Raw genomic sequence first — 230,686 nt, 5'->3', positions numbered from 1 at the left:
CCTATAAATACCTGAACGGGGGACCAGGTGCGCCTGCTTTCATATACGTGCGACCCGATCTGATCGAAACTGTCGAACCAGCGCTTGCCGGTTGGCTCGGGCACGATCGTCCCTTCGCGTTCGAACAGGGCTACAGACCTGCGCCATCAATCGACAGGATGCGGGTCGGCACACCACCAGTGTTACAGATGACAGCGCTCGAAGCCGCGTTGACGGTCTGGGATGACGTCGACATGGCTGATGTGCGGATCCAAAGTATTACACTTGCCGATTTGTTCATTCGTGAAGTCGAAGCCCACTGCCCGACACTTCGACTTGCGTCGCCGCGCAACGCGGCAGAGCGCGGTTCTCAGGTCTCATTCGCCCACCCAGACGGATACGCGATCATGCAGGCCCTGATAGCGCGCGGCGTCATTGGTGATTTCCGCGCACCCGATCTGATCCGCTTTGGCATCACACCGCTTTATCTCGACAAGGACGATATTCTCGCCGCGGTGGGGATCCTCCGGCAAATCCTCGACAGCGATGCCTGGAAAGATCCGGAATACCAAAAGAAACAGGCGGTAACTTAGGTAGGGAAATCCCCACCTATGAACAGCGTTCAAGTGTGGTTAAGTAAAGCGTGAGAGTGAGGGTGAGCCAATGACCGTACTTGATACGCCGACCGCGCCGCTTGAACGCCTGCCGCGTCCAGATCTGTCACATATTCCGGGGCCGCGCACGCTGCCATTTCTGGGAAAGACGATCTCTTTTGGCATGAATCCTTACGGAACCTATTTCGATCAGGTCGCCCGCTTCGGCAATGTTTTTCGTATGACTGTCTTCGGCGATACGTGGGTGGTACTTGCCGGACCAGATGCGCTGGCCGAGGTCTATCTGAATCGCGAGGCAATCTATTCGGCCCAACACGGGCTGAAAGCCTTTGCGCCGATCTTTTCCGGGGGTTTGCTGCACCGTGACGATCTGGATCACCGCGCGCACCGCCGTGTGATGCAGGCGGCGTTTCGGGCACCCGTGCTCAAAAACTATCTTACTCTGATGAACGGCGAAATTGCGCGATTGTTGGATAAATGGCCAAACAATTCGAAAATGCAGTTTGCGCCTGCCGTAAAGGAACTCACTCTACGCCTCGGCGCGCATGTTTTCATGGGTGTTACGGATCAGGCCGAAGTGGGGCGGATCAATGCCGCATTTATTGACGAGGTGGCCGCAACAAGCGCGCTGGTCCGCAAACCGATTCCATTCACGAAAATGGGTAAAGGCGTCGCAGCACGCAAAGCGCTTTCGGACGATTTCCGCCGCCTGATCGCGGCGCGAAAGGTCAACGGGGGCGATGATTTTTTTTCGCAGCTTTGCATTGCGGAAGACGAAGACGGGCAGGTCTGGTCAGATCAGGACATCATCGACCATTTCAACTTTCTGCTTGTGGCGGCACATGACGCAGTCACCGGGGCCGTCACGACGATGGTCTGGGCCTTGGCGCAAGACAAATACCTGCAGGAAGGGGTGCGGGCCGAAATCTTGCGGCTAGGCACAGGTCCACTCGCTTACGAAGATCTCGACAAACTCGACCTGACCGATCGTGTCTACCGCGAGGCATTGCGCCGTTTTACGCCTTCTGCCTTCACCGCGCGGGCCGTCATGGCGGATACAGAATGGGAAAGGCACCGGCTTCCACGCGGGACGAATGTCGTCATTTGCCCCGGTCCGGTGATGATGACCCCGGAACTTTTCCCGGAACCCGAACGCTTCGATCCGGATCGCTACCTGCCCGATCGGGCCGAAGACCAGCAGCACAAATTTGCATGGTCACCATTCGGTGGCGGTGCACACAAATGCATCGGCATGCACTTCGCGAGTATTCAGGTCAAAGCCTTCATGGTGCAATTGCTGCAGCGCTTCAGTCTCGAAATGGACGTGGCCGATCGGCCAAAGTGGCGCGAAATTCCAACGCCACTGCCCACGAATGGCTTGCCAGTCACGCTGCGCCTGCGTCAATCTGCCCAGAAAACACCATAAGCGGGCCATGTGCGGTGCGTATTCACCTGTCATCAACCATGTCGCAGTCAACCGGAGCAGGCCCGTGACCATCCCGACCCATGTTCAAGCAATGCTTGCGCGGATGCGCGCGCGTTTTACGCCCGAAAAGCTGCGCGCCCAGATGGAAGCACGCAATGCGCCGTTTCGCACCCTCCGGCCAGTCCGCGCAGCAAGCGAGAAAAGCGTGCTCGGCTACTGGGACCGGCTGATTGGTCCCGCGACAAAGGCCGATCAGGATCTGATTGCAGACCCTGCCACGTTGCAGACGGCCGAAGTCTACTCAGGCAATATCGAGAACTTCATCGGCACGGTGAAAGTCCCGGTTGGCGTGATCGGCCCATTGCGGGTCAACGGCGTCAATGCAGCAGGGGATTACCATGTGCCACTGGCCACGACCGAAGCCGCGCTGGTCGCATCTTACGGGCGCGGCGCGTATGCGGCGACAAAGGCGGGCGGGATCGGGACCGCCGTACTATATGAAGGCGTCATCCGCACACCTGCGTTCGTCTTGGAAAATATCCTGAATGCTGGCCTTTTTGTGGAATGGGTCGCCACCCACGTCGAACAATTGCGTGCCGCGGCGGAAGGCACGACGCGACACGGCAAACTGACCAGCATCGAACCAGTTATCGACAACGACGTGGTTTTCCTGATTTGCCGCTATACGACTGGGGATGCCTCTGGTCAGAACATGGTTACGATTGCCACGCATGCCCTTTGCGAAGCGATCGCTCGTGACTGCACCGTGCCCATCTTCAAGTGGTATATCGAAGGTAACTTCTCTGGGGACAAGAAGGCCTCCGCCCTCGGTTTGATGACAGGCAGGGGGCGCAAGGTCAGCGCTTCGGTCATTTTGTCCGACGCGGTAATCGCCAAGGTGCTGGGCACGACAGCAGATGAAATGCTGGCCTACGGGCGCATCGCCGATCTGGGGGCGAAACTATCCGGTCAGATGGGCGCGCAAGCGCATTACGCCAACGGTTTGGCCGCGCTCTACATCGCGACGGGTCAAGACGCGGCCTGTGTCGCAGAAAGTGCCGTGGGTTTCACGCGCATGGAAAGGCGGGACGGTGGTCTGTTCTGTTCAGTCACGATGCCGAACATCTTGGTCGGGTCGGTTGGTGGCGGCACCGGCTTGCCATCTCAATCTGCCGGTTTGAATGTGCTAGGCCTCAAAGGAACAGGCAACGGGGCCGCACTTGCAGAAGTGACCGCAGCGCTCTGTTTATGCGGTGAAATTTCGATTGTGGCCGCGATCGCAGCCGGTGATTTCACCCGCGCCCATGAAAACCTGGCAAGGCTGCGATGACCCTCGCAGAACGCCTTTGGATCTATCAGGACGAACGGTTTCCGCTGAAAAAGACGGTGCCCCTGCTGGCCTGTTTTTCAGCAGCGTCGATTACGCTATCCGCCGTGTTGGGGGAACGGTCGCTGCCGGGCGTTGGTGCCTACGTCGTCGGCTTTCTGCTCGTCTTCATTCTGTTCTTTCAGCTGCGCGTCGCGGACGAGGTCAAGGACGGCGCCGACGATGCAAGGTTCCGCCCCGAACGACCAATCCCCCGCGGACTCGTCTCCCTCCGGCTGATCGTATTACTCGGGATTGCTACGATCCCGATCGGCATCGTCCTCGCGTTGATCCACGGTGCAGGACTTATCTGGCTCTTGTTGCTGACGTGGGCGTGGCTGACAGCAATGACATTCGAATTCGGCGTGCCGGAATCGCTTAAGGCGCGTCCTGTGGTGTATCTGCTGTCGCACATGGCAATCATGCCGCTGATCGATCTGCTGCTGACAGGGATCGAATGGTTGCCACACGGTGGGGCGGCCCCGGGTCTATGGCTCTTCATCGCGCTTTCGTTCTCGAACGGATGCGTGCTGGAATTGGGCCGCAAACTTTGGGCACCGGAAAACGAGCGGTTGGGTGTCGATACCTATTCTGGCCTCTGGGGGCCGAAACGTGCCGCACAGGTCTGGATGGTTTTCATCGGAATATCTGCGGCATTGCTGATTGGTGTTGGCGTGGCGACGGGTCACGCGTTGGCGTTCACGCTGATCGCGGTGGCCGCAACCGGTTACTGCATTCTGGCCGCGCTGCGCTATGCCACCTACCCGACGCCCCAAGCTGAAAAGCAGATGGATACACTGGCGGGGCTCTGGGTGTTCCTGTGCTATGCCGTTGCAGGCTTCTTGCCTCTCATCCTTGGAGGTTTGCCATGATCCTGATCGACAACACCAACCCGTCCGAGGCAGGCGGCAAAGGCGCATCGCTGGCGCGTCTGGCAAAGCACGGGTTCAATCCGCCCGCATCCTTCGTCATTTCTGCTGACGCATTTGTCGACGGTAAACCCGCGCGGGGGCTGAAAACCGCTGTGCACAAAGCACTCAAAGGCGTCGGCGCTGGGCCATACGCCGTGCGCTCCTCGGGTCAAGCTGAAGACGGTGAAGACCATTCGCATGCAGGGCAATTTGATACATTTCTGAACGTGAAAGCAGCCGACGTTGTCGATGCCGCAAGCAAAGTCTGGGCATCCGGCTTCGGCGAAACAGTTACGACCTACCGCGCGGTGAAATCGGGCGGCGAAGCGCAAGCTCCGGCGATTGTTGTCCAGCAAATGATCGCGGCCCGCATTTCGGGCATCGCCTTCAGTGCGGACCCGGTCAGTGGGCGACGTAACTGCGTTGTCATCTCAGCGGTTGAAGGGCTGGGTGATGCGCTTGTCAGTGGTGAAGTCGACGGCCAAAGCTGGATCGTTGGTGACGCGGTGTCCGCACCCGAAGATCCGATCCTGACAGATGCAGAGGTGCAAGAAGTCGCAAACCTCGCCCGCAGCGCAGAGGCCGCGTTCGGCGCTCCGCAAGACATCGAATGGGCCATCGACGCGGACGGGCTTCATATTCTCCAAGCACGCCCGATCACAACAAAGCTCAAAACATTAGCGACGACTGATAACACGCTGACCATATACGATAATTCGAATATCGTTGAAAGCTATCCGGGAATCGTTTCACCGCTGACATATTCCTTCGCGGTTCATGTCTATGACCGGGTTTATCAGGCATTTGTGCGGCTGCTTGGCGTAAAAGAAGCGACGATTGCGGCCAATTCGGCGGTCTTCGGAAACATGCTGGGGCGAGTAGATGGGCGGGTCTATTACAACCTCGTCAACTGGTATCGCGCACTTGCGCTGCTTCCCGGTTTTTCACTGAACCGTGCGTACATGGAAACGATGATGGGTGTAGATACGCCCATGCCCGAGGAAGTCACCTCGAAGATCGGGCCTCCGCCTGCGATGGGGACCGCGAAAGCGCTGGAATATGGACGGCTTGTCAAAGTTGCTGGCCGGCTCTTGTTCGAAGCGATCCGCCTGCCACGGACAAGGCGCAGCTTCTATGAACGGCTTAATGCGGCGTTGGACAGTGAATTGGATCTGGCGGCGGCCAATCCGACGGAACTCGCGGCGGAATACAGGCGCATCGAAAGCACATTGCTGGACCGCTGGGATGCCCCGCTGGTCAACGACTTCCTTTGCATGATTGCTTTTGGCGCTTCGCGTAACTTGCTCAAGAAATGGCTTGGTGACGATGGCCTGACACTCCACAATGATGTGATGATCGGGCAGGGCGATATCGTCTCTGCGGAACCCGCGCAGCGCATCGCAAAGATGGGCGCGATTGCCGCCAAGTACGGCATTGATGCGGATGATTTCGCTACACACCCGCAGATGAAACCAGAGCTTGAAAGTTACCTCGCCAAATTCGGTGATCGCTGCACGGAGGAATTAAAGCTGGAATCAATCCCGCTGACAGAAGATCCTTCTCAATTGCTGTCCGCAATCGCGGCCAGCGCTGGACGCCCAGCGACAACACATGAAAGCGCACCAGACCCGGACTGGAACGCCCTGTTCAAGGGCCGCCCGATCAAGGCGCAGGTAGCCAGGTGGAGCGTCGGCTGGGCCAAGGCGCGCGTGCGCGACCGCGAAAACCTGCGGTTTGAACGCACGCGGCTCTTTGGACGTGCGCGGCAGGTTTTTCTGGCCATGGGGCGCGAATTTGCAGCGCGCGATTTGCTTGAAAACCCACGCGATATCTTTCACCTCACCGTTGCCGAAGCCCTCGGCGCAATCGAAGGCTACGGCCTGTCGCCGAATCTGCGCGGAATCGTGGCGCTACGCCAATCAGAGGACAAGGCATCGGCAAGCCGCGAAGACCCGCCAGAGCGGATCGAGGTCCGCGGTCCCGCCATTGTCCCCGCAACAACCCAACACGATGAAACAGTCGAGACCGAGACAGGTGACAGCCGCACCGCGACCGGCTGTTCCGCGGGCGTGGTGACAGCGAAAGCCCGCGTCATCCGTGACCCGCGCACCGAAAGCCTCACACCAGGTGACATCCTTGTGGCGCGCCACACGGACCCCGGCTGGATCGCGGTCTTTTCGAACGCATCGGCCATCGTGGTTGAACGAGGATCACTTCTGTCCCATTCGGCCATCGTCGCTCGCGAACTGGGCATTCCGTGTGTGGTCGGCCTGAAAGGCGCGACAAAGTGGGTCGAGGACGGTGAAACGCTGCACGTAAACGGCGCAACTGGATTGGTGGAAAAACGTGACGCAAAGCTCTGAAATCGCTGGAAAAGCCAACTTTGATCATATCCGTTATGCACAACTCTGGGAAGACGCGGATGTGCTCTGTGCGGCGCTGCCGCAAAAACCGGGCGCAACGCTCGTTTCCATCTGCTCGGCTGGCGACAACGCGCTGGCGATGCTGACGCTTGATCCCGAACGGGTTGTGGTCGTGGATCTGTCACCAGCACAGATCGCTTGTCTTCACCTCAGGATCGGCGCCTATCGCAACCTTTCCCAACCCGAGTTTCTGGAGTTGATGGGATCGCGGCCCAGCACGCAGCGCGGCACCTTGCTCGACCGTGCGACGAGAGATCTCGACGATGCGACCAAAGCCTTCTGGAACGATCTGCGCGAAGATGTCATCGCCTATGGTGCAGGGGGCGTAGGCAAGTTTGAACGCTATTTCCGCATTTTCCGCACAAAGCTATTGCCGCTCGTCCACTCCAGAAAAACGATTGATGACATATTTGTCTCACGTCCAAAGGCGGAACGGGAAGAGTTCTTGAATAAGCGTTTCAATACATGGCGTTGGCGCTTGCTTCTCAACTTCTTTTTCAGCCGCTTCATGATGGGCCGCATGGGCCGTGACAAGGCGTTCTTCGATCACGTCGAAGGCTCGGTGGCACAACATGTGGCGCGGCGTATCCGCCACGCCGCAGTTGACTGCGACCCGTCTGAAAACCCCTATCTGCATTGGATCATGAAAGGCACGCACGGCGACGCTGTCCCGATGCCGTGGCGGGCAGAACATTACGCAACCATCCGAGACCGTCTTGATCGGCTCGATATCCGGCAAGGGGCTTTGGAAGCCTTTATCGATGATGGCGACAAGGCAGACGGTTTCAATCTGTCCGATATCTTTGAATACATGTCCCCTGACGTCTTCGCCGATGTTTATGGGCAAATCCTCCGTGCGTCGAATCCCGGTGCGCATCTTGTGTATTGGAACATGATGGCACCGCGTCGCGTACCGCCGCAGTTTGCCGAACAGATGACAACGCTGATCGGCGACGAAACCCGGCTCAAGGCACAGGACAAGGCGTTCTTTTATTCAGATTTCGTCATTGAGGAATTCCAAGGTTGAGCAGCGGGCTGCAAATCGCGATTGCTTTTGGTTCTGTAGCAGTGCTGCTGGGCTTGATGGCCGTTGTAAAACGGTTGGCAGCTGCGCGTGATTTCTCGCCCGAGGTGCAGCGTAAACTGGTGCATATTGGAACAGGGCTGTACGCGCTGACATTGCCGTGGCTCTTCACGGACGACTGGCCTGTTTACATGCTGATCGGGCTGACGCTGATTGTGATGGCCGTCCTGCGCACACCTGCCTTGGCGAAAGGCGGGATCGGTGAAACGCTGCATGGGGTCGAAAGGCAATCTTATGGCGACCTCCTGCTTGCGTTGGCCGTTGGCACGGTTTTTCTTTTGGCAGACGGGCGGGCGATCCTTTACATCCTGCCGATTGCGACATTGACGCTGGCGGATGCCGCCGCAGCGCTGACCGGCAGCCGCTATGGCAGCAAGTTCTTCACGGTTGAAGACGGACGCAAATCGCTCGAAGGCTCGACCGCCTTCTTCACAATCACGCTCGTCATCTCAATGGTTTGCCTTTTGCTGTTGTCAGACGTACCGCGCCCGAACGTCGTCTTGCTTTCGGTCATGGTCGCAGCCTTCGGCACACTGGTGGAAGCGGACAGTTGGCGCGGGTTCGATAACTTCTTCTTGCCTGCCGGACTCATGGTTTTTCTCGAAAGCCATATGAACAGCCCTTGGCAGGAACTCGTCGTGCTCTTGTTCCTTTTCCTTCTGGCTATCGTAATATTCCTGCGGATCGCGCCACGGTTCGGAATCACCAAACACGCAGCACGGGTCTACGTGATTTCAACATTTCTGCTGATATCGGTGACTGCGTTGCAGAACACGGTTCTCCCGTTGCTTGTCTTCGTGACCCACGCATTCGCGCGGCGCGCCAACCCGTGCAGGGCAGCATGGCCCGAGCTTGATATCGTAGCCGCACTCGCTCTTGCCAGCTTTGCTTGGCTGGCATCGGAAATGATCATCCCATTCAACGCCCTGATGTTCTACGGTCTGATGTCTGTGGGGTTGTCTGTCGGTCTGATTGCGGTCGCGTTCGGCCCGCGTGAAATATGGGTGCGCCTCGGCGCTGCGGGGCTTGTCGGCGTTGGTCTCTTTACCCTCTACGCCGCGTTGATGCGCTATAATGCCCCCCACGTATTATGGCCGGGCGATATGCGTCTGTTGGGTGTTCTGACAATCCTGTTGGTTGTTGGAATTGCCGGCCTGCGGCCTGCGATGTTCGAAACGCACAGAGCCGCAAAACTCACGCTACTGGCGCTGGTTGTGCCAGTGATCGGATACAGTGCAAAGGTGATCACCGCATGACGACTGAAACACTCAAGACCGATGACGGTCAGCTGACCATCTGGTTCGACGGTCCGGCATGGGGCGACCACGCAAAAGTTGCGACAGTCGGTAAATGCAAGTTCCCCTCAGCAAAAGCAGGCACAAGGTTGTTGCACCAAGCCGCCGGCAAGGCAATATCTGCCGGCGCCACAGGCTTGATCGGACCGATGGAAGGGGACACATGGCACAGCTATCGTCTCGTCTCAGACCAAGGCACGACCAAGCCGTTCATGATGGAACCCACCAGCGGCCCACATGACCAACAGGCGTTCGCGGACGCAGGATTCAATATCATTTCGTCCTACTTCTCTGCGTCGGTTCCCATGTCCGAATTGCCTGGCGCAAGGCCGCACGACACCGACGCTTTCACAATCGAAACCTGGGATGGCACGGACCCTGATGGCCTGTTCACGCAAGTGCATGATCTGTCCTGCCAAGCCTTCGCCAACAACCCGTTTTACAAGCACATCAGCCTGGAAGACTTTTTGGCGATGTATCGCCCCGTTGTCCCGCTCCTTAAGCAAGACCTGATCCTGTTCGCGCGCAACGCTGATGGAATGCTTACCGGTTTTCTGTTCGGCATCCCAAATTACGCAGATGGCCTAAATCCGAAATCTGTCATCCTGAAAACCTATGCGTCGGTGCAAAAAGGGGCGGGGCATTGGCTGTCTTACCAGTTTTACGTCAACGCAAAGGCGATGGGGTTTGACACTGCCATTCACGCCCTGATGCATGACGATAATCTGTCAGCGATCCGCTCTGGTCTGAACGGTGCAGACGTGTTCCGCCGCTACGCGCTGATGGGCAAAACCTTGTGACGACACTCACCGCCGCATTCGCAGAGGCTTCGGCACGTTATCGCGACCGGACTGCCCTGATCGACGGTACCGGTCAGTCACATCGGTTCTCCGACGTCCAGAACCTCGCGCGATCTTACGCCGCGGCATGGCATGCCAAGGGCGTGCGCCAAGGCGACAGGGTCCTCATCGCCATGGGGATCGGTGTGGAACTCTACGCCGCACTCGCCGCGCTTTGGTCGCTTGGGGCAACAGTCGTGCTTCCCGAACCGGCGATGGGGCTCAAGGGGGTGCAAACCGCCGTCGCCCAGACACAGCCAAAATACTTCTGTGCTGCCGGTTCTTATCGCTGGGTCAAATGGCTGGTGCCAGCGCTATGGGGGGCTAAGCTGCTGACACCGATGGCGGCCAGCAACGACACACCACCTGATCCGGTCGCAGACCCCCAGGCAGTCGCGCTGATATCCTTCACCTCCGGCACGACGGGTGTGCCAAAAGCAATTCCGCGCACGCATGCGTTTCTGATGGCCCAGTGGCAAGCAGTCGGCCCGCTGCTGCAAAGCGACAGGGACGAAATCGACCTCGTGACATTTCCGGTTTTCGTTCTGATTAACCTCGCCGAAGGCCGTACATCCGTCCTGCCGAACTGGAAGATGTCCAAACTCGGCACCCTTGCGCCCAACGCGCTTGTGTCGTGGATTAAACAAACGCAAGCCACGCGCGCACTGTTGCCACCCGCGCTTTGCGAAAAACTGGTGACGGCGCAGGATTGCGGGACGCTCACCCGCGTCTTCACAGGCGGCGGCCCGGTCTTTCCGGACGTGGTGCAGGGGCTGACCGCGCTCTCGACCGACCTGCAAGTAACGACTGTCTATGGCTCGACCGAAGCAGAGCCGATTGCCCACGCACACGGCAAAACGCCAGATGGCTACGGGCTTTGTGTCGGCAGGCCGTTTGATGCTGTGCGGCTGCGCATCGTGAATGACGAAATTCAGGTCGCGGGCGATCACGTGAACAAGGGCTATCTCGAACAGGCACGCGATGTTGAAACGAAGGTCAGGGAAGACGGCGAAATCTGGCACCGCACCGGCGATGCCGGACGTTTGGACGATGCCGGTGTGCTTTGGCTACTAGGGAGGGTTGGTGATGAAGTGCAAACCGAACAAGGCCCATTGCACCCCTTTGCCATCGAAGTCGCGGCCCGCCGATGGCCGGGCGTGCGGCGTGCGGCATTGATGACAAATGGCCATGCGCCTGTTCTGGTGATCGAAGGACTGGCCAAGGACGCAGGCGTTTGGAAGGAAAAGGCAACGGCCTTCGGCGTGAAACAGGTCGTGACGGTGGATCGCATTCCGCTCGACCGGCGGCATCATTCAAAGGTAGACCGAAACGCGCTCCGAACGTTATTGCAGAAGAAGCTCTGAAAGTTCGCGTGCAGCGACATTCAGGCGGGGCAGGTGCCCTTTCAGTTCAGAAAGCGTAATGCGCTGGATCGGTGCGTGGACAGACAAAGTTGACAGCAAACGGCCCATATCGTCACGGATCGGCACTGCAACCGCGACCATGCCTTCCATGAATTCCTCATCGTCCGTTGAATACCCGCTCTCGCGTATCCTGATGATTTCGTCGTGCAGTGATTCCCGCGCCGTTAGTGACTTGGACGTCTTCGGTTCCAGTTTGGCCGAAGACAGGAAGCGTTCGAAATGGGACGGGCTGAGTGAGGACAGATACATCTTGCCACTTGCCGTGCAATGAAACGGCACAGACGTCCCGACAGGCAACTGGATGCGGAGGGGCCATTTGGTTTCGACACGATCAAGATAGACCATCGCATCGCGGTCTGGGGTTGCGATATTGCAGGTCTCACCGATCTTTTCCGCTAGCTCGTTCAGGATCGTCAGCCGGACTGTCCTGACGCGTAGGGAGGACAGGACATTGACCGACAGCTTGCGCAGGCGCCGCCCCGGCGAATAAGACCTCCCGTCGATGTCGCGCTGCAGGAACCCCTCCTGTTCAAGCGTGTGAAACAGGCGGTGGACCGTCGGTTTCGGCAGGCCCAACTTCGCATTTACCTCGGTCGGGGTGATTGGCACGCCGATCTCCGCCAGCTCTTCCAGAACGAAAAGCAGGCGCAGATTGGTCGGAATGTTCCCGTCAGGTTTCGTGCCGTCCGCCATGAGTTAGCTCCAAAAAACAATCACATCGATCCAGATGGGTATATGTTCAAAAAGATACCCCCCCGGCAAGAGCGTGTTGGACAGCGACGGGAAGTAGGCAACCGAGAACCAGACCAGCAACAGCGACACCAGATACATCGTCGAGAACCGCAAGAGCCTGAAGTAGGGCACGCCCGTGACTCCAGAGGCAACGTATAGGTTCAGGCCATACGGCGGTGTGATAAAGCCGATGGACGCGCCGACAAGGAAGATCACCGCGAACTGGATCGGGTCAACGCCGATATCTGCTGCAATTGGGGCCAGGATCGGCGCAAGAATGATTGTAACGGGTAATGATTCAAGAATCATGCCTGCCACAAACACAATCGCCATCGCCGTGAAAAGGACCGCGTAATAACCGCCCATCGAGGTCACAAAACCCGCGATGACTGTTTGCGCCCCGAGAAGCGAAAGGATCTGCTGCATGACAACAGATACCGCGATCAGCGGTGCCAGAATGCCTGTGATCTGTGCTGACCGGACGACGATCGACGGGATCTCGCGCAGGGAAAATCCTTCAACGAAAAGCATTGATGCCCAAGCCTGCGCTGACATATCCTCAGCCGGTTTGTCGGGAATGCCGATCAGCTTGTGGATAACGTAGGAGATCAAGCCGATTATAACGCAGAACCCAACTGTGACACCCGCCGCTTCCGTGGGTGAAAACTTGCCGGTGTAGATACCCCAAAGCACCAGCCCGATCGCAAAAAAGCCAAGCCATGCGCCAAGTGCTGTCTTCATGACGCGGGCAGGGGACAGACCGATCAAATAGCCCCATTTGTTGATGGTGCAGACGATAAAGGCCGTAACCATCATCGCGAAAACCATCAGGGATCCGGGAACAATTCCCGCGATGAACAGATCCGAAATCGGCAGGTTCATCAGGAAGCCATAAACGATGAAGATGATCGATGGCGGAATGATGATCCCGACGGTGCCGCCCGCCGCTGCGGTGGCAGCAGAAAACCGTTCGTCATAGCCGCCTTTGACCATCTCCGGGTGTAGCATCGAACCGATTGTTGCGGTCGTCGCTGAATTCGAGCCTGAAATCGCGGCGAACAAACCGCAGGCCCCGATGGATGCCATCGCAAGACCGCCACGCAACCAGCCAAGGCAGCTATAGGCGAAATCCGATAATCGTCGGGCGATCCCCGACTTGTTGATCAAGTCACCGGTCAGAATGAACAAGGGCATGGCCAGCAGTGCAAACCCCTTGTTGAACACGTTCAGCAATTCCGAACCCGTGTTGTCCAGCGTCAGGCCAAGCACGAAGGAACAGCCCACGACCCAGTAAAAGATCACAAGAAGGACAGGGGTGCCCAGCATGAACAGAATTGTGACCGCAAGCGAGATCAGCGTAATGATGGTTCCATCTGACATTACACATCTCCCCCGATGACGGCCTGCTGGATCAGCGGCTTGCCAGTGCGGTAATTGTGAATGTCTTCGACAAGGTTCTCGATCACACGACCCGCCATCAGGATGAAGGCGAATGGAACGGTGATGATAAACCACCACTGCATCATATTGTCGGTGCCGAGAACGATCTGGAAATTGTCGATGGAGTTGACTGTCACGCGCGCGGTTGTCGTGACGACGGTGACGCAAAATCCGAACCAAAGCAGCGCATCAAGGCACAAAACAAACATCTGCCCGGCGGGCGGAAATTTTGTGCGGAATTCGTTGAAGCTAAGGTGTGTGCGCAAGCGGACGTTAAAGGTGCAGCCAAACCACGCCATAATCATGAACAGCAACGGGGGGATCGTCGTCGACCATGCAGGCTGACCGCGCCAGCTTTCGGGAAACCACCAGACTTCGGGCGCAAAACGTTGGATCACACCGACAAAGATGATCCCGGCAATTACGATGTACGTGTATACGACAACGGTCCGCTCAAGTTGGCGGTCAAGGATCGGAACTTTCTTGTAGATATAGTAGACAAAGATGCCGCCTAGAAACGTGAGCGGACCAAAAAGATACCACGCCGCGGGCGACCGGTATGCCTGTACGACCTGAAACGTAATGTCACCGCTTAATGTGGCAGTGACGATTGTGACAATATCCGACCAGACCGACATGCGCGGCTCCCCCCTTGGTTGGTGTCTTTGCCGCTGTTTCGCAGCGGTCTTGGATCAAACGGGCCGGTCCGGACTCCTCTCAGGACCGGCCTGCGTAGAAAGCTTAACGCCGGATCAGGTGCGCCACCAGCGACGTGGTTCCACGTTCTCGGGCAGCGTATCAGCTTCGATCTCGCGGGCGATGTCATAGATTTCCTGATACGTGTCGGCACCACCTTGCCAGCCGTTCAGGCGATCACGCCACTCTGTCCACAGCTGTGGCTGGAACTCGGGCGAACACATCTCTTCGGCCTTCTTGATCTCTGCATCGGAGAGGAACGCATTGCGCACGTTGTTCTGCGCAAAGATCGTGCCGGGCAGTTGCGGATCGGAATGACCGACCGTCTTGACCAGCGCCGCTTCGTTCGCGGCCTGAACATGGGTCTGCGCCCAGTAGGACGATTCCAGAACGGCGTCCTGCAATTCACCTGACAGGCTGTCAAAGACACCGGCGTTCATTGCCGTGTGCTCTGTGCCGCAGAAGAATTTCAGATCGACCGACTGTGACACAACCGGCGACATGTTCGCATAGGCCACAGCGGATGCCCATGTTTCGGCACCATCGATCAGGCCTTGCTTGAGACCGTCAAGCGTTTCTTCCCAAGCAACCGGAACAGGGTTCAGGTTTAGCGCTTCCATCGCGATCCGGCCAAGCTGCGTGCCAGTGACACGGTTCTTCGTGCCGAACATCTCTTCGACGGACGTGATCGTCGGCTTGTCTTCCCACGCAAGGCCCATCTGGATGCCGCGCAGTTCCGCGTGGCTGAACAGGAATTTCAGGCCGTGGCGACGCTCATAAGGTTCGCGCAGCAGCGCCATCGATTTCGGATGATAAAGGAAATGGTACTGATCCGCGCGCGAACGGAACATGTAGGCATAGTCGAGCACGTTCAGATAGGGCGCACCACCGGCAGAGTTCTGGGTCGAGGCCGCATAGATATCGACGATACCCTGCTGGCACTTTTCAACACAGGACACCTGACCGCAAATCTGGTTGTCACCGATGAATTCAATACGGATCTCACCGTCGGTCCGCGCTTCAAGATCGCGTGCGAATTCCAGGGCACCCGCCCGCTCGATCAGCAGGTTGCGCGCGTTGAAACCGGCCGCGCCGAACTTCAACGTGTGCTTGGCTTCTTTGTTGAAGCGGCGCTCGTAAGTCGACTCCGCTGCACTTGCAAGGCTTGCAAGCGACATCGCTCCCCCGAATGTCCCCGCTGCCATCAACGTTGACGACATGCCGTATTGGCCCGCGACCTTGAACAGGTCCCGGCGGGAAATCTTCCCGAGCTTATCTCCGATACTCATAATTTAGCTCCTCCCATGATGCTCATTATTGAGACTCTTAGTTTCAAAAAAAGACTAGTATGACGAGATGCATCTGTATACATTTTTCTTCACAGCGGGTACGAGGATGGGGATATGCAGGCAGATTATGTGATCGTCGGTGCGGGATCAGCTGGCTGCGTTCTGGCAAATCGGCTCAGCAAAGACCCGCGGAACAAGGTCATTCTGCTCGAAGCGGGCGGACGAGATCTGAACCCGTGGATTCACATTCCTGTCGGCTATTTCAAGACGATCCATAACCCCAAGGTTGATTGGTGCTACAAGACGGAGCCTGATCCGGGCCTGAACGGACGTTCAATCGAATGGCCGCGCGGAAAGGTGCTGGGTGGCTCATCTTCATTGAATGGCCTGCTCTATGTGCGTGGCCAGAAACAGGACTACGACCGCTGGCGCCAGATGGGCAATGCCGGATGGGGCTGGGATGATGTCCTGCCACTCTTCAAACGTGCTGAACGGAACGAGCGTGGTGCGGATGAATACCACGGTGATCAAGGGCCATTGTCGGTGTCGAACATGCGTATCCAGCGCCCGATTACCGATGCCTGGGTCGCCGCAGCACAATCGGCGGGATACAAGTTCAATCCGGACTACAACGGGGTTGATCAAGAAGGTGTCGGCTTTTTCCAGTTGACCACGCGCAACGGGCGCAGATGCTCTGCCGCCGTTGCCTATCTCAATCCTGCAAAGTCGCGCGAAAACCTTCGCGTTTTGACTCACGCGCAGGTCGAACGGATCGTGATTGAAGGCAAACGTGCAACGGCTGTCACCTACAAGGATCGGGCAGGACGTAGGCAAACGGTCACGGCAAACCGCGAGATCATCCTCTGCGGGGGGTCGATCAACTCGCCGCAGCTTCTGATGTTGTCCGGGATCGGCGAACCAGACCACCTCAGGGAACACGGGATCACGGTCATTGCCGATCTGAACGGTGTCGGCAAGAATCTGCAGGACCATCTGCAGGCGCGCCTTGTTTACAAGTGCAACGAACCGACATTGAACGATGAGGTAAGCAGTCTGATCGGGCAAGCGCGGATCGGTCTAAAGTATATCATGTTCCGGTCTGGCCCCATGACAATGGCCGCAAGCCTTGCAACGGGTTTTCTCAAGACCCGGCCCGATGTGGAAACACCGGATATCCAATTCCATGTGCAACCTCTGTCGGCGGAAAATCCGGGAAAGGGTGCCGATCCCTTTTCGGCCTTCACCATGTCTGTCTGCCAGCTGCGCCCCGAATCCCGTGGTGAAATTCGCCTGAAATCGGCAGATGGACGTGCCTACCCGGCGATCGTTCCGAACTACCTGTCAACGACAACTGACCAGCAAACAATCGTCGAAGGCATCAAGATTGCACGCCGGATTGCGCGCAACGCTCCGCTGACATCCAAGATCAGCGAAGAATATCGCCCGAACCCAAGTCTGGACATTGATGATGACGCAGGCACGCTCGACTGGGCGCGCAACAACACAGCGTCGATCTATCACCCGACGGGGACGTGCAAGATGGGGCAGGGCAAGGATGCGGTTGTCGACGACCGCCTGCGGGTGCACGGCATTGCGGGGCTGCGCGTGGCGGACTGTTCGATCATGCCCGAAATCGTGTCGGGTAACACAAACGCGCCTGCGATCATGATCGGGGAAAAGGCAAGCGACATGATCCTCGAAGATGCGTTGGAGACGGCTTGAAGCGCTAATGCACATCTTGCATGGTCACCCCATGATCCGCGCCGTTTTCACCTTTCTGATCTGGGCAGGCACTGCCGCTGCATCACCGCTACCGGATGCGGTGAGCGATGACGATTTTCGCCCCATCAATCTGGAAGAGGCCCGATTGGGCCGGTTGTTGTTCTACGACCCGATCCTGTCGGGCAATCGCACGGTTGCATGTGCCACCTGTCATCATCCCGCATTCGGCACCGGCGACGGCCTTGCGCTGGGTATCGGGGACGGTGGCATCGGCCTTGGCCCCGGGCGCAGCGCTGATCCCGAAAACCTGCCCGAACAACGGATACCTCGCAATGCGCCCGGCCTGTTCAATCTCGGGGCGCATGAATTTCGCGTGCTGTTCCATGACGGGCGCATTGCCGTCGATCCAAACAAGCCCGGGGGATTGCGCACGCCGCTTGGATCCGACATGGCCGAAGGCTTTGCTTCGCTGTTGTCAGCGCAAACGATGTTTCCGGTCCTTTCACCAGATGAGATGGCCGGGCACAATTCGGAAAACGACGTCTCAAAAGCCGTCCGACAAGGGCTGATCACCGGCGATGGCGGTGCTTGGGACATCTTGTCCAGCCGTATCGCTGAAATTCCTGCCTACGCGGACCAATTCATCGCGGTTTACGATCACATCGCCGAACCGGACGAGATCGCTTTTACTGATATCTCTGACGCGATTGCCGCCTTCATGGAACTGGAATGGCGCGCGGACCGATCGCCCTTTGACTCCGTGCTGCGCGGCGAAGCCGTATTGGCGGAACCAGCGGCAACCGGCATGGGGTTGTTCTACGGTGTCGCGGGCTGCGCGACGTGCCATAGTGGACCCTTCCAGACGGACCACAGCTTTCACGCCATGGCAGCGCCGCAGATCGGGCCGGGCAAGGCTGCGAAATTCGAAAGCCACACACGCGATGACGGGCGGATGCGCGTAACAGGAAACGAAGCTGACCGCGCCGCGTTTCGCACGCCCAGTCTACGCAACGTCGCCCTGACAGCCCCTTATGGCCATGCAGGTGCCCACGCTGATCTTGCGAATTTCATCGCCCACCACGCAGACCCCGCGACAGGATATGAGCACGCGACAGTCAGCCTGCCCGCGATGGACGTGGATGATTTCGCCGCGTTGGCTGACCCGCTCCCGCGGACGGACTATCGGATTGACCTGACCCGGACGGACATCAACGCACTCGTTGCCTTCCTCAATGAACTTACCGACCCGCGCGCGAAAACCGGTGTCTTGGGCATTCCCGAAAGCGTGCCAAGCGGCCTGGACGTGCCAAATTTCTAGGGACGCGTGATCGTCAGCAAAGTGTTTGCATCAGCACGATGCGTGCTCTCTGAACCGTCAGGCCAAAGGACGGTCACATCCGCCTCCCGCGCGCGTCCCAACCCGATATGAAGGGGCTGCGCCTGACCACCGGCATGGCCACCACCAACACGTAAGCTGCGATACTGGGTCCGATCTTCTGTTGTCACAAAAACGCGCGCCCCGATGGCAAAGCTGTTCCCATCGTCCTGTCGTAAGGAAATTCGCAGCCAATTTCCGGTCGCTGGCGTCTCATTGCGATACAGTTCGACAGGGGCACGTCGGTTGACGACGATCAAATCCAGTCGCCCGTCCAGATCGAAATCGGCCAATGCAGCGCCACGTGACCGATCAGTTGTGGCAATACCGGCCGTGGCGGCGACCTCGGCGAATGTGCCGTCAGGGGTCTGCATCAGCAGGTTGTTCGGGTCTTCCATCGCCATGCCCGGCATCTGATCCACATTCCCCTTCGCAATAAATAGATCGGGGCGGCCATCATTGTTGATATCACCAAATTCGCTATGCCACCCGGTCGACGGGCGGCCGTCATCGCCGATATGCGGACGCTGGGCATAGGTGCCGATGGCGTAGGGGGCCTGCGAATAGGTGCCGTCCGGCTCTGCCATCTGCAAAAGCTGGTCGCCCATGGATGTGAGCATGACCTCATCGCGCCCGTCACCAGTCAGATCGACGGACGCAATACCCATGCCCCAAAGCGATACGTTCTGCCAACCATCATCCGGCCCCAAAAAGCGGCCAGACCCGGTATCCCACATCTGTTCGTGCCCCTCGTTGATGTAGTAATGGCGATCATTCGAAATGCGCAGCGTCAACGCACCGCGAGCATCATAATCGGCCAGCATCGACAAGGCGCAATATCCGGGCGCAAGTTCCATCCAGCCATAGTGATATGTGATGATGAACCGCTGTAAGCCGTTCTCAAGCGTCATATGCGGGCGGCGCTGGGTGTGCGGACGGATGATCGTATTGGTATCGCATGCCTCGAACGGACCATCGGGGTCTGACCGGTCCACGTAGTGACCGACAGCAAGAACAGGGCGCGGGTGGTCTTCCCACCAAGCGGAAAAAGCCGTAGTCCACTGGTCGGTCTGCGGAATTTCCAGCGCTTCGGTCACATCCTCGAACACGCAATCGCCTGTACCAGCCAGCACAACGTCCGGTCCCACGCGCATGACATACAGATCCATCAGCCCATCGTTTGTGATATCAAGCGGATAGGCACCGGTCACACCCGTCAGCGTGGTCATATCCACCGGATCGAACTGAAACGCGCCCGCATTGCGCCAAAGGACGGCAGGCGCTTCACCGCCAGCAATAAAAACATCAGGCAAGCCGTTGTCATCACAATCAAAAACTGCAACGCCACCACCGACGAAATGCTCCCATCCACCGATGTATTGATGGGGCGGCAAGCTTTCTGATTGGTCCCTGAATTGGACCTGCGCGCTGGCAGGCAACGCGCTGATAGCACAAAGCAAACCCGCGCGGATCATGTGCGCAATGTCGCGTTCGTAACGGCGGACAACGCCAACGCAGTGGCACCGCGTGCCCAGACAAAATCCCCCCATGCATGGGTTACGATACGGGGCGGTTTACGCCCTTCCAGCAAGGTCAGGGACTCCATCTCGCGGATCACGTCATCCTCATACAGGTAATCATATCGCATCCGCTCACCTGCGAGGATAACAAGCTCCGGGTCGAAAAGTTGAATGACATTCGCCAGACCGACCGACAAATAGCGGCCCGCGCGGCGGAAAATCGTTTGCGCCGACTGGTTGCCATCCTTGGCTTGGACAAACAGCTCTTCCAATAGACGTTGCGGGCTACGCGCAGCCCCGCTGGGCTGATCGATGGCAGTCGCGGCCTCTCGCGCCAGTGCATAATCCGCAATATAGGCCTCCAGACATCCGCGTTGGCCACAGCGGCACAGCGCCCCGTCAAGTTGCACCTTGGTGTGACCCAACTCCATGCCCATGCCGCGTGACCCGCGAAACAGACGGTTGTTCAGGACCAGACCCATGCCAACCCCGTGTTCGACAGTGACAACAACAAAATCCGACATTTCGCGGCCCGCGCCGAACCAAAGCTCGGCCAGCGTCAACAGATTGACGTCATTGTCCAAGTAAACCGGTACTTCGAACCTGCGCTGAAACGCGTCGCCGAGCGGGACATTGCGATGGGTGAGGAGCGGGGACCAAGCAATTGTTCCACTTTGATTTTCTACCATGCCCGACACGCCGATACCGACGGCGGATATGTCTGAAAACGCCATGCCGCTTTTGGCAATCAGGCTTTCCATGAGGGCCGCGACCTCGTCCAGCAATTCACCAAGCGATTTACGCGGCTTTGATGTCATTAGCGTTGCATCAGCACAGATATTGCCTGCAAAATCCGTCAGGACGGCAGTATGCCGTACATCCGACAGCTTGATGCCGATGACGTAATTGCTCTCCGGTACGACCTCCAGTGCGACAGGCGGGCGGCCACGCCCGGACTCGCGGGGCAGGCCTTCTACCTCGCGTAACAGTCCTGTTGCGATCAGGTCGGCGGTGAGCGTCGTCACCGACCCGGGACTGATTCCCAACGCGCGAGTGACATCTGCGCGGGCGGCACGTCCAACAGCGCGGACATGCTCGAACACCTGCTGGCGCAGGGGATCGGCCTGCTGATCCGCAACGGGCAGGTTGGGCCCACAGCCGTCTGTGACGTCAAATGTCTCGTGCTTGTTATACATAATTCATTGTCTGAATTAATTATTGGTCTGACAAGGGGGTTTTTACTGCAATATCCTGCATTCCAGGCTCTTTTCGCAGTTGCAGCATGGGATTCTTGCGCATGCTGCATAATTTATTTTGACAACTGAAATTAATTTGGCATGCTTCGAAATGCAGGGCGCAAAGCCCGAATCCCCACCATGTCATGGCGGGGTGCATGATCTGGGAGGATAAAATGCATAAATTTGTTATCGCCGCAGCTGTTGCGGCAACCGGCTTCGCATCAACTGCCTGGGCCGATGGCCATGGGGTTACGGTTGGGGTCAGCTGGTCAAATTTCCAGGAAGAACGCTGGAAAACGGACGAAGCCGCGATCAAGGCAGCTTTGGAAGCCGCCGGGGCGACCTACGTGTCCGCAGACGCGCAATCTTCTTCAGCCAAGCAGTTGGCTGACGTCGAAAGCCTCATCGCGCAGGGCGTTGATGCGCTGATCATTCTTGCGCAAGACAGCGCCGCCATCGGTCCAGCTGTTGACGCAGCCACTGCCGAAGGTATTCCGGTCGTCGGTTATGACCGCCTGATCGAAGATCCGCGTGCTTTCTACCTGACGTTCGATAACGTCGAAGTTGGCCGGATGCAGGCCCGCGCCGTGCTCGAAGCACAGCCCGAAGGCAACTACGTCATGATCAAGGGGTCTCCGACGGATCCAAACGCAGACTTCCTGCGCGGCGGGCAGCAAGAAGTGCTGCAGGCAGCCATCGATTCTGGTGCGATCACGATCGTTGATGAAGCCTACACCGACGGTTGGCTTCCTGCGAACGCACAGCGCAACATGGAACAGATCCTGACTGCCAATGACAATAATGTTGATGCGGTCGTGGCGTCAAACGACGGTACTGCAGGTGGTGTTGTGGCGGCACTGACAGCACAGGGCATGGAAGGTATTCCTGTGTCGGGTCAGGACGGTGATCACGCCGCGCTGAACCGCGTTGCCCTTGGCACACAAACCGTGTCCGTCTGGAAAGACGCACGCGAGCTTGGCAAAGCAGCCGGTGAAATTGCTGTTGAACTGGCCGGTGCAGACGGTGGCATGGTCGCCATCGAAGGCGGTCAAAAGTGGACCTCCCCCGCAGGCACCGAAATGAACGCGATGTTCCTCGCACCTGTTCCGGTCACCGCTGACAACCTCACGGTTGTAACGGATGCAGGCTGGATCACGGTCGAAGCACTTTGCCAGGGCGTCACAGACGGTCCGGCACCTTGTAACTAAGAACGGCGGGCCTTGTGTCCACCCTATGGTCCCGCAGCAATGCGGGGCCGTTTTCATAACTCCCCCAATTTGACGCGAACCGCTGGCCCCGGCATCATCTGGACAGGCCGCGATGGAGCACGAGCCATGTCAGACCAAACCGCTACCGAAACACCACCAAAGCGAAGTTTCCTCCAAACGCTGGAAATCGACACCCGCATGCTGGGGATGATCGGCGCGTTCTTTCTGGTGTGCGTCGTCTTCAACGTGCTGACCGACGGGCGTTTTCTGACGCCGCGCAATATCTTCAACCTCACGATCCAGACAGTGTCGGTGGCAATCATGGCGACGGGCATGGTTTTCGTGATCGTTACGCGCCATATCGACCTTGCGGTTGGCGCGCTGCTCGCGACCTGTTCTGCGATCATGGCGATGGCGCAGACACGCTGGCTGCCAGACTTGGTCGGGCTCGATCTTGGGCACTGGGCAATTCCATGGATCGCGATTGCAATGGGGATCTTTGTCGGAACAGTGATCGGGGCGGCCCAGGGCTGGCTTGTGGGGTATATCACGATCCCCGCGTTCATCGTGACGCTTGGCGGGCTGCTGATTTGGCGCAATATCGGATGGCAGATCACGGACGGTCAGACAATTGCACCGCTGAACGACACGTTTATCGCCTTCGGTGGCATCAATGGAACATTGGGCGGCCCGCTCAGCCTCGCGCTCGGGGCGGTTGCTGTCGTACTGACAATCTTTGGTCTGTTCCGCGCCCGTCAGAACAAAATCGCGCATGGCTTTCCAGTCAAACCGGTCTGGGCCGAAATCGTCGTAACCGCGATCATCGCGGCAGCGATCGCCGGCTTCGTTCTGATCCTGACAAGCTATGAGGTGCCCGAACGCGTAATCGCGCGTGATTTCGAACGGTTCGGATGTGCAAGCGCAGAAGGCTGTTCGGCGGTCTATGGCCTGCCGATCTCGGTGATCCTGCTGATTGCTGTCGCGATTGCCATGACGACCATCGCAAACCGCACCCGTTTCGGGCGCTACATCTTCGCGGCGGGCGGCAACCCGGATGCTGTTGAACTCGCCGGGATCGACCCCAAAATGCTGACGGTCAAGGTCTTCGCCCTGATGGGCGCGCTTGTCGGACTGTCGGCCGTGGTCGCCTCAGCACGCTTGTCGGTGCATTCCAACGACATCGGGACGCTTGATGAACTGCGGGTCATCGCGGCCGCAGTAATCGGAGGCACGGCGCTGAAAGGCGGGATCGGAACGATCCACGGCGCGATCCTTGGCGCGCTGATCATGCAATCGCTGCAATCGGGGATGGCAATGGTGGGGGTGGATGCTCCTTTGCAGAACATCGTCGTCGGCGCGGTCCTGATTGCCGCCGTCATGATCGACATCGCCTACCGCGACGAAACCAAACGCCCGATCGTTTCGGTGCTGACACCCGTGCTGTTGCTTGTCGGCGCACTTTGGATGGGGGCATGGTTCGTCGCCGGAATCTTTGCCGTCATCACCATTGCCGCCTTTGTCTACTTCCAGCGGAAGGGAGCCTTCGCATGACACCACTGGTTGAAATGAAAGATGTCTCCATCGCGTTCGGTGGTGTGCGTGCCGTCGATCACGTGAGCATCGACCTTTATCCCGGCGAAGTGGTCGGGCTGCTTGGTCACAACGGGGCGGGGAAATCCACGCTCATCAAGATGCTGTCGGGTGCCTACAAGATGGACGCAGGCGAAATCTGGATCGAAGGGGAGCGCGCGCATATCTCCTCTCCTCGTGACAGCCGACGCTACAACATCGAAACCATTTACCAGACGCTGGCGTTGGCGGATAACCTCGATGCTGCAAGCAATCTGTTTCTGGGGCGCGAACTGACGACACCGTTTGGCTTTCTGGACGACGGCAAGATGGAGGCCGAAACGCGCAAGATCATGGCCCGACTTAATCCGAACTTCAAAAAGCTGAAAGAACCCGTCAGCGCCCTGTCAGGCGGCCAACGCCAGTCGGTCGCGATTGCACGTGCGGTCTACTTCAACGCCAAAATCCTGATCATGGATGAACCGACAGCAGCCCTTGGGGTGCACGAAACTGCGATGGTGGCCGAACTCATTGGTGAGCTGAAAAAGCAGGGCCTAGGCATTTTTCTGATTTCGCATGACACCCGCGAGATGATGGATCTTTGCGACCGCGTTGCAGTGATGAAGAATGGCCAGATGGTCGGGACAGAACGCGTCGAAGATGTCACCGAAGACGATATCCTTTCCATGATCATCCTCGGCAAAAACCCGAAAGAGGCCGCCTGAATGTACATCGGGCTGGACCTTGGCACGTCAGGACTGAAAGGGATCGTCATCGACGACACCCAGTCAGTGGTGGCCGAGGCCGTGGCCCCGCTGACGGTGCAGCGCCCGCATGACGGATGGTCCGAACAGGATCCGGCAGATTGGATTCAGGCGCTGCATCAGGTCATGCATGCGCTATCCGCTGCTGCGGATATGAGTGCGGTTCGCGGCATCGGACTGTCCGGCCAGATGCATGGGGCGACACTTCTGGGATCGGACGATACCGTCTTGCGTCCGTGCATTCTCTGGAATGACACACGTGCAGCCAAAGAAGCGGCTGAAATGGACGCCGACCCCGCATTCCGGCAGGTGACGGGAAACATCGTGTTTCCGGGGTTCACGGCCCCCAAGGTTGCGTGGGTGATGGCGCACGAACCTGACATTGGCGCAAAAATCCGCAAGGTGTTGCTTCCCAAAGACTATTTGCGACTGGTGTTGACGGGCGAGTACGTCGCCGAAATGTCTGACGCGGCGGGAACATCTTGGCTCGACGTCGGCGCACGCGCATGGTCGGATGACCTGCTGGGCAAAACGGGCATATCACACGATCATATGCCGCGCCTTGTCGAAGGATCGGATGTCTCTGGCACTTTGCGCGCCGATTTCGCAGCACAATACGGGTTGCGCCGCGATGTGGTCGTCGCTGGCGGGGGTGGTGACAATGCCGCTTCGGCGGTGGGCGTGGGCGTCGTCACGGCAGGGGATGCGTTCGTCTCGCTTGGCACGTCCGGCGTGCTGTTCGCGGCAAGTGCCGCCTACCAACCCGATGCCGCAACAGCGGTGCACACATTCTGTCACGCGCTTCCAAAGACATGGCACCAGATGGGTGTGATTCTTGCGGCCGCCGATGCGGTGAACTGGTTTGCCAATGTGATCGGCCAGCCAGCGGCGGACCTGACAAGCGGGCTTGGACCATTGCAGGCCCCCGGGCGAACGCTTTTTCTGCCCTATCTCGGCGGAGAGCGGACACCGCACAACGACGCGAACGTGCGCGGGCAATTCCTGCACCTCGACCATGCAACAGATCGGGATGCAATGACGCGCGCGGTGCTCGAAGGGGTGACGCACGCCTTTCGCGACAGCTTTGATGCTTTGGTCGAAACTGGAACACGGATCGACCGGCTGATCGGTGTCGGGGGCGGCACCAAATCCGACTATTGGGTTCAGGCCGTTGCCACTGCGCTCAACATGCCGATCGCTTTGCCTGTTGCCGGTGACTTCGGCGGCGCTTTTGGTGCAGCGCGTCTGGGAATGATGGCCACGACCGGCGAAGGTGCGGCCCTTGCTGGACCGCCACGCATCGCACGCGAAGTGGTACCTGACCCAAATCTGGTCGATGCATTCGGTGCCGCGCACGCACGCTACCGGGCAGGTTACACTGCGATCAAGGACCTGCACTAATCGGTCTTGTTCCTTCAAACTGATCGGCTAACGTGTCGCGAAGGGAGCCTTTCGTGATCACGACCATCTTCAAAGCATTGGGACGTCGGCAAATGGACGTCAGCCTGCGCACAAAAGGCGGGCATCGGGTGCGCATCGTCGAACGCCCCGGCGAATGGATGGAAGATCGCGATCTCGAAGCGCTTTGCGCCGATTTGCGCCGCATTGCCGCCGAAACGCTGCCAGCGGACGGGCTGAACTATGGTGTGTTTGCTGGCGATGCAAGCACGATGAAACAGGTGGTCATCACCCTCGTATCCCGCGCGGACGGGACACCGATCGCGTTCAACGCGCTCGTGATCATGCAGATCGCGACCGTGCCTGCGCCGACCGAGGTGCTGCACCTCGGGTTGGTCATGATCGTCCCCTCGGAAAGGTCGCAGAACCTGTCCTGGGTGCTCTATGGGCTGACCTGTTTTCTGATCTTGCTACGGCGGCAGTTACGACCGATCTGGGTGTCCAATGTCACGCAAGTCCCCGCCGTTGTCGGAATGGTCTCGCGCATGTTTTCAGACGTCTGGCCGCGCCCCGATCAGGGACGGCGCAGCCTGACGCATCTGTTGCTGGCGCGGCGGATCATGGAAGAAAAGCGGGCCGTCTTCGGCGTCGGTCCCGACGCGGAATTCGATGAAACCCGTTTTGTGATCAAGAACGCCTACACCGGCGGGTCGGACGGTCTGAAGAAGACATTTGAAGAAGCCCCCAAGCACCGGCAGGACGCGTTCAACGCGTTTTGCGCACAAGAACTGGACTATGCGCGCGGCGACGATCTTTTGCAGCTCGGCCGGATGGATCTGGCCGCAATGCGCACCTACCTGTCGCAGGAAGTGCCGAAATCCGCACTTGCAGGCTTGTTGTTGACCGGCGCAATCGTGGCACTGCGGCGCGTGTTGCTGCCGGTGGTCTACTGGGCGGACAGCACAAAACGATGGTCGATCCTGCGTCCCTTCAGAGATGACGCATGATCAGTTCGGCAAGCATTCTGGCGCATCTGTTCCTGTCCCTGGCTGCGGTCGTCGGACTCGCGTTGCTGCACAGCAGCCTGCGCAGTCAATCCCCGGACGATCCACTGACACGGCGGTTCGTCTTCGGGGTCCGCGTAACGATGGCGATCTTCATCGGGCGTGCGCTGGTCGTGCTGACAGGCGGGCAATTCGGTATCGCGCTGGTCTCTGTCGCTGCGGCGTTCGTCCCGCTTGCGGTGCTGTTGCTGACCGAAGGACTGCTGCGGCGACACGCGCCGGGCTGGCTCAAGGCTTTCGGCGGGATCGGGGCAGGGGTCTTCACGATCCTCGGCCTCATTCCGGCGATGTGGGCATCCGGTCTCTACAACATCGCGCTGGTGGGGTTTCAGGTTATCGGGCTTGCGTTGTGCGGCTGGATGGTCTGGCAGCGCGACCGGGCAAGCCTTTCAAACAGCGAAAATCAGACAGCCACCCGACTGGCGCTTTCGCTTTTTCTGCTGGTGCCAATGATCGCGGCGGATTACGCAATGGTCTTTCTGCGAATGCCGGTTCAGATCTCGGCACTCGGCGTGCTGGTCCTCTGCTGGCTTGCGGTCGGTCTGGGGCAGGCAACATCGGGAATGCGCGGCGTGCTACTGGGATTTGCCATTCTCACGGGCGTTTCGCTCGGTACCGGGGCCTTTATCGGCTGGATGATGGCGGGCAGCCGCGAAGCCATTATCCTTGGGGCGGCGGTCACAATGGCCGCTGTCTTTGTCGTGGCAATCTACTTTGACGCACGCCAACAGCGAACCGCCGGGCAAAGTCTGTCCCTGCTGCGGCACATGGCAGAAGGGCCGCAGGACAGCGCTTTGACCTTCTTGACAGGGTTGCGTGACCATCCCGCCGTCGAAGGCGCGTTGGTGATCGGCGGGCGCGAACTCGCGGACCTCGACAGTGACACGCTGGACCGTGTGTTCAGCCTCGCGCCGGTCCTGCGGCGTACCGATCCACCCATGGATGACCCTGTCCTTGTCGATCATGTCGAGGCCCTGTTCACGCGGTATCAGGCCAGTCATATCCTGCAGGTCAGCGCCAAGCCACGCCGACTGATCGCGCTGGCCATGCCGCCGCTTGGGGTCTCGATGCAAACGGAATTCGAACTGCAGGCCGTCCAGCGAATGGCGGCCCTGATCGCGGCCAAGGAAGCGGCCCATGCTTGATCACGATGCATTCGAAAGGATCGTGACAGAGGCCAATCAGGCCCCGTCCGTTCACAACGCGCAGCCAGCACGGTGGCGGCTGCAGCGCGACGTGATCGAAGTTGCCGCCGATCTGTCCGTGCAATTGCCCGAGGCAGACCCGGACCAAAGTGCAATCGGTCTGTCCTGCGGTGCGGCGGTCGAGGCGACGATGCTTGCTTGCACGGCGCGTGGATTTCAGACGCATGTCGTCGATCATTGGGACGACAACAACCGGCACACCTGGCGGGCGCATCGGCTTGCAGCACAGATATACCTGTCAGAAGGCGGCAGGCCCGACGCGCTTTATGATCAGCTTGGGGCGCGATTCACGTGGCGATCCAACTTCGAACAGGAAACGCCGCGGCTCTTCGGGTGGACACGTCAGGATACGACGCTTGTGCTGGATGCGCCTACCCGCACGTGGTTCGCAGATCACAACGACACGGCGAGCCTTGCGATCCTCAACCGGCCAGCGTTCCGGCGCGAATTGCTTTCATGGATCAGGCTTGATCCGGTCCATCCGCGCTGGTCATTCGACGGGCTGTCACGCGAGGCGCTGTTGATGCCCAAAGCGGTTGCGCGCAAGGTCCGGCTTGGGTTCGGTCCGCTTTGGTCGCTGCTGCGACTGACGGGTGGGACAAAAGCGCTGACGGCCGAGCGCGCGCAAACACTGACCGCACCCGTCATCGCGGCATTTCACGTTCCGGCCGGGCTTTCCGCGACCGAGGCAGGGCGTGCCTACCTGCGCTTGTGGCTCGAAGCCACGCGTCTTGGTTTCGCAGGATGGCCGATGGCGGCCCTGACGGACCATGCGCCGACCCGTGCCGCGGTCGCGAAACGCTTGAATATCGGTGCTGACCGTCGTCTTGTGCAGGTGATCCGATTTGGAAAACCCACCGGTCCGCGACCGCCCCGTGCACGTCGCCCAATCGCCGAGATTATGAATGACTGACCCACGTACCGTTGCCCGCCAGATTTTCAACGCCGGGGTCGCGGCAGCTGACCCTTATGGCGCGGTCTTTCGCAATATCGGGGCGCTACAGGCACCCCACCAGATCATCGCCGTCGGCAAGGCAGCGATGCGGATGGCCGAAGCCGCGCTGGAACACTTTCCCGGTACACCGTGCATTGTGGTCACAAACTATGAAAACGCCGGCGCACTGAATGGGGCCACAGTGATGGCGGCAGGTCACCCTGTCCCCGATGAAAACGGTGCTTTGGCGGGGAAGGCAGTCTTGGCTGCCTTGGAAAAAGCAGACGGACCGGTGCTGGCTTTGATTTCAGGTGGCGGGTCAGCGTTGCTGCCAGCGCCGTCGGAAGGCGTCAGCCTTGCCGACAAGGCTGCCCTGAATACGGCGCTGCTGGGAAGCGGGCTTGATATCGTGCAGATGAACCTGATCCGCCAACAGGTTTCACGGTTGAAAGGTGGCGGTTTCCTGCGCGCCGCATCGCCGAATCATGTCACGGCACTGATCCTGTCGGATGTTGTTGGGGATGACCTGTCCGCTATCGCAAGTGGTCCGACCGTGGCACCCCTTGGCACCGCGTCGATGGCCCGCGATCTGCTGAAATCATCTGGCCTTTGGGACAGCTTGCCGAACGCGATCATGACCCATCTGGAAAACGCGCCGGATGACCGCGACGTGCCAGCCGCGACGAATATCCTGATCGGTTCCAACGCGTTCAGCGTCGCGGCCATGCAGGCCGCCGCGCCAGATGCGCGGGTCTTGTCACCGGTCGAGGGTGATGTGGCCGAGGCCGCCAAGGTGATCTGCGATGCCGCGCTGCCCGGTGTCACGCTCTGGGGTGGAGAGACGACGGTCAGGCTGCGCGGTACGGGGCGTGGAGGGCGCAATCAGGAACTGGCCTTGCGTATCGCACATGAAGCCGCAGCAAGGGGCTGGACACGCTGGACCTGCCTGCAGGGCGGATCGGACGGACGCGACGGACCAACGGACGCGGCGGGTGGGCTCGTCGATCAGGGAACGCTTGCGCGTATTTCAGACGCGGGCGGAGACGTGACCGCGCTGCTTGCCAATAACGACAGCTATGCAGCTTTGGCACTGGCAGGTGATCTGCTCATGACAGGTGCAACTGGCACCAATGTCGCCGATCTTGGCGTTCTGATCCGCGACTAGTCCACGGGCAGCCCGCTTGGCACCGTGTCTGGTCGGCCAAGCGGGCGGGTCAGGGCGGTTTCGCCTGTGAGCGCTTCCAGAAAAGCCACCAAATCAGCGACTTCCGCGTCCGACAGCTGCATGGGCCGTATGTCGATCTGCGCAGCCTGCCGGTCCATTTCAAGGCGGTCCGACCGGATCGCCACATCTGCCGCTGCAAGCCAGGGGACATCCGGCAGGTTCGCCATCTCGATCGTCCACGCGGCCCGCGCGCCAGCGGGATCAAGGTGGTGACGGATCATCGCGTCAAGCGTGGGATAGGCACCGTTATGGCCGTAAGGTGCGGTCAGAGCGACGTTTCGCAAGGAGGGGGTGCGAAAGCGGTAAGCATCTGCGATGTCATTGGATTTGCCCATCCTCCCCACGTCTCGCGGCATTGGGTCCCACGTGCGCGTGCGGCCGGGGCCAAAGGCGGGCAGGCCAAGCGCATGGAACTGCTGATCTGTGAAAAGCGGACCCGCGTGGCAGGCCGCACAACGGGCCTGTTCAAAGAACAACTTACGGCCCCGTTCGGCGGCGTCAGGCAGGGGGACGCCCTGCAACCACGCGTCATAGGGGCTGTCATAGCTGCGCCACTCGCTATTGATAAATGCGCCAAGCGCGTTGCCGATGTCTGCGATTGTGACGTCGGCAGGTTCTTCAATGTGGTCAAAGGCTTGAACGAACATGTCGCCATACGCGGGGATGGTGCGGACGCGTTTGGCGATGATCGGCCAGGCGGTATCGGGGCGGTCGTGGATGGCCCCGGCGATTTCATTCTCGCGCGGATTGCCAGCCATCTCGAATTGCGCGGTCAGCGGAAACAGGGCCTGCGCTGCTGTGAGGTTATCAAGACCCGGCGGCAGCCATTCTTCTGCCGGAGAATTGAAGCCGTTATCGTACTGATCGCCACGGGTCAGGCGCCCGTCATGGAACAGCACGCGGACGTCTTTATGCCCAAGATTCCAAAGGCTTGGCGCGTTGCGGGGGATGCGTTTGACGATGCGGTCCGCGCCTGTTCCGGGGGTGCGTTCAGGGCCGACGCCAACACCGCCTTCGCCGATGCCAAGCGACAGCCCATCTGTCCCGGCATGATCGTGATGATGGCAGGTGCCACAGCTGATATTCCGGTTGCCTGACAACACCTTATCATAGAACAAAAGCTGGCCGATCCGGGCTTGTGCGGGGTCGGCGGGGATGTAATCGTCTTGCGTGATCTGGGCCGTCGCAGGGGCCGCCCCAAGCGCCAAAAGGAGGGCTGTGACATGCGTACACCGCGCGTACACTGGGCGTGCACCGCGTTTGTGATGTTCGCGTCTTCGGCGCAGGCCGATATGGAACGCGCGCGCGATCTGATGGAAGCGCAGCAATTCAGCCAGGCGCGCGCCGAATTGGAGATCTATGCGCGATCCGGCAATGCCGAGGCCGAGGAGTTGATCGGTGTCATGTACGCGCTTGGACTTGGGGTGGCGCAAGACGACGTGCGGGCCTTTGAGTGGTATCTGCGGGCATCGATGAAAGGGCATGCAGGGGCACAATCCGGGCTTGGGTGGTACTACGAAGTCGGCCGCGGTGTGGCCCCCGACCTTGTGCGAGCGTATCTTTGGTATGCGCTCTCAGCAATAGGCGGCGACGTTGATGCCCCGGACTCGCTTGAAAGCCTGACGCCGAAGCTGACAGCAGAAGAAAAGGCGCTGGCAGAAACGCTGGTCGATGACTACCGTGTGTGGATGTATCCGTTTCGGTGATGGCTTGCACCGATTGATCTACACACTGTTTCCCAATAAGCCATTGAGTCTTGCCTAATATTTGGTAAACGCGAACGTGGATCATTAAGATTCAGGTAACAATTCGGTGCGAGGTCACGATGTCATTCTTTAAAACCACACTGCTAGCCGCGACGACCGCTGTGCTTGCCACAGCAGGAAGTGCCGCGACGATCACGAACGGCAGTTTTGAGGACATCGGTTCGGGTACTTTGAACAATAGCGGCTGGAATATTTTCGCGAGTGTTCCCGGTTGGACAGGTCATCCAAATATCGAAATCCAGTCAGACAAGACGCTGGGGTCGATCGACGCGCAAGATGGCGACTACTACGCCGAGCTCGACACGAACCAGAATTCGACAATTTCGCAGGATCTTTTTCTTGGAGCCGGCAGCTATATCCTGAGCTTCTATTACAGTCCGCGGGTTAATGCGACACCGACGACGACCAATGATCTGGTTTTCGAGGTTGTTAGCCAGAGTTTTGGCAGTCTTCTTTTCAACAGCATTTCAGGTGCACCCAACCCGGCCTATCCGCATGGGAAGTGGACACAAGTAACTGCGAATTTCACGCTGGTTGAAGACGACGATGTCAGTCTGTTTTTCTCAGCCGTCGGAGAGCAGCGGACAGCCGGTTGTGGCGACTGCGGTGCGTTGATTGATAACGTTTCACTTTCCGCTGTGCCCCTGCCTGTCGGTGTGCTTTTGCTGCTGACCGGACTTGGCGCACTTGGCGCCGCACGGCGTCGCAAGACTGCTTAGGGCGGTGTGTTGAATTTGAAGAAGAGGGGCGGTTAATCCGCCCCCTTTTTTGTTGGGGGGGCTTCCGCGTTCGGAATTGTCCGTTGCTGTTGTGAGGCAAACGACGGCTGTGCGGGACAAAGTGAGCTTTCGCTGCGGCTGCGCCAATGTCTGCATTGCATTTCTTAGAGCGACTTGACCATTAGCACCCAATCTTGGCCTGGCCCTTTCCAGTCACCCTTGAACATAGGGCGTCTGGCTATTTCTTCGAAGCCACTACGTTCATAAAGGCGGATCGCCGGAATGCTGGCATCGGAGACCACCAGTGCGATGCGGGAATGTCCGCCAGCGCGTGCCATGCTTTGCGCTTGCGCCATCAAACGGGCACCATGTCCTAAGCCGCGATATGCGGGCAGCGTTGCGATCACGTTCAGGCACCATGCTTCTGGGACGAGGTTTTCCAGTTCCATTAGTGGGACCCACTCGGCATCGACGCCTTCGAGCGAAGCCGGTTCGGCTCCGTGGGGTTGTCCCATCATGACCGCCTCGACACCGGACCCTTGATCGAGCACGACGATGTTCCATCCGGACTCTATCTGCTCGAACTGTTGATGACGGCCTTGTTCCCAAGGATCACCGTTTGTGCCTGCCATTCGCTTCCAGACTGTTAGGAGCATACCGCCAGATGCCATGTCGTTAAGCCGCGCAACGGTGTCGGCATCTTCGGGTTTGAAAGGACGCAACGGAGGAGCAAGTGCGACTGATAGACTTGACCTGATTTGCGTCACTGGATTTCCTTCAGCTTTCTAAGTTGGGTGGAATCAAGCCAATTGCAAATCACAGCGTCAAAGACATTTCATGCCAAACCATCCCACCGTGTTCGGAGGCTGAGAGTTGCTGATAGACATATCCAAACTTCTCATAGAGCTGCACGTGTTGCTCCTTGCACATGAGATGAATGGCCTCCTTGCCCCGCCCCCTCATGCGTTTCTCGAACTCGACTAACAGTGCCTTTGAGTAGCCTTTCCCTTGATGCTCGGGATCGACAACAACTGACAAGATGACCACATTCGGTGCGTCTGGATCGTGACCGATGAGTTCCTTGAACTCTTCGTCTGACATCTCGACATTGTATGCACATCCGGAATTGATGAACCCTACAACTTGACCATCGATTTCAAGGATCAGAAAACCTTCTGGATAGGTCCCAATGCGCTTTGCGATTTTCGCAAGGCTAGCTGCCTCGTCGCCTTCGTAGGCATCGGTCTCTATTTCAAAGCAGCGATTTGCGTCGGTAGGTTTGGCGTTTCGAAATTCGTTCATGCGACTACACTATTCGGGATGGATCAAGTTGCAAAGCCGCCGTTCGCACTGCTCGCAGCATCCGGCACTCTGGGCTCAAAGCAAACGTAGAAAAGGCCGCTCAACCGAGCGGCCTTTTCATTCTTACTGTATCGAACCTTAGTTCAAGTCGCTCGCATAGTCCTCGGCCAGTTCGGCCTCAGCCTCACCCACCGCTGTGATCAGCGCGTCGAGGATTTCGTTGCCGCCTTCGACGTTTTCACGGAACCAGCCTTGGACGGGTTCGGCTGCGGCTGCGAATGCGGCCTTTTCTTCGGGCGTTGGCACGTAAAGGTCACCGCCGCCGGCAACGAAGGCTTCGTAGGCCTCAATTGACTTGCGCTTGGGCGAGGCGAATGTCGCCTGCTGCAACTGGCTGAACCCATCAACCACAACGCGGCGCAGGTCTTCTGGCATGGCCATGAAGTTTTCGTTGCTCATCCACCAGAGCGCACCCATGTAGGCGTGCCCGTCGAGTGTCACATACTGCAGGCCCGCATCCGGGAATTTCATCCCCATGATGTCGGTGATCCCGTTCTTGGACCCGTCAACGACGCCTGTCTGGAACGAAGTGAACAGTTCGGGCCATGGGATCGGGGTCGGGGACGCGCCCAGTGCCTTGACCAGTTCCTGCGGCAGGTCGGCGACCACAGTCCGGATTTTCAGGCCTTCCATGTCGGATGGCTGCTGCACACGGCGTTGCGTGTTTGCAAAGTTGCGCCAGCCACCTGTGTTGCCAATGGTCATCAAACGGATCGTGTTGTCGGATGTTTCCAGCGCCATATCGCGCATGGTGCGGGTGAAATCCCCGGTCAGCACGTGTTCCGCCACGCGATCGTCCGACATCAGGTAGGGCAGGTCGAGCACCTGCACATACGGGAAGATGCCAGCCGCACCACCAGAGGTGGAGATGTAGACGTCGATGGACCCTTCGGCCACGCCTTCGAGGCATTCCGCACCCGTGGAACACAGCTGTGTTCCGATGAACAGTTCCACTCCGATGCGCCCGTTGGAGGCGGCTTCGACGTAGTTCTTGAACACGACCAGACCGTCATAGTCTTCGTCATTCTCGTTCGAGTTGGCTGTCGCCCGGATGGTGAATTCCTGGTGCCCATCGGCCCAGGCGGCGAACGGTGCCGTCAGGAACGCGGCCGCTGTGGCCACCTTGGTCAAATGTTTGATCATTGTCTTCTCCCTATTGTGATCGTGATTTGAGGTTATTGGACAAAGCCCGTCAAGCGCGGGATCGTCATGGATATGGCGGGAACGTAGGTGATCAGGAAGATCACCGCGATCTCTACGGCAAGGAACGGTAAAATTGATCGGGCAATGGTTTCCACCCGTTCGCCCGACACTGAACTTGCCACGAACAAGACCAGCCCCATGGGCGGTGTTGCCAGTCCGACCGTCAGGTTCACCGACATGATGATCGCGAAATGCACCGGGTGCACCCCGAGATCGACGAAGATCGGCCCGAGGATGGGCCCGAGGATGATGATCGCCGGACCTGCATCCAGAAACATCCCCACGATGAAAAGCAGTATGTTGATCAGGAACAGCAGCATCAGCGGGTTTTCGGATAGTCCGAGGATGAAGTCGGCGAGGATTTGCGGCGCGTTTGACAGGCTGACAACTGTTTTGAACGCCACCGCCGCCCCGACCAGCAAAAGCACCGCTGACGTCGAGAGTGCGGATTTCGCGAGCACCTGGTAGAGGTCCCTTGTTTTCATGCTGCGCAGCACGAAGAAGGACACGATCAGCGCGTAAGCCACGGCCACGGCCGACGCTTCGGTCGGGGTCATCACACCGACAAGGATGCCCCCGAGGATGATCACCGGTGTTTGCAGCGGCGCGATGGCTTTCTTGCACACCATGCGGAAGTCGTGGCTGACCATCGTGCGGTAGTGCATCAGCATGAAATGCGCGATCACGAGCATCAGCGCGAAGACAACCCAGAGGTTGATGCTGTGGACCTTGTCGCCCGCCGCATCAAAGCTGGCCAACCCGATCCGTGCCGACAGCCCGGCGTAGATCGCCAGCAGGATACCTGCGAAGTTGATCCGGATCAGCACGAGGCTGACCCAGTATTCTGTCTTTGAAATCTCCTGGTTCTGGGTGACGATCCGTTCGGCTTTGGGCAGGTCGTATCTGTCCGCCAGCACCCGCACCATCACCATCAGGCCGACCCCGACGAGAATGCCGGGGACGATGCCCGCAAGAAACAGCGCGGCGACGCTTTCCCCCATGACATAGGCGTAGATGATCATGATGCCGGATGGCGGGATGATTGGCCCGATGACCGAGCTGGCAGCCGTAATCGCGGCGGCGAAGCGGCGCGTGTAGCCGTTCTTTTCCATCGCGGGGATCAGGGTGGACCCAAGTGCAGAGGTATCCGCAACCGCCGAGCCCGAGAGACCGGCAAAGAGGATCGAGGAGAGGATGTTCACATGCGCAAGACCGCCGCGCAAATGGCCCATGAAGGCCTGGGAAAACTCGACCAGACGCGTGGTGATCCCGCCGCGGTTCATTACCTCGCCTGCCAGCATGAAGAAGGGCAGTGCCATCAGCGGAAAGCTGTCCATGCCTGTATAGAGGTTGCGATAGAGGATCGCGACGTCGCGTTCTTGCCCGTTGGCATAAAGCAGGGCACCGGGTGCGGCCAGCAGGGCGAAGACGATCGGCAGGCCGATCATGATCAGGATCAGGAAGATCGGCAGGAACCAAAGCAGCATATCAGTCAGCTCCTACGACTTGGGACGTGGACAGCCGGGTCAGCTTGTCGCCACCGCCCAGCAGCGTGATGAACTGGCGCAGGATCAGTTCGATGTTCACGAGGATCAGCAGATTGATCCCGACCCAGAGCGATGCATACTGCCACTGGTTCTTGAAACGGATGTTTTCGCCGCCGATCAGTTCCAGCGGAATGCGCAGCGTCGATGAGTTGCCCCGTCCTGACAGGCTGTCCACGTGGTTGTTCAGGCCCTTGTCCCAGGCAACGATCAGGACGGCCATTGAGATCGACAACAGCACCAAGGTGAGAATGGCTGAAAGGACGCGGGGCAGGGCGCGTTCGAGCATATCGATCGAGACGAACCCGCCCTGGCGGAACGCCAGCGGGGCCATCAACCCTGTCAGCCAGAGCATCCCGAAGCGTGCCGCTTCTTCTGTCCAGTTGAGCGCGTCGCCGATCACGTAGCGGAAGAACACCTGCGCGAGGATCAGGCAGACCATGATTGCAAGTGCAGCCACGGCAATGACCTTGCCCATGGTCAGCAGCTGCGTGTTCAGCCACTCGAGTGGCTTCAGGACTGTTAGCAAGACCGACACTGCGGCTCCTCCCTTGCTATGATGCGGTGCGGGCTTTGCCCGCTTTTCTCTTTATTGTGTTTGGGGCGCTGCCCCCGGCGCTATGCGCCTCCCCCGGAGTATTTCGGGCAAGATGATGGGATCAGGTTGCGTTGAATTCTCCGTATTTTCCGGCATGGAACACGAGTGGGTTGCCGGGGCGGTGATGCGCCTTGGTGACCCGCCCGACCACGATGACGTGGTCGCCTGCATCATGTGTCGCTTCGAGATTGCATTCGAACGCGGCAAGTGCGCCTTCGATGATCGGCATTCCGCAATGCGACAGATGCATCGGCACTTTCTTGATTGCCGTCTTGGATTTGATGATCGCTGCGCAGATGTCGCGTTGTTCCGCCGCCAGCACATGCACCGCGAACCGGCGTGAACCGGCAAAATGTTCGAACCGTCGCGATGCCTTGGCCGGTGACCAGAGCACGAGCGGCGGGTCGAGCGACACGCTGGCGAAACTGTTGGCGACGATAGCGACCGGTCCTTCCGGGCTGTCGGTCGTGACGATTGTCACACCTGTCACGAAGGTACCCAGCGCCCCGCGAAAACTTTCGCTGTCGGTGCTGGGGTCGAAAGTGGCGATTGTGCCTGCGTCCATTATGGAACCTCGTGGCCAAGGGCTGCGGTGTAGAGTTCGTACCAGTCCTGCCGGTCGAGTGTGACCTTGCTTGCGGCGGACAGGGTTTTGATCCGGGCGAGATCGTTCGTGCCCATGACCGGCATGATCTGTGCAGGATGGGCCAGGAGCCAGGCAATTGCGATTGCGTCGGGTGTCGTGCCGTGCTTGTCGGCCATCTTTGCCATGGCGTTCTGTGTCTCACCGGCACCGGTCATCAGCGTGCCCCCACCGAGTGGTGACCAGGCCATGATCGGGATGCCGCGTTCCTGCAGGTAGGCCACATCGCCGTTGGTAAATCCCTGATGTGCCGAGAGGCTGAGTTCGATCTGGTTTGTGATGAGGGCTGTGTCCATCGACGATTGCAGCAAGGTCCAGTCGTGCAATTTGAAGTTCGACACGCCGATGCTGCGGACCTTGCCAGAGGCCACCGCTGCATCAAGTGCCTTGCCGGTTTCGTGGTGGTCCATGAGCGGGTCGGGCCGGTGGATCAGCAGCGTATCGATCCTGTCGATGTTCATCAGCCGGAGTGAATGGTCAATGGAGGCCGAGATATGTGCGGCTGTGGTATCGTAGTATTTCACCCGTGCTGTGTCCGCATAGCGCCCAGCGGGGATCAGGATGTCGCATTTGGTGACGACTTCGATTTTATCTTTCAGCGCAGGCGCGGCTTTCAATGCGGCCCCCATAACTTCTTCAGCCATGTAGCCGCCGTAGATATCCGCCTGATCCATCGTTGTGATGCCCTGTTCCAAGCAGGCTTCGATCTTGGCCTGTACATGGGCGGGGGATGTGTCTGCTGCTTCGGCGAGCCGCCACATTCCGTAGATGATGCGGCTGAAGGAGAGGTCTTTGGTAATGTTGATCCGGTTCACGTGCGCGGTCCTGTGCCGAGGGGTGTTGGTGGTGTTTCTGCAGGCACGCGTCCGTAGGCGTGTGGCAGTGAGACTGTCTTGAGATGGGGCATGACCTTTGCCCCGAAGTGTTTGCATTCGTCGATGTGCGGGTAGCCCGAGAAGATGAAAGCACGGATGCCCATCTTTTGATAGGTCTCGATTTTGCTCAGGATCTGGTCTGTCGATCCGACAAGTGCCGCCCCGCAACCCGAGCGGGCGCGCCCGACGCCTGTCCAGAGGCCCGGCTCGGTATAGCCGAACTGGTCAGCAAGTTCGCGGGCGCGGGCCTGGTGGGCGACACCAAGGCTGATGCTGTCATGCGCGCGGTCGCGGATCAGCTTGCCGTATTCGTCGTCCAGCCTGGAGGCGATGTAGTCGGCGTATTCCTTGGCTTCGGCTTCGGTGTCGCGCACGATCATGTGCACCCGCAGCCCGTAATCGAGCGTGCGATTGTGCGCCTGGGCCCGGGCGTGCACGGCCTTCATGCGTTCGGCCAGTTGGTCCTGCGTTTCCGGCCACATCAGGTAGACGTCGCATTGCGCCCCGCAGAGTTCGAGTGCATCGGGCGAGTAGCCGCCGAAATAGAGCAGGGGACCGCCGTTTTGCTGGTAGGGCTTGGCAGGGGCGGTCGGCACCTTGTTAAAGGAATAAACCTCGCCGTGGTGCGTGATTTCGTCCCGTGTCCACGCCTGGCGCAGGATTTCCACCACTTCGTGGCTGCGTTTGTAGCGGAATTTGCTTTCCGCCACCTCGCCGGGGAAATCACTTGAAATGACGTTCAGCGTCAGCCGCCCCTTGAGCATGTGGTCAAGTGTTGCCACGGTGCGCGCCAGCATGATTGGCTGCATCTCGCCACAGCGGATCGCGGCGAGGAAGTTCATCTTTTCGGTCAGCGGTGCCATGCCGGCCACAAATGACAGCGTGTCTTGTCCGACCTGGTAGGAGGAGGGGGCGAGGATGTTGCGAAAGCCCTGCTTTTCAGCTTCGAGTGCGATGTTTCTGCAGTGATCCCAACTGCTGCGCAGGTCAGGGTCGGGCACGCCAAGGAACTGGTAGTCGTCCGAACATAGTGCTGAGAACCAGCTGACTTCGGCACCGTCGAGATCGGCGCTGGTGACAGGGACAACCTGTTCCATTCTTCCCCCAAGAATCTGTTCGTCCGTATTGCGTAGCACGCTGTTAGCGCTATAACAATCCTGTATCAATTCAGCGGCGCAAGGGAGGGCGACGCGATGTCGGAATCCCAGCCACTGCCAAAATACATCCAGATCTCAGAGCGTTTGATCCGCGAAATTGCGGCGGGTCATTTTGCGGATGGAGCCCGTCTGCCGCCCGAGCGGGAGTTAGCTGCTGATCTTGGAATTGCTGTCGGCACATTGCGCAAATCCCTTGGTGATTTGGAAACGAAAGGACTGCTTGAGCGCGTGCAGGGGTCTGGCAATTATGTTCGCCACAAGCCGGAAGTTGATTCCGTTTATGCGTTCTTTCGTCTTGAACGGTTCGCGGGCGGTGGCCTGCCGACGGCAGAGGTTTTGTCTGTCGAGCGTCTACCCAAACCAAACGCGCCCGATTTCGGCCCAAGTGCGGAAGGTCACCGGATTCGCCGGTTGCGCCGCCTGGATGCGGATGTCGTTGCATTGGAGGAAATCTGGCTTGACGGTGGCTTGCGCAACGTCATCACGAAGGCTGACTTGTCTGACAGTCTTTACCTTTATTACCGCGAGAAGCTGGGAGTGGTGATTGCGAGCGTTGTAGACAGGATCGGCGTGGCAGAGACGCCCGACTGGGCGGACGGCAGGTTTGGACAAACCGCAGGCGCGTCGGTGGGCTATATCGAGCGGATCGGTCGCACGAGTGCCGGTGATGCTGTCGAATATTCACGCACTTGGTTTGATATGGACAAGGCGCGCTATGTTTCGCGCATGGGAAAAGGCTAACAAGGTTGGAAAACGTCAAGTATGGATTGATCGGATGCGGCATGATGGGTCGCGAGCATATCCAGAATATCAATCTTTTGTCACATGGCACGGTGTCTGTCGTCTATGATCCATTGCGCGAACTGGCCGAGAGTGCTGCGACCCTTGCAGGCGAGGCCCATGTCGCTGAAAGTTTCGAGGAAATGCTGGCTTATCCGGATGTAGATGCCTGGGTCATCGTCAGCCCGAATTATCTGCATGTGTCGCAGCTTCGCCAGATCGTCGCGTGTCGTCCATTGCCGATCCTGTGTGAGAAGCCGCTTTATACCGATCCCGCAGATGCACCTGTTGTTGAGGCATTGTTTAAAGACTATCCGCACCCTGTCTGGGTCGCGATGGAATATCGCTATATGCCACCTGTCGCGGCGCTGATCAGTCAGGCGGAGCAGGCAACCGGCGGCATCAAGATGCTGACCGTGCGTGAACATCGCTTTCCGTTTCTGCCCAAGATCGGGGACTGGAACCGGTTCAATGCCAAAACTGGCGGCACACTGGTCGAGAAGTGCTGTCATTTCTTCGATCTGATGCGTTTGATCCTGAAAGCCGAACCATTGCGGGTGATGGCGACTGCCGGGCAGGGGTTCAATCACCTTGAGGAACGTTACAACGATGAGGCCCCTGATATCTGGGACCACGGCTATGTCATCATTGATTTCGACAATGGCACGCGGGCCATGCTGGAACTGTGCATGTTCGCGGAAGGTGCCGAATATCAGGAAGAGATTTCCGCCGTCGGACCCAAAGGCAAGATCGAGGCTTTTGTACCGGGACCGGGGCGGTTTTGGCCCAAGCTATTGGGTGATCCGCCGGTTCCGCATCTGGTTATCTCACCGCGTGCGCCAAAGGGGCCGATGCGCAGTGAAATTCCCGTTGATCCGACGCTGCTTGCTGCAGGCGATCACAATGGATCGACCTTTTATCAGCACCAGCGGTTCAATGCTGTGGTGCGTGGCGAAGGCGTTGTCGAAGTGACGGTGACTGATGGGGCGAAGGCTGTGAAAATGGGAATGGCCGCACAGGAAAGTGCGGCCACTGGTCAGGCAGTTTTGTTGTAGCTGTCGTGGAAACGGGTCTGCCGGACCCGCAGACTGCAATCAGGCTGGCTGTTCGACCGTTTGGAACAATCCGCTGGCGATACCTTTTTGGTGCAGGATCACGGGTGTTCCGATTGGCACGCGGCGGTAGAGGTCTTCGATATGTTCGTTCACCAGACGTGCGCAGCCGTTGGACACGGCGGACCCGATTGTGCGCGGTGCCGTGGTGCCATGGATACGTAGATATGAATCGCGTCCGTTTGGATATTGCAGATAAAGCGCCCGCGCGCCGAGCGGGTTTTCAGGGCCGCCGGGCACACCGTCCGCGTATTGTTCGTACTTTTCCGGTTCACGTTCGATCATCGCATCCGTCGGGCGCCAGTCGGGCCATTCCTGTTTGCGGTCGACCGTAAAGTTGCCGGGTTCGTAAAGGTTGGCACGACCTACGCCGACCCCATAGCGGATCGCACGGCCTTCGTAGATGCCGAAATAGAGGTGGAATTCGTCGGGATAAACCTCGATCTGGCCTTGTGGGATACGTCCTGCGACGTCCACGACTTTTGGCATCAGATGTGCGGGCAGCTGCACAGCAGAAGCGGTTGTTGCAATCGGAAGCAGGCCGGCGGCCAGCCCCGTCTGTATGAAATGGCGGCGTGTCAGTGTCATGATTTCAATCTTCGAGCAGCGAAAGTTAACCTTTAGCACCATAGACCCGCTGACCAGATCAATTCACGATCACGTCACGGCGGGGGTTTTTGGCAGGTTTGTTGCAGTTTGGTCAGGTTATTCGATGTTTCAAGGGGGAATTTCCCACCAATTCACCCTTTGCCTATGGCAATGGCCCGGTCTGGGAGAGTGTCACCCGCATCCCGCCATGTGGAAATGTCAGGCGATTCTTCTGCCAGGGCAGTTCTGTCACCTTGGCCAATCCGGACTCTGACGTGACAAGCCCGACCCGCCATCCGGAAAAGCCGCCGCGCAGCGTTTTGCCCAACGCGCCATAGAGCGCGAATAGCTGTTTCTTGTTGCCGATCCGTCCGCCATAGGGCGGGTTGACCATGACCAGTCCGGGTTTTCCGGCCGGTCGTTGCAGATCGCTGATTGCGTGGTGCGCGAAGGTGATGATGTCGTCCACACCGGCGCGGGCTGCGTTTTCGCCGGCCCCTTTGACGCCACCCGCGTCCCTGTCGCTGCCATAAAAGTGCAGGTCCGTGTCGCGCGCTGGGCGGTCTTCCTTGATTGCCGCAAAGCGGTCGGGTTGGAACGTTGCAAGATGTTGGAACGCAAAGTCGCGCGACCGTCCGGGGGCGAGGTTGCGTGCGATTTCGGCCGCTTCGATCGGGAAGGTCCCCGAGCCGCACATCGGATCGACCACCAGTTCGCTGCCATCGTAGCCGCATTTGCGCAGCATCAGCGCGGCGAGGCTTTCGCGCATCGGGGCTTTGCCGACGAATTGCTTGTGCCCGCGGATATGGAGCGGATCACCTGACGTATCGACGGACAGCATGCAGACGTTGTTGTCGATCCGCACCCGCAGTGTGACGGGGGCCTTTTCATCCACTGACACACCCACCGTCGCGCGCAGCGCTTTGGCCAACCGCTGGCTGATCGCGCTGATGTTGTTCACCTTGGATGACTTGGTCGTGAAGTCGAGCCCGATTTCACTGTCGGGCTTGAACGTCGTGTCCCACGGGAATTCCATGGCCAGCCGTTCGAGTTCATCCAGATGGAACACGCGGAATTTGCCGATCTGGACCAGAACCCGCGTGGCACCGCGCAGGTAATAGTTCGCCCGCCAAATCGCGGGCCAGTGACCGGCGAACGTCACGCCACCCGCTACCGCGCTTGCTCCTGTCAGACCAAGGTCGCGTGCTTCGGCTTCGAGCATGTCCTCGAAGCCGGGGGCGGTCGCCAGGAAGATGTTGAGTGGTTTCATGGGCGGAGGTTCAGACCTATTTTTCGGGCTATTTGAGCCAGTTTGCGTAATCGCTGACCAGCAGGTGCGTCGGGTCTGTGTCTTCTTCGACGTTTGCAAAACGCCCGATGGGTTCGCGGAAGATGTTGTCGGTTTCATCGTCGTTGACCGTCGAGACCTCTCCGATCAGCACATCACCGCCTTCGCCCCAGAAAGCATGCCAGTCGCCAGGGCGCAGTGTCACGCTTTCGCCCGGTGCCAGTTTGAGTTTTTCGCCGGGCGTGTAGTCGCGTTGGATCCCGTCGATCCAGACCGTGCCGCCTTTGTCTTCGGAAAATTGGCCCGCATCATCGGACCCGTAGAGTTCGATCACCAGCGTCGCCCCGCCACGATTGATGATGTCCTCGGCCTTGATCACGTGCGTGTGCATCGGGCTGAGTTGGTCCTGCCGCGAGATCAGCAGTTTTTCGGCGTAGCACATGCCGCCGCCGCGCTGCAGATCGGCAAGCAAACCATTGCGCAGCGTGAACAGAAACAGCCCCATCGTATCGAAGTCGCCCGCGCCGTAATCGGTAATGTCCCACCCGCAACGCGCGTCGATGACGTGGCGCGCCGATTGCGCCTGTGATTTGAATTCGGATGGTGTCCAATAGGCGAATGGTGGCAGGGTAAAGCCGTGTGACCGGATCAGATCATCGGCTGCGGCCATGATGTCGTTTATACGCGAGCGTTTCATGAAATGATCCCTTTCGTGCTGATTGCGCCATCGGCGTAGTCTGGATCGCATCCCTTGTCGATAAAGATGGCACGGGTGAGCGTGAATTTTGAGGGCAGGTGCCGCGCGTGAAAGTCTCGCACTGGGGATTCGGTCAGTGAAGGTACCATCTGAGCAGCGCAGCACCACAGGCGATGCGTACCATTCCGAATGGCGCGCCGGTTAGAACGTTTGCGGATCGGTGCCTCCAATAATGGATGGAATGGTTCAGGCATTCATTGCCGGTTTTCCGGTCTGGGCGTCTGCCGGGACCGGACCATGCATTTGGTGAATTTATGTCTTGCAAGCTGGAACTATTGGGAGCGTTTCGGGTTTCTCTGGTGACTGCTGACAGTTCAACGAAATGAAGAGAGCACCCATGTCCCAGAAAAACTTCAAGATGACGACGGCAATTGCTGCTTGCCTGTCTATCTCCGCCCCTGCGCCGATTTGGGCACAAGACACAGCTGAGAGCTTTCCCTGCGTTGCACCTGATGGAACCGAGGTGGCGGATGCGCAAATGCTGTCCGAGGCACTTTTGACGTATCTCGACGCGGGTGCGCCGAGTGATGATTTTGGAAGTTGTGACGCGACTGCGGTACAAAGCGCGCTGGAAGCTGGTGGCGAAGACCTTGGGACAGCCTTGGCCAATGCGCCCGCTGAACTGCAGTCGCAATTGCCTGTCCTTGATGAAAGCGTTGACCTTGTCCCGCAAGACGTCGCACCGGAGGCTGATGCTGAGGTAGAGGCAGAGGCTGAACCGGAAGCAGAGGCTGAAGCGGAAACGGAAGCCGAAGCGGAGGTGGAAACTGAAGCCGAGGTAGGAGCGGAAACGGAAGCCGAAGCGGAGGTGGAAACTGAAGCCGAGGTAGGAGCGGAACCGGAAACAGAGGCGGAGGTAGAAACTGAAGCCGAAGTGGAAGCTGAATCCGAGGCTGAAGTGGAAGCTGAAGCTGAAGCCGAAGCCGAAGCTGCACCGGACGCAGAGGCTGAAGCCGTAGTTGAACCGGACGCGGAAACCGAAAGCGAGGCCGAAACCGATGAGGTGACAGAGATGCCCGCGGAAGGTGCCGAAGCTGAAGAGAGCGCGAGCGAGGCAGAACCTGAAGCTGAGTCAGCCGAGCAGGACGTAGAGGCAGATACAGCCGATGCAGAAGGTGACGCGGATGAACAAGCCGTTACCGAGACCGCGCCTGCAGAAGAAGCGGTCGCTGACGACGAAGCGGAGATGACCGACGGCGACGCTTCGGAGACAGCAGAGGCCGACGACACGCAGACTGCCGAAGTTGTAGAAGGTGCCGGCGAAGCTGGCGGCGAGCAGCTGACTGACGAAGAACGCCAGGCGCTGAACCAGGAACGGGAAAGCGAAGCGGCAAACACCCCGCCTGCAGCAGCGGCTGGTGATGACAGTGACGCGGCCGAAGCAGCAGAAGCTGAGGTCGAAACGGAAGTTGTTACAGAAACAGATGTCCGCCGCAGCGACGAAGATTTTGAAACAGCGGCTGTCGGCGATACGCAAGCCACCGAGGCCGATGATGACGAAGAGGGCCTCTCTAATTTTGAAAAGGCGTTGCTGTTGGGACTTGGAGCCGCGGTCGTTGGGTCCGTTCTGAACAACGGTGACCAAGTCGTTTCCAACTCTGGCGATCGCGTCATTATTGAACGTGACGGTGAACTGCGTGTTCTGAAAAACGATGATGAACTGTTGCGCAGACCCGGTGCCCAGGTGCAGACGCAAACATTCCAAGATGGATCAACGCGCTCTGTCCTGACTTATGAAGATGGCAGCCAGATCATTACTGTCCGCGCAAACGATGGCACGGTTCTGCGGCGGACGTTGATCCGCGCGCAAGACGGGACAGAGATCGTGCTTTTCGACGACACACAGGCTGTTGACCCGATTGCCTTTGACGAGCTACCGGCCGCAGACGTGAAACAGACTGCGCGCGCAGTCGATACGTCCGACGAAGATGCATTGATGGAAGCGTTGCAAGCCGCATTGATTGCGGATGTCAGCCGCACGTTCTCTTTGCAGCAAATTCGCGATTTCAAGCGTGTCCGTAATCTGGCCCCGGAAGTTGAGCTGGACCAGATTACGTTCGCAACCGGAAGCGCCGCGATTGACCCTGGGCAAGCCGAAGAACTGCGCGCGCTCGGCCGATCAATGGTCAGTATCATTCAGAAAAATCCGCAGGCTGTCTTTTTGGTGGAAGGTCACACTGATGCCGTCGGAAGCGCGAGCTATAACCTGTCACTGTCAGATCGCCGCGCAGAGACCGTTGCATTGGCATTGACCGAGTATTTCGGGGTCCCACCACAGAACCTGATCACCCAAGGCTATGGTGAAACCGATCTGAAGGTTCCTGTGCTGACGGACGAGCGCGCCAATCGCAGAGCGTCGGTTCGCAATATCACGCGTCTGCTGAACCGCTCCTAACGGACGATCAGAGCGGAATTGAAAAAGGGGCCTCTTGTTTTGAGGCCCCTTTTTTCCGTCTGGAAGATTGGGCTGGAATAGTTTGGGCGTGGGTCGGCAACTCCCATTATGTTTAACTGATTGTAACCGCGTGCATGTGAATCAAAGGCGGTAGGCGGTCTTGCCATCTGACTGCACATAAACAGAATTGCGAACACTGAGATCTTGGCTTTCGTTTTTGCACCCACCTAAAACGAGCATGATAGCAACGAGCGACAGTTGCTTTATCGTGAAAGTCATTTGTAGAGTTCCGTGGTGAATGCTGTCGTGGTTTATTGATTATCCACCGCATCGTACTTTGGCTTGTATGTGGCGGGCTAACCTATTGTACTCGTTTGTTAAAAGCACCGTGGGATGGAGAGTGGCTGGCGTTGAAATCATTGCGTCGTTTGCTGTACAGGACATTCAATGCGCACGCGCAATGGGGTCTGTTCCCGCATTCATTTCGGCAGCGATTTGCGTCACTCACTAGCCTTGATTGAGAGCCTTGCCGACCGGATTTCGGAAGGACGCCCCTTTGTTAGCCAGAGATTTCCAGTGGAGACGTGAACGGGCTATTGATGCCTGCGTACTTCGGGCCAAAGATTGACAGGCCTTGGGGCGATGTAAACTGGATGGGGGCAGGAAGGACGACGACGGCAATGCCTTGCCCGCTGACGACGTCGGGATTGGCAACCGGCTGGCCGGTTTCTGTATCAAACAGGCATATAAGATCGGGCACAGTCGCAAGCGTTTTTCCGTTCAACCAGCAGGCCATGTTCTCGTTCTTGATACTGATTTTCATGCTTTGTGTGCCGCTTGTTAAGGTCATTTCCCCGATCGTGAACCCTTGATCTGTCTTGTAGGTCACCGATGAAACTGTCCCTGTGAATACCACAGCGCCGTCGCCCGCAGTCGCGATCGCCTTTGCTGAGTTTTCGCCACGCCCAATGGCTTGGCGGCAGACTTCGCCCAAGCGCATCGCTTTGGAAATCGTGCCGGGTATAAGGACATCGCGCAACTGGCGCATAGGCAAGGCATGGTCGATTGCGGCGACTGTATTGCGGCTGACCTGGCTAATCGCCCTTACCAGGGTTTCGGCCCGCTGATCGTCCTTGACCCTGTCGATCAGAAAGGATTCACCGAACGGGTTGACCGCATAGATCGGTGCCGCTGGAAGCCCCGCCAGATAATAGGTGGAATGCGTGATCTCGGGGACCGCGCGCCCTGCGGGGTCAGCGTCGATAATCTTGTGTCCATGCATGGCGGCGGGGAAAAAGGCAGCCGCTGTGTTGGAGCCGCCAAGCTCACACGGGGTGGTGCCATAGAATTCGGTTCCAAGATGATCCTGGAATTCGGCGTAGGCTTGGAGCAACGGATTGACGTCGCTTTCTGCCAGACCGGTGTAAAGCGCTTCTTCTTCGGCATTGATCGGCGTAATCGACCCCAGCAAGTAGGGGGTGCAGATCACTGCATCGTCGGGTACTTCATCAATGCTGACCAGATCAAACGTCTTGCCTGCAGCAAGTGCTATATCGATCATGGCGCGCCCCTCGGCGATCTCACCGCCGCCGCCTGCACCTAGGATGACGGCCCCCAGCAGAAGGTCTTCGAGATTTTGCCGCGTGAGCGTTTGCATATCAGCTGTCCTTGGATGTTCCGAAAAGGGCGACAAGATCTGTGATCCGCGACAGGACCAGCAGGATTGTGACGGTGAGGGCAACGAAAAGCATCGATGCCGCTGCGACGACGGGCGAGTAGCCATAGCGCACGTTGTTGAAGATCTTGATCGGCAGCGTTTCGACCACGAAACCTGAAATCATATTGGCGATCAGGTATTCGTTCACGCTGATTATCGCGACGAGTGCAAAGCCCGTGAACACGTAAGGTGCGATCAGGGGCAGGACGATGGTGCGAAATACTTGCGCTGAGGTTGCCCCCATCATCTGCGCGGCCTCGATCACCTCGTCCGTGAGGGCGGCAAAGCCGCGCGCGATGATGACCAGTGGCAAGGTCACAAAGAAGACCCCGTGCGAAACGATGGTTGCCTCTATCCGCCCGTACCAGCCGACTTCGGCCCAGAACAGGCTGGCCCCAAGTGCCAGAATGATCGGGGGCAGCAGGAAGGGGCCAAGGCCAAGCGCAAAGGTCGCCTTGGCAAAGCCTGATCCTGTCCGCCAGAGGACGTAATTGATGGCCAGCGCCAGCGTGGTGGCGATCACCCCTGCAATTACTGCAATCAGCAGCGAGCGGCCTATGGCGGCCAGCCATTCTGCCTCGGTCAGCAGTTCGCTGTACCACGCAGCCGACAGCGCAGCGGGCGGGAAGGCGATGTTTTTGGATTCACCAACCGATACGCCGAGCACGACAATGAATGGCGCGATGAGCATGACGGCGATGAACCAGAGGTAAAGCCTTCTCATGTTTTGCGCCCGCGCGTCAGCAGGGCGGAAGCGATGAGGACGATGATCGTCACAATCAGCATAACGACCGCCAGTGCCGCCCCCAACGGCAGGTTCGCATCGCCGAGCGCTTTGTCACTGATGATGACCGTCATCGTCCAATCCTGGGGGCGGCCCAGCATGGTTGGCATGACAAAGACGCCCAAAAGGTACACAAACATGGTCAGCGTGACCGACACGAGGCTGGTGCGGAAGGTGGGCAGCAGTACCTTGAAAAATACCAGCGATGGCGGAGTGCCAAGGGTCACTGCGGCCTCTTCAATGCTGCGGTCGCGCCGTGCGATGGACGGGTAGAGGATCAGCGCAACAATTGAAAAGCCAAGGAAAACAAGGCCGATCATCATCGCCCCAAAGCTGGGAGACAGGGATCGCGGATTTGCCCAAAGCCCAGACCATTCCAGAAGCCGCGGAACACCAGCGCTTTCAGACATCAGGATCAGCCAGGCGAACCCGATAATCACTTCGCTTAAGCACATCAAGGACAAGAGCAAGATGATCCAGAACAACTGCCAGCGCCGGGTCAGGTCCGTGACGAACAGCACCAACGGGAATGCAAGCGCGACGACGAGCACCGCGCCGAGGGCAGATGAATAGAGCGAGCGGAACGAAACGGTGTAGTAGAAGCTGGAAAAGAACTTTCCGTAGTTTTCCCAAACAAAATCGACTTTGTAGAACCCCATTGGGTCGGGCTGATAAAAGCTGACGATGATCATGAAGATCAGCGGGATCAAAAAGAACACCGCCATGACGCCAAAAGCCAGCCCGCCGATCAGACGTGGTCCATATGACGGCGGGCGTATCATGCGGGCAGGGCCCATGCTTTGGCGGTGTCCCAGGATAAAGTCACTCTGGCCCCATCATCAAAACTACCACCGGATCCGGCGATTTCGCTTTGGTGGAGCGTCTGGTCGCCGATCCGGATTTCACGTTCCAACAAGGCACCAAGGCGGCGCTGGCGAATGATCTGTCCCTGCGGCCCAGTGCCAGTGGCCGCAAGAGAGATCGCTTCGGGGCGCACCGCAATCGGGGGCTGGCCGTCACGGGCGATGATATTATTGATGCCGATAAATTCCGCCACAAAGCGCGTTGCGGGGCGCGAATAGAGGTCTTCCGGGCTTGCCGCCTGTTCGATCTTTCCGCCGTTCATCACCACGATGCGGTCGGCCAATGCCATTGCTTCGCGTTGATCATGCGTCACGAAAACTGTTGTCACGCCAAATTCACGTTGGATGCTTTTCACCTCTTTCTGCATCTGGTCGCGCAGGCCCGCATCAAGGGCTGAGAACGGTTCGTCCATCAGGAATACTGCCGGTTTCAGCGCCAAGGCGCGTGCAATGGCAACGCGCTGGCGCTGCCCGCCGGACAGGGCGGTGATCGCGCGATCCGCCAATCCAGCCAAGCCAACCATGTCGAGCAGGCGATCAACTTCAGTCGCTGCAGCATCGGCCGAAGTGCCGCGCAGGCGCATCCCATAGGCCACATTGGCCCCGACATTCAGATGCGGAAACAGGGCGAGGGACTGAAAGACCATGCCGATATTGCGCTTGTGGCAGGGGACTTGGGTCAGGTCCTTGCCGCCCAAACGGATATCGCCTTCATCATGGATCTCAAGCCCTGCGATCAGGCGCAAAAGGGTCGTCTTGCCACAGCCGGAGCCGCCAAGCAGACAGATGAATTCACCATCCTCAACCGCAATGGAAATGTCTTTCAGCGCTTCAAACGTGCCGAAGGACTTTCGCAGATTGGTGATGGTCAATGCAGCCATGGTTTGCCCCTGTGGAAGTTGCGGCAGGGCGCGAACGCCCCGCCGCGATGATTGTTATTGCGCGATCATTTCCTGATACTTGGTTTCCAGCCAGTCACCTTCGCGCAGGTGAATGTGGGTCTGCACACGGATCGGGGTGATGTCGCTGCCCACGGCGGCAAATTCTTCGTCCGTCAGGTCTGTGCTTTCACGTGGCACAACCGGGAAAGTGCCCATCGTGCGCGACATCAGGGCCTGCGTTTCCGGGCGGCTCATGAAATCAAGGAACTTCTCGGCGGCAGCGATATTTTCAGAGTCGCGCGGCACGACCCAATACGCGTCCGAAACGATCCCGCCTTCCTTGGGAAATGTCGATGCGACGGGCAGACCATCCCAGATCGAAAGCATGGTCACGTCATGATAGTAGAGGCCTGCGTTCAGCTCTCCGCTTTCAAGCGACTGCTGGAACTGTCCCTCATCGCGATACCACAGGCTGACCTGAGGCTTGAGTTCGCCGATCTTGGCGATCACCTGTTCGATGCCTTCGCGTGTCTCGAGGATTTCTACGCCGTCAAAAAATGTCGTTGCGGTCACTTCCAACAGGCCTGAATTGGGTGTCGTCACGATGCCCAGCTTGCCATCCCACTTTGGTTCCCAAAGCTCGGCCCAGCTTTCTGGCGCGTCGGGAGCGTAGTTGGTGTTGGTCACAAAGGTCGTGTAAAAGGCGAGCGCCCCCACAGCATAGGCATTGCCCGCATAGTTCAGCTTTACGTAGCCGTCTGACAGACCTTCGGTGCTTGGCATGTTTGCAGGTGAAAGCTCGGCCCAGAGGCCAACTTCATTGCCACGGAACAAAACCTCATCCACGACCAGCGATAAATCGGCGGGCGCCTGCTTGGCGCGGGCGGCGGCCATCAATTGGGTCATCCAGGTGGAATCTTCAGGCTGAGCAATCGATTTTACCTCGATCCCGGTTTCGGCGGTGAAGAGCGGATAAATCTCGGCGGCGAGTGTTTCTTCAAAAAAACCGCCCCAAGCGCTGACAGTCAGTTCTTCGGCCCAAGCCGAACTTGTCAGGCCCAATATGATGCCGGCGGTGGTGGATAATGTGGTCTTCGTCCCCATGGATGTTCTCCCGTTGGTTTTTTTGCGACTTGGTGAAATGCTAGGACCGCCAATGCGGCGAAACCATACAGAATGGGTTATGACTGCATAACCCTGTCGACATGCTATGCCCGCGCTGCCTTTATAGGAAAGAACAACGGGGACGAACGGCTGTGAAACTTTCGGACATTGATCTGCGCCTACTGCGCGTCTTTCAGGCGGTGGCCGAGGCGGGTGGTTTTGGCAAAGCGCAAGGTGTGCTGGGTATTTCCCAGCCCGCGATCAGCGCGCAGATTGCCAAGCTGGAAGATCGGCTGGGGCTGCGTTTGTGCGACCGGGGGCCAAAGGGCTTTGCGCTGACTGGTGCGGGCGAACAGGTCTTGGAAGAAGTCACCACGCTTTTGGATCAGATTGATGCGGCTGCGGCCCGGCTGAACGCGATAGGGGTGCCTGCCACGCAGCAAATCCGCATCGGGGTGGTTGATTCAACGGTCACCGACCCGAACAACCCGCTGATCGGGGTTCTGCGGGAACTTCGTGCCGATATGCCCGACTTGAAGATCAACATCGGGATCTTTGACTTTTTGGCCTGCCTTGAAGAGCTTCGTGCCCATCGGCTTGATATCGCAATCGTCGGGATTGCGGGGAATGAGCGTATCCCAAACGAAGCCGAAGCCTTTCCGCTTTATCGTGAAGTCAGCAGTCTTTATTGCAGCCCCGATCACGCTTGCGCCGGGATGTCCGATCCTGAGATTTTGAAATCCACTCTCGCCGCTTCCGAAATTTCAGCCCACAGCTTTGTGTTCAATCCGATAGATGATGATCTTGAACCAATGCTTCTGGATCATTCGGAAGGGGTTGCGCAAGATACCATCGAGTTGACCGCCTATCTGGCGCTGTCGGGTAGCCATGTGGGGCTTTTGCCAGATCACTACGCCGCCCCATGGGTGAAGGACGGGCAACTGGTTGCATTGGCCCCGCTGAACGACGTGATCGTTTCCGACTTTCATGCATTGCGTTTGCAGTCCGATGCCAATGATCCCACGGTGGATCGCGTCTGGCAGGTGTTGAAGTCGCTGGCGATCTAGAGTTCGCGTTGAACTGGAAAGCTGAGCGTGACCTGAAAGCGGTGGCCTTCCCGCGCCAATTCGATTTCCCCGTTGAAGGAGTCGACCACTGCGGCGGCGATCGGCAGGCCCAACCCGGACCCAGCACTGGGGCCGACCTGGCTAAAGCGGCTTCGGGCGCGGTCGAAATCGGCCTCTGCAATGCCTTTCCCGTCATCGCTGACGATCACCACCAACATGGTGTCCTCAATACGCGAGGTCAGCAGGACTTGAGATAATTTCGGGCCACCATGAACAATGGCGTTATTGATGATATTCAGGACGGCCTGTTCAAACATTACCGGATCGCCACGCAACTGGACAGGAGCGGTGGCCAGATCAGTGTGCAAAGCGATGCCTGCTTCGACAGCGCGGGCCGCGCTTCTGTGGGATATATCCAGCAGGATATCGCGCGGATCGAAAGGCGTATCGGTACCGGGTATCGGACTGGCTTGCGCGCGATCGAGGGTCAGCAGGTTATTGGCTAACTGCCCAGCGTCGCGTGCGGCCTCTTGCAGGTCAGCCGCACGGGCGTGTGCGTCATCCAGCGATTTGGCGTTTGAAACAGACTCCGCAAGGCTGAGCACCCCGGCGATTGGATTGCGCAGCTGGTGTGCCGCGTCCGAAATAAAGGCGTTCTTGGCTTCCAGCGCGCGCGAAAGTTCGTCCACTAGATCATTGAAGCGGCCGACAATGCCTGTCACCTCTTGCGGAATGCGCCGCTTAATCGGCGACAGGTCCGTCACCGAGCGGCGCGCGATGGCGTCTTCCAGATCAATCAAGGGGGCAAGGCCACGGCCCACGCCAAACCAGACGATGATGGCAAGCGCACCGATCATTGACGCGATGATCAGAAATACCGGCCCCGTTCGGGTGCGCACGAACCCGTCCCGCACAGCCGTGTTTTGCCAGACTGTAAAGGTGAACAGCCCCGTCAGACCGTCAATCGACGTGCTTTGCGCAAAGCGCAGGGCGCGTACGGGGGCACCTTGATAAACGGCATCGTAATAGGTTTGCGTTGCATCCACCGGAACCTGCTCTGGTGGCACGGGCGGGGTGGCATAGCCCGTCACAAACACGCCATCAGGGGCATAGACATGGTAGAAGACGGCGCCGCCAGACGTGTCGCGCAAAAGGTCACGGGTTTCCTCGCTGAGTGCATCGCCGCCTGAAACCGCAGTATCGCGCGAGATCGCAAGGGTGGTCGACAGCAGCGAACGATCAAAACGTTCGGCCGCTGTTTTCTGAGCGTCGAAATAGGCCCATGCGCCGATGATCGTCGCGATCAGGATCAAGGGGAGCAGGATCACAAGGGTCAGTCGTCCGCGCAGGGACAGGCTGTTGTTCATGGAGTCATCCGCATCAGATATCCCAACCCGCGTTTGACAACGATCTGCACACCAAAGGGGCGCAAGCGTTTGCGTAATCGCGATACGTAAACCTCGACCACCGGTTCATCGACATCCGCGCCGGTGCCATAGAGGCTGTCAAGCAGCACCTGCTTTGAAACGATACGGCCATCCGCTGACAACAGCCGTTCGAACAGCGCGACCTCGCGACGGGGGATATTCAAAGGCCCATCCGGACCTGCAACCATTCGTGCGGTTTTATCAAATCGCAGGGGGCCAATCGTGGCAACCTTCATCGGGCGTTCGCCCACCCGGCGCGACAGGGCGCGGATGCGGGCACCGAATTCTGCCATCTCGAAAGGTTTGCTGAGGTAGTCATCGGCCCCTGCATCAAGGCCGGTGATCTTGTCTTCGGTTTCAGCGCGGGCGGTCAGTAACAGGACCGGTCTATTGTCGTTGCGCGCGCGCATTTCGCGCAGAACGCATAGCCCGTCCATTGTCGGCAGGTTGATATCCAACACAATCAGATCGGCTTCATCCTGACGCAAGAAGGCATCGGCATCGGCCCCATCGTCCAGCACATCAACGGCATGGCCGATGTCCTGCAGGTAATAGCGAATTCCCTTAGCAACCGAGATATTGTCTTCCACGACAACAATGTGCACGACGTACCCTTTCAAGAAAAACGCGGGATGCAAGGTTCACGCAAGGATGACACTGCACAGTCTGCGCATCAAGAAGCCTTGAGGGGGCTTTGTGATTCTATTTTCAGGGCCGTGCAGGTCCTTCTGGGAGGAAAACATATGCTTAAGAAAACGCTGGGCGCGCTTGCGCTCACATCCGCATTGGTGGCAACGCAAGCCGCAGCTGACGGACACCAGATTGATTTGACCGGCAAGACTGTCGAATGGATCATCCCATTTTCTGAAACCGGCGGTTCGGCAAAATGGGCGAACTTCTATGCGCCATTGCTGTCCGAAGCGCTGCCCGGCAACCCGACTGTTGTTGTCACGTTCAACCCCGGTGCAGGGTCAACCAAAGGGGCCAACGCGTTTCAGGAAATGACTTATGAAGATGGGACCACGATTTTTGGCTCGTCCGGGTCTACACAGTTTCCTTATCTGCTAAGCGATCCACGCGTGCGCTATGAATATAGCGATTGGAACGTGGTTCTGGCCTCTGGCACGGGCGGCGTTGCATATCTGCCTGCTGATCTTGCTGGTCAGCTGGGCGAAGGCGGCGATGCGACCCCGCTTGCGGGCGAAGACTTCATCTATGGCTCCCAAGGAGCCACACGCCTTGACCTTGTGCCGCTGCTGGCCTGGGAAATGCTGGGTCTGCAGGTAGAGCCTGTCTTTGGGATCGAAGGCCGTGGTGATGGCCGCCTGATGTTTGAACGGGGTGAGGCCAACATCGACTATCAGACTTCGTCGTCCTATCTGTCTGGTGTGACACCGCTTGTTGAGGCTGGCACAGCTGTGCCGTGGTTCTCGTTCGGGGCCTTGGACGGCGACGGCAACATTGTCCGCGACCCGACGTTCCCTGACATGCCAACCTTCAAGGAAGTCTGTGAAGCAACAGACGGCTGTGAAACATCCGGCGAGCAGTGGGATGCATGGAAAGCCTTCTTTGTTGCGGGTTTCCCGGCACAGAAAATGGTGTTCTTGCCCGCAGGTGCACCTGACAACGCCATTGCAACCTTTACCGAGGCCTTTGCCGCCATTCAGGAACGCGATGATTTCGCTGAAATCAGCGAAGCCCGCCTTGGGGTCTATCCACAGCTGACAGGTGACGCGGCCAGAACCGCAATGGCCAGTGCCACGGACGTGCCACAGGAAGCCAAAGACTTCGTGATCAACTGGCTGAGCGAACGTTACGGCGTCGTTCTTCAGTAACCACACTTCACCCCATCCATGCATGTCATGGGTGGGGTTTTTCCTTAATTATCTAGAATGAGGGACCCGCCATGGAGGTCTTTGCGACGGCATTGCCTGCGTTAAATGACGCTTTTGCGATGATCTTGCAGCCCCACGTCCTTGGCTTTCTGGTGTTGGGCGTCGTGATGGGCCTGTGCATTGGGGTCTTTCCGGGACTTGGTGGCATCGCTGGTCTGTCGCTCTTGTTGCCTTTCATGTTCGGGATGGAGCCTGTTACCGGGCTGGCCCTGATGATCGGCATGGTGGCGGTGGTGCCGACGTCTGACACCTTCGCATCGGTTTTGATGGGGATACCGGGGTCATCGGCGTCGCAAGCCACGGTCTTGGACGGTTTCCCCATGGCCAAGAAAGGGCAGGCGGCGCGTGCGCTGTCTGCTGCCTTCGCCTCGTCCCTTTTTGGTGGGCTTGTCGGTGCAGCCTTTCTCACTGTTTTTATTCTTGCCGCACGTCCTATCGTGCTGCTTTTCCAAACGCCCGAGCTGCTGATGATCACGATCTTCGGCCTGTCGATGGTAGGTATCCTTGCCGGACGTGTTGCGCTGAAAGGGCTTGTCGCCGCCTGTCTTGGGATCCTTGTTGGTACCATCGGTGAGGGCGCGTCTTCGGGTGCCCTGCGCATGTCCACTTATGACATGCCTTATCTGGTGGATGGTCTGAAACTGGTGATCGTCGGCCTTGGCATCTTTGCCATCCCCGAGATCATCGCGCTTTTGCGTCGTGACAAAGCCATTTCAGACCGCGCGCCATTGGGTGGCGGCTGGGCTGAAGGCGTCAAGGATTGGTGGGCCAACAAATGGCTGTCGATGCGCTGTTCGCTGATCGGCGTTGTCGTGGGCGTGATCCCCGGCCTTGGCGGATCGGTCGTGGACTGGATCGCCTATGGCCATACAGTGCAGACAGCCAAGGACAAATCGCAGTTCGGATCCGGCGATGTGCGCGGCGTGATCGGGCCGGAAAGCTCCAATAACGCCAAGGAAGGCGGCGGGCTGGTGCCAACGCTGCTGTTCGGCATCCCCGGTTCCGGGTCGATGGCGATCTTTATCTCTGCTGTAGCGTTGCTTGGCACCGGGTCGATTGAGGTCGGGCCGTCCATGCTCAAGAACAACCTTGATTTCACCTATGCAATCGTCTGGCTTCTGGCGATGGCCAACGTCGTCGGCACGCTGATCTGCATTGCCGCCTCGGGCGGGATTGCGAAACTGACCGAAATTCGTTTTGCGCTGCTGGCCCCGTTCCTGTTCATGATTATTGCCTTCGCGGCATTTCAGTCCCGTCAGGAAATTTGGGACCTTGTTGCATTGTTTGGCATCGGCCTGCTTGGCATCCTGATGCGTCGCTTTGACTGGTCGCGCCCAGCTTTCCTGATCGGTTTCGTGCTGTCCGCACCGGCCGAGCGCTATACCAACCAAGCGTATCAGATTGGTGCCTCCCGCTTCCGGCGCGGATTTGAAGAGGGGATTGAATACATCTTCAGCCCCATCGTCATCGTGCTGATCGTGATCACACTTCTGTCGGTTGTGATTGGGTTGCGCCAAGCCAAGAACATCCAGGCCGAAGGCGCGGTCGCTGCAGGCAGCAAGCGCGCACCGATGGTTTTCCTGTTGGGAATGACAGCCTATGTCGCGCTGGCCTACTGGAACTCTGCCGTCATTCCAGACTTTGCCCGCATGGACAGGGTGTTCCCGATTTTTGTGGCAACTATCGCCTTGGTGGGCTGTGCCTTGCTTGTGGTGCAGATGATCCGATCCGAGGAAAGCGCGGCCATCTTTGCGGACCGTGAAGCAGAGGAAGCCGCCGACAACGTTCACGGTCTTTGGGCAACGCTGGCTTGGTTTGCAAGCCTGCTGGTTGCCTCGGCCATTGTCGGCTTCATCCTCGCGCTGGCCGGGTTCCTGTTGTTGTTCATCCGCATCCGCGCAGGCAAAAGCTGGGGTTATGCTGCGGTCTATACGGCCGTTGGCATCGCCTTCATTTGCGCGATGGCCTGGGCACTGAACCGGGATTTCCCGCCAGGCATGCTGCAATCCTATGTCGATCTACCTTGGCCGCTCACATGACCCAGACAGTGATCCCTTTCCTGTTCATGCGCGGTGGTACCTCGCGCGGGCCTTATCTGAACCGGGCGGACCTGCCCGAGAATCTGGAGACATTGGCCGAGGTTCTGATCGCCATGGTCGGCTCTGGTCATCCGCTGAACATCGACGGGATCGGTGGGGGCAACGCGGTGACGACGAAGGTCGCGATGCTGTCAAGATCGAGCGACGATTGGGCCGATATCGACTATTTCTTTGCGCAAGTCAGCGTCGAAGATCGCATTGTCGATTTCAAACCCACATGCGGCAATATCCTATCCGGCGTAGGTCCAGCGGCCATCGACATGGGGCTGATACCTGCGACAGGGCCAGAGACGACGGTGAATATCCATGCTGTCAACACAGGTGCACGCGTCGTCGCCAAAGTTCAAACATCGCCCGAAGGCGTTGTTTATGACGGTGCTGCCGCCATTGACGGCGTACCCGGCACAGCAGCGCCAGTAGCCCTGCAATTCATGGACACTGTCGGTGGTGCAACGGGTGCTTTCCTGCCGACAGGCAATCTGGTCGATACTTTCAACGACGTGGACGTGACCTGCATGGACGTCGCAATGCCCATGGTCATCGCCAAGGCTGAAAGCTTTGGGCTCACCGGATATGAAAGCGCCGAAGCGCTGAACGACAACACCGATTTCTTCGCTGCGATGGAGGCGGTGCGGATCAAGGCAGGAGAGGCAATGGGCATCGCGAACGTCGGCCAGTCCGTGACGCCCAAGTTCGGCCTGCTTGCGCCCGCGCACGACGGCGGCACCATCGCGGCGCGCTATTTCATGCCTTGGAAAGCGCACCCAACAATGGCCGTGACAGGGGCGCAATGCCTTGCAAGCTGCGTGCTGACGCCGGGAACTGTGGCCGAGGGGATGGCTGCCCGGTCAAACGATCGGCCCGCGACCATCACACTGGAACACGCCAGCGGGCAGATTGACGTGTTGGTGGACTATGACCTGACGGCTGATGGCATCGATCTGCGCTCTGCCGGGTTGGTGCGCACTGCGAGGCTGCTTGCGCGTGGCGAGGTGATGGTCCCGCGTGGAGTGTGGGCGCGATGAAGGTTCATATTCTTGACGATTGGTTCGACACGTTGCGCGGGCTGCCGTGTTTTGACGAACTGGCCGACCATGATGTCACCGTCTGGACGGATCACGAACCGGACCCAGAAAAGCTTGCCGCGCGGGTTCAGGATGCCGAGGCGCTGGTTCTGTTCCGGGAACGCACCAAGATCGGGGCGGAGCTGCTGACCCGTCTGCCTAACCTGCAACTGATCAGCCAACGCAGCGTTTATCCGCATATCGACGTGCAGGCCTGCACTGACAATGGGGTAATGCTTTGTTCGAATATGCACTCTGACACGCCGTCTTATGCGGCGGCCGAGATGACCCTTTCGCTGATCCTTGCCAGCTTCCGGCAGATCCCGCAGCAAGTCGCCAGCATCCGCGCGGGCGATTGGCAGATGGGCGTTGGGCGAACCCTGCGGGGGCGCACCCTCGGGCTTTATGGTTACGGACGTATCGCACAGGCCGTCGCAGGCTATGCCGAGGCGATCGGTATGAACGTGCAATGGTGGGCCTCGGATGCGGGGCGCGCGCGGGCGCAGGCCGATGGATGCAATGTGGCCGAAAGCCGGGAGGCCTTCTTTGAGACCTCAGACGTCGTCAGCCTGCACGTCCGACTGAAGCCGACCACGAAGGGGATCATCACCGCCGCTGACCTTGCTGCGATGGCACCGCGTAGTTTGCTGGTGAACACATCGCGCAGCGGCCTGATTGCCCCCGGCGTACTGGAGGCTGAAATCGCCAGAGGGCGCATCCATGCCGCTGTTGATGTCTTTGACGCAGAGCCGATGCGGGACACTCACAACATCCTGCTGACGCATCAAAACGTGCTGCCCACGCCGCACATTGGCTATGTCACAGAGGATGAATTCGACCTGCAATTCAGTGATATCTTCGACCAGATCAATGCTTATGCCGCAGGCGACCCGATCCATGTGATCAACCCAGAGGTCGTCCATTAAAGAGCCGTGCGGCGATTGGTGCCCCCACGATTACAGTCACAATCCGCAAGACGTGATGGGCAATGACAAAGGCCATATCGGCCCCGGCAATGAGCGCCAGCACCGTCATTTCCGCCTGTCCGCCGGGGGCGAAGGCCAGCAAAGTTTCCATTGGCGGTGCCAATGCAAACAGGTTGATCACCTCGACGAACAACGCCGAAAGGAACAACAAGATCACGCAAAATCCAAGAGCGGCGGCGACATCGCGGCGGACCTCGTGACCTGTGACACCAGCGTATTTCGTTCCCACCGTCATGCCGATAAAGAACTGTGCGGCCCAGATTGCCTCGGCCGGCGGGCGGTATTGCAGGACGCCGGTCAGCGCAAGAATGCCGGCGAGGATCATTGGCCCAAGGATCGAAGCCCCGAACAATCCGACCGCTTTGGCAATTTGCCAGCCCGCCAATCCCGCAACGACCATCAGGGCCAGCTGTGAAACAGGGAGATTCGCTGTCGGAACGCCTGGCGGGTTGTTTAGATCAACGCCCCAGTACCCTTTCAGTATAAAGGGCAAGGCCACCACGATCACCATGACCCGCGTTGCGTGGATTAAGGACAAGGCGCGCACATCGCCGCCGGCTTCTTCGCCAAACAAGAGCATATCCTGCAAGCCACCGGGCATCGCGGAATAGTAACTTGTGGCAAAGTCAAAGCCCCAGAGACGCTGAAAGTAGGGGACCCCGACAAGGCCGATCAGGAAAACCATGACAGGCACCAAGAGTAACGTCGGCCAGTAGCCTGCCATGCTTATAACCAATGCGGTGGTGAACGTCGCACCGACCGCGACCCCAAGAATTGAGCGCATGGCGTTGTTCAAGAACGGGATGCTTTTCATTGGCACACCCATCAAAGCCGCAAGCAGACAGGCTGTAATCGGCCCAAGTAGCCATGGCAAAGGCAGGGCGAGCAGATGAAACGCCAGCACGCCAAGCCCTGCAATGCCGTGAGTGATGGCGACACGCAGCATCAGCGCATGACTTTCAGGCGATAGCGCAATGACGTCTGAAGATGGTCCTCTGCCGCGGCCCCCGCGCTTTGTATATCACCCGCACTGATCGCGGCGATGATCTGTGCGTGTTGCCGGGTCACTGTCGCTATACGCTCTGCATCTGCCAAGGTTGTGGGCCCCAGCAAGAGCAACGCGTTGTTCATTGCCCGTGCCGCATCCAATAGGAAACGGTTACGCCCGGCCAGATAGATAGCGCGATGGAACTTCTGATTGATGGCTGCGGCACGGGGGGCATCGTCCCCCTGCTTGCCAATGTCGTCATTCAATGCGGTAAGGGCATCGACCTCTGCCGCCAGACTGTGCTTTGCAGCCATCTCGGCGGCGGTACGTTCCAGTACGAGGCGCATTTCATAAAGCTCGACGACCTCGGTCTGCCCAAGGCGGCGGATTACGGCACCGACGCGGGGGCGGTGTTCGACGATTTTTTCAGCCTCGAGTTTGCGCAGTGCTTCGCGGATGGGTGTGCGGGACAGAGACAGGCGTTCGGCGATCTCGACCTCGCGAAGCCGGTCGCCGGGCTGATAAACGCCGGTTTCAATCGCTTGCATCAGCTTGGCAAAAGCCACCTCGCCCTGAGACAAATCCGTTAGATCAGTCGTCATCTGAATTCACACTTTCCAAATTGTATCCGCTTGGATACATAGCGTATCTAAAGAGGAGAATTGGATATGTCAAAGCAGATCGTCGTCGTGGGGTCGGGCAATGCGGCCATGTGTGCGGGAATCGCGGCCCTTGAAGCAGGTGCAAGCGTGCTGATGCTGGAAAAGGCGGATCAGGACCTGGCGGGCGGGAATACCAAATACACCGCCGGGGCCATGCGATTTGCCTATGATAATGCGGACGACCTCTTGCCATTGCTGAAGGATCCGAATGATCCACGCCTCGCCGTTACGGATTTTGGTGGCTACACCAAAGCCAAGTTTGCCGACGATCTGCTTGGCTTTAATGGCGGGCGGGCCTTGTCAGACGAACAAAAGCGGCTGATTGACCAAAGCCTGCCAGCGATGCAGTGGCTAGGTGGCCATGGTGTCAAATTCGAGCCAATCTATGCACGCCAGAGTTTCGAAAAAGACGGACGCCACGTATTTTGGGGCGGGCTGACGCTGGCTGCGGAAAACGAAGGGGTTGGGTTGTTTGATATGGAGCTTGCGGCATTTGAACGCCTTGGCGGTGTGATCCGCTATGATGCGGCAGTGACAGGACTGATTGTGGAATACGGGCAAGTTACTGGTGTGAATATCGGTGAAGAGGTGATCAAAGCAGACGCGGTCATTCTTGCTTGCGGCGGTTTCGAGGCCAGTAAAGCGCGCCGCCGCGACTGGATGGGCGGGCATTGGGACAAGGCCAAGGTGCGCGGCACGCCAATGAACACTGGTGACGGGTTAGCTATGGCGATCGAGATCGGAGCGCAAAAGAACGGGTTGGACGATGGATGCCACGCCACGCCAATGGATCTGCATATGCCCGATTACGCGAACCTTGATCTGCCTGCTTCCGAACGCAAGAATTACCGGAAGATCTGTTATTTCCTTGGGGTGATGCTGAACGCAGATGGCGACCGGTTTGTCGACGAGGGCGAGAATTTCCGCAACTATACCTACGCGCAATTCGGCAAGGCCGTGCTTGACCAACCGGGCCATTTCGCGTGGCAGATCTTTGATGCCAAAGTGGATGAATTGCTCTATGCCGAATACAGCTTTCATGATGCGCATTATGTGCAGGCAGAGACGCTGGAGGCGCTTTGCGAAAAGCTTGATGGCGTCGATGCCAAAGCGGCGCTGAACACGCTGACTGCCTATAACGATGCGGTGAATGCGGACGTGGCGTTTGACCCAACGAAGCTTGACGGGAAAGACACGCGCGGACTGCCTTTGGCCAAGTCCAACTGGGCACAACGGCTCGATACGCCACCGTTCAAGGCCTATCCCGTGACAGGTGGCATTACGTTCACCTATTGCGGGGTGAAAGTGTCAGAGAGTGGCGCGGTGCTTGACGATCATGAAAAGCCCATTGCTGGTTTGTTTGCCGCCGGGGAAATGGTTGGTGGCGTTTTCTACGAAGGCTATCCGGGTGGATCTGGCTTGACGTCTGGCGCTGTCTTTGGGCGCATAGCGGGGGTCGGGGCGGCAGCAGGCGTATAGGCTGGTATCTTTTACGCTGCATGTTTGATCCTAAGGCAAGCTGCACTGCTGATGACCGACAGCGTTCTGCAAACGACGGAACGGTCGCCTTTGTCAGTCTTCGCGCCCCGGGGGCTGGACTGCCCCAATTCGTGTGCAGTATGTGTGCGACATGGTCCCCCAAACCGGCCCTTGGACCATAGGAGACCGAAGAATGCCCAACAACGCAGCCACCGCGGCAGCGAGACTATCTGTCGCGCCCATGATGGACTGGACGGATCGGCATTGTCGTTACCTGCATCGCCTGATGTCGCAGTGCGCTTTGCTTTACACCGAGATGGTGACTGCACCGGCGATTATTCATGGCGACCGTCAACGGTTGCTTGGGTTTAATCAGGCAGAGCATCCTGTTGCTGTCCAGCTTGGCGGGTCTGATCCGGCGATGCTGGCAGAGGCCGCGCGGATCGCGGCGGATTTCGGTTATGACGAGATCAACCTGAACTGCGGGTGCCCGTCTGATCGTGTGCAATCGGGATCATTTGGTGCCGTATTGATGGAGACGCCAGACCTGGTTGCCAAATCCTGTGCGGCCATGATGCAGGCAGTCGATATTCCGGTGACGGTCAAATGCCGTATCGGCGTGGATGATCAGGTGCCCGAGCAGGTCTTGCCGGACTTTCTTGCCGAGGTGTCCGCGTCGGGCGTCGACCGTTTTGCCATTCATGCGCGCAAGGCGTGGTTGCAGGGTCTGTCCCCCAAGGAGAATCGGGATATTCCACCACTGAATTACGGATTAGTTCATGAAATGAAGGCCTTGTTCCCGCATCTTCATGTTTCCGTCAACGGCGGGATTGAGACATTGGACGCTGCCGAAACGTTCCTGGAGAGTCTTGATGGCGTCATGATCGGGCGTGCCGCGTATCATGCGCCGTCTGATACGTTGTTGGATGTCGACCGACGTTTCTTTGGCAAGACTGAGAGCCGCACGGCGCAGGAGGTTGTGCATTTGATGTTGCCCTATATCGCCGATCATTTGCAAAATGGCGGGCGGCTGCATCAGGTGACTCGGCACATGCTGGGTATGTTCCAGGGCCGACCGGGTGCGCGCATGTGGCGCCGTCATCTGTCCGAAAACGCGCATCGCGACGACGCTGACACGAAGACTGTATTGCAAGCACTTGAATATGTGACGGAAAAGGCGGCCTGATGGATTTCGGATTACTGGCCGCAATGGCGCTGATGTTGCTTGTCATTGGGGCATTTGCCGGGGTTCTTGCCGGGCTGTTGGGCGTGGGCGGCGGCATCGTTCTTGTGCCCGCATTCTTCTATGCTTTCAGCGTTCTGGGGTATGACAGCCCGCAATTGATGCAGATGTGTCTGGCGACATCGCTGGCCACAATCATTGTCACGTCGATCCGGTCGGTCATGTCGCATAACAAAAAGGGTGCCGTAGATTGGGACATCCTCAAGGGCTGGGCCCCCGGAATCGTTGTGGGCGCATTGATCGGGTTTTATATCGCCGCCTCTTTGCGATCAGGGGCGTTGCAAGCCATTTTTGGCGGGCTGGCGATTGTCGTTGGCCTGTACATGACATTTGGAAAATCACATTGGCGTATCGCGGACTCTATGCCGGTTGGCGTCGCCCGGGCACTGCTTTCGCCTGCTTTGGGATTTCTGTCTGTTCTGATGGGCATCGGCGGTGGATCTTTTGGGGTGCCGGTGATGAGTCTTTACAACGTGCCGATCCACCGCGCTGTCGCGACGGCGGCAGGGTTTGGCGTAATCATCGCTGTCCCGTCGGTCATCGGCTTTCTGACCGTTGAAATGGCCGTCGCACCGCCGCTGACCTTTGGCGCGGTCAATCTGGTGGCATTCGGGTTGGTGATTGCGATGACGCTGATTACCGCCCCTTGGGGTGCAGCGTTGGCGCACCGGATGGATCCCAAGCCTTTGAAACGCGTCTTTGGTTTGTTCCTGATCATTGTGGCGCTGAACATGTTGCGCAAGGTCGCCGGGTGGTAGCGCCCGGGTTTGCGATCTGGGATCACGATCCGGCTTTGGTGGACTGGGCGCGGGCGGCTTACAGAAAGGTGAAATCCCTTGATACGACCGCGCGGCGACACAGGGCGACGTGGTTCGTTGGTGTCGACGCACTCGACAACGCCCCTGACGGGAGCGTGGGCGACGTTGTCTGGCCGCACAGGGCGATGGCACCGCACTGGCATTGCGCCCAGGTGTCCATCGTCTATCCCGGCTATCCGCGACAGGATGCAGATGAAAGCGACGCCGCCCATGCATTTCGCAAGCGTCGTGATGCGGCCCATGTAGACGGGTTGTTGCCGGTTGGGTCGCAACGCCGGCGTTATCTGCGCGAACCGCATGCGTTCATCCTTGGCGTCCCGCTCAATCGCGTGACGGCATCCCCTTTGGTTGTTTGGGAAGGGAGCCATCTGATCATGCGCGCTGCGTTTAACGATGCACTGGCGGGTGTCCCGTCGGCCGCGTGGGGCGATGTGGACCTTACGGATGTGTACCAATCCGCGCGTCGGCGCGTATTTGATACGTGCGCGCGAATCGAACTTTCGGTGACTGTTGGGCAGGCGACGTTTCTACATCGTCACCTTGTGCACGGTGTCGCGCCATGGCGCGGACCTGAAACGGAGGAGGGGCGCATCATCGCGTATTTTCGTCCTGAGGTCAGCGATATCGGTGCGTGGCTTTAAACTTTGGGCACGCGCTAACCGCTCATTGCCTTGAAGTCCGCCAGAGACTTGCCGGGCTCGTCTACAAAAAGCCCCGGCAGGCTGCGGATCGTATCGATCTGGTCGACGCGCAGTTCGGCAAAGCCTTTCGCGCTTTCGTCCCAAACGACACAGGTCCAGAGCCGCCCCCAGTAGTCGAGCTGAAGTGGCCGGACTGCGCGTGTTTTATCGGCTTGCGTTACTGCCAGTTTCTGGCGCGTGCGAATGGCCCGCCGTATCATCGGCAAATGTTGGAATCCACGGGCGGCATCCGCAAAGGGATAGATCGCAAAACCTGTCGGCGCACGCGAACGGTCTTCGGGCATGACGGCATCAAGTTTGTCGGAAAACGCCTTGGCGGCTTCGGCGAGTTCGCTGTCTTCGGAAGCGGCGACGGCGGCAAGACCAAGATGGAGCGCTTCGAGTTCAGTCATTGTCAGGTTCAGCGGGGGCAGGGTGATGGCGGCCGTGACGCGGTAACCCAACCCCCGTTCCCCTTCAATCGGGACGCCTGAGGCCGCGAGCGTATCCATATCGCGATAGATCGTGCGCAACGACACACCCGTTGCCTGCGCAAGGTCTTCGGCGCGATGAAGGTCATCGTCCCGTAGTAGTTGGACAAGCTGCATAAGGCGGTCAGCGCGACGCATGTTGAAATCCCTGATTCGCTAACAGTTTTGACATTTTTCTGACAACTGACAAGTATTTGTCACAAGTTTCAAAAATCCCAATGAAAAAAGGCCCTTGTTCGCCTGCTATGCCGCATTTTACACCTTCACAGATGGGGTGCGGAGGACTATTTGACTTGTAACGTAGCGGGGCTGTGCCCCTGTCAGGAGAAAACAAATGCTCAATAATATCGGTCTTCCCGGTCTGCTGTTGATTGCAGTCGTTGTGCTGGTGCTGTTCGGCCGCGGCAAGATTTCGTCACTTATGGGCGAAGTCGGCAAAGGTATCACGGCCTTCAAGAAGGGCGTCGATGACGGCGGCAAGGAAATCGAGGATCAGGTTGCGGATGCGCGCGATGTGACCCCCGAAGAAGAAGCAGAAGAAAAAGAAAAAGTTTAATCCCCGCGAAAGGGACCGCTGATGTTTGGTCTAAGCTGGGGTGAGATGCTGGTAGTCGGCATCGTGGCCCTCATCGTGATTGGCCCGAAGGATCTGCCCGGTCTGTTCAAGACGATGGGCGAGTTCACGGGCAAGGCGCGCGGCATGGCCCGCGAATTTTCGCGTGCGATGAATGATGCGGCCAACCAGAGCGGCGTGAACGACATCTCAAAATCTCTTAAGGCTGCGAGCAACCCAACGAAATTCGGCGTCGATAAGATCAAGGAAGCGACGGGCATGTCGCACAAGCCCGGGTCGGAAACTGCGAAACTGTCAGAAGAGCGTCAGGCGGCCAAGGACAAGATGAGTGCTGCGATGGGCAAGGCCGCGACTGAACGCAAGGCGAAAGCCGACGCAGAGGCGGCCGCTGAAACTGCTGCTGTTGAAGATGCGCCAAAGGCGGACTCATGACCACATCTGACGACATTGAAGACAGTTCCGCCCCGCTGCTGGAGCATTTGGCCGAACTGCGCAGCCGCCTGATCTATTCTGTCGGCGCGTTTCTCGTTGCGATGATCTTTTGCTTTTCATTCGGTGGAATGCTGCTGGATTTCCTGCTGATGCCGATCGAATCCACCATGCGCTCGCTTGGAAACCCTGATCCCGTGATGCAATACACGGCCCCACAGGAGTATTTTTTCACCCTGATCCGCGTATCGGTTGTTGGCGGGCTTGTGATTTCGTTTCCGGTGATTGCCTTCCAACTCTGGCGCTTTGTGGCTCCGGGTTTGTATCGCAACGAGAAGAATGCGTTTCTTCCTTTTTTGATTTCGTCACCGGTGCTGTTCCTACTTGGCGCAGCCTTTGCGCACTATGTTGTTGTTCCGTTGGCGATGACGTTCTTTTTAGGCTTCGCCGACATTCCGTCGTTCGTCCAGGCGATGATTGACCAGAACTTTCAGGTCCCGGTTGATGGTGCAGAATTGCTGCCCGGCACCGGCGATGGTGCCGCAATGCCGCCGGGTGTTGTTCCGCAGCCGGATACCGGGATCGACATTGTTTTCAACGGCAAGGTGAACGAGACTCTCGACATCACGCTGAAGATGATCGTGGCTTTCGGTCTTTGCTTTCAATTGCCTGTCCTTCTGACCCTGATGGGCAGCGCGGGGCTGGCGTCCTCACGCGGGTTGCGGCAGGTCCGCAAGTACGCAGTCGTTGGCATTCTGGTCGTTGCCGCACTGGTAACGCCGCCCGATGTCACCACGCAGTTGATCCTGTTCGTGGTCGTTTATGGCCTTTACGAGATTTCCATTCATCTTGTCGCCGGAGTGGAGCGGCGCAAGGATCGCAAGGCGCGTGCGGAAGGGATCATCGGCAAGGACGAAAGCCTGTTCGACATGCCTGATGATGACGAAGAGGATGATCTGGCCGCCGGCGCAGAGGAGCCCAAAGCGTGAGCGATCCGTTGCAACGGATTGCAGACGCCCTTGAGCGGATGAGCCCACCACCCGAGGCGTCGCCGGACTTCGATGGCGCAAGCGCATTCGTTTGGCACCCTGATCCGGACCGCCTGGTGCCTGTGCATCAGATCAACCGCGTGCATGTTGACTTGCTTGTCGGAGTGGACCGCTCGCGTGATACGCTTCTGGCGAATACGGTTCAGTTCGCGCGTGGATTGCCTGCCAACAACGCTCTTCTCTGGGGTGCCCGCGGCATGGGGAAATCGAGCCTTGTCAAAGCGATACATGGAAAAGTGAATGCAGATCAGCCGAACCTGAAGATGGTCGAGGTCCAACGCGAAGACATGGCCACGATCGGTCGCTGCCTTGGTCTGCTGCGCGATGCGGATGCCCGTTTCATACTGTTCTGCGATGATCTGTCGTTCAGCCATGACGATTCACACTACAAATCCCTGAAGGCGGTGCTGGATGGCGGGATTGAAGGGCGACCGGATAATGTGGTGCTTTACGCCACATCGAACCGTCGTCATTTGATGCCGCGCGACATGATCGAGAACGAACGCTCGACTGCGATTTCACCAGCGGAAGCGGTCGAGGAAAAGGTATCCCTTTCTGATCGCTTTGGCTTGTGGCTTGGTTTCCATCCGTGTGATCAGGATGAGTATCTTACGATGATCCGGGGTTATTGCAACGCGTATGGGGTCGAGATCAGTGATGAAGACCTGCGTGCGGAAGCCATTGAGTGGCAGGCCACGCGCGGCAGCCGTTCTGGCCGCGTTGCCTGGCAGTATTTCACCGACCTGGCCGGACGACGCGGTGTGACACTCCGCGAGATTGGCTGAGACTTAGGGCAGGAAGTCCGCCGGATCAACCGATTGCAGACCGCGCCGCACTTCGAAATGCAGGAAGCTGGGAGAACCAGCGCGCACCTTCCCGATTACCTTGCCGCTGCTGACAGTCTCGTCCTTGGACACTGTTAGCCCTTCGAGGTTGGTATACACCGTCAGCAGGTTGTCTGGGTGTTTGATCACGACAATCGGGACGCCTTGCGTGTCTGTGGTGATGGCGGCCACTGTACCTGGTCCTGCGGCCTTGACCGATGTGCCAGCCGGAACGCCGATGTCGATGCCTTCGTTGCGTCCGGGCGCGTAGGCGCGGATGATGCTGCCTTGCACTGGATAGGCAAAGCGCGCCGATGCGTTGGTCGCGGGTGCGGCAGGTGCAGAGGGTGTGGGTGTCCCAAGATCGGGCGCTTGCGGTGCTGCGACCTGCGGTGCGTCCGGTGACGTGTCATCTTCGGGCAGGGGGGCTGACGCGCTTGGCGGCACAGGTGTCTCGCTGCCCTGGCCCGGTTCTTCGATGACGGGTGTTGCGCGTGGCGCGGGTGCGCCAGCTTGCGGGATCAGCAATTGCTGGCCCTCGCGCACCGAAAGATCGGACGAAAGCCCGTTCCATTCAGCGATATTGCGTACCGGCACATTGTAGAGGCGACTGATCGAGAACGCGGTTTCGCCACGTTTGACCTGATGGCGGATTGGTTCGGTGCCTGTTCCGGGAGGCGGCACCGTTGCGGCGGGCGCTGTGATTGGTGTGGTCGTCACGGATGGCTGTGTTCCGACGCGGTCAAGCGCTGTCGTTGCCACGGCTGTGACGTCAAGCGGTTGGATAGGACCCGTCGTTGCAGCACCGGTCGCGGGGGAGGGTTCTGTCACCCGAGTCGGCAGGGCGATCAGTTCATCGCGGCGCAACGGCGTGTCAGGTGCGATCCCGTTAAAGCTGCCGAGTTCGTTTGCATCAAGGTTCAGGCGTGCCGCGATGGTGCGGATTGTATCATCCGGGCGGGAGACGACCACCTGATAGTTTGGATAGGAAATCACGCCGCGATCATCGGGGCGCGGCCGATCAGGCAGATTTTCAACGGCGGCGCTGGTGTCAAAGCCTTCGCCCAGATCCCGCAAATCCCAATCGGGCAGGCTTTCACATGCGACCAATGAAAGTGAGGCGACCCCCGCCAACAATATCCGTGTGGTTCGACCGTTTGCCATTGGTCTGCTCCTCTTCCGCGGCCCCTTGTTATTCCGGGGCAATTGCAACGTGTTTAGTCCGTTCCAAGCCCTTCAAGCAAGGGCACAAAGCGGACAGAGCGTAATTCATCGTAATCAAAGCCTTTTTCGGTGCGCGTCACGCGGATCAGGCATTGCACCGCGTCCGATTGCCCGACGGGCAGTACCATGATACCGCCAACGCGCAGCTGGGCCATCAACGTGCTGGGCGGGTCTTCGGAGGCCGCAGTGACAAGAATTTTGTCAAACGGGCTTTGTTCGGTCTGTCCGTGACTGCCATCGGCAGTGCGCGCGGTGATGTTTGTGATTTTGAGCTTGGCGAAGATGGCCTCTGCCTCGTCCACGAGGCGCTTGTAGCGATCCACTGTATAGACCCGTCGCGCCAGTCGCGCGAGGATTGCAGCCTGATAGCCCGAGCCTGTTCCGACTTCGAGCACCTTGTCACGCGGTTGCAGATCAAGCGCCTGCGTCATGATTCCGACAATGGACGGCTGGCTAATTGTCTGCCCGCAAGAGATCGGAAGCGGCATGTCCTCGTAGGCCCGGTCCCGAAAGATACCCTTGACGAATTCGGCACGATCGACGTTTTCCATCGCCGTGAGCACCTTTGCGTCCGTCACCCCTTTGGAGCGGATCGCGTAGACGAATTGCATCTTGGCTTCGGCGTCGAAAGTCACCCGATCTTGTCCCGCAATTGCTGGAGAAGCGCGTGATCGGTAAGATCAGCCCGCATAGGTGTGACAGAGGTATAGCCGTTGAGATTTGCATGGACGTCCGACCCGTCGAGCGTCGGTGTGTGTTGCGCACCGCCATGCACCCAGAGATAGCGACGCCCCGTCGGGCTGAGTTGGGGTGTGACCCCGAATGTCACATCGTGCCGGAATCCCTGTGTTACGACCTTTGGACCCTTGGCGTCCTTGGCCGCGACAGGTGGAAAATTCACGTTATAAAACAGACGGTAATCCGCATCGTCCCACCCGCCGTGTTCGAGCAGTTTCACGATCAGGTCGGGGGCTTCCTTGCGGGCGGTTTCGAAAGGATCGTCCAGTTTCGCGTTTCCAGGACCGAAATACTGTGACAGTGCGATCGCTTTGACGCCTTGCAATGCGGCCTCCATCGCGGCACCGATTGTGCCGGAATAGAGCGTATTTTCACCAGAGTTGTTGCCCTTGTTCACGCCGGACAGCACGAGATCTGGCATTCCGTCCATCACATCGAACATGCCTGCCAGTACGCAATCCGCCGGCGTGCCTTCCACGGCAAAGCGGCGTTTGCCGTGCGAAACGAGCATCGCCGGACGTGCGTAGCTGATGCAGTGACCAACGCCGGATTGTTCGAACGCCGGTGCCACCGTCCAGACCTCGCCATCTTTGCCGGCGACCTTGCTTGCGATTTCATAAAGCGCGGTCAGCCCGGGAGCGATGATTCCGTCGTCGTTCGTTATGAGAATGCGCATGTGTCCGCCCTTGTTTGCACCTTGTTACGCGGGGGGGTGCCAAGCGGCAAGATGTTGCCAGCGGGTGCCGTTATGTTGTGGCTTTGCGGACTCTACTTGTGATCCCTTTGACGGGTTGCGCTGCGTCCGGCGGAAGTTTGAGGGGACAAAGAAAGACGGAAGTTCCCTAGAGGATGTGGGTGAGGAGCCTTTTGGCTTCGCTTTCCGGCGTCGCGAGCGGCTTGCGGTCTTCCCCCGGGAAGAACCGGGCCCGCGTTGCAGTTGGCATAGGGGCGGGCGCGAGGATTTTCACTTTCGGTCCGGTCTTCACCGTTTCCGCCTGCCAGCTTTTGGCAAGTGCTGTTTGGGCGGCCTTGGTCGCGCCGTAGCTGCCGAAGAATTTTCCCCCCGCACGCGGGTCATCGAAGAACACGGCCGTTCCGTCGCGTCCCAGCAGAGGTGCAACATAGCGTATCAACCGCGCTGTTGCGGTGATGTTCACATCCACCGATTTGGTGAAATCCTTTTCGCTGACGTGATCTGCTGGTGCGAGGGGGGCTGCATGAACGGCTGTGTGAATCCACAGATCAAGCCTGGACCAGCGATCATAGATCCCCCGGCATAGTTGCTGCATTGCTGCATCTGTCGAGATATCCATCGGTGCCAGCGTCGCCTGACCGCCGGCGGCTTGCACCGTGTCGTCAAGTTCCTCAAGTGCGCCTACCGTCTTGGCAACGGCGATGATGTGATGCGTCGCGGCCAGTTCTTTGGCCAGCGCAGCACCAAGCCCGCGAGAGGCACCGGTAATCAGGGCCGTTTTGGTCATGGTGCAGCGAGGATCAACGTCCCGTCCTCTTTCGTGACATCGCCGGTGAGCGGTATTTCTAGCAACGGCAGGACAGCTTCGGACGGACGACAGAGCGCAACACCTTTGGGGGTGCACACGATGGGTCGGTTAACGAGAATCGGATGTGCGACCATCGCATCGAGGATCGTGTCATCGCTGACGTCATCAGCCGTCAGCCCCAGCTCTTCTGCGGGTGATTTGGATGTGCGCAGGGCGGCCCGTGGTGTCAGGTCAGCCGCAGCGAACAGGCCCCGGAGCTGCGCCCGCGTCCAACCCGTATCAAGGTAGTGGATGACCACGGGGTCGGTGCCCGTCGCCCGAATAATCGACAGCACGTTACGCGATGTGCCGCAATCGGGGTTGTGGTGGATAACAGTCGTCATGGCTTCCCCTTGAGTTCTGCCATGCGTGTGCCAATCCACCCGTCAGCCGTCAAGATGGCATCTGCAACACGGTTTGCGCGCCATTGCCTGCGGCGAGGATCAGCGCGTCTTCGGAAATCGCGGCCACGGTCTTGTTGCCTACGATGTCACCGGTCTTGACCTTGGTGATCGCGCCGCGGCTTGTGCGGATCAGTGCCGAAGGTGTGTTATTTGCGTAGAACAACCCTATCAGCGTGAGTTCATGCATCGGCAACACATTCTGGGTCACCGCATTTGCGGCGACAGTTGGATTTTCGGTCGTCATTGGATTTGCCCGTTCTGTTCAGCACGCGGCATATGCCGCACTGCAGCGAAGCATGGAAGGGGCTTTGACGCCGGTTCTTTCACAAAGCCGAGAGTTCGGCGGGAATTGGCTTATTCTGCCGCCTGCTTGGACCGGAATCCTTGTTCGATCATGTCTGACGGCGCAACCGGGTATTCCCCAGAGAAGCAGGCATCGCAGTAGGCAGGTGCATTCGCATCGCGCCCTTTTGCTTCGCCGACCGCACGGTAGAGCCCGTCTAGCGAGATGAAACGTAAACTGTCGACGCCAAGGTGTTTGCACATCTCGTCTTCGGACATTGTCGCGGCGAGAAGTTTTTCCCGTTCCGGCGTATCGACCCCATAAAAACAGGGCCACGCGGTAGGCGGGGAGGCGATACGGAAGTGGACCTCTGCCGCGCCAGCATCGAGGATCATTTCCTTGATCTTGCGCGACGTGGTGCCGCGCACGACGCTGTCATCGACCAGAATCACGCGTTTTCCTTTGATAAGGGCGCGGTTCACGTTCAGTTTCAGGCGCACACCCATGTTCCGGATTTGCTCGGTCGGTTCGATAAAGGTCCGGCCCATGTAGTTGTTGCGGATGATCCCCATCGCGTAAGGGATGCCCGATTCCAGCGAATAGCCGATGGCGGCAGGGGTTCCGCTGTCAGGGACGGGACAAACGAGATCGGCATCCACCGGTGCTTCTTTTGCCAGTTCGCGTCCGATTGCCTCGCGTGTTTCATAGACCGAACGCCCGCCAAGCTGGCTGTCAGGTCGGCTGAAGTAGACGTGCTCAAAAATACAAAAGCGCGATTTCTGGCGGCGGAAAGGGAAATGGCTTTCGACGCCTCTTTCGGTTGCCACGACCATTTCGCCTGCTTCGATTTCACGGACGAATTCCGCGCCGATGATGTCAAGCGCGCAGGTTTCAGAGGCCAATACCCAGCCATCGCCAATCTTACCCAAGACCAGCGGGCGCACGCCGAGCGGGTCGCGGCAGCCGATCAGTTTGGTGCGGGTCATGGCGACAACGGAAAACGCGCCTTCGACCTTGCGCAATGCTTCTTCCATGCGGTCTGGGATGTTGCGCCCCATGGATCGCGCCATGAGGTGGATGATGCATTCGCTGTCGGATGTGCTTTGGAAGATCGAACCACGTTCGATCAATTCCTTGCGCAGCGACAGGGCGTTGGTGATGTTGCCGTTGTGCGCGATCGCTGCGCCGCCCATGGAGAATTCGCCAAAGAACGGCTGGACATCGCGCATGTTCGTTTGCCCTTTGGCACCGGCTGTCGAATAGCGCACGTGCCCGATGCCAATCCCGCCGGGCAGTTTTTCCATCATTGAGGCGGACGTGAAGTTGTCGCGCACAAGACCCATGCGGCGGACCTGATGGAAGCCTGTATCGGTGTGATGGGTGACGATCCCGCCTGCCTCTTGTCCGCGATGTTGCAAGGCGTGCAGGCCAAGTGCGACGAAGTTGGCTGCATCGGCCACACCGACGACACCGAATACGCCGCACTCTTCTTTGAGTTTGTCATCGTCGAAAGGGTGGGCAGGCGGCATAATCTGGGACACGTTTGGCAGCTCCGAATCCGAAAGGCAGATGGGGGTTTCTTAACGGACTCGGGCCGGGGTGTCACGAAGTCGATACAACGAAAAAAGCCCGGTCAGCTAAGGACCGGGCTTTTGATTTGATACCAGCGGCTTACTCGCTTGCTGGTGCTTCTTCTGTCGGTGTTTGCGGCGTGACGTCATCTGCCGGTGCGTCGCAATCGCCGACGAGTTGTTCATATTGGGTGGTGATCCAGCTAAGCGTTGCTTCGGGATCGCGATCTTCAATCTGGCCTGTCAGTTGCGCAAAGACGGCAGCCGAGCGGCTGTCCTTGACCATCGCGATTTCCTGCGTGGACAGAACCGTCTGGTAAACAAAGAAGGCCACAGCAACCAACAGGATGCCGCGTGCGACGCCGAAGAGAAACCCGAAGGCCTGATCAACACCGCCAAGGGCGGAACGCTGCACGATTGTCGAAAACAGCGGCGTAAAGATCGACACGACCACAAGCGCGACCGCAAAAACAGCAGCAAACGCCGCGATGACCGAGAGTTCGCAGCTGTCACCGATGAAATCCCCGAGAACGGGCACTTGCTTGATCAGCGGCTTGACCTGATCGGCAAAGATGAACGCAAGGATCGTCGCACCGATCCATCCGGCGATTGCCATGGCTTCGCGTACAAAGCCGCGTGAATACGCCAAGAGGGCTGAAATCACGATGATGGCGGCGACGACGCCGTCGATTATTGTAAAACCTTCCATAGGTTTTCTCCTGCCTAGTCACGCGCCCCAAACACGTCTTCTACAAATCCGGCTAGATCATGCGCTGTGCGCACGGTCAATCCGGGAACCGTCACCTGTTTTTTTTGGTGCGGCGTTATGGCAGAGGTAAAACCAAGTTTCTGGGCTTCTTTCAATCTATTTTCGGCCTGTGCGACAGGTCTGAGCGCGCCAGACAAGCTGATTTCTCCGAAAACACAGGCTTCAGCGGGCAGGGCGGAGTCTTCGCGCGCGCTGACCAAAGCTGCCGCGACGGCCAGGTCCGCGCCGGGTTCGGAAATGCGTAAACCCCCAGCAACATTCAGATAAACGTCCAATCCGGCAAAGGGCACACCGCAGCGCGATTCCAGCACGGCAAGGATCATGGCAAGGCGGTTGCCGTCCCATCCGACCACAGAACGGCGTGGTTGGCTGTGTGGCGAGGGGGCCACAAGGGCCTGGATCTCGCAAAGCACCGGTCGCGTGCCTTCGATCCCCGCAAAAACGACAGAACCCGGCGCAGGCGCACCGCGTTCGGACAGAAACAGCGCCGACGGATTCTTGACTTCGGCCAGTCCTTTGTCCGTCATTTCGAAGACGCCGATCTCGTCCGCCGGTCCGAACCGGTTCTTGACCGACCGCAGAATGCGGAACTGGTGGCCGCGTTCCCCTTCAAAGTACAGAACTGTATCGACCATGTGTTCGACGACACGCGGTCCTGCAATCGCGCCTTCCTTTGTCACATGGCCCACGAGGATGACAGACATGCCATTGCGCTTGGCGAATGTGGTCAGTTCGTGCGCGGAAGAGCGCACCTGCGAGACTGACCCCGGGGCGCTTTCCACGTTGTCCGCCCACATCGTCTGGATCGAGTCGATGATGGCCAGATCTGGTTTTTCGACTTCGAGCGTTGTGAGGATATCGCGCAGGTTCGTTTCCGCGGCAAGTTTGACCGGGCTTTCGGTCAGGCCAAGACGGCGTGCCCGCATTTGCACCTGCGAATTGGATTCCTCACCCGAAATATAAATCACGTTCAGACCGTTGCGTGCAAAACGCGCTGCTGCCTGCAACAGTAGTGTCGATTTGCCGATCCCAGGATCACCCCCTACCAGTGTGGCTGATGCCTTGGTCAGGCCGCCGCCAAGGACGCGATCAAGCTCGTCAACGCCTGCTTTGGTGCGTGGTGGTTCCTTTTCTTGCGTTGCAAGGTCGGTCAGCGTAATTACGTTGCCGCGCATCCCGCCCAACGACTTCTTTTTCGGACCTGATGTGAGCGCCTTGTCTTCTGTGATGGTGTTCCATTCACCGCAATTGTCGCAGCGCCCCGACCATTTGCTGGTTTTGGCGGCGCAGGCAGAACAGGTGAAGGTAAGATCCTTTGGCATGTTCACCTTTTGGACCAATCCGGCAGCGGGGGCAATGGTCGGGATTTCGTGGTTTTCAGACTCAAGCCGACAGGGTTGATCCAAGCCCTTTCACCGCTGGTCGCCACAGGCATGATATTGCGCTAGACTTCGGTCCGGGTGACGGGCTGATCATCGCGTGCGTCTTTTTCTGCAAGCTTTGAAACGGCATTTCCATTGTGTGATGCCTTGGCGGTCAGGGTTGAAATCACGATGGACGCGAGGATACATGCGGTAAAGAAATATATCCCCCAAGCGGTCTCAACGGTGCCGATCCCGACACCTTTGGCGACAACGATATATAGCGCAATCAGGAAGATGTCGGCCATTGCCAGCTTGCCGAGCCATGACAGGACCGGCAGCGTTTTCCGCTTTAGAAGATTGAAATGGATCAGGGCCAGCCCGATCGTCTTGAAGTACGGCGCAAAGAGAGCGAAGGCCGTGACCATCAGAGCGAGGAAAATGTCCGTCTTCCACAGTGATTGAAGCCCTGAAATGACGCTGATTTCGTCGAGCCCGAAGATCGACGATAGTCCGGCCCGCATGAGCGGCGCGAACCAGGCGATTGGAAAGAGGATCAAAAGCGCGAGGTTGCAATAACGAAGTATAGTCAGCATGGCCGTCCCTTGTTGTCAGATCAACATGGGGAGCCAACCACCTGACGACAAGAACTATTCCGCTGCGGGTTTCTTTGGCAGTTCGACAACGTTGGTGGCGTCGCTTTCATCGTGTTCCAGCGCATAACCCAGTATTGGTAGCGCCGCCTGTAGCTTTTCATCCAGCTGCGACAGCTGGCTGGCGACGATGCTTTCTTCGAGTTCGACCTGCTGAGCCCAAGTGCGGATTTCCTGACAATGGTGCAGGGCTTCGACGATCTTGGCTTGTTGATTTTCTGCCTCTTCCTGTCGCTGGCGCAGGAATTCTTTGGCCCGCGCGACCTTTTCGTCGGAATAGACATCGGCCAGATGGCGCGACTGCTGGCTCATCTGGGCGGCAACTTCCAAAACCCCGTGTTCGAGTTTTTCAAGCTCCGGGTGGTCGCGCAGGTAGGCAAGCCGTTCGCGGACCTGATCGAATTCGGATGACATGGTGAACAGACCGGCCCGGTCCGCCGTGTGACAAAGATGATAGGCGCGTGCGATGTCCTCCATCGATAGCGCAAATCTGCGATGGCTGTTTTCCAGCGCAACGATTCTGGCATTGGTCGGAAGGAAGAACATCCAGGCACCGATTGCGATCATGATTGCAATCTGTAGATACATGCCTGCGCCAGTGTAAGTGACGTCACCGAATGTCAGCGGAAAATAGAGCCAGGGCGCGTATCCAATTGCGGACGCGATTGTATAGAAAACGGCACCCATGCCGAGGCAGGCGACCAAAAAAAGGGACACGAAATGAAAAGCTCGGCCAAGTGTTCGAAACGTGGATACAGTGGTCACTGGCTGCATTCCCCCAAAACGCGTTACATCGAATTAACCTTAGGATAAGCGAATAACTGCCTACGTCTATGGGAGAAAAATGAAAGTCGGTCGCAATTCTGTTGTTTTTCGAACCTAAACGGAGGTCTGGGCGCTGATTGTCTGCTGTTTTGAAACAATCGCTGGGGGTCGCGCCGCAATTCCGTCACAATTTCCGGTAGTGCCAGCGATGCCCGGCACCTTATCTTGATCAGGTGTCCGATCCCGATACCCCATCACGGGTGAGTTCGAATTCCTCGGATACTGTTACGCTGAAGACGCAATTATTTCGCAATTGCATCAAATCACGACACAAAATTGCGGTCCGACCGCCGAATCGTTAGCGCACTGTTGAGATTGGACCGTCTGCACTGCCGTGGATGAATTGCATCAGGTGGGGATCGTCTGATGCCGCAATTTCGGACGTTTTTCCTGTCCATTGCACTTTGCCAGCGTGCAGCATCGCGACTTTGTCCGCAATGGCATGCACACTGGTCATGTCGTGCGTGATTGTAATGGTCGTCGCGCCCATTTCGGTGACGATTTCGCGGATCAGACGGTTGATGACGCCCGCCATGATCGGATCGAGGCCGGTGGTCGGTTCGTCGAAAAAGATGATGGACGGCTCGGTGGCGATGGCCCGCGCGAGACCGGCCCGTTTTTGCATCCCGCCCGACAGTTCTGCGGGGTATTTATCAGCGTTGTCGGCAGACAGACCTACTCGGCGCAGCTTTGCGATTGCAATATCCTTCGCTTGATTGCGCGATATGCCGGTCTGAAGATGGCGGAAAGCGACATTCTGCCAAACGGGCAGGCTGTCGAATAGTGCGGCACCTTGAAACAGCATCCCGAAATGCGCGAATTCTATCTTTGGCTTTCCGTCGACGGTGATCGTCCCGCTGTCGGCTGCGACCAGACCGAGGATGCATTTGATCAGTACGGATTTGCCTGCACCGGAGCCGCCGATCACCACAAGGCTTTCACCCTTGGCCACATCAAGCGTAACCCCATCAAGCACCTTGTGCCCGCCGAAGGATTTATGAACATCGCGCAGATGGATCATGCCGAAAAGAACGCTTCTGTGAGGAAGAAGTTTGCCGCGAGGATGAGAACGGAGGCTGCAACGACCGCCCCTTTGGTCGATCTGCCGACACCCGCGGCCCCTTCGGATGAATGCATTCCGTAGTAACAGCCCATCAGGGCGGCGATGAATCCAAACACGGCACCTTTGGCGAGTGACGAGATGATGTCTTTGGCTTCGAGGAAATCGACCGTGTTCTGCAAGTAGCTGGCCGCGTTGAACCCCAAGCGTTCCGTGCCGACGATGTAGCCTCCGAGGATGCCGATCGTATCGCCCACCGCCACGAGCAAGGGGACGACAAGCGTTGCGGCCAATACCCGCGGCAATGTCAGGTATTTCATAGGGTTTGTCGAAAGCGTGACCAGCGCGTCGATCTGTTCGGTGACCTTCATCGTCGCGATTTCAGCCGCGATGGATGACGTCACCCGTGCCGCGACCATCAGTCCCACGAGCACGGGACCAAGTTCACGCACCATGCCGATGGCGACGATCTGGGGAACGACAGCTTCTGCGCTGAACCGCGCCCCGCCCGAGTAGATCTGCAGCGCCAAGGCACCTCCAGTAAAAAGCGCGGTCAAGCCGACGACTGGCAAGGAAAAATAGCCGATCTGGAGCAGTGCAACTCCGAAGGCCCGCCCGTAGAACGGGCCGCGCACCAGGTGCGACAGAGTTTCTGCGGTGAACATGCTGACCCGGCCGATTGCCGCCAGCAGCGCGAGTGTGGCTGCCCCGATCGCGGCCAGCAGCCGGATCATCGCGACTGATAGCGCCGCGTGTAGCGCGGCCCGAGAGACGTGAGGATCTCGTATCCGATGGTACCTGCGTCGCGGGCCAGATCATCAACCGTTTGGTTGGGGCCAAGCAGCGTCAGGGCGTGCGGCGTTTCCGTCAGGTCAGTGACGTCTACGGTCAGCAGGTCCATTGAAACACGGCCTACAAGCGGGCAGGGGGAATCCTCGAACCAGAGTGTCGCCTTGTCCGACATCGCCCGGATCAGACCGTCAGCATAGCCTGCAGACACCGTCGCGATGTCCGTCGGCCGCGTGCATTGCCACGTGTTGCCGTAGCCGACAACTTCACCTTCATCGAGGTGTCTGATCTGGATGACCGGCAGGTCCATGCGCACGACCTTTTGCGCGGTGCCGAAAGGTTCGCCGCCGTAGATGCCGATACCGGGGCGGGTCAGGTCGAAATGGTATTCCTTGCCCAGAAGAATTCCCCCTGTTGCCGCTAGGCTGCGTGGCGTACTGATCCCGTCAGTCATCTGATGGAAGACATCAAGCTGGTAGGCGTTCATCGGGTGGTCGGCTTCATCGGCGCAGGCGAGGTGACTCATCACCAGTGTCGGGCGCTGTTTCAGCGCCGTTTCCGCAATCGCCGCCCACTCGTCCCACTCCATGCCGAGCCTGTTCATGCCTGTGTCCAGTTGCAAGCCGAACGGATGGCCGGGCAGCGCTTCCAGATGGCGGGTGATCTGTTGGATGGAGTTGAGCATCGGTGTCAGGTGCAGATCGTGGATCATGTCCGTGTCACCACGCATATGCCCTGAGAACACGCTGATTTCCGGACCCGGACCCAGTGCCTGACGCACGGCGGCCCCTTCTTCGGCGACGGCCACGAAAAACTTGCGTACGCCAGCCTGTGCCAGCGCCTTGGCCACCCGTCCGGCACCAAGCCCGTAGCCGTCTGCCTTAACGACGGCGGCTGTCTCGCAGTTGGTATAGTGATCGAGCGCGCGCCAGTTGGCGATCAGCGCATCGAGGTCGATTGTCAGGTGTCCGGTACTCATGCGCCGTCTTGTGGCAGGGCTTTGAGGTTGTGGCAAGTCCGGCAGAGCTGCGCGTCTGGCGACGGTGTCCTGCGCGCCGCCCCGTTGGTGTGTTTTTGCATCATCACCGGGGTCAGGGCGGCTGGTTTGTTATTCAGGCGCGACCTCTGCTGTGCTACCGACCAACCCGTAGCGTTCCAATTCTTCGGGGGTGAGCAGGTAAATCTCATCTGGTGGTGTGACCAGTGCGTGCTGCATGATCAACGGGTCGATGCCCATGTCATCAAGATACGCCATGACCTCTCCCTGACCGCGTTGGATGTCTTCCACAGCGAGAAAGGCGGGCAGGGCGGTGTTCTCGCCGAAGAAATGCTGGTGAACACCGACCAGCGCCCCGTCTTCCACTGTCCGGTTCATGCCTGCCGCTAGAAGATAGGGGCAGGCCGACAGGCAGATGTCGCTGGCTGTCATCGCGCTGTTCATTTCCAAACGCCGCATTTCACGACCGATGGCCAAAGCGTCCTGTACAGAGCCTCCGGGACTGTTGAGATAGGCCTGCACCGGTGTGGTTTGATTGTCTTTGAGAAAGTCGAGGAACCGGTCAGCGTCACCTGCTCCAATCTGTCCCGTGATGGTGACTGTAGGTTCGTTGTTCCAGCTGACGTATTCGAACAGCAGACGCGATGGCATGTCTTCTGTCACGGGGATTGGACGCGATCCGGGGCGGGCCTGCCGCGGTGTGATGTCGGACGGATCATAGCGACGGGTCTGATCGCCGGGGCCGAGTGGTTGGGTCAGTTCCGGCGCGGAGGACGGGAAGGCGATTTGTGGCAGTACGCGGATCAGATCGCCCGATAGCAGAACAGCTGCGAAGACGAGTTGCAGGCCAAACACCCAGCGCAGAATGCGCGTTGTGTCATAGGTTTTCATTCTGCAGGTGTCTTTCGGTCAACTTCCTTTAGCGGCACGGGTGGCGCTGGCGGGTGTCGCTGGTCAAGTGACTGTTCCATATCTCGGATCGCGCCGACCGCCGCGCGTAATTCGGCGAGTGTGAGGAGGTCCTCGGTCGCAGCGCCCTCGCGACCGGCACGGATGGCGGCTTGCGTAATCGTGACGATCAGAACCAACACAGCCGGAAGCAGGTCAATTGCGATGGCTCCGGCCCAGCTGGGCACAAAGTTCCCGGCATATTTGATCACGGCATCCGCCGATGACAGTGGCGTGTATGTCGTGTCTTGCGGTGGCTCCATCGACAGTACTGCACTTGCAGCCGCGGAAAGGCCATCGGCCCGCTGTGCAAGGACCGTCATGACAGAGTCGATGGTTGCTTGCTGGCCATCACGCGTGTCCTGATTGGCCCCGTCAAGTTGCGGGAGCACGACCGAGTTCTTGAGATCGTTCGCGGCCCGTTCGACAAGGGGTGCGACAGACAACTGGCGCAATTGCGTGATCACGTTCGCCAAGCGCACGGCTTCTTCGGAGAAGAGAACGGAGCGCGCTTCGACCGGACCTTGTTCGACTGTCAGCGCGCGCATTCGCGACAGGATCGCATTGCCTTCGGCGAAAGCCGCTTCGACGCGCGGTTGTTGATCGGCGATCTGCTGTTCAAGTGAAGCCAGTTCATCGGTCTTTTGTCGCAAGAGCCGGAAGACCGCCCCTTGGCCTGCAAAGCCGGACAACTGGCCGGTCGCTTCCTGTTCGGCCAGATCCTGAAATGACTGGCGCGTGCGTGCGACGTCCAGCACAAGCGACTGCCCTGATTGTGCGATCTCGTCCGCCCGTTCAAGGGCAGCCTGATAATCCTGCACGGTTTCCGCCAGATGCTGTTCGACGGCTGCCGCACCAGCGAGGGCCGCCGCGTTCAGCCAGGATGACATGGCGATGATCGCGCCTGACCCCAGCAGCATCGCGATGAATAGTCCGATCCGCGATGCTGCCGTACGCACGACGGGGAGCAGTTTCATCATGTAGGACCAGAAGACGAAAATGCCGACAGACACGGCGACTGAATAGGCGAGCGCTGCGAAGATCGACAGCGCGCCATTGTCATCCAGCAGTGAGGAGACGCCAAGGTACGTATAGATGCCGGATGCAACGGCGAGTACACCGAGTGCTGTTCCCGTAATCGTATCAAGCCAGCCAAGGTTCGTTTCCAGTTCGTGCGCATTGCGCACATTGCGGGCCTCTGTCCGGGATAATGGTGCGTTCGTCATGTCGTCCCCCTGTTCCCGCAAAAGATAGGTGTGGCAGACGGGAAGGGCAAATCACACAGTTGCGGGCACCCGCCGACTCCTGATTTGCTCGGCTACTGAGCGCAGGATAACCACATGGAACAAGGCATTGGACGATGCGCCCGATGTGATCGGCCTAAGACTGTCCAGCACGCGCTGGCTGCACAGAACGGCACCGGTCGGCGCAGAACGGGACCGGACGATTTGGTTGGTCCAGACCTGCGGACCATCAAGCGGCTCGTCCGAAAGATCGCGCATTATTTTCTGAAAGCCGCGGAATGGCGCGGGCGTGAAAGATCAGGCGATCTAGAAGTTTCGGTCGCCAGCGTCCTGCTGCCACGGCTTCACGAGATTGCCAAAGCGTGTGAACTTGCCTTCGAACGAGAGTTCAACATGGCCGATCGGACCGTGACGGGCCTTGCCAATCACGACTTCGGCCTTGCCGTGCAGTCGCGCCATTTCTTCCTGCCAAGCGGCCATCTTCTCCATCTCGTGATCGCCGGGTTTTTCGCGTTCTTTGTAGTATTCTTCGCGGTAGACGAACATAACGACATCGGCATCCTGCTCGATCGAGCCTGATTCACGCAGGTCGGAAAGCTGGGGGCGTTTGTCTTCGCGGTTTTCAACCTGACGGGACAGCTGGGACAGCGCGATGACCGGGATGTTCAGTTCCTTTGCAATCGCCTTGAGTCCCATCGTGATTTCCGAAATTTCGTTCACCCGGTTTTCACTGCGGCCCGTGCCGCGCACAAGCTGCAGATAGTCCACCATCAGCACATCAAGCCCATGGGTTCGCTTCAGCCGACGCGCGCGGGCAGCCAGTTGCGAAATTGGCAGAGCAGGCGTGTCGTCGATAAAGAGTGGGCAGGCTTCAAGGCTTTTGGCGGCATCGACGAAGCGGCGGAATTCGGCTTCGGTCATGTCGCCGGATTTGATCTGCGTCGACGGGATTTCTGACGCCTCGGACAAAATCCGAGACGCCAGCTGCTCGGCCGACATTTCAAGTGAATAGAAACCGACAACCCCGCCGTTGATGGCACCTTCGGTCCCGTCGGGTTTCACGCCTTTCTTGTAGGCTTTCGCGACGTTGAAAGCGATGTTCGTTGCAAGGGAGGTCTTGCCCATCGATGGCCGTCCGGCAAGAATGACGAGGTCGGATTTATGCAATCCACCCAACCACTTATCAAGGTCGTCCAGCCCCGTAGAAATGCCTGAAAGTTCGCCATCGCGCTGGTAGGCCGCGTTCGCGACGTTGACCGCATCGGTCACCGCCTTGAGGAAACTCTGGAAGCCGCTTTCGGACGTGCCTTGTTCGGCGAGTTGATAGAGTTCCTGTTCGGCTTGAACGATTTGTTCCTTGGGTTCGGATTCGACATCGACCTTGCGGGCCTTGGCGGCGACGGTTTCGCCCAGAGCGATCAGCTCGCGCCGGATCGCAAAGTCATAGATCATCTGTGCGTAATCGCGTGCCGCGAAGGCGGAAATCGCCGCACCCGCCAGACGGGCCAGATAAGCAGGTCCGCCAAGTTCCTTGAGGCCTTCGTCGTCTTCCAGAAATGCCTTCAGCGTTACGGGGCTGGCCAGCGCATTCTTTGCAATCCGATTGGCCGCAGTTTCAAAAATACGGGCGTGCACAGGATCATAAAAGTGCTTGGGGCCGATGATGCTGGCAACCCGGTCATAGATGTCATTGTTGGTCAGGATGGCACCCAGAAGCTGTTGTTCAGCCTCGATGGAATGCGGCATCGTATCTGCTTCAGCGGCCTGGATTCCGGTTGGATTGAATGCAGTAATCTCGTTCATTTGCCTGTCCCTGTTGCCCCGCTGCATGTCCTACACATGTCTTCTGGTCAGGGCTATATTGGCGTTTTCGTGCATAAGGCGCGAACAAACCTGTGGGCAGGATGTGGATAACTCAATCAGCCCCAGATGTCGCGGTACACTTGCGCCGTTTGACTACATCTATCACGTGATTGCGATTCTTTGAACCTCCGATCCACACCCCTGTGGACAAGAAAATCACGCAGGCACCCAACCGGAAGGGTCGCGCAGATAGGCCTCAACAGTTTCAAGGGTTTGCGTGTCATAGGCCCCGCGCGCCTTGGCTTCGGCAAGCACATCCCACCATGTACAAAGGTGAACCAGCTTCACCCCGTGATCGGCAAGCGCCTTTTCAACGCCGTCAAAGATTCCGTAGAAAAAGATCACGGCGGTGGCGTCGCAGGTCGCACCTGTTTCGCGGATTGCGTCCACGAAGGACAGTTTGCTACCGCCATCTGTCGTAAGGTCTTCTACCAGAAGGACGCGCTGGCCTTCTTGCATCACGCCTTCGATCCGGGCGTTCTTGCCATAGCCCTTTGGCTTTTTGCGCACATAGGTCATCGGCAGCGCGAGCCGTTCAGCCACAAGGGCGGAGAACGGTATGCCTGCGGTTTCGCCGCCTGCGATGTTATCGAAGGCTTCGAACCCGCATTCGCGCATGACCGTCACAGTGAGAAAATCCATCAGCGTGCTGCGGATGCGCGGAAATGAGATGAGCTTGCGACAGTCTACATATGTCGGGGCTTTTTTGCCCGAGGCGTGAGTGAACGGTTCCTTGGCGTTAAAAGAGATCGCACCGATTTCCAGAAGCATTCCCGCGCTCAGTTTCGCAATTTCGTCTTTAGTCGGGAACGAGGAAGGGATCATCGCGCTGTCTTTCTGTTGATTTGGGAAACGGGGACGTGGTGCCGATCATTCTTACGTTTCGACCGACCAATGGAGCGGGAAACCAGGATCAAACACTGTCACCGGGCCTTCTGCAGTTTGGATATTTTCCGGGTAGGAGACCGGTTCACCTTTGCGTAACGTGATTTTCTCTGGATTCGGTTCGAGACCGTAAAAGAGTGGGCCGTTGAGCGAGGTGAATGCTTCCAGCTTTTTCAGGGCTCCAGCCGCGTCGAAGACTTCGGCGAGGCAGGACAGCGTGTTTGTTGCCGAGAAGATACCGGCACAACCACAGGGCTGCAGCTTGAGCGGGTCAAGGTGCGGTGCGCTGTCGGTGCCAAGAAAGAAACGTTTGTCACCCGAGATTGCCGCCTGCACCAGCGCTACGCGATGCTTTTCACGCTTGGCGACCGGCAGGCAGTAATAGTGGGGGCGAATGCCGCCGGCCAGTATGTGGTTGCGGTTGATGATCAGGTGGTGGGTCGTGATCGTGGCCGCAAGGTTACGAGGCGTATCGCGCACATAGTCCACAGCGACATCGGTCGTGATATGTTCCATGACCACCCGCAGGTCGGGATTTTTCTTGCGGATTGGCTTCAGAACCTTGTCGATGAATGCCGCTTCTCGGTCGAAGATATCCACATCTGAATGAGTTACTTCGCCGTGCACGCAAAGCGGCATACCAATTTCGGCCATCACATCGAGTACTGGACGGATCTTGTCAAAATTACGCACGCCGGATTGGGAATTTGTTGTGGCACCTGCAGGATAGAGTTTCACAGCGGTCGCGATGCCGTTTTCGTGGGCGGCGGCCACATCAGCCGGGTCAGTGTCTTCTGTCAGGTAGAGCGTCATGAGCGGGGTGAACATGTCCCCAGCGGGCACTGCCGACATGATCCGACCACGATAGGCGTTCGCCTGTTCGGCCGTGACAACCGGTGGGACAAGATTGGGCATGATGATCGCCCGTCCGAAGTGCCGCGATGTTTCTGGCAGCACAGCACGCAACATGGATCCGTCGCGCAGATGCAAATGCCAGTCGTCGGGGCGGGTGATCGTCAGTTCTGTGATGTCTTTATCGGGCATGCGACTCATTTACGCCGGATCGGCGAGCATGACCATAGGGTCAGTGCGTCGACACTTGCACCTATGGCGCGCCCCGCCGCATAGTGGTTCAAACGCAATTCCACCTTGGGAGATTGAGGATGCTTGGATTTCTTATCGCTGTTGGGGCCGGGTTTCTTGTGCCGGTGATCGAGGGCGCTGTTGGCGAAACGATTGCAGAAAGCCTGCGCAAACACATGGAACTTGAGATGAGCGAAACCCGCGTGATTTCGCTTTTGATCGCGTTGATTCTCGCATCCTTGCTTGCACTCGCGCTGCATAGCGGCAACGCGTTCAGCATCGCGCTTGGTCTGACCATCGGATACTTTGGATTGCGCATCATTGGGATCATCAAAAAAGCGATTGACGGCAAGTAGATGAAAACTGTGATTTCGAATGCGATGATTTGTACCGGCATCACTGGTGCGTTTTTGTTTTTGCCGATGACACTTGCGGCACAGGATCGTTGCTTTACGGCCCGCGATCTGGCGCGCGGTGTTACCATAACATTCGAGGCCGGAGATACGCAGACCCTGCGCCGGATCGGCAACGGCCACATCGAACGGATCGAATTCAGTGATAACCGCGCGCCGACGCGCTTTGTCGGGCCTTATGCGCTATATGTTATCGAAGAAGTTGCACTTGAAAATGGTCGGCCCATCGCCAGTGATCTGTTGAAGATCGAGTTCGACGCACCTTTGGACAGTTTGCCCAAACCAAAGACCGGGACCGCGTGGCAGGGGCGTACAACGAATGTGTTTTCGGATGGCTCATTGCGTCCGGAGGTGTTCAGTATAAATGTTGGTGCGCCGACAACTATTGACCTGTCGGGCTGTACATACGACGTGCTTCCGACAGAGGTGCGCTATGATTGGCCGGACGATGGTGGGGGCCTGACGCTGACCTATGATTATCTTCCGGCCCTTGAGGCCGGCTATCTGTTGATCAGCCAGACAGATGGTGAAGCGCCGGCGTCATCTCCGGCTATCAGCCTGACACGCCTTAGCAAGTAGTCTTATTCAGCAGCTTCTGGTGTGAGGGGCCGTGAAGGTGTGATCCCCTGACTGGAAAGTTCTTTCAGCTTTTCGGCGAAGTATGGATCGTCTGACTGGCGAAGCACGAAGGCGCAGACGTTTGCGGCCAGTTGCTTGTGTCCGGTCTGAAATGCTCTTTGAAAGAGCGTGCGCACCACCGTCTTTTGATTCCACCGCGCGCGCATCGCCTTGGCGAACGCCTTTGCCGTCAAGGTGCCGTTCATCGCGTCCCGGATCAGTTGATCGTGGATTCCCATTGCATCGAAGGCGGCATCGATCCGCCAGCTGAGACTGTGGCACCGCAGCTGTGTAACGTTCTTGCGGGTGAACAAGGCGGCATGGATCGCATCGTGCCTTTGCGCCGGATCGAATGCTATAAAGGTGTGGTTGGAGCCATCAATCATATCGGGTGCGTAACCGTAACGGCTCGTGAAATCTGTGCGGCGTTCGCTTCTGTATCGTGGGTCAAAGCCTGCAATCCGCGGGTCAAGGGTTGCTTGCGGGCGTAGTGCAAGCACTGTCGCGCCGGGTGCGGCCACGCTGTACGTGGCAGCCGCATAGCCACAGCTATGTGCCCCGTGAAAAACGACATTGTCGAAATCTTCAAAGAAGCCGTCATCAACAAGACGGTCGAAATAGCCATACACTGCAGGGTGGCGGAACCAGCTTTCTTGCTTTGCGACCAGACAAAGCACGGACCAGCCGTCCTCGCGGGCAAAGCGGAAACCGCGCGGTTCCGCATCCGGATTCAATTTGCTGATCGTTTCGTAAGTTTCAAAGGTGACGAGCAGTTTTGGACCGGCATCTAGGAATGCCACCATGTGATCGTCGCCAAGCGGTTCGAAATAGCCGTATTCCTCGGCTATGTCGTCGATCCGTTCTTCCCAAGTGGCGACATCGAGCTTGGTGAGATCAGTTTCAAAGCTTAACGCATGATCAGTCATTGCTGTTCTCCACTCGCTATGTCCTGTCGTTCAAGACCTTTGGTTTTGCCGTTTCTTTGCGGCGAAAGTGGGCATCGGTTGCGCCACTTTTGCGGCTATTGATCGTCAAAAGAACGCCTGCAATCCCGTTTGAGCACGACCAAGGATCAGGGCGTGGACGTCGTGTGTTCCTTCATAAGTATTCACGGTTTCCAAATTTACCATATGTCGCATGACCTGAAAGTCTTCCGAGATGCCATTGCCGCCGTGCATGTCCCGTGCGTGGCGGGCCACGTCGAGAGCTTTTCCGCAATTATTTCGTTTCATCAGGCTAATCATTTCAGGGGCCGCTTTGCCGTCATCCATCAACCGTCCTACCTGCAATGCGCCTTGAAGCCCGAGCGTGATATCGGTCTGCATGTCTGCTAGTTTCTTCTGGAACAGCTGTGTTTGCGCCAGCGGCTTGCCGAATTGCTTACGATCGAGGCCGTATTGACGTGCTGCGTGCCAGCAGAATTCGGCGGCCCCCATGACCCCCCAAGCGATACCGTAGCGCGCACGGTTCAGGCATCCGAAAGGCCCTTTGAGCCCCTGAACGCCGGGCAGGAGCGCTTCTTCGCCGACCTCAACACCATCCATCACGATTTCACCCGTGATTGAGGCCCGCAAAGACAGTTTGCCGTCGATCTTTGGCGCGCTGAGGCCCGTCATGCCCTTTTCAAGGACAAACCCGCGGATCTTGCCAACATGCGCTTCTGACTTGGCCCAGACCACGAAGACATCCGCGATCGGCGCGTTCGAGATCCACATCTTCGATCCGGTCAGCCGATAGCCGTTGGATGTTTTCTTGGCGACTGTTTTCATGCCGCCCGGATCAGAACCCGCGTCGGGTTCGGTCAGGCCGAAACATCCGATCAGTTCGCCGGACGCGAGGCCGGGCAGGTATTTTTGCCGCTGTTCGTCCGATCCGTACGCATGGATCGGATACATCACCAAAGAGGACTGGACGGACATCATCGAGCGATAGCCGGAATCGACGCGCTCGATCTCACGCGCGACAAGGCCGTAGGTCACATAATTAGCCCCCAATCCGCCGAATGCCTCGGGGATGGTCACGCCAAGCAATCCGGCTTGTCCCATCTGCTTGAAAATATCGGGTGCCGCCTTCGCTTCACGGTAGGCTTGCGTGATACCCGGTTGGAGCTTTTCTTGTGCAAAGGTGCGTGCTGCGTCGCGCAGCATGCGTTCATCCTCGCTCAGCTGGTCTTCGAGCCGTAGCGCATCCGACCAATCGAATGGTCCAAGATCGGGTCCGAAACCCGCAGCTTTGATTGGCGCTTCATGATTCATGGTGATCCGTTCCTATGTTGGTTCAAATGTAGGACTTTGCGGGCGCAGGGGCAATCGCTGCCTTGACGCCCGCGCTGCCAAGTGCAGTTCTGGTGCGAGGCGGGAGGATTTTAATGCCATTTGACAGTATCGACGATGTTCAGAATGCGCTGGCGAAAGAGAACTATATCTGTGATCGCGCCCTTGCCACTGTCGTATTTCTTGGGCTGAAACTGGGCCGTCCGATCTTTTTGGAAGGAGAGGCGGGCACAGGAAAGACAGAGATCGCCAAGGCTCTGTCATCGGCGTTGGGCCGTCGCCTCATCCGGCTGCAATGCTATGAAGGTCTTGATGCCGCGTCAGCTGTCTACGAATGGAACTTTGCCGCGCAGATGATCGCCATCCGTGCTGCGGAGGGTGGTGCGGATAAGGACGATTTGTTTTCGGATGACTATCTGATCGCACGTCCCTTGTTGCAGGCGATGCAACCCCAGCCCGGCGGCGCACCTGTCCTGCTGATCGACGAGCTTGATCGCACGGACGCCCCGTTCGAAGCATTTCTGCTGGAAGCCCTTTCGGACTTTCAGGTCACAATCCCCGAGCGTGGAACGATCAAGGCCCCCACGCCGCCCATTGTCATTCTGACATCCAACCGCACCCGCGAAGTGCACGATGCATTGAAACGGCGTTGTCTTTACCATTGGGTGGATTATCCGTCGTTTGCCCGAGAAATGGAAATCTTGCATGCCCGCGCCCCGGAAGCCAGCGCAGCGTTGAGCCGCGAGATCGTGGCTTTCGTTCAGCAGTTGCGTAAAGAGGATTTGTTCAAAAATCCGGGTGTCGCGGAAACGATCGACTGGGCCAAATGCCTGCTTGCCCTCGATGTGATCGACCTTTCGCCAGAGGTGATATCTGACACGCTTGGGGCCATCCTGAAGTATCAGGATGATATCAAGAAGCTCCAAGGGTCCGAAGCCAAACGCATTCTTGACGAAGCGCGTGACGCATTGCCGGCCTGATGCAGTTTCCCGCATTAGCTCTGCCGGATGACCCGAAACTTGCAAATAACATTGCGCACTTTGCGCGCGCGTTGCGGCGTGCCGGTTTGCCCATTGGGCCGGGTCGCCTGAAACACGCCATTCGCGCTGTTGCTGCTGCGGGGTTCACCCGCAAAGAGGATTTCTATTGGACTTTGCACAGCAGTTTCGTTTCCCGACCCGAACACCGGTTGATCTTTGCGCAGGTGTTCCGGCTCTACTGGCGCGATCCGCAATACCTTGAGCACATGATGTCTTTTTTGACACCGGCGGTGCGCGGCGTACAGGAAGAGCGCTTGGCCCAGCCTGCTGAAAGGCGCGCAGCGCAAGCCCTGCTGGACGGGCAAGTCCCTGATCTGCCCGAGCAGCGCGAAGAGCCCGAGACTGAGATCGACATTGATGCAAGTCAGACGGCTACGGCAATAGAGCGGCTGAAGACGCTTGATTTCGAACAAATGAGTGTGTCGGAGATGGCTGCAGCCAAGCGCATTCTTTCAACCCTTCGATTGCCGATCCCGCCTTTGATGTCCCGTCGCACCCAAGTGCGCAAAGGTAATTTGCCGGATTGGCGACAAACCATGCGGCAGGCTATGCGCAAAGGCGGTGAGGTGCAGGCCTTTGCCACGCGACGCCGCCGCACGCGCTATCCCAACCTTGTCGTTCTTTGCGACATTTCTGGGTCCATGTCGCAGTATTCCCGCGCGGTACTGCATTTTGTTCACGCTGTCAGTCAGGCCCATGGGCAGGGCTGGGCAGAGGTCCATGCCTTTACCTTCGGAACCCGTCTGACGAATATCACCCGCCATCTGAAAGCCCGCGACGTCGATGATGCCCTGAAGGCCGCAGGCGGCGAAGCACAGGACTGGGAAGGCGGCACACGCATCGCTGCCTGCTTACACAGGTTCAATAAGGACTGGTCGCGAAGGGTTATGGGGCAGGGTGCCGTAGTCCTGCTGATCACAGATGGGCTGGATCGCGATCTGACTTATGATCTTGGACAGGAAATGCAGCGTCTGTCTCTGACCGCTCGCCAGGTTATCTGGCTGAACCCATTGCTGCGCTGGGACGGGTTCGCACCAAAGGCCAGCGGCATCGCAAAGATGTTGCCGCATGTTTCCCATTTTCGCGCAGGTCACAACATCGCGTCCCTTTCCGGGCTGGCAGATGCATTGACACGGCCCGAAGATGCTGGCGAAAAACACAGGCTCATGCGATTGTTATGAGATGGCCCGCAACCCATCAGATTGGATCACCAGATGACACCGGACCACCTTTTGCCGCTGACAGCGTTGGATTGGCATCGTGCCGGTCGCAAGGTCGCTGTTGCGATTGTTGTTGAAACCTGGGGGTCGGCTCCGCGAGCTGTGGGGAGCTGGCTGGTTATTGACGAAGACGGGACGATGGCGGGCTCTGTTTCGGGGGGGTGTGTCGAGGGTGCGGTGATTACAGAAGCACTCGAGGCTATGGCGGACGGGCGCTCGCGTTTGCTGGACTATGGCGTCAGTGATGATGAAGCCTTTGCCGTCGGTTTGGCATGTGGGGGTCGCATCCGCGTTCTGGTCGATCCCGTTGGTTCTGTGATGCCGGTCGATCTGCTGGAGGCGTTGGCGACGCGTCAACCGATTGCCTATGTTGCCGCGATTGGCGGGACGGACCGTGAAACGGCGCAGCCAGCGGACTATCCAGACCGGTTTCGCTTTGATCGGTCTGGCCTCTCAGAAGATGAGAAGACATATGTCGGCGTTCACAATCCGCCTTTGCGCATGATTGTCGTGGGCGCCGTGCACATCGCCCAAACGCTGGTTCAATGTGCGCGGTCCTGCGGTTTTGCCCCGATCCTGATCGATCCGCGTGGCGCATTCGGGTCGGCTGCGCGGTTTCCGGACGAGACGATCCTTGATGGCTGGCCGGATGAGGAGATGGCGGCCTTGAAACCGGATGCACGTACTGCGGTGGTGACGCTGACCCATGATCCCAAGCTGGATGATCCGGCGATCATGGCGGCCTTGAAATCAGATGTATTCTACCTCGGGTGCCTTGGATCGACCCGCACCCATGCAAAGCGGGTCGCACGGCTGAAAGAAGCAGGATTCACGGAGGCCCAAATCGCCCGCATCCACGCGCCTGTCGGCCTTGATATTGGCGGGCGTGCACCGGCGGAAATTGCGATCAGTATCATGGCGGAGGTAATCGAGAGCCTGCGCAAAGCCGCATGAAATTCGGTCCTGTTCCGGTCAATGACGCGCTAGGCGCGATTGCCGCCTACAGCATGCGCGCAGGTGGGCGCACGATCAAAAAGGGTGCCGTACTGACAAAAGCTGATCTGTCGCATCTTGAAACTGCCGGGCTTTCCACGATTACGGTTGCCCGTCTGGATGCCGACGATTTGCATGAGGACGAAGCCGCATCCGCGATCGCAAACGCGCTTGTTCCTGACGGTCCGGCGGTCCATCTGCGCCTGTCCCGCGCCGCAACTGGACGGGTTAATCTGTTCGCAACCAACGAAGGAATTGTGGTCTTTGATCCCGAGCGGATCAATGCATTGAATGCCGTCGATCCAATGATCACGGTCGCGACCGTGCCGCCCTATCATCGGCTACCGAAGGACGGAATGGTCGCGACGATCAAGATCATTTCCTACGGAGTTGCGAAGACCGACATCGCGCGGGCCTGTACACTTGCTCCTCAGGTGGCGCTTGCCGTTGGGCAGTACAGTTCCATCACATTGATTGAAACGAAAACCGACAATCCCATGCCGTCGACAAAGGGGCGCGATGCGCTTGCCGTTCGGGTCAATCCGCTTGGGATTTCGCTGACTGACCGGGTGGTCGTCGCCCATGAGATCGATGCACTGTCGACTGCGCTGCAAGAGGCAAAGGGTGACGTGATCTGCATCCTGACGGCGTCTGCTACATCGGATGCGCATGATGTCGCACCTTCTGCAGTGCGGCGTGCCGGTGGCGCGGTTGCCCGCTTTGGGATGCCCGTTGATCCGGGCAATCTTTTGTTTGTCGGAAACCTTGGTGAAAAGCCCATCGTCGGGTTACCCGGATGTGCCCGTTCCCCTGCTTTGAACGGGGCTGACTGGGTCCTGAACCGGATTCTTTGCGGTGTACCCGTAACGTCCGATGATATCGCCGCGATGGGTGTGGGGGGCTTGTTAAAGGAAATCCCGACGCGGCCACGCCCGCGGGCGGGGTGAACAGCACAAGTCCGTCAGTTTGCAGGTGCAGCGTAAGTCGGTGGTTCCCTGTCCTGCTGACCCGTGGTTAACTCCACCGCAACACGACACTTTGGGAGGTTCGTATGACTGATGTCACAATGACCGTGAACGGGAAATCCGTGTCCGGCACCGTAGAAGGGCGCACCCTTCTGGTTGAATTCCTGCGCGATGATCTGCGCCTGACGGGGACGCATGTGGGCTGTGATACCAGCCAATGCGGTGCCTGCGTGGTACATGTAAACGGGGCAGCCGTGAAGGCATGCACCATGTTTGCGGCAGAGGCGAACGGCGCAACCGTCGACACTATCGAAGGTCAGGCGAACGCTGACGGATCGCTAAATGTCATTCAGCAGGCATTCCAGACGCATCACGGGCTTCAGTGCGGGTTCTGCACCCCCGGCATGGTGATGTCGGCGGCCGCCTTGTTGAAGGACAACCCGAAGCCCAGCGAGCAGGAAGTTCGCGAATATCTTGAGGGCAATATCTGCCGCTGCACCGGCTACCACAATATCGTCAAGGCGATCATGGCTGCGAGCGGGCAGGACGTCAGCGCGATTGCTGCAGAGTAGTCGACTTTTCTGAATAACACGCGATCCGATTTTCTGCGCGAAACATCGTGATCCAAAGGGAGGAATAGAATGCCAAAGGATAATGAAGTCGGCCAAAGCACGGTACGGCGCGAAGACATCCGATTCCTGATGGGCTTGGGCAAGTACACCGATGACATCGCTGTACCGGGAGAGGCCCACGCCTATTTTGTACGCTCTGATGTGGCGCACGGGCGGATCAAGTCGATCGACACCTCTGCCGCGGCGTCCATGCCCGGTGTCCAGACAATTTTCACGGGCGATGATTTCGTTGACGTTGGTGGTAACCCCGCCGGTTGGCTGATCAACAGCCGCGACGGCGAGCCGATGAAAGAACCAAAACGGCCCGTACTGGCCCATAGCAAAGTGCGCCATGTCGGTGATGCCTATGCTGCCGTGATTGCTGATACATTTGAGCAGGCTGAAGCCGCCGCCGAAGCCATCGTCGCCGATATCGAAGAGCTACCGGCCATTGTCGATATGGGCAAAGCCTTGTCGCAGGACAATTTCGTCCATGACGAAATCGGTACGAACCAGTGTTTTGACTGGGGTTGGATCGAAGACAACCGGGCTGCGACTGACGAGGCGATCAAGAACGCGCCTCATGTCACGACGCTGGAGCTGATCAACAATCGCCTTGTTCCAAATGCGATGGAACCGCGCGCATCCACCGGTGTCTATGATCCCGGCACGGGTGATTACAAGCTGTTCACAACCTCGCAGAACCCGCATCTGACGCGTTTGCTGATTTCAGCCTTCGTCATGGGAATACCTGAAAACAAACTGACCGTTGTTGCCCCTGATGTCGGTGGCGGGTTTGGTTCCAAGATCTATCACTATGGCGAGGAGGCCCTTGTTCTGGCGGCGGCCAAGCGGCTGGGACGTCCTGTGCGCTGGGTGGCTCAACGATCTGAAAGCTTTTTGACGGATGCCCACGGTCGCGATCACGTCACCAAGATCGAACTTGCCTGCGACAACGACGGCAATTTTCTCGCGTTCCGTACCGAGACGATGGCGAACGTTGGTGCGTACTTGTCAAATTTCTCGACCGCGACGCCGACGTTTCTTCATGGGACGTTGATGGCAGGGAACTACACGGTGCCGAACGTCTATGTGAACGTGAAGGCCGTGTTTACGAACACGGCCCCCGTTGATGCCTATCGCGGCGCTGGGCGTCCCGAGGCAACATATTCCATCGAACGCGTGATTGATAAAGCCGCACGTGAACTCGGCATGGACCCGATCGAAATGCGCCGCAAGAACTTCGTCAAGCCTGACCAGTATCCGTTCGCGAGCGCGGCAGGTTTGGAATATGACACTGGCAACTATGATGCGCTGATGGATAAAATGGAGCAGGTGGCCGACATCAAAGGCTTTGCTGCACGTCGCGCCGAGAGCGAGAAAAACGGCAAGCTGCGTGGTTTCGGCGTGAATGCCTATATTGAGGCCTGTGGTATCGCGCCATCCAATCTTGTCGGGATACTTGGATCGCGCGTTGGCCTTTATGACGCAGCGACGGTGCGCGTGAATGCGACGGGCAATATTGCCGTCATGGTTGGGGCGCACAGCCACGGTCAGGGTCACGAGACCGTGTTCCCGCAAGTTGTCGCGGACATGCTGGGCGTACCGGGTGAAAGCATCGAAATTGTCCATGGCGATACGTCCAAAATTCCTTTTGGCATGGGCACTTATGGATCACGTTCATTGGCGGTCTGTGGGTCAGCTGTAGTTCGCGCTACGGAGAAGATCATCGCCAAAGCCAAGAAGATCGCAGCCCACATGCTGGAAGCATCGGAAGCGGATATTGATTTTGCAGACGGCAATTTCACGGTGAAAGGCACTGACAAATCAGTTGGCTTTGGTGAAGTTGCGCTCAAGGCCTATATTCCACATCAGTTCCCGATCGAGGATATCGAACCGGGTCTGGAGGAAACGGCCTTTTACGATCCGGCAAACTTTACCTATCCGTCCGGGGCTTACAGCTGCGAGGTCGAAGTTGATCCCGATACCGGAAAGGTCACCGTGGACCGCTTTACGGCTGTCGATGATTTCGGCAACGTTATCAATCCGATGATCGTGACGGGCCAGGTTCACGGCGGTCTGGCACAAGGGATCGGGCAAGCGCTGATCGAAAACTGCGCCTATGACGCCGAAGGTCAGCTGATCTCGGCCAGCTATATGGATTACGCCATGCCCCGCGCCGATGATCTGCCGTTCTACACGGTCGATCATTCCTGCGCGACGCCATGCACGCACAATCCACTTGGCGTTAAAGGCTGTGGCGAGGCAGGGGCCATCGGGTCGCCGCCGACAATCGTGAACGCTGTCATCGATGCCCTGCAATCGGGCGGCAAGAACGTGACACATATTGACATGCCACTAACGCCCGCTCGGGTGTGGGCGGCGATGAACGGCGCGTAAGGAGACAGATCATGTACGCATTCGATATCGAAACACCCGCCACGATCGCTGACGCAGTTGCCGCCATGTCGGGGGAGGAAGCACAAGCGCTCGGGGGTGGCCAGACCCTAATTCCGACCCTGAAACAACGTTTGGCAATGCCGGCAAAACTGGTGGCACTGTCACAGATTGCAGAGATGAAGGGCGTCTGCACCGACGATCAGGGCCGGGTCTGCATTGGTGGGGCTACAAACCACGCAACAGTTGCGGCTGAAACGGCAAGTACTTTTCCGGGTTTATCGGGATTGGCCGGCCAGATCGGTGACCCTGCCGTGCGCAATCGCGGCACCATTGGCGGATCGTTGGCCAACAATGACCCGTCCGCCTGTTATCCGGCGGCGGCGTTGGGCACAGGTGCGATGATCATCACCAACTCCCGCGAGATCGCGGCGGATGATTATTTCCAAGGAATGTTCACGACCGCCTTGGAAGAAGGTGAGATCATTACAGAGGTCAAGCTGCCGATTGCGGAAAAGTCGAACTATCAAAAATTCGTTCAGCCAGCGTCGCGTTTTGCATTGGTCGGCGTCTTTGTCGCCAAATATGCGGATGGCGTGCGCGTGGCGGTGACGGGTGCGTCCGAAGACGGTGTCTTCCGCTGGAGCGAGGCGGAAGAAGCCCTTTCAGGCGACTTTTCGGCTGGTGCGATTGCAGACCTGAGCGTGTCTGCTGACGGCATGATTTCGGATTTGCATGGATCGCCTGAATACCGTGCGCATCTGATCAAGGTAATGACAGGGCGGGCCGTTACCGCGGCAAGCTGAACCGCGCACTTTTGTAGCTTTTGGGCCTCGCTGTAATTCGGCGGGGCCCTTTGCATTTCTACGCGCGGGGGAACAAATCATCGCCTTCAGTGGTTTTGTTCAAAAGTCGTCGCGCTGCTGCGCGGTATTCGCAATCTCAGGAGTGCAGCGTATGGCCCGAGGACGTTCAGCGACATCCCCGACCGATATACCGTCCAAGGGGTGGATGGATATCGGCTGGCGGCTGAAAGACGAGATCGCGGCTGATCGTGTAGGATTAACCGCCGCTGGCGTCGCTTTCTATGGGTTATTGGCGCTTTTCCCCGCAATTACGGCAATCCTTGCGATCGCAGGTTTGTTCATCGATCCCCAAAACATGATTTCCGAGTTGGGCATGCTGTCCCAGTTCATGCCTGATCAAGTGATGGAGATCGTCAAGGGGCAAGCAACAGAGATCGCAGGATCAGACGAAGGTGGATTGGGGCTGATGGCAATTCTGGGCGTACTCTTTGCAATCTACTCAGCTTCAAAGGGAATGGGATCGCTGATTGAGGGTATGAACATCGCCTACGATGAGGACGAGAAACGTGGCTTCATTCGACTGAAATTGACGACGATTGGTCTGACCATTGCGCTGCTTTTCGGTATCGTCGTGTCGTTTTGTGCCATCATATTTGTTCCCTCAATTCTAAGTTTTCTAAGTGAAAGCCGCATTGTCGAACTGGCCGCGTTGGGCGCAATTTGGGTCACGCTAATCTTGCTGACAATCTTCGGATTGTCGTTGGTTTATCGCTATGGGCCATCCCGCGATGCGCCCGAATTCCAATGGGCCTCGGTGGGGGCGGTTGTTGGCTGTACGCTTTGGATCATCGGATCAGCGGCGTTCGCTTACTACGTCGAAAACTTTGCTGGCTACACCGAAAGCTTTGGTGCGCTTGGCGGCGCTGTCGCTTTGTTGATGTGGTTCTGGGTGTCAGCCTTTGTCATTCTGATCGGTGCGGAAATCAACGCCGAGATGGAAGCGCAGACCAAGCATGACACGACAGTGGGTGAAGACCGCCCAATGGGGCAACGCGACGCCACGAAGGCTGACAACCTCGGCGAAGCGCAGACCAGTTAACCAAAGCTGGGACCGAAGGTCTTGAAACGAAAAAAGCCTCGCTCATCGCGAGGCTTTTTTTGCTTCAACCAATCGTGCCTACTTTGCCATAGGACCAATCAGCATGACCATCTGGCGGCCTTCCATCTTTGGAAAGTTCTCGACCTTGCCGGCTTCCTTGGTGTCTTCTGCAACACGTTCGAGCAACTGGCGGCCCAATTCCTGGTGTGCCATTTCCCGTCCGCGGAAACGCAGGGTAATTTTTACCTTGTCGCCGTTTTCGAGAAACTTGAAAACGTTGCGCATTTTGACTTCGTAATCGTGGTTGTCCGTATTGGGACGGAACTTCACTTCCTTGATTTCGATAATCTTCTGCTTCTTACGCGCCTCAGCTTCTTTTTTCTGAGTCTCGTACTTGAACTTGCCATAGTCCATGATCTTGCAAACAGGCGGGTTGGCGTTTGGAGAGATTTCGACCAGGTCCAGACCTGCCTCTTCTGCCATCATGAGTGCCCGTTCAGGGCTTACCACGCCTACGTTTTCACCTTCTGCCCCGATCAGGCGGATTTCTGAGGCCCGTATACGTTCGTTTGTGCGTGGGCCGGTATCGCGCTGTGGTGGCGCGTTGTGGGGTCTGCGTCCTATGGCTCTGTTCCTTGTGCAGTGAATCCAATTGTGCCTTGCAAGCTAAACCTGCGCACGGGCGCCTTCAACCCGCAAAAAAGCGCCTTTGCGCGCCGAATTCCCCGTTTAGTACCGCTTCACACTTCGTAAAGCATCTGACATATGGGCAGCGAGGGCTTATATAGGGCCCAGAAGCTATCAATTTGGAAGGATAGACCCGATGAGAGCGACATTGATCCTGATCGTTGTGGCTGTGCTTGGTTTCTTTGGATACCAATACGGCGTAAATGAGCGATCACCCATGGAAGCGATCGGTGCGTTGACCGGTCAGGCGACAGAGACGGCGGATGACGTTGACGAAGGTACATCAGAAACAGCAGGCGAAGCCGCTGATGCTGTTACTGATGCCGCCGAACCGGCCGTTGAAGCAACAACCGAGGCTGCTGAAGGCGTTGCAGACACTGCGAGTGAAGCCGCTGACGATGCTGCTGAAGCTATTGAAAACATTGTCGAAGAAGCACAGGACGCTGCAGAGGATGCTGTTGATGAGGCAAACGACACGGCGGCCGATGTTATTGAAGGCGTAACAGAAGAAGCCAACGACGCGGCCAACGCTGTTGAAACAGCAACCGACGAAGCAGCCGATGCTGCTGCGGATGCGACCGAAGAAGCGACTGACGCCGCGACCGACGCGACTGAAGAAGCCGCTGAAGTTGTAGAAGGTGCTGCTGAAGAAGCTGCTGACGCAGCAACTGACGAGGCCGCAGAAGTAGACGTTCCTGCAGAAGCGCCTGCTGACGATACACCGCCAGATAACATGGCGAGCCTGTTGACGACTGACGGTTTCGACGCTGACAAAGTGCTTGAGATGATTGACGGGTCGGACTTGTCCACTGTTCAGAAAACGGCGCTGGCCGGTGCTGTCAATGCCGCCAAAGACAACCCCCAGCTTCTGGAAGCGACACTGACGCGCATCAGAGAAGCCATGGGCCTCTGATCAGAGGATTACTGAACGAAGCAGGGCCGCGTCATGACTGACGCGGCCCTTTCTTTTTGCCGAGACTTGATCGGTCAGCCGACGAAAGCTTTTTCGATCACGAATTCGCCCGGTTCCGAGTTTGCCCCTTCGCGCAACCCAGCCTTTTCCAGCAAGGCCTTGATGTCGAGGTTGAACGCCAGCGATCCGCAGACCATCGCCCGATCTGTCGCCGGGTCAAGCGGGGGTATCCCAAGATCTGTAAACAGCTCTCCGTTCTCGATCAGGGTAGTTATACGGCCCATCTTCGGGCTCTCTTCGCGCGTTGTCGTCGGATAGTAGCGGATCTTCTTTGCGAAACCTTCCCCAAAGACCTCTTCCATAATTTCATCCTGCTTGAGATCTTCGATCAGGTTATGGCCGTAGGTCAGTTCTGCGACGTCGCGGCAGGTATGCGTAATAATAACTTCGTCATAGTTCTCATATGTCTCTGGTTCCCGCAGCAGTGATGCAAAAGGTGCAAAACCTGTGCCGGTTGCAAAGAAATAAAGCCGTTTGCCAGGCAGAAGCGCGTCATGCACAAGCGTGCCGACGGGCTTGGGGCGCAGAATGATCTGATCGCCGGGCTGGATGTGCTGCAATTTGGATGTCAGCGGCCCGTCCTGTACCTTGATCGAATAGAATTCAAGCTCTTCATCCCAAGATGGCGATGCGATTGAGTAGGCGCGAAGCAAAGGCTTTTGCTTGCCCGTTTTCGGATCGGGATCGCCCATCAGCCCGATCATCACGAATTCGCCTGAACGGAACCGCAGCGAAGCCGGGCGCGACACCCTGAAACTGAAAAGCTTGTCGGTGTAATGCTGGACGGACGTAACTGTCTGCGCATCGGGCAGGGTGGGCACGGCTTTTGCGGTCGCTGTCGTCACGGGTGTTTGCTCTGTCATATCTCTCATTCGGTCTACATGGACCGCCCTAGGGGTTTAGTCATTGATCTGGATCAGGGAAAGGGGCGCGGGCGGAATAATCCGTTACCCGCGCAGGCGCGCCTGATAATCGTGCGCCTGCCAATTCGCGCGGGCAAGCCACTGGGCTTCGGGCTGGCGTTCGGCAAGGCTTGCGTCAATTTCGACTTCATCAAAGCCGCTGCGACGTGCCATCGCATATTGGTCGGCCAGAATATGTCCGCATGCGCGCAGGCGTCCTTTGAAACCGGCCCGCCGCAAGACAGCGGCAAGGGTGAAGCCGCGCCCGTCTGTTGGGGCCGGAAAATCGATGCGGATCATTGCGGAACCGATCAGGTCTGCCATCGCATCGGGTAATGCGTCAGATGGCACATCGACGCCACGGCAACAGTCGTTTGCGATGGTCTGCGTCATATCAGCAAAACCCTTCGACCAGTCATCACTTGAAAAACCGCTATCGGTTACAATTACGTTCATCAGATTGCCCCCACAGGCGTCAGTGTCGCCCAGTTGTCCTGTATGTTATTCCGCTGCTGTCGCGTGCTGGACTGATTTCGACGATGGAAAGTGAATACCACATTCCGTTTTTTCCATGCCTTTCCAGCGCCCTGCGCGATGTTCTTCAAAGTCGCCCGCACGATGCGTGCACGGCCAGCAACCGATAGAAGGATAGCCTTGTGTCACAAGCGGATGGCGCGGCAGCTTGTGCGCATTCATATATGAGGAGACTTCTTCAGCGCTCCAACGGGCGAGTGGATTGATTTTGATCCGGCGCGACTCATCCTTTTCGAACAACGGAAGATCTACACGTTGCCCGCCCTGATACCGTTTGCGACCGGTAATCCAGCCGCCAAAGCCTGACAACGCCTGTTCAAGCGGTCGCGTCTTGCGAAGATCGCAGCAGGCATCTACATCTGCTTGGTGCAGCAACCCATCGACGTCATGCGTAAAAACGTCTTCACGGGCGGGCGTGATCACACGCACATCGCTTAGACCAAGCTGATCGCAAACCTCTTTCTGATAGGTGAGCGTTTCATCGAACAACATTTCCGTATCAAGAAAGACGACTGGAATTGCTGTGTCGATCTGCGCTGCCATATGGAGCAGCACGACACTCTCGGCTCCGAAAGAGCTGACAAGTGCGATTTGCCCGATTTCCATATCCGACATGGCATGCCGAAGGACCGTTTGCGGGTCACTTTTGCGGTGCAGTAGGTTCCGGCGTTCTGCAAGTTCCTTAAGCGGCATTTCTCTCGGCCTTTTCTGGGTAAAGAAAGTGTTTAAATGGCACAGCGCCCAGACGACGATATGTCTGCAAAAAGGTTTCTTCTGGGCGCTCGCGCACGGCAAGGTATCCACGGACCAGTCTTTCAATAGCCGGAATGATCTCGTCAGCACTGAAACCCGGGCCTGCGCGTTCGCCAATTGTGGCATCTTCCGTACCGTCGCCACCAAGCGTAATCTGATAATTTTCGACGCCCGCGCGGTCGAGTCCGAGGATTCCGATATGCCCGACGTGATGGTGCCCACAGGCATTGATGCAGCCGGAAATCTTGATCTTTAGCGGTCCGATTTCGTGTTCAAGCTTTAGCTCGTCGAACCGAGTCGCGATTTCCTGTGCGATCGGGATGGACCGGGCTGTCGCAAGCGCACAGTAGTCCATACCCGGGCAGGCGATGATATCGCTGATCAGACCGATGTTTGCAGTGGCAAGACCAACATTGCGCAGTTCTGCGTAGATCGCTGGCAGGCTCGCCTTGTGCACATGTGGCAGGATCACGTTCTGTTCGTGACTGATGCGCAGTTCGTCGTGCCCGAACCGTTTGGCAAGGTCTGCCATCACGCGCATCTGTTCAGAACTTGCATCACCTGGCGTTGCACCGTGCGCTTTCAGCGAAATGCTGACGATCGCGTAATCTGGGTTTTTATGTGCCGCGAGGTTTGTGTCGGCCCAGGACCGGAACGCAGGGTTCGCGGCTTTGTGCGCGTCGAAGGAATCAGTCGCGCCGTTTGCGTAGGATGGCGGTGCGAACTGTTCTGAAATCTCTCGCAGCATCTGCTGGTCTACACCTGTAAAATGCGGACGAATCCGGGCGAAACGTGCGTCCACCAGTTCGGCAATTCTATCGATCCCGTGTTCGTGCACAGTGATCTTGATGCGTGACTTGTATTTGTTGTTGCGCCGCCCCAATAGGTTCCAGACGCTGACGACAGCCTCGACGTAGGGCAACAGATCGGCGGCGGGCAGAAAATCCCGCAGCACTTTCCCGATCATTGGTGTACGCCCCAGTCCGCCGCCAACGAAGATGCGGTAGCCTTGTTCGCCGTCTTTTTCTACGATTTGAACGGCAACATCATGTGCGCGCAGTACGGCGCGGTCATTTTCCGCACCGGAGACCGCGATCTTGAATTTGCGTGGCAACGCCTGAAATTCGGGATGGTCTGTCGACCACTGACGCAGAAGTTCGGCAACGGGCCGCGGATCAGCGATCTCATCTGCCGCTGCACCCGCAAAATGATCCGCCGTCACGTTCCTGATCGTATTTCCGGAGGTCTGGATCGCGTGCATTTCCACGTCTGCCAGCGCGTCAAGAATATCTGGCACATCTGGCAGCTTTGGCCAGTTGTATTGGATGTTCTGGCGAGTGGTGAAGTGCCCATAGCCCTTGTCCCACTTGTCAGCAATGTAAGCCAGCTGGCGCATTTGCGCGCTGTTGAGCGTGCCATAGGGGATTGCCACGCGCAGCATGTAAGCGTGCAACTGAAGATAAAGGCCGTTCATCAGGCGGAAAGGTTTGAATTCATCTTCGGTCAGGGAGCCATCGACGCGCCGCGCGACCTGCGCGCGAAACTGAGAGACACGTTCGCGCACGAACGCTGCGTCAAAATCATTGTACTTATACATTTTTCAGGTTCGCTTGCTTGCCGTGGTCATAGTTTGAGGGGCCGCGTGTGCGGAACGCCTCGCGGAAATGAGTTGGTGTCGGTCCATTCGGGGAAGGTGTGGCATCTGCGAGGTAAGCGCCGGCGATCTGATCAGCGCGTGCTTTTGCCTCGAGCAGACGCAGTTCGGCGTGCGCCTCGTCCGTCATCAGCTCTGCCTTGCTCATGTCGCGTGTCCACTGATCGTCTTCGGTCAGCCAGACCGCGTCACCTTCCAGAAGGGCGTTTGCGGTGACGACTTTGGGGGTAAAGGCTTTGGGCATCAGGCCAGTTCCTCGTATCTTTGCGTTAGCGCAGCGGCGGCGCGTGGGGCCAAACCATAGAAGGTCAGGGCAGGGCCGGTCAGGTTTGCGGTGCTCATCGTCGGTTCCATTTCGCCCAGAGACGTCACAATGACGCGCTGATCGCTGCGGCTGACATTTTCGATGATCGTGACGGGCGTTGCCGGGTCTGCGCCATGCATCAAAAGTCGTCCCTGAATGAAGCGGGCGGATTTCTTGCCCATGTAGATTGCTGCGACCTCACTGGGGCGGGCGAGCGCCTTCCAGTCGTGATCGGCATAGCCGCGCGTGTCATGGCCGGTAATCAGCCGCACAGCAGAGTTACGGTTCCGCTTGGTGAGGGATTGGCCGATATTTGCAACGGCTGCAGAGGCGGCGGTGATCCCCGGCACGATCCGGTATGAGATGCCGGCACCTTCAAGCGCTTCGATCTCTTCATCGAGACGACCGAACACGGTCGGATCACCGGCTTTCAGACGGACAACATGTGCGCCATTCAGCGCGTGCTCTACGATCAACGCGTCAATATCTGATTGTTTGGCCGCCTTGCCGAACCCTTCCTTGCCAACGTCGATCATCGTGGCCTCGCGGCGGGCGAGTTCAAGGATTTCACTGGTCACGAGGCGGTCGTAGATCACGACATCGGCTGCGTCGAGCGCCTTGCGGGCTTTCATGGTCAGCAATTCGGGATCGCCGGGTCCGGCACCAACAAGATCAACGTGGCCGACGTTGGTATCGGTCATGACATGGCTATCAAGCAGCGTGCCAAGGCTACTCAGAACACCCGCTTCGCCGGATGTCTCGATCGCTTTCGGACCTGCCGAGAAATAGAAGTCTGACCAAAAAGCTCGGCGCTTGCGTCCCATTGGCAGGACGTCGACTGCGTGGCGGAATGTTTTTCCGATCCGCGCCAGCATGCCAAGCTGGCTTGGCAGTTTTTCTTCCAGATCAGCCTTGATTGCACGCGCCAGAACTGGTGCGGCACCTTCTGTTCCAATTGCAACGACAACAGGATCACGATCAACGATGGCAGGGGTGATGAATTGGCTGTCCTGCAGATTGTCGACAATATTGACCTTTGCGCCGTCCGCATGGGCGATTGCTGCCACGCGGGCATCTTCTGTCGCATCTTCGTTCGCCGCGTAGAACAGCACGGCGCACATGGCATCGCCGGGTTCAAGCGCGCGCGGCACGAACGTCAGCTTGCCATCGGCGGCCCAAGCGTGAATTTCAGGTGCGGCAACTTCGGCAAAGACGCTGACATGGGCAGTCGTCTTGAGGATCAGACGCAGTTTGGCAAGTGCTGCATCCCCCCCGCCAGACAAAACAATGCGGCGTCCGGCAACGGCCATGAAGACTGGGAAGTGATCCATCGTGCGATCCTCGAATTTCGTCACTGCAATATAGAATATTGTTCTGGTTTTTGCCCATACCTCTGGGTAGATAAGGACATATGTTCTAACTTTCCGGTGGGCTGGGCCGGATATTCCAAGATGCAGGGATAATCGGAATGGCAGTACGTATTGACGAAATGGACAGGAAAATTCTTGCGGCGTTGCAGCGCGATGCCTCGCAATCACTTGACGAAATTGCGGGTGAAGTCGGTTCCTCGAAGACGCCTGTTTGGAATCGTATCAAGAAATTGCGCGAGGCTGGGATCATCGGACAGCACACTGTCATGCTTGATGCTGAGGCGCTTGGATTTGAAGCCTGCTTTTTTGTACTGATCCGTACGTCCGAACATGAAGCGGCATGGCAGCAGCGTTTCTTGGCAGCCTTGAAAGCAAGGCCAGAGGTGCAAGAAGCACATCGGCTGGCAGGCGATATCGACTATATTCTAAAGGTCAGGGTCGCGAACGCACGTGCCTATGACGCCTTCTATCAAGCTTTGATTTCAGAGGTGCGCGTTCACAACGTCACGGCACTGTTGTCGATGGAAGAGATCAAATCGACGGTTGCTCTGCCGCTTTGACCGGCGTCAATCAATTGCAACCATGAGACGGGTGAGCCCGTGGAAGTGATAGACGTCAGCGTAGGCGGGTTGTTCGACAAGTCGAATGCGCGGGCATCTTTCGAACAGAATTTGCAACGCGTGCAGCACTTCGAGCCGTGCAAGCGGCGCACCGACGCAGAAATGGATACCCCCACCGAAGGATGTGTTTGCAGGTCCGGTGCGTTCGGGCATGAAGATTTCAGGGTTTTCGTAAGCGAGAGGATCGCGATTTGCTGATGCCAGCAGGCACCCGATCTGATCGCCTCGTTTCAGCTTTGCGCCAAAGAACGTCATGTCTTCGTAAACCCAACGAGTAAACATGTGCAGCGGCGGATCAAACCGGAAAATTTCCTCGACCGATTGCGGCGTTACGTCATGAACACCGCTTTCCAGCAGTGTTTTTACACCATTCCCGATGGTGTGGACCGTCGCTTCGTGTCCGGCGTTCAAAAGCAGAATACAAGTGCTGATCAATTCGTCCCGGCTGAGTTTTGCGCCTTCTTCTTCTGCTGCGATCAGGGTCGAGATCAGGTCGTCAGTCGGGGCCGCACGCTTTTCAGTGATGAACTCTGCGATGTAGGCGCTGAATTCGCGCGTCGCCGTGGCGGCCGCATCTTCGATCGCACGTGTCCGGCGGGCTTGATACATGGCGACCATATCGTTCGACCAAGAGAGCAACTGCGCGCTGTTGTCTTCGGGAACTCCCAATAACCTCGCAATGATGCGCACGGGTAGAGGGCGTGCGAAAGCATCAAGCAGATCGAAGGGCTCTGTCGGAAATGCGTCAATCAGCATGTTGCTGAGCGCAGTGATGTCAGGCGTCAGGGCCGCGATGCGTCGGCTGGTGAAGGCCCGCAAGACGAGGCCGCGCAAGCGCGTGTGTGTAGGTGGTTCAAGTTCGAGCATCGAATGGGCTTCGCGTGCATAAAACGGTTCAAGGTGTGCAGGCGTGTCCGGTGCCATTTCGGGCGGAACTTCGCGACCCATCCGTTTTTCGCGCAATGCAGCTGTCGCAGACTTGTGCGTCGTTGCGCAGGCCATCCCGTAATCGTCCCACCAGATCAGATCACCCGCAGAACGTATCCGATCATAGAATGGATATGGGTCTTGTACGAAAGCGGGATCGGTGGGCGATTGGTGAAACCTTTTCATGGGCCAGCTTTGCCAAGATCAGCGGATATTCGCAAGCGCGACGACCATTCCGTTGATCCGCGACTTTCTGCCACGTTCGCGGATTCAAATGTCATGCTAATTTCAGCATACCGAGGAATACATGGCTGCGCGGGGGCTGCGGTCCCTTACGGTAAATTCGCAAGGGGGGGCAGTTCATGGCTAAAGGGCTTTTGAGCGAAAACGAAATAGATCGACAGGCGTATGCCTTGGCCGAGCGTCAATTCGCATTGGTCCAGGAAGTGCTTCCCGTTTCTGCAGTCGAAACGCTGGCGCAGGAAGTCGTGCGTCGGCTTGCGTTCCGAATGCCGCGTTCCGCCATGATCGATAGCATGCCCAGCCAGCAAGAAGTTGACCGACTTTGCGCAGCGCTCTTGTCGACAGAAGAAGTCGCAGGCGACCGCATCATACTTGCGGCGCGCCGTGACGGGGCCTCTGCTGAAATCATTTATCTGGGATACGTTGCGGGTGCCGCCCGTAAGTTGGGAACGATGTGGGAAGAGGATCGCGTGTCCTTCGTCGAGGTTACGCTTGCCACATCACGGCTTTACCGGATTATCCGCGGGCTGCGTCACATCCTGGACAGTGCGTCGCTGCACGGGGCGGCAGAACGCCACGTTCTTTTCGCGCTCGTCCCTGGTGATACGCACACGCTTGGTATCGAGATGGCAACTGATTTGTTCCGTCGCGATGATTGGGATGCAGAGCTTTCAGTCGGCGAAACGCATGATGAGGTTGTGGCCCGCACAGAGAGGGATCGTTTTCAGTCAGTTGTTCTGGTGGCCCATTCAGAGCGGTCATTGCCTAACCTGATCAGTCTTGTGCTGGCGCTGCGGATCACGCAGCCGCTGGCGCACCTCGTTGTGGCGGGCAATATCGTCGACCTGCGTGAAGACGTAGGCACGCTCGTCGGTGCAGATGACGTCATCCCCGAAATCCAGTCTGCCGTCGAACGTTTGCGCGCCATCATCGCGGCTGACAAATAAGACCGCCTCTTGCGTTAGGGTCAGCGTTTGGGTTGGATAGCGCCGTCGGAGGGGCGCTATTGCAGCGATTGGGATCATGAACAGGTATTTCGGACGCCGCAGCGCTGTTGCCGTTCTCTTTGTATTGTTGGTCGCAGTATTTGCAGCCGGCGTCTGGCGTTTTGCCTATATTTCCGCGTTGGATCAACTTGCCCGAAAAGGACAGGCAGACCTTGCGCTTGCCGCCGACGGTCTGACAGGGCAGCTTGAACGCTATCGTGAACTTGCCGTTTTGCTGGCGGATCATCCTGATTTGCAGCCTGCCATCCGATCTGGGATTGCGACGGATGAGACAAAGTCGCTGTTGTTGAGCGTCGCGGACAAGACCGGATCGCTCGACATCGCCGTACTGGATTCAACCGGTCGGGAGGTCGCAACAGCGCGGGACGCCGGTCAGGTCGATCACGCAGGCCGCCCCTATTTCGAACGTGCTATGGATGGCGCTTTGGGTGTCTTCCATCTTTTTTCTTCCCGATACCAGAAACGGGCGTTTCTTTTTGCGGCACCTGTTTTTTCCGAGGAGGGCCCTGCCATCGGGTCTGTTTTGGTCACGGCCAACGTTGAGGCGGTCGAAGCTGCATGGCGCGGTGACCGGCCTACATTGTTCTTTACGGACGAACTTGGTGTGGTCTTCCTGAGCAACCGGTCCGAACTCGTCTTTCGTAGCCGAATGCAGAACGATGTCATCGCGGGGGATACGGCAGAATACCCTCCCGATCAGCTGACGCCCTTTATTTCCGTGACGCCAGAGCCGATCGCGGGTCGCGATCTTTGGCGTGTTGATGGTGGACGGTATTTGCCGGAGAAAGCCTTGCATCTTGATCTTCCGATGCCCGTTATCGGGATGGTCGGCGAGGTCTTGATCGACGTTGATCCGGCAGAGCAACTTGCGACATTGCAGGCAGCTGTCGCCGCGGCGTTGTGTCTGACGTTTGGATTGTTGTTATTCTGGGTCGCTGAACGACGCCGCACGCTCGCACTTGCGAACCTACGTCTGGAAGCAAGGGTTGCGGACCGCACGGCAGATCTGGAACGCGTCAACGCCGATTTGCGCCGGGAAATCCTGACCCGCACAGACGCCGAGGCCCAGCTGAAACGCGCGCAGGCCGAACTGGTGCAGGCCGGAAAGCTGTCAGCACTTGGCCAGATGTCTGCTGGTATCAGTCATGAGTTGAACCAGCCACTGATGGCCATCCGGTCCTTTGCCGAAAACGGTCAAGCATTTCTTGCACGCGACAAGCCACAGCAAACGAGCGAAAATCTGGGGCGCATTTCCGAACTTGCCCGCCGAATGGGCCGGATCATTCAGAATTTGCGCGCCTTTGCACGGCAGGAAAGCGCACCCGTGATGGATATCGATATTGTCAGTGTCATACATGCCGTGATCGAGATTTCCGGGCCGCGGGCGCGGCAAGCGGACGTGGATTTGGTGTGGAGTCCGCCACGAACGCCGATCATGGTGCGCGGCGGTGATGTGCGGTTGCAGCAGGTTTTGTTGAACTTGGTCGGGAATGCAATTGATGCGATGGAACAGACTGCCAAAAAGCGGGTCGAGATTGGCGTGGCGGTTGCAGCCCGGGTTGAGGTCACAGTGCGCGATACGGGACCGGGCATTGCGGAACCTGAAAAGATATTTGATCCGTTCTATTCAACAAAGGCTGTCAGCGACGCCGAAGGAATGGGATTGGGATTGTCGATTTCTTATGGTCTGGTTCAGAGTTTCGGCGGAGCGATCCGTGGCCGCAACCACCCCGACGGCGGCGCGGTGTTTACGATCGAACTGGACCGAGCCGCTGCAGAGGTGGCCGCATGACATCTTCGGTCCTGCTTGTCGATGATGACCGCGAAGTGCGAGAAGCACTTGGCCAGACCCTCGAACTTGCTGATCTGTGTCCGATTCTGGCCGGCTCGTTCGTTGAAGCGAAAGACCACATCAATAAGTCATTTGCCGGTGTCATCGTGACCGATCTGCGCATGCCGGGCCGCGACGGATTTCACCTGCTAGAACATGCCCGCACCGTTGACCCCGAACTTCCCGTGATCCTGCTGACGGGCGAGGCCGATGTTCCTATCGCAGTCAGAGCGATGGCTGAGGGGGCACATGCATTTCTTGAAAAGCCATGCGCGCCACAGGATTTGATCGCGGCTGTCGAGCAGGCCCTTGGCCAGCGGGGAAGTGTGCTTGAGGCGCGCCGTAGAAAGCTGCAACTCGAAAGCGGGGATGCGGCTGCGCGGATGCTTTATGGTGTGTCTGATCTTGCCGAAGAACTCCGCTCGCGTGTGCGGGCGGTCGCCAAGACTACGGCAGAGGTTTTGGTGACGGGCGAAGCGGGCGTCGGCACGCCGAAGATCGCCGAGGTCATCCATCTGTTGTCGCCCGTATCGCGACACCCCTTTGTTAAACGTGCGTCCGGTGCCCTTGATGTCGATGCGATCCGCGCTGCCCTGGATGAGGCGCGGGCGGGTTCGCTATTTCTGGACGAGGTCGGCACCTTGCCAAGTGCGACGCAGTTTGCGCTGCTTGATGCGCTTGAAGCCGGTGGCACGGCAAGGATCATTGCCGCAACAACAACGCCACTTGAAAAGATCGTGGCCGAAGGGCGGTTTTCAGCAGACTTGTTCTATCGGCTTGACCTGATGCGCGTCCGCATACCGGCGCTGCGCGAAAGGCCAAGTGACATTCCCGTTCTCTTCGAACGGTATCTTGCGCAGGCGTGCGAACAGGCCGCTTTGCCGGTTCCGCCCGTATCACCAGAAATGGTTGCATCGCTGATGGCGCAGGACTGGCCCGGAAACGCGCGCGGATTAATGTCGGCTGCGATGCGATATGCGCTTGGGGTCGGGGAACCCTTCGATGCCGCGGAGCTTGGTCTGACAGAGCAACTTGGGCAGGTCGAGAAATCGCTTTTGATCGCGGCACTGCAAAAAAATCAGGGCCGCGCAGGGGAGACGGCGGCGGCCCTGAAATTGCCGCGCAAGACGTTCTACGACAAACTTGCGCGGCATGGGATCAAAGCAGAAGACTACCGGAACACGAAACTACCAGTTGATCCTTCGTGAAGGATTGGCCAGTCGGTGGAGGTCAGTTGCAATTCCTGCTCTCCGGGCCATGACAGTTCATAACCGAATGTGATCACCGTCTCGCTGTTTGCCTTCATGTCGAATGTCCACGCTGCCAATCCGCGGACACCTTCTGCGTTCTCCGTCGTTGGCCGAGGGGCGGCGGTGATGTCGACAACAAGGTCTTCGTCTTCGGACACCGGTGCACGGTCATAGATTGTCAGTGGCACGTCATAAGGCAGCACCGACGTTGCGACGAATTCGAAAGCTTCGACCTGCGTATTCGTTGTGGACAGAATGCCATAATCGCCGGTTTCGCGATCCTTGATTTCTGAACTGATCGTGACGCCGTCAAGCGCGCCGAAGGGCAGTGTTAATTCTGCGTCTTGCGCGGTGAATGGCAGGTATGACTGGCCGATGAATGCACCGTCCACATAGGTTGACGCTGCGCCGGGCAGGATCGGTCCGTTAAACGTATTGTCCAACGTCGCATAGAGATACGCGCTTGGGTCAAGCCGTGGAGTTGCGCGTGCCGATACATCGACAGTTGTCCTGCTGGCATCAATCAACAGCTGACGCGTCGTGCCGTCTCCATCGATGTCCGCGGGCTCGGTGATCTTGAAGATAAGCGTGCGACCGCGAGTTTCGAACCGCACCGGTTCAGGCGTTGCTTCTGTCAGGCTACGCATGGGGGCCTGTGCTGTGCGAAGTGGCATGACACCTTGCACATTTACGTCAGCTTCGCCTGCAATACTGTCTCTCATCCTTTCCTCTACTTTCGGGTTCCAAAGGCGGGCGATCTGGCTGGCGAACATTGGCGCATCCATGCGAAGCGAAGGGCGCGCCGTCGACAGAGTAAGCGTGACATCATCCCATGCTTCGCCCGTGTGCTGATGAATGCGGGCGTGGCGTTCGATGTTTAGCGTTGCCTCTTCGCCCTGCGTCAGGCGGAGATCGTAGATTGGCTGCCAACCCGCAGCATCAGTCCGGTATTCAAGGTTCAACGTGCCTTCGATTGCGGTATCTGCAACGATTTCGATCGTCGCAACCGATTTTTCCTGTGCAGGCAAGCGCGTTGCCAGCATACGCTGTTCGAGTTTGTCGATGTCCTCATCAAGGTCGGCGATGTTATCAAACAAATCCTGCTTTTCACGTTCTGCCAGCAGTTTCGCTGTGAGAGCGATGTCCATCTGTTCGGCAAGGACACCGATTGTCTGTCCCCAATCCGTTGCATCGCGCGGTGTGTAGGCGGCCACGTTCACAAGTCTTTGAGGTTCGCGCTCCATCAGGTTTTCGACCATTTTCAGCCGCCCTTCGGCAACGGCGATTTTGAGATCGACGGCCTGAATGTCAAACATCAGATCTTCGCGGCGATCCTCAAGCGCTTCGCGTTCGGCCTCCAACGCCTTGTAGGCGTCGGTGTCGAATTCTTTGCGGGGGGGCAAGCGGCGGATGCGGTGATCTACGGATACGATGCGGAAGGCCGCTGTGCCTTCGCCTGTCACGCGCAAGCTGGTCGCGTCAAAATACATCGGAAGATCGTCGATGATGATTTGATGTTTGCCTGCATCGGCACTGAATTCTGCCTTGCGTGTGATCGTTGCGCCTTCGGGAAAGACCGTGGCGGCGTCGATTGTGCTGTCGCTTTCAATGACAGCCGCGAATGCGGGAAGGGTTGTAAGCATCGCCAGGGCTGTTGTCGCAAAAAGGGTTTTCATTTCTATGTCCTCTGTTTCCGTCTCTGCAGATTCAGACGTCTCTGCTGGCCCGTTCCTTGGGACGGTGCTGAAAAAACTCTGTGCGGATTTTCGCACAGTTATCGCTGACATTTGTGCGGCGTTTCGCCCAAGCGGAAATGCAGGCATGACAAGTATCTGAAATGAATACGCAAATCAGCGGTCGAATTTGCTGTTGTAAGTCTGATCCCCGCACGATCTGATCGCGGTCGAGACCTGTATTCCAACAGGTTGAACAAAGAAATCTGGGAGGATTCTATGAAAGTCTTGAAATCTGTCACGTCGGCAGCCGCTTTGGCCGTTGCCATGGTACCCTTTGCTGCACCAATGGCATTTGCTGATGGTCACACCGGTTGTGACGACGGCGAAATCGTTGTGAAGTTCAGCCACGTAACCAACACAGACCGTCACCCTAAAGGTATCGCCGCAGCGCTTTTGGCCGAGCGGGTGAATGCCGAAATGAATGGCACGATGTGTATGGAAGTATTCCCGTCCAGCCAGCTTTATACTGACGAGCAGGTTTTGGAAGCGATGTTGCAGGGTGATGTCCAACTGGCCGCACCGTCCCTGTCGCTGTTCGAGGGTTTCACCAAGCAGTTCCGCCTTTTTGACTTGCCATTCATGTTCACGAACATCGAAGCAGTTGATGCCTTCCAAGCCTCTGAGGCAGGCCAGGCAATGAAGGACAGCATGCAGCGTCGTGGTTTGCAGGGTCTGAATTTCTGGCACAATGGCATGAAGCAAATCAGCGCGAATGTTCCGCTTGAAACGCCAACAGATGCGAATGGTCTGAAGTTCCGCGTACAGCCATCTGATGTGCTGGTTGCGCAGATGTCCGCACTGGGTGCATCGCCGCAACCGATGGCGTTCGCCGAGGTCTACGGCGCGCTTCAGACGGGTGTTGTGGACGGACAGGAAAACACCTGGTCCAACATCTATGGTCAGAAGTTCTTTGAGGTCCAGGACGGCATCACAGAAACGAACCACGGCATCATCGACTATCTTGTCGTGACATCGACAGATTTCCTCGACAGCCTTGATGCGCCGGTCCGCGAGCAGTTCCTGACCATCCTTCAGGAAGTGACCGATACCCGGAACAGCGAGTCGTTCAAAGTAAATGAAGAAGCCAAGCAAGCGATCATTGATGCGGGTGGCGTTGTGCGTCAGCTGACACCAGAGCAGCGTCAGGCCTGGGTCGATGCGATGAAGCCCGTCTGGGAACAGTTCGTCGGCGATGTGGGTCAGGAAAACATCGACGCGGCACAAGAGATCAACGCATCGCTTTGATCGTCTGATCTAGAACATCCGCGGCCGACGCCGCGCGTGTTCTACAATCATCGTGGCGGGGCCGTCCGATACGGCCCTGCTATCGCACGGGGAGGGGGCACTATGTCTGCGAGCAAGCAGGTCGACCGTGGCCGGTTCGGCAATTTCATCAATACGATTGAAGAAACTTTCATCGCCCTGTTATTGGGTCTGATGGTGATAGTTACGTTCGCCAACGTGTTTTTGCGCTATGGCCGGGACACTTGGGTTACCAACTTGCCGGAACGGCTTCTTGGCATTGAATTTCCCGAGTCGATTATCTGGGGGCAGGAAGTCGTAACGATCCTGTTTGCATGGTTGGTCATGTTCGGCATGAGCTATTGTGTAAAAATCACCGCACACCTTGGCGTCGACGCGGTCACGAATGCCGTTCCGGATAGGGCAAAACGGGTGATGCTTTTGCTGAGCACCGTGGCTTGTGTCGTTTACGCGATGTTGTTGATGAAGGGCGCGTGGGACCAATACGCCAACTATATCAACCTTCCCGAAACGACGGGGCGCTGGTTCCCGACAGGTTTGCAGGAAATGCGGCCACAGGACTATCAGGGCTATAAGCCGACCATTCAGGTGCCAATGATCGAATGGCTCCGCGGTCCGCTGGAAAGCTATCTGTTCTATTGGGAAGACGAAGAGCCGTTCGACAAGCTGCCTATCGCCATACCATATTTCATTATTCCCTTCGGTGCTGCCTTGCTGCTGTTCCGCATCCTGCAGGCGGCCGTCGATGTTGTCCGAGGCAAGCGCGATAGTTTGATCGTCAGCCACGAAGCCGAAGAAGCGGTCGCCGAAGTCGCCGCCAAGTACAAGGGCAACTGACATGGACGTCGTTCTTCTTTTCATGATGATCATCGGCTTCTTGCTGATCGGCGTGCCGATCGCTATTTCGCTTGGCTTGTCGTCGATCATCTTTCTGTTGGTATTCTCGGATACATCGCTCTCGTCCGTCGCCAAAAGCTTTTACGAGGCCATGGCAGGCCATTACACACTTCTGGCTATTCCTTTCTTCATCCTCGCATCATCTTTCATGTCAACAGGGGGGGTGGCAAAACGGATCATCCGATTTGCCATTGCCTGCGTCGGTCACTTGCGCGGCGGCCTTGCCATCGCGGGTGTTCTGGCCTGTATGATGTTCGCCGCGTTGTCGGGATCATCTCCCGCGACGGTGGTTGCGATCGGTTCGATTGTCATCGCGGCGATGACGCAGGTGGGATACACCAAGGAATTCGCCGCCGGCGTGATCTGTAATGCCGGTACGCTCGGGATTTTGATCCCGCCATCCATTGTCATGGTTGTCTATGCCTCTGCTACGGACGTTTCGGTGGGGCGCATGTTCCTGGCGGGTGTCATACCCGGCATCCTTGCTGGTGTGATGCTGATGATCACCATTTTCGTCATCGCAACCGTGAAGGACATGCCAAAGGGGATCTGGCAAGGTTGGGGAGAGATCTGGGCATCCTTCCGTGATGCGGTCTGGGGCTTGCTGTTGATCTTGATCATCATGGGCGGAATCTATGGTCATCCATGGGTTGGCGCGAATGGCGTGTACTGGAAATCAGGTGCTTTCACACCAACCGAGGCGGCTGCCGTTGCTGCGGTGTATGCTTTCTTTGTCGCCACCTTCATCTACAAGGACATGGGGCCGCTGTTCGTGGGAGAGGGTAAGCGTGCTTTGCCTCTTTACCGGCGTCCCTGGGCAGTCCTGACGGCCTTTGTGCATCGGGATACGATCAAGACGGTTTTTGAAGGCGGCAAGCTGACGATCACGTTGATGTTCATTATCGCCAACGCACTGATCCTCAAGCACGTCCTGACGGACGAGCAGGTACCGCAACATATCGCCGAGGCGATGCTGGGTGCTGGTCTTGGGCCTGTAATGTTCTTGATCATCGTCAACGTGATCCTGCTGATTGGCGGGCAGTTCATGGAGCCGTCCGGCCTGCTGGTGATCGTGGCCCCGCTTGTCTTTCCGATTGCGATCGAGCTTGGGATTGATCCCATTCATCTTGGGATCATCATGGTCGTGAACATGGAAATCGGGATGATCACGCCGCCAGTCGGCTTGAACCTTTTCGTCACGTCCGGCGTCGCAGGCATGCCGATGATGAGCGTCGTACGCGCCGCTTTGCCTTTCCTTGCTGTTCTCTTTGTCTTCCTGATCATGGTCACATACATCCCGGCAATCTCGACTTTCTTGCCGACGTATTTCATGGGACCGGAAATCATCATCAGGTGAGTTTAAACCTGGATCACGAAAGAACGCCGCATCGCACGATGCGGCGTTTTTGTTTGGGGCAAGTAGAAACTATCAGGCGTTTTCAAGCGCCGTTACGATGGGTGAGAAGTCATTCGCCTTGAGTGAGGCACCGCCCACAAGTGCGCCATTCACATGTGGTACGCCGAATATCTCGGTCGCGTTGCTGCCCTTGACTGAACCACCATAAAGAATTGCAAGGTCCGTGTGCTTTGCGCGAATATGGGCATGCACCTCTGCAATCTGGTCTAGCGTGGGCACCTTACCTGTGCCGATCGCCCAGAGCGGTTCGTAGGCAATGACAGTATTGGAATCGCTTGCACCTTCCGGGACTGAACCGGACAATTGCGTGTCGATCACGCTCAGTGTGGTTCCTGCCTCGCGCTCTTGCAACGTTTCTCCGATGCAGATCACTGCAGTCAGTCCAGCTGCATGTGCGGCGCGCGCCTTTGCCTGCACAATTGCGTCTGTTTCCGCGTGATCTGTGCGCCGCTCAGAATGGCCAACGATGACTGCCGTCGCGCCTGCTGCCGCGAGCATTGGCGCTGCGATATCGCCAGTATGAGCCCCTGAGGGTTCCGCATGGCAGTCCTGTCCGCCAACCTTGATCGGACCGGCAGCATCCGCCATGTGCGCAACCAGTGTCGCAGGAGGACAGATCAGGATTTCTACCGAAGGAGACGGGTGTGCTGAGGCCAAGGCCTTGATTTGGTCGAGATCAGCCGCAGTTCCGTTCATTTTCCAGTTTCCGGCAGCGATTTTGCGAGGCATCAGTAACGTCCTTTGAACTGTTGTGACCTTGTCCTAACAAGGCTTGCCGCTGCTTGCAAAGTGCGCGAGTTTGCCGCCAGCTGAAAAGGACCACACCATGATCCCTCGCGTTGACGCAGTTGCCTTGATTGATCTGGCTCATCCGGACCATGAAACAGCGCGCGCGTCCACACGCGTCGGCGCAACTGATATCGGGTTTCTCACAGTGTACAATACACCGATTGCACCACAGACTGTGGCCGACGTGATTGCCACATATCGCCGGTTCTTTCATTTGCCCGCGATGCAAAAGGCTGCGGTCGACATGGCGAAAACAGGATCAAACAGAGGTTGGGGCGCACCGGGGTCTGAACAGGTCGATCCCGATGCAAACCCTGATTACAAACAAGTCTTTGACTGCGGGCTCGAACTTGATCTGGCTGATCCATTGCGCGCACTGGATTTGCCAGCTTACGCTCCAAATATCTGGCCTGATACGCCAGAGGATTTTGCGCAGACCTTGCAGGATTACTATACGCAGTCGACTCGTTTTGCGCTCGACCTGCTTTGCGCAATTGCCGATGCCGTTGGCATGGATGGCAGTTATTTCCGCGACAAGTTCACGCGCCCGATGGCACTTTTGCGCGGAAACTATTATCCCGAACGGCCTGCTTGGGCGACTGAAAAGGATTTCGGAATTGCGACCCACACTGACTATGGTTGCCTGACCTTGCTTGCGACGGACGGATCACCCGGTTTGGAAGTCCGCAAGAGGGGGGGTGGCTGGATTCCTGTGGCAGCCCCCGTGGGTGAGTTCGTGATCAATTTCGGGGAAATGCTGGATATCTGGACGGAGGGGTTGATAAAGGCGACGCCACACCGGGTTCTGGGTCCGACGTCAGAACGGATATCGGTGCCGTTGTTCTTCAATCCCAACCATGATGCGAATGTCGCGCCAGAAGGGTCGCCTGGAATTCGGGCTGTCGATCACTTGCAGGCGCGCTTCAACGAAACCTACGTGCACCTTCAATCTAAGACAGGCTAGCCATGCTGATGCGGGCGAGGTCACATGCTGCCTCCGGATCATCAAGGGCGGAATCGGGCAGGGACCAATAGGGCATGTTATGGAACTGACTGCTGCCATCATCGGCCATCGTCGATGCGACATTGCCAAGCGCCTTGAGGTAAATCTGCCCTTCACTGCTGACCAATGCAAAAATATCGCCGTCACGGTACAGACAGATTCCACCAAACATCTTGCGATGTGTCACACCACCCAGCGGCGCAAATAGTTCTTTGGCAAAGGCAATGTCGGCGTCAGAAATGCTCACTTCACGGCGACACCATCTGCGAACTTGATCGACTCGCCGCATCCGCAGGCATCGACGACGTTTGGATTCTTGAATTTGAAACCAGATTCGAGAAGAGAGATTTCATAGTCGATTTCGGTACCAAACAGAAACATTTGGGCCATCGGCGCGATCATCACCCGCGCACCGTCCTGTTCGACCACCTCATCATGTGGATCGACGTCGGTGACGTATTCCATGGTGTATTCCATGCCAGCACAGCCGCCTTTCTTGACGCCGATGCGAAGACCTTTGGAACCGTCCTTTGACATCAGCTTGGCAATTTGTGCCGCGGCCTTGTCTGTGATTGTAACGGGGGACTTCCCCGGAATGCCGAACATATGAAATCTCCTTCCCTGCCAATGTAGGTGGGCAGGGGAGTTTGCTCAAGAGACATCGTCGCGCGGGACGTTATGCCGCCTCGACTGCGGCGCTTGCAGTGTCATCACTGTTGCGGCGGTCTGTTCCGAGGTGTGGCACCAATTCGACGTCACGTTTTGCCTCTTCTTCGCGCAGATGGGCCAATAGAACCTCACGCATCTCGCATTCGACATCCCAACCGTTGCGGGGGTCCGGCACATGAACCGCAAAGCGAACATCCACACCGAATTCATTATGAGCGATCACCTTGCATTCCGGTGTTGTATCGTCGCCAATCCGCTTGTCTTGCGCGGCCCAGTTCTCAAACGTTTTGCGGATCGCCGCGATATCAATCGTATGCGACAGCTTCAGAACGCAATGCCGGATCATATCGGGATCCACCGCGCTGCGATTGATGAATTCGTCAGACACGAACTTCAGAACGGGCACGATCATACGGCTTTGATCCCAGACCTTTAACTGCACATAGGTAAAATGGATGCGTTCGACTGTGCAAAGCTTGTCATCATAGATCAGCTGATCGCCCACGCGGGCGGAGCGATTGAACGAAATTTGCAGCGACGCCAGGATGTTTCCAAGCACTTCGCGCGCAGCAAAACCCAGCACCAAAGTGAGCGCGCCGGCACCTGCCAGCAGTGAAAAGCCGAGTGTTTGAAAGATTTCCGCCTGTGTCAGCGTTATCCCCGTTCCTGCCAATACAGCGACGATCACCACGATACGGCGGAGCGCCGAAATTGACGTTGCAAGTGACCGGCTGTCAGCATGTTCGGGCGAAGACAGATTTTCCACGTCCGCGTCAACGATGCGGGACAAGACGGCGTCGATCACGTTGATGATGAACACCATGAAAGCGATCACCAGCGTCAGGACGACAAGCGGGTTCAGAATACTGCTGATGACACCGGAAACAACGAAGACCTGCGTGCTCATGATCAGTATGACGGCAGCAATAACTGTCAGGGTTGCGGGCAAGCGGCTGCTTTTTATGATCGTGCTCAGGAACTGGCCGACCTGCCTTCTGCTTATGATAGTCAGGATGCGCCACGTCAGATGGGCAGCAATTGCGGCCAGTATTACCATGAATGGCAGCGCGATGATCTCCCACCACAGCAGGCCCAAGCCCGTTTCCGTTTGAAGTGCTGCGGGCAGCATTTTTTCAAACCGGGATGGGCCATACCGGACGAAAAGGGGTTCAATGACGTCTACAGATTGCCTTGAAAAAACCCAAACCGGTTCGCCACCGGTCGGTTGTAGGCGATTGAGACGAAGTGCCACGCGGCGGTCATCGAGGTCCAGAACGCCCAGCAGTAGGCTTTTGCGCGCCTGTCCAGCCATGGCGTTGTCGCTTGGTGCGTTCGCATCAAGCGAGTCAGGGCGTTCAAGTAGGGACTGCCATGAGATCAATACCTTGCGGTCAATGACCGTAGACAGTTTTTCAGCGAGATCGGGTCCGCGTGTAGCACGTTCGGCCAGCGGAATGTCATTGAGGTTGAGGACCTGCGCGGCTGTGGCAAAATCCTGATCTTCGGCAGCAAAGAGAAAGGTTTCGATTGCTGATTGCGGTGTGGATAGATCAATGTCTGCGTCTGTCGCTGGGAGCCCGACATTCAGGCTATCTACCTCAAATACGACAGCGTCCTGTGCAGCAGCAGAGAGTGGGCTTAGAAACAGAAATAGACAAACGAGCCAGCGGTTCATGTTGCGCCTTTGATTTTTCACATATCGGTGAAAACCAAGGAGCCGGTCAATTGTTCCGATTTACATGAAGCCGAGTTCCAGCCGGGCTTCGTCAGACATCATATCCATGCCCCATTGCGGCTCGAACGTCATTTCGACGTCGACATGCTTAACACCTGGCAACGGTTCAACGGCGTCAGCAACCCATCCGGGCATCTCACCCGCGACGGGGCAGCCCGGCGCGGTGAGGGTCATTGTGATATTCACTGCGTTATCTTCAGCAATATCGATCGTGTAAATCAGCCCAAGATCATAGATATTGACAGGAATTTCAGGGTCATAGACGGACTTGCACGCTTGTACGATATCCTCGTACAGCGGGTGATCCGTGCTTGACGGGGCGATCAGAGGTGCCCCTTCCATCGGTGTCGCGGTGTCTGTCATGACCCAGTTCCTGCTATTCCTGACTGTTCATATAGGGTTTGGCGCGAACGCAGTAAAGGGCGGAGCCTTTTCGTATTTGAAACGACGTCGGCATTGCGTCGATCTCACCGCGTACCGTCAAGCCAGAAACGACAGAGGAACTGCTAATGACATATTATTTCAAAGCAAGCGCAAGCAGTCTTGCATTGGTGGCAATGGTTGCTTGCGGCGGGGGTTCAACCAGTGGTGACAAAGACATGATTGATGACATGGACGACATCGCGATTGCGCCGACGATTTCGTCTCTCGATGTCGGGAACGCGGCTGGTGCCTTGCGGGATGTTCAAGGTTATCGCAGAACGCCGACGACGACAATCCTGCCGACGGGCACCGCGACCTATCAAGGTCATGTTTTGGCTGGAATCGATATCGACGGCAACGATGAGATTACCAACATGTTCGGTGACCTCGAAATTGATGTTGAACGGCTATTGGCAGGTGACGACGTGTCAGGAACGGTCACGAACATACACGTGCTGAACCGCGAGTCGCCGGTGCAGAAACTTGGCGGTGAACTGACCGTCGATGGTACCTTGGACGATGGAACAAAGCGGATTAGCGCGACTATGAATGGCGACCTGCAAGGTGTCTTCACGGACGGTGAGCGTGAAATCATCAGTGTCGATGGTTCAATGCTGGGATCGACCAGGGACAAATATACTGGCCGCAATGCGCTGGGTTTCAACACATATGACGTCGCGGCGGGCGTTTCTGGAACGACGTCGGGAACGATTTCTGGTGGCGAAACAGGCTCCTTCACTGGCACGTTTCACGGAGAGGAACAGTAAGGGCGTTGGACGATCAGTCCTAAGCTGTTTCAGGCGCGTAGCATTGGCTACGCGCCGAATTGTCTTGGGCAGAAACGCAACAGACAAATTCCGCGAAGGGGCTTTCCAAATTTCAGGCAGTGCGGCATGAGCATCTGCATGACTTTCTCTTTCTCACTTCACCACACGGACGGCAAAGCGCGTACGGGCGTGATTTCAACGCCGCGCGGCGACATCCGCACACCAGCGTTTATGCCTGTCGGCACGGCTGCAACCGTCAAGGCGATGATGCCGGAAAGCGTGGCGGCCACGGGCGCGGACATTCTGTTGGGCAATACATACCACCTGATGTTGCGCCCGACGGCAGAACGGATCGACCGGCTGGGCGGCCTTCATAAGTTCATGAATTGGGACAAACCAATTTTGACGGACAGTGGGGGCTTTCAGGTGATGAGCCTGTCTGACCTGCGCAAGCTTACTGAAGAGGGTGTTACCTTCAAATCGCACATCGATGGATCAAAGCATCATTTGACGCCGGAGCGGTCGATGGAAATACAAAAGCTTCTCGGCTCTGACATCGTGATGTGTTTCGATGAATGTCCGGCCTTGCCTGCAGATCGGTCACGCATCAACGAAAGCATGCAGTTGTCGATGCGATGGGCGCAGCGATCCCGCGATGCATTTGGCGACAGGCCTGGTCACGCGTTATTCGGAATTCAGCAAGGTGGGCTGGAAGAAGATCTGCGCGCAGAAAGTGCGGAAGCTCTGCGTGCCATTGAATTTGAAGGCTATGCAGTTGGCGGCTTGGCCGTTGGCGAAGGGCAAGAAGCAATGTTCAGCGTGCTGGATTTCGCGCCGGATCAGCTTCCGGTCGAGAAGCCTCGCTATTTGATGGGCGTCGGAAAACCGGACGACATTGTCGGTGCCGTAAAGCGGGGGATCGACATGATGGATTGCGTTCTTCCATCCCGTTCGGGTCGAACCGGTCAGGCGTTTACCCACCGCGGGGTTGTTAATATCAAGAACGCGCGCCATGCAGATGATCCGCGACCGCTGGATGCCGATTGCGCATGTCCTGCTTGCAGCAACTATTCCCGCGCCTATCTGCACCATGTGTTCAGAGCGCAAGAAATGATCTCTGGTATGCTGCTGACCTGGCACAACCTGCATTACTTTCAGGATATCATGCAGGGCATGCGTGACGCGATCGCGATTGGCAGATTTGCAGAGTGGGAGAAGACATTTCACGCAGGCCGCGCTGCTGGTGATATCGCGCCGCTTTAGGCCGCCGCAGGATTTGGTGACGGATGTGCCACGGCTGCAGAGCGCATCAGATCACCGGTAACTGAGCGATCCTCCATGTTTTGCGCACGCGCCATCAGGTGGTCTGCCTGATCGCCTACACTGTCATCCATCCAGTTGACCAGCCAATCTGTAAAACGCAATTTCTGTTGGGACTCCTTAATTCTGACGTCCCGGTATCGACCGTGTTCGATGATCTGCAAAGAAAACGTCCCGCGGTGGATTGTTTGATTGTCGTCATCGATCGTTTCGAAATCATAAGAAAAGGCTTCGTGCATGTCGAACTGCGTCATCATCTGGCGTTGTCGGTACTGCAGGAAATCGAAATGGTAAGTTGATGTACGCAAGTTCGCGTTTTTCCGGTCGAATGTCGTTGACTGCAGGGCAGGGCACCAATGCCGGTCAAGCAGGCCGGGGTCTGGCACATGTTCTGCCCAGATCGCGTAAGGTGATTGTTGCGTTCGATAGGTCGCCTGTCCAAAGAAGTCGCGTCGCGGCATCAATTTGTCGATCAGGTCAAATCGCACGCAGGCGATGATTAGAACACAGGCAATTGCAGATGTTGCGAAGGCGGCTTCTTGTGAAATCAGTGACGCGGCGGCTTGCGGCCAGACTGTAATCGTGAAGGTTGCTGCCAGCAAATCCAGTAGGAACCGCGTATCGGGCACAAAGTAAAGGATCGCAATCGGCAGCCCCATTGTCATCGCCCATGCAGCCAGCCCTGCGATCAAATCTAACCGCCATTGCATCCCGCCTACACCGATCTGTGATCCCAGCATCATCGAAATCACCGCGATCGCGATCGGGAAGGCGACGAACAGAGCATAAAGCGTCAAGCGGCGACGTTGGCGTTTGAGCAAGCGAAACATGCAATTTTTGTATCATTTGATTGAATCAGAATTTGGGAACGAATGTGGCATGCAGCACGATACGGACACATCTGCGTAATCGTTGCAGGTCAAAAATTGGTCATATGCAGTGATTTCGGATCAAAATTGACTTAATGCGAACTTGAAGCTGCCTTTCTAGACGGGCATGCTAGACGCAATAAGATAAGTGCGGTTGATTAACCTTTCGTTAGCCCCCAAATAAGGTTGCCTGACTGGAGTCACCGACGCTGCCGCAAAGCGGGGCCCGGTGCCTTGCCGCGAAAAAAGGAAAAGAGCATGCAAGAACCGTTGAGTTCGTCCTACCCCGTCCTGCCGTTGCGCGACATCGTTGTGTTTCCACATATGATCGTGCCGCTTTTTGTTGGACGGGAAAAGTCAGTCCGCGCCTTGGAAGAGGTCATGCAGGACGACAAGCAAATCCTTCTGGCCAGCCAGATCGATCCGACCGAGGACGATCCGCAGCCTGATGGCATCTTCAAAGCAGGTGTTCTTGCAAATGTCCTGCAACTGTTGAAATTGCCCGACGGCACTGTGAAGGTGCTTGTCGAAGGGCGCAGCCGTGTGCGCATTACCGAATACTTCGATAACGAGCGTTTCTTTGAGGCGTCCGCTGAATACCTGACAGAGATGCCAGGTAATCAGGATGAACTTGAGGCGCTAACGCGTTCTGTTGCAAATGAATTTGAACGCTACGCCAAGGTCAAGAAAAACATTCCTGAAGAAGCAATGGTTGCGGTTTCGGATACGACCGAACCTGCAAAGCTGGCTGACCTTGTCGCTGGTCATCTTGGGATTGAAGTTGATCAGAAGCAGGGCCTGCTTGAGACGCTTAGCGTGTCCGAACGCCTGGAAAAGGTCTTTGGCCTGATGCAGGGCGAAATGTCCGTGTTGCAGGTTGAGAAAAAGATCAAGACCCGCGTGAAGTCCCAAATGGAGCGGACGCAACGCGAATACTATCTGAATGAGCAGATGAAAGCGATCCAGAAGGAACTTGGTGACGGCGAAGAGGGCCAGAATGAAGTTGCTGAACTGGAGCAGAAGATTGCTGAAACCAAGCTGTCCAAGGAAGCACGCGAAAAGGTCGAAGCAGAGCTGAAAAAGCTTAAATCGATGTCGCCAATGTCTGCCGAAGCCACCGTTGTCCGCAATTACATGGACTGGATTCTTGGCGTTCCATGGGGCGTCAAATCGCGCACCAAGAAGGATCTTGGCCGCGCGCAAGAGGTCTTGGACAATGACCACTACGGTCTTGAAAAGGTGAAAGAACGGATCGTCGAGTATCTGGCCGTTCAGCAGCGTAGCAAGAAGCTGAAAGGTCCGATCATGTGCCTTGTCGGCCCTCCGGGTGTTGGTAAGACGTCGCTTGGCAAGTCGGTTGCAAAAGCGACGGGTCGCGAATTCATTCGCATTTCCCTTGGCGGCGTACGCGACGAGTCCGAAATTCGGGGTCACCGCCGGACCTATATCGGGTCCATGCCCGGCAAGATCATTCAGGCGCTGAAGAAGGCGAAGACCACGAACCCGCTAATCTTGCTCGATGAAATTGACAAGATGGGGCAGGACTTCCGGGGCGATCCGGCGTCTGCCATGCTTGAGGTGCTTGATCCGGAACAGAATTCGACATTCGTCGACCACTATCTTGAGGTCGAGTATGACCTGTCGAACGTGATGTTCCTGACCACGGCGAACAGCTACAATATGCCGGGACCGCTTTTGGACCGGATGGAGATCATTTCGCTGGCCGGTTACACTGAGGATGAGAAGCGTGAAATCGCCAAGCAACACCTGTTGCCGAAAGTGATGAAGAACCACGGTTTGAAGCCAAAGGAATTCAGCGTGTCCGACGATGCGTTGACAGCGATGGTGCGCGTTTACACCCGTGAAGCGGGTGTGCGTAATCTTGAGCGTGAACTTGCAAAGATCGCGCGGAAAGCCGTCACAAAGATCGTGAAGAAAGAGGCAGATGTCATTGAAGTCACACCAGAAAACCTGAGTGATTTCCTTGGCGTCGAGAAACACCGTTTTGGTTTGGCCGAGGAAGAGGATCAGGTCGGTGTTGTCACCGGGCTTGCCTGGACATCCGTCGGCGGGGAGCTTTTGAACATCGAAGCCCTGCGCCTGCCTGGTAAAGGACGGATGAAAACAACTGGTAAGCTGGGCGACGTGATGAAAGAATCCATCGACGCCGCGTCTTCCTATGTGCGTTCGATCGCGCCGGAAATCGGTGTAAAGCCACCTAAATTCGACACGATCGACATTCACGTTCACGTGCCAGATGGCGCAACGCCGAAAGATGGCCCATCTGCGGGTCTGGCAATGGTGACATCTATTGTGTCCGTGCTGACCGGCATTCCGGTGCGCAAAGACATCGCCATGACAGGTGAAGTCTCATTGCGCGGCAACGCCATGCCGATTGGTGGTCTGAAGGAAAAACTGCTTGCCGCATTGCGGGGCGGTATCAAGACTGTTCTGATCCCGACCGACAATGAAAAGGATCTGCCCGAGATCCCGGACAACGTGAAGGAAGGGCTGACGATCATCCCGGTCAAGCATGTATCCGAGGTCTTGGAAAACGCGCTTGTGAGAAGGCCAGAGCCGATTGAGTGGGACGAGGCCGCAGAAGAAGCTGCCGCTGCCGCCATGAAGAAGGACGATGGTGGTCTGGGTGCTGGCGTTCACTAAGCACAACACATAGAACTGGGAAGGCGCGGAAATTCCGCGCCTTTCTTCGTTTCTGCTTGTGCAACAGTGCTGAAGAATGTTTCTGATGCGGTAACAATTCGCGTGCGTTCAGGGTACCTTCGCCTCAACCAGCAGGAGCAGCCATGTCACCCAAATCAAGCAAGCCGACGACCGATGCGTCTGGCACAGTTAAACTCAAAGCTGTGACGCCGCCCACCCAGTCCGCCAAACCCGCTGCGCAGCCAGCAGGAAAGACGCCAACGATTGTCAGCGGTGCGACACCTGTCGTTGCAAAGACGGTAATCAAGAAGCCCGAGTTCCTTGAAAGGGCCGTCGCGCGCACAGACGTCAAGAAGCGTGATGCCAAACCCGCTATCGAAGCGGCGCTTGCCGAACTGGCAGAACTTCTTGCCGATGGAAATGATTTGAACCTGCCGCCACTTGGAAAATTCAAGGTGGTAAAGTCAAAGGATATTGGGGACGGTGCGCAAGTGCTAACGCTCAAACTGCGTACGATGAAGGATTCCGCCGGTGGGTCCGAAATGCCCGGCGTGACGCCAGTGTTTGAAGACTGATTTCTCTCCAAGACCTGACAATTCTTCCAAGGCAGTATCCATGCCATATCCGGAACTCTATATCCTGCGCCATGGCGAAACCATTTGGAATGCCGAAGGACGCATGCAGGGCGCACTCAATTCGCCGCTGACCGAACGGGGCAAAGGGCACGCGACAAAGCAGGCTGCCTTACTCTCAGATATTGATCTGACGGGTTTTCAGATCTTGTGCAGCCCGCAAGGGCGCGCGTTTGAGACAGCCTCCATCGCGCTTGCTCGAAAAGTGCCGTTCATCCGCACTGATGACAGATTATGTGAAATCGGCGTCGGTGACTGGCAAGGTAAGCTGCGGCATGAGTTGCAACCCGATCAACCGCTCGATGATGGTCCAGACGGGCCAGTTGGACTTTATGAATTGGCACCGAACGGCGAGGGTTTCGAAAGGCTCGAAGCACGCTGTTTGGGGTTTCTGTCCGATCTGGCATCTCCGGCGGTTCTTGTGACGCATGGGATCACCAGTCGGATGCTGCGGTCCATCATTGTCGGAAGAGGACGGTCCGGTGTCGCCGAAATGCCGGGTGGTCAGGGGAATATTTTCCATCTGAAGAATGGTGTGCAAAAGCAGCTTGGATAGGGTTGCATTGCTATCCGCAATGGCCTAAATCGGCGCGAGCGGGTGATTAGCTCAGTTGGTAGAGCGCTTCCTTTACACGGAAGATGTCGGGAGTTCGAGCCTCTCATCACCCACCATCCTTTCAATTTATCAACACATCCTGTTCGCTTACAGGGATTTGCGTCATCTGTCGTGCTGATTAAGGTCATTGGTAGTTAGGAGACGCACATGAGCTGGAATCCCGCCCTAGATCCACATTGCCCCATTGGTGATGAAGTAGATGCCATCGAAACCGTAATCGTCCCGCGCGCCCGCGACATTGGTGGATTTGAGGTGCGCCGCGCCTTGCCCGCCCCAAGGCGGCAGATGGTCGGCCCTTTCATCTTTTTCGATCAGATGGGTCCGGCTGAATTTTTGACAGGGCAGGGTATCGACGTGCGCCCGCATCCCCATATCGGTTTGGCAACTGTGACGTATCTTCTGAAAGGTACTATCCATCACCGTGACAGCCTTGGCACCGACCAGTGGATCGCGCCGGGTGAGGTCAACCTTATGATCGCTGGTAACGGGATTACACATTCAGAGCGGATTGACGGAGAGGTGCGCCAGAAACCGCAGAGTCTTTTTGGTCTTCAGACATGGCTTGCGCTTCCGGACAAGAAGGAAGATATGGCCGCTGACTTCATTCATGCCGGACGCGACGCGCTGCCTTTGCTTGAAGCTGAGGGCAAGCAAGTGCGTCTGATCCTTGGTGAAGCCTACGGTGAACAGGCTGCCGTGGCGACACCGTCCGAGGCGTTCTACATGGACGTCACACTTGATCCTGACGCCGCAATACCGCTTCCGTCGAATCACGAAGACCGTGGTGCCTACGTGTTGAGTGGCAGCGTGACGGTCGCGGGCCAGACATTTGATGGCGGAAAGATGATGGTTTTCCGACCAGAAGACAGCATTAGTATGAAAGCCGGTCCCGAAGGTGCCCGATTGATGCTTTTGGGTGGGGCTACAATGGAAACAGAGCGTTTCATTTGGTGGAATTTCGTGGCATCAAGCAGGGATAGAATTGACGCCGCCAAAGAGGCGTGGCGTGCAGGTGACTGGAAACATGGACGTTTTCAGCTTCCACCCGGCGACGATGAAGATTTTATTCCGCTACCTGACCGTTAGACATGTCTATTTAGATAGGTGTCGTAAAATTGGTTCACGGGCCATAACAATCTCAACCCGAGTCGGAAGTTTCTATTCCATTTCAAGCTAGGGTTGTGACAGTTGACGTAAAGGTAACGGTGGCCAACAAAGTGTCGTTATCAGTGAGTACGGCCATCGCGGTTTTGTTGTAAATGGTAACGTAGGCCTTGCCTACGTCGGTTGGAACAGGGTGTAGTGCTGATCTGCTGGGTCGTGCTGCGCCCTGCTTCCATTTCTTCCCCACATTTTCCGGTGAAAACTTCCAAGATTTCTGCGCTTGTCGCTTGACGGGTTTCGCGCCCTTGCATAGAAGCGCAGAACGAGCAGGCGCACGCGTCCGTTCGGATGCAGATGCGCGGTTGTAGCTCAGTTGGTTAGAGTACCGGCCTGTCACGCCGGGGGTCGCGGGTTCGAGCCCCGTCAACCGCGCCACATCTGAAAAAAGCCCCCCGAATTCGGAGGGCTTTTTTGTTTTTTAAACGTTGCACGTCCTGTGGTTTGGATGCAGACCCGCTTGCAGCTTGTTACTGCGCAACAAATCCGCCATCCACGGGAACCGCCGCTCCAGTGACGAAGCTGGCTTTGGATGAACAGAGCCAAAGGATCAGGTCAGCGACTTCCTCGACACGCCCAATCCGGCCAATCGGGTGCAACGGGTCCATCATTTCCGACGAAGACTGGCTCCCGGCGGTGGCTTGACTGGCGAGCGAGTCAAGCATGCGCGTGTCGATGCCGCCCGGACACACAGCGTTCACGCGCACGCCTTGCGTGCCATATTCAAGCGCGGCGTTTTTTGTCAGCCCGATGACACCGTGTTTGGATGCGACATAAGGGGACAGACCTGGAAAGCCGATTAGCCCTGCAACTGAAGACAAATTGACGATTGCTCCGCCACCAGTGTTGAGCATGGCGTCGATTTCCGCCTGCATACATAGAAACGTGCCTTTGAGGTTAACAGCGATGATGTTGTCAAAGTTTTCTTTGGTTTGATCCTTGAATGGTAGGATTTTGCCTTCGATGCCGGCATTATTCACGGCGCAATCAAGTCTCCCAAAGGTCTTGACTGTCGCAGAGATCAACTTTGAAACAGCGTCCGTATTTGAGACGTCGGCCGCAAGAAAACTGGCTTTGCCACCAGCCTGTTCGATCATGTTGGCAGTTTCCTCGCCACCTTCAATGTCGATGTCCGACACCATGACATTTCCACCGTCACCCGCAAACGCAAGCGCCGTCGCGCGTCCGATGCCTGCAGCTGCCCCGGTGATCAAGACAGCTTGTTCATCAAATTGTCCCATGGTTTTGCCTCACATATGTATGTCCAATGTGAATGAGACTAATGTCTGTGTGAGATGCTGACTTGAGGAATATCAAAGCGCGCGGGCTTGATTGTGCCCAAGAAAGTCGGATTTTGCCCCAGACAGGTAACCTTCCGTGGTTGGTTGAAATGCGATGCAGAATTCGAAACCTGCCAAATCACACTTGACGCACTTCACCCCTTCGCCTAATCCGCAACTCACGCGCGGTTGTAGCTCAGTTGGTTAGAGTACCGGCCTGTCACGCCGGGGGTCGCGGGTTCGAGCCCCGTCAACCGCGCCACTTAATTTCCAAGCTCAGCCGCTTTCGCAAATGCTGCTGCAAGGACGGGATCACGCCCTGCAAGATACTGTGGCGTTTCAAATGCAATCGGCAGATCCGGCGGAATTCCTACACCTTCGAATAACTGTCCATCCATGGTCAGATATGTCTGGTTTGAAAGGCCGAGCCCCCAGCCGTTGGGCAGCATAAACCCCATGACGTCCGACAACCCGCCGCTCGTTTCTTCGCCCATGGTGACCACATGCGGGATTTCCCGCATGGCCAGCGTCAGAATTTCTGCCGCACTGCCAGTCAGGTTCGATGTCAATAAAACGACAGGTCGCCCGTCTGCCGAGTCGTCAAACGGTTCCAGAATGGCGGTGAACGGAGCCGATTGCGTCTCACCCGTTCGAGTTGTCTTGATGAAGACAGGGCGCGGTTCATCAATAAAGTGGCTGGCGACACCAAAGGATACCGTATCTGACCCGCCCGGGTTGTAGCGGATATCGATCACCAGTGATCGCGCATCAGCGAGACGTCTAAGAACCTCATCAAAGGCATTGGCCATCGCGTCCGTGCTGTTACCACCTAATGGTATAGCGACATCCATCTCACGGATCATGATGAACCCAGTGCCATCTCCGCGAAGCCCGTAGAAGATCGGCGCGTTTGCGGCTTGTGTCAGCGTCGTACCTGCGTTCGCAATCGCAATGTTGCGCAGAATGTTCCGGTTTAGACTTTCACCCTCTGGAATCCAGTCAGGTCTTGTGGCTGGAGAAGCGTAGCCCGTTTGATCTGTGCCGAAATGAACATGTCCGTCATCTATGCCCTCCATCATATGTAAGAGGAGGTTTGTCAGTTCAGCGTCGTCCAGTTGCGCGTCTGGAGCAGGGGCGCGCTCCCGGCGCGCTGCCCAATCGACGCCGTGAAGGTCGAAGAAAGCATAGTTTTCATCCATTGCCGTCCAGACCGCATCAAAGACTGCGCGTGCCGTAGCAGCTTGCGGATTGGGCCTGCTGCAGCGTTCCGGTGTCTGGTCGATCCGCGCGTAGCGCTGATGGTCGAGCGTCCCGTCAACAACCAGTTGAAGCGTGTTCGTATCGATCAGTTCGATCTTTGCGCTTTCAAGTATTTCCACGAGTTTCAAATGCGCGGGAAAGGATAGCACTTCCAGACAGCTGTGCGATGTTTCGCTGAATAGGGTCGCTTTCAGCGGTGTGAGTTCCAGAATGGACCCGCCCGTTTCGGCACGCCACGCGCCACGTTGTGCGCTGTCAGGCATGTAGATGACCCAAGAGACTGCAATCACAGCCGCGATGCTGCCAATGATGTAGACGAAATACTTCAGAACCCGCTGCACACCATTTCCTCAATCCCTGACCGCATGAAGGGCGCGGTTGGTTAGCCTGTTTCTACTGCGTAAGATTGTGCAGGATGCGCGCCCACGAACGAATGCCCTTGTGAAACGACGACAGGTCGTATTTTTCGTTTGGTGAATGAATTTGATCGTCATCCTTACCGAACCCGATCAGCATCGCATCCATATCCAGAACAGTCTTGAAATATCCGGCAATTGGAATCGAGCCGCCGCACCCGACATAGGCTGCTGCATTTGGCCATTCGTCCGAAAGCGCATCGCGCGCCTTTTCGAACGCCGGGTGTGTCGTGCTCATCTGTCCTGCCGGCCCTGCACCGTGGTCTTTGAAGGAAACACTGCAGTCTGCAGGGATCATGTCAGACACCATTTTGCGAAACTTCTTGCGAATAGCAAAAGGATCCTGCGTCCCGACGAGCCGAAAGCTGATCTTGGCACTGGCCTTGGACGGCAGCACTGTCTTGAAACCGTCACCGGTATAGCCAGACGTCATGCCGTTCACTTCGCACGTCGGGCGTGACCAGATCATTTCGAGCGGGCGGCGACCCTTTTCACCTGCAGGGATGGACAAACCCACTTCGCCAAGAAAGTCCTTTTCGTCGAATTTCAGATCATCCCAAGCGGCGGCCAGTTCGTTGGAGAGTTCAGGCACACCATCGTAGAAGTCGGGTACGGTTATCCGTCCACCTTCATCGTGAAGCGACGCGATTACTTTCGCCAGAACCCGGGCCGGATTCATTGCAATCCCGCCATAGCTGCCCGAATGCAAATCCTTGTTCGGGCCAGTGATCGTCAGTTCTTCGCCAAGCAAGCCACGCAACTGGGTGATGATGGCCGGCGTGCTGTCGCCATACAGTCCCGTGTCACAGATCAAAGCGATGTCTGCTTTGAGTTCTTCTGCATTTTCTTCCATGAAAGGCACCAAAGAAGGGGAGCCCGATTCCTCTTCCCCTTCAAAGAAGAGACTGATGTTTGTCGGCAGCGCACCGTGCACGTCTTTCCAAGCGCGGCATGCCTCGACAAATGTCATCAACTGTCCCTTGTCATCTGATGATCCGCGCCCTCGGATGACTTTACCGGTTGGCAGATTTTCGACCTGTGGATCGAAAGGATCGCGATCCCAAAGTTCAGGCGGGTCGACCGGCTGCACGTCATAATGCCCGTAGAACAGAACATGTGGTCCTTCACCGCCGGAATGGGCGACCACCATCGGGTGCCCTGGCGTCGGGCGCTTGCTGACCTGGAAACCGATACTTTCAAGATCGGCGACCAGCCAGTCTGCCGCGCGGTCACATTCCGCCTTGTAGGCTGGATCGGTCGAGATCGAGGGGATGCGCAGCAAATCAAGCAGACGCTCTGTTGCGGCGGGCAGTTCGGCGTCGATGCGATCAAGAACTGGTTCAAGTGTCATGTGCGGGCCTTTCTTAAGATACAGTGCATGTTTGGGGGAAACAGTCACAGGCTGCAATGTCGCAAATATTTCAATCAATCTGCGACATTCTCACGCAGGATCGCGTGAACGTGAAATACGTGCGGCTAGGCAGATGAACGCGCTTCTGTTTAGTCTACGAAGGTATACGCAAGTGTTCAGCAGAGAAAATCCAACAGGAGATCCACATGCAATCCCTACTGCTCAAGACCGCAGGTGCGGCCTGCTTTGTCTTAACTGCCAGCACCGTGGCCCATGCACAGGATTGCACGTTTGATCCTGACAAGGATTTCTTTGATTTTGAACAGGCAGAGGTTGATGCGCTTTATTCCTGCGTGAGCGACCGCCTTGCTGAAGCCTATGCAAAGGAAGGCGATGAAATCGGCACCGTCTATCGTGACTGGGGCGTAACCGCGACGGGGCCGGCGGCACCTGGTGCGCATAGCAATCGTTTCCTTCTGACATTTGCAAACGATGTCGCGTATGAAACTTACGTTCAGTATGGATTTGGCGATGATTTCTCGATGCCAGTTGGGTCGGTTCTGGCAAAAGAATCCTATAGCTTGACGAAAGAAGGTGAACCGCGTCCGGGGCCGCTCTTTATTATGACCAAGGTCGAAGCTGGCGGAGAGGCCGAAGAGTTTGGCAATTGGGTCTATTCTGCAGTTCGCACCAACGGCAAGCCGATGGGAATCCAGCAGGGTTTCTGTCATGGCTGCCATTCCGCTTTTGCGGATCAGGACAGTATGGGCTATCCGGATCGCGACGTGCGTTTCGAAACGAACTGATTTCCCGCGCATCGGATAATCTGCCCCGACCGGGTCAATTGGTCGGGCAGATGCGTTTTCCACAGTCAGGATTTCCGCCATATCGTGGGCGTCCCGATTGCGATATTCTCACATCAGATCAGTTGTGAGTTGCCCGTGACATAGCGGGACTTGATTCACATCAAACCTTTACACGCCCCGGCTGCTAAAGTGCGGCGACTTGGGGCGACAACTTGTAGCGTATTGCCCACAGGGTATGCGCCCTATATGAGACCTAGAACTGTTCCAAATTGGGGTCTGGTCCCCCGGAACTGCTGCGAAGATGAAGGAAAGTGCCTTGGACTATACTGCGTCGCTCGATCAGGCCCTGAACCGCTTGCATGACGAGGGCCGTTACCGCACGTTCATTGATATCGAACGGACGCGGGGGCAATTCCCGCATGCAGTCTGGAACAAGCCAGACGGAAGCACAGCACCTGTCACAGTTTGGTGCGGGAACGACTATCTGGGCATGGGCCAGCACCCCGTCGTGCTTGAAGCCATGCATGAAGCGATTGATGCAACGGGTGCGGGCTCTGGCGGGACACGCAATATTTCAGGCACCACCGTCTACCACAAGCGGCTCGAGGCCGAATTGGCTGATTTGCATCAGAAAGAAGCGGCACTTCTTTTCACGAGCGCCTACATCGCCAACGACGCGACGTTGTCGACACTTCCCAAGCTGTTCCCGGGGCTGATCATCTATTCTGACGCACTCAACCACGCATCGATGATCGAAGGTGTGCGGCGCAATGGCGGCGCAAAGCGTATTTTCCGGCACAATGATCTCGAACACCTGCGCGAACTTCTTGCTGCGGATGATCCTGACGCTCCAAAGGTCATCGCGTTTGAATCGATCTATTCAATGGATGGCGATTTCGGCCCGATCAAGGAAATCTGCGATCTGGCCGATGAATTCGGGGCGCTGACCTACATCGACGAAGTGCATGCTGTCGGTATGTATGGGCCTCGCGGCGGCGGTGTTGCAGAACGCGACGGGTTGATGGAGCGTATAGACATCATCAATGGAACATTGGCCAAGGCTTATGGCGTGATGGGGGGATATATCGCAGCATCGGCCAAGATGTGCGACGCGATCAGATCCTATGCGCCGGGGTTCATCTTTACGACGTCACTGACGCCAAGTGTTGCGGCAGGTGCCGCCGCAAGCGTCAGACATCTGAAAACAGACCAGGCCTTGCGTGAACGGCATCAAACGCAAGCCAGCATCCTAAAGCTGCGGCTGAAGGGTCTGGGCTTGCCGATTATCGACCATGGCAGTCACATCGTTCCAGTAATTGTCGGCGATCCGGTCCACACCAAGAAACTTTCGGACATGCTGTTGAACGATTTCGGTATTTACGTGCAACCAATCAACTATCCGACAGTGCCACGCGGGACAGAGCGTTTGCGCTTTACACCGTCCCCAGTACACGGCCCGAAAGAGATGGATTCGCTCGTTTCTGCAATGGACAATCTTTGGTCACATTGTGCGCTGAATCGCGCCGAACTTGCCGGGTAAGCTTTCTGCAAGTGCATCCAAATTAGCGTTATGCTACAACTTATTCAGGAATCAGTGTGTACGATTCGTCGTTTCACTGCGTTTCTGGGGGCAAGCGGGCAACGGGACAGGCATGATCGTAAAGAGCTTCAGACGCGCAAAGGCTGCTGAGGACGTCGAGACTAAAGGTTTCGACGCCTTTGAGTTGCGCCTTGGCGATTTGATGCGCGGCGAACGTGCAACAATGGGCAAGAGCCTGCTTGATGTGCAGCGCGAACTTAAGATCAAAGCCGCGTATATTGCCGCGATCGAGAATTCCGACCCTTCTGCATTCGATACACCAGGATTTATCGCCGGATATGTGCGTTCTTATGCACGTTATCTGCACATGGATCCTGATTGGGCATTCGAAAAATTCTGCAAGGAAAGCGGATTTGCGACGGCGCACGGCATGTCAGCTGCAGCCTCGGCAGCGAAACCGGCCCGCAATGCTAGTCAATCCCCCCTTGGCAAAGACATCTTCGCATCTTCCGCAACGCCGTTTATCCCGGCCCGTGACGCGATGTTTTCACGGATCGAACCCGCTGCGATTGGTTCTGTGTTCGTTTTGGTCGCCTTGATCGGCGGACTTGGCTATGGCGGTTGGTCCGTCTTGCAAGAGGTGCAAAAAGTTCAATTCGCACCGGTCGAACAGACGCCAACGGTCATTTCTGATCTCGATCCTTTGGCTGGCGGAGGAACAGGCATTTCTGCACCGGCAGAAGATACATTGGCGAACTTGACGGCTCCCTCACCGGAAGCATTGGATCGCCTGTATCGCCCTCAAGCGCTTGAGGTCCCCGTTCTGGTTGCACGTGATGCGCCGATTTCTACGCTTGTACCCGGGAGTTTTGGTGCCGTTGAATCGCCGACTGACGGAATTGACGCCGCCTTGGCGCAGGCCGTCGCGGAAAACACCGGCCCTGCTGTTCAGGTCAATGAAGGCCCGATCGCCGAAGTTGCACTTGTCGCGGTTCGCCCGGCTTGGGTGCGGGTCCGCTCTGCCGATGGATCTGTGATCTATGAAGGGATCATGGACAAGGGCGATACATTTGAACTTCCAGCAACCGAAGATCCAGCCACCTTGCGCGTCGGCGAAAGCGGCGCGATCTATTTTGCTGTCAACGGAACACATTATGGTCCCGCTGGTCCAAATGGCACTGTGACATCAAACCTTGCGCTCGACAGCTCTAGCCTGAAAGAGGCCTACGCAGTCGCGGATCTGAACAGCGACAATGACTTGGCAGCTGTTGTGAATGTGGCCGAGGTTTCGGTTTCCGAATAATCCCTGCTTGATGTAGGCCAAATGCCGCAACCCCGTTGCCGTTCAATCGGTGCGCGCATAGATTGGCAACAAGCGAAACGTATGCCAAAGGCTTCAACTGATGTCCCTCAATCATATCCGCCCTTGGCGCAACATCTACCGGCGCAAATCCCGGCAAATCATGGTTGGCAACGTGCCAGTCGGTGGCGATGCGCCGATTACCGTCCAGACGATGACCAACACGCTGACCACTGACGTTAAGGCGACCATCGACCAGGTGAACGCTGCGACAGAAGCTGGTGCCGATATCGTCCGTATTTCTGTGCCTGATGAGGCATCGAGCAAAGCGCTGAAAGAAATCGTGGCGAACGTCAGTGTGCCCATCGTGGCCGATATCCACTTTCACTATAAACGCGGGATTGAGGCTGCAGAAGCCGGTGCCGCATGTCTGCGTATCAATCCCGGCAACATCGGTGATGAGAAGCGTGTCAAAGAAGTCATCAGAGCAGCGCGGGATCATAACTGTTCAATCCGCATCGGGGTCAACGCAGGATCGCTTGAAAAGCATTTGCTCGACAAATATGCCGAACCGACACCCGAAGCGATGGTCGAAAGCGGTCTGGATCACATCAAGATCTTGCAGGATAATGATTTTCACGAGTTCAAGATCAGCTGCAAGGCATCTGACGTCTTCATGGCTGCCGCAGCGTATCAGCAACTGGCAGAGGCGACGGACGCGCCGATCCACCTTGGCATCACCGAGGCTGGTGGTTTGACGTCCGGCACGATTAAATCTGCGATTGGACTTGGAAACCTTCTTTGGATGGGTATCGGTGACACGATCCGCGTGTCGCTGTCCGCCGATCCGGTCGAAGAGGTGAAGGTCGGTTACGAGATATTGAAATCACTCGGCCTACGCCATCGCGGCGTCAACATCATCTCCTGTCCGTCTTGCGCACGGCAAGGATTTGACGTCATCAAGACAGTCGAGACCCTTGAAAAGCGACTTGAACACATCAAGACACCCATGTCTCTTTCGATTATTGGCTGTGTCGTAAACGGACCTGGTGAAGCCCTAATGACCGATGTCGGTTTCACAGGTGGCGGGGCAGGGTCGGGCATGGTCTATCTTGCGGGCAAGCAAAGCCACAAGATGGACAACGGCCAGATGGTCGATCACATCGTCGCGCAGGTCGAAAAAAAGGCGGCAGAGCTTGAGGCTGCTGCCGCCGCGGCCGAATAGGCCGGTCTTTTAGCCGTACCATCCACCCATTTTTGCTTCGATGCCATCGGCAAGCATATCCGCGAATTCCTGCGGGTCCTGCGTTCCGTTGTCCCGTCCGCGATAATGGTAGGGGTATACGTATGTGGGTGCGAATTCGCTCACAGCTGACGCTGCAGACTCCGCGTCCATGGTGAACGGCAAATTCATGCAAACAAACGCCAGATCGATGTTCTCTAGCGCGCGCATTTCGGGAATATCTTCCGTGTCGCCGGAAATGTAGATACGCATGTCGTCAACTGTCAGAACGTATCCATTATCACGCCCTTGCGGGTGAAAGTTCAAGCGATCTTCCGTGATGTTGTAGGCTGGAATCGCGTCTACCGAAACGTCACCGAGGCCACCGTTTTCCCCGTTGGCCAAGGACGTGGCCTTCGCGCGCATTTCTTCGGACATCATGTCGAAAACCGCAGGATTGGTGATCATGGTCGTGCTTTCGCCGACGACAGCTCCCAAAGTTGCTTCATCATAGTGATCGCCGTGTTCATGTGTAATCAGAACAAAATCGGCTGCCGGTTTGTCGGCGTAAAGATCCGCGTCACCCACCGGGTCGACATAGATTACACCTGACGGAGTCTCCATCACAAATGATGCGTGTGAAATCGGATGGATCGCGACTTCACCATTGGCTGTCGGGAACACATTGGCGGCATGGCCGTCGGCGCGTGCAGCGAATGGCAGTACTGTCAAAGCAGCAGTGCCGGTCACAAGGAATTGGCGTCGTGTGGGTGTCATGGGGGACTCCATTGTCAGGATTTACACCTCATAACCTAGGCCCTGCGGCAGAATGTCCAGCCCTCAGCCACGCACTGCTGCAACTATTTGCTGCATCTGGTCGAGCGGGACGTAACCGCGCAGCATCTGATCCTCAACCACGAAAGTTGGCGTGCCGCTGATGCGCATCCGCTGTGCAAGGGCACGGTTGTTGTTGATGATGGTGGTGACCTCGTTGCTTTCCATCTCTGCAAAGACAGCGTCGGTATCAAGGCCGAACGCTTCGCCGATCCGTTGGAGCGATGCTTCCGAAATATTGCCTTCGAATTCCATCAATGTGGAATGGACATCATCGTAGGCCTCATCGCCTGCTACCATCCGCGTCGCGATCGCAAACCGCGAGGCGAGTATTGATTCTTCACCAAGGATCGGGAACTCCTTGATTATGTAGCGAATATTGCCATCGCCGGATACAAGCTCTGACACTTCAGGGTAGGCGCGTTTGCAGAATCCGCAGCGGTAATCCATAAACTCGACGATCGTTATATCGCCATCCGGATTGCCACCGACAAAGGACGTCGGATCGTTGAACAACGCATCCGCATTTGCCTGAGCAAGCGCCACATCAGCCTGCACTTGCGCTTCTTGTTCGCGCTGTTCAAGGATCCCGATAGCTTCCATTAGCACTTCGGGATTTTCAAGCAGATAGGCTCTTACCTCAGCCCGGAAAGCTTCGCGTTCGGCGTCGGTCATCTCTTGCGCGGCAAGCGGCGTAGCCAAAGCAAAGGTCAGGGCGAGTAATAGCAGGCGCATGATGTCTCTCATATTCTTAGTCGGGGCAGTCAGACCACATTGGGGCCAGAGAGCCAAGGTCCATTGCGTAACAACTCTTCCCTTGGCATCAATGGGCCAAAGCATAAGAGGCGAGGAATGCGAACATCAACCCGCGGTGACGTCGATCCCTTCATTGTGATGGATGTCATGGAAGCGGCCCGTCAGGCCGAAGCAGCAGGTCGGCACATCATCCATATGGAAGTCGGTCAGCCCGGAACCGGCGCACCGGTTGCTGCCCGTGCAAAGCTGGTGGATGAATTGAGCCATCCTCTGGGTTATACGGTTGGCCTTGGCCTGCCGGAATTGCGGGCGCGCATCGCGCAGCACTACCAGGACTGGTACGGCGTCACCGTTGACCCCAAACGTATCGTGATCACCAGCGGTGCTTCGGGGGCATTCCTGCTTGCGTTTTCGGCACTTTTCGACAATGACGCGCGCGTCGGTCTGGGATTGCCCTGCTATCCGTCATATCGCCATATCCTCAAGGCCGTCGGCCTGCGTGCAGTCGAAATACGCACAACGCCGGAGGGTCGCTACCAGCCGCGACCGGACGACGTCGCCGCGCATGACCTTGACGGACTGATCGTCGCTTCACCCGCCAATCCGACCGGCACAATGCTTGACAGGTCTGCGCTTAGCGCGCTTGCAGAGGCGTGCGAGGCCAGCGATGCCGCCTTCATTTCTGACGAAATCTATCATGGCATTGATTATGACAAGAAACCCGTCACAGCGTTGGAGGTGACGGATGATGTGTATGTCATCAATTCATTTTCCAAGTACTTTTCGATGACGGGTTGGCGTGTCGGCTGGATGGTCGTCCCGAAGGCGCATGTGCGCCGTGTCGAACGACTTGCGCAAAACATGTTCATCTGCGCCCCGCATGCTTCGCAACGGCTTGCACTGCACGCGATGGACTGCGCGGAAGAGTTGGACGCCAACAGGTCGGTATATGCGCAAAACCACCAATTAATGCAGGTTGGATTGCGCGAAGCGGGCTTTGACAAGTTCGCTCCACCTGATGGTGCATTCTACATTTATGCCGACGTATCCGAATGGACCGACGATGCACGGGCATTCGCAGCGGAAATCTTGGATGAAGCCGGAGTTGCGGTAACGCCAGGCCTCGACTTTGATCCACACGACGGACATCACTGGCTGCGCTTTTCTTATGCCCGGTCGACAAAGGATATCATTGAGGGGCTGAAGCGGTTACAAGACTTCATGGCAAAGCGCACATGATGCGCACGGCTCTTGTCTTCATTTTTTGCGCAAATGCGCTTTGGGCGCAGGAATTCAGCGCACTTGCGCGGATTGATCCGGCGCGCAGTCAGGTCACCGATGCAGGTCGCGCCCTGCAGATTGATTTGCACCTCAGTCAAACGGTGCCATATCGGGTCTTCACTTTGGATGAACCGCTACGTCTTGTGCTGGATTTTCGCGAAGTCGATTGGTCCGGCATCAGCCGGGAACAGTTGCTGACAGCCGAAGCCGTCACTGATTTGCGCTTTGGCGGATTTCGTCCTGGCTGGTCGCGCATGGTCGTGGATCTTGCTGTCCCGATGGTTCTTGAAACGGCAGGCATGACAGTCGACACATCGGGAGGATCGGCGCATTTGCAATTGATCCTGACGCCCACGGATGCTGATACGTTCGCCCAGCAGGCAGGTGCGCCGCCAGATAATGACTGGGCCAATCTTGCGCCAAGCTTACCTGCGCCGACGCCGGATGATGGCCCGCTAACCGTTGTCATTGATCCAGGCCACGGCGGCATTGATCCGGGTGCTGAGCGAGGCGGGTTGATCGAGGCAGATTTAATGCTGCAACTCGGGATCGAAGTCGTCGAAGCGTTGAACCGTCAGGGCGGGGTGCGTGCAATTCTGACCCGCGAAAGCGACCTTTTCGTGCCTCTGGAAGAACGGATGACGATCGCCAGGGCCGCTGGAGCTGATCTGTTCATCTCGCTGCATGCAGACGCGCTCGAGGAAGACGAGGCGCGCGGCGCGTCCGTGTATACGCTAAATGCCGAGGGGCAGGACCGCGCGGCGCAGCGAATGGCTGAACGGCACGAACGGGGGGATCTGCTTGCCGGCCTGGATCTCAGTGGAACGGATGACAGGGTGGCAACCGTCCTGATGGATATGGCGCGGGCTGAAACCGGACCAAAGGGCGAACGGTTTGCCGGAACACTCGTTGCGGCCTTGCGTGAAAACGGGGCCCGTCTCAATTCACGCCCGCGCCGCGAGGGACGTTTGGCTGTCCTCAGCGCAGCGGATTTCGCGTCTGTCCTTGTCGAAGTCGGATTTTTGTCGTCGGCAGGTGATCGTGAACAGCTTCGCACCGCAGAGGGTCGCGCACCGATTGTTGCTGCGCTTTTGCAAGCCGTGCAACACTGGGTCGTGGACGAGGCGACGCGCGATGCGTTGATACGCCAGTGACGGATGAACGCAGTCATGAGAAATCCTTGAAAAAGTGATCAAAATGGCGGCGTAAACTGGCCGAAATCTCCACTGCGGGCTTTGACGATGCCAAAACGGAAGTGTAGGTAGAAGCGGCAAGAATTGGGACCCGACCAGCTGTGTTACGCTTTATTATGTCATTCCTTGGCAGCATTTTTTCGCTGTTGACTCTCGGCACGTTGATGGCGGGACTAATCCTTGGCGGGATTTTTCATGTCTACGGCAAGGACCTGCCAAGCCATGAGGTCTTGGCGCAGTACACACCCAAAACGCTCAGCCGCATTTATGATGGCGAAGGGCAGATTCTGGACGAATTCGCCGCAGAACGCCGCTTGTTCACGCCCGCGGAAGAAATCCCTGACTTGGTGAAGCACGCGTTTATTTCTGCCGAGGACAAGAATTTCTATACCCATGCAGGCTATGATGCGCGCGGCATTGGCGCTGCGTTGTTCGAAGCCGTCGCATCGCGGGGCGAAACGCTGCGTGGGGCATCCACAATTACCCAGCAGGTGATGAAGAACGAATTGCTCGATGGATCGCGTCGGGTCGAACGCAAGGTCAAGGAGATCATTCTGGCGACCCGCGTCGAGCAGGCGATGAGCAAGGATCGCATCCTTGAGATTTATCTGACGGAAATCGATCTGGGCGTGCGCAGCTTTGGTGTGACCGCCGCCGCGCTTTCCTACTTTAACAAACCGTTGGCCCAGTTGACACCGGCAGAGGCCGCGTTCCTCGCTGTGCATCCGAAGGCACCCTATAGCTATCACCCGGTCAAAAACCGTGAAGATGCCATTGACCGTCGCAATTTTATCCTGCGCGAGATGTATCAGAACGGCTATTTGACACGGGAAGAATACGATGAAGCTTTGGCCGATCCGTTGCGTACCGTCCAGAATGGTGATTTCCCAAGCTACCAAAGCGAACGGCCGGATCGCGATTATTTCACGGCTGAAATCCGTCGCCGCGTAACACAGCAATTCGGCATGTCAGAAGAGCAATTCTCGTCCGCCGGATTCTCGATCCGCGCGACCGTCGACCCTGATTTGCAGGTCGAGGCAGAAAATGCGCTGCAACGGGCCCTTGAAAGTTTCGACCGCAGTGTTGGCGAATGGCGGGGCACAGGCAAGTCCATCCCGGTCGAAGCGTTGGAAAGCGAAGCGGCATGGCGTGCAGCCTTGGGAAACACGGTTGTGCCTCGCGACATTGCCCTGGAAAACCCTTGGCATGTTGCCGTCGTTCTTGCGGTCGATGAAAACCAGTTGCAAATCGGTATCGAAGGGATGGCCGAATCCGATGCGGAACCATGGATCGTGCCGCGTAACGATATCGAATGGATGCGCGGGAATTTCTTCGACAACTTTGCGCCAGGCGACGTTGTGCATGTGCGGCGCATGACGCAGGACACCGATGGTGCTTTCATCCGCTGGACTTTACGGCAAGTGCCCGAAGTCACCGGCGGGTTTATGGCAATGGACGTGAATACTGGCCGGGTTCTTGCGATGCAGGGTGGGTTCAGTTTCCAAAGCTCCAACTTCAATCGCGCCACGCAAGCGCAACGTCAGCCGGGTTCTGCCTTCAAGCCGTTCGTGTATGCCGCTGCACTCGATTCTGGCTATTCGCCTGCAACCATCGTGGTTGACGCCCCGATCGAGATTAACACGCCGCAGGGGATCTGGCGTCCAAAGAACGCATCCAACCAGTTCTATGGCCCAACACCGCTGCGCACAGGTATCGAACAGTCCCGAAACCTCATGACCATTCGTCTAGCACAAGAAGTCGGGATCGGCGTGGTTGCGGATTACGCAGAGAAATTCGGCGTATATGATGACATGAACCGTGTGCTGGCCGCCTCGCTTGGCTCCGATGAGACGACACTGTTCAAGATGGTCGCGGCCTATTCGATGTTCGCAAATGGTGGCGAGCGCGTCGAACCAACGCTGGTCGACCGCGTTCAGGATCGCAACGGAGAGACGATCTATCGGCACGATCAACGCACCTGCGAAGATTGCAGTGCGCTCGTTCTCGCTGCGGGGCAGGCACCTCGGATCTCGTCGAACCGCGAACGGGTCATGAATGAAATCACTGCGTATCAGTTGACGTCGATGTTGCAGGGCGTTGTCCAACGCGGGACCGCGCGCAGTGCGGTCAACCTGCCTGTGCCGATCGCTGGCAAGACAGGAACGACGAACGATGCAAAAGACGTGTGGTTTGTAGGCTTTTCATCCAATATCGCGGCCGGGTGTTTCATCGGTTACGATACGCCGCGCAGTCTGGGACGCGGTGCGTCCGGTGGCGGAATTTGCGGACCGGTCTTCAACCAGTTCATGTCAGAAGCCATCAAGCAATACGGTGGTGGTCCCTTCGAGGCCCCTGAGGAATGCCAGTTTATCAAGATTGATCGACTCTCGGGCGCACGTCTTCCTGACAGCGCAAGTGGAGCCAACGTGATTGCGGAGTGCTTCCGTCCCGGCGAAGAGCCGATCTTTGGTATTACCTTCGATGGCGGTTTTGCGATGGGTGGTGATCTTGAGCTGTTCGATGAAGTGTCTGCCCAAACACGGCAAATCACAACGTCAACGGGTCAGTCCACGACCGTTGGACCGCGTGCGACCTTTGGTTCGCTGTCTTCGGGCGGCCTTTACTAACCATTCTTGCTGACACGACGACTGCGGGCTATCACGGCCTGCAGAACCACATTTGATGGAAAACACCCATGCGCGCAGAAACTCAAAACACGATCGATGCGATCCAGACATCGCTGGATCTTCTCGCGCAGCGTCTGGGCGTTGAAACGGCCCAACATCGGCTTGAGGAATTCAATGCCCGCGTCGAAGATCCGAACCTTTGGGATGATGCCGAAGCGGCGCAGAAACTGATGCGCGATCGGCAGACACTTGTTGATGCAATCGCAACGTATGAAGGGATTAAACAGGATCTTGCCGATAACATCGAACTGATCGAACTTGGCGAGATGGAGGACGACGCCGAAGTCGTCGCCGAAGCCGAACAGGCACTGACAAAGCTGCAGTCCAAGGCGGCAGAAAAGGAACTGGAAGCCTTGCTGGACGGCGAGGCCGACGCCAATGACACCTTTCTCGAAATCAATGCCGGTGCCGGAGGTACTGAAAGCTGCGATTGGGCTTCGATGCTGGCGCGAATGTATATCCGCTGGGCCGAACGCAAGGGCTATAAGGTCGAATTGCAGTCGGAAAGCGCGGGTGATGAAGCCGGGATCAAATCCGCGTCTTACAAGATCAGCGGTCACAATGCCTATGGCTGGCTGAAATCGGAAAGTGGCGTACACCGCCTAGTGCGCATCTCTCCCTTTGACAGCGCAGCAAAGCGGCATACGTCGTTCACATCCGTCAAGGTCTATCCGGTCGTCGATGACAACATCGAGATCGAGGTCAATCCCGCAGATATCCGCATTGATACCTACCGCTCCTCAGGGGCCGGTGGACAGCACGTCAACACGACCGACTCTGCGGTGCGGATCACGCACCACCCAACGGGAATCGTTGTTACAAGTTCCGAGAAATCGCAGCACCAGAACCGCGATATCGCGATGAAGGCATTGAAATCCCGGCTGTATCAAATGGAACTCGACAAGCGATCCGCGCTTGTAAACGAAGCCCATGAAAATGCCGGTGATGCTGGGTGGGGCAACCAAATCCGTTCGTATGTGCTGCAGCCCTATCAAATGGTCAAAGACCTGCGGACCAACTACGAAACCTCAGACACCAAAGGCGTCCTTGACGGAGACCTGGATGGACTGATGGGGGCAACGCTGGCTTTGGCTGTATCCGGCAAAAGCCGGGCAGACGCGCAAGCGGACGGTTAGCGCCATAACCCTTTGAATATCGCCTCAGAGTTGGTTCTTGCCAGCAGGACTGTGACAAGCGCATGCTTTGCGCATGGAACATCCTCTACACCGAGACGCCACTCGCATCTTGGCAGATATTAGGTCAGGTCAATTGACCGCCGTAGATCTAATGGAAGCTACCCTCGATCGGATCGCGCAGGTCAATCCAGTGGTCAACGCGGTCGTGTCACTGCGTGCCGCGGACGCATTGCTGAATGAGGCGCGAGAGGCGGACCGTACAGATCAGAAAGGCCCGCTGCATGGATTGCCATTCGCGGTAAAAGACCTTGCCAATGTCGCTGGAATCGCAACGTCAATGGGGTCAACTGCGCTCAAGGGAACGATACCCGACACCTCTGACATCATGGTGCAACGCATTCAGGATGCAGGCGCGATCATCATTGGAAAAACCAACACACCTGAATTTGGGTTGGGCAGCCACACTTTTAATTCAGTGTTTGGCGAAACGCAGAATGCGCATCTGCACGGCAAATCGGCTGGTGGCTCTTCCGGTGGTGCCGCAGTCGCGCTTGCAACCCATATGGTTGCGCTTGCCGACGGGTCCGACATGATGGGTAGTCTGCGTAACCCAGCAGGCTGGAATGGCGTTTATGGGCTGCGACCGACGTGGGGCAGGGTACCGTCCGAACCGCGCGGCGATACGTATCTGCATCAGCTTGCAACGAACGGGCCGATGGCGCGCACGCCGTCTGATCTTGCTCTGCTGCTTGATGTTCAGTCCGGGCCGGATTCACGCCAACCCCTCAGTCGCACGGCACAACCGACACTGCCAGAGATCAATGCTGGCCGATCGCTGCGGCTGGCATGGCTCGGCGACTGGGGCGGAGCCTATGCAATGGAGCCGGGTGTGATTGATACTTGTACCGCCGCGATGTCCGGGTATGACGTCGCAGATATTGGACCACCTTTTCCCGCCGAACAACTTTGGGACGCGTGGATCACCTTGCGTAGCTGGTCTGTCGCACAAAACCTTGGCCCACTATATACCGATAAGAGCACGCGGAATTCACTCAAGCCCGAAGCGATCTGGGAAGTCGAACGCGGGCTTGCACTGTCACTTGTGGACGTCGAGCGGGCCAGCCTGATCCGGTCGAACTGGTTTTCGATAGCATCAAAGCTCTTCGAAATTTATGACGGGCTGGTGTTGCCCACTGCGCAGTGTTTTCCTTTCCCGATCAGCTGGGACTGGCCAAAAGAGATCGCAGGGCGCAAGATGGACACATATCACCGCTGGATGGAGGTGGTCGTTCCTGCCTCTTTGATCGGCTTGCCCGCACTGGCTGTGCCGATTCCCGGACAGCACATGGGACTTCAAATCATCGGTCGGCAAGATGCCGATCTGCAACTGCTTCAATTCGGACTGACATGGCACAGCTCGCTATAAATCCAATCCGCATTTCAGACCTTGCACTGATCCTTAAGGCGGGTTTGCGCGATTTCAGGAAGGCACCTGCTTTCGGGCTGTTCTTCAGCGCCGTCTATGTGATTGGTGGATTTCTGATGCTCTGGCTTGGGGCAGGGCATGTCACCTGGACCCTTGCAACATCGCTGGGTTTTCCACTCATCGCGCCATTTGCTGCTGCGGGCCTTTATGAAGTCAGCAGGCGGATGGAAAAAGGTGAACCTCTGAACTGGAGCGCAATCCTCGGGGTTGTCTGGAACGAACGCACACGGCAGCTGCCGTGGCTGGGTGCGATCATCGTCATCTACTTCTTGTTCTGGACATTTCTTGCGCACATGATTTTCGCGCTTTTCATGGGGCTTTCGACCATGACGAATGTTACGGATAGTCTTGAAGTTTTTCTGACGCCAAACGGCTTGCTCATGATTGTCGTGGAACTTGGCATTGGGGCAATTCTCGCGTTCCTGCTGTTTTCACTTACTGTCGTCAGCCTGCCGATTGTTCTTGATCGCGAGGTGGATTTCGTCACCGCCATGTTGACCAGTCTTGCCGTTGTCAAACAGAACCTCGTGCCAATGCTGCTGTGGGCTGGCATAATTGCGTTGCTCAGCATCGCAGCACTCTTGCCAATGTTTCTCGGGCTGATGATCGTCCTGCCGATCTTTGGCCATGCAACCTGGCATCTTTACCGTCGCGCGTTGGCATAAAAAAAGCGCCCCGTTGGGACGCTTTTATCTTGAACCAGAAGCCAAAGTTTAGGTCTTCGGTGCTTCTGTCGGCATTTTCTTGGCCGGAGCACCTGTTGCCAGCGGATCATCCTGACGTTGCACGGACCCTTCGAAATGTGCGCCCGACTCGATTGCGATCGTCTTGTGGATGATGTCCCCTTCGACACGGGCGGTCGAGGTCAGACGCACCTTCAGGCCACGGACGCGACCGACGACGCGGCCATTGACGACGACGTCATCTGCCACGACCTCACCCTTAACGGTGGCACCTTCGCCAACGGTCAGCAAATGCGCGCGAATGTCGCCTTCAACCTGACCTTCGATCTGGATGTCACCAGTTGTCTTGAGGTTTCCTGTAATGAGCAGATCGGCAGACAGCGTAGATGCTGGCGGCTTTGTCTTTGGCGATGCGCTCGGCTTGTAGTCAGAGGTCGCCGCCGGTGTCGCAGTCTTTGATGCGTCGGTCTTGGATGCATCGGCCGCAGGGCCGGGCTCGTTGATTTTGGATTTAGAAAACATCTTGTCCAGCTCTTATATAAGTCATCGGATTTACAGGCGTTCCGCCCACGCGCACCTCATAGTGCAGATGTGGTCCGGTCGACCGTCCAGAATTGCCCATATCACCAATTCGTTGCCCGCGCGAGACCCTTTGACCGACTGAAACACGCATCGAATTCAGGTGCGCATAACGGGTCTCGATGCCGAACTCGTGCTGAATTTTGATCAGTCTACCATATCCTGACGACCAGCCAGCAGATGTCACTACACCGTCTGCTGTTGCATAGATCGGCGTGCCAATTGGCCCCGCGAAATCGGTGCCGGCATGAAGTCGTCCCCACCGCTGGCCAAAACCAGAAGTGAAGCGGAAGTTCGCTTTCACAGGAATATCGAAAGGTGCCCGCTCTGCCGCGATGCGGTAGAGGTTGATCCGGTCCATACGGTCGAGAATCGCATTGGCACGACCAGCATCCGGATCAGGCCCGCCGCCTTTGGTCGAGAACGCAATTGGCGCAAGCGGTCCACCACTGCCGGAATAACCGCGGCGAACAGCTGATAGCAGACTTTCGGGGTTCAGGCCCGCATTGCGGAACATCTTGTCCAGAGGTTCGACAGACACAAGCATGGCTTCTTCGAGCTGACGGAATATCTCGTCGTTCTTTTCTTGCAGCAACCGCAGTTCCAGCTCGGTTTCGGCTGCGTGATCCAATGCAAAGCGGGCATCTTCCGCGATCTGGTCGCGTTCTGCAGCCGTTTGCGCCAGCGCGCTTGCAAGCAGATCGACGGTGCCACCGGCTTCTTCGCTGATCGCTTCGGCTGTTTGACCGCCATCAGTCGCGCTAAGTGCGGCGATCTGGTCTTCTGCCGCTTCGCGTTCATGCATCACGTCGCGCAATGTTTCCTGCACGACGTCAAGGCCTGTTTCCAGTTCGCGGCGCTGGTCTTCCGTGTTCAAAAGCTCGCTTTGCATGATTGAAATCTGTGCCAAGGCAGAGCTGAACCGTTCTTGTGCAGCGACAGCCTCAGCGGCGCGGGCATCGCGCTCGGCTGAAAGGGCATTCAAGCGCTGTTCATAGATCATTTGGTCGCGTTGAGCCTGTGCGCGGAAGTTGCCGGCACCGATGCTGTCCATCAAAAGAATGGCGGTTGCGATGATCGTCCAAGCCACAACGGCAATGCTGCCGATCCAAGCGACAAGTTGCGTTTCTGATTTAAGGCGAATGAACCGTGTTTCAGTATCAGAGCGCAGAAATAACCGCTTCTCCGGAAGATGTTTTTCAAGCTTTGCGTGAATACGTTGTGTTAGTCGCGATCGCACTGTTCTGTCCCTTGTCCCGTCCCGTTTCGTGGCAGGGTCCCACCCCCGTTTTCGCCACTCCGGTCGGTGTTAGCCAGACTGCGACTGTGCTGCAACGCTTTTGCGGGAAGAAGCACGGGAATCGAGTGAGTTGGGCGGGATGTTGCCGGTTTTTACCGTATTGCACCGGTCTCTTGCGCTAAGGGCCAATAAAAATCGGGAGGAATCCCCGCTTCAGCGCGTTTTTCCTCGTTGAACGGTGGCCGAAGTTCGCTGTGAAAATAGGTCCGGACCAGTTGGTGAAACACGCCTGTCGGGTCAAGATTGTGCCGCCCGCAAAGAAAATGAAACCACTTCGATCCATAGGCAACGTGGTGAACTTCTTCGGCGTAAATCACATTCAACGCGTCGACGGCCTGTGTGTTTTTCGCGTTCTGGAAAATCTTGATCATACCCGGTGTCACGTCGAGCCCGCGCGCTTCCAAAACCATTGGAACGACTGCTAGTCGGCCCATGAAGTCTGTCGCCGTATCTTCTGCTGCCCGCCACATTCCAGCATGAGCCGGAAGCGCTCCATAGTGGCTGCCTTGGACTTCAAGGCACTCGGACATCAGGTTGAAATGCTTGGATTCTTCGTCAGCGGCCTTAACCCAGTCATCATAGAAACCAATGGGCATCGGCGTTTCGGTAAAGCGCGCGATGATATCCCAATGAAGATCGACCGCGTTCAGTTCGATATGCGCCACGGCATGGAGGATCGCACATCGTCCCTCCGGTGTGCCGGGTTTGCGGCGCGGCACATCACGCGGGTCAAGCAACGCAGGTGCGTCTGGGCGGGCGGGTCGCAAAGGCGGTGCGCATCGGCCGATCGATGGGGTCTGTCCAGCTTGCCGCGCCGCTTGCCATTCGGCTGCATACGCACGCGACTTCTGCGTCTTTTCCCATGGATCTGCTGTTTGCAGCACTGCGACTGCCATCTCTGCGAGCGGTCTCATCAGTTAGTTCCGTTGAAAACAGGGCAGATAGATGGATCGACTATCCTCACCCCTTTACCGCCGCAAGCACGGCGTCGACATGCCCCGGTACCTTTACCTTGCGCCAGATTTCCTTGATGTTGCCATCTGCACCAATCAAGAAGGTTGCCCGCTCGATGCCCATGTATGTCTTGCCGTACATGTTCTTTTTGACCCACACACCGTAACGTTCGCAAACATCCCCGTCTTCATCTGACAAAAGTGCAATGTTCAGATCGTGCTTTTTGCGAAACTTTTCATGCTTGACGACGGAATCCTTGGAAACCCCAAGGATGACTGCCCCCGCAGCCGCAAATTCATCGACCTTGTCTGTGAAGCCAACTGCTTCTTTGGTACACCCTGGGGTGTCGTCCTTCGGGTAGAAATAAAGCACAACCTGCTTTCCTGAAAAATCGGCAAGGCTGACTACGTCGCCGCCATCACGGGGCAAGCTTACGGCGGGTGCGGGTTGGCCGACTGTAACGTCACTCATCTGAATGGTCCTTTGTGGCTGGCGTTCGATCATTTTCTCGTTTCGTTTTAGAGTGCGACGCGCAAAGATAAAGAGCGCGAAGGAAACAAGACACACGATGACCGACAGCAACGACGCGGTGGTTCAAGACCTCCCGACACCAAAAAAAGGGCGCGGTCGAAAAGCCGTGCACCATTCTTTGCGTGCGATTTGGCTGCTCGCCACGATCCCGTTCGCCGTCGTGCTGCTGCTGTCCATTCTGCTGATCGACAACGATGTGACTGCACCTTCCTGGGTCAAGAACCGGGTGCAAGAGCGCGCGGCGCTGATCCTCGCCGGGGGAAGCGTTGAATTCGGAGAAATCACAATCAACGTGGGGCGCGACCTGCATCCGCGCGTCAAACTGACGGCGACGACCTTGCGTGATGCAGAGGGCGCTGTCCTTGCAGAAATCGATGAGATTGCGGGGCTGATGTCGCCGCGCGGTCTATTCTTTGAACGTGCAGCCTTGATGCAGGAAATCGACCTGACAGGCGTTGATGTCTCTTTAAAGCGGGCGGCTGACGGAACCGTCGCACTTGCATTTGATCGCGACGCCGACGCGCTTGGAAATGCTCCGAACCTGACAACTCTGATCGAGCAGAGCGAAGCCGTCTTCGACAGACCCGCCTTGCAGGCGATGGAGCAAGTACGGATCAACCAGCTTGGTTTGATTTATGAGGATGCGCGCGCCAAGCAGACTTGGACAATCGACGGGGGCCAGCTGGCACTTGATCTGCGCAATGACGTAACGCGCGTCACAGGTGATCTGCCGTTGAACACCAGCGAAACGCCAGCAAGCATTGATATCGTTTTCGAAAGCCCCCGTAACAGCACGGCTGCTGATCTCTTGTTAAGGGTCGCCAATATCGCCGCGAGTGATCTTGCGACCCAGTCACCGGCGATCAGCTGGATGTCCGGTGTGGACGCATCACTAACTGCAGAACTGAGCACCGGTCTGGATGATCGCGGACAGCTCTTACCGCTGACGGCATCCCTGAACATTGGCTCTGGCGTGTTTCGACCAGAGGCAGGAGCCACACCTGTCACCTTTGACGGAGCAGATATCGCATTGGTGTTTGATCCGGCGCGCAATTTGATCACGTTCGATCAGCTTGACCTGCACTCGGATCGTGGGGCCTTCACGGGGCAGGGGCAAGCGATTGCGCAGAATCTGACGGACGGAATACCAGAAACTTTTCTCGGTCAGTTCCAGTTCACGGATCTGCAGATCAATCCCCCCGGCATCTATGAATTACCATTGCTGATCGAAACGGCATCCGTCGACTTGAGGCTCCAGATCAATCCTTTTGTTCTGGAAATCGGTCAGGCGGTCATTGACGACGCCCGGATTATGGCCATCGGAAAAGGGCATGCAGCCGCAACGCCAGAAGGCTGGATCATCGCGCTCGATATTCGTGGGGACCGGTTGGACAATGAGACGCTCCATCGCTTGTGGCCGCAAGGTACAATTCCAAGAACGCGTGAGTGGTTTGTGAACAACCTGACGACCGCGAATTACCGCGACCTGACATTTTCACTGCGGTCATATCCCGGAAGCCCGACGCGCAGTGCTGCGGGATTTGGTTTTGAAGACGCAACGATCCAATTCATGCGCACGATGCCCAGGATTTCGGACGGGGCGGGTTATGTCAGTCTGGCGAACAACCGGTTCGCGGTTTCGCTGGACAAGGGCAGGGTGATTGCCTCCACCGGCGGCGCGCTTGATATCGCGGGATCTACGCTTGTGATCGCGGACGTTACACGCAAGGAAAACGAGATGTCGCTGAACTTAATAAGCGACAGCGCGATCACTGCCGCGCTTTCCATACTTGATCAGGAGCCCTTCCAGTTCCTGAGCAAGGCAAACCGCGCGGTGACGCTTGCTGATGGGCGGGCACTGATCAATGGCACGATTACGTTCCCGCTGGGACGAAGACCAGAACCGGGTGAGACCCAGTTTGACATTGCAGGAACGCTGCGGCGGGTCAGTTCTGACAGTATTATCCCCAACCGGACGCTGACAGGTGGCACGGTCTTGCTGAGGGCCACGAATACACAATTGCGTTTTGAAGGGGCCGTCAGCGTTGACGGTGTCCCAGTTGTCGGCAGTTATACGTTACCGATTGGTCCGGCCGCGAACGGGAAAAGCCGTGTGGAGGCGGATATCGAATTGTCCCCGCAGTTTCTTGACGCGTTCAATATCGGTTTGCCACCCGGTTCGGTTGCTGGAACGGGACGTGGGCGACTTGAGATTGACCTCGCGCGGGGGGCCGCGCCAGCGTTTTCGCTGACGTCAAATCTGCAAGGCATACAACTCGCGTTGCCGCCAATTGGCTGGTCCAAATCCCCCACAGCACAAGGTCGATTACGTGTGGCGGGCCGGCTTGGTCCGGTGCCGTCAATCGACACGCTTGACGTTGGCGGTGGCGGTCTTTCCGCGAGTGGTGCCATCACTTTCAATGACAACGGCACATTGAACGCGGCGCGGTTCAGTGAAGTACAGCTTGATAACTGGTTGAACGCACCGATCACGCTGCGCGGGCGCGGCGCTGGCCGACCTGTTGCCGTTGAAATTGCGGGAGGCGTGCTTGACCTGCGACGCGCGCGCTTTGGACCTGGTGGGCAGGGCGGTGGCCCGATGTCCATCGCGCTGGATCGCCTGCAAATCACCGATGGAATCGCGCTGACAGCGTTTGCCGGTGACTTTGACGGATCAGGCGGGTTCTCCGGCCAGTTTCAGGGCCGGGTTAACGGCGCTGCCGTTGTGCAGGGCACAGTCGCCCCGCGCAATGGCCGGTCGGCCGTTCGGCTTGTCAGCAACGACGCAGGCGGCGTCGTGCGGGCAGCAGGTTTCATGCGCAACGCTATCGGTGGAACGCTTGATCTGACGCTGTTGCCGGCTGCAGGCGAAGGCACATTTGACGGCACGCTGGCGGTTCGAAACCTTCGGGTGAAGGACGCGCCTGCAATGGCAGCATTACTGGATGCGATCAGTGTGGTTGGATTGCTTCAACAACTTGACGGGCAAGGTTTGGCCTTTGACGCAGTGGATGCGAATTTTCGCCTCACGCCGCGGCAGGTTGTTTTGACGCAATCAAGTGCTGTCGGACCGGGGCTTGGGATCTCGCTGGACGGAATCTACACGCTGTCAAGCAAATCTGTGGATTTCCAAGGGGTTGTCTCGCCATTTTATCTCGTCAACCAGATCGGATCCATTCTGACGCGACGCGGTGAGGGGCTGATCGGTTTTAACTTCAATATTGCCGGAACTGTTGATAATCCCGCTGTCAGCGTGAACCCGCTTTCGGCGTTAACCCCGGGCATGTTCCGCGAAATTTTCCGTCGCGCCCCGCCCGAGGTCACTGAATGAAGCTTTCCGATTTTGATTTCGTTCTGCCAGAAGAATTGATCGCAACGCGCCCGGCACGTCCGCGTACCTCGGCTCGGCTTTTGGTCGCGAATGGCGATGAATTCAATGATCTTCACGTACGCGATATTGTTGACCAACTGGCACCGGGTGACCGGCTGATCCTGAATGACACAAAGGTCATTCCCGCACGTTTAACGGGGCATCGTACACGTGAGTCTGCGGAAAGTCACACAACCGCACGGATCGAGGTGACGTTGCTTGAACCGCAAACCAACGGGAACTGGAGCGCGTTGATCAAGCCGTTAAAAAAGGTCAAGGATGGCGAAACGATTGTCTTTTCCGACGATCTCAGCGCGGTTGTCGCAAGTCGTTCAGACGGGCAAGCCATCTTGGCCTTCAATCTGGCGGGCGATGACTTCGATACAGCACTTGCGGATGTAGGAGCCATGCCGCTTCCGCCCTATATCGCAGCCAAACGGCCCGCCGACGAAGCGGATAAGATTGATTACCAGACAGCTTGGGCCAAACACGCCGGTGCTGTGGCGGCACCGACAGCTTCGCTGCATTTTGATGCCGACCTTCTAGCCGCTCTAAAACAAAAAGGTGTCACCTTTTCCCATGTCACACTGCACGTCGGCGCAGGCACATTCCTGCCGGTGAAGGTGGACGACATCACCCAACACAAGATGCATGCTGAATGGGGACATGTGTCGCAAAGTGCAGCGGCAGAGATCAACGCGACCAAGGCCGCCGGCGGACGTATCATTCCTGTCGGGACCACCGCACTGCGACTGATCGAAAGCGCTGCCAAGAAAGGGCAGGTTGGTCCGTGGAAGGGACCAACCGATATTTTCATCACGCCCGGTTATCAGTTCCAGATCACGGACGGGCTGATGACGAATTTCCACCTGCCAAAGTCGACGCTGATGATGCTTGTTTCCGCGCTCATGGGCACAGACCGGATCAAGGCGATCTACAAACATGCAATTTCGCACAGGTATCGCTTCTTTTCCTACGGGGACAGCTCGCTGCTTTTGCCCCCTTAGACGGGCTATGTGCGAATTCAGCTATGCAATGTCGCTTGTGTCATTGATCTGCCAACTTTGATGATCCATGTGGTTGAGGCATCTCACGAAGGATTCGCGCCGTGATCAAAGTTTTTAGTGCATCTTGGGCGTTGTTCCTTGGCATCTTCATGTTGATGATCGGCAATGGCCTGCAAGGCACTCTGCTTGGCCTGAGGGGCGAGCAGGAGGGTTTCACCACATTCGAGCTTTCGGTCGTGATGTCGGCCTATTTCCTTGGCTTTCTCTTCAGTTCCAAAGCGACACCCCTGCTGATCCAGCGGGTTGGTCACGTGCGGGTATTTGCGGCACTGGGGTCCACGATTTCCGCGGTTTTGATCCTTTATCCAGTCCTCGTGGAACCCTGGGCATGGGTCCTGGGCCGTGTCATGATCGGTTTTTGTTTCTGCGGTGTTTACGTAACAGCAGAAAGCTGGCTGAACGATGCATCCGACAATGAAAACAGGGGCAAGGCGCTGTCGATTTATATGATCGTGCAGATGGCGGGAATTGTCGCGGCGCAGTATATCATTTCGCGTGGCGATGTCAGCGGGTACATACTTTTCATTGTACCCTCAGTGCTGGTTTCGCTTGCCTTTGCACCGATCCTTCTGTCCGTCCGACCAGTGCCGGCATTTTCGCAGACAAAGCCGCTCTCACTGCCACGCCTGATTGAGGCGTCTCCATTGGCGTGTGTCGGGATGTTTCTGCTGGGCGGGATCTTTGCTGCACAATTTGGGATGTCGGCAGTCTATGGGCTCAAGGCCGGTCTGACAGTGAACCAGATCTCGGTCTTCGTTTCGACGATCTATATCGCAGCCCTCGTGGCGCAATATCCAATTGGCTGGATATCCGACCGGATTGACCGCCGCATTCTCGTGTTGATCACGACGACAGTTGGCGGGATAGGGGCGATGCTTGCCTTTCTGATACCCGGCAACTTTACAATCATCCTGATCGGTGCCGCGCTGGTTGGGGGTACATCGAACCCGCTTTATGCGCTCCTGATTGCCTATGCTAATGACTATCTCGAAAAGGATGATATGGCTGCTGCCTCTGGCGGACTGCTGTTCATCAATGGCGTTGGCGCAATCGCTGGGCCACTGATCGTTGGTTGGGTTATGGACACCTTTGGTGCCGAAGGCTTCTGGCTCTTTTCATCCATACTGCTATTGGCGATTGCTGCTTACGCAGCCTACCGAATGACCCGCCGCACGCGCAGCAATCTGGAATTCGAGACGGTTCCATATTCACCAGTCGCGGCAACGACAACGCCGCTAATCGCGGAGATAGCGCAGGAAGTTTATATCGACACCGAGGAAGTAGACAGCGATGCGAAGTAAATTTCCTTGTCATACAGCCACTTGCCTGTTTCAGTAGTGACGGTGGTTTCGTGGAGGACGGTGTTGTGAAAACTCCTCAGGATGTTTTGAATTTCTGGCTGGACGAGATCGGCCCGAAAGGCTGGTATGCCGGAGGAGAAACGCTTGACGCAGAAGTGCGAGACAAGTTCCTCACCACATGGGAACGCGCGGCTGACGGGCATCTTGGTCTTTGGCTGACCTGCGCGTCCGAAACATTGGCATATATTATTCTGACGGACCAATTGACGCGAAACATGTTTCGCAATGATGCGCAGGCATTTTCGACCGATGGTCTGGCCCGCGCAGCAGCGAAACTGGCGATTAACAATGATTGGGACATGCGGATCGACGAACCTGCGCGGCAGTTTTTCTACTTGCCATTGATGCACTCGGAAAACCTGACGGATCAGGATCGTGCAGTGCGTCTGATCCATTCTCGCATGCCGGAAACAGGCGAGAATAATATCGATCATGCCAAAGCTCACCGCGAGATTATTCGCCGCTTCGGTCGGTTTCCCTATCGCAACGCAGCGCTGCACCGCGTGTCTACCCAAGCCGAACAGGACTTCATGTCCAACGGCGGCTATGGTGCTATTTTGCGCAAAGTGCAGGCGGAAGCAGCCTGATTGTATGCTTTGCGCAGAGCCCATAGCGGGCATGACGCCAGGTCACTAGTGGTTCGCTGAGAATTAGTTTAACGCTAAACAAACTGTTTCGGAGAGGAGAAACTCATGGCTGCGAAGAACTTTGATCTTATCGTGATCGGAGCCGGCCCCGGTGGATATGTCGCTGCTATCCGCGGTGCACAGCTGGGGATGAATGTCGCAATCGTCGAGCGCGAGCACATGGGCGGCATCTGCCTGAACTGGGGATGTATTCCAACAAAGGCCCTGCTGCGTTCGTCGGAAGTATTCCACCTTATGCATCGTGCGAAGGAATTCGGCCTGTCCGTCGACAAAGCCAGCTTTGATTTGGACGCTGTGGTCAAACGTTCGCGCAATGTTGCAGGTCAGCTATCTGGCGGCATTGGCCACCTGATGAAAAAGAACAAAGTCACGACGATCATGGGGGAGGCGACAATCCCCGCCAAGGGCAAGGTTAGCGTCAAGACCGAAAAGGGCACCGAGGAACTGACCGCGAAGAACATCGTGCTTGCTACTGGTGCAAGGGCGCGTGAACTTCCGGGCCTTGAAGCAGACGGCGATCTGGTCTGGACCTACAAGCACGCACTGCAGCCGGTCCGCATGCCAAAGAAACTGTTGGTCATCGGGTCTGGCGCGATCGGTATCGAATTCGCCAGCTTCTACAATACGATGGGTTCCGAAACCACTGTTGTCGAGGTCATGGATCGCGTGCTGCCAGTCGAAGACGCAGAAATTTCTGCCTTCGCCAAGAAGCAATTCGTCAAGCAGGGCATGAAGATCATGGAAAAAGCCATGGTCAAGAAGCTGGATCGTGCCAAGGGCAAAGTCACAGCACACATTGAAGTTGGCGGAAAAATCGAAAAGCACGACTTCGATACCGTGATTTCGGCAGTGGGCATCGTCGGCAATGTCGAAAATCTGGGACTTGAAGAACTTGGCGTAAAGATTGACCGCACGCATGTGGTAACTGACGAATTCTGCCGCACAGGCGTCGATGGGCTGTACGCGATCGGCGATATTGCAGGTGCTCCCTGGCTGGCCCACAAGGCAAGCCACGAAGGTGTGATGGTCGCAGATCTCATCGCAGGCAAGCACGCGCATCCGGTCAAACCGGAAAGCATCGCCGGCTGTACCTATTGCCATCCGCAGGTCGCATCGGTCGGCTACACGGAAGCCAAAGCAAAAGAGCTGGGCTACAAGGTCAAGGTTGGCCGCTTTCCTTTCATCGGAAACGGCAAAGCGATTGCATTGGGCGAACCCGAAGGCATGATCAAAACTGTCTTTGACGAAAAGACGGGTGAATTGTTGGGTGCGCACATGGTCGGCGCTGAAGTGACTGAACTAATTCAGGGTTATGTCGTTGGTCGTCAGCTCGAAACCACTGAAGAAGACCTGATGAACACTGTCTTCCCGCATCCGACACTGTCAGAGATGATGCATGAAAGCGTGCTGGATGCGTACGGGCGCGTGATTCATATGTAGTCGGCCAATTTGGGCAGGAAGGCATTAAGCAACGCCGATCTTACGGCTGGTTCCACTGCCCAATCATTCTGCGACTAATGCGTGGTTCAAGTTGCGCTGCAGCTTGAGCCAAGCACAAAAAAATGCTGTTAAGCACCTGTTAATATTTGATAATTTGTTTCGCATGCGAAACATTTTGGGCGGCCTTCTATGATGGCCGCCCATTTTCGTTTTACTCAAGGGTGAGTGGCACCGTCGCGATCGGCACGCGTCCCTGATCTATGAAATAGGTCACCTCGTAGTCTCCCGGTTCATCCGGCAGCCGCACTGTCACTGGGTTGCCGGTGTTGGTGCGCTCGTAGCGTTCCCAACGTCCGCCACCCTCGGCTCCAACCTTTCCAACACCGATGAAGTCGCCTTCGTAATCGGGCCCGTCCCATCCTACGATCAGGTCAGTTCCGGCAGGTGCCGTTGCGGGTGCGATCAACCGGCCCGTCGCTTCTGACACTGTGATCGGGTGCTGGGCGAGGACCGAGCGGTCCTGATTTACGAAGTATTTGATTACGTAATCGCCGGGCAAAGAGGGCACCCGCAAAGCGAGCGTTTCGCCTTCGTTCGTGCGCGTATAATTCACCCATTGGCTTCCGCCTGTGGCTCCAGCCTCACCGATGCCGATAAAGTCGCTTTCGTAGTCGGGGCCTTCCCATGTGACAGAAATCGTCTGTCCTGCCACGGCCGTATCTGGTGCCGTGATCGTTGCCTTGACCGGTTCAGCTATAAAGGGCGTACTGGCGATGATCGTGCGATCCTGATTCACGAAGTACTGGATCAGATAATCGCCCGGTTCCGTAGGCACCGTCAGGGTCAACGTCGCCCCGTCAGAGGTACGTGTGTAGTTCTTCCACTGATTGCCTCCGGTTGCGCCGACCTTGCCAATTCCAATGAAGTCATTTTCATAATCCGGTCCCGTCCAGCTGACGGTAATATCCGATCCCGCGGGAGCGGAAGCGGGGGCAGTGACGCTCGCAGCAACGTCAGTTACGGTCAAAGCTGCCGTCGCAATAATCTCGCGATCCTGATTGATAAAGTACTGGATCAGATAATCGCCCGGTTCCGTCGGCACAGTCAGGGTCAGTGGGCTGCCTTCATTTGTGCGGGTGTAATTCTCCCACTGGTTGCCGCCGTTGGCACCAACTTTGCCAATCCCGATGAAATCGTTTTCATAGCCCGGACCGGTCCACGTAACTTCAACCTCTGAGCCTGACTGCGCTTCTGTCGGGGCAGTAATGCTTGCTTTCACATCGACAACCTTGATCGGCGCGGTCGCGTATATTGTCCGGTCCTGATTCACGAAATACTGGATCAAATAGTCACCGGGTTCTGTTGGTACCAAGAGCATAAGCGGGCTGCCGTCGCTTGTGCGCGTGTAGTTTTCCCACTGGTTGCCGCCTTCGGCATCCGCTTTGCCAATCCCAATGAAATCACTGTCATAGTCCGGTCCGGTCCAGGCTACGCTGATCTCGGCACCCGCCGGAGCCTCTGCTGGCGCGGTAATGCTGGCCTCAACCGGCAACAAGGTGATTGGAGTTTGCGCGATTGCAGTACGTGCACCGTCGTTCGAAAAGTATTGGATGACATAGTCGCCCGCAGTGGCGGGCATCAGCAATGTGATCGGGTTGCCGTCTCTTACATAGGTGTAGTTTTGCCATTGGTTGCCGCCCTCGGCCCCGACCGCGCCTATACCGACGAAATCACTCTCATGTCCCGGCCCGTCCCAGCCCACTTGAACGTTCGACCCAGCAGGCGCGCTGCTTGGCGCGACAAGTCGCGCCGTGGGAATTGGTTCTTCAAAGACAGCAGTAACCTCAGTCGCGCCACCGTCGATCACTATGAAATCAACGTTGACTGTCTGCTCGTATTCAAGGCTGTAAGCAGTTGCGACATAGGCACCTTCAAGAAGGTCGGCCGTCAACGGGTTGCCATCCAAGTCCTCGGCAAACATCCCCGCATCGCTGTTGATGTCCCAAAGCACCGGGCTTGTGACCAGCGCGGCGTCCTCGCCGACGACAGCCGTGAACGTCATAGTGACCCCAACCGGATCAGGTTCGGCGGCGACTGTCTGCAGCGCCGCCCCGAGTTCCTCTGCATTGTCTGCAGTTAAAAACTGGCCGCCGGTTTCCTCGGCGATGCATTGCATCTGTGCTAACGCGACTGCGTCCGAACCCACATCAAATCCGACGACATGGGCAGTGAAATCAATCGCGGCTTCTTCAAGCAAACGCATTGCTGCGCACGGATCAGGGTTGCAAGTCTCAACGCCGTCGCTGACCAGAATGACCGTCGCGCTGTCCTCGGTATAGCGCAACGCTTCGGCGGCGGCGATGATACTATCGGTCATCGGTGTCTTGCCCAACGGCTTGATCCCGTTCACGGCGTCCCGGATAGCGTCGCGCGTATTGGGCCCGGGGGCGACGATGGTTTCAATGTCTGTGCAGTTCCCGCGCTCGCGGTGGCCGTAGACGGTCAGTCCGATATTCTGCTCTGGTGGAATGGTGTCCATCAGCGCGCTGACGACCTCCTGGGCAATGGTGATCTTTGCCACGCCGTCGATCTGTCCCCACATTGAACCGGAACCATCCAACACCAGAATTGTGTTCGGATTGTCCTGTGCGGAAGAAGCAGTGGCGAAAGCAGTCAAAAGAAACGGAGCAAGGAAACGCATGGACTGTCCTCTCATTAAATTACGAAAAGGAAATCAGATGCGTAGTGCCTTGGCTACCCCTTCAAAGCAGGGGGTGGGGAAATCCTGACCTGTACCTCGCCACCGGATCTGGCCCGACAAGTTGCCAAGTCAGCAACCTTCAACCGCTTTTTTGTTGTTCACGTTCACTTAATGTTCTAGTTTCGCTCTGGCAATCTGCTTTCCCGTCGCTATGTCTTGGCGGGTAGGCTTGGGGGCCAGAATGCCAGAATTGAAAAATATCGAAGTACGCGGCGCACGCGAGCATAATCTCAAGAATATCGATGTCGATATTCCGCGCGATAAGCTTGTCGTCATCACCGGTCTGTCGGGGTCCGGCAAATCGTCCCTGGCGTTCGATACGATCTACGCCGAAGGGCAAAGGCGGTATGTCGAATCCCTGTCAGCCTATGCGCGCCAGTTCCTTGATATGATGGAAAAGCCGGATGTGGATCACATCAGCGGTCTAAGTCCGGCCATTTCGATCGAACAAAAGACGACATCCAAGAACCCGCGTTCGACCGTGGGCACAATCACGGAAATCTATGACTATCTGCGCCTGCTTTTTGCACGGGCAGGGACGCCGTTTTCGCCTGCGACCGGGCTGCCAATTGAGGCACAGCAGGTACAGGACATGGTTGATCGTGTCATGGCGATGGAAGAGGGCACGCGCGGGTATCTGTTGGCCCCCATTATCCGTGATCGCAAAGGCGAATACCGCAAGGAGTTTCTGGAACTGCGCAAGCAGGGCTTTCAACGCGTGAAAGTCGATGGTGAGTTTTACGAACTGGATGAACCGCCAACGCTGGACAAGAAGTTTCGCCACGATATCGATGTTGTGGTTGACCGGATCGTGGTCCGCGAGGGTCTTGAGACACGACTGGCGGACTCGTTCCGAACCGCGCTCGATCTGGCTGATGGTATAACAATTCTTGAAACAGCGCCGACAGAGGGTGATCCGGAGCGTCATACATTCTCTGAAAATTTCGCCTGCCCGGTGTCTGGATTTACGATCCCGGAAATCGAACCGCGCCTGTTCTCTTTCAACGCGCCCTTCGGTGCCTGTCCAGACTGCGACGGTTTGGGCGTTGAACTGTTCTTTGATGAACAGCTTGTGGTGCCGGATATCACATTGAAGATCGCCGACGGTGCACTGGCCCCCTGGCGCAAGGGCAAGAGCCCGTATTTCCTGCAGACGATCGAAGCGATTGCAAAGCACTACGGCTTTAACAAGAACGCGCGATGGAAAGACCTCGACCCGAAGGTCCAGGAGGTATTCCTACGCGGATCGGGTAAGGAAGAAATCAAGTTCCGCTATGATGAAGGCGGTCGCGTCTATCAGGTATCACGCCCGTTTGAAGGCGTTATCCCAAACATGGAACGGCGGTACCGCGAAACCGATAGCAGCTGGATTCGCGAGGAGTTCGAGCAATTCCAGAACAATCGGCACTGCGGCACCTGCAACGGATTCCGACTGCGGCAAGAGGCCTTGGCCGTCAAGATCGGTGGTCTGCACGTGGGTGAGGTCGTTCAGATGTCGATCAAGGAGGCCTATGACTGGTGCCTCACCGTTCCCGATAAACTGTCCAAGCAGAAGAATGAGATTGCAAAAGCGATTTTGAAGGAAATTCGTGAACGCCTTGGCTTCTTGAACAACGTCGGGCTTGAATATCTGACCTTGTCCCGAAATTCTGGCACGCTTTCGGGCGGCGAAAGCCAGCGGATCCGACTTGCTTCGCAGATCGGATCGGGTCTGACAGGTGTTCTTTACGTCCTGGATGAGCCATCAATTGGTCTGCACCAGCGCGACAATGATCGGCTTCTGACGACGCTTAAGAACCTGCGCGACCAAGGCAATACAGTGATCGTTGTCGAGCATGACGAGGAGGCCGTGCGCGAGGCGGACTATGTCTTTGACATCGGTCCCGGTGCAGGCGTTCACGGTGGCGAGGTTGTAGCGAAAGGCACGCCGCAGGAGATCATGGCAAATGACAAGTCGCTGACCGGTCAGTATCTGGTCGGCGCGAAAGAGATTCCTGTTCCTGCGATCCGCCGCAAAGGCAACAAAAAGAAAGTCACGATCGTCAAGGCGACGGGCAACAACCTCCAGAATGTGACGGTTGAATATCCACTTGGGAAATTTGTCTGCGTGACAGGTGTTTCCGGCGGCGGGAAGTCCACGCTCACGATCGAAACGCTGTTCAAGACCGCGTCTATGAAGCTGAACGGTGCGCGCCAGACGCCGGCCCCTTGCGAAACGATCAAAGGTCTGGAGCATCTGGACAAGGTTATCGACATCGACCAGAGACCAATCGGGCGTACGCCGCGTTCGAATCCGGCCACATACACGGGCGCGTTCACGCCGATCCGCGACTGGTTTGCCGGGCTGCCCGAAGCCAAGGCGCGCGGCTACAAGCCGGGGCGCTTTAGTTTTAACGTCAAGGGCGGACGGTGCGAAGCCTGCCAAGGTGATGGTGTCATCAAGATCGAGATGCACTTTCTGCCGGACGTCTACGTCGAATGCGAAACTTGCAAGGGCGCGCGCTACAACCGCGAAACTCTGGAAATCAAATTCAAGGGCAAATCAATTGCCGATGTGCTGAATATGACTGTTGAGGATGCGCAGGACTTCTTCAAGGCGGTGCCGTCAATCCGAGACAAGATGGATGCGCTGATGCGTGTGGGTCTTGGATATATCAAGGTCGGTCAGCAAGCGACCACGTTGTCTGGTGGCGAAGCGCAGCGCGTAAAATTGTCGAAGGAGCTTGCGAAACGGTCGACCGGACGAACGCTTTATATTCTGGACGAACCGACGACGGGCCTTCATTTCGAAGACGTGCGCAAGCTGTTGGAAGTGCTGCATGAACTTGTCGATCAGGGCAATTCGGTCGTGGTGATCGAGCACAACCTCGACGTCGTCAAAACCGCGGACCACATCATCGACATCGGGCCTGAAGGTGGAGATGGCGGTGGGTGTATTGTCGCCGAAGGTACGCCAGAGGAAGTTGCTGAAGTCACGGCCAGCTATACCGGCAAGTATCTCAAGCCGATGCTGAAATCCCGGAAAGTTGCTGCCGAGTAGCAGGTTTGTGGTTTGTGTTACGGGATTCTTTCGCGCAAAACACGCGAAACGGAGATGTGTAATGCGCCGACTCGCCTTGGGATTATTGCTGCTGACAAGTTCTGTTTATGCGGATGAAACGTTTGATTTTGATGGGTTTCACTCTGTCGAAGTGCGCAACGGCATCGTTGCAGAAGTAACGGTCGGTGAAGCATCCGTCATTGTTGATGATAGCGCGGGGGATATTACGCAGTTTCGTTCGGCACAGTTCGGAGAATGGCTGCGCCTTGATCGCAACAAGCGTTGGTTGATCTGGACAAATGGGCGTCGCGATCAATTCAATACGAAGATCCAGATGCCGCAAGTGCGCGAATTGAAGGCATTGTCCGGCGCTATCATCACCGCAAATCTGGGCGAACAACCGCAGTTTCGCGCCGAGGCCGAGAACGGCAAGATATCGGTTTCGGTTTCCACGCCGAACCTGCGATTGCGCGGCAACGACGATGCCGAGATTTCTGTTTCAGGACGCTGCGAACGCCTGACGATGCTTGCACGACCAACAGCCACAATTGATCTGTCTGGTTTGACTTGTGAGAGCATCGTGATTTTTGGCGACAGATCGCGGGTCTTGCTCCCGGACGGGGCGAATGTCGTCAGTGAACACGGCTCCTGAGGAAAGGGGCGCTACCGCGCGTTTCGTTTCACGGATTCAACTGTGACACGATATGCATCGCGGCGTGTTTGGCTATCGTTCCGCATGCCTCCGGCGGAAGTTTGATGGGACAAAGAAAGCCATGTGCCCGACGTCAGTCGGATCGTGAACGTTTTTCGAAACGTGGCAGCATTGCAGAGAAATCCAATTCACCCATGCCCTCGGCTTCGACGAATAGCTCATAGAGCTCTGTAGCGGCCTTTCCTAATGGTGTATCAGCGTTGGCATCCTTGGCGGCCTGTTGCGAAAGCCGTAGGTCCTTTAGCATGAGTACCGCGGCGAAGCCGGGTTTGTAGCCGTTATCGGCGGGGCTTTGCGGGCCGATTCCGGGGGCAGGACAATAGGCATTCATCGACCACGAGTATCCCGATGACGTCGAGACCACGTCGAACATGGCCTGCCGATCGAGACCTAGTTTGTCTGCAAGAGCGAATGCTTCGCAGGTTCCGATCATGGTGATCCCGAGAATCATGTTGTTGCAGATCTTGGCGGCCTGCCCATTGCCGGCCGGGCCGCAATGCACTGCTTTCTGTCCCATGATGTCAAACAGTGGCCGCACTTTTTCGAATGCGTTTTCCGGACCGCCGGCCATGAATGTCAATGTGCCGTTCGTAGCGCCACCAATGCCACCCGAAACCGGTGCATCGACGGCTTGAAGATCGTGCGCTTCTGCCTGTTGCGCCACGGCCCGGGCGCTGGCGACGTCGACCGTTGAGCAGTCGAGGTGGATGGCCCCTTTTCGCATGGCAGGGTGGATGTCATCGGCAACCGCTTTCAGAATTGCGCCGTTGGGGAGCATTGTGATGACAACGTCGGCACCCTTGACTGATGCGGCTGCGGACTCGGCAAGAGTGAGGCCTGCGGGTTTAGCGACGGTGTCGAACCCCGTGATATCATGCGTCTGGGCAAGATTTGTCGCCATTGGCGCACCCATGTTGCCGAGACCGATAAAGGCAATTTTCATAGTTTCAGCTCCTGATCCGGGGAGAGGGGGGAAATCATGGCGTCCACCTCTGCGCTGGTGACGTCAAGCGGGCTGGTGTGCTGCCAGTGTGGCGTGCGATCCTTATCGATGATCGCAGCCCGGATACCTTCGATGAAATCACCCTGTGCAACGGCGCGATAGGTGTAACGGTATTCAAGTCGTAGGGCTGTCCTGATTGACGGGTTTTGGCGGACTTTGGCAATGATCTGCACTGCGCAGGCCATCGCTAGCGGTGCATTTCGCTCCAGCGCCTTGCGATTGAGAGTAGTATCGGCCGGCAGGTCTCGCAGTATGTCGGCCAAAGTCTGGTTGTGGAATGCCGCGTCGATGTGCGGACGCAAACTCATCAGCGTTCCACCCGGGGCTGCGTGTCGGGGAAGGGTCAGATCGCCTGTTGTCAGTTGCGATTTCAAAGATGCCCAGTCCGATTGCGGAACAAAATGGTCGGCGAAGGTCGCCGTGATTGCATCAGCGGCGTTCATTCGGGTCCCTGTCAGGCCGAGATAGGTTCCAGAAAACCCCGGTGCCCGGGCGAGAAGAAAGCTTCCACCGATGTCGGGGACGAGACCGATGCTACATTCCGGCATTGCGATCTGGCTGCTCTCTCCGACGATGCGGTGTGACGCGTGGCAACCGACGCCAACACCGCCGCCCATAGTATATCCTTGCAGAAAGGTGAAAATCGGCTTTGGATAAGCGGCAATCTTTGCATTCAGGCGATATTCGTCCTGCCAGAACTGGCGGCCGTAGCTGAGATCACCGCGCTGGCCGGACGCATACATGTCGGCGATATCGCCGCCGGAACAAAATGCCTTTTCCCCCGCCGCGTCGATGATGATGCAGGCGAGGTCGGCCTCACGCCACGCGTCGAGTGCCTGTTCGATTTGCAGGACCATGTCATAGGTCAGCGCGTTGAGCGCCTGCGGTCGATTGAGGGTGATCCAGCCAGCGCGACCCTTTTGACGTATCAGGAGATCGCTCATCTGATCATATGTCGCGCTGTGATCAGTCGCATGATTTCATTTGTGCCTTCGAGAATCTGGTGCACGCGCAGGTCACGCACGATCTTTTCGATGCCATAGTCCGCAAGATAGCCATATCCGCCATGCAATTGCAGACACTGGTCCGCGACATCGCTGCCAACCTCGGTACAGAGTTTCTTGGCCATCGCGCAGAACTGCGTGGCGTCTGGTGACTGTTGGTCCAGCTTCCACGCCGCCTGTCGCAAGAACACGCGCGCTGACTGAAGCGCAATCTCGGCGTCTGCGAGCCGGAATTGCAGACCTTGGAACTGGTCGATTGCTTTGCCGAAGGCCTTGCGTTCTTTCATGTACGCCACGGTTTGATCAAGGGCAGCCTGTGCCGCGCCGATTGAGCAGGCGGCGATGTTCAACCGGCCACCATCGAGCCCCGCCATCGCGTAGCTGAATCCTTTGCCTTCCTCACCAAGCAGGTTCTTTGCGGCAACATCACAGGCGTCAAGTTGGACCTGACGGGTGGGTTGGCTGCGCCAGCCCATCTTGTCTTCGAGGCCGCCAAACGTCAGGCCATCGTTGCCGTCATCAATTAAAAGCGCCGATATGCCTTTGGGCCCCGCATCTCCTGTGCGGCACATGACAACATATGAATCCGAATACCCTCCACCAGAGATAAACGCCTTGGTGCCGGTCACTTTGTATCCGGCATTGGTCTTTTCGGCGCGGGTTTTAAGGGCGGCAGCATCGGATCCAGAGCCGGGTTCGGTCAGGCAGTAAGACAGCACCGTTTCCATCGTCAGCGCTTTGGGAAGGTACCGCGCTTTGAGGTCTTCGCTCCCGAAACTGTCGATCATTTTTGCGCACATGTTGTGGATAGACAGGAAAGCTGCCACAGACGCGCAGCTATGCGAAAGCGCCTCGAAAACGAGTGTCGCATCGAGGCGGGACAGCCCTGTCCCGCCATTGTCTTCAGAGACATAGAGCCCAGCGAACCCGAGCTCTGCCAGTTTTGGCCAAAGATCTCGAGGAATCGTGCCGTCGGCTTCCCATTGCCGGGCGAATGGCGCGATGTTTTCCATCCCGAACGCATGGGCCATGTCGAAGATAGCCGTTTGCTCTTCTGTCAGCGCAAAATCCATGACGGGTCCCAAGAATTGAACGGTTGTTCAGATTATCGTGACGCGTGCTTGCGTGGATGTCAAAATGAAAAAGGTGTGCGCAGATGCGTCTGCCGCGCCGAATCAGGTGATGGTAATGCTCCCCCGCATGTTCTGATGCGGCCCACAGCGATAATTGAAAGTGCCACGGCCATTGAATGTCAAAGATGCAGACGCGCCCGGATTGATCAGGTTGGTGTCAAAGGCACCGCCAAGATCAAGGGCGGAGTGCTGCGTACTGTCTGCATTGATCCACGTTACTGTGTCGCCAGCTGAGATTGTCAGATTGGCAGGATTGAACGCAAAGTTCTGGATTGTGACTGTGTGGGTTGCGGCAACTGCTGTTGTCGCCATCATTGGCAGGGCAACCGCTGCTCCAGCGGTTATCCGCAGGGCATCGCGTCGGGTAGGGTTCGGCATTTCAGACTCCATCAACTGATTATTCCATCAGCTTAGCCCCGATTGCTGGATCGTTGTCGACCATTCTTCGATTTCACGGTGATGTGACCACGGGGGCACCTCATGCCATCGCCAACAAATCCGAAAAGCAGGCGACTTTCGCCCCGACAAGATCAAGCGCTTCTGCCTCTGTGTCGACAATGCGGGGCAGGACTGGCCCATTTCCTTCCCACGACTTTCGAATAAGATTCGCAACTGTTCGTGGCATACCCGCTGGCGCATGAAGCACCAACAGAGTTTCAGGCCCGTCCGGCTTGATCACTTCGGTCATGCGAGCCTGAATGCTCATGATACGCGCCCAGTCCCGTTCATAGTCGGTAACCGGAGCGCAATCGACGAGGTGTTTCTGGCCTGGTGCGGCATCGGGATGCGCGGCATAGGCCGCAATTGCGTCCATGCTTTCCTTTACGGTAATCAGTCCGCTGTGCTGAATAAAAACAATTCCGTATTTCGGAATTATCCTGAAACCTGTTGGCATTGGCATTCACTGGTCCGGCCTTACGCCGAACCACCCCCGAATGAATTCTGTTTACTCCATAATAGGAATAGAAAACTCTCCACCCTCTTTAATTCCTGACGGCCAGCGCGATGTGACTGTCTTTGTGCGCGTATAGAATTTGAACGCGTCCGGCCCATGTTGGTTCAAATCGCCGAATACCGATTTCTTCCAGCCGCCAAAGGTGTGGTACGCCAGAGGAACAGGAATTGGCACGTTGATGCCTACCATACCAACATTGACCCTGTTGGCAAAGTCGCGAGCGGTATCGCCATCGCGGGTAAAGATCGCGGTGCCATTTCCGTATTCGTGATCCATGGCCAATCCGATTGCTTCTTCATAGCTTTGCGCGCGTACCGTTGTAAGAACGGGCCCGAAGATCTCGGTCTTGTAGATATCCATGTCCTTGGTTGCATGATCGAAAAGATGGGCACCGATGAAAAAGCCGTCTTCGTATCCTTGCAGTTTGAAATTACGGCCATCCACGACCAGTTTCGCGCCTTGATCTATGCCAGATTGCACCAGTCTTTCGATGTTCGCCTTGGCAGCTGCGGTGACGACGGGGCCATAATCCACGTCCTTGCCTGACGTGTATGGTCCGACCTTCAACGCTTCGACACGCGGCACAAGCTTTTCGATCAATCGGTCTGCCGTTTCATCGCCGACAGGGACGGCGACAGAAATCGCCATGCAGCGTTCGCCGGCCGCACCATAACCTGCACCGACCAGTGCATCAGCAGCTTGATCCATGTCCGCATCGGGCATGATGATCATGTGGTTCTTGGCACCGCCAAAGCACTGGACGCGTTTACCATTCGTGCAGCCACGGCCATAGATGTATTCCGCAATCGGTGTCGAGCCGACGAACCCGACCGATTGGATAATTTCATTATCAAGGATCGCGTCAACAGCCTCTTTGTCCCCATTGACCACTTGCAGAATGCCTTTGGGCAGCCCGGCCTCTTCCAGCAGTTCTGCAAGCATCAGTGGGACGGATGGATCACGTTCAGAAGGTTTGAGAATGAACGCATTCCCGCAAGCGATGGCTGGCGCAAACATCCACATTGGAATCATCGCAGGAAAGTTGAACGGCGTGATGCCAGCGGAAACGCCCAATGGCTGCTTCATCGAATACATATCGATTCCCGGGCCGGCGCTATCCGTGAATTCGCCCTTCAGCATCTGTGGCGCGGCGATACAGTATTCCACAACTTCCAGCCCGCGCTGCACATCGCCCGCGGCGTCAGGAAGGGTCTTGCCGTGTTCGCGCGACAGCGCTTCGGCCAGCTTGTCCATATCGCGGTTCAACAGATCGACGAATTTCATCAGCACACGTGCGCGGCGCTGGGGGTTTACCGCAGCCCAGGCGGGTTGTGCAGCGGCGGCAATTTCGACGGCCTTATCCAGTTCTGCGGCCCCGGCAAGCGGCACCTTTGCCTGCACCTCACCCGTCGCAGGATTGAATACATCGGCAAAGCGGCCAGACGTGCCTTTGACATGAGTGCCGTTGATGTAATGGGTCAGTTCTTGCATGGGGAGTCCTCCTATTCGGTGCAGAGGATAACCCTCGGAAATCCTGTGTGAAAGCGCCAAATGAAAAAGAGCTGATGCGACGCTTGACAGAATAGCCCCGCATCGTTGACGCTATGGTGGAAAGACCCGCAAAGGAGACGACAAATGCTGGTGCAGCAAATCCTCAAGTCCAAGGCCCAATCCGGCATTATTTCAGTCAAGCCTGATGACACTGTCGCCACTGCGGCAAACCTGCTGTCGACCGAACGGATCGGGACGGTTGTCGTTTCGTCAGACGGTACATCGCTTGACGGCATCCTGTCAGAGCGCGACATCGTACGGGAAATCGGTAAACGCGGGGCGGTCTGTCTTGATGATCCCGTACATACAATGATGACAAGCAAACTCGTGACTTGCAGACCCGAGGACAGCGCCCTCGAAGTGCTTGAAATGATGACCACCGGACGGTTTCGTCATATGCCTGTTGTGAAAGACGGGGAAATGATCGGCCTGATTTCCATCGGCGATACCGTTAAGGCGCGACTTGCGGAACTGGCCATGGAAAAAGACGCCCTTGAAGGGATGATTATGGGGCACTAGGCCTATTGCAATCCATGACATATTCCTATTGCGTGCAGCCCACGTTCAAGACAGGGGGCAGCCATGCGCACCGGCCTATATCCCGGCACATTTGACCCGATTCACAAGGGTCACACCGATATCATCCGGCGCGGCTGTTCGTTGGTTGATCGGATGGTGATCGGGGTTGCAATCAACCGTGACAAGGGGCCGATGTTCAGTCTGGAAGAACGCGTGGCGATGATCGAAACCGAGGTCGCGCCGCTTGTTAGCCAGACTGGTTGCGAAATCGTGGTTCATCCCTTCGAGAACCTTCTCATCAATTGCGCCCGTGATGTCGGTGCCAGCATTATCGTCCGCGGTCTGCGGGCTGTCGCCGATTTCGAATATGAATATCAGATGGTTGGTATGAACCGGGTGCTTGATGACAGTATCGAAACAGTATTCCTGATGGCGGAAGCACAGCATCAGGCGATTGCCTCAAAATTGGTCAAGGAAATTGCGCGACTTGACGGTGATGTCAGCGCATTCGTCTCACCCGCAGTAAATGCTGCTATGCGGGCCAGGCTATCACGCATGTGATTGGCACGACGCCTTGGCTATTTGTGCTGGCAATAATGCCACCACCGAAACTAAAAAGCCGCCCGATAAGGGGCGGCTTTGAATTCTTGTCTTTCGCAGAATTAGCCGTAAACGGCGCGGTATGCGATCTTGCCTGCATCTTCGCGGAAAATGCCAAGGTCGATTGCGACCTCTTGTGGCATTCTTTGCAGTTCTGCTTTCGTGCGCAGGTATTTGGCGCGCTTTTCGACGGCAGTCTTAACAGTACTCAGGACAGTCATTTGCGTGCTCCTCTATGTGTACGCTTCGTTTTCTGTTGATCAACATGTAACAACGCTGCGCTGCAGAACAATTGATACAATCGCCGTGCCGCATTGCAGAGAGTGCATGGCTATCCTCATAAAACTGCCATAATTTCCAGCATGTTACCCTGGGTCATGCAAAAAGGCCGCCCTGCAGAGGACGGCCTTTGCATAGATCAATTGTGAACCAAATCAGATGAGTTTGGCCATAGCGATGGCAGTATCGCTCATACGGTTCGAGAAGCCCCACTCATTGTCGTACCAGCTCAGTATACGAACCATATTGCCGTCCAGGACCTTGGTTTGGTCCAGATGGAACACAGAGGAGTGCGGATCATGGTTGAAATCACAGGAGACCATCGGCAGCGCTGTGTACCCCAGGATGTTTTTCAACGGCCCATCTGCTGCGGCGATGATAGCGTCGTTAATTTCTTCAACCGTGGTTGACTTTGACGCTTCGAATGTGAGGTCAACGACAGAGACGTTCGGTGTTGGAACGCGAATTGCAACGCCGTCAAGCTTGCCATTCAATTCAGGAAGCACAAGTCCGACAGCCTTTGCAGCACCCGTTGACGTCGGGATCATCGACAAGGCCGCAGCCCGCGCACGATAAAGATCCTTGTGCATCGTATCCAGCGTCGGCTGATCGCCGGTATAGCTGTGGATCGTTGTCATGAACCCCTTGGTGATGCCAACCGCGTCATTCAGGACTTTTGCAACGGGGGACAGGCAGTTTGTTGTGCAAGAGGCGTTGGAAACGATGATGTCATCTTTGGTCAGGCTGTCATGGTTCACGCCATAAACGATTGTCTTGTCGGCATCCTTGCCGGGAGCCGAAATCAGGACGCGCTTTGACCCGTTGTCGAGGTGAGCTTGGCAGGCTTCTTTGCTGGTGAAAATACCAGTGCATTCCATCACGACATCAATATCGGACCATGGCAGGTCAGCCGGGTTGCGGATCGCTGTGACCTTGATCGGGCCACGGCCAACGTCGATCGTGTCTTCTGTTGTGGTCACTGTCGCGGGGAAACGGCCGTGTACGCTGTCAAAGCGAAGCAGGTGCGCATTTGTCTCTACAGGGCCAAGGTCGTTGATCGCGACAACCTCGATATCTGTACGTCCGCTTTCAATGATGGCGCGCAATACGTTGCGCCCGATCCGACCAAATCCGTTAATTGCAACTTTGACTGCCATTTTGGCCTCCTGCGACTGTGAATGCGACGATCTCGCCGCTGTTGGCGCTAACATTGCGATTTGGGCGAAAAGGTCAACCCAAGATGCACGCGCTTAACGCCAGACGGCGAGCCATTGGATCAGATCAGACAGATAGCGCATTATCAATACCGGCAGGCCCCAGCCAAAGACAAACGCATCCAGGGCAAATACGGCAATGATGATGGCACCGAGCCAAAGAGCAATTGTATTGGTCATATCTTTCTATAGGCATGCACGTCCGGGCAGCAAAGGGAAGACAACGCGGTTGAACCGACTTCTTTTGCGAAAGGTGCCAATGGGTCATGGATGGAAGGGCAAATGAAGGGTGGCAGAACGTTACAGGAGCAGACAAGTCCAGTAACGAAAGCGAATGTCCGACGTTCAGGCGGGATGAGGTGCGGCAGTTTCCCCGCAGCGTTATGCACGCGGCTCAATCATTGTGAGTTCACCACCTGTTGGGCCCATCTACGCATCTATTGAGGACGACGCTGGAAATTCAGCCGATGTCGGATTTATTCTGACTTGGAACGCAACTTAATGCAGCAGACGTCCCATGGTGGCCGCCACATCGGCCATTCGTGCTGAAAAACCCCATTCGTTATCGTACCATGCCAGCACTCGCACCGTCTTGCCGCCGACGACCTTTGTCTGATCGGGAGCGAAGATGCAGCTTTGCGTGGTGTGATTGAAATCGATGCTGACCTTGGCTTCTTCGTCGTAAGCCATGACCATGCCCATATATCCCCTTGCCGCTTCCGCTACGATTGCGTTGACGTCAGCGGGGCTGACCGACTTTCCTGCCTCGAATGTCAGGTCCACGGCGGACACGTTCGGGGTTGGAACACGCATAGCTGTGCCATCCAACTTGCCGGAGAGTTCCGGCAATACTTCGCCCAATGCTTTCGCCGCTCCGGTCGATGTCGGGATCATCGCCATGGCCGCAGCGCGGGCGCGGTAAAGATCGCTGTGTCGGCGGTCAAGTGTCGGCTGGTCGCCGGTGTAGCTGTGGATCGTCGTCATGATACCGCGCTCGATCCCTATGGCATCGTTCAGGACCTTGGCAAGCGGGGCAAGGCAGTTGGTTGTGCACGATCCATTCGACACCATTCTTTCGTCAGCCAAAAGGTCGCGGTGATTGACACCGTAGACGACAGTACGGTCAACGTTGCGGGCAGGGGCGGAAATGAGAACTTTTTTCGCGCCCCGCCCAAGGTGGACGTCAGCCTGCGTGCCATCATTGAATTTGCCGGTGCATTCCAGCACAACATCGACGCCGGACCAGTCCAGTTCGGTTGGTTCGTAAGTCGACATGACCTCGATCGGTCCACGACCAAGATCAAGTGTGTTGTTCCTCACTGTTATAGGCGAGCCAAAGCGCCCGTGCACACTGTCGTATTTTAAGAGATGTGCGTTGGTCTCGATCGGGCCTGTTGCATTGATGCGGATAACCTGGACGTCGTTGCGAGCGGCCTCGGTGATATGTGCAAGCGTGCAGCGTCCAATGCGGCCAAAGCCGTTGATACCCAATGTAACCGTCATGCCTGTTCGTCCTTCCGCCCCAATGGTTGGCAGCGGTATAGGGGCAGGAGACCGTCACTGAAAGGAGAAATAACATTTATATCAGTATGTTATCGATAACATCTTGGTTTAGCGATAACGGTTACGTTAACATTGGCTTACCGCCGGTCTACTTAGGTCGCGCGTGTCGAATTGCTAGAGTTCTTGGCGGCGCCGTAAGGTCGCAACAGTGTAGACTGGGCGCACATTGCCCTCGTCCCGAGGAACGAAATTCGGATCCGAAACAAGGCATCCGAGCCCGCAAAGTTGCGTCGCCGTTCCTGTCTTACCATCGACACGCCAAAGTCGGCCGCCCGGTGTGCTGACATAGTCGTCGAATTGCACGTCGATTGCACTGATCAAATCAAATCCTGAGGGGACTTCGTTGTCATATTGCGCGCCGTATGATCCGTGGGTGTGATAGCTCGCGACGGTTCCGATTGGAATTGGCCCGTAGTCACAACTGGCCTCTGTTCCGCGTCGTGGGGGTGTGGCAATCAGTTGCCCGCGCGACAGGACAAAATAGCCGCATAGTTCGCGGCTTTGTGCAATGGATGACGCCTGGATACCGTTCAGGAACTGCCGCGCAAACGCATCGCGTTCTTCTACAGGTGCGGCGGCCATGACGCCGGGAACGACCTGACTGGTGGGTTCAAAGGTATTTACGACCTGTGGCGCGTCGCAGGCAGCAAGTGCCGCACAGGCCAGAACAACGTGGGCAATGTTGCGGAAAGTCGACTGGCGCATATGCGGCCCTTTTACTATTTAATCAGTGACTTGGCTTTGTCCGCGACAGCTTGACCGGTAATGCCGAACTGTTCAAACAATTCGTTTGCAGGTGCTGATGCCCCGAAACCGTGCATCCCAACGAAACCGGATTTCTCGCGACGACCACGTTCGCCGAACAACCAGCGATCCCAACCAAATCGAATTCCCGCCTCGACGGCAACACGAACCGGACCGGCTGGCAAGACACGCTTGCGGTATTTCTCGTCCTGTTCTTCGAACAGTTCCCAGCATGGCATCGACACAACCCGCGTTCCAATACCTTCGGCTTGCAGAATATCTCGTGCGGCCATCGCGACAGATACCTCTGACCCCGTGGCGAGAAGAATAACCTGCCGCTTCCCCTCGGCATCCGCCAGCACATAAGCGCCTTGGGCAGAAAGGTTCTTGGTCTTGTGTTCCTTGCGAACCGCAGGCAACCCCTGACGCGACAAGGCAAGCACAGTCGGCGTTGTCTTTGACGTCAGCGCGCATTCCCATGACTCCGCAACTTCGACGGTATCGGCAGGCCGGAACACATGCGTGTTTGGTGTCGCGCGTAGCATCGCCAGGTGTTCCACCGGCTGATGGGTCGGGCCGTCTTCTCCCAGACCAATCGAGTCATGCGTCATTACATATGTCGTCGGAATTCGCATCAGCGCCGAAAGCCGCATCGCGCCGCGGGCATAATCGGTAAAGCACATGAATGTACCGCCGTAGGGACGCGCACCGCCATGCAAAACCATGCCGTTCATGGCCGCGGCCATCCCGTGTTCTCGCACGCCGTAATAGATATAGCGACCGGCGCGATTATCGGGATTGAAGACGCCCAGATCGGACGTCTTGGTGTTGTTCGAACCGGTCAAGTCAGCCGAACCACCAATGGTTTCGGGCATGATCGGGTTGATGACTTCCAGAACTTTCTCGGACGACGCGCGGGTGGCCAGTTTTGCGCCAGACTCGCTGGCTTGCTTCTTGAATGCACGTATTGTGGCAGATAGTTTCTTTGGCGGTTCCAGATCATAGGCACGTTGGAACTCGGCCTGCTTGGTGCCGGACAGCTTGTTGAAGCGGTCGTGCCACGCAGCGTGTGCGTCCTGTCCGCGTTTGGCCATGGCTTCCCATTGGGACTTGATCTTGTCGGGGACTTCGAACGGGCCATAGGGCCATCCGTAGTTTTCCTTTGCGGCCTGAAGCTGTTCCGCATCGGTCAATGCGCCGTGGCCTTTTGAAGTATCCTGTGCTGCATGCCCGAGCGCGATATGGGTCTTGCAGGCGATCATTGACGGACGCTGATCCTTTTTCGCAGCGGTAATCGCCTTGTCGATCGCGATGGGGTCATGACCGTCGATTTCTTGCACGTGCCAGCCGGCCGCTTCGAAACGCTGCGGTTGATTTGTCTTGTCCGCGATGTCCACCGTACCGTCGATCGTGATATTGTTATTGTCCCAGAAAACAATCAGGTGGCTGAGCTCTTGCATGCCTGCAAGGCCGATGGCCTCGTGGCTGATGCCTTCCATCAAGCAACCGTCGCCGGCCATGACGTAGGTGTAATGATTGACGACGCTTTTGCCAAAGCGGGCGCGCTGGATTTCCTCGGCAATCGCAAAACCGACGGAATTTGAAATACCCTGTCCAAGAGGCCCGGTCGTCACTTCGACGCCACGACCGTGTCCATACTCCGGATGGCCAGCAGTATAGGCACCCCACTGGCGGAAATTCTTCAACTGCGAGAGGGGGAAATCTTCATAGCCAGTAAGATAGAGCAGCGAATAGAGCAGCATCGATCCGTGACCTGCAGACAGGATAAAGCGATCGCGGTCCGGCCAGTGTGGAGCCTTGGGATCGAAATTCAGATGTTTTTCGTAAAGAACGGTTGCAACATCCGCCATGCCCATCGGCATCCCGGAGTGCCCGGAATTCGCAGCGGCGACCGCATCAAGTGTCAGCGTGCGGATGGCGGCGGCTTTCATCCAGTGATCGGGGTGGGCTTCGCGCAGTGCTGCAATATCCAAGGTAGCGTCCTTTGGTGTTATGTTTTCACTAATCGCGTCATAGCAGGCATGGGGGCAGGTTCAAGGTTGCTGAAGGTATAGCATCAAGCGAGCCACCTAAGTGGTTGATTGCGCTAGAAAGGCGGGGTTTGCGGGTCCGGCCTTGATCGCTTACCCTTGATTTCAAGAGGCACGATTCGGCGGGACAGAGGCTTGGACAAAAGGGCCGGTTACGTTGACATGAAACTTGCAGGACTTCCTGTAAGTGTATGAAAGGACGAGCAGATGAGTGACGTCACAGCATTACAGTCGCGTATCGCCGGCGCATTGGACCGAATCCGCGTCGGGGTCGAAGGGATGTCGACCAGTGTAGATGAGTCGTTGCAGGCTCGCCTGGCCGAAGAGCAAACAGCAAATGCCCAGCTTGAAGAGCGTGTAAAGGCGCTCAAAGAGCGTCAGGACGGCAAAATTACTGAACTTGAAGGGCGGGTTACTGCGCAGGCGGAACAAATGGCCAAGTTGGATGCAGAATTGCAGCGACTTCGGACATCAAACGCGGATCTTCGTGATGTAAACGCCCAGCTACGCGCGGCAGCCACAGATGGCGTCGCACAACCGGAGTTGATCAATCGCGCCCTGATGGCGGAGGTCGAAGCATTATCAGCGCAGCGCGCAGCAGACGCCGCGGAGGTGGACGCTATCCTGTCTGACCTGAAACCACTCGTGCGGGAGGCCTAAGACATGCCACAGGTAGAAATTGCAATTGGTGGACGCACATTCGAAGTTGCATGTCAGGAAGGCGAAGAACATTTCCTGCATACCGCAGCTGCGATGCTGAACACCGAAGCTGACCATCTGTCGAGCCAGATCGGAAGAATGCCTGAAGCGCGAATGCTTTTGATGGCGGGTCTGATGCTGGCAGACAAGACCGCGGGTCTTGAAGACAAGGTGAAAGAGGCCGAGACGCGGATGGCGCAGCTGCAAGCGAAGATAGACACACTTGAAAGTCGTGGCGCAACGAAGATCGAAGTGCCGACGATTCCAGCGTCCGTCACCGAAGCGTTGGCAGAACTGGCGGCACAGGCCGAAGCAGTGGCCGCTCAGGTCGAAGCCAAAGCCTAGCGATTAGATGTGATCAGACCGTCCGGGAGCTTCGGAAGTTGGGGCGGAACCATGCTTGTCGCACACATACTGGCGCACCATGTGTCTTGTGGAACTGCGGGCGGCCAGACTTAAGCGTTTGCTTCACGGATCTTGTCGGCAGCTTCCTTGTTGAACGTGACCCCGTTATTGGCAAATAGCGTATCCAGCTCTCCGGATAGCGTCATTTCGGTGATGATATCGCATCCGCCGACGAATTCGCCTTTGACGTAAAGCTGTGGAATGGTTGGCCAGTCAGAGTAATCTTTGATGCCTTGCCGGATCGCGTCATCTGCCAGAACATTCACGTCGGTAAATTCAACCCCCATGAAGTTCAATACACCCGCAACGCGGCTCGAAAACCCGCACTGGGGCATGGATTTCGTCCCTTTCATGAAAAGAACGACGTCATTCGCTTTCACTGTTTCTTTGATCTGGTCTTCGGCGGACATGGTTTTTCCTTTTTGGTCAATGATTTCCGAATGGAGATCATCAGGTCTATTCGGGGGCTTTCGTGGTCAGCGCAAGCGCATGAAGTGCGCCATTGTTCCCATCCATCGCACCTTTCAACGCCGCGTAAACTGCTCGCTGCTGTTGAACGCGGTTTTTTCCGCGAAAACTTTCGTCGATAACTTCGGCCGCAAAATGAGCGCCGTCATCTCCTTCGACCGTGATCTTTCCATTGGGAAAGCCGGCCCGCAGCAGGGTTTCGATTTCATAAGCTGTAATCGGCATGCGCTTCCTCGATCAATGCGTCAGCCATAACTTATGGAGCGGCGGGATCAGCCGCAAGTGCTGAGACCTGTGGCAAGTGTGAAAAGGGCTTACGCAACTGCGGCTTCAAAGGATGTCCGATAAAGTGTCGCCAAGTCCGCAAGGAGTGCGTCGTGGCTGCCATAAGTGACGCGTTCTCCACCGACTGACCCGACAACCGATAAAGGAACTCCGCGTTCATTTGCGCGCAACATCAGTGTTTCAGCCTCATCGAAGCCGCACGCAATCAAATAGCGCGCCTGATCTTCGCCAAACAGGAAAGGGGTATCGTCACTGTCGAGCGTGATGCCAATCCCTGCGGACTCTGCGAGTTCAAAAGCTGCAAGCGCGAGCCCGCCATCAGATAAATCCGTACAGGCTGCAATCAATTCGTGGTTTTCGCGGATGAATTCACCGTTGCGCTGTTCGGTGGCCAGATCGACAGGCGGCGCATCGCCTTCCGCCCGGTCATAGACTTCGGCCAGCAATGCGGATTGCCCAAGGTGACCCGTCGTTTCCCCAACAACAAGCAGCAAATGGCCTTCCTGAATGTCACCGGTGATCATCATTTCCGCATTGTCGATCAGCCCGACGGCCCCGATTGTCGGTGTCGGCAGAATGCCCTGGCCGTCTGTTTCATTATAAAGCGACACGTTGCCAGAGACGATTGGCATGTCCAGTCCCTTCACTGCTTCCCCGATGCCTTGAATCGCGCCAACGAATTGCCCCATGATTTCCGGCTTTTCAGGGTTACCAAAGTTCATGTTGTCAGTCGTTGCGAGCGGTTTCGCACCCACACTTGTCAAATTACGATAGGCTTCCGCAACCGCCTGTTTGCCGCCTTCGACAGGATTCGCTTTGACATAGCGCGGCGTCACGTCTGAAGTAAAAGCCAGCAGTTTTTCGGTTCCGTGCACACGGATCACGCCAGCACCCTTGCCGCAAGTCACGCGTGTGTCGCCCATGACCTGCTGGTCATATTGTTGATAAACCCACTGCTTGCCTGCGTAGTTCGGGCTTTTGATCAGGGCTTTCAGGCCGTCGATCGGATTGACGCCGACGATGTCTTGAAGAGGTTTTGGTTCTGGTGTTGCCACCCATGGGCGATCGTATTCTGGAGCGGTCGACGACAGTTTCGACAGCGGTAGGTCGGCCTTTACCGCGCCGTTGTGCATAATAAGAAACCTGTCCTCTGCGATCGTTTCACCCACGATCGCGAAATCAAGATCCCATTTCTCGAACACAGCGCGTGCTTCGGCCTCAAGTTCTGGCTTGAGAACCATCAGCATACGTTCCTGGCTTTCCGAAAGCATCATTTCGTAAGCTGTCATATTGTCTTCGCGCTGTGGAACATTCTCGAGATCAAGACGGACACCAAGGCCGCCCTTGTCGCCCATTTCCACGGCAGAGCAAGTCAGACCAGCGGCTCCCATATCCTGGATGGAGATCACGGCACCTGTCGCCATCAATTCAAGCGTCGCTTCCATCAGGCGCTTTTCGGTGAACGGGTCACCAACTTGCACAGTGGGGCGCTTGTCTTCAATCGTGTCATCGAACTCTGCCGACGCCATTGTCGCCCCGCCAACGCCATCACGGCCGGTTTTCGCGCCAAGATATACGACGGGCATGCCGACGCCGGAGGCTGCCGAGTAGAAAATCTTGTCCGTGTCTGCCAGACCTGCCGCAAAGGCGTTCACAAGGCAGTTTCCATTGTAGGCTGGATCAAACCGGACCTCGCCTCCAACCGTTGGAACGCCAAAGCAGTTGCCATAGCCACCGACGCCAGCAACGACGCCATTGACCAGTTGTTTAGTCTTTGGGTGGGATGGTTCGCCGAACGATAAAGAATTCATCGCAGCAATCGGTCGCGCACCCATGGTGAAGACGTCACGCAGAATACCGCCAACACCCGTTGCAGCCCCCTGATAAGGTTCGATGTAGCTGGGGTGGTTATGGCTTTCCATCTTGAAGACGACGCATTGCCCGTCGCCGATATCGACGATCCCTGCGTTCTCGCCGGGGCCGCAGATGACCTGCGGGCCTTCGGTCGGCAGTGTGCGCAGCCATTTCTTGGACGACTTGTAGGAACAGTGTTCGTTCCACATCGCCGAGAAGATTCCCATTTCGGTAAACGTCGGGTCGCGGCCAAGTATTTTGAGAACTTCTTGCCATTCGTCGGGTGTGAACCCGTGTGCAGCGACGATTTCCGGCGTGATGGTTGGTTCGGTCATGGCGTTCCCCAAGGCAGTTGCAACGGCTTTTAGGGCAGGGCGCAGAGAAGGGGAAGACCATAAGGCCTCCGGACCCGGTTGACAGAAAAAAGCCGGGCACGAGGCCCGGCGAAGTCCAACAGGGAGGTGAAGATGATGAGCTTTGAGGCGTCATCGCCTTCGAGACATCAGATAGGGCCCGTTTTTTGCCCATTCAAGGAAAAATCGTAGATCTTACTGCAAAGCCGCTATGCATTCTGTGCATAGTTATACCCCACCCATTTCTTAATAAAGTCATAATGAGTTGGAAAAGAAGTGCATCCACGGAATGACCTGTCTCGGGGCAGGACGACGCAACAAAGGCACCGGAGTAAGAGTAATGATTAAGACAGTTTTGACACGCACAGCGACGACGATTGCATTTTTGGCAGCTGCTGCAACAGCTCAGGCAGACGGCTGGACGCTAGACGCAGAGAATTCGAAGATATCCTTTGGATCCATCAAGAACCATGACGTGGGCGAGTCCCACTCGTTTGGTGATCTGTCCGGTTCTGTCAGCGCTGACGGTATGGCGATGATCGAGATCGCTCTCGCTTCTGTGCAGACGAACGTCGATGTCCGCAACGAACGTTTGATCGAGCACGTTTTCACAGACGGCCCCAAGGCTTCATTGACGGCATCGATCGATATGGCAGCGATGGCCGCGATTCCCGTTGGCGGCATGACCCGGATGTTGGTCGAAGGCGATCTGACATTGATCGGTGAACCGGTTCCCGTTGACGTCACGATGTTTGCGGTTCGTTTGGCCGAAGACAAGGTGATGGTCGTGAGCGATGATCTGATCTTCGTTTCGGCGGCAGAGGCCGGTATCAATCAAGGCGTTGATAAGCTGCAAGAGCTTGCAGGTCTTGATCACATTGCCCGTGCAGTACCTGCGTCGCTTCGCTTGGTATTTGAAGCCAACTAAAACTTTCCAATTGGGATGGGCCGCGGCCCATCCGACGCAAGTCGACCAAATATTGGACGGGGCCGTTCCAGGCCCTTTGTCCGGTGTTCAATGAGCAGATGCAATTCCGGCGTCAGCCTGCAGCGGCGTCGCGAATTCTTTTGCGATGTTCGAATATCTCGTCCTGAACAAAATCCCGGAATGCGCTGATCCGTTTGGATTGGCGTAACTCCTCAGGGTAAGCAAGGAAAACTGGCACTTCTCCAGATTCCAGATCGGGAAGGACACGCACCAAGTCAGGGAAGTCTTCGGTCACGTAATCCGGCAAGACACCGACGCCCAAATTGTTCAGAACGCCCTGCAGGACGCCAAAATAGTTGTTCACCGTGAAAATGTTCGGGACTTCATAGCTCATCAGGTGCTGCACGAGTGTCGCCCCGGCGGCGACCTGTGTTGAATTCAGGCTTTGAAATATCAAACGGTGCTTCTGGATGTCCGAGATACTTTCGATTTCTCCGTGTTCGGCAACATAGGCGCGCGATGCGTACAGACGCATGCGGACGGACATCAGTCGTTTGCGGATCAGGTCTGCCTGTGACGGCTCTTTCATACGAATGGCCACGTCGGCTTCGCGCATGGGCAGGTCAAGAACGCGTTCTTCCAGCATGAGGTCGATGTTTAGATCAGGATACTGCTCGTAGAGTTTCGGAAGGCGCGGAGCGAGCCAAAGTGTACCGAAGCCGGTGGTCGTCGTGACGCGCAATTCGCCGAAGACTTCTTCCTCACTGTCGCGAATTCGGGCAGATGCCGCATCAAGGCGCTTGTTCATTGCCTTTGTCGCATCAAACAGCAATTCGCCCTGTTCGGTTAGAATCAGTCCGCGGGCGTGACGATGAAAAAGGGTGGTGTTGAGCGACTCTTCTAATGCGCGGATCTGCCGGGAAACGGCAGACTGTGACAGATGGAGAGTGTCGCCGGCATGGGTCAGAGACCCTGCATCAGCGACGGCGTGAAATATTCTTAGCTTGTCCCAGTCCATCACGCCACTTTCCACAAATGTTACCGCTCGCAATTGCAGATACTTACGCTAAAATTTTGTGACATGGCAATCGCGTGAGGCGTGATAATTTCGCTTTGTAGGTCAGATATTATGACCTAAACTGATGTCGCCAGCCCGTGGGAGGACGTGATGAGCCAGCCAGAAATCACCCTGCATGATCGCTACGATCTTGCAAAGCGACATGTGCTTTTGAACGGAACGCAGGCGCTCGTCCGGCTGATGCTGATGCAACGTGCACGCGACAAGGCGGCAGGGCTGAACACCGCTGGCTATGTAACGGGCTATCGGGGCTCGCCACTCGGCGCTGTGGACATGCAAATGACCCGTGCTGCAGAAGACCTGACGAAAAACCAGATTACGTTCCAGCCAGGCCTGAACGAGGACCTGGCCGCAACCGCCCTTTGGGGTAGCCAGCAGGCTGAACTGCGCGGTGAGGGCAAGTACGACGGCGTCTTTGGGCTGTGGTATGGCAAGGGCCCCGGTGTGGACCGGTCCGGTGATGTGATGCGCCATGCGAATATGGCGGGCACCTCGCCTTATGGCGGTGTCATCATGGCAATGGGGGATGATCACACCGGCGAAAGTTCGACGACACTGCATCAGTCCGACTGGGCGATGCTGGATGCTTATATGCCCATTGTTTCCCCTGCGGGCGTGCAGGAAATTCTAGACTTTGGGCAATATGCCTGGGCGCTCAGCCGGTTTGCGGGTGTCTGGGTAGGCCTGAAGACGATGAAGGATACAATTGAGGTCACGTCAGTTGTGGATGGCGATCCACACAGGCTCCAATTCAAGACCCCGGACTTTCAAATGCCGGAAGGCGGATTGAACATCCGACTTGTCGACACCCCGCAGCTGCAAGAGGCGCGGATGATTGATCACAAACGCTTTGCCGCCGAGGCGTTCTCGCGCGCAAACAAGATGGATCAGCGACGCCTTGGGAAGCGGGGCGCAAAAATCGGTTTCGTGGCTGCAGGAAAGAACTGGCTAGATTTGCAGCATGCGCTTTCCTTGCTCAACATTGACGAAAACGAAGCGGACCGGCTGGAACTGACCGCATATAAGGTCGGGCAGGTCTGGCCCTTGGATATGGCGTCATTTTACGAGTGGTCCGAAGGACTGGACCTGATTATTGTCGTCGAGGAAAAGCGCAAACTGATCGAAGTGCAGGTCAAGGAAGCACTTTTTGATGATCGCCACACGCGCGTGTATGGCTGGCACAAGGGCGATGAACACTCAGAGGGTCGGCGCGAGGAAGTATTTCAGACAAAGGCTGATCTTGGGCCGATGCTGATTGCGCGCAAGCTTGGCGAAATCCTGATCGAGGAAGGCTGCGGTTCGGATAAGGTGATGGCCGGGTGGGAAGCCGTACTGGCCGCGCAAAAGGCTGACAATGCGCCGGAAATCGCAGCGCGGCTGCCATATTTCTGTTCCGGTTGCCCGCACAATTCTTCGACCAAAGTGCCTGAAGGGTCGCGGGCCTATGCAGGCATTGGATGCCATTACATGGTGCAGTGGATGGACCGGGACACCATTGGTTTCACCCAAATGGGGGGCGAAGGTGCCAACTGGGTCGGTGAAGCGCCCTTCAGCACGCGCGACCACGTCTTTCAGAACCTCGGCGACGGAACTTACAACCATTCAGGCGTGCAGGCGATCCGCTTTGCGCTGATGGCGGGGACGAATATCACTTACAAAATCCTTTTTAACGACGCTGTCGCCATGACTGGCGGACAAGGAAATGACGGTGGTCTGACAGCTTACCAGATCTGCCGCGAACTTGTCGCGATGGGCGTCAAGGATGTTCGTGTCGTTTATGATGAAAAGGAAGACGTGGATATCGCATTGTTTCCTAAAGGGATCAGCATCGACGAACGCGATGAACTGCCCCGTATTCAGGACGAGCTCACGAAAGCGAAAGGCGTTTCGGCCATCGTCTACATCCAGACCTGTGCCGCAGAGAAACGCCGCCGCCGCAAGCGTGGCCTTTTTCCCGACCCGGACAAACGCGTTTTCATCAATACGGATGTTTGCGAAGGCTGCGGCGACTGCGGGGTACAATCCAACTGCGTTTCCATCGTGCCGGTCGAAACAGAACTAGGACGCAAAAGAGCGATCGATCAATCGTCCTGCAACAAGGATTTTTCCTGTGTCAAAGGCTTTTGCCCGTCATTTGTAACGATCAAAGGTGCGGAAATCAGGAAGGAAGCGACAGCATCAATCGATCTCCCTGATTTGCCTGCGCCTGTTTTGCCGAAAATCAAAGGCACGCATAACGTGGTTATCACTGGTGTCGGTGGCACGGGCGTTGTCACAATCGGCGCTGTTATGGCCATGGCGGCACATATCGACGGCATGGGTGCCGGTATGATGGAAATGGCAGGGCTCGCACAAAAGGGGGGGGCTGTGCACATCCATTGCCGCTTGGCCTACAAGCCGGAAGACATCTCGGCAATTCGTGTGGCGACGGGTGAGTGCGATGCCCTGATAGGCGGTGATCTTGTCGTGTCCGCCGGGGCCAAGACGCTCGGGTTGATGAAGACAGGGCGGACTCGGGGCGTGGTCAATAGCCATGAAATCATCACCGGTGATTTCACGCGCAATACCGAATTCCGGTTGCCCGCGGATCAGCTAAAACTTTCGCTGGAAGCGCGGCTGCAAGACCGGTTGGCGATGTTCGATGCGTCAGCGCTAGCGAAGGCTTTGATGGGGGACAGCATCTATTCGAATATGATGGTCTTCGGTGCGGCGTGGCAAAGTGGGGCAATTCCACTTACCCATCAGGCCATCGACAAGGCGATCACCCTGAATGGCACCGCCGTCAAACGGAACAAGCAGGCTTTCGATTTTGGACGCTGGGCTGTGCTGCACCCGCAAGAAGCAGAGCGTCTGATTGCGCCGAATGTTGTGGCCTTGCCCAAGACTCTTGACGACATCATCGCGTTTCGCGCCGACCATTTGGTAAAGTATCAAGGTAAACGGCTTGCGATACGCTATCAGCGGATGCTTGATCGCTTTCAGGATGCCCGCCTGAAAGAAGCGGTCGCCAAAGGGTATCACAAACTGCTTGCCTACAAAGATGAATACGAGGTCGCGCGTCTGCTGCAGGAAACCAAAGCAAAAGCGCGCGCAGAATTCGATGGTGATCTGGAACTGACTTATCATTTGGCACCCCCTGTGGTGTCACGTACCGGGGCTGATGGCCGTCCCATGAAGAAAGCATATGGACGTCGAATGGCGCGGCTGTTTCCGCTACTGGCGCGGTTCAAGGCACTGCGTGGAACCTGGTTTGACCCGTTTGGCCGCATGGAAGAACGCCGCATGGAGCGAGCGCTGATAAAGGAATACGAACTCGACATAGCGAGACTGGTAGACATCCGCGCCGATCAAATGGACGCGGCCGTTGCGCTGGCCTTGCTGCCGTTGGACATCCGCGGGTTCGGCCCTGTCAAGGAAGCGAACGCACGCAAGGCCGCAAAGCGACGCGAGGAATTGCTGGCGGTTTTGCGCAGCGATCCGGTGATGGATGCAGCCGAATAGATCCGAGGACAGGCTTTGCCGAGTTTGCCGCATCAGCCATTTCGCTGTTGCCATGAAAGTGAAAACCGACGAATGGGCGTGATCTGCAGAGCGGTGCAGCCCGCATGACGCGACATTCTCGCCATATCGCAAGAGATATCACCTATGCCTCTGTAGCAAAGGGGCGATCTGGACGCGCGGTCATCAAGGCGATCGAAAACGCGACCGGACGGATCGGGTTGATCCGAAAAGCGATGGGCTATCAGGACGAGTTGGCCAACGGAGCTGACTTCTGGGATGTTATGGCCTTGCGTTATGGGCTCTCGCTTGATGTGATCGTAGGAAGCCTTTCGCATATCCCTCCCACAGGACCGGTCGTCGTCGTGGCCAACCATCCTTACGGGATCCTCGATGGGCTGATGCTTGGACATATCCTGTCAGCGCGGCGTGCTGGCACGTTCAAAATAATGGCGAACCACGTTTTCCAACAGGCGCCTGACCTGCAAAATGCCATTCTTCCGGTGTCGTTCGCGGAAACCAAGGACGCGGTGCGGCGCAATCTCGAAACCCGATCTGACGCGTTGGCTTTTCTGGGACAAGGCGGCGCAATTGGTGTGTTTCCAGGAGGCACCGTATCGACCGCACCTGGCTGGCGACGCCCCGCTCTTGATCCGCAATGGCGGACGTTTACGGCTAAGATGATTGCAAGATCGGATGCTGTCGTCGTGCCGATCTTCTTTGAAGGCCGCAACAGCCAGCTATTTCAACTGGCAAGCCGACTGAACAGCACGTTGCGGGTCGGACTTTTGATCCGCGAATTCAAAACGCGGGTAAACACGCCGGTGCAGGTCGCCATTGGAAAACCCATCGGGCGTGACGCTCTGGATCAATTCCGCCAAGACCCCACAGCAGCAATGGATTTCCTGCGCAAAGCGACGTATGACCTTTCACCAAGTCCGATTGACAGCAATCAATTGGGGTACGAATTTGAGCACAGGTATAAGGGTCGGGTGTATGGCGGTCGGGATATTCGATAGCGGATTGGGTGGGCTGACGGTGCTGGACGCCGTCCAGAAGTCTCTGCCGGACTTGCCGCTCGTCTATCTGGGCGACAGCGCACATGCGCCCTACGGCGTCCGTGATGCCGACGACATCTATGCGCTCACGACCGCGTCGGTGCAGCGACTCTTCGATGAGGGTTGCGATCTTGTGATCCTCGCTTGCAATACGGCCTCTGCCGCGGCGCTGCGCCGCATGCAAGAAAACTGGGTGCCGACCGATAAACGGGTGTTAGGTGTTTTTGTCCCGATGATCGAGGCTCTGACAGAACGCGAATGGGGTGACAATTCACCACCGCGCGAAGTCGACGTGAAACACGTGGCGCTCTTTGCAACTCCTGCAACCGTGTCGTCGCGTGCGTTTCAACGCGAACTGGCGTTCCGCGCGATCGGCGTCGACGTAGAGGCGCAATCGTGCGGCGGTGTTGTTGATGCGATCGAGGAAGGGGATATGATCCTTGCCGAAGCACTTGTCCGGTCGCACGTCGATGCACTGAAACGCAAAATGCCAAATCCTGACGCGGCTGTTCTTGGATGTACCCACTATCCACTGGTCAAAGACATCTTTCAGGACGCGCTTGGGGCAGACGTAAAGGTTTTTTCGCAACCCGAACTCGTCGGAGCAAGCCTGTCGCATTACCTTGAAAGACGTCCGGAGTTGGCAGGTGGCGGTGAGGGAGTGACCTATCTTACAACGGGCGATCCCAAGCGCGTATCGTCCCGTGCGACCCAGTTTTTGCGACGTGAAATTACCTTTCAATCAGCATAATCGCAATTTCCAATAGGCTTCTATCATGACTTATAACGTCGCTATTCTGGGCGCATCCGGCTACACGGGCGCAGAACTCGTCCGGCTGATTTCAACCCATCCTGACCTGAAAATCGTCGGTCTGTCCGGTAATTCCAAAGCCGGCATGACCATGGCAGAGGTGTTTCCGCACCTGCGCCATCTTGATCTGCCGCGTCTAACAACCATCGAGGATATGTCTTTTGACGGTGTCGACATGGTTTTTTGCGGCCTTCCACATGCAACCTCACAAGAGGTGATCGCGAAACTGCCCGATCACGTCAGAATCGTTGATATGTCCGCTGATTTCCGGCTCCGTGACACCGCTGACTACGAAAAATGGTATGGCAAAGCGCATGCCGCGCCTGACCTGCAGAAAACCGCGGTTTACGGATTGACTGAATTCTATCGTGAACAAATCAAGACCGCACGGCTTGTGGCTGGAACCGGATGCAACGCTGCGACTGGCCAATATGCGCTGCGGCCGCTCATTTCGTCCAGTGTGATTGATCTTGATCATATCATTATCGACCTAAAGGCGGCAGTCTCGGGCGCAGGGCGGTCATTAAAGGAAAACCTCTTGCACGCAGAGCTGTCAGAAGGCGCCCACGCCTATGCCGTCGGTGGGACGCATCGACATCTAGGGGAGTTCGATCAGGAATTCTCTGCCATCGCGGGGCGGCCGGTACAGGTTCAGTTCACGCCGCATCTGCTGCCGGCGAACCGGGGAATCCTTGCGACGGTTTATGTGCATGGCGATGCGGACGAGGTCCACAGTACGTTGTCGCAAGCGTATGCGAATGAAACGTTCATCATCACGCTGCCTAAAGGCGAACACCCGTCGATCAAGCACATCAGAGCGAGCAACTTTTGCCATATCGGCGTAGTTGCCGACCGTATCCCGGGGCGCACGATCATCATCGCTGCACTTGATAATCTGACAAAAGGTTCATCGGGGCAGGCCTTGCAGAACGCGAATCTGATGTTAGGTCTGAATGAAACCTCTGGATTGATGGTCGCACCGGTATTCCCATGAAGTCACTGAAGAAACAACGCCGAATACAGGTTATTGCCGTCACATTCGTGGCGCTGGCGATTTCAACAGCGTTGATCGGATACGCGATGCGCGATGGGATCAATTTCTTCTATTCCCCTTCGCAAGTGGCCGAAAATCCGCCGTCCGAGACCGAACTGTTCCGGATCGGCGGATTGGTCGAAGTTGGCTCAATCGTGCGCGGTGAAGGTACCGAGGTGGCATTTAGCGTCACCGATGGCGGAGCGACCATTCCCGTTCGCTATACCGGTATCCTGCCCGATTTGTTTGAAGAAGGACAAGGCATGGTAGGCCAGGGTCGCTACATTAACGGAACGTTTGAAGCAGTTGAAATTCTTGCGAAACATGACGAAACGTACATGCCGAAAGAAGTGATCGACGCCTTGAAGGAACAAGGCACCTACGTCGCACCGGACGGTGCACCAATTACGAATTAACCTAATCGGCGCAGGATTTCCCCGTTCAATCAGGGGAATGCCATGCAGTCTGTTCACGACATCGCAAGTGAAATCGTGCGCCGCGAAGGCGGCTATGTGAATGATCCTGACGATCCGGGCGGGGCCACGAACCACGGCGTGACGATTCACACAATGCGCCGGCTCGGACTCGATTTGAACGGCGATGGTCGTGTAACAAGCGATGACGTGCGGCGACTATCGCAGGCCCACGCAGTCGATATCTTTATCCAGCATTACTTCAACGCCCCACGCATTGCGGCCTTGCCCAAGATTTTGCATGCCTCGGTCTTCGACATGTACGTCAATGCCGGATCGCATGCAGTCAAGATTTTACAAAGACTTTTCAACCAGATGCGGATCAGTGTGGATGTCGATGGCGTTATCGGTCCACAGACGATTGATGCCGCGATGACGGCCTATGAGGCCGCACCGGATCACCTCGCCGATGCGTACGGCATCGCGCGACGCAACTACTATTACGCCCTTGCCGACAGGCGGGCCGCGTCGCGCAAATATGCGCGGCGGCGTGATGGGGGAAAGGGCGGTTGGATCACGCGGGCGGAAGAGTTTATTTCACCCAAATATCATCTCACGTCCCAGCAACACGCCGAAAGGACAGCATCATGGGGTTGATCCAGCAGGTCATGTCATTTGTGTTCGGTGACGGTCGAAATGTCGTTGCAGAGACCGTCGAGGTCTTTCGGGAGAACGCTGACAAAGGGGCAGAACGCGCGGCAAACGTCCAGAGCGAGACGTTGCGCCAATTTGCAGCCGAGTTCGCACATCCGCGTAAAGGTATTTTCGACAGGTTGGTGGATGGTTTCAATCGGCTGCCACGCCCGATGCTTGCGCTCGGCACAATTGGCCTGTTCGTGAGTGCGATGTTTGATCCAGAGTGGTTTGCGTCACGGATGGTAGGCATTGCACTGGTGCCAGAGCCACTTTGGTGGTTGATGGGGGCCATTGTAAGTTTCTATTTCGGTGCGCGCCATCAGGCGAAAGGGCAGGAATTTCAACGCTCTGTCGTTCAGACTGTCGCAATGCGCCAAGGTTTGAAGGCAAAAGCCCCAGACGCCCCTCAGACTCCGGATAACCCGGCACTCGCGGATTGGCAGGCAAACCATGACGACTGACTGGGTTGAAAAAATCGAACGGCGTCTTGCTGTCATTGAAACCCGCAATGCTGTCGACGCTGTCCATCGCGACAATGTCACAGACCGGCTGGTCGCCATCGAGGACACGTTGAAATGGCTTGTGCGCCTGATCATTGGCGGGTTGCTTCTTGGCGGGCTGACGTTTGCCTTGCAAGGTGGCCTGATGCTTTGAACGCTGCGCCAAATTGCCCATGCTGAATTTTGCGTGAAGGCATACCGCTGGCCAATCAAATACGATAACTTGCCGGCATGTTGATAGAACTCGCCCATTTCGCATTGATTCTGGCATTTGGTATGTCGATCGCTCAAACGATCGTACCGATGGTTGGGGCACAGAAGGGTTGGCTCGGTTGGATGCGGTTTGCTGAACCTGCGGCCGTCTCTCAGGCACTTCTTGTGGCTTTCTCGTTCGCGGTTCTAACTTGGGCGTTCATTGTCTCGGATTTCTCCGTGCAACTGGTCTATCTGAATTCACACACCGACAAGCCACTGATCTACAAGATCAGCGGCGTCTGGGGAAACCATGAAGGCTCATTGCTGCTATGGGTACTGATCCTTGCGCTCTTCGGGGCCTCTGCTGCCTGGTTCGGTGAAGGTCTGCCCAATACACTGCGGGCGCGGGTGCTTGCAGTGCAGGGATCTGTGTCGGTGGCCTTCTTCGCCTTTATCCTCTTTACGTCGAACCCGTTTATCCGGCTCGAAAACGCACCCTTGAACGGAACCGACCTGAATCCGCTGTTGCAGGACCCAGGCTTGGCATTCCATCCGCCGTTTCTTTACCTTGGATACGTCGGGCTGAGCATGACATTCAGCTTTGCGGTCGCTGCCTTGATCGAGGGGCGGGTAGACGCCGCGTGGGCGCGTTGGGTTCGGCCATGGACGCTTGCCGCGTGGATGTTCCTGACAGTCGGGATCGCGCTTGGTTCATGGTGGGCCTATTACGAACTCGGCTGGGGCGGGTTCTGGTTCTGGGATCCGGTTGAAAATGCATCGTTCATGCCGTGGCTTATTGCTGCCGCGCTGCTGCATTCAGCCATCGTTGTGGAAAAGCGTGAAACGCTCAAAAGCTGGACGATCCTGCTTGCCATCCTTGCATTCGGGTTCTCATTGCTTGGAACATTCATCGTCCGTTCCGGCGTGCTGACGTCTGTTCACGCATTTGCAAACGATCCAGAGAGGGGCGTTTATATCCTTGCGATCCTCGGAATTTTCCTTGGTGGTTCGCTGGTGCTATTCGCGCTTCGGGCCGATAAGATGCAAGCCAAAGGCGTCTTTGGCGCAGTCAGCCGCGAAAGCGCACTTCTCCTGAACAACATCCTACTCGCTGTCAGTTGCTTCGTTGTTTTCGTTGGCACAATCTGGCCACTTATAGCGGAGTTGGTTCTGGGACGCACATTGTCGGTGGGGCCGCCGTTTTTCGATGCGGCATTTACACCGTTCATGATCGCACTCGGGCTGATCCTGCCACTGGGTTCGATCCTCGCATGGAAGCGCGGTGTGTTAGGGCGCGCCAAGGTGCCCTTGGGGGTGCTGGCGTTCTTCGCACTTGCGTGCGCTGGTCTCGCGTTTGCAATCCAAACGGGGCGTTCGTCACTTGGCCCGCTCGGTCTTGCACTCGGGATATGGATCGTTGGCGGTGCCTTGGTCGATTTGGCGCTCCGCACTGGGCGCGGCAGCGGTGTCGATCGGCTGGGCCGCCTGACACGCCTGCCGCGGGCGGACTGGGGCAAGATGACGGCACACACTGGGCTCGGGATTACATTCATCGGAGTTGCCGGCATCCTCGCCTGGCAGATCGAGGATATCCGTGTCGCCCAGCTCGATACGCCATACGAAGTGGGGCGCTACACATTCACACTGACCGACGTGCAACAGCTGCGCGGGCCGAACTATGTCACCACAATGGCTGATATTGCTGTGCAACGCGGTAACGGCACGCCTTACACTCTGAACCCTGAAAACCGGTTCTATCCAGTCGCCAATATGCCAACGACAGAGGCTGCCATCAAAAACGGTTTCCTGCAGGACGTCTATGTCGTGATTGGAGAACCACAGGCGAATGGTGGCTACACGGTCAGGGTCTACATCAAACCGCTGGCGAACTGGATCTGGGGCGGCTCGATTCTGATGGCACTTGGTGGGCTTCTTTCCCTGACGGACCGACGGCTGCGGGTGGCCGCTGGCGCGTCGCGGCCACAGTCCAACGCGGTCCCTGCCGAATGAAGCGCATTGTTTTCATCCTTGCACTGATCGCCAGCCCGCTTTGGGCCGTACAACCCGACGAGATGCTGGATGATCCCGTGCTAGAGGATCGCGCCCGCGAGATTTCGCAAGGAATTCGTTGCCCGGTCTGCCAGAACGAAAGCATCGATGAATCAAGTGCGACGCTTGCTGGTGAGTTGCGCATCGTGCTGCGTGAACGACTGGTGGCAGGCGATAGCGATCAGGAAGTGGTGGACTATCTCGTGGCACGTTACGGCGAATTTGTCCTTCTGAACCCGACGAAAACCGGGGCCAACCTGATCCTCTGGTTATCTGCACCAGTGATGCTTTTGCTGGCGCTTGCCATCGGTTTCGTCACGCTACGACGCAAGACGGCACCGCCCGAGGCTCTGAGCGCAGAAGAAAAAGCGGCGCTGGACGAAATAATGCGTCCGTGACGCGCCGTCCCCCTTTCCTGAACTGGTCAGTTCACTAGATTGAAGCAGAACTGACGCGAAGGGACAGCGCCGTGGAATATCAAACACTCCGTCTTGAAATCGACGCCGGGACCGCCGTCATGACGCTGGACCGGCCCGACGTCATGAACGCGCTGAACACGCAAATGCGCGCCGAAATCACACATGCCGTGAAGGCCGCCGAACAAAAAGCGCGGGTTCTTGTCATGACGGGGACGGGACGGGCATTTTGTTCCGGTCAGGATCTTGGTGATGGCGGTTCGGCAGCTAACCTGGATCTGGAGCGCACGCTGCGTGATGAATACGTGCCGATGCTCAAGGCAATCTTTGATTGCGCCATCCCGACGATCAGCGCTGTCAACGGACCGGCTGCGGGGGCAGGGGCTAACTTGGCACTGGCGGCGGATGTCGTACTGGCAAGTGAAGACGCTTATTTTGTGCAGGCCTTTACGCGTATCGGCCTAATCCCGGATGCCGGCGGGACCTATTTCCTTCCACGTCAGGTCGGCATGGCGCGAGCAATGGGCGCTGCGCTATTCGCCGACAAGATCACCGCCAAACAGGCCGCAGATTGGGGTATGGTCTATGAAGCAATCCCAGCCACCACATTCGAGTCGCGCTGGAAAGAACGCGCGGCGCAGTTGGCGAACGGTCCGACGAAAACCTATGGCTATTTAAAGAGCGCCATTCGCGGATCCTATGATAACAATCTTGACGATCAACTGGCGCTAGAAGCCAAGCTGCAAGGAAAATGCGGGCTGACCCGTGATTTCCGCGAAGGTGTTGTTGCGTTTCTTGAAAAGCGCCCCGCAGAATTCGAAGGGCGCTGATCTGATCAGTCCTACACGCGCAGCAGACATCTTTCTGACAGGTTGCGCAGGAATTGCCGTTCTTCGGGGCGCGGTCTTTGTTCAATGCGACGATAGACACTTCCGTCAATCGACCGTTTGACCAACTTCTGGTCGATCAAGGATCGGCGCAACAGGACATGATCACCAAACCGCTCGCCGGCGCGGAGGATGTCATTGACCTGATTTTCAGTCAGGTCAATGCGACCCGGGATACGGGACCAGAACCACATTAAACACAGGCGCTGCACTGACGTCTTCTGCGGCCAACGCACCATGATTGCATCGTTTGAAAACACGCGTAGGGCGTCTGTGATGCGCTTTTGGGCGTCCTTATCAAGCGGCTGTTCTTCAGGCGTCTCCGCCTTCAAATGCTGGTGGTTGCGATAACCAGCAGCTTTGGCGATCCGTGCAAGCATTTCAGCCTGCCCAAGTGGCTCTCTAGGCCAGTCTTGCCGCAAGTTGCGGGCGAACGCGGATGCATCCTCGATAACGAGGGGAATTTGGGACCGGGGCATTGTTCCTCCAATTGTGACGCAAAGTCCGGGTCGAGAGCCGCCCTTGTCGACCGCAGCGTCATTGGCTGAACGGTCCGAAGGTCAAAAACAGGTTTAGCATAGCCCAAATTATGGGCCGGCGGCGTCTGGGCCTCCTGTCAGCCCTGCGCTAAGCCTATGGTCGCTTCAGGGCAAAGTAAACGCTGTCTGCCCATTCTCCGTCGATACAGAAGGTGTTTTTGGCACGATGTGTCTCATGAAATCCCAATTTGGCCAACAGCGCACACGAGGCCGCATTTCGCGGATCAACGTCGGCTGTGAGTTGGGGTAAGCCGGTGCGTTCAAAGATGACGGGGATGAGCGCTCTCATCGCTTCGGTTCCATAACCCTTGCCCCAGTGGTCGGGACGCAAGATAAAGCCGGTCTCGTCGCCTGCGACAAATCCGCCGCAGCCGATGATGGAATCCGTTCTTTCAAAAACCAGATAGAGCGGTTGTCCGTACGTCGCGATCGAATCCGCGCTCCGCGCCACCCATCTTGCGACCATCTTGTGTGTGTTAGTTTTGTTTGCATGGGGTGCGGTCGACCAATAGCGCATTGCCTGCTTATTGCCGAAAATGGCGAACAGGGCGTCAACGTCAGCAAGCGTCGGGGGGCGAAGCGTCAGTCGCGCTGTTTCTATTCTATGGTTTGGCGATACGGTCATCGATATATGACTCGGTGACGGAGTCGATCACGGCGCTCAGGTTTTCAGATGTCAGCTCTGGACCGACAAGCTCACTTGCCTGAATGAAACTTGCGCCCCAGTAGGGCATCGCGATGATGACCCTTTTGCTGCCACGCGATACGTAAACTTCGGTGACCTCCCATTTCTCGGCCAAATCCTGCAACGCCGCATGGGCATCATCGCAGCGAAACCGGCGGTTCGCATCATACATCAGCGGCTGCACACGGTCCCGCAATGCTGCATCAAAACGATGAAACACAGGAAGACGGCAATCATTATCACGGAGTGCGCGTAGAAAGCCAAAGCGGACCGGGTCCGTTGCGCCAATCTGGACTGTTCGCACAGGCCCCATCAACGTTTCCATGCGCAATTCGTCGCCGGGACGCATCGCCTCGAAAACGGCCTCTGGTCCGGTTTCACCCGACGCAATGGTGCCATTGATCGTCATAATGACCTCGCCAACCGAAAATCCGGCTTCCGCCATAGGGCTATTTGGTTGAAGTCGTTTGATGCCAATTCCTTGCGCGTGTGGCGCGTGCGTAAAGCCGAGCCAAGCAGTTTTCGATTGAAGCCCATCCAGCACGTTTTTTCGATCAAATCAGGACGGCACACGAAGGTCATGGATATTCAGAGTGATCGGGGAGGGATCTCCTGCCTTGGCAGCGACAGGTGACAGGTAAGGCGCCAAGGCGGAAAAAACGTGTTTCATGATGGCGGCAAGGTATCAGTGATCGCCACGAGGCCAAATGAAATCGGGCCGCTTATAGCGGCCCATTCAAGTCTATCGCTTTTCGATGTCGACGTAATTGCGGGATGTTTCGCCCATGTAAAGCTGACGCGGGCGGCCAATCTTAAGTTGCGGATCGGACAGCTGTTCCTTCCACTGCGAGATCCAGCCAACCGTGCGTGAAAGCGCAAAAATCGGCGTGAACATAGACGTCGGGAAACCCATCGCTTCAAGGATGATCCCCGAGTAGAAATCCACGTTCGGAAAAAGCTTCTTTTCGGCAAAGTACGGATCGGCAAGTGCTGCTTTTTCCAGTTCTTTCGCAACCTGCAGTGTCGGGTTGTTCTCGACACCGAGAAGTTCCAACACCTCGTCTGCGCTTTCCTTCATCACAGTCGCACGCGGGTCAAAGTTCTTGTAGACACGGTGGCCAAAGCCCATCAGGCGGAACGGATCCTCTTTGTCCTTTGCGCGCGCGATGTATTCCGGGATTCGGTCCACGGTGCCAATTTCGCGCAGCATTTCAAGACAGGCTTGGTTCGCACCACCGTGCGCCGGACCCCAAAGGCAAGCGATACCGGCCGCGATACAAGCGAATGGGTTTGCACCGGACGAGGATGCCAACCGTACTGTCGAAGTCGACGCATTTTGTTCGTGATCAGCATGCAGCGTAAAGATGCGATCCATCGCACGCGCAAGGATCGGATCTACATGATAATCTTCTGCCGGAACGCTGAAGCACATGTTCAGGAAATTCGATGCATAGTCGAGGCTGTTCTTGGGATAAACAAACGGCTGACCGACGTGATACTTGAACGCCATCGCTGCAATTGTCGGCATTTTCGCAATCAGCCGGATGGACGCGACTTCGCGCTGCCACGGGTCCGAAATGTCCGTAGAGTCGTGATAGAACGCGGACATCGCCCCCACAACACCAACCATGATCGCCATGGGATGGGCGTCGCGACGGAATCCGCGGAAGAAATTCATCATCTGCTCGTGCAGCATAGTGTGATTTGTCACACGTGATTCAAAGTCTTCGAGCTGTGCGGCCGTAGGTAGTTCGCCATAGAGCAGAAGATAGCAGACTTCGAGATAGTGAGATTCGCTTGCAAGTTGATCGATCGGATAACCGCGGTGCAACAACTCGCCCTTGCCACCGTCAATGAAGGTGATGGTAGAGTCAGTGGATGCGGTCGACGTGAAGCCGGGATCATAGGTAAAGACACCCGCTTCCGCATAAAGTTTGCGGATATCGATCACATCTGGTCCAGCCGTCGGGGAGAGGACGGGCAATTCATAGGATTTGTCGCCGATGCTCAGCGTTGCGGTTTTGTTATCTGCCATGTTCATTCCCCATGTCAGCAGGTCCGGCATACCCCGGCCTGCGCGTGTCCGTTAAGCCTCGCCCTGCCGTAACCGCGATAGGTTACAAAAAGGTGTCAGGCGGATGCATCGTTCAGGCGGGCAATTGTTTCGTCCCGTCCGATGACAAGCATCATGTCAAAAACAGAAGGGGAGACAGCGCGTCCGGCAAGTGCTGCACGCAGCGGGCCTGCCAGCTTGCCAAGCTTCGTATCATTGGCCTCTGCCACGGACGAAACAACCTCCTCAAGCGTGTTGCGATCCCAGCTAGCATTTTGCAAGTGCGGCGTCAATTCTGTCAGTATACCACGGGATACATTATCCAGATTTTTCGCAGATTTCTCATCTGGAACGATGGGCCGCGTCGTCAGGATAAAATGAGCCTTTTCAAGAAGTTCAGGTAGCGTCTTCGCCCGCTCCTTGAGGCAATACATCGCATCCAACAACCCGGCCTTCTGCGAATCCGAAAGTGGTAACGCACCTGTAACATCAAGAAATGCATTGATTTCATGCAGCAGTGCAGCATCGTCCGCTGCCGCAATATGCTGGCCACAAATGTTTTCGAGTTTTTTAAAGTCGAAACGCGCCGGTGACTTGCCAATCCCGTCAAGATCAAACCACTCTTTGGCCTGATCATCCGTGAAGAATTCATCATCACCGTGGCTCCACCCAAGACGAGTGAGATAGTTTCGCATACCAGCCGCAGGATACCCCATCGCCTGGTATTCCGCCGCACCGGTCGCGCCGTGCCGTTTGGACAGTTTCTTGCCATCCGGCCCAAAAATCAGAGGGATATGTGCCAGTGTTGGCTTGGCCCAGCCCATGGCGTCATAAATCATATTCTGCCGAAAGGCATTGGCGAGGTGATCATCGCCACGAATGACATGCGTGACACCCATATCATGATCGTCCACGACAACAGCCAGCATGTAGACGGGCGATCCATCCGAGCGCAGCAAAATCATATCGTCGAGTTGGTCGTTTTGCCATGTGACGTCGCCTTGAACGGCATCACTCAGTGTGGTCGAGCCATCGCGCGGTGCCTTGATGCGGACGACATAAGGCGCGTCTGGATGTTCGCTTTCCGAAACGTCACGCCAAGGCGAGCGATACAGTGTTGATGTCTTTTCAGCACGCGCCTTTTCACGAAACGCTTCGATCTCTTCTTGCGTTGCAAAGCATTTGTAGGCCTTGCCGGCTGCAAGCAGAGCGTGCGCAACTTCTGCGTGGCGTGCAGCCTGCGCGTTTTGGCTGGTCGGTTCCCCGTCCCAATCAAGGCCAAGCCAGCTCAGCCCATCAAGGATGGCTTGCGTGTTCTCGTCTGATGAACGGGCGCGATCAGTGTCTTCGATGCGCAATAGGAACTTGCCGCCGCGTCCCCGCGCAAACAGCCAGTTGAATAGCGCGGTACGGGCGCCACCGATATGCAATGCGCCGGTTGGGGAAGGGGCGAAACGGGTAACGACGCTCATGTGATTAACCTTTGGTTTACCTTGTCCCGCCAAGGTCGGCAGGTTCATTTGCGGGATACGCGAAGTCGCGGGGTAAGGACAAGTGCGACCCACCGCCATCATCGCTGATGCTTTATTGGCTCAACGCGGCATGCTGCTGTGTTGGGTGCCGGTTTGTCTTGGTATCGGAATCGGCGTTTACTTTTCTCTTCGGATAGAACCGGGGCCAGTTGCCTGGGGTGCAGTCGCATTTGCTTCCGTCGTCGTGCTTCTGGTCGCGCGTAAGGTTCCAACTGCCGTTGCGCCATTGTGCATTGCGCTTGCTCTGGTCGGCTGCGGGGCAGGGCTCGCAAAATGGCGCACGGAAAGCGTGGCCGCGCCCGTTCTGACCTTCCGCTACTATGGGCCTGTTGCGGGGCGCGTCGTGAACATCGACAGATCCGCCAGCGACGCGGTCAGGCTGACGCTGGATCAAGTGGCGATGGACATGGCCCCGTCCCGCACCCCGGAGCGGGTCCGGATTTCCGTACATGGCGATCAGCCCATCAGGTCATTCCGACCCGGAGACCGACTTATCATGACAGGACATCTTTCGCCGCCATCTGGTCCGGCGGAACCCGGCGGTTTTGATTTTCAGCGACATGCATGGTTTGCCGGACTCGGCGCGGTCGGATACACGCGCACGCCAGTCCTGCGCAGCGAACCTGCGGATCAAGGCTGGGACCTTTGGGTTTTTGATACACGCATGCGGATTTCACAATCCGTTCGCGCCGCTTTGCCGGGCGAAACGGGTGCTTTCGCAGCTGCAATCATGACCGGTAACAGGGCTGCCATGTCGCAGGAAACGTTGAACGATTTGCGCAGGTCCAACCTGGCCCACCTGCTTGCGATTTCCGGCCTGCACATGGGTCTTCTCACGGGCTTTGTGTTCGCTGTGATCCGGTCTTTCGTGGCACTTTCCCCGACGCTTGCGCTTCGCTACCCCGTCAAGAAAATCGCAGCTGTCTGTGCAATTATCGTTGGCGCGGGGTATCTGGCGCTGTCCGGCGGGAATGTCGCGACAGAGCGCGCATTTATCATGGTCAGTACAATGTTCGTCGCCATATTGTTGGACAGACGGGCACTGACTCTACGGGCGGTCGCGATTGCGGCAACAATCGTGCTGGTTCTGCGACCAGAGGCGCTGGCTGGCCCGGGTTTTCAGATGTCATTCGCTGCAACCACGGCGTTGGTGGCCGTCTTTCGAGCAATCCGCGGAATGGACAGGAGTTTGCCGAAATGGGTACGCGCGCCGCTGTCCGTTCTGGTTTCATCGGCCGTTGCGGGGCTTGCCACTGCGCCATTTGCTGCCGCACATTTCAACCAAGTGTCGCACTTCGGTCTTGTGGCGAATGTATTGTCCGTGCCCTTGATGGGGGCGGTTGTCATGCCAGCGGCGGTCCTGTCCGTCTGTCTTGCGCCCTTCGGTCTATGGGAAGTGGGACTTTGGATCATGGATCTTGGTCTGCGCTGGATCTTGTTCGTTGCCCGCAGCGTTTCGGAATGGGATGGCGCTGTCAGCTACGTCGTTGCCCCCGGCAGTGCGGTGCTCCCGATTTTGACACTTGGGCTTTTGCTGATGGTCCTCTGGCAAGGTAAAGGACGTTTCGCTGGCATGGTTGGCGTTGCATCTGCCTTTTTGATTTGGGGCCAGACAGACAGGCCCAATGTTCTCATTGCAGACAACGGTAATCTGATCGGAGTCATGGGATCGGAAGGGCGGGCACTGTCGCGCGACCGAGGCAGCAGTTTTGTCGCCGGGATATGGCTTGAAAACGATGGCGCACCGACCGATCAGGTGATTGCGGCTGCGCGTCCCGGGATAGAGATGGCTGGACGTGTGTGGCGCACTAGGATTGGAGATATCGAGGTAATCAAACTGGCAGGGGTCACCGCGCTTCAAGACTTGGATGGTTGCGGCGGTGCACAGGTATTGGTTTCAAACCAGATCGTTGAGAGGCCAAGGCCATGTCTCGTGCTTGATGTTGGGCAACTGCGTGACGTTGGTGCCGTTGCGCTCTACGTTCAGGATGCCGGGCTTCGGATCGAAACGGTGCGCGACAGGGTCGGTGTGCGGCCATGGAACAGGGCCGGGATCGACACCGGTTCCATCCCGCCGACGCTGACCCTTCAACCAAGAAGCGGGCCGCAAGAGCAGCCCGCCCTAACGCTTTCAGGCGTGAATCAATAGGTGCGGATCAATCCGACAAGCTTACCTTGCACCTTGACTTGGTCGGCGTTGAAGATGCGGGTTTCGTATGCTGGGTTCGCGGCTTCAAGGGCGATCGATTTACCGTGGCGGCGAAGGGTTTTTAGCGTCGCTTCCTGATCTTCGACTAGCGCAACAACAATATCACCATCGTCAGCAACGCTGGTTTCCTTGATCACAACGATATCGCCGCTGTTGATTCCGGCGTCGATCATGGAGTCGCCCTTGACCTCCAGCGCGTAATGCTCACCGTTGCCAAGCATGGATTGAGGCACCGCGACATTGTGGGACACATGTGAAATCGCCTCGATCGGGACACCGGCAGCAATCTTGCCCATGACGGGCAACTCGATCGCCGAAATCTCGACGCGATGCGCATTGGATGGTGTGCTGTCAGGCCTGTCGCCGTCGATAACACGCGGGTTGAAGCCGGATTTCCCCATGGCGTCTGGCAGTTTCACAATTTCCAGCGCGCGCGCTTTGTGGGCGAGCCGACGGATAAAGCCGCGTTCTTCAAGCGCCGTAATCAGTCGGTGGATGCCGGATTTCGATCGCAGATCAAGCGCTTCCTTCATCTCGTCAAAGGACGGCGGCACGCCATCGCGTTGGACGCGCTTGTGAATGAATTCAAGCAGGTCGAGTTGTTTTTTGGTCAGCATGCTGCACCCTCATATCATGGCCACGCGCTTGGCGGCGTTTTGCATATGTTCTAGGGATGTTCTTGTTTTGTGTCAACAGTCAGGGACGTTTGGACGTCGGGTCGATCAGATCATGATGATATCAAGCATGTCGCCCTGCATCCGCGGTCCGTCATGTGCTGGCCTAATGGCAAGGCAGTTGGCATTCGCAAGCACGCGCAACAATGCACTGTCCTGGCGTTCAAATATCGTTAGGCCTTCCGCTGTCACGTGCCCCCGCATATAGTGTTCACGGGGGCCATTTGCATCAATGTCATGGACCAGCGTCACACTTTTTCTTTGCGCAGGCTGTGCGGGCAGACCGAGCATCGCGCGGATGACGGGCACGACAAAAACATGCCCACAGACCATAGCAGAGACCGGATTGCCCGGCAGTCCGACCATCATCGCGGAACCTATTCGACCCGCCATCAGTGGCTTTCCGGGGCGCATTGCGACCTTATAGAATGCCTGCTGCATGCCACCTTGCGCTGCAGCTTCGCCGACCAGATCATGATCACCGACCGAGGCCCCCCCAATTGTGATGATCAGGTCAGCATCTTTCGCAAGATTGAATGCCAAAGCGAGTGACGCTGTCGTATCACGGGCAATCGGCAAGAGCCGCGGGTTTGCACCATTCGCTTCGAGCAGTGCGGCCAACCCATAGCTGTTGGAGGCGATGATCTGGTCGGGCCCCGGTGTTTCGCCGGGCTGCACGAGTTCATCACCTGTCGGAATGATCGCAACGCTGGGTTTGCGCGCGACCGGGACCCGCGGAACATTCATGGCGGCAAGCAGGGCCACATCAGACGGGTTCAAAATGCAAGGGGCCTCAATTGGATCGCCTACTTGGAAATCCTGACCTGCGGCACGGATGTGGCTCTTGCTGTCCCGGTTGTCGCGTAACGTGATGGTGTCGCCTTCACGGTCGACATCTTCCTGAATGACGATGCAATCCGCACCGTCAGGGACAGGCGCGCCGGTAAAGATGCGCACAGCCTCAGCATTACCGACATTCCCTGCAAAACGATGGCCGGCTGCAGCCTCTCCGATAATGCGATACGTCGCCCCAGTCCGCAAACCCGCCCTGTTTATCGCATAGCCATCCATTGCACTGGCCGCAAAAGGCGGTTGTGTGCGCGTGGCACGCACCGTTTCGGCCAACACGCGGCCAGCGGCAACGCGCAAGGGAACGTGTTCTGCCGGGAGAACGCGCACAAGCGCAAAAAGGTGGTCAAGAGCGTCAGAAACCGAAATCATGTCAGAACCGGACCGCGCTCATTCGGCGCTAAACCGGCCGGATTTCCCACCGTCCTTCAACGTGACCCGAATACCACCGATCACCATGTCCTTCTGGACCGCTTTAACCATATCATGAACCGTCAAGGCCGCAGTTGACACAGCTGTCAGCGCCTCCATTTCAACGCCCGTCTTGCCAGTTGTCTTGACGGTGGCACTGATACGAATGCCGGGCAGGGCGCTATCCGGAGTGAGATCAACGCTGACTTTGGAAATTGGCAGCGGATGGCACAGCGGGATCAGATCGGCTGTCTTCTTTGCCCCCATGATGCCAGCCAGACGTGCAATGCAAAGGACGTCGCCTTTTTCGGCTCGACCTTCAGTGATGAGCGACAGGGTCTCGGACGTCATCGTGATGTGTCCCTCGGCAACCGCGATGCGTGCCGTCACATCCTTGTCCGAGACATCGACCATATGCGCTTTGCCACTCTCGTCAAAATGGGTGAGGGGCATCACATGCCACCCGCTGTCAATGGATTGGCCAATAACGTGCGAGTCGCCGCGGCGACGTCTTCCTGCCGCATCAGGCTTTCTCCTATCAGAAAGCTACGTGCACCATATCGCGCCATATCGGCCAATTCTGCGGGTGTGGACAGCCCACTCTCGCAAACGATCGTGCGATCAGGCGGCACCAAGCGTGACAAGGTGCGTGTTGTGTCCAACGTCGTTTCGAAGGTCTTCAGGTTGCGATTGTTGATGCCCATCAGCGGGGATTTCAAATTGCAGGCGCGCTCCAACTCATCTGCGTCGTGCACTTCCAACAGGACATCCATATCCCAGGCGATGGCCGCCTCTTCCAATTCCTGTGCCTGCGCGTCTGAAACACTGGCAAGGATAATCAGAATGCAATCCGCATGCAGCGCACGGGCTTCGGCGACCTGATAGGTGTCATACATGAAATCCTTGCGCAACGCGGGCAGATCGCAGGCAGACCGCGCTGCTGTCAGATAGCTGTCATCACCCTGAAAGGAAGGTGTATCTGTGAGGACGGACAGGCATGCGGCACCGCCATCTGCGTACGCTTTTGCTAACAGGGGCGGATCGAAGTCCGCGCGGATCAAACCTTTGGAAGGGCTCGCTTTCTTGATCTCGGCAATCAGGCCATAGCCTGTGCGGCTCGCCTCATGCAATCTGGCCGCAAAACCACGGGTTGGTGGCGCTTCGTGCGCGGCAGCCTCCACATCCGTCAGTGGAACGGCAGCCTTTCGGGTTGCGACTTCCTCCAATTTGTAAGTTTTGATCTTCTCTAGGATGTCGCTCATGGGTCCGCCCAGTTGATTGGCTCTTCGCCCTGTTCAATAAGCCACAGGTTCACGCGCGAAAAGGGGCGCGAGCCGAAAAAGCCGCGATAGGCTGACAAAGGCGAAGGGTGCGCTGACGTCAGGATCAGGTGGTCGCCCGCAATGTAGGGTCTATAGGACTGCGCCGGACCACCCCACAGGATGAATGCGCGGGGCTTGTCCGCAAGGCGCTGCAGGACGTCGCAAACCAGATGCGACCAGCCAAGTTTTACATGTGCCTTTGGTTTACCAGGTGGCACACTCAGCGCGGTGTTCAGAAGCAAAACACCCTGATCTGCCCAGTCTTCAAGTGATGTCTTGCGACGCACCACCTGCAGATCGTCCGACAGTTCTTTGAAGATATTTCCAAGGCTATCAAGGCGGCCGCCAAAGCGGTCAGGGATTGAAAAGGCCAAACCGTCGGCTTTGCCGGGGGTGTGATAGGGGTCCTGGCCCAGTATGACGACCTTTGTTGCGTCCGGTTGCGTCCGCGCAAGTGCAGCGAAAGTCAGATCGGGCGGCGGGAGGACATCATCTTGAAGGGCTGCACGTATCGCTGGCCATCTGGTGGTAAAGAACGGCAGCGATTTCCATGCGCCAAGCACAGACAGATTATGCGCCGTCATGCGGCCGACGTGATCCGTGCCAGTGTCTCGACGGCCGATTTTGCTTTGCCGCCGTCGATGCTCTCGCGCGCCATTGCCACACCCTCCGGCAGGCTTGCAACCTTGCCGGCCACCAAAAGAGCAGCCGCAGCATTCAACAAAACAGCATCACGATAGGCACTTTCTTCGCCATCCAGAAGCGCACGGAAAGCAGTAGCGTTTTCTTCCGGGGTGCCACCCACGATCGCTTCGAAGGGATGTTCCTGCAATTCGGCATCGGCGGGCGTGATCTCGAATTCGCGAACCTGGCCTTTTTCGACAGCGGCGACCCAGCTCGTGCCGGTAATTGTCAGCTCGTCTGTGCCATCAGACCCATGGACAAGCCATGCGCTGTCAGTGCCAAGCGCGAGCAGCGTTTCGGCCATCGGGCGGATCAGGTCGCGTGAAAACGCACCCGTAAGTTGCCGCTTGACGCCTGCGGGATTTGTCAATGGTCCCAATATGTTGAATATCGTTCTTGTGCCAAGTTCAGCACGGGTGGGCATGACATGCGCGATGGCAGGATGATGCATTGGTGCCATCATGAAACCAATGCCTGCCTCGCGTAGCCCTGCTTCGACCACCTCCGGACCGACCATGACGTTGATACCCATCTGGGTTTGGACGTCTGCAGTGCCGGATTTGGACGACAGGTTGCGATTACCGTGCTTCGCGACAGGCACACCCGCGCCTGCGACAACAAAGGCCGTGGCTGTCGAGATATTTAACGTGTGCTTGCCATCACCTCCGGTGCCAACAATGTCCATTGCGCCGGCAGGGGCATTGACCGGCTTGCACTTGGCACGCATGACGGCTGCTGCGGCCGCGTATTCGTCAACGGTTTCGCCGCGCGTGCGCAGCGCCATCAAGAACCCGCCGATCTGCGCAGGCGTCGCTTCGCCATTGAACAGAATTTCGAATGCCTCTTCAGCTTGATCGCGTGTCAGCGGGCCTTCGGCGGCTGCATGGATGAGTGGCTTCATCGCATCGCTCATGCTGGCACCTTCAACATATCAAGGAAATTCTGCAGCATCTGGTGGCCATGTTCGGACCGGATGCTTTCAGGATGAAATTGCACGCCGTGGATTGGCAGGGTTTTATGCTGCAAACCCATGATGACGCCGTCATCGAGGTCGGCCGTGATTTCAAGGCAGTCGGGGAGGGTGTCGCGATCAACTGTCAGGGAATGATAGCGGGTCGCTTGAAAAGGCGAGGGAAGACCCTTGAACAAGCCCTTCCCAGTGTGTTTCATCGTGCCCATCTTACCATGTACGATCTCGTGACAACGGACGACCTTTCCGCCGAATGCCTCGCCAATCGTCTGGTGGCCAAGGCAAACTCCCAACAACGGCGTACGGGTTTCTGCAGCCGCTGCCGTCAGTGCCAGGCAGATCCCCGCCTGTGCCGGATCGCAGGGTCCAGGGGACAAAACGATTGCTTCGGGGCGCAGCGCCATCGCTTCCTGTACGTTCAGCGCATCGTTTCGATGCACATGCACATCGGCTCCAAGCTCTCCCAGATAGTGCACGAGGTTGTAGGTAAAGCTGTCGTAGTTGTCGATCAGAAGTAGCATGGGACCGCCAAGCGTAAATTTAGGACTACCAGACCCTTAATGGGTCAAGCTATAGTGTGCCCAATACATGCGCCGGGGCCGATCAAAAGGTCAAGGTTGCAAAAGACGTGTTGGGCAAAGTCGAGTACACAGGTGCAATGATGAGATCGCTTCTTTCGGGTGCGTTTTGGGGACTTTTGTCTGGAAGTTTCGCGCTGGTCGCGATCTCGCTTTCCGGTCCGCAGCCCGCAGGTAACAAGCCGCCCGTGCCACCCTTGACCGAGGCCCCCGAGGCCGTCGCCGATGACCCGCAGTCAGTTGAAACACCAGAAGAAATAGCCGAAGTCGTAGAAGAGCTTGCTACACCGGCAGAACCGACCGTTCCGACCGGGCTGGCTCCCGTTGCTGAAGGCGCTTTGCCTGATACGGATACGGACCCGCTTGAGGTGCCAGCTGCCGTGCCAGTTGAAACAGCCCTTGTCGCGCCTGAAAGTGCCGAACTGCCAGACCTCGGCACCACTGGTGAAGACCCGGTGTTGCCAAACCCGCAATCTGTGGCACCACAAGTCCCAGCGAATGAGGAAGATCTGGTAATTGAGACGCAAACTGCGCTGTTGCCAGTTGCGGACGATGCACCCGTGGTCGTCGAAGATGTCGCGGAACCGCTGGTAGAGCCAGAGCCGATTGATGAGGGTGAGACAGCGACAGTCGATGAATCCATTCCGGAAATCCCAGACACAGCGCCGGTTGTGGAGGCTGAAACAGCGGAACCAATTCAGCCCGAAGTGATAGAAACGGCCGAATTGATCGAACCGGAAACAAGCGACCCTATCACACCTCCGGCGGAAGAAGCGCCCGCACCAGCAACCGAAACACCGCCAGCCCTGTCAGCCCCATCTGATGGCGGCACCGAACCCGTTGTGGTGACTGATCCGGAAATGCAGCAAGCGCCAGGCGAGGACGACGCGCCCGTGGTTGTTTCGATCATCGAAAATAACCGGGCGTCTAGCATGCCGGAAAGCACGGAAGGTGTGGTGATCAACCGTGGCGGTTCCTCTGCTGATAATGATGTCGCTGAAGAGGCCGAGCCGGTTGCAGAGATTGATCCGGATGCGCCCGCAATTAAGCGATACGCCGCAGAATTTGAAAACCCCGAGAACAAACCGGTGATGTCCGTTGTCTTGGTTGATGACGGTTCATTGCAAGAAGCCGCCGCTGCACTTGCGCAAGTGCCGTTTCCCGTAACAGTTGTGCTTGACCCGACCGCTGATGGCGCAACGGCAGCGATGGAAGCATATCGCGCAGCTGGAATCGAAGTTGCAGTGAAGGCCAAATTACCTGTCGGGGCGCAACCGGCGGACGTTGAGGTCGCACTGGAAGCTGCCTTTGCTGCGCTGCCTGAAACGGTCATGATGGTCGAGACCGGCGACGGGAATTTGCTGGAAGATCGCGACGTGTTCGCCCAGGCCGTCGCCGCACTCGCCAGTGATGGACGCGGATTGCTGACTGTATCACAGGGGTTGAATACCGGACTTCGGACCGCAGAAGCTTCGGGTGTGCCGTCCGGGTTGATCTATCGCGACCTTGACGCCGAAGATCAGAACGCGCGCGTCATTCGACGTTTTCTCGATCAGGCCGCATTCCGGGCCAGGCGCGAGGATGGCGTTGTATTGATGGCGCGGGTTCGGGCCGAAACGCTTACCGCATTGATCGAATGGGCAAACGCGAACCGGTCGGATCAAATCATGATGGCACCTGTTTCCGCTGTTCTAACAGCAGACTAGGCAGCGCCTCTCAAGTATTGCCAGACCCGTCGAACATCGCAGCGTCCGCTGCAGCTTTGCGGATCGCATTCGATTTATGGACGGTCTCCTGATACTCGGCCTCTGGGTCGCTATCATACACAACACCGCCACCGGCTTGGATGTAAAGTTTCTGGTCTTTCAAGACGGCCGTGCGCAATGCAATGCACATGTCCATATCACCGTTGGATGAGAAATACCCACAGCCGCCGCCGTATACACCGCGCTTTTCCGGCTCGAGTTCGTCAATGATTTCCATCGCGCGCACCTTGGGCGCTCCCGACACCGTTCCGGCAGGCATCCCGGCAAAGAAAGCGGAAAGGGCATCCTGATCATCCGCCAACTCGCCCACGACGTTACTGACGATGTGCATGACGTGACTGTAGCGTTCGACGATGAATTGTTCCGTTGGGCGTACAGTGCCGATTTTGGAAACCTTGCCTGTATCGTTCCGACCAAGATCAAGCAGCATCAGATGTTCAGCAAGTTCCTTTTCGTCAGCCATCAGGTCTGCTTCGTTTGCAGCATCTTCCGCTGGGGTGGCACCACGCGGACGCGTCCCGGCGATCGGGCGGATCGTGACCTCTGACCCGAACACCCGAACAAGGATTTCTGGCGAAGCACCGATGACTTGAAAGCCACCGAAGTTGAAGAAGAACATGAAAGGCGACGGGTTGGTCCGCCGCAGGCTGCGGTAGAGTGCAAATGGCGGTTCGCGGAAGTCCTGTGACCAGCGCTGGCTCGGAACAACCTGAAAGATATCACCAGCCCGGATGTAGTCCTTGGCCTTCTCGACGGCATCAAGATAACCCTGATGCGAAAAATTCGATAAAGGTGCTGCAATGGGCGCGGGATCGTGCAAGGCTCTGTCACTGGTCACACCGCGCTCAAGGCGACGCTGCGCGTCCATGACCCGCTCAGCCGCTTGTGCAAAAGCTGCCTTCGCCGAGAGCCCGCCGTTGGCCCAGGCCGGTGCGACGAGAATGACGTCTCCCTTCACACCGTCCAATACTGCCACGACTGATGGCCGAAACATGACTGCATCCGGCAGATCAAGCGGGTCAGGGTTCACATCTGGTAGATGCTCGACCAGGCGGATCATGTCGTATCCCAGGTAGCCGAACAGCCCGGCAGAGGCGGCTGGCAGATCACCCGGCAGTTCGATCCTGCTTTCTGCAAGAATAGAGCGGAGCGCTGTCAGTGGGTCTTCGTCCATGTCTTTGAAAGCATCGGGATTGAAACGGGCATCACGATTGATACGCGATCTTGTACCGCGACATTCCCAGATAAGATCGGGGTTCATCCCGATGATTGAATAGCGTCCTCGCACCTCACCGCCAGTGACACTCTCCAGCATGAACGCATTCGTGCCCGCGTCCGTCAGCTTCAGCATGAGCGAAACAGGCGTGTCCAGATCGGCAGCAATCCGTGTATAGACGATCTGATTCAGCCCAGCGTCATAGCCTGCTGCAAATTCATCAAAGCTGGGAAAAAGCGCCATGCGTGCCTACTGGAATGATGCGTGAACCGCGTTGACTGCGGCCTGATCGATGTTGACCTCTGTGCGGGCCTGCAAGGCGTCGGCGAAGGCTGCGAAAATGTCCTGTGCGATACCCGCTGCCCCCGATTGACCTAGGGCTTCGCGCTCTGCAGCGGTCTGCGGATCATCAGGTGATGGTTGGGATATCGATTCAAGTCGGACAATCAGCACGTTGTTGACCGATGGGATAACTTTGACCTCTCCAGTGTCCATTTCGAAAACTTCGGTCATGAAACTTGGCGGCGTGCCTTCGACAAAGCTGCGTCGTGTCAAAGGCGGTTCCGCGATGGCAAGCAAGCCTGCGTCGTTCATGTTGCTGTCGGCTGTAATCGAGGCAGCGAGTTCTTCTGCGCGGGCCAACACTGCGTCACGTTCGGTTTGTTGGTTCCACGCACGCGCCACAGCGTCTTCTACGTCGTCAAACGGGCGCACTGTCGGTGGCGTCACGCTGCCAAGGCGCAGGGCAAAGATGCCACCGTCCTCAAGCTGTTCCAGCTCCGGGAATGCGCCTTCAGTGACGGTGGCGGCTACGGCTCTGAAAGAGTCGTAGGCAGCGATACCTTCGCTGCTGTTCTCATCGAAACTGATCGTACCCAATTCCATGTCGGTAGTTTCAGCGAGATTTTCCAATGTGGCACCGCCCGCAAGAAGGTCGTTAATGTTTTCGGCGACGGTTTCAATCTGGCGGCGCGCGCGGTCGGCCGAAAGTTCTTCCTGCAGATCGGGTGCTGCATCTTCGAAACTGGTTTCCTGCGCGGCCAGAACGGCGTTCATGCGAAAGATCGCGGGGCCGAATTCGGAATCCAGTGGTCCAACGACATCCGTCGGCTGGGCTGCAAAAATGGCTTCACCTGCGGCACCAAGGTCGTCTTGGCTGACATCGCCAAGATCGGTATCCGACAGACTGAACCCCATCTCGCTGACTAGGTCTTCAAAGGTCGCTTCGCCCGCTTGGATACGTGTCATCGCTGCATTGGCCGTTTCGGCATCAGAAAAGACTAGTCGCTCGACAAGGCGTCGCTCGGGGCGGATATATTGGTCGGCGCGGGCGTCATAGGCCTGACGCAGTTCATCTTCGGAGACGACGATGCCGTCCTGGATCATGTCCGGCGTCATCCAGGCAAAGGTGATTTCACGCCTTTCGGGCGCGGTGAACGCTTCGGGATTTTCGGAATAATAGGTCTGAAGGTCATCCGCTGTGGGGCCGGGCAATGGCACCGACAGATCGTCGGAATCAACAGCGGCCCACGTTACTGTGCGCTGTTCGGAAACAAATTTAACCAAAGCGTCGGCATAGGCATCGGGTGCCGGGACACCGCCGACAACCGCGCCTTGCAACAACGTGCGGGCAACTTCCTCACGAATGGCTGTCTCGAACATCGCTTCAGTCTGTCCGCTGCGCTGGAGCGCTGATCGGTATGCTTCGCGGTCAAATGAACCGTCAAGACCGCGGAAGGCGGGAATGCGCAAAACCTCTTCGCGAACACGGTCATCGCCAACCGATATGCCAAGCTGGCTGGTTTCGTTGTCCAGCGTGCGCTCGGTCACAATCTGCGACCGCACTTGTTGGTCGATCCCGAACTGCTGGGCCTGCTGAAAGGGGATGGGTTGCTGAATCTGGGCCTCGAACGCGCGGATTTGTTGATTGAGTGCGCTTTGATACTGCGCGATTGAAATTTCTTTCTCACCGACTGTTCCGATTGAGCGAAGATTGCCTGACAGCCCGCCCGTGCCAAAGCCCAGAAGGCCGACAAAAAGCAGCGCCATGATGATCCAGACAAAGTAGCGGTTGCCCTGTTTCTTTTCAGCCATGTCGTCCTGTCCTATCCCTGCACGGCCCACATTTGCAGGCGTTGCGCATGGATATGCATCTGGCGTTCGGGACGCAAGGGTCAGGGGGTCAAACTGGCCAGCCGATTAAACAAATCGGTGATCCCGTCACTGTCGATATTCGCAAAAGCAATCCGCAATTGCGATTTGCCGCCCTCTATCTCGTCTGGCATGAACATCGTGCCCGGAAGGCAAAGCACGCTGATTTCCTTCACCAGATTTCGCGCAAGCTGGTCTGACGGGATGTCGAAAGGGTGTTTGACGTAGGCGAAATAGGCTCCGCATCCAAGCAACTCCCAGCCTTTGGCGGCGAGTTTCGGAAAGCCGTCCACAATTGCTTTGCGGCGGTTCAGGATTTCTTGCCGTTCTCCTGCCAACCAGTCATCAAGATTGCGCATCCCCCATAGCGCAGCGCGCTGCCCGATCTGGTTGGGGCAGATCGTCACCGTATCCAGAAACTTTTCTACCTCCGCGAGCCTTTCGACGCTTGCTATGATCGCGCCAACGCGGTGCCCGGTCAGGCGGTAGGCCTTTGAAAAAGAATATAGCTGGATCAGCGTATCGTCCCATTCAGGGTCAGAGAACAGATCATGCGGCGCGCCAGTACGGCTGTCGAAATCGCGGTAGGTTTCATCTACGATCAGAGCCAGACCGTGGACACGTGCCAGATCGCGGAACGCCGCCAAGGTATCAGCGGGATACTCGACGCCGCCCGGATTGTTTGGACTGACCAGGGCAATCGCGCGCGTGCGGGGTGTTACCAGCCGTGCTGCGTCTTCCGCATCCGGAATCAGGCCAGAGCCAGGAGCCAGCGGCACGGTTTTAACGCCAGACATATCCAGCCACATGACGTGATTGAAGTAGTAAGGGGCAGGTATGATGACCTCGTCACCTTCAGCGCAAAGCGTGGCAATGGCCGCGGCAAATGCCTGATTGCACCCAGACGTTATCGCAACCTGAGCCTGATCGAGCTTGCCGTGGTAGGCTGCCGACCATCGGCTCGCGACTTCAGCGCGCAGATCGGGCAATCCAAGAACAGGGCCGTAAAGATGGGCTTCTGGGTCGTTCAGCACAATTTCGGCCATCGCGGCCAGCATCTGTGGTGGCGGCGGTTCAACGGGTGCTGCTTGGCTGACATTCAGCAGGGGGCGGTCGGCGGGATGGGAGACCCCGTCCAACCAGCGACGTGCCTCCATGACCGGAGGTGCGAATGTCGATGCCGTACGGGTTAAGGACATACGATAAGGGCCTGACTTGTTAAACTATTCTTGGCCTAGTCTTTGCCGCGGTAAGGCTCGACGTACTGAAGAGCCATATCCCACGGAAAGAAAATCCACGTGTCCTGACTAACACCGGTGATAAAGGTATCAACCTGCGGCTCGCCCTTCGGCTTTGCATATACGGTCGCAAAGTGGGCCTTGGGATAGATGCTGCGAACGACCTCGAGTGTTTTGCCGCTATCAACCAGATCATCGACGATCAATATACCCGTGCCATCGCCCATCAATTCATCATCCGGGCGCTTCAGAACCTGTGCGTCCGACTGGTCCTGATGATCGTATGACTTGATGCTGATGGTATCGACAGTGCGGATGTCCAGTTCGCGCGCGACGATCATGGCCGGTGCCATGCCCCCGCGTGTGATCGCAACCACGGCCTTCCATGCACCGCTATCCGGACCATGTCCGTCAAGCCGCCAGGCCAGCGCGCGGCTGTCGCGATGGATCTGGTCCCAGCTGATGTGAAACCCTTTTTCATGTGGCAGTCGGTCTGTCATGCCAATCCTTTCAGGTCAGTGCGATCTTGAGCCCGAACAGGGCAATTAGCGTTCCGAACGTCCGGTCGACCCACGCTTTGAAACGTGTATAGGCCGCGCGAGCCCGCGCAAGCGAAAATACGCGGGCCACGAACAGATACCAGAGCGTTTCGTTAAGAAAAACGGCAAGAATGATCCCGGCTTTCCAACCAAGGCTCGTATCGGGTGGAACAAGTCCCATGAACACTGCCCCGAAAAAGATCGCAGGCTTGGGATTGGTGGCGAAGGTCAGAAATCCAAACCGGATTGCCCGCCAGGCGGATCGCGGGGCCGAAGTGGTGTCTGGCTGAGAAATAGGCTCTTTCGCATGTCGCCACATCATCAACGCGATATAAAGCAGGAAAAGCCCGCCCACAATTTTTAACGCTGTGAATAGTTGCGGTAGAAATTCAAACACCAGCGCAAGTCCGCCCATCGCAGCGATTGCCCAAAGTACAGCACCCAGCCCAAAGCCCAATGCGAGTGCGGACGCGACGCCAAACCCCTCAGCGGCAGCGACCCGCAAACTGACCACGAATGACGGGCCCGGACTGATCGCAGCCGCAAGATGGATTGCGACAATAGACAGAAACAGCGCTGTCGTCATTCCTTGGAGATATCTGGTGCGTCGACCGCCTTCATCCCGACCACATGATAGCCGGCATCGACGTGCAACACTTCGCCCGTCACAGCAGAGCCCAAATCAGACAGCAGATAAAGTGCGGACTTGCCCACTTCTTCCTGCGTCACCGTGCGGCGCAATGGCGAGTTATATTCGTTCCATTTCATGATGAGCCGAAAATCGCCGATGCCCGATGCTGCCAGTGTCTTGATTGTTCCGGCGCTGATCGCATTCACGCGGATCGCCTTTTTTCCAAGGTCTTCGGCAAGGTAGCGTACAGACGCTTCCAGCGCAGCCTTCGCGACCCCCATGACATTGTAGTGTGGCATGACTTTTTCCGCACCGTAATAGGTGAGCGTGAGGCATGACCCGCCATCGGTCATCATTTTCTCAGCACGCTGGACAACGGCCGTGAATGAATAAACAGAGATATCCATCGACGTCAGAAAATTGCCGCGTGTCGTGTCAACATACCGACCGCGCAACTCGTTTTTATCAGAAAAACCAATGGCGTGAACGATGAAGTCAAGTTTGCCCCATTTTTCTTCAAGGGCAGCGAACAGCGCGTCGATCGATGCCTCGTCGCCGACGTCACATGGCAAGACAATATCAGAGCCCACGGATGCGGCCAACGGATCGACCCGCTTTTTCAAAGCCTCACCTTGATAGGAAAAGGCCAGTTCCGCGCCGGCATCGGCGCAGGCCTTTGCGATCCCCCAAGCGATGGACTTGTCATTAGCAAGTCCCATGATCAAACCGCGCTGACCGGCCATCAGTTTTGATGTCATAAGTCCTGTCCCTTACCCCGAATTCACGTACTTTCGTCGGTGTAGGGCATTGGAAAGGCCCCATCAAGGCAGGTTGCGACGTGAGGTCAGGCTTGGCGTTAACGATAAACTTGCATTAGGGGCTTGTCTTCCGCACCGTAAACGAAAAGCACGCGCGGGAAAAAAGGTGGGTGATGACGGACCGGACAGACATATTTGCGGGGGATGACCCCTTTGCATTGGCACAATCATGGCTGCAAGAGGCTGAAGCGAGCGAGATCAACGATCCGAACGCAATCGCACTCGCAACCGTAGATGCTGATGGTTTGCCAAATGTGCGGATGGTCCTTTTGAAAGAAATCGAAGCGAACGCATTCGTTTTCTACACCAACTACGAAGGTACGAAGGGTCAGGAACTGGCCACCAGCGGCAAAGCGGCGTTTGTCATGCACTGGAAATCGTTGCATCGCCAGATCCGCGTGCGCGGCACCGTTGAAAAGGAAGATGGCCCACAGGCGGATGCCTATTACAGGTCACGCTCGCTCAAGAGCAGACTCGGGGCGTGGGCATCGCGCCAATCGACACCGTTGAAGTCGCGCGCAGCACTGATGGCTGAAGTGGCAAAAGTGACCGCACAACATGGCACGAACCCTGATCGCCCGCCATACTGGGGTGGTTTCCGGATCATCCCGAGCGAAATCGAATTCTGGGCCGATGGCAACTTCCGGTTGCACGATCGGTTCCGTTGGACCCGCCTGGCCCCTGATGCGGAATGGTCGATTGTCCGACTTTCGCCGTAAAATACTAGTCGGACAGCAGAGATAGCGTTAAACCTTATGCATATTCTGTTCTGTCTGTTCGACACACACCTGACGAAACACTGGTTTTCCAGCCCGAGATCGAGATTTTAGGCATGAACGCGCACACGAATACCCAGATGACCGGCCAGATTAAATGGTTCGACCCTGCAAAGGGCTTTGGCTTCATTATCGCTGATGCGGGTGGGTCGGATATTCTGTTGCATGCCAATGTTTTGCGGAATTATGGTCAGGGTTCTGTTGCAGACGGTGCACAAATCACTGTTGCAGTGCAAAAAACTGACCGCGGGCTGCAGGCCACCGAAATTTTTTCGATAACGCCTCCGGTTGTGCAGGACGGCGCACCGCTTGGCGATATGGAGGAAATTTCTGCAGAAGATATTGCCAATAGCCCCCTCCAACCGGCGCGCGTGAAGTGGTTCGACAAGGGCAAGGGGTTTGGATTTGCAAACGCATTTGGCAGTTCCGTCGACATTTTCGTGCATATCGAAGTCCTTCGCCGATCCGGACTTTCCGACCTTGCAACGGGCGAGGCGGTTGGCGTGCGCACGATGGAAGGCAAACGTGGACTGATGGCGATCGAGATTTCCAGCTGGGATTCGGCCGTTTCATGAAGCACGTCACCTTTGCGGCTTTCTTGGCAGTTTCGGGGCAGGGCGCCTTTGCCAGTTGTAGTGATACCGCCGTTACAGTTATCGGGGATTTTGGACAGGCGCGTTTCAAAGTCAATGTAGCGGACACAAACGAAACCCGTGCGCGTGGTCTGATGTTTGTTGAAGAAATGAGCATCCTCGAAGGAATGCTATTTGTATATGACGGGCCCGTGCGCGCGACATTTTGGATGAAGAACACGTTAATCCCGTTGGACATGCTGTTCGCGGACGAAACCGGCACCATCGTCACACTGCATGAAAATGCAGTGCCCGGCGATGAAACGACGATTGATGGTGGCGAAGGCGTTCTTGCCGTGCTCGAAATCAATGGCGGCGTTGCCGACCGGCTTGGGATTGAGGTGGGCGATGTGCTGCAGCACCCTGTTTTTGGCGACGCAGCGGAAGCCCCGTGTGAATAAAAAAGCCGCAAGTTGGGGCTTTTCAAATCGGTTTCATGTAGCTAGATAGGGCCTCGGTCCGGGGCATAGCGCAGTCTGGTAGCGCATCTGTTTTGGGAACAGAGGGTCGGGAGTTCGAATCTCTCTGCCCCGACCAACAAAAAGGCCCGCTGGTTTGATGTGCGCATCACCAGCGGGCTTTTTTCTTGTCTTGCGATTCCCTTTGTCGTGAATCGGCGTATCAGCGGGATCACCATATATAGTAGGCGTGCCTCAAAAATAATCGATCCCGTGTGGTTTATTGCCGAAATGAACAGATCACGACGGCGGATTCGTGATGAAAAAAACACATCCAACCAGGCTCCGATTTCATAACACAACATGTCGTACCGAATCTTGTGGCTGGCGATTCTCGGTGGGGCATGTTCATCCATCGGCTGATCCGATCGGCGTAAGTCTGCCTATTCTCTCAATTTCTTTGGGGTGCCGTGAAGGCACAACTCTGTGGAGAAATATGGGGAGGAATCGCGGTTGGTCGGGTGGAACGCCCAAATGCCAAATGGTCAACGGATTTTTCCTAAGAAATCGTGAATAAACCCGTTGACCCGATGGCCTTGGATACGTCAGGTTGTGCGAGCTGACACACTGCACACTAGATGTAGTAGCCAGCAAGGGGACAGGTTTATACGACCACCACAAGATGGGTGATGCTATCCGCGCTTTCGCGGCACCGAATCTTGTTGCCTGTTACTTGCCGCGTCAGTGGGGAGCCGCGAGTCCTGCAAGGGTTCGTGCTGATGAGATGGCCGCAACGACGGCAGAGTGACTAGGGGCAGAGACATGCAAATCGCACGCAACTTTACGACCACAGGACAGGACGCTTACGCGGAACTCGAATTTCGTTCGGCGACGTCCGAAATCCGGAACCCGGATGGAACAATCGTTTTCAAACTCGACGATTGCGAGATCCCCGCATCCTGGTCGCAAGTTGCATCAGATGTCATCGCCCAGAAGTATTTCCGCAAGGCAGGCGTGCCTTCTGAAGTAAAGCAGATCAAGGAAAAAGGCGTGCCTGAATTCCTGTGGCGTAGTGAACCTGCAAAGGGCGCGACCTTTGGCGGCGAAACCAGCGCCAAGCAGGTTTTTGATCGTCTGGCCGGGGCATGGACGTATTGGGGCTGGAAAGGTGGCTACTTCTCGACAGAAGAAGACGCGCGGACCTATTTCGACGAAATGCGTTATATGCTGGCGACGCAGCGGGCCGCTCCGAACAGCCCACAGTGGTTCAACACAGGTCTGCATTGGGCATATGGCATCGATGGGCCGGCGCAAGGCCACTACTACGTTGATTTCGAAACCAAGAAGCTGACGAAATCGACATCTTCTTACGAGCACCCACAGCCGCACGCATGCTTTATCCAGTCAGTGTCTGATGATCTGGTCAACGATGGCGGCATCATGGATCTTTGGGTCCGTGAGGCGCGCCTTTTCAAATATGGTTCCGGAACGGGCACGAACTTCTCGTCTCTTCGTGGGGCGGGCGAGCCCCTTTCCGGTGGTGGCAAATCATCCGGCCTCATGGGTTTCCTGAAAATTGGCGACCGTGCAGCGGGCGCAATCAAATCAGGCGGGACAACCCGTCGAGCAGCCAAGATGGTGATCGTCGACGCCGATCACCCCGATATCGAAGAATTCATCAACTGGAAGGTGCTGGAAGAACAGAAAGTGGCGTCCATCGTCGCTGGTTCCAAGATGCACGAACAGAAGCTGAATGCGATCTTTGCAGCGATCAAATCATGGGACGGGGCCGAGGCCGATGCCTATGATCCAAAGGTGAACAGCAACCTGCAAGCCGTTATTAAGGATGCAAAAAAGGTTATGATCCCTGAAACGTATATCAAGCGCGTGCTTGATTATGCAAAGCAGGGTCACACATCTATCGAATTCCCGACGTACGACACGGACTGGGACTCCGAAGCGTATAGTTCCGTTTCAGGACAGAACTCCAACAACTCTATCCGCGTAACGGACGCTTTCCTGAAAGCAGTCGAGAATGACGGTGACTGGAAGCTGATCAATCGCAAGAACGGCGAAGTCGCAAAAATCGTCAAAGCGCGTGATTTGTGGGAACAGGTCGGTCACGCCGCATGGGCCTGCGCCGATCCGGGCATCCAGTACCACGACACTGTCAACGCTTGGCACACATGCCCAGAAGATGGCGAAATCCGCGGTTCCAACCCGTGTTCCGAGTATATGTTCCTCGACGACACAGCCTGTAACCTTGCGTCGATGAACCTGCTGACCTTCTACAAGGACGGTGAATTCCAGGTCGAAGACTACATGCACGCCACACGCCTGTGGACTGTCACACTCGAAATCTCGGTGATGATGGCGCAGTTTCCGTCTAAGGAAATCGCGCAGCGGTCATATGACTTCCGCACGTTGGGCCTGGGATATGCCAACATCGGCGGTCTGCTGATGAACATGGGGTTCGGCTATGACAGTGATGAGGGCCGCGCCATGGGTGCTGCGCTGACAGCGATCATGACCGGTGTGTCCTATGCAACGTCCGCCGAAATCGCATCTGAACTGGGTGCGTTCCCCGGCTACAAGAAAAACAAGAAGCATATGCTGCGCGTCATTTCCAACCACCGCAACGCGGCGCATGGAAATGCGGACGGCTATGACAATCTTGAGGTCAAGCCAGTGCCGCTGGACCAGGCCAACTGCCCTGACCAGCGTCTGATCGCCATTGCGACGGAAAGCTGGGATGAAGCACTCCGGCTTGGAAAAAAGCACGGATATCGCAACGCACAGGTGTCCGTCATTGCGCCCACCGGCACCATCGGTCTGGTGATGGATTGCGACACAACCGGAATCGAGCCTGATTTCGCATTGGTGAAGTTCAAGAAGCTGGCTGGTGGGGGGTACTTCAAGATCATCAACCAGTCCGTCCCCGCCGCGCTTGAAAAGCTGGGATACGGGTCCGCGCAAATCGAAGAAATCATCGCCTATGCGGTCGGTCATGGTTCACTGGGGCAGGCCCCGGCGATCAACCACACGTCCCTGATCGGGCATGGTTTCGGGCAGCGCGAGTTGGACAAAGTCGAAGGCGCGCTAAAGTCCGCATTCGACATCCGCTTTGTCTTCAATCAGTGGACGCTGGGCGAAGAGTTCTGCACCAAGACGCTTGGCATTCCAGCTGCCAAACTGAACGATCCTACATTCGATCTGCTCAAGCATCTCGGTTTCTCCAAGAAAGAAATCGAAGCTGCAAATGACCACGTCTGCGGGACGATGACACTCGAAGGCGCGCCGTTCCTGAAGAAGGAACATTACAACGTCTTCGATTGTGCAAACCCCTGCGGCAAGAAGGGAACGCGCTATCTGTCTGTGGATAGCCACATCACGATGATGGCCGCAGCGCAGTCGTTCATTTCTGGTGCGATCTCAAAGACGATCAACATGCCGAACGATGCAACGATCGAAGACTGCCAGAAAGCCTATGAACTGTCATGGTCCTTGGGGGTGAAGGCAAATGCGCTCTACCGTGATGGGTCCAAGCTGTCACAGCCGCTTGCCGCAGCACTGGTGGAAGACGACGACGAGGCGCTGGAAGTGCTCGAAAGCGGTTCCATGCAGGAAAAAGCAGCCGTCCTGGCCGAGAAGATTGTCGAGAAAGTGATCATCAAAGAGGTCATCAAGGAACAACAGCGCACACGCATGCCGGAGCGCCGTAAGGGCTACACCCAGAAAGCGGTTGTCGGCGGACACAAGGTCTATCTGCGTACGGGCGAATACGAGGACGGCCAGCTCGGTGAAATCTTCATCGATATGCACAAGGAAGGTGCGGGCTTCCGCGCGATGATGAACAACTTTGCCATCGCGGTATCGGTCGGGCTTCAGTACGGCGTGCCGCTGGAAGAATTCGTGGATGCCTTCACGTTCACCAAATTCGAACCAGCGGGAATGGTACAGGGCAACGACAGCATCAAGAACGCGACGTCGATCCTTGACTACATCTTCCGCGAACTGGCTGTATCGTATCTGGACCGCACCGATCTGGCCCACGTCAAGCCAGAGGGCGCATCCTTTGATGACATCGGTCGCGGCGAAGAAGAAGGCGTATCCAACGTCTCCGCACCGTCAGAAGCAGCGGCGTCCCGGTCGCTTGAAGTCCTCAAGCAGATCAGTTCGACAGGATATCTGCGCAAGCGCATGCCGCAGGATTTGGTGGTGTTGCAGGGCGGAATGGGCGCGACTGCATTGTCCGGCAATGCGGATGTGGCCCTCCAGACGATGGTGCCCGATATCACGGAAACATCGACAGTTGCGGTCGCCGCCGCGACAACGACCACATCTCTGACAGCGCGCGACAAGGCAAAAATGCAGGGCTACGAAGGCGAAGCCTGCGGCGAATGCGGCAACTACACGCTCGTGCGCAACGGCACTTGCATGAAGTGCAACACCTGCGGCGGGACAAGTGGGTGTAGCTGATGGTTGATAGAAAAGAGTTATATGCATCAATCGTTATAGAGGGCGGGGGTAGGAACAGAATTTCAGACAATAAAGTCATTAACCCTCATGGACCTGGCATTGAAATCCGAGATCAAGTTGACTCTATCATCGATGGCAATTCAGTTATCTTTTCATCCACAGAGGCACTTGAATACATTAGGACTCTCAATCCAGCGTTCAGTGAAATAACAGTCAGCCATATTGATGAAGCAAGGTCGAAAGCTGACGGTGCGAATGATAAGGAGCAGGCCTTCCGAGATACTTTCCTGGGGCGGGTTGCCTCTGGTGCAGCCGGTGGTGGCTTGGTTCAAGTCGTCATGGCAGCAATTGGACTGTAGCTAAACAAGTTTCCCGGCGGCGACTACGGTCGCCCCGGCGTGGATCGGGCCGCAGGCAAAAAACACCGAGCGGTAATAAACACGAGCCCGATAAACGAACCTCAAGGGCCCCTCATGGGGCCCTTTTTTTTGCGCGTTCATACCCCGATCCTGAGTCCGCCTATTTGTGCGGAAAACCAGAGGACCCGGATTTTGCGCGGGACGCGCTTAGAAAAAAACCTCTGGAATCCCTCACCTTGATGCGGGGATCGCCAGAGAATAGGTTTCAAGAAGCCAAAGTACGAATGCATTTTTAAAGGAGCCGGTTAATGCGCTGTCATGAAGTTGATTACGAGATTTTCGGAGATGACATGCAGATCGTCGAGGTGGAGCTTGATCCGGCAGAAAAGGTCATCGCCGAAGCGGGGGCGATGAACTACATGGAAGATGGAATCCAATTCGAAACCAAGATGGGTGATGGTGCGACGCCATCCAGCGGTTTCATGGGGGCAATGATGAACGTTGGCAAACGCGTGCTGACGGGTGAATCGATCTTTTTGACCCATTTCGAGAATCGCGGGCAAGGCAAACGGAGGGTCGCTTTCGCAGCACCCTATCCAGGGAAGATCCTGCCGATCGACATGGCAGAGATGGGCGGCGAACTGATCTGCCAGAAAGATGCATTTCTATGTGCGGCCTTTGGTACGACAACCGACATCGCATTCCAGAAACGGCTTGGCGTCGGTTTCTTTGGAGGCGAGGGTTTCATTCTGCAACGGCTTCGTGGTGATGGCATGGCCTTCGTGCATATCGGTGGTACCGTCATCCGTCGCGAATTGCGCGCTGGTGAAGGCTTGCGTGTCGATACGGGTTGTCTTGCCGCATTCACGGCGGGCGTCGACTACAACATCGAACGTGCGGGAAATCTCAAATCCATGGTGTTTGGCGGTGAGGGGTTGTTCCTAGCGACGCTGCGCGGGCCCGGCACAGTCTATCTGCAATCGCTGCCGTTTTCGCGGTTGGCGAACAGGGTGCTGCAGGCAGCCGGCGGCGGCAAGGGCGAGGGATCCGTCCTGGGCGGTCTGGGTGATATGTTCGGAGATCGCTGAGGTCGTCTTGCGCTGGCCTTTGACCTTAGGACGCCTCCGGCGGGAGTATTTTGGGCAAGATGATACTAGATGCGGGGAATATCGAAGCCTGCCGGTGCAAGCGTAAAGCCGTCGAATTGAAATCCGGGCGATACCGCGCATGAAACGAGCGTCCAGTCACCAGTTGTTCGTGCCGCCTGCCAGCACTGTGCTGGTACGATGATTTGCGGTTCCTCTCCCGCGTCCAGATCGGCACCAAGGACGTGGTCATGCGCAGGTCCGCAATCAGCTTCGGAAATCGAGAGAACCAGCGGTGCTCCACTATGGTAAAGCCAGATTTCTGTGGCGTCGACGCGATGCCACTGGCTGCTTTCACCGGCCTTCAGTAAAAAATAGATGCACGTGCCCGTTGGCCGACCTTCGTTGTCAGCAGCCCAAGTCTGGCGGTAATATCCACCTTCTGGATGCGGGGCCAACTTGAGGTGTGCTATGATCTCGTCAGCTGTCATTCGACGATCGACACGGCAGAAAGCGTATCCAAGAGGTAGATGTCCGACCGATCATTCTTTGCAACGTATTTTTCGGATTCTGCAAAGAGCGTCGTTTCGATGTCCGTGGCTCCTTCGATCAGAGCCAGAAAATCGTCAACGCCATAGGTCATGATCACATCTGTTTCAGCCTGCACGTTCTGCGCATACATAACGACGGCATGTTCGGTATTGATCATCAAGCGGAAGCTCAGGAAATGCGGCGCAAGAGCAGGGCGATCGCTGATACAGATTACACTTTGATCGTCCCGACTGTCTTCGACGCGATGTGGGTGCGTTTCATTGGCGCAAAAGGTCGTCAGCATCGTGTCCCACGCGCCCGCGGCCCAAAGCGCATCAACGTCCTCTGCCAGAAGACCCATCTGGTTCCCGAGCAAAGCACCGCTGTCTGGTGTTGAACGATCAATCGCAAGAATGCTCATCCCGATGCTGTTTTTGCACTTCGTGGGTCGAACAGGTGCGCCGCTTGCGATGTCCGTACAGTCCAGACTTGCGAAACTTAGCCCAAAGGCCGCTTCCATCCTGTCCATATCTGCGAGTTCGGAACCACGTCCCGCGTCCAGCCAGGACTCTTCTATGGTCGGTGTCATCAAATCGACAGCGTAGCGTGCGTCACCTTCGCCAAAACTGCGACCGACCGTCATGCCGACAGGAAGCGACAGGATAAGATCGCCGCCATGAAACGACACTTCGTCGGCTGCCGCGACCCCCGCCCAGACGGCGGAGGCACAAAAGACAGCGCGTGCGATCATTTCAGAATGGACCGCCCTGCGTATTGCGCCGTATCACCCAACATTTCTTCGATCCGGATCAGCTGGTTATATTTCGCCAATCGGTCAGAGCGGGACAGCGAACCGGTCTTGATCTGTCCGCAGTTCGTGGCAACCGCGAGATCGGCAATCGTGGCATCCTCTGTCTCGCCGGAACGGTGTGACATGACATTTGTAAATTGTGCACGGTGCGCCATGTCAACGGCTTTAAGTGTTTCCGTCAAGGTGCCGATCTGGTTGACTTTTACCAGCATCGAATTCGCTGATCCACGCGCAATTCCGTCTGCAAGCCGCGTCGGATTTGTAACGAACAGATCATCGCCGACCAGTTGGATCTTGTCACCAATCATGTCTGTCAGGATCGCCCATCCGTCCCAGTCGTCTTCGGACATGCCGTCTTCGATACTGATGATCGGATAGTCGGTTGCGAGTTTCGCAAGGTATTCGGCGTTTTCCTGGCTCGTCAGGGAAATGCCTTCACCAACCATCTCGTACTTGCCATCCTTGTAGTATTCAGTCGCGGCACAATCGAGCGCAAGGAACACATCCTCGCCCGGCTCGTATCCTGCCTTTTTAATCGAAGTCATGATGAAGTCGAGCGCGACACGCGTACTTTCCAGGTTCGGTGCAAATCCACCTTCGTCGCCGATACCTGTATTGTGACCTGCGGCGGACAGTTCTTTCTTCAGGGTGTGGAAAATCTCAGACCCCATGCGAACAGCCTCGCGGATATTCGCAGCCGAAACCGGCATGATCATGAATTCCTGAATATCAATGGGATTGTCGGCATGTTCGCCGCCATTGATGATATTCATCATCGGAACAGGCAGGGTACGGGCGGATGTACCGCCGATGTAACGGAACAGCGGTTGTGTTGTGTAGTCTGCAGCTGCCTTGGCAACGGCAAGTGACACGCCAAGGATCGCGTTTGCGCCAAGCCGGCTTTTGTTTGCTGTGCCATCGAGTTCGATCATCACCTCATCGATGGCGACCTGTTCGGTGACGTCGAAACCGACCAATGCTTCTGCGATTTCACCGTTCACTGCGGCAACGGCGTCAAGCACGCCTTTGCCCATATAGCGCGCTTTGTCGCCATCGCGTTTTTCGACAGCCTCGTGTGCACCGGTCGATGCGCCCGATGGAACGGCAGCACGGCCCATTGTGCCGTCTTCGAGGGTGACATCAACCTCGACAGTTGGGTTGCCCCGGCTGTCCAG

General features: G+C 56.9%; 214 protein-coding genes and 4 tRNA genes (2 of these 218 only partly in view). 107 read left to right on the top strand and 111 right to left on the bottom strand.

Features of this window, described 5'->3' with window-relative positions; genetic code table 11:
• The 9 genes from kynU to BMY44_RS07270 all read left to right on the top strand — a co-directional run.
• Positions 1 to 572: the end of a kynureninase gene (gene kynU, locus BMY44_RS07310; RefSeq protein WP_089992176.1), read on the top strand. Its footprint begins 622 nt before the window's first position; the window shows 572 of its 1,194 coding nt (coding positions 623-1,194); its start codon lies off the left edge, out of view; it ends in the stop codon at positions 570 to 572.
• A gap of 70 nt (positions 573 to 642) precedes the next feature.
• Positions 643 to 2,019 (top strand): cytochrome P450, encoded by a 1,377-nt coding sequence (locus BMY44_RS07305; protein ID WP_089992174.1) that lies wholly within the window; start codon positions 643 to 645, stop codon positions 2,017 to 2,019.
• A gap of 64 nt (positions 2,020 to 2,083) precedes the next feature.
• Positions 2,084 to 3,349: a hydroxymethylglutaryl-CoA reductase gene (locus BMY44_RS07300; RefSeq protein ID WP_089994659.1), complete on the top strand. Its 1,266-nt coding sequence runs from the start codon at positions 2,084 to 2,086 to the stop codon at positions 3,347 to 3,349.
• The gene (locus tag BMY44_RS07295; protein ID WP_089992172.1) at positions 3,346 to 4,257 is read left to right on the top strand and encodes a UbiA family prenyltransferase; all 912 of its coding nucleotides are present in this window, start codon (positions 3,346 to 3,348) and stop codon (positions 4,255 to 4,257) included. The genes BMY44_RS07300 and BMY44_RS07295 overlap by 4 nt, the downstream gene beginning before the upstream one ends.
• Positions 4,254 to 6,659 carry a PEP/pyruvate-binding domain-containing protein gene (locus tag BMY44_RS07290; RefSeq protein ID WP_089992170.1) on the top strand — a complete coding sequence of 802 codons (2,406 nt, stop codon included), beginning with the start codon at positions 4,254 to 4,256 and terminating at the stop codon, positions 6,657 to 6,659. The genes BMY44_RS07295 and BMY44_RS07290 overlap by 4 nt, the downstream gene beginning before the upstream one ends.
• On the top strand, positions 6,643 to 7,746 hold the full coding sequence (locus tag BMY44_RS07285) for a BtaA family protein (protein WP_089992167.1): 1,104 nt from the start codon (positions 6,643 to 6,645) through the stop codon (positions 7,744 to 7,746). Before BMY44_RS07290 ends, BMY44_RS07285 begins: the two co-directional genes overlap by 17 nt.
• The gene (locus tag BMY44_RS07280) at positions 7,743 to 9,059 is read left to right on the top strand and encodes a hypothetical protein (protein ID WP_089992165.1); all 1,317 of its coding nucleotides are present in this window, start codon (positions 7,743 to 7,745) and stop codon (positions 9,057 to 9,059) included. Before BMY44_RS07285 ends, BMY44_RS07280 begins: the two co-directional genes overlap by 4 nt.
• Positions 9,056 to 9,898, top strand: a complete 843-nt coding sequence (locus BMY44_RS07275) for a hypothetical protein (protein WP_089992162.1) — start codon at positions 9,056 to 9,058, stop codon at positions 9,896 to 9,898. Before BMY44_RS07280 ends, BMY44_RS07275 begins: the two co-directional genes overlap by 4 nt.
• The gene (locus BMY44_RS07270; protein WP_089992159.1) at positions 9,895 to 11,301 is read left to right on the top strand and encodes an AMP-binding protein; all 1,407 of its coding nucleotides are present in this window, start codon (positions 9,895 to 9,897) and stop codon (positions 11,299 to 11,301) included. Before BMY44_RS07275 ends, BMY44_RS07270 begins: the two co-directional genes overlap by 4 nt.
• Here the strand turns inward: BMY44_RS07270 and BMY44_RS07265 are convergent.
• The 4 genes from BMY44_RS07265 to BMY44_RS07250 form a co-directional block, all read right to left on the bottom strand.
• Positions 11,281 to 12,054 (bottom strand): IclR family transcriptional regulator, encoded by a 774-nt coding sequence (locus BMY44_RS07265; protein WP_089992156.1) that lies wholly within the window; start codon positions 12,052 to 12,054, stop codon positions 11,281 to 11,283. The two genes, BMY44_RS07270 and BMY44_RS07265, sit on opposite strands and share 21 nt — an antisense overlap.
• 3 nt (positions 12,055 to 12,057) lie before the next feature.
• Positions 12,058 to 13,473, bottom strand: a complete 1,416-nt coding sequence (locus BMY44_RS07260; protein ID WP_089992154.1) for a TRAP transporter large permease — start codon at positions 13,471 to 13,473, stop codon at positions 12,058 to 12,060.
• A complete protein-coding gene (locus BMY44_RS07255; protein ID WP_089992152.1) occupies positions 13,473 to 14,171 on the bottom strand; it encodes a TRAP transporter small permease in 699 nt (232 codons plus the stop codon). The genes BMY44_RS07260 and BMY44_RS07255 overlap by 1 nt, the downstream gene beginning before the upstream one ends.
• Before the next feature lie 114 nt (positions 14,172 to 14,285).
• Positions 14,286 to 15,518: a TRAP transporter substrate-binding protein gene (locus BMY44_RS07250; RefSeq protein WP_089992149.1), complete on the bottom strand. Its 1,233-nt coding sequence runs from the start codon at positions 15,516 to 15,518 to the stop codon at positions 14,286 to 14,288.
• Between the two features lie 114 nt (positions 15,519 to 15,632).
• Here BMY44_RS07250 and BMY44_RS07245 point away from each other — a divergent pair, with 114 nt between their 5' ends.
• Positions 15,633 to 17,240, top strand: a complete 1,608-nt coding sequence (locus tag BMY44_RS07245; RefSeq protein WP_089992147.1) for a GMC family oxidoreductase — start codon at positions 15,633 to 15,635, stop codon at positions 17,238 to 17,240.
• Between the two features lie 31 nt (positions 17,241 to 17,271).
• The gene (locus BMY44_RS07240; protein WP_089994657.1) at positions 17,272 to 18,558 is read left to right on the top strand and encodes a cytochrome-c peroxidase; all 1,287 of its coding nucleotides are present in this window, start codon (positions 17,272 to 17,274) and stop codon (positions 18,556 to 18,558) included.
• Here BMY44_RS07240 and BMY44_RS07235 read toward each other — a convergent pair.
• Positions 18,555 to 20,090 (bottom strand): CRTAC1 family protein, encoded by a 1,536-nt coding sequence (locus BMY44_RS07235; RefSeq protein WP_089992145.1) that lies wholly within the window; start codon positions 20,088 to 20,090, stop codon positions 18,555 to 18,557. The genes BMY44_RS07240 and BMY44_RS07235 overlap by 4 nt on opposite strands.
• A complete protein-coding gene (locus BMY44_RS07230) occupies positions 20,087 to 21,331 on the bottom strand; it encodes an ROK family transcriptional regulator (RefSeq protein WP_089992144.1) in 1,245 nt (414 codons plus the stop codon). The genes BMY44_RS07235 and BMY44_RS07230 overlap by 4 nt, the downstream gene beginning before the upstream one ends.
• 215 nt (positions 21,332 to 21,546) lie before the next feature.
• Between BMY44_RS07230 and xylF the strand changes: the two genes are divergently transcribed.
• The 8 genes from xylF to BMY44_RS07190 all read left to right on the top strand — a co-directional run bounded on the left by xylF (position 21,547) and on the right by BMY44_RS07190 (position 30,680).
• Positions 21,547 to 22,581, top strand: coding sequence for a D-xylose ABC transporter substrate-binding protein (gene xylF / locus BMY44_RS07225; protein WP_207510489.1), 1,035 nt, complete (start codon positions 21,547 to 21,549; stop codon positions 22,579 to 22,581).
• Between the two features lie 126 nt (positions 22,582 to 22,707).
• A complete protein-coding gene (locus BMY44_RS07220) occupies positions 22,708 to 24,132 on the top strand; it encodes a sugar ABC transporter permease (RefSeq protein WP_089992142.1) in 1,425 nt (474 codons plus the stop codon).
• Complete coding sequence (locus tag BMY44_RS07215; RefSeq protein ID WP_089992140.1) at positions 24,129 to 24,875, top strand: ATP-binding cassette domain-containing protein; 747 nt, start codon at positions 24,129 to 24,131, stop codon at positions 24,873 to 24,875. The genes BMY44_RS07220 and BMY44_RS07215 overlap by 4 nt, the downstream gene beginning before the upstream one ends.
• Positions 24,876 to 26,315 carry a xylulokinase gene (gene xylB / locus BMY44_RS07210; protein ID WP_089992138.1) on the top strand — a complete coding sequence of 480 codons (1,440 nt, stop codon included), beginning with the start codon at positions 24,876 to 24,878 and terminating at the stop codon, positions 26,313 to 26,315.
• A gap of 53 nt (positions 26,316 to 26,368) precedes the next feature.
• A complete protein-coding gene (locus BMY44_RS07205) occupies positions 26,369 to 27,319 on the top strand; it encodes a hypothetical protein (protein ID WP_089992136.1) in 951 nt (316 codons plus the stop codon).
• Entirely contained in the window at positions 27,316 to 28,521 is a 1,206-nt protein-coding gene (locus tag BMY44_RS07200) for a hypothetical protein (protein WP_089992134.1), read from the top strand. The genes BMY44_RS07205 and BMY44_RS07200 overlap by 4 nt, the downstream gene beginning before the upstream one ends.
• Entirely contained in the window at positions 28,514 to 29,494 is a 981-nt protein-coding gene (locus BMY44_RS07195; RefSeq protein ID WP_089992132.1) for a nitroreductase family protein, read from the top strand. Before BMY44_RS07200 ends, BMY44_RS07195 begins: the two co-directional genes overlap by 8 nt.
• Positions 29,487 to 30,680, top strand: coding sequence for a glycerate kinase type-2 family protein (locus BMY44_RS07190; RefSeq protein WP_089992129.1), 1,194 nt, complete (start codon positions 29,487 to 29,489; stop codon positions 30,678 to 30,680). The genes BMY44_RS07195 and BMY44_RS07190 overlap by 8 nt, the downstream gene beginning before the upstream one ends.
• On the opposite strand, the gene BMY44_RS07185 is transcribed toward BMY44_RS07190, so the two are convergent.
• Positions 30,677 to 31,948 (bottom strand): cytochrome-c peroxidase, encoded by a 1,272-nt coding sequence (locus BMY44_RS07185; protein WP_089994654.1) that lies wholly within the window; start codon positions 31,946 to 31,948, stop codon positions 30,677 to 30,679. The genes BMY44_RS07190 and BMY44_RS07185 overlap by 4 nt on opposite strands.
• A 57-nt stretch (positions 31,949 to 32,005) precedes the next feature.
• On the opposite strand from BMY44_RS07185, the gene BMY44_RS07180 reads away from it, so the two are divergent.
• Together BMY44_RS07180 and BMY44_RS07175 are read left to right on the top strand one after the other, a co-directional pair.
• Complete coding sequence (locus tag BMY44_RS07180) at positions 32,006 to 32,446, top strand: tetratricopeptide repeat protein (RefSeq protein ID WP_089994653.1); 441 nt, start codon at positions 32,006 to 32,008, stop codon at positions 32,444 to 32,446.
• Positions 32,447 to 32,565: 119 nt separating this feature from the next.
• Positions 32,566 to 33,225, top strand: a complete 660-nt coding sequence (locus tag BMY44_RS07175; RefSeq protein ID WP_089992128.1) for a VPLPA-CTERM sorting domain-containing protein — start codon at positions 32,566 to 32,568, stop codon at positions 33,223 to 33,225.
• A 164-nt stretch (positions 33,226 to 33,389) separates the two neighbouring features.
• On the opposite strand, the gene BMY44_RS07170 is transcribed toward BMY44_RS07175, so the two are convergent.
• The 8 genes from BMY44_RS07170 to BMY44_RS07135 form a co-directional block, all read right to left on the bottom strand.
• Complete coding sequence (locus tag BMY44_RS07170) at positions 33,390 to 33,992, bottom strand: GNAT family N-acetyltransferase (RefSeq protein ID WP_131801585.1); 603 nt, start codon at positions 33,990 to 33,992, stop codon at positions 33,390 to 33,392.
• 49 nt (positions 33,993 to 34,041) lie between these two features.
• Positions 34,042 to 34,527 carry a GNAT family N-acetyltransferase gene (locus BMY44_RS07165; RefSeq protein ID WP_089992123.1) on the bottom strand — a complete coding sequence of 162 codons (486 nt, stop codon included), beginning with the start codon at positions 34,525 to 34,527 and terminating at the stop codon, positions 34,042 to 34,044.
• A 138-nt stretch (positions 34,528 to 34,665) separates the two neighbouring features.
• Positions 34,666 to 35,730 (bottom strand): TRAP transporter substrate-binding protein, encoded by a 1,065-nt coding sequence (locus tag BMY44_RS07160; protein WP_089992121.1) that lies wholly within the window; start codon positions 35,728 to 35,730, stop codon positions 34,666 to 34,668.
• 32 nt (positions 35,731 to 35,762) lie between these two features.
• Positions 35,763 to 37,277, bottom strand: a complete 1,515-nt coding sequence (locus BMY44_RS07155) for a TRAP transporter large permease (RefSeq protein ID WP_089992118.1) — start codon at positions 37,275 to 37,277, stop codon at positions 35,763 to 35,765.
• 1 nt (position 37,278) lies between these two features.
• Positions 37,279 to 37,872: a TRAP transporter small permease gene (locus BMY44_RS07150; protein WP_089992115.1), complete on the bottom strand. Its 594-nt coding sequence runs from the start codon at positions 37,870 to 37,872 to the stop codon at positions 37,279 to 37,281.
• A 121-nt stretch (positions 37,873 to 37,993) separates the two neighbouring features.
• Positions 37,994 to 38,497 carry a flavin reductase family protein gene (locus BMY44_RS07145; RefSeq protein WP_207510487.1) on the bottom strand — a complete coding sequence of 168 codons (504 nt, stop codon included), beginning with the start codon at positions 38,495 to 38,497 and terminating at the stop codon, positions 37,994 to 37,996.
• Positions 38,497 to 39,390 (bottom strand): aldo/keto reductase, encoded by an 894-nt coding sequence (locus BMY44_RS07140; RefSeq protein ID WP_089992112.1) that lies wholly within the window; start codon positions 39,388 to 39,390, stop codon positions 38,497 to 38,499. The genes BMY44_RS07145 and BMY44_RS07140 overlap by 1 nt, the downstream gene beginning before the upstream one ends.
• Complete coding sequence (locus BMY44_RS07135; protein ID WP_089992110.1) at positions 39,387 to 40,547, bottom strand: LLM class flavin-dependent oxidoreductase; 1,161 nt, start codon at positions 40,545 to 40,547, stop codon at positions 39,387 to 39,389. Before BMY44_RS07135 ends, BMY44_RS07140 begins: the two co-directional genes overlap by 4 nt.
• A gap of 96 nt (positions 40,548 to 40,643) precedes the next feature.
• Here BMY44_RS07135 and BMY44_RS07130 point away from each other — a divergent pair, with 96 nt between their 5' ends.
• Together BMY44_RS07130 and BMY44_RS07125 are read left to right on the top strand one after the other, a co-directional pair.
• Positions 40,644 to 41,348: a GntR family transcriptional regulator gene (locus BMY44_RS07130; protein ID WP_089992107.1), complete on the top strand. Its 705-nt coding sequence runs from the start codon at positions 40,644 to 40,646 to the stop codon at positions 41,346 to 41,348.
• A 5-nt stretch (positions 41,349 to 41,353) separates the two neighbouring features.
• Positions 41,354 to 42,442, top strand: a complete 1,089-nt coding sequence (locus BMY44_RS07125; protein ID WP_089992105.1) for a Gfo/Idh/MocA family protein — start codon at positions 41,354 to 41,356, stop codon at positions 42,440 to 42,442.
• 39 nt (positions 42,443 to 42,481) lie between these two features.
• Here the strand turns inward: BMY44_RS07125 and BMY44_RS07120 are convergent, their stop codons facing one another.
• The 3 genes from BMY44_RS07120 to BMY44_RS07110 form a co-directional block, all read right to left on the bottom strand.
• Positions 42,482 to 43,087, bottom strand: coding sequence for a L,D-transpeptidase (locus tag BMY44_RS07120; RefSeq protein ID WP_089992102.1), 606 nt, complete (start codon positions 43,085 to 43,087; stop codon positions 42,482 to 42,484).
• A gap of 163 nt (positions 43,088 to 43,250) precedes the next feature.
• Entirely contained in the window at positions 43,251 to 44,357 is a 1,107-nt protein-coding gene (locus tag BMY44_RS07115; protein WP_089992101.1) for a THUMP domain-containing class I SAM-dependent RNA methyltransferase, read from the bottom strand.
• Between the two features lie 28 nt (positions 44,358 to 44,385).
• Positions 44,386 to 45,072 carry a D-lyxose/D-mannose family sugar isomerase gene (locus tag BMY44_RS07110; protein WP_089992098.1) on the bottom strand — a complete coding sequence of 229 codons (687 nt, stop codon included), beginning with the start codon at positions 45,070 to 45,072 and terminating at the stop codon, positions 44,386 to 44,388.
• A 397-nt stretch (positions 45,073 to 45,469) separates the two neighbouring features.
• Here BMY44_RS07110 and BMY44_RS07100 point away from each other — a divergent pair, with 397 nt between their 5' ends.
• Positions 45,470 to 47,527, top strand: a complete 2,058-nt coding sequence (locus tag BMY44_RS07100; protein WP_089992088.1) for an OmpA family protein — start codon at positions 45,470 to 45,472, stop codon at positions 47,525 to 47,527.
• A 559-nt stretch (positions 47,528 to 48,086) separates the two neighbouring features.
• On the opposite strand, the gene BMY44_RS07095 is transcribed toward BMY44_RS07100, so the two are convergent.
• From BMY44_RS07095 to BMY44_RS07075, 5 genes are read right to left on the bottom strand one after another with little or no spacing between them, the layout of a single operon-like run.
• Positions 48,087 to 49,184 (bottom strand): DUF917 domain-containing protein, encoded by a 1,098-nt coding sequence (locus tag BMY44_RS07095; protein ID WP_089992085.1) that lies wholly within the window; start codon positions 49,182 to 49,184, stop codon positions 48,087 to 48,089.
• A 1-nt stretch (position 49,185) separates the two neighbouring features.
• Positions 49,186 to 49,968: an ABC transporter permease gene (locus BMY44_RS07090; RefSeq protein WP_089992080.1), complete on the bottom strand. Its 783-nt coding sequence runs from the start codon at positions 49,966 to 49,968 to the stop codon at positions 49,186 to 49,188.
• Positions 49,965 to 50,810 (bottom strand): ABC transporter permease, encoded by an 846-nt coding sequence (locus BMY44_RS07085; RefSeq protein WP_131801584.1) that lies wholly within the window; start codon positions 50,808 to 50,810, stop codon positions 49,965 to 49,967. Before BMY44_RS07085 ends, BMY44_RS07090 begins: the two co-directional genes overlap by 4 nt.
• Entirely contained in the window at positions 50,807 to 51,772 is a 966-nt protein-coding gene (locus BMY44_RS07080) for an ABC transporter ATP-binding protein (protein WP_165611799.1), read from the bottom strand. The genes BMY44_RS07085 and BMY44_RS07080 overlap by 4 nt, the downstream gene beginning before the upstream one ends.
• Before the next feature lie 54 nt (positions 51,773 to 51,826).
• Entirely contained in the window at positions 51,827 to 52,876 is a 1,050-nt protein-coding gene (locus tag BMY44_RS07075) for an ABC transporter substrate-binding protein (RefSeq protein ID WP_089992074.1), read from the bottom strand.
• Between the two features lie 152 nt (positions 52,877 to 53,028).
• Here BMY44_RS07075 and BMY44_RS07070 point away from each other — a divergent pair, with 152 nt between their 5' ends.
• A complete protein-coding gene (locus BMY44_RS07070; protein ID WP_165611798.1) occupies positions 53,029 to 53,943 on the top strand; it encodes a LysR family transcriptional regulator in 915 nt (304 codons plus the stop codon).
• Here the strand turns inward: BMY44_RS07070 and BMY44_RS07065 are convergent.
• Together BMY44_RS07065 and BMY44_RS07060 are read right to left on the bottom strand one after the other, a co-directional pair.
• On the bottom strand, positions 53,940 to 55,310 hold the full coding sequence (locus tag BMY44_RS07065) for a sensor histidine kinase (RefSeq protein WP_089992067.1): 1,371 nt from the start codon (positions 55,308 to 55,310) through the stop codon (positions 53,940 to 53,942). The genes BMY44_RS07070 and BMY44_RS07065 overlap by 4 nt on opposite strands.
• Entirely contained in the window at positions 55,307 to 55,975 is a 669-nt protein-coding gene (locus tag BMY44_RS07060) for a response regulator transcription factor (RefSeq protein WP_089992065.1), read from the bottom strand. The genes BMY44_RS07065 and BMY44_RS07060 overlap by 4 nt, the downstream gene beginning before the upstream one ends.
• Positions 55,976 to 56,113: 138 nt before the next feature.
• Here BMY44_RS07060 and BMY44_RS07055 point away from each other — a divergent pair, with 138 nt between their 5' ends.
• The 4 genes from BMY44_RS07055 (at position 56,114) to BMY44_RS07040 (ending at position 61,354) form a co-directional block, all read left to right on the top strand.
• Positions 56,114 to 57,205 (top strand): tricarboxylate transporter, encoded by a 1,092-nt coding sequence (locus tag BMY44_RS07055; RefSeq protein ID WP_089992062.1) that lies wholly within the window; start codon positions 56,114 to 56,116, stop codon positions 57,203 to 57,205.
• Positions 57,206 to 57,276: 71 nt separating this feature from the next.
• Positions 57,277 to 59,304 carry a tripartite tricarboxylate transporter permease gene (locus tag BMY44_RS07050; protein ID WP_089992059.1) on the top strand — a complete coding sequence of 676 codons (2,028 nt, stop codon included), beginning with the start codon at positions 57,277 to 57,279 and terminating at the stop codon, positions 59,302 to 59,304.
• Positions 59,301 to 60,389, top strand: a complete 1,089-nt coding sequence (locus tag BMY44_RS07045; protein ID WP_089992057.1) for a 4-oxalomesaconate tautomerase — start codon at positions 59,301 to 59,303, stop codon at positions 60,387 to 60,389. Before BMY44_RS07050 ends, BMY44_RS07045 begins: the two co-directional genes overlap by 4 nt.
• A complete protein-coding gene (locus BMY44_RS07040; RefSeq protein WP_089992054.1) occupies positions 60,386 to 61,354 on the top strand; it encodes a D-2-hydroxyacid dehydrogenase family protein in 969 nt (322 codons plus the stop codon). Before BMY44_RS07045 ends, BMY44_RS07040 begins: the two co-directional genes overlap by 4 nt.
• Here the strand turns inward: BMY44_RS07040 and BMY44_RS07035 are convergent.
• Positions 61,332 to 62,360, bottom strand: coding sequence for an AbrB family transcriptional regulator (locus tag BMY44_RS07035; protein WP_089992052.1), 1,029 nt, complete (start codon positions 62,358 to 62,360; stop codon positions 61,332 to 61,334). The genes BMY44_RS07040 and BMY44_RS07035 overlap by 23 nt on opposite strands.
• A complete protein-coding gene (locus tag BMY44_RS07030) occupies positions 62,360 to 63,004 on the bottom strand; it encodes a GntR family transcriptional regulator (protein WP_089992049.1) in 645 nt (214 codons plus the stop codon). Before BMY44_RS07030 ends, BMY44_RS07035 begins: the two co-directional genes overlap by 1 nt.
• Positions 63,005 to 63,070: 66 nt before the next feature.
• Between BMY44_RS07030 and tcuA the strand changes: the two genes are divergently transcribed.
• The 4 genes from tcuA to BMY44_RS07010 all read left to right on the top strand — a co-directional run bounded on the left by tcuA (position 63,071) and on the right by BMY44_RS07010 (position 67,245).
• Positions 63,071 to 64,543 carry an FAD-dependent tricarballylate dehydrogenase TcuA gene (gene tcuA / locus BMY44_RS07025; RefSeq protein WP_089992045.1) on the top strand — a complete coding sequence of 491 codons (1,473 nt, stop codon included), beginning with the start codon at positions 63,071 to 63,073 and terminating at the stop codon, positions 64,541 to 64,543.
• Positions 64,544 to 64,736: 193 nt separating this feature from the next.
• Entirely contained in the window at positions 64,737 to 65,729 is a 993-nt protein-coding gene (gene dusA / locus BMY44_RS07020) for a tRNA dihydrouridine(20/20a) synthase DusA (protein ID WP_089992042.1), read from the top strand.
• Positions 65,729 to 66,544, top strand: a complete 816-nt coding sequence (locus BMY44_RS07015; RefSeq protein ID WP_089992039.1) for a sulfite exporter TauE/SafE family protein — start codon at positions 65,729 to 65,731, stop codon at positions 66,542 to 66,544. The genes dusA and BMY44_RS07015 overlap by 1 nt, the downstream gene beginning before the upstream one ends.
• A complete protein-coding gene (locus tag BMY44_RS07010; RefSeq protein WP_089992036.1) occupies positions 66,538 to 67,245 on the top strand; it encodes a hypothetical protein in 708 nt (235 codons plus the stop codon). Before BMY44_RS07015 ends, BMY44_RS07010 begins: the two co-directional genes overlap by 7 nt.
• A 14-nt stretch (positions 67,246 to 67,259) precedes the next feature.
• Here the strand turns inward: BMY44_RS07010 and BMY44_RS07005 are convergent, their stop codons facing one another.
• Positions 67,260 to 67,913: a helix-turn-helix transcriptional regulator gene (locus tag BMY44_RS07005; RefSeq protein ID WP_089992033.1), complete on the bottom strand. Its 654-nt coding sequence runs from the start codon at positions 67,911 to 67,913 to the stop codon at positions 67,260 to 67,262.
• A 196-nt stretch (positions 67,914 to 68,109) separates the two neighbouring features.
• On the opposite strand from BMY44_RS07005, the gene BMY44_RS07000 reads away from it, so the two are divergent.
• The 4 genes from BMY44_RS07000 to BMY44_RS06985 are packed head-to-tail and all read left to right on the top strand — an operon-like array spanning position 68,110 to position 70,612.
• Positions 68,110 to 68,331 carry a twin-arginine translocase TatA/TatE family subunit gene (locus tag BMY44_RS07000; protein WP_089992030.1) on the top strand — a complete coding sequence of 74 codons (222 nt, stop codon included), beginning with the start codon at positions 68,110 to 68,112 and terminating at the stop codon, positions 68,329 to 68,331.
• 21 nt (positions 68,332 to 68,352) lie between these two features.
• Entirely contained in the window at positions 68,353 to 68,781 is a 429-nt protein-coding gene (locus BMY44_RS06995; RefSeq protein WP_089992027.1) for a Sec-independent protein translocase subunit TatA/TatB, read from the top strand.
• Positions 68,778 to 69,767, top strand: a complete 990-nt coding sequence (gene tatC, locus BMY44_RS06990) for a twin-arginine translocase subunit TatC (RefSeq protein WP_089992024.1) — start codon at positions 68,778 to 68,780, stop codon at positions 69,765 to 69,767. Before BMY44_RS06995 ends, tatC begins: the two co-directional genes overlap by 4 nt.
• A complete protein-coding gene (locus BMY44_RS06985) occupies positions 69,764 to 70,612 on the top strand; it encodes an ATP-binding protein (RefSeq protein WP_242650497.1) in 849 nt (282 codons plus the stop codon). The genes tatC and BMY44_RS06985 overlap by 4 nt, the downstream gene beginning before the upstream one ends.
• A gap of 3 nt (positions 70,613 to 70,615) precedes the next feature.
• Here the strand turns inward: BMY44_RS06985 and BMY44_RS06980 are convergent, their stop codons facing one another.
• The 19 genes from BMY44_RS06980 to pyrC form a co-directional block, all read right to left on the bottom strand.
• Complete coding sequence (locus tag BMY44_RS06980; RefSeq protein WP_089992018.1) at positions 70,616 to 71,815, bottom strand: peptidoglycan DD-metalloendopeptidase family protein; 1,200 nt, start codon at positions 71,813 to 71,815, stop codon at positions 70,616 to 70,618.
• A gap of 53 nt (positions 71,816 to 71,868) precedes the next feature.
• Positions 71,869 to 72,510 carry a protein-L-isoaspartate(D-aspartate) O-methyltransferase gene (locus BMY44_RS06975; protein WP_089992015.1) on the bottom strand — a complete coding sequence of 214 codons (642 nt, stop codon included), beginning with the start codon at positions 72,508 to 72,510 and terminating at the stop codon, positions 71,869 to 71,871.
• Complete coding sequence (gene surE / locus BMY44_RS06970; protein ID WP_089992012.1) at positions 72,507 to 73,289, bottom strand: 5'/3'-nucleotidase SurE; 783 nt, start codon at positions 73,287 to 73,289, stop codon at positions 72,507 to 72,509. Before surE ends, BMY44_RS06975 begins: the two co-directional genes overlap by 4 nt.
• 166 nt (positions 73,290 to 73,455) lie before the next feature.
• Positions 73,456 to 74,094, bottom strand: a complete 639-nt coding sequence (locus tag BMY44_RS06965) for an SDR family NAD(P)-dependent oxidoreductase (protein WP_089992010.1) — start codon at positions 74,092 to 74,094, stop codon at positions 73,456 to 73,458.
• On the bottom strand, positions 74,091 to 74,498 hold the full coding sequence (gene arsC, locus BMY44_RS06960) for an arsenate reductase (glutaredoxin) (protein ID WP_089992006.1): 408 nt from the start codon (positions 74,496 to 74,498) through the stop codon (positions 74,091 to 74,093). The genes BMY44_RS06965 and arsC overlap by 4 nt, the downstream gene beginning before the upstream one ends.
• Positions 74,499 to 74,547: 49 nt before the next feature.
• Positions 74,548 to 74,802 (bottom strand): hypothetical protein, encoded by a 255-nt coding sequence (locus BMY44_RS06955; RefSeq protein ID WP_089992003.1) that lies wholly within the window; start codon positions 74,800 to 74,802, stop codon positions 74,548 to 74,550.
• Positions 74,803 to 74,912: 110 nt separating this feature from the next.
• Positions 74,913 to 76,370, bottom strand: a complete 1,458-nt coding sequence (gene purF / locus BMY44_RS06950) for an amidophosphoribosyltransferase (protein ID WP_207510521.1) — start codon at positions 76,368 to 76,370, stop codon at positions 74,913 to 74,915.
• A gap of 142 nt (positions 76,371 to 76,512) precedes the next feature.
• Positions 76,513 to 77,121 (bottom strand): CvpA family protein, encoded by a 609-nt coding sequence (locus BMY44_RS06945; protein WP_089991998.1) that lies wholly within the window; start codon positions 77,119 to 77,121, stop codon positions 76,513 to 76,515.
• Between the two features lie 14 nt (positions 77,122 to 77,135).
• Positions 77,136 to 78,503 carry a DNA repair protein RadA gene (gene radA, locus BMY44_RS06940; RefSeq protein WP_089994649.1) on the bottom strand — a complete coding sequence of 456 codons (1,368 nt, stop codon included), beginning with the start codon at positions 78,501 to 78,503 and terminating at the stop codon, positions 77,136 to 77,138.
• A 122-nt stretch (positions 78,504 to 78,625) separates the two neighbouring features.
• On the bottom strand, positions 78,626 to 79,138 hold the full coding sequence (locus tag BMY44_RS06935; protein WP_089991996.1) for a paraquat-inducible protein A: 513 nt from the start codon (positions 79,136 to 79,138) through the stop codon (positions 78,626 to 78,628).
• A gap of 54 nt (positions 79,139 to 79,192) precedes the next feature.
• Positions 79,193 to 79,912, bottom strand: a complete 720-nt coding sequence (locus BMY44_RS06930) for a DNA repair protein (protein WP_242650496.1) — start codon at positions 79,910 to 79,912, stop codon at positions 79,193 to 79,195.
• A gap of 406 nt (positions 79,913 to 80,318) precedes the next feature.
• Complete coding sequence (locus BMY44_RS06925) at positions 80,319 to 81,041, bottom strand: ABC transporter ATP-binding protein (RefSeq protein ID WP_089991987.1); 723 nt, start codon at positions 81,039 to 81,041, stop codon at positions 80,319 to 80,321.
• The gene (locus BMY44_RS06920) at positions 81,038 to 81,814 is read right to left on the bottom strand and encodes an MlaE family ABC transporter permease (RefSeq protein ID WP_089991984.1); all 777 of its coding nucleotides are present in this window, start codon (positions 81,812 to 81,814) and stop codon (positions 81,038 to 81,040) included. The genes BMY44_RS06925 and BMY44_RS06920 overlap by 4 nt, the downstream gene beginning before the upstream one ends.
• A complete protein-coding gene (gene alr / locus BMY44_RS06915) occupies positions 81,811 to 82,848 on the bottom strand; it encodes an alanine racemase (RefSeq protein ID WP_089991981.1) in 1,038 nt (345 codons plus the stop codon). Before alr ends, BMY44_RS06920 begins: the two co-directional genes overlap by 4 nt.
• 129 nt (positions 82,849 to 82,977) lie before the next feature.
• A complete protein-coding gene (locus BMY44_RS06910; RefSeq protein WP_089991979.1) occupies positions 82,978 to 83,757 on the bottom strand; it encodes a COG3904 family protein in 780 nt (259 codons plus the stop codon).
• Positions 83,754 to 85,040, bottom strand: a complete 1,287-nt coding sequence (locus tag BMY44_RS06905; protein WP_089991976.1) for a hypothetical protein — start codon at positions 85,038 to 85,040, stop codon at positions 83,754 to 83,756. Before BMY44_RS06905 ends, BMY44_RS06910 begins: the two co-directional genes overlap by 4 nt.
• Positions 85,041 to 85,364: 324 nt before the next feature.
• Positions 85,365 to 86,861 carry a replicative DNA helicase gene (locus BMY44_RS06900; protein ID WP_089991973.1) on the bottom strand — a complete coding sequence of 499 codons (1,497 nt, stop codon included), beginning with the start codon at positions 86,859 to 86,861 and terminating at the stop codon, positions 85,365 to 85,367.
• A 216-nt stretch (positions 86,862 to 87,077) separates the two neighbouring features.
• Positions 87,078 to 87,746 (bottom strand): orotate phosphoribosyltransferase, encoded by a 669-nt coding sequence (locus tag BMY44_RS06895; protein WP_089991971.1) that lies wholly within the window; start codon positions 87,744 to 87,746, stop codon positions 87,078 to 87,080.
• Between the two features lie 51 nt (positions 87,747 to 87,797).
• Positions 87,798 to 88,850, bottom strand: a complete 1,053-nt coding sequence (gene pyrC, locus BMY44_RS06890; RefSeq protein ID WP_089991968.1) for a dihydroorotase — start codon at positions 88,848 to 88,850, stop codon at positions 87,798 to 87,800.
• Positions 88,851 to 88,969: 119 nt separating this feature from the next.
• Between pyrC and BMY44_RS06885 the strand changes: the two genes are divergently transcribed.
• Both BMY44_RS06885 and BMY44_RS06880 read left to right on the top strand, forming a co-directional pair.
• Positions 88,970 to 89,245: a hypothetical protein gene (locus BMY44_RS06885; RefSeq protein ID WP_089991964.1), complete on the top strand. Its 276-nt coding sequence runs from the start codon at positions 88,970 to 88,972 to the stop codon at positions 89,243 to 89,245.
• Positions 89,246 to 89,881 (top strand): hypothetical protein, encoded by a 636-nt coding sequence (locus tag BMY44_RS06880; protein WP_089991961.1) that lies wholly within the window; start codon positions 89,246 to 89,248, stop codon positions 89,879 to 89,881.
• Positions 89,882 to 89,883: 2 nt separating this feature from the next.
• On the opposite strand, the gene BMY44_RS06875 is transcribed toward BMY44_RS06880, so the two are convergent.
• Together BMY44_RS06875 and BMY44_RS06870 are read right to left on the bottom strand one after the other, a co-directional pair.
• A complete protein-coding gene (locus BMY44_RS06875; protein ID WP_089991959.1) occupies positions 89,884 to 90,846 on the bottom strand; it encodes a hypothetical protein in 963 nt (320 codons plus the stop codon).
• Between the two features lie 105 nt (positions 90,847 to 90,951).
• Complete coding sequence (locus BMY44_RS06870; protein WP_089991956.1) at positions 90,952 to 92,175, bottom strand: acyl-CoA dehydrogenase; 1,224 nt, start codon at positions 92,173 to 92,175, stop codon at positions 90,952 to 90,954.
• 113 nt (positions 92,176 to 92,288) lie between these two features.
• Between BMY44_RS06870 and BMY44_RS06865 the strand changes: the two genes are divergently transcribed.
• The 8 genes from BMY44_RS06865 (at position 92,289) to BMY44_RS06830 (ending at position 101,324) form a co-directional block, all read left to right on the top strand.
• Positions 92,289 to 93,173, top strand: coding sequence for an AAA family ATPase (locus BMY44_RS06865; RefSeq protein WP_089991953.1), 885 nt, complete (start codon positions 92,289 to 92,291; stop codon positions 93,171 to 93,173).
• On the top strand, positions 93,173 to 94,414 hold the full coding sequence (locus tag BMY44_RS06860; protein ID WP_423219733.1) for a vWA domain-containing protein: 1,242 nt from the start codon (positions 93,173 to 93,175) through the stop codon (positions 94,412 to 94,414). The genes BMY44_RS06865 and BMY44_RS06860 overlap by 1 nt, the downstream gene beginning before the upstream one ends.
• A 33-nt stretch (positions 94,415 to 94,447) precedes the next feature.
• Positions 94,448 to 95,407 (top strand): XdhC family protein, encoded by a 960-nt coding sequence (locus tag BMY44_RS06855; protein WP_089991947.1) that lies wholly within the window; start codon positions 94,448 to 94,450, stop codon positions 95,405 to 95,407.
• A complete protein-coding gene (locus tag BMY44_RS06850; RefSeq protein ID WP_089991944.1) occupies positions 95,404 to 96,393 on the top strand; it encodes a molybdopterin-binding protein in 990 nt (329 codons plus the stop codon). The genes BMY44_RS06855 and BMY44_RS06850 overlap by 4 nt, the downstream gene beginning before the upstream one ends.
• A 104-nt stretch (positions 96,394 to 96,497) precedes the next feature.
• Positions 96,498 to 96,983 (top strand): (2Fe-2S)-binding protein, encoded by a 486-nt coding sequence (locus BMY44_RS06845; protein ID WP_089991941.1) that lies wholly within the window; start codon positions 96,498 to 96,500, stop codon positions 96,981 to 96,983.
• A gap of 69 nt (positions 96,984 to 97,052) precedes the next feature.
• The gene (locus BMY44_RS06840; protein WP_089991938.1) at positions 97,053 to 99,422 is read left to right on the top strand and encodes a xanthine dehydrogenase family protein molybdopterin-binding subunit; all 2,370 of its coding nucleotides are present in this window, start codon (positions 97,053 to 97,055) and stop codon (positions 99,420 to 99,422) included.
• A gap of 11 nt (positions 99,423 to 99,433) precedes the next feature.
• Complete coding sequence (locus BMY44_RS06835) at positions 99,434 to 100,225, top strand: FAD binding domain-containing protein (protein ID WP_089991935.1); 792 nt, start codon at positions 99,434 to 99,436, stop codon at positions 100,223 to 100,225.
• Positions 100,226 to 100,376: 151 nt separating this feature from the next.
• Positions 100,377 to 101,324 (top strand): YihY/virulence factor BrkB family protein, encoded by a 948-nt coding sequence (locus BMY44_RS06830; RefSeq protein WP_089991932.1) that lies wholly within the window; start codon positions 100,377 to 100,379, stop codon positions 101,322 to 101,324.
• A gap of 78 nt (positions 101,325 to 101,402) precedes the next feature.
• Here the strand turns inward: BMY44_RS06830 and infC are convergent, their stop codons facing one another.
• On the bottom strand, positions 101,403 to 101,948 hold the full coding sequence (gene infC, locus BMY44_RS06825; protein WP_089991929.1) for a translation initiation factor IF-3: 546 nt from the start codon (positions 101,946 to 101,948) through the stop codon (positions 101,403 to 101,405).
• A 199-nt stretch (positions 101,949 to 102,147) separates the two neighbouring features.
• Between infC and BMY44_RS06820 the strand changes: the two genes are divergently transcribed.
• Positions 102,148 to 102,924 carry a hypothetical protein gene (locus tag BMY44_RS06820; protein WP_089991925.1) on the top strand — a complete coding sequence of 259 codons (777 nt, stop codon included), beginning with the start codon at positions 102,148 to 102,150 and terminating at the stop codon, positions 102,922 to 102,924.
• 74 nt (positions 102,925 to 102,998) lie between these two features.
• Here the strand turns inward: BMY44_RS06820 and BMY44_RS06815 are convergent, their stop codons facing one another.
• The 6 genes from BMY44_RS06815 to cysG form a co-directional block, all read right to left on the bottom strand.
• Positions 102,999 to 103,847, bottom strand: coding sequence for a ferredoxin--NADP reductase (locus BMY44_RS06815; protein ID WP_089991922.1), 849 nt, complete (start codon positions 103,845 to 103,847; stop codon positions 102,999 to 103,001).
• A gap of 84 nt (positions 103,848 to 103,931) precedes the next feature.
• A complete protein-coding gene (locus BMY44_RS06810; RefSeq protein WP_089991920.1) occupies positions 103,932 to 104,342 on the bottom strand; it encodes a DUF934 domain-containing protein in 411 nt (136 codons plus the stop codon).
• Between the two features lie 45 nt (positions 104,343 to 104,387).
• Positions 104,388 to 105,113: a phosphoadenylyl-sulfate reductase gene (locus BMY44_RS06805; protein ID WP_089991917.1), complete on the bottom strand. Its 726-nt coding sequence runs from the start codon at positions 105,111 to 105,113 to the stop codon at positions 104,388 to 104,390.
• Positions 105,103 to 106,770: a nitrite/sulfite reductase gene (locus tag BMY44_RS06800; RefSeq protein WP_089991914.1), complete on the bottom strand. Its 1,668-nt coding sequence runs from the start codon at positions 106,768 to 106,770 to the stop codon at positions 105,103 to 105,105. Before BMY44_RS06800 ends, BMY44_RS06805 begins: the two co-directional genes overlap by 11 nt.
• Complete coding sequence (locus BMY44_RS06795) at positions 106,763 to 107,071, bottom strand: DUF2849 domain-containing protein (protein ID WP_089991911.1); 309 nt, start codon at positions 107,069 to 107,071, stop codon at positions 106,763 to 106,765. Before BMY44_RS06795 ends, BMY44_RS06800 begins: the two co-directional genes overlap by 8 nt.
• Entirely contained in the window at positions 107,071 to 108,462 is a 1,392-nt protein-coding gene (gene cysG / locus BMY44_RS06790) for a siroheme synthase CysG (RefSeq protein ID WP_089994647.1), read from the bottom strand. The genes BMY44_RS06795 and cysG overlap by 1 nt, the downstream gene beginning before the upstream one ends.
• Positions 108,463 to 108,599: 137 nt before the next feature.
• Here cysG and BMY44_RS06785 point away from each other — a divergent pair, with 137 nt between their 5' ends.
• Positions 108,600 to 109,061 (top strand): Lrp/AsnC family transcriptional regulator, encoded by a 462-nt coding sequence (locus BMY44_RS06785; RefSeq protein WP_089991908.1) that lies wholly within the window; start codon positions 108,600 to 108,602, stop codon positions 109,059 to 109,061.
• Between the two features lie 6 nt (positions 109,062 to 109,067).
• Here BMY44_RS06785 and BMY44_RS06780 read toward each other — a convergent pair whose 3' ends face one another.
• Positions 109,068 to 110,234 (bottom strand): cytochrome P450, encoded by a 1,167-nt coding sequence (locus tag BMY44_RS06780; RefSeq protein WP_089991905.1) that lies wholly within the window; start codon positions 110,232 to 110,234, stop codon positions 109,068 to 109,070.
• Positions 110,235 to 110,410: 176 nt separating this feature from the next.
• Here BMY44_RS06780 and BMY44_RS06775 point away from each other — a divergent pair, with 176 nt between their 5' ends.
• The 3 genes from BMY44_RS06775 (at position 110,411) to BMY44_RS06765 (ending at position 114,337) form a co-directional block, all read left to right on the top strand.
• On the top strand, positions 110,411 to 111,238 hold the full coding sequence (locus BMY44_RS06775; RefSeq protein ID WP_089991902.1) for a cobalamin B12-binding domain-containing protein: 828 nt from the start codon (positions 110,411 to 110,413) through the stop codon (positions 111,236 to 111,238).
• Between the two features lie 76 nt (positions 111,239 to 111,314).
• On the top strand, positions 111,315 to 113,090 hold the full coding sequence (locus BMY44_RS06770) for a sensor histidine kinase (RefSeq protein ID WP_089991899.1): 1,776 nt from the start codon (positions 111,315 to 111,317) through the stop codon (positions 113,088 to 113,090).
• On the top strand, positions 113,087 to 114,337 hold the full coding sequence (locus BMY44_RS06765; RefSeq protein ID WP_089991896.1) for a sigma-54-dependent transcriptional regulator: 1,251 nt from the start codon (positions 113,087 to 113,089) through the stop codon (positions 114,335 to 114,337). Before BMY44_RS06770 ends, BMY44_RS06765 begins: the two co-directional genes overlap by 4 nt.
• Here the strand turns inward: BMY44_RS06765 and BMY44_RS06760 are convergent.
• A complete protein-coding gene (locus BMY44_RS06760; RefSeq protein WP_165611797.1) occupies positions 114,301 to 116,055 on the bottom strand; it encodes a mucoidy inhibitor MuiA family protein in 1,755 nt (584 codons plus the stop codon). The two genes, BMY44_RS06765 and BMY44_RS06760, sit on opposite strands and share 37 nt — an antisense overlap.
• A 276-nt stretch (positions 116,056 to 116,331) precedes the next feature.
• On the opposite strand from BMY44_RS06760, the gene BMY44_RS06755 reads away from it, so the two are divergent.
• The 3 genes from BMY44_RS06755 (at position 116,332) to BMY44_RS06745 (ending at position 119,632) form a co-directional block, all read left to right on the top strand.
• Positions 116,332 to 117,360, top strand: a complete 1,029-nt coding sequence (locus tag BMY44_RS06755; protein ID WP_089991888.1) for a DctP family TRAP transporter solute-binding subunit — start codon at positions 116,332 to 116,334, stop codon at positions 117,358 to 117,360.
• A gap of 102 nt (positions 117,361 to 117,462) precedes the next feature.
• Positions 117,463 to 118,215 carry a TRAP transporter small permease gene (locus BMY44_RS06750; RefSeq protein WP_089991885.1) on the top strand — a complete coding sequence of 251 codons (753 nt, stop codon included), beginning with the start codon at positions 117,463 to 117,465 and terminating at the stop codon, positions 118,213 to 118,215.
• A 1-nt stretch (position 118,216) separates the two neighbouring features.
• Positions 118,217 to 119,632, top strand: coding sequence for a TRAP transporter large permease (locus BMY44_RS06745; RefSeq protein WP_089991882.1), 1,416 nt, complete (start codon positions 118,217 to 118,219; stop codon positions 119,630 to 119,632).
• Positions 119,633 to 119,704: 72 nt separating this feature from the next.
• Here BMY44_RS06745 and tpiA read toward each other — a convergent pair whose 3' ends face one another.
• On the bottom strand, positions 119,705 to 120,421 hold the full coding sequence (gene tpiA / locus BMY44_RS06740; protein ID WP_089991878.1) for a triose-phosphate isomerase: 717 nt from the start codon (positions 120,419 to 120,421) through the stop codon (positions 119,705 to 119,707).
• Between the two features lie 97 nt (positions 120,422 to 120,518).
• On the opposite strand from tpiA, the gene BMY44_RS06735 reads away from it, so the two are divergent.
• Entirely contained in the window at positions 120,519 to 121,445 is a 927-nt protein-coding gene (locus BMY44_RS06735; protein WP_089991875.1) for an isopenicillin N synthase family dioxygenase, read from the top strand.
• Here the strand turns inward: BMY44_RS06735 and BMY44_RS06730 are convergent.
• The 4 genes from BMY44_RS06730 to BMY44_RS06715 form a co-directional block, all read right to left on the bottom strand.
• Positions 121,432 to 121,731, bottom strand: a complete 300-nt coding sequence (locus BMY44_RS06730) for a TfoX/Sxy family protein (protein ID WP_089991873.1) — start codon at positions 121,729 to 121,731, stop codon at positions 121,432 to 121,434. The genes BMY44_RS06735 and BMY44_RS06730 overlap by 14 nt on opposite strands.
• Positions 121,728 to 122,090, bottom strand: coding sequence for a HesB/IscA family protein (locus BMY44_RS06725; protein WP_089991870.1), 363 nt, complete (start codon positions 122,088 to 122,090; stop codon positions 121,728 to 121,730). Before BMY44_RS06725 ends, BMY44_RS06730 begins: the two co-directional genes overlap by 4 nt.
• Positions 122,091 to 122,160: 70 nt before the next feature.
• Positions 122,161 to 123,828, bottom strand: a complete 1,668-nt coding sequence (locus BMY44_RS06720; RefSeq protein ID WP_089991868.1) for a mechanosensitive ion channel family protein — start codon at positions 123,826 to 123,828, stop codon at positions 122,161 to 122,163.
• A gap of 60 nt (positions 123,829 to 123,888) precedes the next feature.
• On the bottom strand, positions 123,889 to 124,251 hold the full coding sequence (locus BMY44_RS06715; RefSeq protein ID WP_089991866.1) for an SUF system Fe-S cluster assembly protein: 363 nt from the start codon (positions 124,249 to 124,251) through the stop codon (positions 123,889 to 123,891).
• Positions 124,252 to 124,397: 146 nt separating this feature from the next.
• Between BMY44_RS06715 and BMY44_RS06710 the strand changes: the two genes are divergently transcribed.
• Positions 124,398 to 125,078, top strand: coding sequence for a hypothetical protein (locus BMY44_RS06710; protein WP_089991863.1), 681 nt, complete (start codon positions 124,398 to 124,400; stop codon positions 125,076 to 125,078).
• Positions 125,079 to 125,216: 138 nt separating this feature from the next.
• The gene (tgt, locus tag BMY44_RS06705) at positions 125,217 to 126,341 is read left to right on the top strand and encodes a tRNA guanosine(34) transglycosylase Tgt (protein WP_423219732.1); all 1,125 of its coding nucleotides are present in this window, start codon (positions 125,217 to 125,219) and stop codon (positions 126,339 to 126,341) included.
• Here tgt and BMY44_RS06700 read toward each other — a convergent pair.
• Positions 126,338 to 127,228, bottom strand: coding sequence for a hypothetical protein (locus tag BMY44_RS06700; protein ID WP_089991860.1), 891 nt, complete (start codon positions 127,226 to 127,228; stop codon positions 126,338 to 126,340). The genes tgt and BMY44_RS06700 overlap by 4 nt on opposite strands.
• Before the next feature lie 297 nt (positions 127,229 to 127,525).
• Here BMY44_RS06700 and lon point away from each other — a divergent pair, with 297 nt between their 5' ends.
• The 6 genes from lon to BMY44_RS06670 all read left to right on the top strand — a co-directional run bounded on the left by lon (position 127,526) and on the right by BMY44_RS06670 (position 132,718).
• Complete coding sequence (gene lon, locus BMY44_RS06695) at positions 127,526 to 129,931, top strand: endopeptidase La (RefSeq protein WP_089991857.1); 2,406 nt, start codon at positions 127,526 to 127,528, stop codon at positions 129,929 to 129,931.
• Between the two features lie 143 nt (positions 129,932 to 130,074).
• Positions 130,075 to 130,506, top strand: coding sequence for an HU family DNA-binding protein (locus BMY44_RS06690; RefSeq protein ID WP_089991854.1), 432 nt, complete (start codon positions 130,075 to 130,077; stop codon positions 130,504 to 130,506).
• Positions 130,507 to 130,546: 40 nt separating this feature from the next.
• A complete protein-coding gene (locus BMY44_RS06685) occupies positions 130,547 to 131,119 on the top strand; it encodes a histidine phosphatase family protein (protein ID WP_089991852.1) in 573 nt (190 codons plus the stop codon).
• Between the two features lie 40 nt (positions 131,120 to 131,159).
• Positions 131,160 to 131,235 (top strand) — tRNA-Val (locus tag BMY44_RS06680).
• A 91-nt stretch (positions 131,236 to 131,326) separates the two neighbouring features.
• Positions 131,327 to 132,265, top strand: coding sequence for a pirin family protein (locus tag BMY44_RS06675; protein WP_089991849.1), 939 nt, complete (start codon positions 131,327 to 131,329; stop codon positions 132,263 to 132,265).
• A 376-nt stretch (positions 132,266 to 132,641) separates the two neighbouring features.
• Positions 132,642 to 132,718, top strand: a tRNA-Asp gene (locus BMY44_RS06670).
• A 92-nt stretch (positions 132,719 to 132,810) separates the two neighbouring features.
• On the opposite strand, the gene BMY44_RS06665 is transcribed toward BMY44_RS06670, so the two are convergent.
• On the bottom strand, positions 132,811 to 133,581 hold the full coding sequence (locus BMY44_RS06665; protein WP_089991847.1) for a glucose 1-dehydrogenase: 771 nt from the start codon (positions 133,579 to 133,581) through the stop codon (positions 132,811 to 132,813).
• A 224-nt stretch (positions 133,582 to 133,805) separates the two neighbouring features.
• Here BMY44_RS06665 and BMY44_RS06660 point away from each other — a divergent pair.
• A tRNA-Asp gene (locus BMY44_RS06660) sits at positions 133,806 to 133,882 on the top strand.
• 1 nt (position 133,883) lies between these two features.
• Here BMY44_RS06660 and BMY44_RS06655 read toward each other — a convergent pair.
• Together BMY44_RS06655 and BMY44_RS06650 are read right to left on the bottom strand one after the other, a co-directional pair.
• On the bottom strand, positions 133,884 to 135,221 hold the full coding sequence (locus tag BMY44_RS06655; protein ID WP_242650495.1) for a S41 family peptidase: 1,338 nt from the start codon (positions 135,219 to 135,221) through the stop codon (positions 133,884 to 133,886).
• A gap of 52 nt (positions 135,222 to 135,273) precedes the next feature.
• Positions 135,274 to 136,647: a M20/M25/M40 family metallo-hydrolase gene (locus BMY44_RS06650; protein ID WP_089994643.1), complete on the bottom strand. Its 1,374-nt coding sequence runs from the start codon at positions 136,645 to 136,647 to the stop codon at positions 135,274 to 135,276.
• Positions 136,648 to 136,853: 206 nt separating this feature from the next.
• On the opposite strand from BMY44_RS06650, the gene BMY44_RS06645 reads away from it, so the two are divergent.
• The 4 genes from BMY44_RS06645 (at position 136,854) to ispG (ending at position 141,518) form a co-directional block, all read left to right on the top strand.
• Positions 136,854 to 137,453 carry a cytochrome P460 family protein gene (locus tag BMY44_RS06645; RefSeq protein WP_089991844.1) on the top strand — a complete coding sequence of 200 codons (600 nt, stop codon included), beginning with the start codon at positions 136,854 to 136,856 and terminating at the stop codon, positions 137,451 to 137,453.
• A 316-nt stretch (positions 137,454 to 137,769) separates the two neighbouring features.
• Positions 137,770 to 138,993: a 5-aminolevulinate synthase gene (gene hemA / locus BMY44_RS06640; protein WP_089994642.1), complete on the top strand. Its 1,224-nt coding sequence runs from the start codon at positions 137,770 to 137,772 to the stop codon at positions 138,991 to 138,993.
• A gap of 112 nt (positions 138,994 to 139,105) precedes the next feature.
• The gene (locus BMY44_RS06635; protein WP_089991842.1) at positions 139,106 to 140,296 is read left to right on the top strand and encodes a helix-turn-helix domain-containing protein; all 1,191 of its coding nucleotides are present in this window, start codon (positions 139,106 to 139,108) and stop codon (positions 140,294 to 140,296) included.
• 100 nt (positions 140,297 to 140,396) lie between these two features.
• On the top strand, positions 140,397 to 141,518 hold the full coding sequence (ispG, locus tag BMY44_RS06630; RefSeq protein WP_089991839.1) for a flavodoxin-dependent (E)-4-hydroxy-3-methylbut-2-enyl-diphosphate synthase: 1,122 nt from the start codon (positions 140,397 to 140,399) through the stop codon (positions 141,516 to 141,518).
• Between the two features lie 9 nt (positions 141,519 to 141,527).
• Here the strand turns inward: ispG and BMY44_RS06625 are convergent, their stop codons facing one another.
• The gene (locus tag BMY44_RS06625) at positions 141,528 to 142,292 is read right to left on the bottom strand and encodes an MBL fold metallo-hydrolase (RefSeq protein WP_089991835.1); all 765 of its coding nucleotides are present in this window, start codon (positions 142,290 to 142,292) and stop codon (positions 141,528 to 141,530) included.
• Positions 142,293 to 142,355: 63 nt separating this feature from the next.
• A complete protein-coding gene (locus BMY44_RS06620; RefSeq protein WP_242650494.1) occupies positions 142,356 to 143,084 on the bottom strand; it encodes a DsbA family protein in 729 nt (242 codons plus the stop codon).
• A 117-nt stretch (positions 143,085 to 143,201) separates the two neighbouring features.
• Here BMY44_RS06620 and BMY44_RS06615 point away from each other — a divergent pair, with 117 nt between their 5' ends.
• The 6 genes from BMY44_RS06615 to BMY44_RS06590 all read left to right on the top strand — a co-directional run bounded on the left by BMY44_RS06615 (position 143,202) and on the right by BMY44_RS06590 (position 151,553).
• Entirely contained in the window at positions 143,202 to 144,344 is a 1,143-nt protein-coding gene (locus BMY44_RS06615) for a pyridoxal phosphate-dependent aminotransferase (RefSeq protein ID WP_089991830.1), read from the top strand.
• Positions 144,341 to 145,540 (top strand): N-acetylmuramoyl-L-alanine amidase, encoded by a 1,200-nt coding sequence (locus tag BMY44_RS06610; protein ID WP_089991827.1) that lies wholly within the window; start codon positions 144,341 to 144,343, stop codon positions 145,538 to 145,540. Before BMY44_RS06615 ends, BMY44_RS06610 begins: the two co-directional genes overlap by 4 nt.
• Positions 145,541 to 145,680: 140 nt before the next feature.
• Positions 145,681 to 148,206: a PBP1A family penicillin-binding protein gene (locus BMY44_RS06605; RefSeq protein WP_089991824.1), complete on the top strand. Its 2,526-nt coding sequence runs from the start codon at positions 145,681 to 145,683 to the stop codon at positions 148,204 to 148,206.
• Positions 148,207 to 148,274: 68 nt separating this feature from the next.
• On the top strand, positions 148,275 to 149,402 hold the full coding sequence (prfB, locus tag BMY44_RS06600; protein ID WP_089991821.1) for a peptide chain release factor 2: 1,128 nt from the start codon (positions 148,275 to 148,277) through the stop codon (positions 149,400 to 149,402).
• A 73-nt stretch (positions 149,403 to 149,475) separates the two neighbouring features.
• Positions 149,476 to 150,828 (top strand): amidase, encoded by a 1,353-nt coding sequence (locus BMY44_RS06595; RefSeq protein WP_089991819.1) that lies wholly within the window; start codon positions 149,476 to 149,478, stop codon positions 150,826 to 150,828.
• On the top strand, positions 150,810 to 151,553 hold the full coding sequence (locus BMY44_RS06590) for a DUF2189 domain-containing protein (RefSeq protein WP_089991816.1): 744 nt from the start codon (positions 150,810 to 150,812) through the stop codon (positions 151,551 to 151,553). Before BMY44_RS06595 ends, BMY44_RS06590 begins: the two co-directional genes overlap by 19 nt.
• Positions 151,554 to 151,601: 48 nt before the next feature.
• Here BMY44_RS06590 and BMY44_RS06585 read toward each other — a convergent pair whose 3' ends face one another.
• The 4 genes from BMY44_RS06585 to bcp form a co-directional block, all read right to left on the bottom strand.
• Positions 151,602 to 152,093, bottom strand: a complete 492-nt coding sequence (locus BMY44_RS06585; RefSeq protein WP_089991813.1) for a bactofilin family protein — start codon at positions 152,091 to 152,093, stop codon at positions 151,602 to 151,604.
• Positions 152,083 to 153,390 carry a M23 family metallopeptidase gene (locus BMY44_RS06580; protein ID WP_089991810.1) on the bottom strand — a complete coding sequence of 436 codons (1,308 nt, stop codon included), beginning with the start codon at positions 153,388 to 153,390 and terminating at the stop codon, positions 152,083 to 152,085. The genes BMY44_RS06585 and BMY44_RS06580 overlap by 11 nt, the downstream gene beginning before the upstream one ends.
• Positions 153,391 to 153,542: 152 nt before the next feature.
• Positions 153,543 to 154,364 (bottom strand): ferritin-like domain-containing protein, encoded by an 822-nt coding sequence (locus BMY44_RS06575; RefSeq protein ID WP_089991807.1) that lies wholly within the window; start codon positions 154,362 to 154,364, stop codon positions 153,543 to 153,545.
• A 46-nt stretch (positions 154,365 to 154,410) separates the two neighbouring features.
• Complete coding sequence (gene bcp, locus BMY44_RS06570) at positions 154,411 to 154,875, bottom strand: thioredoxin-dependent thiol peroxidase (protein ID WP_089991804.1); 465 nt, start codon at positions 154,873 to 154,875, stop codon at positions 154,411 to 154,413.
• 97 nt (positions 154,876 to 154,972) lie between these two features.
• On the opposite strand from bcp, the gene BMY44_RS06565 reads away from it, so the two are divergent.
• From BMY44_RS06565 to lpdA, 5 genes are all read left to right on the top strand, one after another.
• Positions 154,973 to 158,266, top strand: coding sequence for a DUF3971 domain-containing protein (locus BMY44_RS06565; protein ID WP_165611796.1), 3,294 nt, complete (start codon positions 154,973 to 154,975; stop codon positions 158,264 to 158,266).
• Positions 158,263 to 159,312, top strand: coding sequence for a tRNA preQ1(34) S-adenosylmethionine ribosyltransferase-isomerase QueA (queA, locus tag BMY44_RS06560; RefSeq protein WP_089991798.1), 1,050 nt, complete (start codon positions 158,263 to 158,265; stop codon positions 159,310 to 159,312). The genes BMY44_RS06565 and queA overlap by 4 nt, the downstream gene beginning before the upstream one ends.
• A gap of 101 nt (positions 159,313 to 159,413) precedes the next feature.
• Positions 159,414 to 160,673: an MFS transporter gene (locus BMY44_RS06555; RefSeq protein ID WP_089991795.1), complete on the top strand. Its 1,260-nt coding sequence runs from the start codon at positions 159,414 to 159,416 to the stop codon at positions 160,671 to 160,673.
• A 65-nt stretch (positions 160,674 to 160,738) separates the two neighbouring features.
• On the top strand, positions 160,739 to 161,320 hold the full coding sequence (locus BMY44_RS06550) for a DUF924 family protein (protein WP_089994640.1): 582 nt from the start codon (positions 160,739 to 160,741) through the stop codon (positions 161,318 to 161,320).
• A 105-nt stretch (positions 161,321 to 161,425) separates the two neighbouring features.
• The gene (lpdA, locus tag BMY44_RS06545) at positions 161,426 to 162,820 is read left to right on the top strand and encodes a dihydrolipoyl dehydrogenase (RefSeq protein ID WP_089991792.1); all 1,395 of its coding nucleotides are present in this window, start codon (positions 161,426 to 161,428) and stop codon (positions 162,818 to 162,820) included.
• Positions 162,821 to 163,031: 211 nt separating this feature from the next.
• Here lpdA and BMY44_RS06540 read toward each other — a convergent pair whose 3' ends face one another.
• Entirely contained in the window at positions 163,032 to 165,521 is a 2,490-nt protein-coding gene (locus BMY44_RS06540; protein ID WP_165611795.1) for a VWA domain-containing protein, read from the bottom strand.
• A 241-nt stretch (positions 165,522 to 165,762) separates the two neighbouring features.
• Between BMY44_RS06540 and uvrA the strand changes: the two genes are divergently transcribed.
• Both uvrA and BMY44_RS06530 read left to right on the top strand, forming a co-directional pair.
• Entirely contained in the window at positions 165,763 to 168,621 is a 2,859-nt protein-coding gene (uvrA, locus tag BMY44_RS06535; RefSeq protein WP_089991786.1) for an excinuclease ABC subunit UvrA, read from the top strand.
• A 61-nt stretch (positions 168,622 to 168,682) separates the two neighbouring features.
• Complete coding sequence (locus BMY44_RS06530; RefSeq protein ID WP_089991783.1) at positions 168,683 to 169,273, top strand: GIN domain-containing protein; 591 nt, start codon at positions 168,683 to 168,685, stop codon at positions 169,271 to 169,273.
• A 133-nt stretch (positions 169,274 to 169,406) separates the two neighbouring features.
• Here the strand turns inward: BMY44_RS06530 and mmsB are convergent, their stop codons facing one another.
• The 6 genes from mmsB to BMY44_RS06500 all read right to left on the bottom strand — a co-directional run bounded on the left by mmsB (position 169,407) and on the right by BMY44_RS06500 (position 174,919).
• On the bottom strand, positions 169,407 to 170,276 hold the full coding sequence (gene mmsB, locus BMY44_RS06525) for a 3-hydroxyisobutyrate dehydrogenase (RefSeq protein ID WP_089991780.1): 870 nt from the start codon (positions 170,274 to 170,276) through the stop codon (positions 169,407 to 169,409).
• Positions 170,273 to 171,280 carry an enoyl-CoA hydratase/isomerase family protein gene (locus BMY44_RS06520; RefSeq protein WP_089991778.1) on the bottom strand — a complete coding sequence of 336 codons (1,008 nt, stop codon included), beginning with the start codon at positions 171,278 to 171,280 and terminating at the stop codon, positions 170,273 to 170,275. Before BMY44_RS06520 ends, mmsB begins: the two co-directional genes overlap by 4 nt.
• Complete coding sequence (locus tag BMY44_RS06515; RefSeq protein WP_089991774.1) at positions 171,277 to 172,413, bottom strand: acyl-CoA dehydrogenase family protein; 1,137 nt, start codon at positions 172,411 to 172,413, stop codon at positions 171,277 to 171,279. Before BMY44_RS06515 ends, BMY44_RS06520 begins: the two co-directional genes overlap by 4 nt.
• A gap of 102 nt (positions 172,414 to 172,515) precedes the next feature.
• Entirely contained in the window at positions 172,516 to 172,851 is a 336-nt protein-coding gene (locus BMY44_RS06510) for a cupredoxin domain-containing protein (protein ID WP_089994638.1), read from the bottom strand.
• Positions 172,852 to 172,951: 100 nt separating this feature from the next.
• Complete coding sequence (locus BMY44_RS06505; RefSeq protein ID WP_131801583.1) at positions 172,952 to 173,374, bottom strand: hypothetical protein; 423 nt, start codon at positions 173,372 to 173,374, stop codon at positions 172,952 to 172,954.
• A 45-nt stretch (positions 173,375 to 173,419) separates the two neighbouring features.
• Positions 173,420 to 174,919: a CoA-acylating methylmalonate-semialdehyde dehydrogenase gene (locus BMY44_RS06500; RefSeq protein WP_089991768.1), complete on the bottom strand. Its 1,500-nt coding sequence runs from the start codon at positions 174,917 to 174,919 to the stop codon at positions 173,420 to 173,422.
• A 144-nt stretch (positions 174,920 to 175,063) separates the two neighbouring features.
• On the opposite strand from BMY44_RS06500, the gene BMY44_RS06495 reads away from it, so the two are divergent.
• Positions 175,064 to 175,498, top strand: coding sequence for a CBS domain-containing protein (locus BMY44_RS06495; RefSeq protein WP_089991766.1), 435 nt, complete (start codon positions 175,064 to 175,066; stop codon positions 175,496 to 175,498).
• Between the two features lie 63 nt (positions 175,499 to 175,561).
• The gene (coaD, locus tag BMY44_RS06490) at positions 175,562 to 176,059 is read left to right on the top strand and encodes a pantetheine-phosphate adenylyltransferase (protein ID WP_089991763.1); all 498 of its coding nucleotides are present in this window, start codon (positions 175,562 to 175,564) and stop codon (positions 176,057 to 176,059) included.
• Between the two features lie 101 nt (positions 176,060 to 176,160).
• Here coaD and BMY44_RS18175 read toward each other — a convergent pair whose 3' ends face one another.
• From BMY44_RS18175 to tkt, 6 genes are all read right to left on the bottom strand, one after another.
• Positions 176,161 to 176,319, bottom strand: a complete 159-nt coding sequence (locus BMY44_RS18175) for a hypothetical protein (RefSeq protein WP_165611794.1) — start codon at positions 176,317 to 176,319, stop codon at positions 176,161 to 176,163.
• 213 nt (positions 176,320 to 176,532) lie between these two features.
• Positions 176,533 to 177,534 (bottom strand): type I glyceraldehyde-3-phosphate dehydrogenase, encoded by a 1,002-nt coding sequence (gene gap / locus BMY44_RS06485; RefSeq protein ID WP_089991760.1) that lies wholly within the window; start codon positions 177,532 to 177,534, stop codon positions 176,533 to 176,535.
• A gap of 93 nt (positions 177,535 to 177,627) precedes the next feature.
• Positions 177,628 to 177,771 carry a hypothetical protein gene (locus BMY44_RS18170; RefSeq protein WP_165611793.1) on the bottom strand — a complete coding sequence of 48 codons (144 nt, stop codon included), beginning with the start codon at positions 177,769 to 177,771 and terminating at the stop codon, positions 177,628 to 177,630.
• Positions 177,772 to 178,089: 318 nt separating this feature from the next.
• A complete protein-coding gene (gene gap / locus BMY44_RS06480) occupies positions 178,090 to 179,094 on the bottom strand; it encodes a type I glyceraldehyde-3-phosphate dehydrogenase (protein WP_089991757.1) in 1,005 nt (334 codons plus the stop codon).
• A gap of 174 nt (positions 179,095 to 179,268) precedes the next feature.
• Positions 179,269 to 179,859, bottom strand: a complete 591-nt coding sequence (locus BMY44_RS06475) for a DUF4329 domain-containing protein (RefSeq protein WP_089991755.1) — start codon at positions 179,857 to 179,859, stop codon at positions 179,269 to 179,271.
• Between the two features lie 14 nt (positions 179,860 to 179,873).
• Positions 179,874 to 181,892 (bottom strand): transketolase, encoded by a 2,019-nt coding sequence (gene tkt / locus BMY44_RS06470; RefSeq protein WP_089991752.1) that lies wholly within the window; start codon positions 181,890 to 181,892, stop codon positions 179,874 to 179,876.
• Positions 181,893 to 182,156: 264 nt separating this feature from the next.
• Here tkt and BMY44_RS06465 point away from each other — a divergent pair, with 264 nt between their 5' ends.
• Both BMY44_RS06465 and BMY44_RS06460 read left to right on the top strand, forming a co-directional pair.
• The gene (locus BMY44_RS06465) at positions 182,157 to 182,609 is read left to right on the top strand and encodes a hypothetical protein (RefSeq protein WP_089991748.1); all 453 of its coding nucleotides are present in this window, start codon (positions 182,157 to 182,159) and stop codon (positions 182,607 to 182,609) included.
• A 3-nt stretch (positions 182,610 to 182,612) separates the two neighbouring features.
• Complete coding sequence (locus BMY44_RS06460) at positions 182,613 to 182,993, top strand: cell division protein ZapA (RefSeq protein ID WP_089991745.1); 381 nt, start codon at positions 182,613 to 182,615, stop codon at positions 182,991 to 182,993.
• A 110-nt stretch (positions 182,994 to 183,103) separates the two neighbouring features.
• On the opposite strand, the gene grxD is transcribed toward BMY44_RS06460, so the two are convergent.
• From grxD to purL, 3 genes are all read right to left on the bottom strand, one after another.
• The gene (gene grxD, locus BMY44_RS06455; protein WP_089991741.1) at positions 183,104 to 183,463 is read right to left on the bottom strand and encodes a Grx4 family monothiol glutaredoxin; all 360 of its coding nucleotides are present in this window, start codon (positions 183,461 to 183,463) and stop codon (positions 183,104 to 183,106) included.
• Positions 183,464 to 183,509: 46 nt separating this feature from the next.
• Positions 183,510 to 183,746 carry a BolA/IbaG family iron-sulfur metabolism protein gene (locus tag BMY44_RS06450; RefSeq protein ID WP_089991739.1) on the bottom strand — a complete coding sequence of 79 codons (237 nt, stop codon included), beginning with the start codon at positions 183,744 to 183,746 and terminating at the stop codon, positions 183,510 to 183,512.
• Between the two features lie 89 nt (positions 183,747 to 183,835).
• Positions 183,836 to 185,995, bottom strand: coding sequence for a phosphoribosylformylglycinamidine synthase subunit PurL (gene purL, locus BMY44_RS06445; protein WP_089991736.1), 2,160 nt, complete (start codon positions 185,993 to 185,995; stop codon positions 183,836 to 183,838).
• Between the two features lie 358 nt (positions 185,996 to 186,353).
• On the opposite strand from purL, the gene BMY44_RS06440 reads away from it, so the two are divergent.
• Positions 186,354 to 186,941, top strand: a complete 588-nt coding sequence (locus tag BMY44_RS06440) for a YceI family protein (protein ID WP_165611792.1) — start codon at positions 186,354 to 186,356, stop codon at positions 186,939 to 186,941.
• A gap of 112 nt (positions 186,942 to 187,053) precedes the next feature.
• Here BMY44_RS06440 and BMY44_RS06435 read toward each other — a convergent pair whose 3' ends face one another.
• Positions 187,054 to 187,959 (bottom strand): LysR family transcriptional regulator, encoded by a 906-nt coding sequence (locus BMY44_RS06435; protein WP_089991732.1) that lies wholly within the window; start codon positions 187,957 to 187,959, stop codon positions 187,054 to 187,056.
• Between the two features lie 150 nt (positions 187,960 to 188,109).
• Between BMY44_RS06435 and BMY44_RS06430 the strand changes: the two genes are divergently transcribed.
• From BMY44_RS06430 to BMY44_RS06380, 11 genes are all read left to right on the top strand, one after another.
• Positions 188,110 to 191,520, top strand: a complete 3,411-nt coding sequence (locus tag BMY44_RS06430; RefSeq protein WP_089991730.1) for an indolepyruvate ferredoxin oxidoreductase family protein — start codon at positions 188,110 to 188,112, stop codon at positions 191,518 to 191,520.
• Between the two features lie 104 nt (positions 191,521 to 191,624).
• The gene (locus BMY44_RS06425; RefSeq protein ID WP_089991727.1) at positions 191,625 to 192,536 is read left to right on the top strand and encodes a lysophospholipid acyltransferase family protein; all 912 of its coding nucleotides are present in this window, start codon (positions 191,625 to 191,627) and stop codon (positions 192,534 to 192,536) included.
• Positions 192,514 to 193,326 (top strand): glutamate racemase, encoded by an 813-nt coding sequence (locus BMY44_RS06420; protein WP_089991724.1) that lies wholly within the window; start codon positions 192,514 to 192,516, stop codon positions 193,324 to 193,326. Before BMY44_RS06425 ends, BMY44_RS06420 begins: the two co-directional genes overlap by 23 nt.
• 25 nt (positions 193,327 to 193,351) lie before the next feature.
• Positions 193,352 to 194,380 (top strand): N-acetyl-gamma-glutamyl-phosphate reductase, encoded by a 1,029-nt coding sequence (argC, locus tag BMY44_RS06415; RefSeq protein WP_089991721.1) that lies wholly within the window; start codon positions 193,352 to 193,354, stop codon positions 194,378 to 194,380.
• Positions 194,377 to 194,835, top strand: coding sequence for a cytochrome c maturation protein CcmE (gene ccmE, locus BMY44_RS06410; protein ID WP_089991719.1), 459 nt, complete (start codon positions 194,377 to 194,379; stop codon positions 194,833 to 194,835). The genes argC and ccmE overlap by 4 nt, the downstream gene beginning before the upstream one ends.
• 42 nt (positions 194,836 to 194,877) lie before the next feature.
• Positions 194,878 to 195,489, top strand: a complete 612-nt coding sequence (locus tag BMY44_RS06405; protein WP_089991716.1) for a holin-associated N-acetylmuramidase — start codon at positions 194,878 to 194,880, stop codon at positions 195,487 to 195,489.
• Positions 195,480 to 195,989, top strand: a complete 510-nt coding sequence (locus tag BMY44_RS06400; protein ID WP_089991713.1) for a holin family protein — start codon at positions 195,480 to 195,482, stop codon at positions 195,987 to 195,989. Before BMY44_RS06405 ends, BMY44_RS06400 begins: the two co-directional genes overlap by 10 nt.
• Positions 195,979 to 196,182 (top strand): pseudouridine synthase, encoded by a 204-nt coding sequence (locus tag BMY44_RS06395; RefSeq protein ID WP_089991710.1) that lies wholly within the window; start codon positions 195,979 to 195,981, stop codon positions 196,180 to 196,182. The genes BMY44_RS06400 and BMY44_RS06395 overlap by 11 nt, the downstream gene beginning before the upstream one ends.
• A gap of 77 nt (positions 196,183 to 196,259) precedes the next feature.
• Positions 196,260 to 198,233: a heme lyase CcmF/NrfE family subunit gene (locus BMY44_RS06390; protein WP_089991707.1), complete on the top strand. Its 1,974-nt coding sequence runs from the start codon at positions 196,260 to 196,262 to the stop codon at positions 198,231 to 198,233.
• Entirely contained in the window at positions 198,230 to 198,670 is a 441-nt protein-coding gene (locus BMY44_RS06385; protein WP_089991703.1) for a cytochrome c-type biogenesis protein, read from the top strand. Before BMY44_RS06390 ends, BMY44_RS06385 begins: the two co-directional genes overlap by 4 nt.
• 71 nt (positions 198,671 to 198,741) lie before the next feature.
• On the top strand, positions 198,742 to 199,518 hold the full coding sequence (locus BMY44_RS06380; RefSeq protein ID WP_089991700.1) for an enoyl-CoA hydratase-related protein: 777 nt from the start codon (positions 198,742 to 198,744) through the stop codon (positions 199,516 to 199,518).
• An 11-nt stretch (positions 199,519 to 199,529) separates the two neighbouring features.
• Here the strand turns inward: BMY44_RS06380 and BMY44_RS06375 are convergent, their stop codons facing one another.
• The 5 genes from BMY44_RS06375 to gltX form a co-directional block, all read right to left on the bottom strand.
• Positions 199,530 to 200,054, bottom strand: a complete 525-nt coding sequence (locus BMY44_RS06375) for a DUF2087 domain-containing protein (RefSeq protein ID WP_089991697.1) — start codon at positions 200,052 to 200,054, stop codon at positions 199,530 to 199,532.
• 154 nt (positions 200,055 to 200,208) lie between these two features.
• Positions 200,209 to 200,739 carry a GNAT family N-acetyltransferase gene (locus tag BMY44_RS06370; RefSeq protein WP_089991694.1) on the bottom strand — a complete coding sequence of 177 codons (531 nt, stop codon included), beginning with the start codon at positions 200,737 to 200,739 and terminating at the stop codon, positions 200,209 to 200,211.
• Positions 200,717 to 201,244: a hypothetical protein gene (locus BMY44_RS06365; protein WP_089991691.1), complete on the bottom strand. Its 528-nt coding sequence runs from the start codon at positions 201,242 to 201,244 to the stop codon at positions 200,717 to 200,719. Before BMY44_RS06365 ends, BMY44_RS06370 begins: the two co-directional genes overlap by 23 nt.
• Positions 201,245 to 201,541: 297 nt before the next feature.
• Entirely contained in the window at positions 201,542 to 202,834 is a 1,293-nt protein-coding gene (gltA, locus tag BMY44_RS06360; RefSeq protein ID WP_089994637.1) for a citrate synthase, read from the bottom strand.
• 95 nt (positions 202,835 to 202,929) lie between these two features.
• Positions 202,930 to 204,324, bottom strand: a complete 1,395-nt coding sequence (gene gltX, locus BMY44_RS06355) for a glutamate--tRNA ligase (protein WP_089991688.1) — start codon at positions 204,322 to 204,324, stop codon at positions 202,930 to 202,932.
• Between the two features lie 82 nt (positions 204,325 to 204,406).
• Here gltX and BMY44_RS06350 point away from each other — a divergent pair, with 82 nt between their 5' ends.
• Positions 204,407 to 206,533 carry a ComEC/Rec2 family competence protein gene (locus BMY44_RS06350; protein WP_341349647.1) on the top strand — a complete coding sequence of 709 codons (2,127 nt, stop codon included), beginning with the start codon at positions 204,407 to 204,409 and terminating at the stop codon, positions 206,531 to 206,533.
• Here the strand turns inward: BMY44_RS06350 and lexA are convergent.
• The 7 genes from lexA to BMY44_RS06315 form a co-directional block, all read right to left on the bottom strand.
• Positions 206,527 to 207,210: a transcriptional repressor LexA gene (gene lexA / locus BMY44_RS06345; protein WP_089991685.1), complete on the bottom strand. Its 684-nt coding sequence runs from the start codon at positions 207,208 to 207,210 to the stop codon at positions 206,527 to 206,529. The genes BMY44_RS06350 and lexA overlap by 7 nt on opposite strands.
• Before the next feature lie 105 nt (positions 207,211 to 207,315).
• Positions 207,316 to 208,488, bottom strand: a complete 1,173-nt coding sequence (locus tag BMY44_RS06340) for a molybdopterin molybdotransferase MoeA (protein ID WP_089991682.1) — start codon at positions 208,486 to 208,488, stop codon at positions 207,316 to 207,318.
• Between the two features lie 18 nt (positions 208,489 to 208,506).
• The gene (gene moaC, locus BMY44_RS06335; protein ID WP_089991679.1) at positions 208,507 to 208,980 is read right to left on the bottom strand and encodes a cyclic pyranopterin monophosphate synthase MoaC; all 474 of its coding nucleotides are present in this window, start codon (positions 208,978 to 208,980) and stop codon (positions 208,507 to 208,509) included.
• Positions 208,980 to 209,789 (bottom strand): indole-3-glycerol phosphate synthase TrpC, encoded by an 810-nt coding sequence (gene trpC, locus BMY44_RS06330; RefSeq protein ID WP_089991677.1) that lies wholly within the window; start codon positions 209,787 to 209,789, stop codon positions 208,980 to 208,982. Before trpC ends, moaC begins: the two co-directional genes overlap by 1 nt.
• Positions 209,786 to 210,433, bottom strand: coding sequence for a uracil-DNA glycosylase (locus tag BMY44_RS06325; RefSeq protein ID WP_089991673.1), 648 nt, complete (start codon positions 210,431 to 210,433; stop codon positions 209,786 to 209,788). Before BMY44_RS06325 ends, trpC begins: the two co-directional genes overlap by 4 nt.
• On the bottom strand, positions 210,430 to 211,446 hold the full coding sequence (gene trpD / locus BMY44_RS06320; protein ID WP_089991671.1) for an anthranilate phosphoribosyltransferase: 1,017 nt from the start codon (positions 211,444 to 211,446) through the stop codon (positions 210,430 to 210,432). The genes BMY44_RS06325 and trpD overlap by 4 nt, the downstream gene beginning before the upstream one ends.
• Positions 211,443 to 212,024 carry an anthranilate synthase component II gene (locus BMY44_RS06315; RefSeq protein ID WP_089991668.1) on the bottom strand — a complete coding sequence of 194 codons (582 nt, stop codon included), beginning with the start codon at positions 212,022 to 212,024 and terminating at the stop codon, positions 211,443 to 211,445. The genes trpD and BMY44_RS06315 overlap by 4 nt, the downstream gene beginning before the upstream one ends.
• Positions 212,025 to 212,161: 137 nt before the next feature.
• On the opposite strand from BMY44_RS06315, the gene BMY44_RS06310 reads away from it, so the two are divergent.
• Positions 212,162 to 213,787, top strand: coding sequence for a divergent polysaccharide deacetylase family protein (locus tag BMY44_RS06310; RefSeq protein ID WP_131801582.1), 1,626 nt, complete (start codon positions 212,162 to 212,164; stop codon positions 213,785 to 213,787).
• A gap of 10 nt (positions 213,788 to 213,797) precedes the next feature.
• Here the strand turns inward: BMY44_RS06310 and trpE are convergent, their stop codons facing one another.
• The 6 genes from trpE to fabI form a co-directional block, all read right to left on the bottom strand.
• Positions 213,798 to 215,306, bottom strand: a complete 1,509-nt coding sequence (gene trpE, locus BMY44_RS06305) for an anthranilate synthase component I (RefSeq protein ID WP_089991662.1) — start codon at positions 215,304 to 215,306, stop codon at positions 213,798 to 213,800.
• Between the two features lie 6 nt (positions 215,307 to 215,312).
• The gene (locus BMY44_RS06300) at positions 215,313 to 217,157 is read right to left on the bottom strand and encodes a peptidyl-prolyl cis-trans isomerase (RefSeq protein ID WP_089991659.1); all 1,845 of its coding nucleotides are present in this window, start codon (positions 217,155 to 217,157) and stop codon (positions 215,313 to 215,315) included.
• Between the two features lie 80 nt (positions 217,158 to 217,237).
• Complete coding sequence (locus BMY44_RS06295; RefSeq protein WP_089991656.1) at positions 217,238 to 218,413, bottom strand: aminotransferase; 1,176 nt, start codon at positions 218,411 to 218,413, stop codon at positions 217,238 to 217,240.
• A gap of 35 nt (positions 218,414 to 218,448) precedes the next feature.
• Positions 218,449 to 218,952 (bottom strand): xanthine phosphoribosyltransferase, encoded by a 504-nt coding sequence (gene gpt, locus BMY44_RS06290; RefSeq protein ID WP_089991654.1) that lies wholly within the window; start codon positions 218,950 to 218,952, stop codon positions 218,449 to 218,451.
• 10 nt (positions 218,953 to 218,962) lie between these two features.
• A complete protein-coding gene (locus BMY44_RS06285; RefSeq protein WP_089991651.1) occupies positions 218,963 to 219,577 on the bottom strand; it encodes a LysE family translocator in 615 nt (204 codons plus the stop codon).
• Positions 219,574 to 220,380, bottom strand: coding sequence for an enoyl-ACP reductase FabI (fabI, locus tag BMY44_RS06280; RefSeq protein WP_089991648.1), 807 nt, complete (start codon positions 220,378 to 220,380; stop codon positions 219,574 to 219,576). The genes BMY44_RS06285 and fabI overlap by 4 nt, the downstream gene beginning before the upstream one ends.
• 173 nt (positions 220,381 to 220,553) lie before the next feature.
• On the opposite strand from fabI, the gene pdxH reads away from it, so the two are divergent.
• The 7 genes from pdxH to BMY44_RS06245 all read left to right on the top strand — a co-directional run bounded on the left by pdxH (position 220,554) and on the right by BMY44_RS06245 (position 228,172).
• Complete coding sequence (pdxH, locus tag BMY44_RS06275; RefSeq protein ID WP_089991646.1) at positions 220,554 to 221,159, top strand: pyridoxamine 5'-phosphate oxidase; 606 nt, start codon at positions 220,554 to 220,556, stop codon at positions 221,157 to 221,159.
• A 137-nt stretch (positions 221,160 to 221,296) separates the two neighbouring features.
• Positions 221,297 to 221,791 (top strand): cold-shock protein, encoded by a 495-nt coding sequence (locus BMY44_RS06270; RefSeq protein ID WP_242650493.1) that lies wholly within the window; start codon positions 221,297 to 221,299, stop codon positions 221,789 to 221,791.
• Positions 221,788 to 222,249 carry a DUF192 domain-containing protein gene (locus BMY44_RS06265; protein ID WP_089991639.1) on the top strand — a complete coding sequence of 154 codons (462 nt, stop codon included), beginning with the start codon at positions 221,788 to 221,790 and terminating at the stop codon, positions 222,247 to 222,249. The genes BMY44_RS06270 and BMY44_RS06265 overlap by 4 nt, the downstream gene beginning before the upstream one ends.
• A 59-nt stretch (positions 222,250 to 222,308) precedes the next feature.
• Positions 222,309 to 222,385: transfer RNA gene (locus BMY44_RS06260), tRNA-Pro, on the top strand.
• 683 nt (positions 222,386 to 223,068) lie between these two features.
• Positions 223,069 to 226,725, top strand: coding sequence for a vitamin B12-dependent ribonucleotide reductase (locus tag BMY44_RS06255; protein ID WP_089991637.1), 3,657 nt, complete (start codon positions 223,069 to 223,071; stop codon positions 226,723 to 226,725).
• Positions 226,725 to 227,084 (top strand): right-handed parallel beta-helix repeat-containing protein, encoded by a 360-nt coding sequence (locus BMY44_RS06250; RefSeq protein WP_089991635.1) that lies wholly within the window; start codon positions 226,725 to 226,727, stop codon positions 227,082 to 227,084. The genes BMY44_RS06255 and BMY44_RS06250 overlap by 1 nt, the downstream gene beginning before the upstream one ends.
• Before the next feature lie 308 nt (positions 227,085 to 227,392).
• Positions 227,393 to 228,172, top strand: a complete 780-nt coding sequence (locus tag BMY44_RS06245) for a TIGR00266 family protein (RefSeq protein ID WP_089991632.1) — start codon at positions 227,393 to 227,395, stop codon at positions 228,170 to 228,172.
• Positions 228,173 to 228,237: 65 nt separating this feature from the next.
• On the opposite strand, the gene BMY44_RS06240 is transcribed toward BMY44_RS06245, so the two are convergent.
• The 3 genes in view from BMY44_RS06240 to eno are tightly spaced (each overlapping or abutting the next) and all read right to left on the bottom strand, a layout consistent with a single transcriptional unit that may run on beyond the window.
• The gene (locus BMY44_RS06240; RefSeq protein WP_089991629.1) at positions 228,238 to 228,660 is read right to left on the bottom strand and encodes a cupin domain-containing protein; all 423 of its coding nucleotides are present in this window, start codon (positions 228,658 to 228,660) and stop codon (positions 228,238 to 228,240) included.
• Positions 228,657 to 229,451, bottom strand: coding sequence for a hypothetical protein (locus BMY44_RS06235; RefSeq protein ID WP_089991626.1), 795 nt, complete (start codon positions 229,449 to 229,451; stop codon positions 228,657 to 228,659). Before BMY44_RS06235 ends, BMY44_RS06240 begins: the two co-directional genes overlap by 4 nt.
• A protein-coding gene (eno, locus tag BMY44_RS06230) for a phosphopyruvate hydratase (RefSeq protein WP_089991623.1) crosses the window boundary here: on the bottom strand, positions 229,448 to 230,686 show its 3' portion. It continues 36 nt past the right edge of the window; only the last 1,239 of its 1,275 coding nucleotides appear in the window; its start codon lies beyond the right edge, outside the window — the gene reads right to left on this strand; its stop codon occupies positions 229,448 to 229,450. The genes BMY44_RS06235 and eno overlap by 4 nt, the downstream gene beginning before the upstream one ends.

Origin of the sequence: Cognatiyoonia koreensis (assembly GCF_900109295.1) — a bacterium.
Classification (GTDB): Bacteria; Pseudomonadota; Alphaproteobacteria; order Rhodobacterales; family Rhodobacteraceae; genus Cognatiyoonia; species Cognatiyoonia koreensis.
This window is presented reverse-complemented; position numbering and strand designations above follow the sequence as displayed.

Coding starts and splice junctions, on each gene's coding strand:
- BMY44_RS07305 (WP_089992174.1), top strand. CDS start 643: ATGACCGTACTTGATACGCCGACCGCGCCGCTTGAACGCCTGCCGCGT.
- BMY44_RS07295 (WP_089992172.1), top strand. CDS start 3,346: ATGACCCTCGCAGAACGCCTTTGGATCTATCAGGACGAACGGTTTCCG.
- BMY44_RS07290 (WP_089992170.1), top strand. CDS start 4,254: ATGATCCTGATCGACAACACCAACCCGTCCGAGGCAGGCGGCAAAGGC.
- BMY44_RS07275 (WP_089992162.1), top strand. CDS start 9,056: ATGACGACTGAAACACTCAAGACCGATGACGGTCAGCTGACCATCTGG.
- BMY44_RS07265 (WP_089992156.1), bottom strand. CDS start 12,054: ATGGCGGACGGCACGAAACCTGACGGGAACATTCCGACCAATCTGCGC.
- BMY44_RS07260 (WP_089992154.1), bottom strand. CDS start 13,473: ATGTCAGATGGAACCATCATTACGCTGATCTCGCTTGCGGTCACAATT.
- BMY44_RS07255 (WP_089992152.1), bottom strand. CDS start 14,171: ATGTCGGTCTGGTCGGATATTGTCACAATCGTCACTGCCACATTAAGC.
- BMY44_RS07250 (WP_089992149.1), bottom strand. CDS start 15,518: ATGAGTATCGGAGATAAGCTCGGGAAGATTTCCCGCCGGGACCTGTTC.
- BMY44_RS07245 (WP_089992147.1), top strand. CDS start 15,633: ATGCAGGCAGATTATGTGATCGTCGGTGCGGGATCAGCTGGCTGCGTT.
- BMY44_RS07240 (WP_089994657.1), top strand. CDS start 17,272: ATGATCCGCGCCGTTTTCACCTTTCTGATCTGGGCAGGCACTGCCGCT.
- BMY44_RS07235 (WP_089992145.1), bottom strand. CDS start 20,090: ATGATCCGCGCGGGTTTGCTTTGTGCTATCAGCGCGTTGCCTGCCAGC.
- BMY44_RS07230 (WP_089992144.1), bottom strand. CDS start 21,331: ATGTATAACAAGCACGAGACATTTGACGTCACAGACGGCTGTGGGCCC.
- xylF (WP_207510489.1), top strand. CDS start 21,547: ATGCATAAATTTGTTATCGCCGCAGCTGTTGCGGCAACCGGCTTCGCA.
- BMY44_RS07220 (WP_089992142.1), top strand. CDS start 22,708: ATGTCAGACCAAACCGCTACCGAAACACCACCAAAGCGAAGTTTCCTC.
- BMY44_RS07215 (WP_089992140.1), top strand. CDS start 24,129: ATGACACCACTGGTTGAAATGAAAGATGTCTCCATCGCGTTCGGTGGT.
- xylB (WP_089992138.1), top strand. CDS start 24,876: ATGTACATCGGGCTGGACCTTGGCACGTCAGGACTGAAAGGGATCGTC.
- BMY44_RS07200 (WP_089992134.1), top strand. CDS start 27,316: ATGATCAGTTCGGCAAGCATTCTGGCGCATCTGTTCCTGTCCCTGGCT.
- BMY44_RS07195 (WP_089992132.1), top strand. CDS start 28,514: ATGCTTGATCACGATGCATTCGAAAGGATCGTGACAGAGGCCAATCAG.
- BMY44_RS07190 (WP_089992129.1), top strand. CDS start 29,487: ATGACTGACCCACGTACCGTTGCCCGCCAGATTTTCAACGCCGGGGTC.
- BMY44_RS07180 (WP_089994653.1), top strand. CDS start 32,006: ATGTTCGCGTCTTCGGCGCAGGCCGATATGGAACGCGCGCGCGATCTG.
- BMY44_RS07175 (WP_089992128.1), top strand. CDS start 32,566: ATGTCATTCTTTAAAACCACACTGCTAGCCGCGACGACCGCTGTGCTT.
- BMY44_RS07165 (WP_089992123.1), bottom strand. CDS start 34,527: ATGAACGAATTTCGAAACGCCAAACCTACCGACGCAAATCGCTGCTTT.
- BMY44_RS07160 (WP_089992121.1), bottom strand. CDS start 35,730: ATGATCAAACATTTGACCAAGGTGGCCACAGCGGCCGCGTTCCTGACG.
- BMY44_RS07155 (WP_089992118.1), bottom strand. CDS start 37,277: ATGCTGCTTTGGTTCCTGCCGATCTTCCTGATCCTGATCATGATCGGC.
- BMY44_RS07145 (WP_207510487.1), bottom strand. CDS start 38,497: ATGGACGCAGGCACAATCGCCACTTTCGACCCCAGCACCGACAGCGAA.
- BMY44_RS07135 (WP_089992110.1), bottom strand. CDS start 40,547: ATGGAACAGGTTGTCCCTGTCACCAGCGCCGATCTCGACGGTGCCGAA.
- BMY44_RS07130 (WP_089992107.1), top strand. CDS start 40,644: ATGTCGGAATCCCAGCCACTGCCAAAATACATCCAGATCTCAGAGCGT.
- BMY44_RS07120 (WP_089992102.1), bottom strand. CDS start 43,087: ATGACACTGACACGCCGCCATTTCATACAGACGGGGCTGGCCGCCGGC.
- BMY44_RS07115 (WP_089992101.1), bottom strand. CDS start 44,357: ATGAAACCACTCAACATCTTCCTGGCGACCGCCCCCGGCTTCGAGGAC.
- BMY44_RS07110 (WP_089992098.1), bottom strand. CDS start 45,072: ATGAAACGCTCGCGTATAAACGACATCATGGCCGCAGCCGATGATCTG.
- BMY44_RS07100 (WP_089992088.1), top strand. CDS start 45,470: ATGTCCCAGAAAAACTTCAAGATGACGACGGCAATTGCTGCTTGCCTG.
- BMY44_RS07095 (WP_089992085.1), bottom strand. CDS start 49,184: ATGCAAACGCTCACGCGGCAAAATCTCGAAGACCTTCTGCTGGGGGCC.
- BMY44_RS07090 (WP_089992080.1), bottom strand. CDS start 49,968: ATGAGAAGGCTTTACCTCTGGTTCATCGCCGTCATGCTCATCGCGCCA.
- BMY44_RS07085 (WP_131801584.1), bottom strand. CDS start 50,810: ATGATACGCCCGCCGTCATATGGACCACGTCTGATCGGCGGGCTGGCT.
- BMY44_RS07080 (WP_165611799.1), bottom strand. CDS start 51,772: ATGGCTGCATTGACCATCACCAATCTGCGAAAGTCCTTCGGCACGTTT.
- BMY44_RS07075 (WP_089992074.1), bottom strand. CDS start 52,876: ATGGGGACGAAGACCACATTATCCACCACCGCCGGCATCATATTGGGC.
- BMY44_RS07065 (WP_089992067.1), bottom strand. CDS start 55,310: ATGAACAACAGCCTGTCCCTGCGCGGACGACTGACCCTTGTGATCCTG.
- BMY44_RS07055 (WP_089992062.1), top strand. CDS start 56,114: ATGCTTAAGAAAACGCTGGGCGCGCTTGCGCTCACATCCGCATTGGTG.
- BMY44_RS07050 (WP_089992059.1), top strand. CDS start 57,277: ATGGAGGTCTTTGCGACGGCATTGCCTGCGTTAAATGACGCTTTTGCG.
- BMY44_RS07045 (WP_089992057.1), top strand. CDS start 59,301: ATGACCCAGACAGTGATCCCTTTCCTGTTCATGCGCGGTGGTACCTCG.
- BMY44_RS07040 (WP_089992054.1), top strand. CDS start 60,386: ATGAAGGTTCATATTCTTGACGATTGGTTCGACACGTTGCGCGGGCTG.
- BMY44_RS07035 (WP_089992052.1), bottom strand. CDS start 62,360: ATGCTGCGTGTCGCCATCACTCACGGCATTGCAGGGCTTGGCGTGCTG.
- BMY44_RS07030 (WP_089992049.1), bottom strand. CDS start 63,004: ATGACGACTGATCTAACGGATTTGTCTCAGGGCGAGGTGGCTTTTGCC.
- tcuA (WP_089992045.1), top strand. CDS start 63,071: ATGTCAAAGCAGATCGTCGTCGTGGGGTCGGGCAATGCGGCCATGTGT.
- dusA (WP_089992042.1), top strand. CDS start 64,737: ATGCCCAACAACGCAGCCACCGCGGCAGCGAGACTATCTGTCGCGCCC.
- BMY44_RS07015 (WP_089992039.1), top strand. CDS start 65,729: ATGGATTTCGGATTACTGGCCGCAATGGCGCTGATGTTGCTTGTCATT.
- BMY44_RS07005 (WP_089992033.1), bottom strand. CDS start 67,913: ATGCGTCGCGCTGACCGCCTTATGCAGCTTGTCCAACTACTACGGGAC.
- BMY44_RS07000 (WP_089992030.1), top strand. CDS start 68,110: ATGCTCAATAATATCGGTCTTCCCGGTCTGCTGTTGATTGCAGTCGTT.
- BMY44_RS06995 (WP_089992027.1), top strand. CDS start 68,353: ATGTTTGGTCTAAGCTGGGGTGAGATGCTGGTAGTCGGCATCGTGGCC.
- tatC (WP_089992024.1), top strand. CDS start 68,778: ATGACCACATCTGACGACATTGAAGACAGTTCCGCCCCGCTGCTGGAG.
- BMY44_RS06980 (WP_089992018.1), bottom strand. CDS start 71,815: ATGGCAAACGGTCGAACCACACGGATATTGTTGGCGGGGGTCGCCTCA.
- surE (WP_089992012.1), bottom strand. CDS start 73,289: ATGCGCATTCTCATAACGAACGACGACGGAATCATCGCTCCCGGGCTG.
- BMY44_RS06965 (WP_089992010.1), bottom strand. CDS start 74,094: ATGACCAAAACGGCCCTGATTACCGGTGCCTCTCGCGGGCTTGGTGCT.
- arsC (WP_089992006.1), bottom strand. CDS start 74,498: ATGACGACTGTTATCCACCACAACCCCGATTGCGGCACATCGCGTAAC.
- BMY44_RS06955 (WP_089992003.1), bottom strand. CDS start 74,802: ATGACGACCGAAAATCCAACTGTCGCCGCAAATGCGGTGACCCAGAAT.
- purF (WP_207510521.1), bottom strand. CDS start 76,370: ATGCCGCCTGCCCACCCTTTCGACGATGACAAACTCAAAGAAGAGTGC.
- BMY44_RS06945 (WP_089991998.1), bottom strand. CDS start 77,121: ATGGAAGGTTTTACAATAATCGACGGCGTCGTCGCCGCCATCATCGTG.
- radA (WP_089994649.1), bottom strand. CDS start 78,503: ATGCCAAAGGATCTTACCTTCACCTGTTCTGCCTGCGCCGCCAAAACC.
- BMY44_RS06935 (WP_089991996.1), bottom strand. CDS start 79,138: ATGCTGACTATACTTCGTTATTGCAACCTCGCGCTTTTGATCCTCTTT.
- BMY44_RS06925 (WP_089991987.1), bottom strand. CDS start 81,041: ATGATCCATCTGCGCGATGTTCATAAATCCTTCGGCGGGCACAAGGTG.
- BMY44_RS06920 (WP_089991984.1), bottom strand. CDS start 81,814: ATGATCCGGCTGCTGGCCGCGATCGGGGCAGCCACACTCGCGCTGCTG.
- alr (WP_089991981.1), bottom strand. CDS start 82,848: ATGAGTACCGGACACCTGACAATCGACCTCGATGCGCTGATCGCCAAC.
- BMY44_RS06910 (WP_089991979.1), bottom strand. CDS start 83,757: ATGAAAACCTATGACACAACGCGCATTCTGCGCTGGGTGTTTGGCCTG.
- BMY44_RS06905 (WP_089991976.1), bottom strand. CDS start 85,040: ATGACGAACGCACCATTATCCCGGACAGAGGCCCGCAATGTGCGCAAT.
- BMY44_RS06900 (WP_089991973.1), bottom strand. CDS start 86,861: ATGAACGAGATTACTGCATTCAATCCAACCGGAATCCAGGCCGCTGAA.
- BMY44_RS06895 (WP_089991971.1), bottom strand. CDS start 87,746: ATGATCCCTTCCTCGTTCCCGACTAAAGACGAAATTGCGAAACTGAGC.
- pyrC (WP_089991968.1), bottom strand. CDS start 88,850: ATGCCCGATAAAGACATCACAGAACTGACGATCACCCGCCCCGACGAC.
- BMY44_RS06885 (WP_089991964.1), top strand. CDS start 88,970: ATGCTTGGATTTCTTATCGCTGTTGGGGCCGGGTTTCTTGTGCCGGTG.
- BMY44_RS06880 (WP_089991961.1), top strand. CDS start 89,246: ATGAAAACTGTGATTTCGAATGCGATGATTTGTACCGGCATCACTGGT.
- BMY44_RS06875 (WP_089991959.1), bottom strand. CDS start 90,846: ATGACTGATCATGCGTTAAGCTTTGAAACTGATCTCACCAAGCTCGAT.
- BMY44_RS06870 (WP_089991956.1), bottom strand. CDS start 92,175: ATGAATCATGAAGCGCCAATCAAAGCTGCGGGTTTCGGACCCGATCTT.
- BMY44_RS06865 (WP_089991953.1), top strand. CDS start 92,289: ATGCCATTTGACAGTATCGACGATGTTCAGAATGCGCTGGCGAAAGAG.
- BMY44_RS06860 (WP_423219733.1), top strand. CDS start 93,173: ATGCAGTTTCCCGCATTAGCTCTGCCGGATGACCCGAAACTTGCAAAT.
- BMY44_RS06855 (WP_089991947.1), top strand. CDS start 94,448: ATGACACCGGACCACCTTTTGCCGCTGACAGCGTTGGATTGGCATCGT.
- BMY44_RS06850 (WP_089991944.1), top strand. CDS start 95,404: ATGAAATTCGGTCCTGTTCCGGTCAATGACGCGCTAGGCGCGATTGCC.
- BMY44_RS06845 (WP_089991941.1), top strand. CDS start 96,498: ATGACTGATGTCACAATGACCGTGAACGGGAAATCCGTGTCCGGCACC.
- BMY44_RS06840 (WP_089991938.1), top strand. CDS start 97,053: ATGCCAAAGGATAATGAAGTCGGCCAAAGCACGGTACGGCGCGAAGAC.
- BMY44_RS06835 (WP_089991935.1), top strand. CDS start 99,434: ATGTACGCATTCGATATCGAAACACCCGCCACGATCGCTGACGCAGTT.
- BMY44_RS06830 (WP_089991932.1), top strand. CDS start 100,377: ATGGCCCGAGGACGTTCAGCGACATCCCCGACCGATATACCGTCCAAG.
- BMY44_RS06820 (WP_089991925.1), top strand. CDS start 102,148: ATGAGAGCGACATTGATCCTGATCGTTGTGGCTGTGCTTGGTTTCTTT.
- BMY44_RS06815 (WP_089991922.1), bottom strand. CDS start 103,847: ATGACAGAGCAAACACCCGTGACGACAGCGACCGCAAAAGCCGTGCCC.
- BMY44_RS06810 (WP_089991920.1), bottom strand. CDS start 104,342: ATGAACGTAATTGTAACCGATAGCGGTTTTTCAAGTGATGACTGGTCG.
- BMY44_RS06805 (WP_089991917.1), bottom strand. CDS start 105,113: ATGCCGCTTAAGGAACTTGCAGAACGCCGGAACCTACTGCACCGCAAA.
- BMY44_RS06800 (WP_089991914.1), bottom strand. CDS start 106,770: ATGTATAAGTACAATGATTTTGACGCAGCGTTCGTGCGCGAACGTGTC.
- BMY44_RS06795 (WP_089991911.1), bottom strand. CDS start 107,071: ATGCCCAAAGCCTTTACCCCCAAAGTCGTCACCGCAAACGCCCTTCTG.
- cysG (WP_089994647.1), bottom strand. CDS start 108,462: ATGGATCACTTCCCAGTCTTCATGGCCGTTGCCGGACGCCGCATTGTT.
- BMY44_RS06785 (WP_089991908.1), top strand. CDS start 108,600: ATGGCAGTACGTATTGACGAAATGGACAGGAAAATTCTTGCGGCGTTG.
- BMY44_RS06780 (WP_089991905.1), bottom strand. CDS start 110,234: ATGAAAAGGTTTCACCAATCGCCCACCGATCCCGCTTTCGTACAAGAC.
- BMY44_RS06775 (WP_089991902.1), top strand. CDS start 110,411: ATGGCTAAAGGGCTTTTGAGCGAAAACGAAATAGATCGACAGGCGTAT.
- BMY44_RS06770 (WP_089991899.1), top strand. CDS start 111,315: ATGAACAGGTATTTCGGACGCCGCAGCGCTGTTGCCGTTCTCTTTGTA.
- BMY44_RS06765 (WP_089991896.1), top strand. CDS start 113,087: ATGACATCTTCGGTCCTGCTTGTCGATGATGACCGCGAAGTGCGAGAA.
- BMY44_RS06760 (WP_165611797.1), bottom strand. CDS start 116,055: ATGAAAACCCTTTTTGCGACAACAGCCCTGGCGATGCTTACAACCCTT.
- BMY44_RS06755 (WP_089991888.1), top strand. CDS start 116,332: ATGAAAGTCTTGAAATCTGTCACGTCGGCAGCCGCTTTGGCCGTTGCC.
- BMY44_RS06750 (WP_089991885.1), top strand. CDS start 117,463: ATGTCTGCGAGCAAGCAGGTCGACCGTGGCCGGTTCGGCAATTTCATC.
- BMY44_RS06745 (WP_089991882.1), top strand. CDS start 118,217: ATGGACGTCGTTCTTCTTTTCATGATGATCATCGGCTTCTTGCTGATC.
- tpiA (WP_089991878.1), bottom strand. CDS start 120,421: ATGCCTCGCAAAATCGCTGCCGGAAACTGGAAAATGAACGGAACTGCG.
- BMY44_RS06735 (WP_089991875.1), top strand. CDS start 120,519: ATGATCCCTCGCGTTGACGCAGTTGCCTTGATTGATCTGGCTCATCCG.
- BMY44_RS06725 (WP_089991870.1), bottom strand. CDS start 122,090: ATGTTCGGCATTCCGGGGAAGTCCCCCGTTACAATCACAGACAAGGCC.
- BMY44_RS06720 (WP_089991868.1), bottom strand. CDS start 123,828: ATGAACCGCTGGCTCGTTTGTCTATTTCTGTTTCTAAGCCCACTCTCT.
- BMY44_RS06715 (WP_089991866.1), bottom strand. CDS start 124,251: ATGACAGACACCGCGACACCGATGGAAGGGGCACCTCTGATCGCCCCG.
- BMY44_RS06710 (WP_089991863.1), top strand. CDS start 124,398: ATGACATATTATTTCAAAGCAAGCGCAAGCAGTCTTGCATTGGTGGCA.
- tgt (WP_423219732.1), top strand. CDS start 125,217: ATGACTTTCTCTTTCTCACTTCACCACACGGACGGCAAAGCGCGTACG.
- BMY44_RS06700 (WP_089991860.1), bottom strand. CDS start 127,228: ATGTTTCGCTTGCTCAAACGCCAACGTCGCCGCTTGACGCTTTATGCT.
- lon (WP_089991857.1), top strand. CDS start 127,526: ATGCAAGAACCGTTGAGTTCGTCCTACCCCGTCCTGCCGTTGCGCGAC.
- BMY44_RS06690 (WP_089991854.1), top strand. CDS start 130,075: ATGTCACCCAAATCAAGCAAGCCGACGACCGATGCGTCTGGCACAGTT.
- BMY44_RS06685 (WP_089991852.1), top strand. CDS start 130,547: ATGCCATATCCGGAACTCTATATCCTGCGCCATGGCGAAACCATTTGG.
- BMY44_RS06675 (WP_089991849.1), top strand. CDS start 131,327: ATGAGCTGGAATCCCGCCCTAGATCCACATTGCCCCATTGGTGATGAA.
- BMY44_RS06665 (WP_089991847.1), bottom strand. CDS start 133,581: ATGGGACAATTTGATGAACAAGCTGTCTTGATCACCGGGGCAGCTGCA.
- BMY44_RS06650 (WP_089994643.1), bottom strand. CDS start 136,647: ATGACACTTGAACCAGTTCTTGATCGCATCGACGCCGAACTGCCCGCC.
- BMY44_RS06645 (WP_089991844.1), top strand. CDS start 136,854: ATGCAATCCCTACTGCTCAAGACCGCAGGTGCGGCCTGCTTTGTCTTA.
- BMY44_RS06635 (WP_089991842.1), top strand. CDS start 139,106: ATGATCGTAAAGAGCTTCAGACGCGCAAAGGCTGCTGAGGACGTCGAG.
- ispG (WP_089991839.1), top strand. CDS start 140,397: ATGTCCCTCAATCATATCCGCCCTTGGCGCAACATCTACCGGCGCAAA.
- BMY44_RS06625 (WP_089991835.1), bottom strand. CDS start 142,292: ATGACACCCACACGACGCCAATTCCTTGTGACCGGCACTGCTGCTTTG.
- BMY44_RS06620 (WP_242650494.1), bottom strand. CDS start 143,084: ATGCGCCTGCTATTACTCGCCCTGACCTTTGCTTTGGCTACGCCGCTT.
- BMY44_RS06615 (WP_089991830.1), top strand. CDS start 143,202: ATGCGAACATCAACCCGCGGTGACGTCGATCCCTTCATTGTGATGGAT.
- BMY44_RS06610 (WP_089991827.1), top strand. CDS start 144,341: ATGATGCGCACGGCTCTTGTCTTCATTTTTTGCGCAAATGCGCTTTGG.
- prfB (WP_089991821.1), top strand. CDS start 148,275: ATGCGCGCAGAAACTCAAAACACGATCGATGCGATCCAGACATCGCTG.
- BMY44_RS06595 (WP_089991819.1), top strand. CDS start 149,476: ATGGAACATCCTCTACACCGAGACGCCACTCGCATCTTGGCAGATATT.
- BMY44_RS06590 (WP_089991816.1), top strand. CDS start 150,810: ATGGCACAGCTCGCTATAAATCCAATCCGCATTTCAGACCTTGCACTG.
- BMY44_RS06585 (WP_089991813.1), bottom strand. CDS start 152,093: ATGTTTTCTAAATCCAAAATCAACGAGCCCGGCCCTGCGGCCGATGCA.
- BMY44_RS06575 (WP_089991807.1), bottom strand. CDS start 154,364: ATGAGACCGCTCGCAGAGATGGCAGTCGCAGTGCTGCAAACAGCAGAT.
- bcp (WP_089991804.1), bottom strand. CDS start 154,875: ATGAGTGACGTTACAGTCGGCCAACCCGCACCCGCCGTAAGCTTGCCC.
- BMY44_RS06565 (WP_165611796.1), top strand. CDS start 154,973: ATGACCGACAGCAACGACGCGGTGGTTCAAGACCTCCCGACACCAAAA.
- queA (WP_089991798.1), top strand. CDS start 158,263: ATGAAGCTTTCCGATTTTGATTTCGTTCTGCCAGAAGAATTGATCGCA.
- lpdA (WP_089991792.1), top strand. CDS start 161,426: ATGGCTGCGAAGAACTTTGATCTTATCGTGATCGGAGCCGGCCCCGGT.
- BMY44_RS06540 (WP_165611795.1), bottom strand. CDS start 165,521: ATGCGTTTCCTTGCTCCGTTTCTTTTGACTGCTTTCGCCACTGCTTCT.
- uvrA (WP_089991786.1), top strand. CDS start 165,763: ATGCCAGAATTGAAAAATATCGAAGTACGCGGCGCACGCGAGCATAAT.
- BMY44_RS06530 (WP_089991783.1), top strand. CDS start 168,683: ATGCGCCGACTCGCCTTGGGATTATTGCTGCTGACAAGTTCTGTTTAT.
- mmsB (WP_089991780.1), bottom strand. CDS start 170,276: ATGAAAATTGCCTTTATCGGTCTCGGCAACATGGGTGCGCCAATGGCG.
- BMY44_RS06520 (WP_089991778.1), bottom strand. CDS start 171,280: ATGAGCGATCTCCTGATACGTCAAAAGGGTCGCGCTGGCTGGATCACC.
- BMY44_RS06515 (WP_089991774.1), bottom strand. CDS start 172,413: ATGGATTTTGCGCTGACAGAAGAGCAAACGGCTATCTTCGACATGGCC.
- BMY44_RS06510 (WP_089994638.1), bottom strand. CDS start 172,851: ATGCCGAACCCTACCCGACGCGATGCCCTGCGGATAACCGCTGGAGCA.
- BMY44_RS06505 (WP_131801583.1), bottom strand. CDS start 173,374: ATGCCAATGCCAACAGGTTTCAGGATAATTCCGAAATACGGAATTGTT.
- BMY44_RS06500 (WP_089991768.1), bottom strand. CDS start 174,919: ATGCAAGAACTGACCCATTACATCAACGGCACTCATGTCAAAGGCACG.
- BMY44_RS06495 (WP_089991766.1), top strand. CDS start 175,064: ATGCTGGTGCAGCAAATCCTCAAGTCCAAGGCCCAATCCGGCATTATT.
- coaD (WP_089991763.1), top strand. CDS start 175,562: ATGCGCACCGGCCTATATCCCGGCACATTTGACCCGATTCACAAGGGT.
- BMY44_RS18175 (WP_165611794.1), bottom strand. CDS start 176,319: ATGACTGTCCTGAGTACTGTTAAGACTGCCGTCGAAAAGCGCGCCAAA.
- gap (WP_089991760.1), bottom strand. CDS start 177,534: ATGGCAGTCAAAGTTGCAATTAACGGATTTGGTCGGATCGGGCGCAAC.
- BMY44_RS18170 (WP_165611793.1), bottom strand. CDS start 177,771: ATGACCAATACAATTGCTCTTTGGCTCGGTGCCATCATCATTGCCGTA.
- gap (WP_089991757.1), bottom strand. CDS start 179,094: ATGACGGTTACATTGGGTATCAACGGCTTTGGCCGCATTGGACGCTGC.
- BMY44_RS06475 (WP_089991755.1), bottom strand. CDS start 179,859: ATGCGCCAGTCGACTTTCCGCAACATTGCCCACGTTGTTCTGGCCTGT.
- BMY44_RS06465 (WP_089991748.1), top strand. CDS start 182,157: ATGAGTGACGTCACAGCATTACAGTCGCGTATCGCCGGCGCATTGGAC.
- BMY44_RS06460 (WP_089991745.1), top strand. CDS start 182,613: ATGCCACAGGTAGAAATTGCAATTGGTGGACGCACATTCGAAGTTGCA.
- grxD (WP_089991741.1), bottom strand. CDS start 183,463: ATGTCCGCCGAAGACCAGATCAAAGAAACAGTGAAAGCGAATGACGTC.
- BMY44_RS06450 (WP_089991739.1), bottom strand. CDS start 183,746: ATGCCGATTACAGCTTATGAAATCGAAACCCTGCTGCGGGCCGGCTTT.
- purL (WP_089991736.1), bottom strand. CDS start 185,995: ATGACCGAACCAACCATCACGCCGGAAATCGTCGCTGCACACGGGTTC.
- BMY44_RS06440 (WP_165611792.1), top strand. CDS start 186,354: ATGATTAAGACAGTTTTGACACGCACAGCGACGACGATTGCATTTTTG.
- BMY44_RS06435 (WP_089991732.1), bottom strand. CDS start 187,959: ATGGACTGGGACAAGCTAAGAATATTTCACGCCGTCGCTGATGCAGGG.
- BMY44_RS06430 (WP_089991730.1), top strand. CDS start 188,110: ATGAGCCAGCCAGAAATCACCCTGCATGATCGCTACGATCTTGCAAAG.
- BMY44_RS06425 (WP_089991727.1), top strand. CDS start 191,625: ATGACGCGACATTCTCGCCATATCGCAAGAGATATCACCTATGCCTCT.
- BMY44_RS06420 (WP_089991724.1), top strand. CDS start 192,514: ATGGCGGTCGGGATATTCGATAGCGGATTGGGTGGGCTGACGGTGCTG.
- argC (WP_089991721.1), top strand. CDS start 193,352: ATGACTTATAACGTCGCTATTCTGGGCGCATCCGGCTACACGGGCGCA.
- ccmE (WP_089991719.1), top strand. CDS start 194,377: ATGAAGTCACTGAAGAAACAACGCCGAATACAGGTTATTGCCGTCACA.
- BMY44_RS06405 (WP_089991716.1), top strand. CDS start 194,878: ATGCAGTCTGTTCACGACATCGCAAGTGAAATCGTGCGCCGCGAAGGC.
- BMY44_RS06400 (WP_089991713.1), top strand. CDS start 195,480: ATGGGGTTGATCCAGCAGGTCATGTCATTTGTGTTCGGTGACGGTCGA.
- BMY44_RS06395 (WP_089991710.1), top strand. CDS start 195,979: ATGACGACTGACTGGGTTGAAAAAATCGAACGGCGTCTTGCTGTCATT.
- BMY44_RS06390 (WP_089991707.1), top strand. CDS start 196,260: ATGTTGATAGAACTCGCCCATTTCGCATTGATTCTGGCATTTGGTATG.
- BMY44_RS06385 (WP_089991703.1), top strand. CDS start 198,230: ATGAAGCGCATTGTTTTCATCCTTGCACTGATCGCCAGCCCGCTTTGG.
- BMY44_RS06375 (WP_089991697.1), bottom strand. CDS start 200,054: ATGCCCCGGTCCCAAATTCCCCTCGTTATCGAGGATGCATCCGCGTTC.
- BMY44_RS06370 (WP_089991694.1), bottom strand. CDS start 200,739: ATGACCGTATCGCCAAACCATAGAATAGAAACAGCGCGACTGACGCTT.
- BMY44_RS06365 (WP_089991691.1), bottom strand. CDS start 201,244: ATGGCGGAAGCCGGATTTTCGGTTGGCGAGGTCATTATGACGATCAAT.
- gltA (WP_089994637.1), bottom strand. CDS start 202,834: ATGGCAGATAACAAAACCGCAACGCTGAGCATCGGCGACAAATCCTAT.
- gltX (WP_089991688.1), bottom strand. CDS start 204,324: ATGAGCGTCGTTACCCGTTTCGCCCCTTCCCCAACCGGCGCATTGCAT.
- lexA (WP_089991685.1), bottom strand. CDS start 207,210: ATGCTGACCAAAAAACAACTCGACCTGCTTGAATTCATTCACAAGCGC.
- BMY44_RS06340 (WP_089991682.1), bottom strand. CDS start 208,488: ATGATTTCGGTTTCTGACGCTCTTGACCACCTTTTTGCGCTTGTGCGC.
- moaC (WP_089991679.1), bottom strand. CDS start 208,980: ATGCCCCTCACCCATTTTGACGAGAGTGGCAAAGCGCATATGGTCGAT.
- trpC (WP_089991677.1), bottom strand. CDS start 209,789: ATGAGCGACATCCTAGAGAAGATCAAAACTTACAAATTGGAGGAAGTC.
- BMY44_RS06325 (WP_089991673.1), bottom strand. CDS start 210,433: ATGACGGCGCATAATCTGTCTGTGCTTGGCGCATGGAAATCGCTGCCG.
- trpD (WP_089991671.1), bottom strand. CDS start 211,446: ATGAGCGATGCGATGAAGCCACTCATCCATGCAGCCGCCGAAGGCCCG.
- BMY44_RS06315 (WP_089991668.1), bottom strand. CDS start 212,024: ATGCTACTTCTGATCGACAACTACGACAGCTTTACCTACAACCTCGTG.
- BMY44_RS06310 (WP_131801582.1), top strand. CDS start 212,162: ATGATGAGATCGCTTCTTTCGGGTGCGTTTTGGGGACTTTTGTCTGGA.
- trpE (WP_089991662.1), bottom strand. CDS start 215,306: ATGGCGCTTTTTCCCAGCTTTGATGAATTTGCAGCAGGCTATGACGCT.
- BMY44_RS06300 (WP_089991659.1), bottom strand. CDS start 217,157: ATGGCTGAAAAGAAACAGGGCAACCGCTACTTTGTCTGGATCATCATG.
- BMY44_RS06295 (WP_089991656.1), bottom strand. CDS start 218,413: ATGTCCTTAACCCGTACGGCATCGACATTCGCACCTCCGGTCATGGAG.
- gpt (WP_089991654.1), bottom strand. CDS start 218,952: ATGACAGACCGACTGCCACATGAAAAAGGGTTTCACATCAGCTGGGAC.
- BMY44_RS06285 (WP_089991651.1), bottom strand. CDS start 219,577: ATGACGACAGCGCTGTTTCTGTCTATTGTCGCAATCCATCTTGCGGCT.
- fabI (WP_089991648.1), bottom strand. CDS start 220,380: ATGACATCAAAACTGATGGCCGGTCAGCGCGGTTTGATCATGGGACTT.
- pdxH (WP_089991646.1), top strand. CDS start 220,554: ATGACGGACCGGACAGACATATTTGCGGGGGATGACCCCTTTGCATTG.
- BMY44_RS06270 (WP_242650493.1), top strand. CDS start 221,297: ATGACCGGCCAGATTAAATGGTTCGACCCTGCAAAGGGCTTTGGCTTC.
- BMY44_RS06265 (WP_089991639.1), top strand. CDS start 221,788: ATGAAGCACGTCACCTTTGCGGCTTTCTTGGCAGTTTCGGGGCAGGGC.
- BMY44_RS06255 (WP_089991637.1), top strand. CDS start 223,069: ATGCAAATCGCACGCAACTTTACGACCACAGGACAGGACGCTTACGCG.
- BMY44_RS06250 (WP_089991635.1), top strand. CDS start 226,725: ATGGTTGATAGAAAAGAGTTATATGCATCAATCGTTATAGAGGGCGGG.
- BMY44_RS06245 (WP_089991632.1), top strand. CDS start 227,393: ATGCGCTGTCATGAAGTTGATTACGAGATTTTCGGAGATGACATGCAG.
- BMY44_RS06240 (WP_089991629.1), bottom strand. CDS start 228,660: ATGACAGCTGACGAGATCATAGCACACCTCAAGTTGGCCCCGCATCCA.
- BMY44_RS06235 (WP_089991626.1), bottom strand. CDS start 229,451: ATGATCGCACGCGCTGTCTTTTGTGCCTCCGCCGTCTGGGCGGGGGTC.